This is a genomic window from Kitasatospora sp. NPDC048286 (assembly GCF_043201735.1).
Classification (GTDB): domain Bacteria; phylum Actinomycetota; class Actinomycetes; order Streptomycetales; family Streptomycetaceae; genus Kitasatospora.
On record NZ_JBICZE010000001.1, the window covers coordinates 688,641 to 919,326 of the forward strand.

The 230,686-nt window shown below is 73.0% G+C and carries 191 protein-coding genes, 12 tRNA genes, 3 pseudogenes and 1 riboswitch (2 of these 207 only partly in view); of the genes and pseudogenes, 107 read left to right on the top strand and 99 right to left on the bottom strand.

Going from position 1 to position 230,686, the window contains the following annotated elements:
• Positions 1 to 588: the 5' portion of an MFS transporter gene (locus tag ACGF13_RS03220; RefSeq protein ID WP_392868400.1), read on the bottom strand. It extends 939 nt beyond the left edge of the window; 588 of the gene's 1,527 nt are visible here — the first part of the coding sequence; its start codon is at positions 586 to 588; its stop codon lies beyond the left edge, outside the window.
• 132 nt (positions 589 to 720) lie between these two features.
• Here ACGF13_RS03220 and ACGF13_RS03225 point away from each other — a divergent pair, with 132 nt between their 5' ends.
• A complete protein-coding gene (locus tag ACGF13_RS03225; protein ID WP_392868776.1) occupies positions 721 to 1,698 on the top strand; it encodes a helix-turn-helix transcriptional regulator in 978 nt (325 codons plus the stop codon).
• Here the strand turns inward: ACGF13_RS03225 and ACGF13_RS03230 are convergent.
• Both ACGF13_RS03230 and ACGF13_RS03235 read right to left on the bottom strand, forming a co-directional pair.
• Complete coding sequence (locus ACGF13_RS03230) at positions 1,695 to 2,579, bottom strand: hypothetical protein (RefSeq protein WP_392868402.1); 885 nt, start codon at positions 2,577 to 2,579, stop codon at positions 1,695 to 1,697. The two genes, ACGF13_RS03225 and ACGF13_RS03230, sit on opposite strands and share 4 nt — an antisense overlap.
• 9 nt (positions 2,580 to 2,588) lie before the next feature.
• Positions 2,589 to 3,107 carry a YbhB/YbcL family Raf kinase inhibitor-like protein gene (locus ACGF13_RS03235; protein ID WP_392868404.1) on the bottom strand — a complete coding sequence of 173 codons (519 nt, stop codon included), beginning with the start codon at positions 3,105 to 3,107 and terminating at the stop codon, positions 2,589 to 2,591.
• Between the two features lie 86 nt (positions 3,108 to 3,193).
• On the opposite strand from ACGF13_RS03235, the gene ACGF13_RS03240 reads away from it, so the two are divergent.
• Entirely contained in the window at positions 3,194 to 3,865 is a 672-nt protein-coding gene (locus ACGF13_RS03240; protein ID WP_392868406.1) for a rhomboid family intramembrane serine protease, read from the top strand.
• A 140-nt stretch (positions 3,866 to 4,005) separates the two neighbouring features.
• The gene (locus tag ACGF13_RS03245; RefSeq protein ID WP_392868408.1) at positions 4,006 to 5,172 is read left to right on the top strand and encodes a hypothetical protein; all 1,167 of its coding nucleotides are present in this window, start codon (positions 4,006 to 4,008) and stop codon (positions 5,170 to 5,172) included.
• On the opposite strand, the gene ACGF13_RS03250 is transcribed toward ACGF13_RS03245, so the two are convergent.
• Positions 5,115 to 5,582 carry a helicase HerA-like domain-containing protein gene (locus tag ACGF13_RS03250; RefSeq protein WP_392868409.1) on the bottom strand — a complete coding sequence of 156 codons (468 nt, stop codon included), beginning with the start codon at positions 5,580 to 5,582 and terminating at the stop codon, positions 5,115 to 5,117. The genes ACGF13_RS03245 and ACGF13_RS03250 overlap by 58 nt on opposite strands.
• Before the next feature lie 182 nt (positions 5,583 to 5,764).
• On the opposite strand from ACGF13_RS03250, the gene ACGF13_RS03255 reads away from it, so the two are divergent.
• Complete coding sequence (locus ACGF13_RS03255) at positions 5,765 to 6,061, top strand: type II toxin-antitoxin system VapB family antitoxin (protein WP_030061387.1); 297 nt, start codon at positions 5,765 to 5,767, stop codon at positions 6,059 to 6,061.
• Positions 6,062 to 6,332: 271 nt separating this feature from the next.
• Positions 6,333 to 7,013, top strand: a complete 681-nt coding sequence (locus ACGF13_RS03260) for a LytR C-terminal domain-containing protein (RefSeq protein ID WP_392868778.1) — start codon at positions 6,333 to 6,335, stop codon at positions 7,011 to 7,013.
• 82 nt (positions 7,014 to 7,095) lie between these two features.
• On the opposite strand, the gene upp is transcribed toward ACGF13_RS03260, so the two are convergent.
• Complete coding sequence (gene upp, locus ACGF13_RS03265; protein WP_392868411.1) at positions 7,096 to 7,731, bottom strand: uracil phosphoribosyltransferase; 636 nt, start codon at positions 7,729 to 7,731, stop codon at positions 7,096 to 7,098.
• Between the two features lie 196 nt (positions 7,732 to 7,927).
• Between upp and ACGF13_RS03270 the strand changes: the two genes are divergently transcribed.
• From ACGF13_RS03270 to ACGF13_RS03345, 16 genes and pseudogenes are all read left to right on the top strand, one after another.
• Positions 7,928 to 8,131: a hypothetical protein gene (locus ACGF13_RS03270; RefSeq protein WP_392868779.1), complete on the top strand. Its 204-nt coding sequence runs from the start codon at positions 7,928 to 7,930 to the stop codon at positions 8,129 to 8,131.
• A 324-nt stretch (positions 8,132 to 8,455) separates the two neighbouring features.
• Positions 8,456 to 9,013 (top strand): tRNA adenosine deaminase-associated protein, encoded by a 558-nt coding sequence (locus tag ACGF13_RS03275; protein WP_392868413.1) that lies wholly within the window; start codon positions 8,456 to 8,458, stop codon positions 9,011 to 9,013.
• 49 nt (positions 9,014 to 9,062) lie between these two features.
• Positions 9,063 to 9,587 (top strand): tRNA adenosine(34) deaminase TadA, encoded by a 525-nt coding sequence (tadA, locus tag ACGF13_RS03280; protein ID WP_392868415.1) that lies wholly within the window; start codon positions 9,063 to 9,065, stop codon positions 9,585 to 9,587.
• A 92-nt stretch (positions 9,588 to 9,679) separates the two neighbouring features.
• Positions 9,680 to 9,766, top strand: a tRNA-Ser gene (locus ACGF13_RS03285).
• Between the two features lie 496 nt (positions 9,767 to 10,262).
• On the top strand, positions 10,263 to 10,427 hold the full coding sequence (locus ACGF13_RS03290) for a hypothetical protein (protein WP_392868417.1): 165 nt from the start codon (positions 10,263 to 10,265) through the stop codon (positions 10,425 to 10,427).
• Between the two features lie 91 nt (positions 10,428 to 10,518).
• Positions 10,519 to 10,812, top strand: coding sequence for a Dabb family protein (locus ACGF13_RS03295; protein ID WP_392868419.1), 294 nt, complete (start codon positions 10,519 to 10,521; stop codon positions 10,810 to 10,812).
• Between the two features lie 326 nt (positions 10,813 to 11,138).
• Positions 11,139 to 11,984: an RNA polymerase sigma factor SigF gene (locus ACGF13_RS03300; RefSeq protein ID WP_392868421.1), complete on the top strand. Its 846-nt coding sequence runs from the start codon at positions 11,139 to 11,141 to the stop codon at positions 11,982 to 11,984.
• A 145-nt stretch (positions 11,985 to 12,129) separates the two neighbouring features.
• Positions 12,130 to 13,035, top strand: coding sequence for an RNA polymerase sigma factor SigF (locus ACGF13_RS03305; protein ID WP_392868423.1), 906 nt, complete (start codon positions 12,130 to 12,132; stop codon positions 13,033 to 13,035).
• A gap of 689 nt (positions 13,036 to 13,724) precedes the next feature.
• Positions 13,725 to 16,091 (top strand): hypothetical protein, encoded by a 2,367-nt coding sequence (locus tag ACGF13_RS03310; RefSeq protein ID WP_392868425.1) that lies wholly within the window; start codon positions 13,725 to 13,727, stop codon positions 16,089 to 16,091.
• A 114-nt stretch (positions 16,092 to 16,205) separates the two neighbouring features.
• Positions 16,206 to 17,720: a GT4 family glycosyltransferase PelF gene (pelF, locus tag ACGF13_RS03315; protein ID WP_392868427.1), complete on the top strand. Its 1,515-nt coding sequence runs from the start codon at positions 16,206 to 16,208 to the stop codon at positions 17,718 to 17,720.
• A gap of 100 nt (positions 17,721 to 17,820) precedes the next feature.
• Positions 17,821 to 19,347, top strand: coding sequence for a hypothetical protein (locus tag ACGF13_RS03320; protein ID WP_392868429.1), 1,527 nt, complete (start codon positions 17,821 to 17,823; stop codon positions 19,345 to 19,347).
• Positions 19,348 to 19,481: 134 nt separating this feature from the next.
• On the top strand, positions 19,482 to 20,474 hold the full coding sequence (locus tag ACGF13_RS03325; protein WP_392868431.1) for an SDR family NAD(P)-dependent oxidoreductase: 993 nt from the start codon (positions 19,482 to 19,484) through the stop codon (positions 20,472 to 20,474).
• Between the two features lie 75 nt (positions 20,475 to 20,549).
• Positions 20,550 to 21,251 (top strand): annotated as a pseudogene (locus tag ACGF13_RS03330) (NDP-sugar synthase); the annotation flags it as partial.
• Positions 21,252 to 21,379: 128 nt separating this feature from the next.
• Positions 21,380 to 22,297 (top strand): NAD-dependent epimerase/dehydratase family protein, encoded by a 918-nt coding sequence (locus ACGF13_RS03335; RefSeq protein WP_392868433.1) that lies wholly within the window; start codon positions 21,380 to 21,382, stop codon positions 22,295 to 22,297.
• Positions 22,294 to 22,989 (top strand): spherulation-specific family 4 protein, encoded by a 696-nt coding sequence (locus tag ACGF13_RS03340; protein WP_392868435.1) that lies wholly within the window; start codon positions 22,294 to 22,296, stop codon positions 22,987 to 22,989. Before ACGF13_RS03335 ends, ACGF13_RS03340 begins: the two co-directional genes overlap by 4 nt.
• 22 nt (positions 22,990 to 23,011) lie before the next feature.
• Positions 23,012 to 24,034 carry an endo alpha-1,4 polygalactosaminidase gene (locus tag ACGF13_RS03345; RefSeq protein WP_392868437.1) on the top strand — a complete coding sequence of 341 codons (1,023 nt, stop codon included), beginning with the start codon at positions 23,012 to 23,014 and terminating at the stop codon, positions 24,032 to 24,034.
• Between the two features lie 54 nt (positions 24,035 to 24,088).
• On the opposite strand, the gene ACGF13_RS03350 is transcribed toward ACGF13_RS03345, so the two are convergent.
• Positions 24,089 to 24,289: a hypothetical protein gene (locus tag ACGF13_RS03350; RefSeq protein ID WP_392868439.1), complete on the bottom strand. Its 201-nt coding sequence runs from the start codon at positions 24,287 to 24,289 to the stop codon at positions 24,089 to 24,091.
• Between the two features lie 153 nt (positions 24,290 to 24,442).
• Between ACGF13_RS03350 and ACGF13_RS03355 the strand changes: the two genes are divergently transcribed.
• The 4 genes from ACGF13_RS03355 (at position 24,443) to ACGF13_RS03370 (ending at position 29,260) form a co-directional block, all read left to right on the top strand.
• Entirely contained in the window at positions 24,443 to 25,396 is a 954-nt protein-coding gene (locus ACGF13_RS03355) for an aldo/keto reductase (protein ID WP_392868441.1), read from the top strand.
• A gap of 192 nt (positions 25,397 to 25,588) precedes the next feature.
• The gene (locus tag ACGF13_RS03360) at positions 25,589 to 25,984 is read left to right on the top strand and encodes a WXG100 family type VII secretion target (RefSeq protein WP_392868443.1); all 396 of its coding nucleotides are present in this window, start codon (positions 25,589 to 25,591) and stop codon (positions 25,982 to 25,984) included.
• 13 nt (positions 25,985 to 25,997) lie between these two features.
• Positions 25,998 to 28,205 carry a hypothetical protein gene (locus ACGF13_RS03365; RefSeq protein WP_392868445.1) on the top strand — a complete coding sequence of 736 codons (2,208 nt, stop codon included), beginning with the start codon at positions 25,998 to 26,000 and terminating at the stop codon, positions 28,203 to 28,205.
• Positions 28,202 to 29,260, top strand: a complete 1,059-nt coding sequence (locus ACGF13_RS03370) for a hypothetical protein (RefSeq protein ID WP_392868447.1) — start codon at positions 28,202 to 28,204, stop codon at positions 29,258 to 29,260. The genes ACGF13_RS03365 and ACGF13_RS03370 overlap by 4 nt, the downstream gene beginning before the upstream one ends.
• A 60-nt stretch (positions 29,261 to 29,320) precedes the next feature.
• Here ACGF13_RS03370 and ACGF13_RS03375 read toward each other — a convergent pair whose 3' ends face one another.
• The 6 genes from ACGF13_RS03375 to ACGF13_RS03400 all read right to left on the bottom strand — a co-directional run bounded on the left by ACGF13_RS03375 (position 29,321) and on the right by ACGF13_RS03400 (position 33,921).
• Positions 29,321 to 30,322 carry a C40 family peptidase gene (locus tag ACGF13_RS03375; protein WP_392868449.1) on the bottom strand — a complete coding sequence of 334 codons (1,002 nt, stop codon included), beginning with the start codon at positions 30,320 to 30,322 and terminating at the stop codon, positions 29,321 to 29,323.
• Positions 30,319 to 31,596: an SPFH domain-containing protein gene (locus ACGF13_RS03380; protein WP_392868450.1), complete on the bottom strand. Its 1,278-nt coding sequence runs from the start codon at positions 31,594 to 31,596 to the stop codon at positions 30,319 to 30,321. The genes ACGF13_RS03375 and ACGF13_RS03380 overlap by 4 nt, the downstream gene beginning before the upstream one ends.
• A gap of 194 nt (positions 31,597 to 31,790) precedes the next feature.
• Positions 31,791 to 33,044 (bottom strand): hypothetical protein, encoded by a 1,254-nt coding sequence (locus ACGF13_RS03385; protein WP_392868452.1) that lies wholly within the window; start codon positions 33,042 to 33,044, stop codon positions 31,791 to 31,793.
• A gap of 350 nt (positions 33,045 to 33,394) precedes the next feature.
• Positions 33,395 to 33,470: transfer RNA gene (locus tag ACGF13_RS03390), tRNA-Arg, on the bottom strand.
• A 31-nt stretch (positions 33,471 to 33,501) separates the two neighbouring features.
• Positions 33,502 to 33,577, bottom strand: a tRNA-Arg gene (locus ACGF13_RS03395).
• Between the two features lie 250 nt (positions 33,578 to 33,827).
• Positions 33,828 to 33,921, bottom strand: a tRNA-Ser gene (locus ACGF13_RS03400).
• Positions 33,922 to 34,098: 177 nt separating this feature from the next.
• Between ACGF13_RS03400 and ACGF13_RS03405 the strand changes: the two genes are divergently transcribed.
• Positions 34,099 to 37,626, top strand: coding sequence for a PAS domain-containing protein (locus ACGF13_RS03405; protein ID WP_392868453.1), 3,528 nt, complete (start codon positions 34,099 to 34,101; stop codon positions 37,624 to 37,626).
• 113 nt (positions 37,627 to 37,739) lie between these two features.
• Here the strand turns inward: ACGF13_RS03405 and ACGF13_RS03410 are convergent, their stop codons facing one another.
• The 3 genes from ACGF13_RS03410 to ACGF13_RS03420 all read right to left on the bottom strand — a co-directional run bounded on the left by ACGF13_RS03410 (position 37,740) and on the right by ACGF13_RS03420 (position 41,691).
• Entirely contained in the window at positions 37,740 to 39,401 is a 1,662-nt protein-coding gene (locus tag ACGF13_RS03410) for a long-chain fatty acid--CoA ligase (protein ID WP_392868455.1), read from the bottom strand.
• Between the two features lie 181 nt (positions 39,402 to 39,582).
• The gene (locus ACGF13_RS03415) at positions 39,583 to 40,773 is read right to left on the bottom strand and encodes a hypothetical protein (RefSeq protein ID WP_392868457.1); all 1,191 of its coding nucleotides are present in this window, start codon (positions 40,771 to 40,773) and stop codon (positions 39,583 to 39,585) included.
• Between the two features lie 45 nt (positions 40,774 to 40,818).
• Positions 40,819 to 41,691, bottom strand: a complete 873-nt coding sequence (locus tag ACGF13_RS03420; protein WP_392868459.1) for a DUF1906 domain-containing protein — start codon at positions 41,689 to 41,691, stop codon at positions 40,819 to 40,821.
• Between the two features lie 152 nt (positions 41,692 to 41,843).
• Between ACGF13_RS03420 and ACGF13_RS03425 the strand changes: the two genes are divergently transcribed.
• Positions 41,844 to 42,911, top strand: coding sequence for a DMT family transporter (locus ACGF13_RS03425; RefSeq protein ID WP_392868461.1), 1,068 nt, complete (start codon positions 41,844 to 41,846; stop codon positions 42,909 to 42,911).
• A 42-nt stretch (positions 42,912 to 42,953) separates the two neighbouring features.
• Here the strand turns inward: ACGF13_RS03425 and ACGF13_RS03430 are convergent, their stop codons facing one another.
• The 7 genes from ACGF13_RS03430 to ACGF13_RS03460 all read right to left on the bottom strand — a co-directional run bounded on the left by ACGF13_RS03430 (position 42,954) and on the right by ACGF13_RS03460 (position 50,886).
• A complete protein-coding gene (locus ACGF13_RS03430) occupies positions 42,954 to 43,751 on the bottom strand; it encodes a pyridoxal 5'-phosphate synthase (protein ID WP_392868463.1) in 798 nt (265 codons plus the stop codon).
• A gap of 523 nt (positions 43,752 to 44,274) precedes the next feature.
• The gene (locus tag ACGF13_RS03435; RefSeq protein ID WP_392868465.1) at positions 44,275 to 44,604 is read right to left on the bottom strand and encodes a hypothetical protein; all 330 of its coding nucleotides are present in this window, start codon (positions 44,602 to 44,604) and stop codon (positions 44,275 to 44,277) included.
• 460 nt (positions 44,605 to 45,064) lie between these two features.
• Entirely contained in the window at positions 45,065 to 46,429 is a 1,365-nt protein-coding gene (locus ACGF13_RS03440) for an FAD-binding oxidoreductase (RefSeq protein ID WP_392868467.1), read from the bottom strand.
• A gap of 210 nt (positions 46,430 to 46,639) precedes the next feature.
• Positions 46,640 to 47,848 carry an MFS transporter gene (locus ACGF13_RS03445; protein WP_392868469.1) on the bottom strand — a complete coding sequence of 403 codons (1,209 nt, stop codon included), beginning with the start codon at positions 47,846 to 47,848 and terminating at the stop codon, positions 46,640 to 46,642.
• A 78-nt stretch (positions 47,849 to 47,926) separates the two neighbouring features.
• Positions 47,927 to 48,754 (bottom strand): MerR family transcriptional regulator, encoded by an 828-nt coding sequence (locus tag ACGF13_RS03450; RefSeq protein WP_392868471.1) that lies wholly within the window; start codon positions 48,752 to 48,754, stop codon positions 47,927 to 47,929.
• A 129-nt stretch (positions 48,755 to 48,883) separates the two neighbouring features.
• A tRNA-Ser gene (locus ACGF13_RS03455) sits at positions 48,884 to 48,971 on the bottom strand.
• 64 nt (positions 48,972 to 49,035) lie between these two features.
• Positions 49,036 to 50,886 (bottom strand): S1C family serine protease, encoded by a 1,851-nt coding sequence (locus tag ACGF13_RS03460; RefSeq protein WP_392868473.1) that lies wholly within the window; start codon positions 50,884 to 50,886, stop codon positions 49,036 to 49,038.
• Between the two features lie 219 nt (positions 50,887 to 51,105).
• Positions 51,106 to 51,250, top strand: a riboswitch (TPP riboswitch).
• On the opposite strand from ACGF13_RS03460, the gene ACGF13_RS03465 reads away from it, so the two are divergent.
• From ACGF13_RS03465 to ACGF13_RS03480, 4 genes are all read left to right on the top strand, one after another.
• Complete coding sequence (locus ACGF13_RS03465; RefSeq protein WP_392868475.1) at positions 51,243 to 52,661, top strand: purine-cytosine permease family protein; 1,419 nt, start codon at positions 51,243 to 51,245, stop codon at positions 52,659 to 52,661. (Overlaps the previous riboswitch by 8 nt.)
• Before the next feature lie 152 nt (positions 52,662 to 52,813).
• Positions 52,814 to 53,638 (top strand): glycerophosphodiester phosphodiesterase, encoded by an 825-nt coding sequence (locus tag ACGF13_RS03470; protein WP_392868477.1) that lies wholly within the window; start codon positions 52,814 to 52,816, stop codon positions 53,636 to 53,638.
• A gap of 351 nt (positions 53,639 to 53,989) precedes the next feature.
• Positions 53,990 to 54,565 (top strand): ATP-binding protein, encoded by a 576-nt coding sequence (locus tag ACGF13_RS03475; RefSeq protein ID WP_392868781.1) that lies wholly within the window; start codon positions 53,990 to 53,992, stop codon positions 54,563 to 54,565.
• A 69-nt stretch (positions 54,566 to 54,634) separates the two neighbouring features.
• Positions 54,635 to 55,618 carry a DUF5926 family protein gene (locus ACGF13_RS03480; protein WP_392868479.1) on the top strand — a complete coding sequence of 328 codons (984 nt, stop codon included), beginning with the start codon at positions 54,635 to 54,637 and terminating at the stop codon, positions 55,616 to 55,618.
• A gap of 232 nt (positions 55,619 to 55,850) precedes the next feature.
• On the opposite strand, the gene ACGF13_RS03485 is transcribed toward ACGF13_RS03480, so the two are convergent.
• Positions 55,851 to 56,513: a bifunctional DNA primase/polymerase gene (locus ACGF13_RS03485; RefSeq protein ID WP_392868481.1), complete on the bottom strand. Its 663-nt coding sequence runs from the start codon at positions 56,511 to 56,513 to the stop codon at positions 55,851 to 55,853.
• A gap of 616 nt (positions 56,514 to 57,129) precedes the next feature.
• On the opposite strand from ACGF13_RS03485, the gene ACGF13_RS03490 reads away from it, so the two are divergent.
• Both ACGF13_RS03490 and ACGF13_RS03495 read left to right on the top strand, forming a co-directional pair.
• Positions 57,130 to 58,581: a PP2C family protein-serine/threonine phosphatase gene (locus ACGF13_RS03490; RefSeq protein WP_392868483.1), complete on the top strand. Its 1,452-nt coding sequence runs from the start codon at positions 57,130 to 57,132 to the stop codon at positions 58,579 to 58,581.
• Positions 58,582 to 58,740: 159 nt separating this feature from the next.
• On the top strand, positions 58,741 to 60,240 hold the full coding sequence (locus ACGF13_RS03495) for an aminopeptidase P family protein (RefSeq protein WP_392868485.1): 1,500 nt from the start codon (positions 58,741 to 58,743) through the stop codon (positions 60,238 to 60,240).
• Between the two features lie 76 nt (positions 60,241 to 60,316).
• Here the strand turns inward: ACGF13_RS03495 and ACGF13_RS03500 are convergent, their stop codons facing one another.
• The 3 genes from ACGF13_RS03500 to ACGF13_RS03510 form a co-directional block, all read right to left on the bottom strand.
• Positions 60,317 to 61,522 carry a hypothetical protein gene (locus ACGF13_RS03500; protein WP_392868487.1) on the bottom strand — a complete coding sequence of 402 codons (1,206 nt, stop codon included), beginning with the start codon at positions 61,520 to 61,522 and terminating at the stop codon, positions 60,317 to 60,319.
• 276 nt (positions 61,523 to 61,798) lie between these two features.
• Positions 61,799 to 63,238 (bottom strand): hypothetical protein, encoded by a 1,440-nt coding sequence (locus ACGF13_RS03505; protein ID WP_392868489.1) that lies wholly within the window; start codon positions 63,236 to 63,238, stop codon positions 61,799 to 61,801.
• On the bottom strand, positions 63,235 to 63,912 hold the full coding sequence (locus ACGF13_RS03510; RefSeq protein WP_392868491.1) for an RNA polymerase sigma factor: 678 nt from the start codon (positions 63,910 to 63,912) through the stop codon (positions 63,235 to 63,237). The genes ACGF13_RS03505 and ACGF13_RS03510 overlap by 4 nt, the downstream gene beginning before the upstream one ends.
• Positions 63,913 to 64,148: 236 nt before the next feature.
• Between ACGF13_RS03510 and ACGF13_RS03515 the strand changes: the two genes are divergently transcribed.
• Positions 64,149 to 65,303: a helix-turn-helix domain-containing protein gene (locus ACGF13_RS03515; RefSeq protein WP_392868493.1), complete on the top strand. Its 1,155-nt coding sequence runs from the start codon at positions 64,149 to 64,151 to the stop codon at positions 65,301 to 65,303.
• 93 nt (positions 65,304 to 65,396) lie between these two features.
• Here ACGF13_RS03515 and ACGF13_RS03520 read toward each other — a convergent pair whose 3' ends face one another.
• The 7 genes from ACGF13_RS03520 to ACGF13_RS03550 all read right to left on the bottom strand — a co-directional run bounded on the left by ACGF13_RS03520 (position 65,397) and on the right by ACGF13_RS03550 (position 72,189).
• A complete protein-coding gene (locus ACGF13_RS03520; RefSeq protein ID WP_392868495.1) occupies positions 65,397 to 66,191 on the bottom strand; it encodes a MerR family transcriptional regulator in 795 nt (264 codons plus the stop codon).
• A 54-nt stretch (positions 66,192 to 66,245) separates the two neighbouring features.
• Positions 66,246 to 67,508: a hypothetical protein gene (locus ACGF13_RS03525; RefSeq protein ID WP_392868497.1), complete on the bottom strand. Its 1,263-nt coding sequence runs from the start codon at positions 67,506 to 67,508 to the stop codon at positions 66,246 to 66,248.
• Positions 67,509 to 67,726: 218 nt separating this feature from the next.
• Positions 67,727 to 68,878 carry an LPXTG cell wall anchor domain-containing protein gene (locus tag ACGF13_RS03530; RefSeq protein WP_392868499.1) on the bottom strand — a complete coding sequence of 384 codons (1,152 nt, stop codon included), beginning with the start codon at positions 68,876 to 68,878 and terminating at the stop codon, positions 67,727 to 67,729.
• A 428-nt stretch (positions 68,879 to 69,306) separates the two neighbouring features.
• Complete coding sequence (locus ACGF13_RS03535) at positions 69,307 to 69,888, bottom strand: flavodoxin family protein (RefSeq protein ID WP_392868501.1); 582 nt, start codon at positions 69,886 to 69,888, stop codon at positions 69,307 to 69,309.
• Positions 69,889 to 70,014: 126 nt separating this feature from the next.
• Positions 70,015 to 70,899 (bottom strand): NAD(P)-dependent oxidoreductase, encoded by an 885-nt coding sequence (locus ACGF13_RS03540; protein WP_392868503.1) that lies wholly within the window; start codon positions 70,897 to 70,899, stop codon positions 70,015 to 70,017.
• 115 nt (positions 70,900 to 71,014) lie between these two features.
• Entirely contained in the window at positions 71,015 to 71,470 is a 456-nt protein-coding gene (locus tag ACGF13_RS03545; RefSeq protein WP_392868505.1) for a hypothetical protein, read from the bottom strand.
• Between the two features lie 158 nt (positions 71,471 to 71,628).
• The gene (locus tag ACGF13_RS03550) at positions 71,629 to 72,189 is read right to left on the bottom strand and encodes a heme-binding protein (protein WP_392868506.1); all 561 of its coding nucleotides are present in this window, start codon (positions 72,187 to 72,189) and stop codon (positions 71,629 to 71,631) included.
• 359 nt (positions 72,190 to 72,548) lie between these two features.
• Here ACGF13_RS03550 and ACGF13_RS03555 point away from each other — a divergent pair, with 359 nt between their 5' ends.
• Positions 72,549 to 73,847: a sensor histidine kinase gene (locus ACGF13_RS03555; protein WP_392868508.1), complete on the top strand. Its 1,299-nt coding sequence runs from the start codon at positions 72,549 to 72,551 to the stop codon at positions 73,845 to 73,847.
• Positions 73,848 to 73,944: 97 nt separating this feature from the next.
• Positions 73,945 to 74,592, top strand: a complete 648-nt coding sequence (locus ACGF13_RS03560) for a response regulator (RefSeq protein ID WP_392868510.1) — start codon at positions 73,945 to 73,947, stop codon at positions 74,590 to 74,592.
• A gap of 588 nt (positions 74,593 to 75,180) precedes the next feature.
• Here ACGF13_RS03560 and ACGF13_RS03565 read toward each other — a convergent pair.
• Complete coding sequence (locus tag ACGF13_RS03565; protein WP_392868512.1) at positions 75,181 to 75,660, bottom strand: hypothetical protein; 480 nt, start codon at positions 75,658 to 75,660, stop codon at positions 75,181 to 75,183.
• A gap of 350 nt (positions 75,661 to 76,010) precedes the next feature.
• Between ACGF13_RS03565 and ACGF13_RS03570 the strand changes: the two genes are divergently transcribed.
• Both ACGF13_RS03570 and ACGF13_RS03575 read left to right on the top strand, forming a co-directional pair.
• Positions 76,011 to 76,793: an alpha/beta fold hydrolase gene (locus ACGF13_RS03570; RefSeq protein WP_392868514.1), complete on the top strand. Its 783-nt coding sequence runs from the start codon at positions 76,011 to 76,013 to the stop codon at positions 76,791 to 76,793.
• 193 nt (positions 76,794 to 76,986) lie between these two features.
• The gene (locus ACGF13_RS03575; RefSeq protein ID WP_392868516.1) at positions 76,987 to 78,105 is read left to right on the top strand and encodes a nucleotide disphospho-sugar-binding domain-containing protein; all 1,119 of its coding nucleotides are present in this window, start codon (positions 76,987 to 76,989) and stop codon (positions 78,103 to 78,105) included.
• A gap of 103 nt (positions 78,106 to 78,208) precedes the next feature.
• Here the strand turns inward: ACGF13_RS03575 and ACGF13_RS03580 are convergent, their stop codons facing one another.
• Positions 78,209 to 79,465: an MFS transporter gene (locus tag ACGF13_RS03580; protein WP_392868518.1), complete on the bottom strand. Its 1,257-nt coding sequence runs from the start codon at positions 79,463 to 79,465 to the stop codon at positions 78,209 to 78,211.
• 144 nt (positions 79,466 to 79,609) lie between these two features.
• Here ACGF13_RS03580 and ACGF13_RS03585 point away from each other — a divergent pair, with 144 nt between their 5' ends.
• Positions 79,610 to 80,536, top strand: coding sequence for a LysR family transcriptional regulator (locus tag ACGF13_RS03585; RefSeq protein WP_392868520.1), 927 nt, complete (start codon positions 79,610 to 79,612; stop codon positions 80,534 to 80,536).
• Between the two features lie 75 nt (positions 80,537 to 80,611).
• Here ACGF13_RS03585 and ACGF13_RS03590 read toward each other — a convergent pair.
• Positions 80,612 to 80,685: transfer RNA gene (locus ACGF13_RS03590), tRNA-Gly, on the bottom strand.
• A 276-nt stretch (positions 80,686 to 80,961) separates the two neighbouring features.
• On the opposite strand from ACGF13_RS03590, the gene ACGF13_RS03595 reads away from it, so the two are divergent.
• On the top strand, positions 80,962 to 81,183 hold the full coding sequence (locus tag ACGF13_RS03595; RefSeq protein WP_392868522.1) for a hypothetical protein: 222 nt from the start codon (positions 80,962 to 80,964) through the stop codon (positions 81,181 to 81,183).
• Between the two features lie 71 nt (positions 81,184 to 81,254).
• Positions 81,255 to 81,830: a dCTP deaminase gene (dcd, locus tag ACGF13_RS03600; protein WP_392868524.1), complete on the top strand. Its 576-nt coding sequence runs from the start codon at positions 81,255 to 81,257 to the stop codon at positions 81,828 to 81,830.
• A gap of 108 nt (positions 81,831 to 81,938) precedes the next feature.
• Here the strand turns inward: dcd and ACGF13_RS03605 are convergent, their stop codons facing one another.
• The 4 genes and pseudogenes from ACGF13_RS03605 to ACGF13_RS03620 form a co-directional block, all read right to left on the bottom strand.
• Positions 81,939 to 82,829, bottom strand: coding sequence for a metal-dependent hydrolase (locus ACGF13_RS03605; RefSeq protein ID WP_392868526.1), 891 nt, complete (start codon positions 82,827 to 82,829; stop codon positions 81,939 to 81,941).
• Positions 82,830 to 82,923: 94 nt separating this feature from the next.
• Positions 82,924 to 84,006 carry a Yip1 family protein gene (locus ACGF13_RS03610; protein ID WP_392868528.1) on the bottom strand — a complete coding sequence of 361 codons (1,083 nt, stop codon included), beginning with the start codon at positions 84,004 to 84,006 and terminating at the stop codon, positions 82,924 to 82,926.
• 197 nt (positions 84,007 to 84,203) lie between these two features.
• A pseudogene (locus ACGF13_RS03615) lies at positions 84,204 to 85,277 on the bottom strand (sugar phosphate nucleotidyltransferase); the annotation flags it as partial.
• A 342-nt stretch (positions 85,278 to 85,619) separates the two neighbouring features.
• The gene (locus ACGF13_RS03620) at positions 85,620 to 87,845 is read right to left on the bottom strand and encodes a (Fe-S)-binding protein (RefSeq protein WP_392868530.1); all 2,226 of its coding nucleotides are present in this window, start codon (positions 87,843 to 87,845) and stop codon (positions 85,620 to 85,622) included.
• A gap of 345 nt (positions 87,846 to 88,190) precedes the next feature.
• On the opposite strand from ACGF13_RS03620, the gene dnaK reads away from it, so the two are divergent.
• The 6 genes from dnaK (at position 88,191) to ACGF13_RS03650 (ending at position 94,949) form a co-directional block, all read left to right on the top strand.
• The gene (gene dnaK / locus ACGF13_RS03625) at positions 88,191 to 90,032 is read left to right on the top strand and encodes a molecular chaperone DnaK (RefSeq protein ID WP_392868532.1); all 1,842 of its coding nucleotides are present in this window, start codon (positions 88,191 to 88,193) and stop codon (positions 90,030 to 90,032) included.
• Entirely contained in the window at positions 90,029 to 90,646 is a 618-nt protein-coding gene (grpE, locus tag ACGF13_RS03630; RefSeq protein ID WP_392868534.1) for a nucleotide exchange factor GrpE, read from the top strand. Before dnaK ends, grpE begins: the two co-directional genes overlap by 4 nt.
• A gap of 223 nt (positions 90,647 to 90,869) precedes the next feature.
• Positions 90,870 to 92,033: a molecular chaperone DnaJ gene (gene dnaJ / locus ACGF13_RS03635; RefSeq protein ID WP_392868536.1), complete on the top strand. Its 1,164-nt coding sequence runs from the start codon at positions 90,870 to 90,872 to the stop codon at positions 92,031 to 92,033.
• Positions 92,034 to 92,040: 7 nt separating this feature from the next.
• Positions 92,041 to 92,571, top strand: a complete 531-nt coding sequence (locus ACGF13_RS03640; RefSeq protein WP_380453079.1) for a heat shock protein transcriptional repressor HspR — start codon at positions 92,041 to 92,043, stop codon at positions 92,569 to 92,571.
• Positions 92,572 to 92,764: 193 nt separating this feature from the next.
• Entirely contained in the window at positions 92,765 to 93,757 is a 993-nt protein-coding gene (locus tag ACGF13_RS03645; protein ID WP_392868538.1) for a hypothetical protein, read from the top strand.
• 574 nt (positions 93,758 to 94,331) lie between these two features.
• The gene (locus tag ACGF13_RS03650; RefSeq protein WP_051709310.1) at positions 94,332 to 94,949 is read left to right on the top strand and encodes a hypothetical protein; all 618 of its coding nucleotides are present in this window, start codon (positions 94,332 to 94,334) and stop codon (positions 94,947 to 94,949) included.
• Positions 94,950 to 95,442: 493 nt separating this feature from the next.
• Here the strand turns inward: ACGF13_RS03650 and ACGF13_RS03655 are convergent, their stop codons facing one another.
• The 3 genes from ACGF13_RS03655 to ACGF13_RS03665 all read right to left on the bottom strand — a co-directional run bounded on the left by ACGF13_RS03655 (position 95,443) and on the right by ACGF13_RS03665 (position 99,181).
• Positions 95,443 to 96,399: a LuxR C-terminal-related transcriptional regulator gene (locus ACGF13_RS03655; RefSeq protein ID WP_392868540.1), complete on the bottom strand. Its 957-nt coding sequence runs from the start codon at positions 96,397 to 96,399 to the stop codon at positions 95,443 to 95,445.
• Positions 96,389 to 97,375: a LuxR C-terminal-related transcriptional regulator gene (locus ACGF13_RS03660; protein WP_392868542.1), complete on the bottom strand. Its 987-nt coding sequence runs from the start codon at positions 97,373 to 97,375 to the stop codon at positions 96,389 to 96,391. Before ACGF13_RS03660 ends, ACGF13_RS03655 begins: the two co-directional genes overlap by 11 nt.
• Positions 97,376 to 98,065: 690 nt before the next feature.
• Entirely contained in the window at positions 98,066 to 99,181 is a 1,116-nt protein-coding gene (locus ACGF13_RS03665) for a TDT family transporter (RefSeq protein WP_392868544.1), read from the bottom strand.
• A 71-nt stretch (positions 99,182 to 99,252) separates the two neighbouring features.
• Between ACGF13_RS03665 and ACGF13_RS03670 the strand changes: the two genes are divergently transcribed.
• Both ACGF13_RS03670 and clpB read left to right on the top strand, forming a co-directional pair.
• Complete coding sequence (locus tag ACGF13_RS03670) at positions 99,253 to 100,185, top strand: LysR family transcriptional regulator (RefSeq protein WP_392868546.1); 933 nt, start codon at positions 99,253 to 99,255, stop codon at positions 100,183 to 100,185.
• 72 nt (positions 100,186 to 100,257) lie between these two features.
• Positions 100,258 to 102,864, top strand: a complete 2,607-nt coding sequence (gene clpB, locus ACGF13_RS03675) for an ATP-dependent chaperone ClpB (protein ID WP_392868548.1) — start codon at positions 100,258 to 100,260, stop codon at positions 102,862 to 102,864.
• 107 nt (positions 102,865 to 102,971) lie between these two features.
• Here the strand turns inward: clpB and ACGF13_RS03680 are convergent, their stop codons facing one another.
• On the bottom strand, positions 102,972 to 103,253 hold the full coding sequence (locus ACGF13_RS03680; RefSeq protein WP_392868550.1) for a helix-turn-helix domain-containing protein: 282 nt from the start codon (positions 103,251 to 103,253) through the stop codon (positions 102,972 to 102,974).
• Between the two features lie 416 nt (positions 103,254 to 103,669).
• Here ACGF13_RS03680 and ACGF13_RS03685 point away from each other — a divergent pair, with 416 nt between their 5' ends.
• The 6 genes from ACGF13_RS03685 (at position 103,670) to pyrE (ending at position 110,141) form a co-directional block, all read left to right on the top strand.
• Complete coding sequence (locus ACGF13_RS03685; RefSeq protein WP_392868552.1) at positions 103,670 to 104,227, top strand: YbjN domain-containing protein; 558 nt, start codon at positions 103,670 to 103,672, stop codon at positions 104,225 to 104,227.
• A gap of 120 nt (positions 104,228 to 104,347) precedes the next feature.
• On the top strand, positions 104,348 to 105,508 hold the full coding sequence (locus ACGF13_RS03690; RefSeq protein ID WP_392868554.1) for a pyridoxal phosphate-dependent aminotransferase: 1,161 nt from the start codon (positions 104,348 to 104,350) through the stop codon (positions 105,506 to 105,508).
• Positions 105,509 to 106,009: 501 nt separating this feature from the next.
• Positions 106,010 to 106,540: a DUF2617 family protein gene (locus ACGF13_RS03695; protein WP_392868556.1), complete on the top strand. Its 531-nt coding sequence runs from the start codon at positions 106,010 to 106,012 to the stop codon at positions 106,538 to 106,540.
• Between the two features lie 154 nt (positions 106,541 to 106,694).
• Positions 106,695 to 108,341, top strand: coding sequence for a polyamine aminopropyltransferase (locus ACGF13_RS03700; protein ID WP_392868558.1), 1,647 nt, complete (start codon positions 106,695 to 106,697; stop codon positions 108,339 to 108,341).
• Between the two features lie 214 nt (positions 108,342 to 108,555).
• The gene (locus ACGF13_RS03705; protein ID WP_392868560.1) at positions 108,556 to 109,560 is read left to right on the top strand and encodes a CoxG family protein; all 1,005 of its coding nucleotides are present in this window, start codon (positions 108,556 to 108,558) and stop codon (positions 109,558 to 109,560) included.
• A gap of 44 nt (positions 109,561 to 109,604) precedes the next feature.
• Positions 109,605 to 110,141, top strand: a complete 537-nt coding sequence (gene pyrE / locus ACGF13_RS03710) for an orotate phosphoribosyltransferase (protein ID WP_392868562.1) — start codon at positions 109,605 to 109,607, stop codon at positions 110,139 to 110,141.
• A 115-nt stretch (positions 110,142 to 110,256) separates the two neighbouring features.
• Here the strand turns inward: pyrE and ACGF13_RS03715 are convergent, their stop codons facing one another.
• On the bottom strand, positions 110,257 to 110,976 hold the full coding sequence (locus tag ACGF13_RS03715; RefSeq protein WP_392868564.1) for a DedA family protein: 720 nt from the start codon (positions 110,974 to 110,976) through the stop codon (positions 110,257 to 110,259).
• 361 nt (positions 110,977 to 111,337) lie between these two features.
• On the opposite strand from ACGF13_RS03715, the gene fbaA reads away from it, so the two are divergent.
• Complete coding sequence (gene fbaA, locus ACGF13_RS03720) at positions 111,338 to 112,360, top strand: class II fructose-bisphosphate aldolase (RefSeq protein WP_392868566.1); 1,023 nt, start codon at positions 111,338 to 111,340, stop codon at positions 112,358 to 112,360.
• Between the two features lie 121 nt (positions 112,361 to 112,481).
• On the opposite strand, the gene ACGF13_RS03725 is transcribed toward fbaA, so the two are convergent.
• Positions 112,482 to 112,901 (bottom strand): DUF3151 domain-containing protein, encoded by a 420-nt coding sequence (locus tag ACGF13_RS03725; protein ID WP_392868568.1) that lies wholly within the window; start codon positions 112,899 to 112,901, stop codon positions 112,482 to 112,484.
• 221 nt (positions 112,902 to 113,122) lie between these two features.
• On the opposite strand from ACGF13_RS03725, the gene ACGF13_RS03730 reads away from it, so the two are divergent.
• Entirely contained in the window at positions 113,123 to 113,902 is a 780-nt protein-coding gene (locus tag ACGF13_RS03730) for a DUF3152 domain-containing protein (RefSeq protein WP_392868569.1), read from the top strand.
• A 30-nt stretch (positions 113,903 to 113,932) separates the two neighbouring features.
• Here ACGF13_RS03730 and ACGF13_RS03735 read toward each other — a convergent pair whose 3' ends face one another.
• The 4 genes from ACGF13_RS03735 to purS all read right to left on the bottom strand — a co-directional run bounded on the left by ACGF13_RS03735 (position 113,933) and on the right by purS (position 117,999).
• Complete coding sequence (locus ACGF13_RS03735) at positions 113,933 to 114,748, bottom strand: sterol carrier family protein (protein WP_392868571.1); 816 nt, start codon at positions 114,746 to 114,748, stop codon at positions 113,933 to 113,935.
• Positions 114,749 to 114,815: 67 nt separating this feature from the next.
• Positions 114,816 to 117,071 (bottom strand): phosphoribosylformylglycinamidine synthase subunit PurL, encoded by a 2,256-nt coding sequence (gene purL / locus ACGF13_RS03740; RefSeq protein WP_392868573.1) that lies wholly within the window; start codon positions 117,069 to 117,071, stop codon positions 114,816 to 114,818.
• A complete protein-coding gene (gene purQ, locus ACGF13_RS03745) occupies positions 117,071 to 117,748 on the bottom strand; it encodes a phosphoribosylformylglycinamidine synthase subunit PurQ (protein ID WP_392868575.1) in 678 nt (225 codons plus the stop codon). Before purQ ends, purL begins: the two co-directional genes overlap by 1 nt.
• Positions 117,745 to 117,999 carry a phosphoribosylformylglycinamidine synthase subunit PurS gene (gene purS / locus ACGF13_RS03750; protein ID WP_049654013.1) on the bottom strand — a complete coding sequence of 85 codons (255 nt, stop codon included), beginning with the start codon at positions 117,997 to 117,999 and terminating at the stop codon, positions 117,745 to 117,747. Before purS ends, purQ begins: the two co-directional genes overlap by 4 nt.
• A gap of 466 nt (positions 118,000 to 118,465) precedes the next feature.
• On the opposite strand from purS, the gene ACGF13_RS03755 reads away from it, so the two are divergent.
• The 7 genes from ACGF13_RS03755 (at position 118,466) to ACGF13_RS03785 (ending at position 123,089) form a co-directional block, all read left to right on the top strand.
• The gene (locus tag ACGF13_RS03755; RefSeq protein WP_030056585.1) at positions 118,466 to 118,783 is read left to right on the top strand and encodes an Lsr2 family protein; all 318 of its coding nucleotides are present in this window, start codon (positions 118,466 to 118,468) and stop codon (positions 118,781 to 118,783) included.
• A 144-nt stretch (positions 118,784 to 118,927) separates the two neighbouring features.
• A tRNA-Gly gene (locus ACGF13_RS03760) sits at positions 118,928 to 119,000 on the top strand.
• A gap of 39 nt (positions 119,001 to 119,039) precedes the next feature.
• A tRNA-Gly gene (locus ACGF13_RS03765) sits at positions 119,040 to 119,112 on the top strand.
• A 153-nt stretch (positions 119,113 to 119,265) separates the two neighbouring features.
• Positions 119,266 to 120,273, top strand: coding sequence for an ABC transporter ATP-binding protein (locus tag ACGF13_RS03770; RefSeq protein ID WP_392868577.1), 1,008 nt, complete (start codon positions 119,266 to 119,268; stop codon positions 120,271 to 120,273).
• Entirely contained in the window at positions 120,270 to 121,109 is an 840-nt protein-coding gene (locus tag ACGF13_RS03775) for an ABC transporter permease (RefSeq protein ID WP_392868579.1), read from the top strand. Before ACGF13_RS03770 ends, ACGF13_RS03775 begins: the two co-directional genes overlap by 4 nt.
• 112 nt (positions 121,110 to 121,221) lie before the next feature.
• Positions 121,222 to 122,451 carry a sensor histidine kinase gene (locus ACGF13_RS03780; protein ID WP_392868581.1) on the top strand — a complete coding sequence of 410 codons (1,230 nt, stop codon included), beginning with the start codon at positions 121,222 to 121,224 and terminating at the stop codon, positions 122,449 to 122,451.
• A gap of 14 nt (positions 122,452 to 122,465) precedes the next feature.
• A complete protein-coding gene (locus ACGF13_RS03785; protein ID WP_392868583.1) occupies positions 122,466 to 123,089 on the top strand; it encodes a response regulator in 624 nt (207 codons plus the stop codon).
• 36 nt (positions 123,090 to 123,125) lie between these two features.
• On the opposite strand, the gene ACGF13_RS03790 is transcribed toward ACGF13_RS03785, so the two are convergent.
• From ACGF13_RS03790 to purD, 4 genes are all read right to left on the bottom strand, one after another.
• Positions 123,126 to 124,025 (bottom strand): phosphoribosylaminoimidazolesuccinocarboxamide synthase, encoded by a 900-nt coding sequence (locus tag ACGF13_RS03790; protein ID WP_392868585.1) that lies wholly within the window; start codon positions 124,023 to 124,025, stop codon positions 123,126 to 123,128.
• Between the two features lie 153 nt (positions 124,026 to 124,178).
• Positions 124,179 to 125,717 carry a N,N-dimethylformamidase beta subunit family domain-containing protein gene (locus ACGF13_RS03795; RefSeq protein WP_392868587.1) on the bottom strand — a complete coding sequence of 513 codons (1,539 nt, stop codon included), beginning with the start codon at positions 125,715 to 125,717 and terminating at the stop codon, positions 124,179 to 124,181.
• 228 nt (positions 125,718 to 125,945) lie between these two features.
• Positions 125,946 to 127,526 carry a hypothetical protein gene (locus ACGF13_RS03800; protein ID WP_392868589.1) on the bottom strand — a complete coding sequence of 527 codons (1,581 nt, stop codon included), beginning with the start codon at positions 127,524 to 127,526 and terminating at the stop codon, positions 125,946 to 125,948.
• A 631-nt stretch (positions 127,527 to 128,157) separates the two neighbouring features.
• Positions 128,158 to 129,405: a phosphoribosylamine--glycine ligase gene (gene purD, locus ACGF13_RS03805; protein ID WP_392868590.1), complete on the bottom strand. Its 1,248-nt coding sequence runs from the start codon at positions 129,403 to 129,405 to the stop codon at positions 128,158 to 128,160.
• 367 nt (positions 129,406 to 129,772) lie between these two features.
• Here purD and ACGF13_RS03810 point away from each other — a divergent pair, with 367 nt between their 5' ends.
• A complete protein-coding gene (locus ACGF13_RS03810) occupies positions 129,773 to 130,558 on the top strand; it encodes an SLATT domain-containing protein (protein ID WP_392868592.1) in 786 nt (261 codons plus the stop codon).
• An 85-nt stretch (positions 130,559 to 130,643) separates the two neighbouring features.
• On the opposite strand, the gene ACGF13_RS03815 is transcribed toward ACGF13_RS03810, so the two are convergent.
• The 3 genes from ACGF13_RS03815 to ACGF13_RS03825 form a co-directional block, all read right to left on the bottom strand.
• Positions 130,644 to 131,291, bottom strand: a complete 648-nt coding sequence (locus ACGF13_RS03815; protein ID WP_392868594.1) for a hypothetical protein — start codon at positions 131,289 to 131,291, stop codon at positions 130,644 to 130,646.
• A gap of 163 nt (positions 131,292 to 131,454) precedes the next feature.
• A complete protein-coding gene (locus ACGF13_RS03820; RefSeq protein ID WP_392868596.1) occupies positions 131,455 to 132,414 on the bottom strand; it encodes a GntR family transcriptional regulator in 960 nt (319 codons plus the stop codon).
• A gap of 150 nt (positions 132,415 to 132,564) precedes the next feature.
• The gene (locus ACGF13_RS03825; protein ID WP_392868598.1) at positions 132,565 to 133,362 is read right to left on the bottom strand and encodes a carbon-nitrogen family hydrolase; all 798 of its coding nucleotides are present in this window, start codon (positions 133,360 to 133,362) and stop codon (positions 132,565 to 132,567) included.
• A 174-nt stretch (positions 133,363 to 133,536) separates the two neighbouring features.
• Between ACGF13_RS03825 and ACGF13_RS03830 the strand changes: the two genes are divergently transcribed.
• Positions 133,537 to 134,358 carry a maleylpyruvate isomerase family mycothiol-dependent enzyme gene (locus ACGF13_RS03830; protein ID WP_392868600.1) on the top strand — a complete coding sequence of 274 codons (822 nt, stop codon included), beginning with the start codon at positions 133,537 to 133,539 and terminating at the stop codon, positions 134,356 to 134,358.
• Positions 134,359 to 134,419: 61 nt separating this feature from the next.
• Here ACGF13_RS03830 and ACGF13_RS03835 read toward each other — a convergent pair whose 3' ends face one another.
• Both ACGF13_RS03835 and ACGF13_RS03840 read right to left on the bottom strand, forming a co-directional pair.
• Entirely contained in the window at positions 134,420 to 135,784 is a 1,365-nt protein-coding gene (locus ACGF13_RS03835; RefSeq protein WP_392868602.1) for a nitrate/nitrite transporter, read from the bottom strand.
• Positions 135,785 to 135,864: 80 nt separating this feature from the next.
• Positions 135,865 to 137,097 (bottom strand): M64 family metallopeptidase, encoded by a 1,233-nt coding sequence (locus ACGF13_RS03840; protein ID WP_392868604.1) that lies wholly within the window; start codon positions 137,095 to 137,097, stop codon positions 135,865 to 135,867.
• Between the two features lie 363 nt (positions 137,098 to 137,460).
• On the opposite strand from ACGF13_RS03840, the gene ACGF13_RS03845 reads away from it, so the two are divergent.
• Both ACGF13_RS03845 and ACGF13_RS03850 read left to right on the top strand, forming a co-directional pair.
• Positions 137,461 to 138,342 (top strand): hypothetical protein, encoded by an 882-nt coding sequence (locus tag ACGF13_RS03845; protein ID WP_392868606.1) that lies wholly within the window; start codon positions 137,461 to 137,463, stop codon positions 138,340 to 138,342.
• A gap of 213 nt (positions 138,343 to 138,555) precedes the next feature.
• Entirely contained in the window at positions 138,556 to 139,560 is a 1,005-nt protein-coding gene (locus ACGF13_RS03850) for a hypothetical protein (protein WP_392868608.1), read from the top strand.
• A gap of 80 nt (positions 139,561 to 139,640) precedes the next feature.
• On the opposite strand, the gene ACGF13_RS03855 is transcribed toward ACGF13_RS03850, so the two are convergent.
• The 3 genes from ACGF13_RS03855 to pdhA are packed head-to-tail and all read right to left on the bottom strand — an operon-like array spanning position 139,641 to position 143,257.
• Entirely contained in the window at positions 139,641 to 141,113 is a 1,473-nt protein-coding gene (locus ACGF13_RS03855) for a dihydrolipoamide acetyltransferase family protein (protein ID WP_392868610.1), read from the bottom strand.
• A 15-nt stretch (positions 141,114 to 141,128) separates the two neighbouring features.
• Positions 141,129 to 142,103: an alpha-ketoacid dehydrogenase subunit beta gene (locus ACGF13_RS03860; protein ID WP_392868612.1), complete on the bottom strand. Its 975-nt coding sequence runs from the start codon at positions 142,101 to 142,103 to the stop codon at positions 141,129 to 141,131.
• A complete protein-coding gene (gene pdhA / locus ACGF13_RS03865) occupies positions 142,103 to 143,257 on the bottom strand; it encodes a pyruvate dehydrogenase (acetyl-transferring) E1 component subunit alpha (RefSeq protein ID WP_392868614.1) in 1,155 nt (384 codons plus the stop codon). The genes ACGF13_RS03860 and pdhA overlap by 1 nt, the downstream gene beginning before the upstream one ends.
• A 426-nt stretch (positions 143,258 to 143,683) precedes the next feature.
• On the opposite strand from pdhA, the gene ACGF13_RS03870 reads away from it, so the two are divergent.
• Both ACGF13_RS03870 and ACGF13_RS03875 read left to right on the top strand, forming a co-directional pair.
• Positions 143,684 to 144,343, top strand: a complete 660-nt coding sequence (locus ACGF13_RS03870; RefSeq protein WP_392868616.1) for a response regulator — start codon at positions 143,684 to 143,686, stop codon at positions 144,341 to 144,343.
• 65 nt (positions 144,344 to 144,408) lie between these two features.
• Entirely contained in the window at positions 144,409 to 145,509 is a 1,101-nt protein-coding gene (locus tag ACGF13_RS03875; RefSeq protein WP_392868618.1) for a phosphotransferase, read from the top strand.
• 5 nt (positions 145,510 to 145,514) lie between these two features.
• On the opposite strand, the gene ACGF13_RS03880 is transcribed toward ACGF13_RS03875, so the two are convergent.
• The 10 genes and pseudogenes from ACGF13_RS03880 to ACGF13_RS03925 all read right to left on the bottom strand — a co-directional run bounded on the left by ACGF13_RS03880 (position 145,515) and on the right by ACGF13_RS03925 (position 157,175).
• Positions 145,515 to 147,239, bottom strand: a complete 1,725-nt coding sequence (locus ACGF13_RS03880; RefSeq protein ID WP_392868620.1) for a protein kinase — start codon at positions 147,237 to 147,239, stop codon at positions 145,515 to 145,517.
• A 112-nt stretch (positions 147,240 to 147,351) separates the two neighbouring features.
• Positions 147,352 to 148,782 carry a protein kinase gene (locus ACGF13_RS03885; RefSeq protein WP_392868622.1) on the bottom strand — a complete coding sequence of 477 codons (1,431 nt, stop codon included), beginning with the start codon at positions 148,780 to 148,782 and terminating at the stop codon, positions 147,352 to 147,354.
• A gap of 294 nt (positions 148,783 to 149,076) precedes the next feature.
• On the bottom strand, positions 149,077 to 149,691 hold the full coding sequence (locus ACGF13_RS03890; protein WP_392868623.1) for a bacterial proteasome activator family protein: 615 nt from the start codon (positions 149,689 to 149,691) through the stop codon (positions 149,077 to 149,079).
• A gap of 265 nt (positions 149,692 to 149,956) precedes the next feature.
• Positions 149,957 to 150,766, bottom strand: coding sequence for a hypothetical protein (locus ACGF13_RS03895; RefSeq protein ID WP_392868624.1), 810 nt, complete (start codon positions 150,764 to 150,766; stop codon positions 149,957 to 149,959).
• Positions 150,767 to 150,951: 185 nt separating this feature from the next.
• Positions 150,952 to 151,929 (bottom strand): NAD(P)H-quinone oxidoreductase, encoded by a 978-nt coding sequence (locus ACGF13_RS03900; RefSeq protein WP_392868626.1) that lies wholly within the window; start codon positions 151,927 to 151,929, stop codon positions 150,952 to 150,954.
• A 42-nt stretch (positions 151,930 to 151,971) separates the two neighbouring features.
• Positions 151,972 to 153,033, bottom strand: coding sequence for a potassium channel family protein (locus tag ACGF13_RS03905; RefSeq protein ID WP_392868628.1), 1,062 nt, complete (start codon positions 153,031 to 153,033; stop codon positions 151,972 to 151,974).
• 100 nt (positions 153,034 to 153,133) lie between these two features.
• Entirely contained in the window at positions 153,134 to 154,342 is a 1,209-nt protein-coding gene (locus tag ACGF13_RS03910; protein WP_392868630.1) for a molybdopterin molybdotransferase MoeA, read from the bottom strand.
• A pseudogene (locus ACGF13_RS03915) lies at positions 154,339 to 155,294 on the bottom strand (NTP transferase domain-containing protein). The gene ACGF13_RS03910 and the pseudogene ACGF13_RS03915 overlap by 4 nt, the downstream one beginning before the upstream one ends.
• Positions 155,295 to 155,317: 23 nt before the next feature.
• The gene (locus ACGF13_RS03920; RefSeq protein ID WP_392868632.1) at positions 155,318 to 156,271 is read right to left on the bottom strand and encodes an MBL fold metallo-hydrolase; all 954 of its coding nucleotides are present in this window, start codon (positions 156,269 to 156,271) and stop codon (positions 155,318 to 155,320) included.
• 136 nt (positions 156,272 to 156,407) lie between these two features.
• Positions 156,408 to 157,175, bottom strand: coding sequence for a polyprenol monophosphomannose synthase (locus ACGF13_RS03925; RefSeq protein ID WP_392868633.1), 768 nt, complete (start codon positions 157,173 to 157,175; stop codon positions 156,408 to 156,410).
• Between the two features lie 340 nt (positions 157,176 to 157,515).
• Here ACGF13_RS03925 and manA point away from each other — a divergent pair, with 340 nt between their 5' ends.
• Positions 157,516 to 158,721, top strand: a complete 1,206-nt coding sequence (manA, locus tag ACGF13_RS03930; RefSeq protein WP_392868635.1) for a mannose-6-phosphate isomerase, class I — start codon at positions 157,516 to 157,518, stop codon at positions 158,719 to 158,721.
• Between the two features lie 41 nt (positions 158,722 to 158,762).
• On the opposite strand, the gene dnaB is transcribed toward manA, so the two are convergent.
• Positions 158,763 to 160,247, bottom strand: a complete 1,485-nt coding sequence (gene dnaB / locus ACGF13_RS03935; RefSeq protein ID WP_392868783.1) for a replicative DNA helicase — start codon at positions 160,245 to 160,247, stop codon at positions 158,763 to 158,765.
• A gap of 578 nt (positions 160,248 to 160,825) precedes the next feature.
• Here dnaB and ACGF13_RS03940 point away from each other — a divergent pair.
• A complete protein-coding gene (locus ACGF13_RS03940; protein WP_392868637.1) occupies positions 160,826 to 162,166 on the top strand; it encodes an MATE family efflux transporter in 1,341 nt (446 codons plus the stop codon).
• Positions 162,167 to 162,240: 74 nt separating this feature from the next.
• On the opposite strand, the gene rplI is transcribed toward ACGF13_RS03940, so the two are convergent.
• The 4 genes from rplI to rpsF all read right to left on the bottom strand — a co-directional run bounded on the left by rplI (position 162,241) and on the right by rpsF (position 164,016).
• On the bottom strand, positions 162,241 to 162,690 hold the full coding sequence (gene rplI, locus ACGF13_RS03945; protein WP_392868639.1) for a 50S ribosomal protein L9: 450 nt from the start codon (positions 162,688 to 162,690) through the stop codon (positions 162,241 to 162,243).
• Between the two features lie 17 nt (positions 162,691 to 162,707).
• Positions 162,708 to 162,944 carry a 30S ribosomal protein S18 gene (rpsR, locus tag ACGF13_RS03950; protein WP_030059640.1) on the bottom strand — a complete coding sequence of 79 codons (237 nt, stop codon included), beginning with the start codon at positions 162,942 to 162,944 and terminating at the stop codon, positions 162,708 to 162,710.
• Between the two features lie 79 nt (positions 162,945 to 163,023).
• Entirely contained in the window at positions 163,024 to 163,629 is a 606-nt protein-coding gene (locus ACGF13_RS03955; RefSeq protein ID WP_392868641.1) for a single-stranded DNA-binding protein, read from the bottom strand.
• 96 nt (positions 163,630 to 163,725) lie between these two features.
• On the bottom strand, positions 163,726 to 164,016 hold the full coding sequence (gene rpsF, locus ACGF13_RS03960) for a 30S ribosomal protein S6 (protein WP_188298654.1): 291 nt from the start codon (positions 164,014 to 164,016) through the stop codon (positions 163,726 to 163,728).
• A 319-nt stretch (positions 164,017 to 164,335) separates the two neighbouring features.
• Here rpsF and ACGF13_RS03965 point away from each other — a divergent pair, with 319 nt between their 5' ends.
• From ACGF13_RS03965 to ACGF13_RS03975, 3 genes are all read left to right on the top strand, one after another.
• Positions 164,336 to 164,635 (top strand): hypothetical protein, encoded by a 300-nt coding sequence (locus tag ACGF13_RS03965; RefSeq protein WP_392868643.1) that lies wholly within the window; start codon positions 164,336 to 164,338, stop codon positions 164,633 to 164,635.
• Positions 164,636 to 164,891: 256 nt separating this feature from the next.
• Positions 164,892 to 166,010, top strand: a complete 1,119-nt coding sequence (locus ACGF13_RS03970; RefSeq protein ID WP_392868645.1) for a lipid II:glycine glycyltransferase FemX — start codon at positions 164,892 to 164,894, stop codon at positions 166,008 to 166,010.
• A 13-nt stretch (positions 166,011 to 166,023) separates the two neighbouring features.
• Positions 166,024 to 167,058, top strand: a complete 1,035-nt coding sequence (locus ACGF13_RS03975) for an alanine racemase (RefSeq protein ID WP_392868646.1) — start codon at positions 166,024 to 166,026, stop codon at positions 167,056 to 167,058.
• A gap of 37 nt (positions 167,059 to 167,095) precedes the next feature.
• On the opposite strand, the gene ACGF13_RS03980 is transcribed toward ACGF13_RS03975, so the two are convergent.
• Complete coding sequence (locus ACGF13_RS03980) at positions 167,096 to 168,673, bottom strand: glycosyltransferase family 87 protein (protein WP_392868648.1); 1,578 nt, start codon at positions 168,671 to 168,673, stop codon at positions 167,096 to 167,098.
• Between the two features lie 248 nt (positions 168,674 to 168,921).
• On the bottom strand, positions 168,922 to 171,390 hold the full coding sequence (locus ACGF13_RS03985; protein ID WP_392868650.1) for a transglycosylase domain-containing protein: 2,469 nt from the start codon (positions 171,388 to 171,390) through the stop codon (positions 168,922 to 168,924).
• A gap of 518 nt (positions 171,391 to 171,908) precedes the next feature.
• On the opposite strand from ACGF13_RS03985, the gene ACGF13_RS03990 reads away from it, so the two are divergent.
• From ACGF13_RS03990 to ACGF13_RS04005, 4 genes are all read left to right on the top strand, one after another.
• Entirely contained in the window at positions 171,909 to 172,595 is a 687-nt protein-coding gene (locus tag ACGF13_RS03990) for a PadR family transcriptional regulator (protein ID WP_392868651.1), read from the top strand.
• 126 nt (positions 172,596 to 172,721) lie between these two features.
• Positions 172,722 to 173,804, top strand: coding sequence for an inositol-3-phosphate synthase (locus ACGF13_RS03995; protein WP_392868653.1), 1,083 nt, complete (start codon positions 172,722 to 172,724; stop codon positions 173,802 to 173,804).
• Positions 173,805 to 173,965: 161 nt separating this feature from the next.
• Positions 173,966 to 175,288, top strand: a complete 1,323-nt coding sequence (locus tag ACGF13_RS04000) for an MFS transporter (protein ID WP_392868655.1) — start codon at positions 173,966 to 173,968, stop codon at positions 175,286 to 175,288.
• A 109-nt stretch (positions 175,289 to 175,397) separates the two neighbouring features.
• Entirely contained in the window at positions 175,398 to 176,069 is a 672-nt protein-coding gene (locus tag ACGF13_RS04005) for a hypothetical protein (RefSeq protein WP_392868657.1), read from the top strand.
• 83 nt (positions 176,070 to 176,152) lie between these two features.
• Here the strand turns inward: ACGF13_RS04005 and ACGF13_RS04010 are convergent, their stop codons facing one another.
• Positions 176,153 to 177,577, bottom strand: coding sequence for a CCA tRNA nucleotidyltransferase (locus tag ACGF13_RS04010; protein WP_392868784.1), 1,425 nt, complete (start codon positions 177,575 to 177,577; stop codon positions 176,153 to 176,155).
• 389 nt (positions 177,578 to 177,966) lie between these two features.
• Between ACGF13_RS04010 and ACGF13_RS04015 the strand changes: the two genes are divergently transcribed.
• The 7 genes from ACGF13_RS04015 to trxA all read left to right on the top strand — a co-directional run bounded on the left by ACGF13_RS04015 (position 177,967) and on the right by trxA (position 188,663).
• Complete coding sequence (locus ACGF13_RS04015) at positions 177,967 to 180,513, top strand: DUF6049 family protein (protein ID WP_392868659.1); 2,547 nt, start codon at positions 177,967 to 177,969, stop codon at positions 180,511 to 180,513.
• A gap of 57 nt (positions 180,514 to 180,570) precedes the next feature.
• Positions 180,571 to 183,045 (top strand): murein biosynthesis integral membrane protein MurJ, encoded by a 2,475-nt coding sequence (murJ, locus tag ACGF13_RS04020; RefSeq protein WP_392868661.1) that lies wholly within the window; start codon positions 180,571 to 180,573, stop codon positions 183,043 to 183,045.
• Between the two features lie 303 nt (positions 183,046 to 183,348).
• Positions 183,349 to 185,322 (top strand): protein kinase family protein, encoded by a 1,974-nt coding sequence (locus tag ACGF13_RS04025; protein WP_392868663.1) that lies wholly within the window; start codon positions 183,349 to 183,351, stop codon positions 185,320 to 185,322.
• A 42-nt stretch (positions 185,323 to 185,364) separates the two neighbouring features.
• Positions 185,365 to 186,075: an RNA polymerase sigma factor SigM gene (gene sigM, locus ACGF13_RS04030; protein ID WP_392868665.1), complete on the top strand. Its 711-nt coding sequence runs from the start codon at positions 185,365 to 185,367 to the stop codon at positions 186,073 to 186,075.
• Complete coding sequence (locus tag ACGF13_RS04035) at positions 186,072 to 187,067, top strand: zf-HC2 domain-containing protein (RefSeq protein ID WP_392868667.1); 996 nt, start codon at positions 186,072 to 186,074, stop codon at positions 187,065 to 187,067. Before sigM ends, ACGF13_RS04035 begins: the two co-directional genes overlap by 4 nt.
• A gap of 173 nt (positions 187,068 to 187,240) precedes the next feature.
• Positions 187,241 to 188,206, top strand: a complete 966-nt coding sequence (gene trxB / locus ACGF13_RS04040; protein WP_392868669.1) for a thioredoxin-disulfide reductase — start codon at positions 187,241 to 187,243, stop codon at positions 188,204 to 188,206.
• 130 nt (positions 188,207 to 188,336) lie between these two features.
• Positions 188,337 to 188,663: a thioredoxin gene (gene trxA, locus ACGF13_RS04045; protein WP_392868671.1), complete on the top strand. Its 327-nt coding sequence runs from the start codon at positions 188,337 to 188,339 to the stop codon at positions 188,661 to 188,663.
• An 89-nt stretch (positions 188,664 to 188,752) separates the two neighbouring features.
• Here trxA and ACGF13_RS04050 read toward each other — a convergent pair whose 3' ends face one another.
• From ACGF13_RS04050 to rpmH, 9 genes are all read right to left on the bottom strand, one after another.
• Positions 188,753 to 189,370 carry a GNAT family N-acetyltransferase gene (locus ACGF13_RS04050; protein WP_392868673.1) on the bottom strand — a complete coding sequence of 206 codons (618 nt, stop codon included), beginning with the start codon at positions 189,368 to 189,370 and terminating at the stop codon, positions 188,753 to 188,755.
• Positions 189,371 to 189,502: 132 nt separating this feature from the next.
• Positions 189,503 to 190,522, bottom strand: coding sequence for a ParB/RepB/Spo0J family partition protein (locus ACGF13_RS04055; protein WP_392868675.1), 1,020 nt, complete (start codon positions 190,520 to 190,522; stop codon positions 189,503 to 189,505).
• Positions 190,519 to 191,463 (bottom strand): ParA family protein, encoded by a 945-nt coding sequence (locus ACGF13_RS04060; protein WP_392868786.1) that lies wholly within the window; start codon positions 191,461 to 191,463, stop codon positions 190,519 to 190,521. Before ACGF13_RS04060 ends, ACGF13_RS04055 begins: the two co-directional genes overlap by 4 nt.
• A 274-nt stretch (positions 191,464 to 191,737) precedes the next feature.
• On the bottom strand, positions 191,738 to 192,556 hold the full coding sequence (rsmG, locus tag ACGF13_RS04065) for a 16S rRNA (guanine(527)-N(7))-methyltransferase RsmG (RefSeq protein ID WP_392868677.1): 819 nt from the start codon (positions 192,554 to 192,556) through the stop codon (positions 191,738 to 191,740).
• Between the two features lie 159 nt (positions 192,557 to 192,715).
• A complete protein-coding gene (locus tag ACGF13_RS04070; RefSeq protein WP_392868679.1) occupies positions 192,716 to 193,246 on the bottom strand; it encodes a protein jag in 531 nt (176 codons plus the stop codon).
• A gap of 82 nt (positions 193,247 to 193,328) precedes the next feature.
• Complete coding sequence (yidC, locus tag ACGF13_RS04075) at positions 193,329 to 194,486, bottom strand: membrane protein insertase YidC (protein ID WP_392868681.1); 1,158 nt, start codon at positions 194,484 to 194,486, stop codon at positions 193,329 to 193,331.
• Positions 194,483 to 194,854, bottom strand: a complete 372-nt coding sequence (yidD, locus tag ACGF13_RS04080; protein ID WP_392868683.1) for a membrane protein insertion efficiency factor YidD — start codon at positions 194,852 to 194,854, stop codon at positions 194,483 to 194,485. Before yidD ends, yidC begins: the two co-directional genes overlap by 4 nt.
• A complete protein-coding gene (gene rnpA / locus ACGF13_RS04085; RefSeq protein WP_392868684.1) occupies positions 194,851 to 195,279 on the bottom strand; it encodes a ribonuclease P protein component in 429 nt (142 codons plus the stop codon). The genes yidD and rnpA overlap by 4 nt, the downstream gene beginning before the upstream one ends.
• Positions 195,280 to 195,297: 18 nt before the next feature.
• On the bottom strand, positions 195,298 to 195,435 hold the full coding sequence (gene rpmH, locus ACGF13_RS04090; protein WP_030059672.1) for a 50S ribosomal protein L34: 138 nt from the start codon (positions 195,433 to 195,435) through the stop codon (positions 195,298 to 195,300).
• A gap of 354 nt (positions 195,436 to 195,789) precedes the next feature.
• Between rpmH and dnaA the strand changes: the two genes are divergently transcribed.
• From dnaA to ACGF13_RS04155, 13 genes are all read left to right on the top strand, one after another.
• Entirely contained in the window at positions 195,790 to 197,625 is a 1,836-nt protein-coding gene (gene dnaA, locus ACGF13_RS04095; RefSeq protein ID WP_392868686.1) for a chromosomal replication initiator protein DnaA, read from the top strand.
• Positions 197,626 to 198,571: 946 nt separating this feature from the next.
• Positions 198,572 to 199,702 carry a DNA polymerase III subunit beta gene (dnaN, locus tag ACGF13_RS04100; protein WP_392868688.1) on the top strand — a complete coding sequence of 377 codons (1,131 nt, stop codon included), beginning with the start codon at positions 198,572 to 198,574 and terminating at the stop codon, positions 199,700 to 199,702.
• Between the two features lie 171 nt (positions 199,703 to 199,873).
• Positions 199,874 to 200,749, top strand: coding sequence for a phosphogluconate dehydrogenase (NAD(+)-dependent, decarboxylating) (gene gnd / locus ACGF13_RS04105; protein ID WP_392868689.1), 876 nt, complete (start codon positions 199,874 to 199,876; stop codon positions 200,747 to 200,749).
• 41 nt (positions 200,750 to 200,790) lie between these two features.
• Positions 200,791 to 201,924 (top strand): DNA replication/repair protein RecF, encoded by a 1,134-nt coding sequence (gene recF / locus ACGF13_RS04110; protein WP_392868691.1) that lies wholly within the window; start codon positions 200,791 to 200,793, stop codon positions 201,922 to 201,924.
• 162 nt (positions 201,925 to 202,086) lie between these two features.
• Positions 202,087 to 202,656: a DUF721 domain-containing protein gene (locus ACGF13_RS04115; RefSeq protein WP_392868693.1), complete on the top strand. Its 570-nt coding sequence runs from the start codon at positions 202,087 to 202,089 to the stop codon at positions 202,654 to 202,656.
• Between the two features lie 269 nt (positions 202,657 to 202,925).
• The gene (gyrB, locus tag ACGF13_RS04120) at positions 202,926 to 204,941 is read left to right on the top strand and encodes a DNA topoisomerase (ATP-hydrolyzing) subunit B (protein ID WP_392868694.1); all 2,016 of its coding nucleotides are present in this window, start codon (positions 202,926 to 202,928) and stop codon (positions 204,939 to 204,941) included.
• Positions 204,942 to 205,072: 131 nt separating this feature from the next.
• Complete coding sequence (gyrA, locus tag ACGF13_RS04125) at positions 205,073 to 207,610, top strand: DNA gyrase subunit A (protein WP_392868788.1); 2,538 nt, start codon at positions 205,073 to 205,075, stop codon at positions 207,608 to 207,610.
• Positions 207,611 to 207,835: 225 nt separating this feature from the next.
• Positions 207,836 to 208,528, top strand: coding sequence for a DUF3566 domain-containing protein (locus ACGF13_RS04130; RefSeq protein ID WP_392868696.1), 693 nt, complete (start codon positions 207,836 to 207,838; stop codon positions 208,526 to 208,528).
• A 260-nt stretch (positions 208,529 to 208,788) separates the two neighbouring features.
• On the top strand, positions 208,789 to 210,183 hold the full coding sequence (locus tag ACGF13_RS04135) for a class I SAM-dependent methyltransferase (RefSeq protein ID WP_392868697.1): 1,395 nt from the start codon (positions 208,789 to 208,791) through the stop codon (positions 210,181 to 210,183).
• Positions 210,184 to 210,199: 16 nt separating this feature from the next.
• Positions 210,200 to 210,276 (top strand) — tRNA-Ile (locus ACGF13_RS04140).
• Positions 210,277 to 210,386: 110 nt separating this feature from the next.
• Positions 210,387 to 210,460: transfer RNA gene (locus tag ACGF13_RS04145), tRNA-Ile, on the top strand.
• Between the two features lie 408 nt (positions 210,461 to 210,868).
• The gene (locus ACGF13_RS04150; RefSeq protein WP_014137031.1) at positions 210,869 to 210,997 is read left to right on the top strand and encodes a DLW-39 family protein; all 129 of its coding nucleotides are present in this window, start codon (positions 210,869 to 210,871) and stop codon (positions 210,995 to 210,997) included.
• A 184-nt stretch (positions 210,998 to 211,181) separates the two neighbouring features.
• A tRNA-Ala gene (locus ACGF13_RS04155) sits at positions 211,182 to 211,254 on the top strand.
• A 95-nt stretch (positions 211,255 to 211,349) separates the two neighbouring features.
• On the opposite strand, the gene ACGF13_RS04160 is transcribed toward ACGF13_RS04155, so the two are convergent.
• Complete coding sequence (locus ACGF13_RS04160) at positions 211,350 to 212,087, bottom strand: DUF5324 family protein (RefSeq protein ID WP_392868698.1); 738 nt, start codon at positions 212,085 to 212,087, stop codon at positions 211,350 to 211,352.
• A gap of 305 nt (positions 212,088 to 212,392) precedes the next feature.
• Between ACGF13_RS04160 and ACGF13_RS04165 the strand changes: the two genes are divergently transcribed.
• The gene (locus tag ACGF13_RS04165) at positions 212,393 to 213,286 is read left to right on the top strand and encodes a rhomboid family intramembrane serine protease (protein ID WP_392868699.1); all 894 of its coding nucleotides are present in this window, start codon (positions 212,393 to 212,395) and stop codon (positions 213,284 to 213,286) included.
• Between the two features lie 337 nt (positions 213,287 to 213,623).
• On the opposite strand, the gene crgA is transcribed toward ACGF13_RS04165, so the two are convergent.
• A complete protein-coding gene (crgA, locus tag ACGF13_RS04170; protein WP_049656797.1) occupies positions 213,624 to 213,872 on the bottom strand; it encodes a cell division protein CrgA in 249 nt (82 codons plus the stop codon).
• Between the two features lie 167 nt (positions 213,873 to 214,039).
• Between crgA and ACGF13_RS04175 the strand changes: the two genes are divergently transcribed.
• From ACGF13_RS04175 to ACGF13_RS04195, 5 genes are all read left to right on the top strand, one after another.
• Positions 214,040 to 214,804, top strand: a complete 765-nt coding sequence (locus ACGF13_RS04175) for a DUF881 domain-containing protein (protein WP_392868700.1) — start codon at positions 214,040 to 214,042, stop codon at positions 214,802 to 214,804.
• 69 nt (positions 214,805 to 214,873) lie between these two features.
• The gene (locus tag ACGF13_RS04180; RefSeq protein ID WP_392868701.1) at positions 214,874 to 215,053 is read left to right on the top strand and encodes a hypothetical protein; all 180 of its coding nucleotides are present in this window, start codon (positions 214,874 to 214,876) and stop codon (positions 215,051 to 215,053) included.
• Between the two features lie 54 nt (positions 215,054 to 215,107).
• Positions 215,108 to 215,773, top strand: coding sequence for an aminodeoxychorismate/anthranilate synthase component II (locus ACGF13_RS04185; protein ID WP_392868703.1), 666 nt, complete (start codon positions 215,108 to 215,110; stop codon positions 215,771 to 215,773).
• Between the two features lie 5 nt (positions 215,774 to 215,778).
• Complete coding sequence (locus ACGF13_RS04190) at positions 215,779 to 216,813, top strand: class E sortase (RefSeq protein WP_392868704.1); 1,035 nt, start codon at positions 215,779 to 215,781, stop codon at positions 216,811 to 216,813.
• A 37-nt stretch (positions 216,814 to 216,850) separates the two neighbouring features.
• Positions 216,851 to 217,699, top strand: coding sequence for a class E sortase (locus ACGF13_RS04195; protein WP_392868706.1), 849 nt, complete (start codon positions 216,851 to 216,853; stop codon positions 217,697 to 217,699).
• Positions 217,700 to 217,840: 141 nt separating this feature from the next.
• Here ACGF13_RS04195 and pknB read toward each other — a convergent pair whose 3' ends face one another.
• The 6 genes from pknB to ACGF13_RS04225 all read right to left on the bottom strand — a co-directional run bounded on the left by pknB (position 217,841) and on the right by ACGF13_RS04225 (position 226,305).
• The gene (gene pknB / locus ACGF13_RS04200) at positions 217,841 to 219,940 is read right to left on the bottom strand and encodes a Stk1 family PASTA domain-containing Ser/Thr kinase (protein ID WP_392868707.1); all 2,100 of its coding nucleotides are present in this window, start codon (positions 219,938 to 219,940) and stop codon (positions 217,841 to 217,843) included.
• Between the two features lie 260 nt (positions 219,941 to 220,200).
• On the bottom strand, positions 220,201 to 221,658 hold the full coding sequence (locus tag ACGF13_RS04205) for a peptidoglycan D,D-transpeptidase FtsI family protein (protein ID WP_392868709.1): 1,458 nt from the start codon (positions 221,656 to 221,658) through the stop codon (positions 220,201 to 220,203).
• Positions 221,655 to 223,031, bottom strand: coding sequence for an FtsW/RodA/SpoVE family cell cycle protein (locus tag ACGF13_RS04210; protein ID WP_392868790.1), 1,377 nt, complete (start codon positions 223,029 to 223,031; stop codon positions 221,655 to 221,657). Before ACGF13_RS04210 ends, ACGF13_RS04205 begins: the two co-directional genes overlap by 4 nt.
• A 160-nt stretch (positions 223,032 to 223,191) precedes the next feature.
• Positions 223,192 to 224,799, bottom strand: coding sequence for a PP2C family protein-serine/threonine phosphatase (locus ACGF13_RS04215; RefSeq protein WP_392868710.1), 1,608 nt, complete (start codon positions 224,797 to 224,799; stop codon positions 223,192 to 223,194).
• Between the two features lie 53 nt (positions 224,800 to 224,852).
• The gene (locus tag ACGF13_RS04220; protein WP_392868711.1) at positions 224,853 to 225,398 is read right to left on the bottom strand and encodes an FHA domain-containing protein; all 546 of its coding nucleotides are present in this window, start codon (positions 225,396 to 225,398) and stop codon (positions 224,853 to 224,855) included.
• A gap of 46 nt (positions 225,399 to 225,444) precedes the next feature.
• Entirely contained in the window at positions 225,445 to 226,305 is an 861-nt protein-coding gene (locus tag ACGF13_RS04225) for an FhaA domain-containing protein (protein WP_392868713.1), read from the bottom strand.
• A gap of 422 nt (positions 226,306 to 226,727) precedes the next feature.
• On the opposite strand from ACGF13_RS04225, the gene ACGF13_RS04230 reads away from it, so the two are divergent.
• Positions 226,728 to 226,811: transfer RNA gene (locus ACGF13_RS04230), tRNA-Leu, on the top strand.
• A gap of 95 nt (positions 226,812 to 226,906) precedes the next feature.
• On the opposite strand, the gene ACGF13_RS04235 is transcribed toward ACGF13_RS04230, so the two are convergent.
• The gene (locus tag ACGF13_RS04235; RefSeq protein ID WP_392868715.1) at positions 226,907 to 228,052 is read right to left on the bottom strand and encodes a sensor histidine kinase; all 1,146 of its coding nucleotides are present in this window, start codon (positions 228,050 to 228,052) and stop codon (positions 226,907 to 226,909) included.
• On the bottom strand, positions 228,049 to 228,702 hold the full coding sequence (locus tag ACGF13_RS04240; protein ID WP_234348583.1) for a response regulator transcription factor: 654 nt from the start codon (positions 228,700 to 228,702) through the stop codon (positions 228,049 to 228,051). The genes ACGF13_RS04235 and ACGF13_RS04240 overlap by 4 nt, the downstream gene beginning before the upstream one ends.
• Before the next feature lie 397 nt (positions 228,703 to 229,099).
• Here ACGF13_RS04240 and ACGF13_RS04245 point away from each other — a divergent pair, with 397 nt between their 5' ends.
• Positions 229,100 to 230,686: the 5' portion of a phosphatidylglycerol lysyltransferase domain-containing protein gene (locus tag ACGF13_RS04245; RefSeq protein ID WP_392868792.1), read on the top strand. Its footprint extends 183 nt past the window's final position; only the first 1,587 of its 1,770 coding nucleotides appear in the window; it begins with the start codon at positions 229,100 to 229,102; its stop codon lies off the right edge, out of view.

The following is a 230,686-nucleotide window of genomic DNA, read 5'->3' on the forward strand; positions in this document are numbered from 1 at the left end:
GGCCTTCGACTCGTCGATGAAGCGGCGGCCGAGCAGCAGCCCGGCGATTCCGACCGGCAGGTTGATCAGGAAGATCGGGCGCCAGGCCAGGCCGAACAGGTCCCACTCGGTGAGCAGCGCGCCGATCAGCGGGCCGGAGACCGCGCCCAGGCCGACCACGGCGCCGAACAGGCCGAACACCTTGCCGCGCTCCTCCGCCGGGAAGGTCGCGTGGATGATCGACAGCACCTGCGGCACCATCAGCGCCGCCGTCCCGCCCTGGAGCAGTCGGGTCGCGACCAGCATCTCCGGGCCGGAGGCCAGCCCGCACAGCGCCGAGGCCAGCGTGAAGCCGCCGATCCCGATCAGGAACACCCGCTTGCGGCCGTGGATGTCGCCCAGCCGGCCGCCGGTGATCAGGCCGATCGCGAAGGCCAGCGCGTAGCCGCCGGTGACCCACTGGATGGCGCTGAAGGAGGCGCCGGTGTCCTGCTGGATGCTCGGGATCGCGATGTTGACGATGGTCACGTCCACCAGGTCCATGAAGGAGGCGACCATCACGATCGTCAGCGCGATCCACCTCCGCCGGTCCGCTGCCGCGGTGCTCATTCGGTTGTCCTCTTTCTTACGCACGTCCGGGACGCTCTTCTCCACGCCCATGACAGTACGGGGCATGTAGGTCAGAACCTGTCCCAGTTGGCAGCCGCCACCGCCGCTCTCCGGGACGGCATGCTGGACGGCATGACCGACACCCCGGCCCGGCTGCTGAGCCTCCTGTCCCTGCTCCAGACGCCGCGCGAGTGGCCCGGCAGCGAGCTCGCCGAACGTCTCGGCGTCAGCCCCCGCACCATCCGGCGCGACATCGACCGGCTGCGCGAGCTCGGCTACCCGGTGCGGGCCAGCATGGGCGCGGACGGCGGCTACCGGCTGGTCGCGGGCACGGCGATGCCCCCGCTGCTGCTGGACGACGAGGAGGCGGTGGCCATCGCGGTCGGGCTCCGCGCGGCGGCCGGGCACGCCGTGGTCGGCATCGAGGAGGCCTCGGTACGGGCACTCGGCAAGCTGCTCCAGGTGCTGCCGGGCCGGCTGCGGCACCGGGTCGGGACGCTCAACTCCGCGACCGTGCCGCTGCTCACCGGGGACGGCCCGACCGTCGACCCGGAGGACCTCACCGTGCTCGCCCGCGCCGTCACCGCCCGGGAACGGCTGCGCTTCGGCTACCGGGCGTACGACGGCGCCGAGACCAACCGGCAGGTCGAGCCCGAGCGGCTGGTCTCGGTCGGCCGCCGCTGGTACCTGGTCGGCTACGACCTGGACCGCTCGGACTGGCGGCTCTTCCGGGTCGACCGGGTGAACGGCCCGGCCACCACCGGCGTGCGCTTCACCCCGCGCCCGCTGCCCGCCGAGGACGCCGCCGCGTACGTGGCGGGCAAGCTGCGCCGCCCGTCACCGAGCGGCACCGTGGTCGCCACCGTGCACGCCCCCGCCGAGCGGGTCCGCCACAGCCTGCGGCCGGGCGACGCGGAGGTCGAACCGATCGACGCGCACAGCTGCCGGCTCCGCTCCCGCTCGGACTCGCTGGAGTGGACGGCGATGCGACTGCTGTCGCTGGACTGCGCCTTCGAGGTGCACGAGCCGCCGGCGCTGCGCGAGCACCTGCGCCGGCTCGCCGCCCGCGCCCAGCACGCGGCGGGGGATCAGGCCCAGGCCCAGGCCTAGGCCCCGACCCGGTACCAGCCGTTGCCGGAGCGGAACCAGAGCACGCCGTCCCGGCCGTACGCGCGCTCCCGGTCGAGCTCCCCGAGGCCGCCCACCCGCTCGCGGCGCACCTCCCGCCAGCCCTTCCGGCTCTCCCGCTCGCAGCGCAGCAGCTCGCCGCCGGGCTGGAGGAACACGGCGCGGTCCCCGGCGATCGCGAAGCCCACCGGTTGCCGGGCCGGCAGCCGCATGACGACGGGCTCGCCCTCGGCGGGGTCGATCCCGGTGAGGTGGCTGCGCTCCCCGTACCAGGCCAGCCAGGTCCGCCGTCCCTCGGTGGCGGCGGCGAGACCCTCCAGCGGTTCGTCGCCCAGCTCCCTGAAGTCCGGCCGCCAGACGATCCGCCCGGCGGTGTCCAGCCCGAGCAGGCCGCACCGGGCCAGCGGGTTGTCGCCGTAGTTGCCCTCGTCCCCGAAGGCCAGCCAGATCCGGCCGTCCCGGTCGGTGGTCAACGCCTGGACGTCGTCACCGAGTTGCAGCTCCCGGGCCGGACTGCCGTCCGGCCCGAACACCAGGCCGTTGCGCTCCCAACCGTCCGCCGACTCCTCGGCCCGACGCCCGGCCAGCAGCACCCGCCCGCCCGGCAGCAGCGCCAGGAGGTCGGGCGGGACCCCGACCCCGGCCAACGGCACCCGCCACTCGCCCTGCGGGCCGCGCACCACCACCTCGCCGTCGAACGGCAGCCGGGCGTACGGCCACGATCCGGCCGGCGCCGCGTACTGCTCCGGCACCACCAGGACGGCCAGTTCCCCGCCCGGCCCGACCGTCCAGGTCAGGGCCCGGCGGCCGGCCCGGACGTCCTCCTCGGGCAGCCGCCAGACCTCGACCGGGCGATCGGACACGGCCAAGACTCAGACCCCGTACTCGGCGGTCAGCAGCGCCCGGCCCAGGGTGTGGAAGGTGAGGTTGAAGCCCACCTGGGCCGGCGGGGTGTCGGCGGCGACGTCCAGCTTCTCGACGTCCAACGCGTGCACCGCGAAGACGTAGCGGTGCGGGGCGCCGGGCGGCGGGGCGGCGCCGTCGTACCGGTTGGACGGGAAGTCGTTGCGGCCGTGGAAGGAGGCCCCGCCGGGCAGGTCGGCGTCCGAGGACCCGGCGCCGCGCGGCAGCTCGGCGGTGTCGGCGGGCAGGCCGAGGGCGAGCCAGTGCCACCAGCCGGAGCCGGTCGGCGCGTCCGGGTCGTAGCAGGTGACCGCGATGCTCCGGGTGCCCTCCGGCAGGCCCGACCAGGACAGCTGCGGCGAGAGGTTGCCGCCGGCGTGGATGAACTCCTGCCCCAACGTGCCGCCTTCGGTGATGTCCTGGCTGCTCAGCCGGAACGACGGCACCTTCGGCAGGAACTCGTACGGCAGCGGCGGGCGATTGCTCATGGGGTGTGCCACCTCTCACGGTCGGAATGACAGAGGTCACTGTAATGGGGTGCACGCACGCTCCCGGCGCCCCTAGAGTCGGTGGCATGGCCGCCAAATTCGCCCAGTTGTTCGCAGACTCCCGCCGCGCGCTGTTCACGATGCTCGGCGTCCAGGCCGTCATCTGGTCGGTGCAGGTGGCCAACTGGCTGGGCGACTACGGGCTGTCGCGGGAGTTCGGCCTCCGCTCGGAGCAGGTCGGCGACCTGCCGGAGATGTTCACCTCGCCGTTCCTGCACTTCAGTTGGAGCCACATCGAGGCCAACTCCTGGCCGCTGTTCGTGCTCGGCTTCCTGTCCGCCTACCGGGGCATGCGGAAGTTCCTGCTGGCCAGCCTGGTGATCGCGGTGTCCGGCGGCCTGCTGGTCTGGCTGCTGGAGAGCCCGAACACCGTGACGGCCGGCGCGAGCGGCATGGTCTACGGCTACCTGGGCTACGTGGTGCTGCGCGGCGTCCTGGACCGCAACGTGCTGGACGCGGTGGTCGGCATCGTCGTCGCGGTGGTCTACTCGACCATCCTGATCGGGGTGCTGCCGGTCACCCCCGGCGTCAGCTGGCTGGGCCACCTCGGCGGGCTGATCGGCGGACTGGCCGCCGCCTTCCTGCTCCGCGACCAGCCGGCCTCGAAGCGGGCCACGCAGTCGGCCGCGAAGCAGGCGAACACCCCGGACAGCCCGGGAACCGCCCTGCTCAAGCAGCTGGACGAGCTCGGCCTGTAGCCCGCGCCGCGGCCGCCCCACGGCCGGCGCCACAGCCGGCCGCGGCCCCCGTAACCCACCCGGGCCATCAGGTATAGACCAATCCCGACGCCTGCGGATAGCGTGGACGGCTCACCCTCCCCCAGCTCCGGAGCCGCACCGTGGAGTCGTCCGTCCTCGCCTTCGCCACCGACCTGCTCGACGAGGGCGCCGACACCTTCTTCGGCAACCTCACCGACCGCGCCGGGGTCGGCGGCGTGACCCTCGCCTCGGTCTACCACGAGGCCCGCGACGTCTTCCCGCACAACCCCCGGCGGGTGCTCCGCTACCTGGAGCCGGGCGCGGCGTACTTCCGCCCCGACCCGGTCCGCTGGCTGGGCCGCCGCCTCGCGCCCGTGCCGTCCACCGCGATCGGCGAGCGCGACCCCTTCGCCGAGGCCGCCGAGGAGGCCCGCCGCCGCGGCCTGAAGCTGCACGCCTGGACGGTCTTCTGCCACAACGACCGGCTCGGCTTCGCCCACCCCGACTGCGCCCCGGCCAACGCCTTCGGCGACCGCCACCTCACCGAGCTCTGCCCGGCGAACCCGGAGGTCAGGGAGTACGCGCTGACCCTGGTCGCCGAACTGGCCCGGTACGGCGTGGACGCGATCCGCGCCGAGTCCCTGCACTTCCACGGCCTGCGCCACGGCTACCACCACGAGCGCTACTTCGAGGAGCTGGGCCCGACCGCCGAGGCCCTGCTCGGGGTCTGCTTCTGCCCGCACTGCCGCACCGCCGCCACCGCCGCCGGGGTCCCGGCCGAGGAGGTGGCCGAGGCGGTCCGCGCCGAGTTGCGCCGCCGGCTGGCCGACGAGGCCGCGGCCGCCGAGCCGGCCGACCTGAGCGCCCTCGCCGACGGCGCCTTCGCCGCCTACGTGGACGCCTCCGCCGCCACCGTCACCTCGCTGGCCGCCGACCTCACCGAGCAGGCCCGCCGGCACGGCATGCGGCTGAGCTTCATGGACGGCGGCGGCCCGGGCAGGGGCTGGCTCGCCGGCATCGACCTGCCCGCCCTCGCGCAGGTCACCGACCAGGTCGAGACCCTCGGCTACGAGCGGACCCCGGAGGCCGTCCGGGAGAAGATCGCCGCCTTCGCCCTGCACGGCGTCCGTCCGCGGTCCATGGCGGTGATCCTGCGCCCGATGTCCCCCGACTGCGACGGCCCGGAGAACCTCGCCGCCAAGATCACCACCCTGCGCGAACTCGGCGTCCCCGAGGTGGAGTTCTACCACTACGGCCTGATGCGGCTGTCCTCCCTGGACCGGATCGGCGCCGCGCTCGCCGGCTGACCGCCCGGCGCCCCGGGCAGCCGGACACCGCCGCCCACCCGGCCGCTCAGCGGCGCCGCTTGGACGTCCCGAAGAGGCTCGACCGGCGCCGCCTCCGGCCTGGGGGCGCGCGCCATCAGCTTCTCGTACGCCGACTCCCGCTCGATCGCGTCCCGGTAGCGCGCCGTCAGCGGCGAGGTGTCCACCACCGCCCGCAGGGCCGCCGCCTCGATCGGCCCCGTCAGCGACCGCGGCGCCCGCAGCCCGGTCGCCGCGACCGGTGTCGGCGCGCCCCGCCCGGAGAACTGCTCGGCGATCAGCTGGACGGTCTTGGTCGTGCCGGTGCCGGCGGCCCCGGCGACCAGCCCGTGCCGGTTGAGCGCGCCCAGCGGGATGCGCACCCGGGCGTCCGGGTACGCGGTGCCGTCCACTTCTGACCAGATCGGAACGCTTCGGAACGCTTCGGCATCGGCGCGGAACCCGATCGGCACCGGGCGATGTTCGCGACATTTCCCATCAAACAGCCGCATTCGTCCATGCGCAGTTCACACCGGCGCGCGTGGCGGCGCCGCGGCTGCTGCGCCATCCGCCACCCAAACGGTAGGCTTTCCGTGTGATCTTCAAGCGCATCGGCAATGGGCGGCCGTACCCGGATCACGGCCGGACGAGCACCCGCCAGTGGGCTGACGTCGCCCCGCGCCCGGTGCGACTCGACCAGCTGGTGACCACCAAGGGTCAACTCGACCTCGAAACCCTTCTGGCCGAGGACTCGACGTTCTACGGGGACCTCTTCGCCCACGTGGTGAAGTGGCACGGCGACCTCTACCTGGAGGACGGTCTGCACAGGGCCGTCCGCGCGGCGCTGCAGCAGCGCCAGGTGCTGCACGCCCGTGTCCTCGAAATGGAGTGACGGGCCCCACCCCGGGGCCGTCCCTCCCGCACGGACCTTCCGGACCGCCCCCCGCCACCCGGCGGAGGGCGGTCCGTCCGTACCCCGGTACCCCCTTTCGGGTACCGGGGTACGCCAGATGATGATCGTTTAGTACCTTCGAAGCCGTACGGCACTACGCTGCTGACTACGGCCGCGACCAGGGGATTCCGCCCGCACCGGGGGAGGTCCCCACCCGGCCGATCCGTCATCCCGACCCCGCCCTGGCACGAGGGGGAGACAAACCGTGAGCATGTTGACTCCCCGAGGCCTCAAGGGGAAGCAGTACCGCGTCACCGGCAACACCTACCCGCGGTTGGGCCGGCCCCCGAAGAAGAGCCGCAAGGTGGTCGCCACACTCGCCGGCCTGCTCGCCCTGGCCCTGGTCGCGCTCGGCGGCGTGCAGCTGTACGACATCTTCACCGGCAGGAACAAGAACGCCTCGGCGCAGGCCTGCGCGACCCCGTCCGGCAAGGCCCTGGCCGCCCCGACCCCGGGGGCCGCCCCGGGCGCCCCCGCCGCCGGTGCCCCGGCCGCCGGGCAGGGCGACCCGAACGCCGTCCCGCAGCCCACCGCGGTCACCGTGAACATCTACAACGCCACCACCAAGGCCGGTCTGGCCGGCCGGACGGCCGAGGAGTTCAAGAAGCGCGGCTTCGTCATCGGCAAGGTCGGCAACGCCCCGGCCGAGCTGGACAAGAAGGTGCCCGGCACCGCCCAGGTGATCGCCGGTCCGACCGGCGCCGGCGCGGGCACCCTGGTCGGCTCGCAGATCGCCGGGGCCGCCGTCACCGCCGACGCCCGCACCGACGCCAGCGTGGACTTCGTGATCGGCGACAGCTACAACGCCCTGCTGGACGAGACCCAGGCGGCCGCCGCCCTCGCGCTGGCCACCAAGCCCTCCCCCACCCCGGCCGCCACCGGCAGCTGCTGACCCACCGGACGAACGGACAGGAGAGCCCCCGGCAGACGCAGCGCCGGGGGCTCTCGGTGTTCGGTGGTTCGGGTGGGCAGGCTCAGCCGGCCGTGCCGTAGAGCCGGTCGCCCGCGTCGCCCAGGCCGGGGACGATGTAGCCGTTCTCGTTGAGCCGCTCGTCCAGGGCGGCGGTGACCACGGTGACCGGCAGGTCCGCCAGCTCCCGTCGCATCACCTCGACGCCCTCGGGGGAGGCCAGCAGCACCACGGCGGTGACGTCGGTCGCGCCGCGCTCGATCAGCATCCTGATCGCGGCGACCAGGGTGCCGCCGGTGGCCAGCATCGGGTCGAGCACGTAGACCTGGCGGCCAGAGAGGTCGTCCGGCATCCGGGTGGCGTAGGTGGAGGCCTCGAGGGTCTCCTCGTTGCGGACCATGCCGAGGAAGCCGACCTCGGCGGTCGGCAGCAGGCGGGTCATCCCGTCCAGCATGCCGAGGCCGGCCCGCAGGATCGGGACCACCAGCGGGCGCGGGTAGCTGAGCCGGGTACCCAGCGTGACCGCCACGGGCGTGGTGATCTCCACCTCGTCGGTGCGGACGTCCCGGGTGGCCTCATACGCGAGGAGGGTCACCAGCTCGTCGGTCAGGCGACGGAAGGTCGGCGAGTCGGTGCGCTCGTCGCGCAGGGTGGAGAGCTTGTGGGCGACCAGGGGGTGGTCGACGACGTGGAGACGCATGTATCGAGGTTAGCCCGCTCCTGGACGGGTGTACGACTCGCCGTGCCCCACCCGCGCGCAGGTGCGGGTGACACGCCGGTGACACGCCGTGACCCGCCGCGGCTGTCCGGACGGAAGTGCCTTCTGTGGTATCAACCGGGCCGTTCTGGGAATGTCACGTCTTATGACGAGCAACCCGAACGCCGGGGACGGCTCGATGGACGAGCCCTTCGACGGGGCGGGCCGCAGCCAGGGCCCGCCGTACGACCACCCGGAGACCGAGGCGGAGCGCCGCAAGCGGCGGGCCGTCTTCCTGCGCGAGCTCACCGAGGCGCGCGAACTGCGGGAGCGGGTCCAGCCCCGGCGGACCAAGGAGCGGCGGATGCGCGAGGCGATGCGGATGCGAACCTTCCGGATCTGACACGACCCGGAGGCGCCCCCGGCCCGTCCTGACGCGATCCTGACGCGCACCCGGCGCGGCCCCCGGACCGCCCGCGATCGGCGGCGGCGGCCCCGTTCCGGCGTTCGGAGCAAATTTCGACCGGCTTCGGACCGCCCCGGCCGGAAAACGCCCTCCGCCACCCGGTCCTTCCGACACGACCTGCAAAGACGCGCTGCCGAACACCCCCCGCGAGGGCGGGCTTTCTGTCACGATTCCGATGGGACGGTCCGAACAAGCGGACCGCCTCTGGCGCGGGGGCGGCCAGTTTTCCGCGTTGCCCGTGCGCGCCGACAGCCGAGACCGATGATCTTGGGAGTGTCCCTGGTGGCGTACTTCGCTGCAGTGCTTGCTCGCTCCGAGGACGGGTGGGATGTGAGCGAGACGGAACTCGACGACGTCGAAACCCTGGCCGATCTGGCCGACCTGGCCCGCGACTCCACCCAGGACGACGACAGCGTCCTGATCTTCATCGAACAGGAGGACGCCTGGTTCGCCATCGTCCGCGTGGACGGCGAGGAGGACCCGCGGATCTTCGTGTCGGACGGCGCCGCGGCCGCCCGCAGCTCCTACGGCTCCGTCCTCACCGACGAGTTGGTCGACCAGGCCGGAGAGAGCGAGTTCGGCGACCTGGACCACCTGCTGGACGAGGCCGAGGAGGCCGAGGAGCAGGACGAGGAGGAGGCCGACGTCCGCGGCGGCGTCCCGGTCGGCCCGCTCGGCGACGCCCACCTGCTCACCGAGTTCGGCCTCGCCGCCGAGGAACTGCTCGCGCTCAGCGGCGAGGGCGCGGTGCCGGGCGACGCCCTGGAGGAGATCGCCGAGGCCCTCGGCTGCGGCGAGGTCCTGGAGGCCGTCCGGTAGCGGGTCGGCCGTGCCGGTGTCCGCCACCGGATACCCGACACTGGATGCCATGCAGCCCGCCACCTCGCTGACCGTCCCGCACGTCCCCCCGCTGCCCGCCCCCGTCCGCCCCGACCCGGTCCGCGACCGCTGGGCGGCGCCGATGCGCCTCGCCATCGCCGAGGCCGCGCTGGCGCCGGCCACCGGGGACGTACCCGTCGGGGCACTCGTCCTGGGCCCGGACGGCCGGGTGATCGGGCGCGGCCACAACGAGCGCGAGGCGGTCGGCGACCCGACCGCGCACGCCGAGGTGGTCGCGATCCGGCAGGCGGCCGAGCAGATCGGAGAGTGGCGGCTGAGCGGCTGCACGCTGGTCGTCACGCTGGAGCCGTGCACGATGTGCGCCGGGGCCATCGTGCTGTCCCGGATCGACCGGGTGGTCTACGGCGCCCTCGACGAGAAGGCCGGCGCGGCCGGCTCGCTCTTCGACGTGATGCGCGACCGCCGGCTCAACCACCGCCCCGAGGTGGTCTGGGGCGTCCTCGCCGAGGAGTGCGGCGAGCAGTTGCGCGCCTTCTTCGACACCCACCGCTGAACACCCGCTGAACTCCCGCCGCCGAGGGCCCGCCGGAAGCCGCGGCGATACGGATTTCGTGACTGCGCCACCCCTCCGGTAGAGTTCCTCTCGGTAGCGTGTCCGAGCGGCCAAAGGAGCACGCCTCGAAAGCGTGTGTGGGGGCAACTCCACCGTGGGTTCGAATCCCACCGCTACCGCTCGAAAGCCCGAGGGCCCGTCCGATCCGGACGGGCCCTCGGCGTTTGTCGGGTCGGTGCGCCGCCCACCGGCGCCGTGCACGGGTCGGCGCGGACACGGGAGCGGGAACGAAAACGGCTCCGTACCCCGGGCCGATGACCACCGGTGCCCGGTCCGTACGGAGCCTGGAGGGGGGAGCGGCTCGGGGGGACCGACCGCTCCCCCGACGGAGTCCCACAACCGGCGCCGCGTCGGGGGGAAGCCGCGGCCACCGGTCCCACAGCGGGGAGCTCCGGATCCATGCACCGGGGATTCCTGCCAGATCCTCGGTACGTCTTCCATCCTGCCGCCCGGCCCACGACGGGGCACCCGGAGAAAGGCCTCACTCGCGGGGACCTTCGTCCCGCCGGCCGAACGCGTCGCACACTTGATAGCCCGTCCGGGTGGATAAGCTGCCCCTGCAGGCCGCTCGGGGACCGGATGACGGCGGCCCACGGCTCGGAGGAAGGTCACCCGATGGCGCAGGCGAAGAAGATCGGCATGGTCCTCCTGCTCGTCTTCGTGCTCTACTCGATCATCACCTCCCCCTCGCGGTCCGCCGAGCTGGTGCAGCTCGGGTTCGAGGGGATCTCGAACGCGGCCAAGGCGGTCGGCGCCTTCATGACAGGTCTGATCAAGTGACGGACGGCCACCCCTTCGAATGGCCGCCGGCCCCCGTGCACCGGCTACGGTGTGCGGGACCCTCTGTCCCCGTCCGCGAGGAGCGGCAATCGTGATCCGCCACCTGGTCCTGTTCAAGCTCAACGAAGGCGTCGGCAAGGACGAAGAGCGCGTGCTCGCCGGCGCCAAGGCCTTCGAGGCGCTCGGCGCGGTGATCCCCGAGCTGCGCGAGTGGGAGTGCGGCTGGAACACCACCGAGCGCGACATCGCGTACGACTACGCGATCAACAGCCTGGTCGAGGACCGCGACGCCCTCCAGGCCTACCTGACCCACCCGGACCACCAGGCGGCGGCCGGCCTCTGGCGCGAGTTCGCCACCTGGGTCATCGCCGACGTCGAGGTCTGAGCACCCGTCCGGCCCCGAGCCGTCCGACCGGCCCGCCCCGAGCCGGTCCCGCGCCCGTCCCGGGCCCTTCCCCCGGACGGCCGCCGCGCCCCGTCCGCACCCGCGGGCGGGGCGCTCTGCTCCGTCCCCGGAGCGACCCGTGCGGCGCTTCGCCGGCCGGCCCGGGAAACGTTGAAAGCCCCACCAACACACCTCCGTCGGGTGCTTGCCCGACCTGTGCCCACCTTGTGATGCTATGACCGGTTTTGCCGGACCTGGCTAGGTGGAGAACCGGCCGCGACACCCGATCCGCGGGGCCCGCCGTCGACGACTTTGGGAGGGGTGAGGTGTCCGTGGACGAAGTGCTGGCTGCGATCACCAGCCCGGCCGGCGAGCTCCGCCCGGACCGGCTGCGCGGCCCCGGCGGCCGGCCCGTCGTGGACGTCCGGACGTTGACCCGGGTGCTGTTCGAGCGGCTCGCCGAACTGCCCCCCGACACCCCCGAGCGGGAACGGGTCAGGGCCGCCCTGATCGAGGTGAACATCCCGCTGGTCCGCTACGCGGCCACCCGCTTCCGCAGTCGCAGCGAGCCCATGGAGGACGTCGTCCAGGTCGGCACGATCGGCCTGATCAACGCGATCGACCGCTTCGACCCCGGCCGCGGCGTCCAGTTCCCCACCTACGCGCTGCCGACCATCCTGGGCGAGATCAAGCGCTACTTCCGGGACAACGTCCGCACCATGCACGTCCCGCGCCGGCTCCAGGAGCTGTGGGTCCAGGTCAGCGGCGCGATGGAGGAGCTGACGGTGCTGCACGGGCGGGTGCCCAAGGTGCCCGAGATCGCCGCCAGCCTGCGGATCCCCGAGGAGGACGTCCGGGCCTGCCTGGACGCCGGGCGGGCCTACAACGCGGCGTCCCTGGAGGCCGCGCAGGAGCACGAGGGCGGGCTCGCCCTGCTCGACCGGCTCGGGTACGAGGACTCCGCGCTGGCCGAGGTCGAACACCGGGACATGGTCCGCCACCTGCTGGTCCAGCTCCCCGAGCGGGAGCGGCGGATCGTGATGCTGCGCTTCTTCGCCAACCTGACCCAGTCCCAGATCAGCACCGAGCTGGGGATGTCCCAGATGCACGTGTCCCGGCTGCTCTCACGGATCCTGACCAGGCTTCGAACCGGCAACTCCTGGGAAGAGTGAGATTGCAGCGCGTCACCCCGGCGTGACATCTTGCGACGTTCGGGTTTGCCGTGGACCGTGTTCCGGTATGGAGGGGGAAGGCCCTCGCCCGGGAACCACCGCGCGACGGCCCCCGTTCAACCGACAGTCACAAGGGGGTGGGTGCATGTCCGGAGAGCTGGGCACTGCGGAGATCCACGCTGGCCAGGCCAACGGCACGGCCGTCGTCGAGGACCTGGTCCCGCGGCAGCGGGTCGAACCGGTCCGGCCGCCCGGCCCCGACGCGGGATCGGAGACGCCGCCCGGCTCCGGGCTGGACACCCGGACGCTCTCCCGCTCGCTGTTCCTGCGGCTGGCCTCGCTGGACCCCGGCAGCACCGAGCACGCCTACGTCCGCGACACCCTGATCGAGCTCAACCTGCCGCTGGTCCGGTACGCCTCGGCGCGCTTCCGCAGCCGCAACGAGCCGATGGAGGACATCGTCCAGGTCGGCACGATCGGCCTGATCAAGGCGATCGACCGGTTCGACCCGGAGCGCGGGGTGGAGTTCCCCACCTTCGCGATGCCCACCGTGGTCGGCGAGATCAAGCGCTTCTTCCGGGACACCAGTTGGTCGGTCCGCGTTCCGCGGCGGCTCCAGGAGCTGCGGCTGGCGCTCACCAAGGCCGGCGACGAACTCTCCCAGCGGCTGGACCGCTCCCCCACCGTCGCCGAGCTGGCCACCTGCCTGGGGGTCAGCGAGGAGGACGTGGTCGAGGGCCTCGCGGTCGGCAACGCGTACACCGCCAGCTCGCTCGACTCCAGCACCGGCGAGGAGGACAGCGACGGGCCGCTGGCCGACCGGCTGGGCTACGAGGACCTCGCGCTGGAGGGCGTCGAGTACCGGGAGTCGCTCAAGCCGCTGCTGGCCAAGCTGCCGCCGCGCGAGCGCCGGATCATCATGCTGCGGTTCTTCGGCAACCTGACCCAGTCGCAGATCGGCGAGGAGATCGGGATCTCCCAGATGCACGTCTCCCGGCTGCTCACCCGGACGCTCACCCAGCTGCGCGAGGGGCTGGTCAACGAGGGCTGAGCCCGCCGCACCGGGGCCGGGCCGTTCTTCGGCCCGGCCCCGCGCCGCGTGCCGGGCCGATCCGGCGCGGTGGCACGGTTCAGGCCATCGCCGCGCAGCACCGCCCCGCGACGGGGAATCAGCCCGTCAGCCGCCCGTCAGCGGCCCGGATCCCGGGTGTCCGGCGCGCCGCGCGGCACCGGCGCCCGCGTCCGACCAGCGGCGTTCCGCCCGGCTCCGGTGACGCATTCCGTACGCTCCGGAATCCCCGCGGCTCGGTATGCTGATCAACCGCGCGAGCACTTCCATTGCATATTCGGACTGTCACATGGCACAGCGGTGCCCGATATTGCATGAACCTGCCCAACGGGGCAGCGGGATGTGCAAGAGTGTGATGGGCAAGGGCAACAGTGCAGGTGTCCCGTCCGCCCCACTGGGCCGCACCGTCGGTAACCACGTGTAGCACTCGGCTTCCGGTTTTTCATTCTCAATTCATTATTTGCGCCGCCGGTACAGTTCCGGTCACAATCAGCGCCTTCATGGCTTCGCCATGAACGTTGGTAACAGGTTCGCTGCACTCTCGCCCAATTGGTCCCTCGCACCGCTGTCCCTCGACCAGGATGGGCCCCGGGCAGCCTGCTGCCCGCGAACAGCTACACGGGCAGGCGAGCGGCGAGCAGCGCCGCGCCTGCCCCAAGGGGAGGATCACCATGGGTCGAGCGACCCGAAGAGTCGCCGCGTGCGCGGCGGCAGTCCTGCTGGCCAGCGGCTTGCAGACCACCCTGGCCCACGGCGAGACCACGCCGCCCAGGATCGACCTCACCGTCCTGGTCGTCGACGACGGCGGCCCGTCCGTCGCGGCCATCGCCGCCGAGCTGAAGAGCCAGGGGACGCCCTACAAGGTCGTCAGCCTCAACGACCCCAACCGACCCGTCATCAACTCCGCTTTCCTGAGTGACACGGTGAACGGCCTGCCCCGGGGGAAGTTCCAGGGCATCGTGCTGCCCAACGAAAACCCCTTCCCCAACAGTGCCGCCGAGATGACGGCGATCGCGAGCTACGAAGCCGCATTCAACGTCCGCCAGATCGACGCGTACACGTGGGCCAACCCGGCAGTGGGTCTGAACTACGCTCAGAATCCCGGATTCGTGGGCACTCTGGACGGATTCCAGGGCGCCACCACCGCCGCCGGAACTTCGGGCCCGTTCGGGTACCTCAAGGGCAGCGTCCCGTTCGAGGACAACGACCCGAACGTCAGCGAGAGCTACGGGTACCTGGCCACCCCGCTCGCCGGTCTGCCGGCCGGCGCCTCGTTCGTCCCGCTGGTCGACGCGCCGATACCCAGCACGACCGCCCGCGGTTCACTGGTCGGCGAGTACACCCACGACGGCCGCAAGGAACTGGTCGTCACGTTCGTCTACAACCAGTACCAGCAGCAGTACCGCCTGCTGGCCCGCGGCATGGTCGACTGGCTCACCCAGGGCGTCCACCTCGGCTACGACCGCAACTACTTCGCCACCCACGTGGACGACGTCTTCCTGGCCGACGACCGCTGGGACACCGCGCTCAAGTGCACCCCCGGCGACGTCACCTGCCCGCCCGGCACCCCGGACACCGCCAACCCGATCCGGATGACCGTCGACGACGCCAACCACCTGAAGCAGTGGCAGGCCGCCAACAACTTCACCCTGGACATGGTGTTCAACGGTGGCGGCAGCGAGGACTGGAAGGCCGACCACGAGACCACCGTGGACCCCACGGCGGACCAGATGATCGCCGACCAGAGCAGCTACCGGTGGGTCAACCACACCTACACCCACCCGTACCTGGGCTGCGTCCAGAACGTCGCCGTGGTGCCGTGGGTCTGCAGCAAGAACGCCGCGGGCGGGACGGTCTGGGTCGACCAGAACACCATCTCCACCCAGATCCAGAACAACTTCGACTGGGCCGCCGCGCGCAGCCTCCAGGTCGACCCGCAGACCCTGGTCACCGGTGAGCACTCCGGTCTGCTGACCGCCCCGCAGGAGACCAGCGACAACCCGAACCTGGCGCCGGCGCTGGCCTCCCACGGCATCAAGTTCACCGCCAGCGACGCCTCCCGCGAGAGCGGCCAGCGCGCCGTCGGCACCTCCACGCTGACCGTGCCGCGGTACCCGATGAACGTCTTCTACAACGCCGGCACGGCGAAGGAGGAGGCCGACGAGTACAACTGGATCTACACCAGCAAGGCCAACGGCGGCAGCGGCGTCTGCGAGAACAACGCCAACTCGACCTGCCTGTCGCAGCCGCTGGACACCAGCACCGGCTACCAGTCGTACATCGTGCCGCTGGAGGCCCGGATCGACCTCGGCCACGTGCTGAACAACGACCCGCGGCCGCACTTCGTGCACCAGTCGAACCTGTCCGAGGACCGCATCCTGTACCCGGTGCTGGAGAAGATCCTCGGCACCTACCGCTCGCTGCACGCGGACAACGCCCCGATCGTGAACCTGAGCCAGCGCGAGATCGGCCAGGAGTTCCAGCGCCGCGCGGCCTGGAACAACGCGCTCGCCGCCGGCCAGGTCACCGCCTACCGGGTCGGCAACACCGTCACCGTGAACGCGCCGTCCGGCGTTCAGGTCCAGGCCACCATGCCGACCGGAACTGCTCAGAAGCTGGCCATCGGGACGGGCGGGTTCGGTTCGTCCTACGCCGGTACCCTCTCGGGTTGGGTGGCCCCGGGCGCGCTGCAGAGCAGCGTCACCCTGCAGCTGCCGTCCGCCCCGGCCGCCCCGGCGGCCGTCGCCCCGAGCGTCGCGGCCAAGTCCGTCCCGGCCCCGGTGCCGGCGGACAAGAAGGTCGTGCCGCAGGGCGTCGCCACCCCGGTCCCGGTGGGCCCGAGCGACACCACGCGCAAGCCCGCCGCGTCCCTGGTCCCGGGTAGCGGAACCCCGGTGCCCGGCAAGGACGTCGTCGCTGGCACCATCGGTCAGGGCGGCAACGGCCACCACGGCGACACCGCTGCGACGAAGAACGGCAAGGCGTCTGGGGGGACGGCCACGCCGAGCAGCACCACCGGACGCTCCGGCAACCGGTAACCGGTACCACCCGCCGTCGGCGGGGTCGGGCCGGTCGCCCGGCCCGGCCCCGCCACGGCTCCCGTTCCGGTCATCCAGGCCGGAACCGACGCAAGAACAGGAGGGGGGACAGGAATGCGCGTCACCCTGCTCACCGAGGGGACGTATCCGCACCAGCACGGCGGCGTGAGCGTCTGGTGCGACCAGCTCGTTCAGGGCATGCCGGACGTCGAGTTCGACGTCATCGCCGTCACCGGAACCGGCCACGAGTCGCTGGCCTGGGAACTGCCCGCCAACGTGCGGTCGGTCACCACCGCACCGCTGTGGGGGCCGGCCTCGGAAGGCCGACCGCCGCGCGGCAAGGAGATGCGGCGCTTCCTCAACGCGTACGAGCGCTTCCTGCACTCCATCCTCGATCCGGTCTACACCACCCACTTCGGCACCGAGCTGTACAACTTCGCCGACCTCGCCCGGCACGGGCTGCTCAGCCCGGCGCTGCGCAGCGAGCGCGCCCTGCGCACCCTCCAGCACGTCTGGACCCGCGACTACCTGCCGACCGCCGTCTCCCGGCCCACCATGCACGACGCCCTGAACGCCACCGACCTGCTGGAGCACGCCCTGCGGCCGCTCTCGGTCGAGCCGCCCAAGGACGGCGTCGCGCACGCGGCCAGCGGCGGGCTCGCCACCCTGCCCGGGCTGATCGCCGCTCAGCAGTACGGCGTACCGTTTCTGCTCACCGAGCACGGCATCTACCTGCGCGAGCGCTACCTGGGCTATCGCACCGGCCCGTACCGCTGGCCGGTCAAGGCGCTGCTGCTCGGCTTCTACCGGATGCTCGCCGAGGAGAGCTACCGGCAGGCCGCGCTGGTCACCCCCGGCAACCGGTACAACCGGCGCTGGGAGGAGCGCGGCGGCACGCCGTCCTCGCACATCCGCACCGTCTACAACGGGGTGGACCCGGCGGCCTTCCCGCCGGCCGGCCCCGAACCCGAGACGCCGACCCTCAGCTGGGCCGGCCGGGTCGACCCGATCAAGGACCTGGAGACACTGATCCGGGCCTTCGCCATCGTCCAGCGCGAGATCCCCGAGGCGCGGCTGCGGCTCTTCGGCGGCACTCCCAAGGGCGGCGAGGCGTACCGGGACGGCTGCATAGCCCTGGCCGCCGAGCTCGGCATAGCCGACTCGGTGGCCTTCGAGGGCCGCGTCGCCGACATCACCGACGCGTACGCGGCGGGCAACGTGGTCATGCTCTCCAGCATCAGCGAGGGCTTCCCGTTCACCCTGATCGAGGCGATGTCCTGCGGCCGCGCGACCGTCTCGACCGACGTCGGCGGCGTGCGCGAGGCCGTCGGCGACACCGGACTGGTCGTCCCCCCGCGCGAGCCGGAGCCGATGGCGGCCGCCGCGATCGAGCTGCTGCGCGACGCCGAACGGCGCGCCCGGCTCGGCGAGGGCGCCCGGCTCCGGGTGATCGAGCAGTTCACCCTCCGCCAGAACATCGACGGCTTCCGCGGCATCTACACCGAACTCCTGGGCACCGCCCGCTGGATGCCGGGCGGCATGGTCGCCGTCACCGACCAGGCCCCCAGCCCCGACTGGGACCAGCAGCTGGCCGCCGCCCGCCCCGAGCCGAGCGAGGTCGGGGCGTGAACGAGCGTTGGGGGTACCCCCGGCCGAAGGCTGGGGGAGAGCGAACCATCGAGAGGCGCGTGTCCCGCGAAGCGGCCGCCGAGCACAGCGAGGTCGGGGCATGAGTGGTCCACTGCGTCTGATCCCCGGCGAGGGCGGTCCCGAGCACACCATGCAGCTGCGCACGCTGCCGCTCAAGCGACGCCGCCCCGCCCCGCCGGAGCCGGAACCGGATCCGGAAGACTCGCTCTACCTGCCCGCGGACCCGCTGGACGAACTCGCCGAGCGCCTGCGCGACGTCTGCGCCGACGCCGTCCACCCGTACGAGATCGCGGCCTTCCTGGAGTCCGACGGACTCTCGGACGAGCAGGCCGCCCTGCTGTACGGCCGCCCCGACGCCTTCACCGTCGCCGAGGAGCTGTTCGAGAAGGTCGAGCGCCGCTACCCCGGCCCGAGTTCCGAGTTCGCCAACCCCTGGCGGGCCGACCCCTGGCGCTGCGTGGTGCGCGGCCTGGTGTTCGCGCTGCCGGGACTCGGCTACCTGCTCGGCGCCAGCCTGTTCGCGACCACCCGGATGCGCTTCGGCCTGCCCTCGGGCATGCTCGCGCTGTCCGTCGCCACGCTGGTCAGCTGGGGCTTCAACCAGGCGCTGGCGCACCGCTCCTACCGCTGGCTGAGCCGGCTGCGCCGCCGCGACGCCGCGGTCTGCCTGGCCTTCGGCGCCCCGGCCGGCGCGCTGGTCGCCTCGGTCGCCGCGTACCTGGTCGGCGGGCCGCTCGGCGCGCTGTGCTTCGCCGCCGGGCAGTCCTGCTACCTGGCCGCGGCCACCGTGCTGCTGGTGCTCGGGCGGGAGAAGTTCCTGCTGCTGGCACTGGCCCCGGCCTCGGTCGGCGCGGGCGTGGTACTGGCGGTGGACGTCCCGCAGCTGGTCCGTACGGTGGTGCTGCTCGCCTCGGTGGCACTGGCGGTCGGGCTGGCCGTCCGGGAGCTGCTGGCCTGCATCCGCGGCGGCGAACGCGAGTCCGTCGAGCTGAGGCTGCCGGTCCGCCAGGAGCTCCCGCACCTGCTGTTCGGCCTGGCCTGCGGCGCGCTCACGCTGATCGCCGGCCTCGGCGGGACCATCCACCAGGCCGTGCAGACCGGCGGCCACGCCACGCAGGGGACGTCGACCACCCCGACCGGCCCGGCCATGATCGCGCTGACGCTCAGCCTGGGCCTCGCCGAGTGGCTGCTCTTCCGCTACCGGGCGCTGGCGGTGGCCGCGCTGCGCACCAGCCACACCAGCGGCCAGTTCTCCCGCCGCACCGGTGCGATCCTGCTCGGCTGCCTGTTCATCTACCTCACCACCGTGGCCGCGCTGGACGCCGCCGCGACCGTGCTGTGGCCCGGCGCCCCCGCGCTCGGCGTGCCGCAGCTCGGCGCGATGCTGCTCCTCGGCGGCTCGCTCTGGCTGGCGCTGCTGCTGAACGCCTTCGGGTTCAGCTGGAGCACCGCCCTCGTCTGTCTGGCCGCCGCGGTCGCCGAGAGCGCCGGGCTGCTGGCAGGTGTGGACCCGATCGTCCTGCAGCTGATCGGCTGCGGGGCGGCCGCCGTCGTCCTCACCGCACTCGCCGGGCCCGCGCTCGGCCGCACCACCCAGCACCGCTGAACACATCGAATATCCCGCACGCCTTCCTTCGCGTGCACCGCCGTACCCGTTCCACCCGAGACACCCACCCGTCGGCGGCGGCCGGCCGTCACCGAGCGTCGGCCGCCCCGGCAGATCGAGAAAGCGAAATCCGCATGAGCAGCGTCGCGGTAACCGGAGCCGAGGGCTTCATCGGCTCCCACCTCGTCGAGACCCTGGTCGCCGACGGGCACCACGTCCGCGCGATGGTCCAGTACAACTCGTTCTCGTCCTTCGGCTGGCTGGAGACCCTGTCCGCGGAGGTGCTGGAGTCGGTCGAGATCATCCTCGGCGACGTCCGGGACCCGGGCTCGGTCAACGGCCTGGTCAAGGGCACCGAGGCGGTCTACCACCTGGCCGCCCTGATCGCGATCCCGTACTCCTACCGAGCCCCCCACTCGTACGTGGACACCAATGTCACCGGCACCCTGAACGTGCTGGAGGCGGTGCGCCACCTGGAGATCCCCCGCCTGGTGCACACCTCCACCAGCGAGACCTACGGCACCGCGCAGACCGTGCCGATCACCGAGGACCACCCGATCAACACCCAGTCCCCGTACGCCGCCTCCAAGGCGGGCGGAGACCGGCTGGCGGACAGCTACCACGCCAGCTTCGAGACCCCGGTCGTCACCCTGCGCCCGTTCAACACCTTCGGCCCTCGCCAGTCGATGCGCGCCGTCATCCCGACCGTGATCGCCCAGGTCGCGGCCGGCCAGACCGAGATCACCCTCGGCGACCTGCGCCCGACCCGCGACTTCATGTTCGTCAAGGACACCGCCAACGCCTTCCGCACGGTGGGCACCGCCCCCGCCGAGACGGTGGTCGGCCGGACCTTCAACGCCGGCACCGGCGGCGAGATCTCGGTCGGCGACCTGGTCACCCTGATCGGCAAGCTGATGGGCGTGGACCTGGTGGTGAAGGAGGACGAGCAGCGCATCCGTCCGACCAACTCCGAGGTCATGCGCCTGGTCGCGGACGCGACCCGGCTGCGCGGGGCCACCGGCTGGGCCCCGGAGTTCAGCCTGGAGCAGGGCCTGGAGCAGACCATCGAGTTCTTCCGCGACCCGGCCAACCTGGCCCGCTACAAGACCGACATCTACAACGTCTGACCCGCCGCAACCGATCTTGCTCGTCCTGGTAACCAAGGTTCGTGTCCTGCACATCCTTTCCGTGGGGGAAACACCATGCACGCAGTGATCCTGGCCGGCGGTAAGGGCGTCCGTCTCCGCCCGTACACCACCGCGCTTCCCAAGCCGCTCGTTCCGATCGGCGACCAGCACGCGATCCTGGAGATCGTGATGCGACAGCTCGCCGCCGCGGGCTTCCAGAGCGTCACCCTGGCCATCGGCCACCTCGGCCACATCATCCGCGCCTACGTCGGCAACGGCTCCCAGTGGGGCCTGCGGGTCGGCTACGCCGTCGAGGACAGCCCGCTCGGCACCATGGGCCCGCTGCTCACCATGCAGGAGCGCCTGCCCGAGCACTTCCTGGTGATGAACGGCGACATCCTGACCGACCTGGACTTCGCCGGGGTGCTCAAGCACCACGAGGCGTCCGGCGCCCCGCTGACCATCGCCACCTACGCCCGTCAGGTCAAGATCGACTTCGGGGTGCTGACCGCCGCCGAGGGCACCATCACCGGCTTCCAGGAGAAGCCCAGCATCGACTACCGCGTCTCGATGGGCGTGTACGGCGTCTCCCGCTCGGCACTCGCCAAGTACACCCCCGGCCTGCCGCTGGGCTTCGACGAGCTGGTGCTGGACCTGCTGGCCGCCGGAACCCCGCCCGCGGCCTACGAGTTCGGCGGCTACTGGCTGGACATCGGCAGGCCCGACGACTACGACCGGGCCAACGCCGAGTTCTCCACCATCCGCCCGGTCCTGATGCCCTTCGAGTCGACCGGCCCCATCCCGGGCGGCGTCGCGGAACTGCCGATCCCGGCCGCCCGCACCGCTCCGGACGACGCGACCGCCGAGCCCGCCGCCGCGGGCGTGGAGAGCGACGGACGGGCCGCGTGAGAATCCTGCTCCTCGGCGGCGACGGCTTCCTCGGCCGTCACGCCACCGCCGTCCTGCGGTCACTGCCCGGTGCCACCGTGCTGACCGCGGGCCGGCGGCCCACCCACGACCTCCGGCTGGACCTGGCCACCGCCCAGGCCGGCCCGCTCGGCGAGGAACTGTCCACGCTGGCCCCCGACGCGGTGGTCAACTTCGCCGGCGCGGTGGCCGGCAGCGCGGTCAAGCTCGCCGAGGTGAACGCCCGCGGCCCGGCGGTGCTCTGCGAGGCGCTGTCCCTCGGCGCCCCGAAGGCCCGCCTGGTGCACATCGGTTCGGCCGGCGAGTACGGCGTCTGCGCGCAGGGCGAGTCCCTCAGCGAGGACGCCGACGCCCGCCCGGTCGGCGTGTACGGCGCGACCAAGCTGGCCGGCTCCCTCGCGGTGGCCGGCTCGGCGCTGGACGCCGTGGTGCTGCGGGTGTTCAACCCGGTCGGCCCCGGCGCCCCGGCGGGCTCGCTGCCCGGCCGGCTGGCCGCCGAGCTGCGCCGGGTGGCGCCCGAGGGCGCCGACGGCGTGATCACGGTCGGCGACCTCTCCGCGTACCGGGACTTCGTCGACGCCCGGGACGTGGCGAAGGCGGTCGGCCTGGCCGTCACCGCCGACCGCCCGCTCCCCCGGGTGCTCAACCTGGCCTCCGGGCACGCCCGGCAGGTCCGGGCGATCGCCGACGGGCTGGTCGCCGCGGCCGGCTTCACCGGCCGGATCGACGAGAGCGGGGCCGGCTCGGAACGCTCGGCCGGGGTCTCCTGGCAGCAGGCCGACGTGTCGGCCGCCGCCCGGGAACTCGGCTGGCGGCCGGAGACGGATCTCGCCGACACCCTGCGGGACCTGTGGCTCGGCACCGCCGGGCCCACGCCCGACCCGGTGGTCGCATGACCGCCGGGCAGACCCCCGACGGCCGCCTGCTGGTGCCGCTGTACGTCCACCCCGCGGTGGACCCGGCGGCCTGGCGGGCGGTCGCCGCCGCCGACCCCACCCGGGTCGCCGCCGTCGTGCTCAACCTCGCCGACGGCCCGGGCGCGGTCCCGGACCACGTCTTCGCCGAGGCGGCCGACGAACTCCGCGCCGCGGGGCTGCCGTTGGTGGGATACACCGACACCGACTACGGACGCCGACCGCACGCCGCCGTGGTGGCCGACATCCTGACGTACCGCCAGCGCCACGGCATCACCGGCGTCTACCTCGACCAGGTCAGCACCCACCCGGGCGCGCTGGCGCACTACCGGCGGCTGGCCACGGCCGCCCGCGCGGCCGGCTGCGGCACCGTGGTGTTCGGCCACGGCGAGCACCCGGACCCGGGCTACGCCGAGGTCGGCCTCGCCGACCTGCTGGTCACCTTCGAGGGCGACTGGGACGCCTACCGCGGCATGACGCTGCCGCTGTGGACCGGCCGGCACGCTGCCTCCCGCTTCTGCCACCTGGTCTACGACGTCCCCGTCGAACACGCCCGGGACGCCGCCGCCCTGATCGCCGCCCGGCGAGCCGGCGTCGGCTGCGCCGTACCGGGAGCCGGGGACAACCCCTGGCGCACCCTGCCGTACGGCCTGAACGCCGCTGAACTGACCTGACCCGATCCGGAGTCCGACTACCGTGAACCGTCGCAACCGGCTGCTTCCGGCCGCCCTGGCCCTCGCCACCACCACCGCCCTGCTGGTCAGCTCGTGCAGCAGCTCGGGATCGGAGGACGACCAGGACGCGGCCGACGGCACCCCCGGCAACTCCCCCGCGGCCACCGCGCCGAGCACCCCCGGCACCCCCGACGCGACCAGCGCCGCGCCGGACACCCCGGCCCCCGCACCCACCGCTCCCGGCACCACCGTCCCGGCCCCGGGCACGCCCGGCGGAACCCCGCCGCCCGCCACCCCGCCGGGAACCGGCTCCCCGCCCGGCAACCCGGCACCGCCGCCGGCCGGCGCCCGCTGGCAGCCCACCCCCGGCCTGGCCTGGCAGTGGCAACTCGGCGGCGGCGTGGACCAGTCCGTGGACGTACCGGTCTACGACATCGACGGCTTCGAGAACGACGCCTCGGTGGTGGCCGCACTGCACGCCAAGGGCCGCAAGGTGATCTGCTACATCAACGCCGGCTCCTGGGAGGACTTCCGCCCCGACTCCGCCGCCTTCGCCAAGTCCCTGCAGGGCTCGGACACCGGCTGGAAGGGCGAGAAGTGGTTCGACATCCGCAAGCTCGACCAGCTGAAGCCGCTGATGGCCGCCCGCTTCGACATGTGCAGGAGCAAGGGCTTCGACGCCGTCGAACCGGACACCATCGAGGCCTACAACCAGAACAGCGGCTTCCCGCTGACCGCCGACGACCAGCTCAGGTACAACCGGATGCTGGCGCAGCTCGCCCACGAACGCGGCCTGGCCATCGGGCTCAAGAACGACCTCGACCAGATCCCGGCGCTGCTCGGGGACTTCGACTTCGCGGTCAACGAGGAGTGCTCGCAGTTCGACGAGTGCGACCGGGTCGCCCCGTTCGTCAAGGCGGGCAAGGCGGTCTTCCACGTCGAGTACAAGCTCGACACGGACCAGTTCTGCGCCAAGGCCAAGTCGCTGGGCTTCAGTTCGATGCGCAAGAAGCTCGAGCTGAACGCCTGGCGCAAGCCCTGCTGAGGAGTTCCTCCACCGTCGCGCGGGTGACCCGGACGAGGGCCACCCGCGCGAGGGTCACTTGACCGCCAGCCAGATGACGCCGCCCAGGACGACCAGCGCGACGACGGCGATCAGCGCGATCACGCCGGTGCGACTGCCGCTCTTGCTGCTGCCGTAGGTGGAAACGTTGCCCGGAGCCTGCGGGGCCGGGCTCTCGTCGACGAACGCCCGGAACATCTGGGTGCTGCCGGCGGAGTCGTAGTCGTTGTCAGCCATGGCAGGGACTCTAACGAATCGGCCCACCTCAGGCACACCCCGGACCCCCGTCGCGCGGGACACACCACCCCCACGTGCGACAGCGGTACGAAGGGCTCGTGAAACCGTACGGTTCACGGAACACACCCCTCCGCGATCCGGTTGACTGGGATCATGACCGGAAACCACAGCCGGGTGAGCCTCGGCACCTCCGACCTGTCCGTCTTCCCGCTCTCCCTCGGCGGCAACGTCTTCGGCTGGACGGCCGACGAACAGCAGTCCTTCGCCGTCCTGGACGCCTACGCGGCGGCCGGCGGCAACTTCGTCGACACCGCCGACGTCTACTCCTCCTGGGCGCCGGGCAACACCGGCGGCGAGTCGGAGACCGTCCTCGGCAACTGGCTGCGCAGCCGCGGCAACCGCGAGGACGTCGTGATCGCCACCAAGGTCGGCATGCTCGCCGAGCGCAACGGCCTGGGCGCCGCCAACGTCAAGGCCGCGGCCGAGGACTCGCTGCGCCGCCTGGGCGTCGAGCGGATCGACCTCTACTACACCCACCGGGACGACGACACCCCGGTCGAGGAGTTCGTCACCGCGCTGGACGAGCTGGTCCGCGAGGGCAAGGTCCGGGCGGTCGCCGCCTCCAACATCTCCGCCGAGCGGCTCGCCGAGGCGCTGGCCTTCGCCGACCGCGAGGGCCTGGCGAAGTACGTCGCCGTCCAGCCGCACTACAACCTGGTCTCGCGCGACACCTTCGAGGGCCCGCTGGCCGACGTCGTCGCCGAGCACGGCCTGGCCACCGTCCCGTACTACGCGCTGGCCTCCGGCTTCCTGACCGGCAAGTACCGTCCGGGCGTCGGTGACGTGGCCAGCGCCCGCGCCGAGGGCGCCGCCCGCTACCTGGCCGAGCCGCGCGGCCCCAAGGTGCTGGAGGCGCTGGACACCGTCGCCGCCGAGCAGGAGGTGGAGCCCGCCTCCGTCGCCCTGGCCTGGCTCGCCGCCCGACCGACGGTCGCCGCCCCGATCGCCAGCGCCCGCACCGTCGAGCAGCTCCCGGCGCTGCTGGCCGGCGCGACCCTGAAGCTCACCCCGGAGCAGACCGCCCTGCTGGACGCCGCCTCCGCCTGATTCGCGCCGGTCCGGAAGCTCCCCCTCGCAGGCCGCGAACTCGCCCCGCTCCGGGCGCGGTTCGCGGCCTGCGGCGTTCCGGATCACGTCCGCCTGCTCGGGAACCATCGACGGGGCCGAAAAGTCATGGTCAATGAACGACCAAGCACGGACCAAGACTTCATGACCGAGACGCCAACACGGGGGAACGCTTTGGCTGACAATCCTGCCTGGGACGGCCTGTTCGACGACGAGGACCGGAAGAAGTACGCGGGCCTGCGGCTCAACTCCGCCGGTGGCGGCGGGAGCGGCGGCAAGGTGACCGTCAGCCCCGCCGACCTGAAGGCGCGGGCCGGCACCGTCGACGAGATCAGGGGCAACTTCCACACCGTCGACGACACCGCCGCGGAGAAGACCACCACCGCCTATGCCGCGCTGACCAGTTGGCAGACCGGCCCGGAGCTGCGCAACCGCTCCATCCGCTGGGACAGCCAGGTCTCCACCCTCGGCAACCTCCTCTACGACATCGCCGAGCGGCTGCGGAAGACCGCCGACCAGTACACGGCGACCGAGAACGCCAACAAGCAGAACCTGTCCGGCGGGAACTGAGGGGGCCACCACCGTGCTGAGCTACGAGATCGTCCGCAACGCCAGGATCGAGCCGCTGCACGCGGCCGCCGAGGAGTGGAAGACCCTCCAGGCCCGCTACGTCGGCTTGAAGGACCGGCTGACCGGCGAGGTCGCCGACAAGCTGGCGGCCGGCTGGGAGGGCGAGGCCGCCACCCAGGCCCGCACGCAGATCAAGAAGGCCGCCGAACAGCTCGACGCCGCCGGAAAGGAGTCCGCCGACATCAGCGGACTGCTCGCCGACGCCGCCCAGCAGTTCACCGCCGCCCAGAACCTGCTCAAGAAGATCGCCGACGAGGACGGCCCCGCCGACCACCTGAAGGTGGACGGCACCGGAAAGGTCACCGACGTCCACCCGCTGCTCAACGACAAGAGCGCCCAGGAGGACCCCGAGTACCAGACGGTGTTCCTGCCCCAGCGCAAGCGCGCGGTGGAGAACCTGGTCCACAGCCTCGAAGCGGCGCTCCAGCAGGCCGCCGACGCGGACCAGGCCGCCGCCTGGGCGCTGCGCGCGGACCCGAACGGCGCGAACGACCACTCGTTCAACGCCAACGGCTACCACAGCCTCCAGGAGGCCACCGAGGCCCGCAAGGACCTCTCCGACGCGCTCGCCCTGGCCGGAAAGGGCGGCGACCTCTCGGTCGAGGAGCTGACCAGGCTCAACTCCCTGCTGGAGAAGCGCAAGAGCGACCCGGCGTTCGCCGAGCAGTTCGCCACCACGCTCGGCCCGCGCGGCACCCTGGACTTCTGGCGCGACGTCAACGACCCGGCGAAGTTCGGCAGGTACAGCAAGGAACGCAACGAGGCCGTGAAGCAGCTCCAGGCCTCGCTGGGCGCGACCCTGGGCACCGCCACCCAGAGCCACTCCAAGCCCATGCAGGACTGGGAGAACGAGATGATCAAGCTCGGTCCCCAGCTCGTGAAGCGCGAGGGCGGTGGCCCGATGCCACTGGGCTACCAGCTGATGAGCAGCCTGATGCGCTCCGGCGAGTACGACTCCGACTTCCTCAACTCCTACGGTGAGAGCCTGCTCAAGTACGAGCGCGACGCCAAGGTCGATCCGCAGGTGATCTGGGCGCCCGACTCCACCCAGCCGAAGTGGGACCACCTCGGCGAGGGCCGTGGCGGCGACGCCGTGGCCGGCTTCATGGAGTCGCTCAGTCACAACCCCCAGGCCTCCACCCGCTTCCTGGACCCGGGCGACCCCCGGACCAACGACCACCTCAAGTACCTGCTGGACGAGCGCGGTTGGCCGGACGAGATCCGCGACGGCAAGTACGTCCAGGGCCAGCACTCGCTCGGCCTGGCCATCGAGGCCGCCGCCACCGGCGACCGGGCGGGCCAGGAGGACACCGTCAGGCATCACAGCGAGGCCCAGGCCCGGGTCATGCGCGACACCGTCAACATGCTGGACGGCGGCATCGGCCACGAGAAGCTCCCGGCCGGCATGCAGCGCCCGATCGCCAACGCGCTGGCCGACTACACCGCCGACACCCACGACATCCTCTCCGGCACCAACCGCGCGGCCAAGGACCACTCCGGCGAGGACGCCAGCGGCGTCTGGGTCGACCCGGTCACCGGGGAGACCAGGATGGCGACCGACAAGGGCTCCCTGGTCCGGGTCCTGCGCGGCATCGCCGACGACCCCGAGTCCCACCACATCGTCCAGCAGGCCGAGATAGTGCACGTCGCCCAGCAGCTCGCCGAACTCCCGCCCAACGTGGGCGAGAAGGAGTGGAAGGGCGTGATGGCCAACTCCTCGGTCGCCCTCGGCGTGTACGACGCCGTCCAGGCCGACGCCATCCTCGACGAGCGCGACGACGACACCAAGGTCAAGGCCTGGCAGGCCAAGGGCCTGTACCAGGGCATCGGCACCCCGCTGAAGCTCGTCCCGGTCCCCGGGGTCGGGGCGATGGCCCAGAGCCTGCTCGGTGACGGGATCATGGGGTGGCAGATGAACGCCACCGCCGAGATCAACGCGGCCGCGGCCGGCCGGATCGAGGCGAACACCCTCACCGGCGCCGACGGCCGCAGCGGACACGAGGGGATCAGCGCCATGGTCGAGAAGTGGCAGCAGCAGCGGGCCGGACTCAACCCGGACGCCCCGGCCGTCGACTGGGACGAGCAGCAGATGCGGACGATCTACAACACCGGCCGCAGCGACGCCGCCGCCGCCCTCGGCCGCGGGGGCGAGAACAAGTGACGGCCGAGCCCGCGGAACCGCGCGGGGCCCGTCGGCGGTGGCGGCTTCCGGTCGCCGCCGCCGTCGGGCTGGTCCTCGTCGCCGGCGCCGTGTTCTACCTGGGCGGCGGGTACGACCGCTGGCAGGACGGCCGCTCGCTGGCCGGGCTCTGCCACGGCAGCGTGGACACCGCCGAGGTCGAGGACCTGCTCGGGGTGGACCGGGCGCGCGGCAAGGACGCCAAGGCGCCCGAGGGCCTGGCCGGCTGCTCCGTGGACAACGCCGGGAATCCCGGCAACGGCTTCCTGGACGTCCGGATCGACCGGAGCCAGGAGCGGGCCGACGGAGCGCTGCACAGGCTCGGCCGGGACCGTCCGAACCTCTCCACCACCATGGTGATGCCGCTCGGCCACGGCCGCAGGGGCGTCCTGGACCTCCAGGGCCGGATCGGCGCGACCGCCGTGGTCGCCCTGGACTGCCCCGCCCCGAACTCCCCGGGCCTGCTGATCACCGTCGGGGCCGTCCCGGCCGACGGCAACTACGTCCTCGACGACCCGGCCCGCCGGGCCCGGTTCGCCCGCGTCGCCGCCCGCGCCGCGGACGGCGCCGCCCGGGTCTGGGGCTGCACCGCGCCCTCCGGACCGCAGATCACCGAGGTCCCGTCGGACACCCGGTACGTCAAGGTCGCGGACGGCGCGGCCACCGGCACCTGCGCCGGCCTGTCCGGCACCACCAACGAGTCTGCGGCGGACCCGGACGCCCTGATCGAGGACTGCTTCCTGTACGCCGGCCAGGACGCCCCGCGCTTCCGCCTGGGCGCGTACTACCCGCCGTTCGCGGACGTCCTCCCCGCCGTCGCGGACTACCCGGTCACCGGCCCGGCGGGTGCCAAGGACGACGTGGCCTGGGCCACCGCCACCTGCCCCGGCGGCACCACCGCCCTCTTCACGGTGGCCACCGTGTTCGACGGGAACCACACCGCCGCGCCCGACCCGGCCCTGGAGAAGGACGCCCTGCGGACCTTCGCCGCCCGCTCCGCCCAGCGCCACGGCTGCTCGGCGCCACAGCTGCCCTGAGCACACGGGACGGGCCCCCGGCGGCATCGCGCTGCCGGGGGCCCGTCACCGTTCTCGCGGCTACGGCCGCCCGAAGTGGGTCGGGTAGTAGCCCGAGTTGAGTGTCGAGACCCGGACGGTCTTGCCCGGCCGCGGCGCCTCCACGAACTTGCCGCCGCCCAGGTAGATCCCCACGTGGTGGATCCCCGAGGCCCGGCCGCTGTCGGACCAGAACACCAGGTCGCCGCGGCGCAGCTGCCCGGCGCTGATCGGCGTGGTCGCCGCGTACTGGTCGTCGGCCACCCGCGGCAGGCTGATCCCGGCGCGCCGGTAGGCCTGCTGGACCAGTCCCGAACAGTCGTAGCCGGACGGGCCGTTGCCGCCCCAGACGTACGGCTTGCCCAGCTGGGCGAGCGCGTAGTCGATGGCCGCCTCCATGCTCCCGGAGGCCGGCGCGGGGTTCGTCGACGGACGGCTCGCGGGGGGCGCGGGCTGGGCGGTGGCGCCGGCCGAGCCGCCGGACTGACCGGTGCGGCTCGCGTAGACGTCGTGGTGGCTGGTCCAGCGCCACTCGCCACTGCCGTTCTTGAACCAGTACTTCGACCCGTCCCAGCCCTGGCGCATCCCGGCGGAGGAGGCCGAGCCGTTGGAGACGGCCTGGGCGGTGGCGCCGGCCGAGCCGCCGGACCGACCGGTGCGGCTCGCGTAGACGTCGTAGTGGCTGGTCCAGCGCCACTCGCCACTGCCGTTCTTGAACCAGTACTTCGACCCGTCCCAGCCCTGCTTCCCGGCCGCGGCGTGCGCGGATCCGGCGCCGGCCGTCAGGCCGACGACGCCGGCGCCCGCCAGCACGGTGGTGGCCAGACAGGTGCTCCGCACGGCCCGGTGTATTCGGCTGCCGCCGGCCGCCGCCGCGGAGCGGGCGGTGCGCGGCCGGACGACGCAGTTCGGGCAGCCGCAGCCCTCGATCGCGGGGATGCGGCCGAGGCGCTCCTCGAAGCCGATCAGACCGGGATCACCGTCGGGGCCGAGCGGGCCCACGGTATCGGCGGGTTCGGCGTACGCGCCGGTGGCTATCCTCATGCGGGTCGTCCTTCCTTCCGCCCGGCGCGGGCGGCCGGGGGCGGTACCGAGGCGGCCACTCCGGCCGGGGCGACGAAGGCGACCAGCAACTGTTCCATCAGCGCGCTGCGGGCGGCCTCGTCCAGTTCGTGCGCCGTCGCCCGCTCCAGACGGCGGACGGCGAGCGCCGCCGCCTCCACCGCGTCGTCCACCAGCACGGTCCGCAGACCGGCGTCCAGGTCGGCCAGCCGGCGGCGGCGCATCGACTCGGCCACCTCCGGCGCGTAGTCCAGGGCCAGCGGCTGCACCGAGTAGACCTCCAGGCCGGCCGGGGCGACTTCGGCGGCCAGCGCCCTGGTCATCTCGTCGGCGAACCACTGCCCGTCGCGCAGCGCCGGTCCGGGCGCGGCGTTGCTGTCGCACGGCAGGGTGGACGCGGTGCGGGTGAGTACCGCCTGGACCTGCTCACGCAGGTAGCTCTCGTGGTCCTCGATCGCCAGCAGCGCCCGTGCGGTGTCCTTGACCCGCCAGACGATCAGCAGCCGGACCACGATCGGCGTGCCGGTGCGGTCCACCACCTTGACCGGCTCGCTGCGCCAGTGCCGCAGCCGCACGTCCGCCCTCCAGCGGCGCAGCAGCGGGTTGACCCAGACCAGGCCGGTCCGGCGGACGGTGCCCCGGTAGCGGCCCCAACGGGTGAGCACCCGGGTCTCGCCGCCCGCGTTGGCCAGCAACCCGGAGAGCGCGGCCACCGCCAGCAGGCCGGCCGCGGCCGCCGCGGCGATCCACTTCGTGTCCACCTCCGCCAGGCCGCTCTCCCGCACGGCACTGCCCCGCAGGTCGGGCAGCGCGTCCCAGTACGGGATGACACCGGTGCGCAGCAGTACGAACAGCACGCCGGCCACGCCGATCAGCACCGCCAGGAGCGCAATCCAGCCGGGCAGCGCGGTGGCGGGCTGCTCGCGCAGCGCCTGGTCGGCGCGCGGCGGGCGCCGGGAGGTGGTGGCGGCCGCGGCCCCGGCCGTCGCGGGGTCCGGGAGTTCGACGGTCTCCGGGGCGGCCGACTCCAGCGGGTCGCGCACCGCCGTCGCGCCGCCGGCCGGCGACGGGTGCGGGACGACGGCCAGCGGGGTGGTCGCCGGACCGCTGTCGACCGGGCCGCCCGGCTTGACGGTCCGGACGGCCGTGGCCCTGGCCAGCGGACTGGAGCCGGCGCCGGAACGTTCCGGCAGTGCCGGCGGGAGCGCCTTGGGCAGGTTGTCGGGTCGCTGCGAAGAATCGCGGGTGACGTCCATGCACGGATCCTCTGGGTCGGTGTGTCGCGCAACGGGCGGCCCGGATCTGACGGGCAGTGCCAGGGTCAGGCTAAGTTCATACGTCATCAAATGCGACATTTGAACCGAGGTGTGTCGACATTTACTGACGAATCATCCAAAGCCGACCTGACGCGCAGGCACATGAGTGGATGGTCGGGACAGTTCGGCGCGGGTCAGCGCCGAGGAGCACCGTTCCTGCGGGCGAACACCCGACGGGTGATCAGTCCGAGGCCGGTGAGCACCAGCAGGACTCCGGCGAGTCCACCGCGCCAGCCGTCCGCAGCGGGACGCCCGGACCAGCCCTGCGCGGTCACCACCGGCGCCGCCGGCGGCCGGGCGGCGGGCTCGGCGGACTCCACCACGGCGGCCACCACCGGTGAGGCGCCGAGGCCGATGGCCGGAGTCCGGGTCGGAGCCGCGGTCAGGGCCGGGGTCGGGGGCGGGGAGACGGTCGCGGTGGCCGAAGGGGCGGGGACGGCGGGCCGGGTGGACACGGTCGGCGAGGTGGCCCTGGACGGCGCCACCGCAGGCACCGCCACGACGGACGGACTCGACGCGGCCGCCGCCGAACCCATGGCGCCCGGGCCCGACTTGGCCGGGCGCGACGCCACCGGACTCGACGGCTGCGGCCTCGGTGCGACCGGACTCGCGGCCGGGCTCGCGGCCGGGCCCGACTTGGCCAGGCGCGACGCCGCCGCGACGGACGGACTCGACGCGGGCGTCGCTCCCCCGGTGGCGACCCGCACCCGCACGAACTCCCCCGAGATCCCGTTGCCCACCCGGTCGGTCGCCGCGACGGTCAGCCACTGCTCCCCGTCCGCCAGGTCCCGGTTGGCCGCGCAGCTCCAACTCCCGTCGAACGCCGCCGCCGCCCCGCACAGCACCGTCCGCCGGCCGACGTCCGCGCCCGCCGCGGCCCGCGCGGTGACCATCACGTTCGCGCCCGGATCCGCCCGGCCGACCAGCTTCGGACGGCCGACCCGCACGGCCTCCCCCGGAGCCGGCGAGGTGAGCACCGGCCGCTCCGGCAGGCCGGTGGCGACGACCAGCTCGCCCGGCGGCCCGGGCGTCCGGCCCCCCGTCACGTCGACCGCGAACGGGGTGAGCAGGTGCTGCCCGTCCGTCAGGTTCTCGACCGGCAGGCAGGACCACCGGCCGTCCGCCGGCACCTCGGTGATGCAGAGGTCGTCGCCCGAGTCCTGGTCGACGACCGAGACGATGCCGCCCGCCTCGCCGGTGCCGGTGAGCCGCAGGCCCGGGTCGTCGGTGTCCGCGGGGACGGTGAGCGTGGGGACGTCCGGGGCCTCGGCGGAGGGCCAGGCGTCGGGGTACTGCAGGGCCGCCGCGAGCGGGGCGTTCCACGCGGTCAGCAGCCCGCTCGCGAGGACGGCCAGGGCGACAGCCGTACGGGGAAACTGTCGGCTCATCCGGCTCTCCTTCGCGGTCGGCTGCCTGGGCGCGGCAGTCTGCACAAGATCCGACAAAAAGGAATCACGATCCTGAGCCGGTCATATCGAGACACCTGGGCTTTTGACCGTGTCCCACCCGTTCGGCGGTCATCCGGGCGGCAGGACGGGATGTACCCGAAACGGCTGCATTTCATCCATTAGGCGGCAATCGACGCCACCCGAACGGACGCGAGAACGGGAGCACCGGACCCATCCGGCGGGTACCGGCCCCCGGGACGGGACCATCCACCCGGCGGCCCGTTCGAATCACCCGCGGGGAACCCCGGAGAACGCGAGAAGCCCCCGGCCGGTGGCCGGGGGCTTCTCGATGGTGCGCTCAGCAGGATTCGAACCTGCAACCTCTTGATCCGTAGTCAAGTGCTCTATCCGTTGAGCTATGAGCGCAAGGAACGGGCGAACCCGATCTTGCGGAGTTTGGTGCGCTCAGCAGGATTCGAACCTGCAACCTCTTGATCCGTAGTCAAGTGCTCTATCCGTTGAGCTATGAGCGCTCGCCCTGGTGAACTCTGCCTCCGGGGCGTTGCGGGGACAACATTACATGACCTGCGGCGTAGGGCGAAATCGATTGATCCGGGCCCGCCCGGGGCCCCGCCACCGCCGCGCTCCCGACCGCTCCGGGCTGCTCCGAACCCGCTCCGAACGGTTCCGAACCCGCTCCGAACCCGCTCCGGGCCACCCCTGGTCCGTACCCGGGAACGCGAAGAGCCCCCGCCGACGAGATCGTCGACGGGGGCTCCCGACTGGCGGAGGCTGAGGGATTTGAACCCTCGATCAGGAATAACCCCGAAACCGCATTAGCAGTGCGGCGCCATAGACCGGACTAGGCGAAGCCTCCCCACAAGGAGCGTCTCCGCGCAAGCGGAACCGTTCCGTGTGTCAGTGATGATGCCACAACCGTGGGCCTTGGCACCAACCGCTGCCAACGTTACTAGGCGGGTCGTCCCCGCCGCAAAGAAGAATGAGATACTGCCGTCTCCGGAGGAGCTGCCCCGAGCCGAGGAGACCTGTCGACGTGAGCAGCAGGCCGATCCGAGGCGCTGCTCGCCTCGCCGCCATACTCGACGCCCTGCCCGACGCGCTGCTGCTGGTGAACAGCAACGGCACCGTCGTGGACGCCAACAGCGCGGCGGTCCAGGCGTTGCAGGCACCGGGCACCTCGCTGGTCGGCATGGGCGTGCTGGGTCTGCTGCCCGAGTTCGACCCCAGCCGGATCCCCGGCTCGATGCGCCCGGCCACCCGCGACGGAGAGGCCCTCGACCGCCCCGTCCGGATGACCGCCCACCGCACCGACGGCACCACCTTCCCGGTCGAGGTCTCCGGCAACGACTTCGCCGACGACGGCGACGGCCGCGGCTACGCGCGCTCCCCGTACGACTCGTACCGCGAGAACTCGCCCTCCTCCTCCGACCTGCTCCTGCTGCTGGTCCGCGACCTCTCCGGCCGGCTCGGTGTCGAGGCCGAGCTGCGCCGCCAGCACAAGCAGACCGAGATGATCCTGCGCGCCGCCGCCGAGGGCGTGCTCGGCGTGGACCTCGAAGGCCGCTGCGTGCTGGTCAACCCGGCCGCGGCGCACATCCTGGAGTACCGGGCGAGCGAGCTGGGCGGGCGCGAGCTGCACCCGCTGATCCAGCACTCCCGGGCCGACGGCACCCCGCTGGCGCTGGAGGAGTCGGCGCTGCTGGACACCCTGACCTCCGGGCGCAAGCACCGGGTGCGCGGCACCGTGCTGTGGCGCAAGGACGGCCGGCCGGTCACCGTCGACCTCACCACCGCCCCGGTCCGGGACGGCGACCAGCTGGTCGGCGCGGTGATGACCTTCACCGACCGCAGCCGCGAACTCGCCCTGGTCGCCCGCAACGAGCACCTCACCGCCGTCCTGGAGAGCGAGCTGGGCGGCGCGCTGAACGCGCTGAACCAGCGGCTCGACGCGCTCGCCGCCGACCCGGCCGGCCAGCTCTGGCCGGAGGCCAACTGGACGCTGCGCCGGCTGGCCGCCGAGTGCCGCCGGTTCGGGAAGCTGATCGACGGGGTCCTCGACCACCAGCGCTGCGAGGCCGGCGAGGCCGGCGAGAGCGGCGCCGCCGAGGCCAAGGACGGCAAGGAGTCCAAGGCTGGCAAGGACGCCAAGGACGCGAAGGACGGCAAGGGCGGGCGGAAGGCCGCGCCCCGGGTGCCGGTGGGCCTGGACAAGGTGGTCCGCCGGGCCGTCGAGGAGGCCGGCGAACTGGTCGGCCCCGGTCGGGTCCGGTTCTCGGTGCACGCCGCCGCAGTCGAGGTGATCGCCGACGAGCGGCGGCTGGCGCAGGCGCTGGCCCACCTGGTCGCCGACGTCAGCGGCGTCGGGCTGGCGCTGGACACCCCCGACGCCCCCTCCCCCGGTCTGGCCGTGCCCGGGCTGAACGGCGCCGCGCCCGCGCTGTCGCCCGCCCCCGAGCCGCCGACCGTCGTCCTGGCCGCCGCCCAGCGCGGTGAGGTCGCCCGGGTCGAGATCCGCGGCCCCGGCGTCGGCGGCAGCCCCGTCCACCTGCCGATAGCCCGGGCGGTGGTCGAGCGCCACGGCGGTGTGCTCCAGCCGCACGAGCTGCCCGGCAAGGCCGGCACCACGTACGTCGTCGAGCTGCCGCTGGACCCGGCCGCCGCCAAGGCCGCCGCCGAGCGCGCCGCCGCCGAAGGCCGCTCCGACCGGCCCAAGGAGAGCGACAGCGCCGTCCTGCCCGAGCTTCCGGGCATCCCGCAGCTGCCCAGCAGCGGCGAGGCCGCCGACACCGCCGAGCCCGCGCCGGCCGGCGAGCGGCCCGACCCCGAGGACGCGGGAGCCGCCGCGGCCCCCGCAGCCCCCGCGGCTCCCGACGCGGAGCGGGACCCCGCCGAGGAGGCCCCCGCCGAGCGGCGCGGCCGCCGTGGCCGACCGGCCGCCGAGACCCCGGCCCCCGGCACCCCCGACGTTCCGGCCGACCAGTGGCCGAACGCCCCCGCGCGGGTCGAGCGGGCCGTCCCCGAGCAGTGGAACGGCACCGGCAACGACCCCGCGTACGGCCGCCAGGGCCTGGCCGGCCCGGACGGTGCCCAGAGCGACCCGTGGGGCAAGGACGACGGCCGCTCCGGCCCCGCCTACGCCGTACCCGTCGAGGGCCACCGGGCGCAGCCGAACCGCCCCGGCGGACGCGAGCCGCTCGCGCTCGGCCCGGCGCCCACGCCCGCCGCCCCCGACGGCACCCCGCCCGGCGGCACCCCGACCGGCGGCACCCCGACCGACGAGGCCGCCCAGGAGCTCTCCCCGGGCGAGACCAAGCACCGGCGCCGGCGCGCACTGCCCTCGGCCGACGAGGCCCCCGGTGGCTTCGCCCTGCCCGGAGCACCCGAGACCCCGGTCTACCCCGGCCTGGAGCACGCCCTGCCGGCCGGCCCCCCGCCCGTGCTGCCCGAACCGGCGGCCACCGCCCCGACCGGGCGCCGCCGCCGGCTGGCCGTCCCGCCGGGGCCGGGACCGGACGCGCTGGTGAACGCCTCCGGTCCGGCCGGTCCGGTCGGCCAGGCACAGCCCTCCCCCGGCACCGCGCTGGCGCCCGCCCGCGCCGCGCTGTCCGCCGCCGTCGAGGAGCCGTCCGGACCGCGCCCGGTCGGCACCGGCCTGGGCGAGCTCGCCCCGCCGCGCCAGCTCGGCCCCGCGCCGCTGCCCGCCGCCGCGCCGCAGCCGCCCGTCCCCGCCGACGCCGCCCGGACCGCGCCGCGCCCGATGGCCGAGCTCCCGCCCGCCGACGAACGGCCCACCGCCGGACAGCCGTCGGCCCCGACCGGCGAGCTGGCCAACACCCGCCGGCTGCTGGTCTGGCCCGAGCCCGACCCGGCCACCAAGCAGGCCCTCCAGGCCCGCGGCTACCTGCCGGTGATCGTCAGCTCCCGCGAGGAGGTGGACGCGCAGGTCGCCGGCTTCCCCGCCGCCCTCTTCGTCGACCCGCTGACCGGCCCGATCACCCGCACCGCGCTCCAGTCGCTGCGCACCGCGGCGCTCAACCGCAGGGTCCCGGTGCTGGTCACCGCCGGCCTCGGCCAGGCCACCCGGGACGCCGCGTACGGGGCCGACCCGGCCGTCCTGCTGCGCGCCCTCGCGCCGCGCGACGGCGAGCACCACGCCCCGCGGGTGCTGCTGGTCGAGGGCGACCCGGACATCGCCGCCGCCATGATCGGCAGCCTGGAGCGGCGCGGCATGCACGTCGAACACGCGGTGGACGAGAACGACGCGGTCGCCCGGGCCAGCAGCGTGCAGCCCAACCTGGTGGTGATGGACCTGCTGCAGATCCGCCGCCGCCGGGTCGGCCTGCTGGACTGGCTGCGCGCCAACGACCGGCTGCACCGCACCCCGCTGGTGGTCTACACCTCGGTGGACCTCGACCCGCGCGAACTGCCCCGGCTGCGCACCGGCGAGACGGTGCTGTTCCTCGCCGAGCGCTCGACCAGCGAGGACGTCCAGTCCCGGATCGTCGACCTGCTCGGGCGGATCGGCGCGATGGGCGAGGCGGGCGTCGCCGCCGCGGGCTGACTCGACTCCTCGGCACGTGGAAAGGGCCGGCCGCCCCCGTTCGGTACGGGGACGGCCGGCCCTTCCACCGGGAGCTCCGCGCCGATCGTCACCGGGCGGTCACTCGTCGCCGGTCACTCCTTGCCGAGCACCGTGACGTCCAGCTCCTCGGCCGCGTAGCTGGCCCGGATCACCTTCTTGTCGAACTTGCCGACCGAGGTCTTCGGCACCGACTCCACGATCGACCAGCGCTCCGGCAGCTGCCAGGAGGCGATCCGCTCGCCCAGGAAGGCCCGCAGCTCCTTCAGCCCGACGGTCGCGCCCGGGCGCAGCACCACGGTGGCCAGCGGGCGCTCGCCCCACTTCTCGTCCGGGACGGCGACCACGGCGGCCTCGGCCACGTCGGGGTGGGCCATCAGGGCGTTCTCCAACTCGACGGACGAGATCCACTCGCCGCCGGACTTGATGACGTCCTTGGCCCGGTCGGTGAGGGTCAGGTAGCCGTCGGCGGTGATGGTGCCGACGTCGCCGGTGCGCAGCCAGCCGTCCTCGGAGAACTTGTCCTCCGGGCGGACCGGGTCCTGGCCGGCGCCGCCGTAGTACGCCCCGGCGATCCACGGGCCGCGCACCTCCAACTCCCCCGCCGAGACGCCGTCGTGCGGCATCCGCTCGCCGCCCGGGCCGATCAGCCGGGCCTCGACGGAGGCCGGGAAGATGCCCTGGGTGACCCGGTACGGCCACTCCTCCTCGGGGGTGAGGCCGCCCGGCGGCTGGGCGAAGCAGCCGAGCGGGGAGGTCTCGGTCATGCCCCAGGCGTGCAGCACCCGGATGCCGTGCCGCTCCTCGTAGGCCTTCATCAGGGAGGGCGGGCAGGCGCTGCCGCCGATGACCACCATGCGCAGGCTGGAGGTGTCGTAGTCGCCCGCGTCGAGCTCGTCCAGCAGGCCGGCCCAGATGGTGGGGACGGCGGCGCTGACGGTCGGGCGGACGGCGGCGATCATCTCGGCCATCGGCTTGGGCTGGAGGAAACGATCCGGCATGAGCAGGTTGGCGCCGGACATGAAGGCCGCGTGCGGGATGCCCCAGGCCTGGACGTGGAACATCGGCACCACCGGCAGCGCGGTGTCGCGCGGGGTGAAGGCGAAGTTGTCACCGGTGTTGACCTGGAGGCAGTGCAGGTAGACCGAGCGGTGGCTGTAGAGCACGCCCTTCGGGTCCCCGGTGGTGCCGGAGGTGTAGCAGAGCACCGCGGCCTGCCGCTCGTCGATGTCGTGCTGCCACGGGTACTCGGTGGGGCGGCCGGCGATCAGCTCCTCGTAGTCGTGCACGCCGCCCGCGAAGCCGGCCAGCACCGAGCGGTCGCCGGGGCCGCTCACCACGATGTGCTTGAGGGTCGGCGCGAGGTCCTGGAGGACGGCGGCGAGCAGCGGCAGGACGGTGCCGTTGACGACGATCACGCGGTCGGCGGCGTGGTTGACGATGAACGACAGCTGCTGGGAGGGCAGTCGCAGGTTCAGCGTGTGCAGCACGGACCCCATCGCGGGGACGGCGAGGTACGCCTCCAGGTGCTCGGCGTTGTTCCACATCAGGGTGGCGACCCGGTCGTCGGCGGTCACCCCCAGCTCGTCGCGCAGCGCCCAGGCGAGCTGCGCGGCGCGGGCACCCACCTCGGCGTAGCTGCGGACGACCGGCCCGGTGCCGTCCCAGGTGGTCACGGTCGAGCGGCCGTGGATGGTGGCCCCGTGCTCCAGGATTCGAGCGACGGTGAGCGGAACGTCCTGCATCGTGCTGAACACGGGTCCTCCTTGACCTGGCGGCACTGGCGGCAGCGCCTGCGGCACCTACCGGGCGGTAATGCGCGCGGACGTGCCCGATTGTGCCGCCCCCACCCCCCGCTGTCAGTATCCCGACCCCGTTGCACGGATCACGGATTCGTCCCGGTTCCGCCCCGGCCCCTCTCGGGTGGGTCAGGGTGGGTCAGGGGCGGGTGAGGTGGAGGGAGTTGGCGGGGTCGGGGGTGTAGGCGGGGTCGAGGGTCCAGCCCTGTTCGGCGGCGAGGCGCAGGGCCCGGTGGGCGCCGGCGCCGCGGTAGGTGGCGCGCTTGAGGTGGACGCGGTCCACTCGGGGGCCGTTGGGGGTGCGGGCGGCGGTGCTGATGCGCTTGGTGTCGCGGTCGAGGATGCGGCGGATGTGGCGGTCCCAGGCGGCGGGGCTGTTGGTGAACTCGGCGCGGAAGGCGCGCGGGCCGACGGTCCAGCGGGCGCCCCAGCGGTCCCAGTAGTCGGGCTCGGGGCGGCTCACCCAGCAGGTGAGCAGGCCGTACACCGGGACGTAGACGATCTGGAGCAGGAAGACGAACGGCAGCAGCGGCGCGAAGCGGACCGGCTGCGGACCCCACGGGGTGCCGGGGGCGGCGGGCGGGTCCTGCGGGGCGGGGGCGTTCAGGACGGCCGGGGCGGGGAAGTGGCGGGCGAGCCGGACGTGCCCGGCGTCGGTCCCGGCCACCACGCCGTGCCAGCCGTGCCGCTCGGCGAGCCGCACCACGCCGGCCGCGCCGAGGCCGCGGTAGAGCCGCAGCGCGAGCCCGACCCGCACGACCCGGCCGAGGTCCGCCTGCACCTCGCCGTCGCCGGCCGCGTACGCCGCCTCGGCGGCGGCGATCCGGCGCGCCAGGATCGGGGCGACGTAGCGTTCCCAGTCCTCCGGGCGGCCGGTGAGCTCGGCCCGCAGCCGGCGCGGCGGGAGGAAGCTGCGGTTGACCTTCAGCCAGCCGTCGGAGCTGGGGCCGGACCCGCCGCCGACGTTGTCGGCGAAGATCAGGAGGACGAAGAGGAGCACCAGGCCGAGGATCCAGAGCGGTGCGTAGATCCACTGGAGGAGGAACTGGGTCAGCACCGCCGCGCGGCTGCGGCGCGGCGCGGGGCCGGGGAAGCCGCCGGGAAGCCCGCTCGCGGGCCTCGGCGGGGCGGACGCGTGCGACTGCTGCGACGGGTACGGCTGCTGGGGCGGGTACGGCTGCGACGGCGGCACCGGCTGCGCGTACGGGTTCTGCGGGGGCGGGCTCTGCACGTACGGGTTCTGCTGGTACGACGCCTGCCCGTACGGGTACTGCGGCGGCGGTGGCGCGCCGTGTCCGCCGGTGCCGCCGTACCCCTGGCCGTTCGTCATGCCGTTCCCCCCGTGCTCGATCGGGGGCCACCCTATCCGCGGGTCTCAGAGGGCGGTCGGGCCGTCCACGAGGTCGCGGTCGACGGTGAGGGTGGCGCCGCCGAAGGTCTCCTCGACGTTGCCGTTGTACTGGTGGACGCGCTGGTGGGAGCTCCAGAGGTCGGGGGCGAGGCCGCCGGAGCCGTCGGTGTCGGCCTTGCCGTCCCAGCGGGCGTACCAGAGCGCGTCGGGCAGCGGGAAGCTGCCGGCCCGGGCGGCGGCGGCGAGGTCCGCGATGCCGGAGTCGAGGCTGGAGTAGAAGCCGGAGCCGTAGCCGGCGGCGTGCAGGCCGGCGGTCCAGCCGAGGGTGAAGTCGACCACCGCCTGGCTGCAGACCGGGTCGCGCGGCGGGTAGGCCTCGATGTCCAGGTAGACCGGGCTGCCCGGGGCGAGCCCGAGCGCGCGCAGGGCCAGAACGGCCTCGCCCGCCTCCTCCTGGCCCTGCTCGACGGCGTTCACCGGGTCGATCCGCTTGGGCTTGTGGCCCGGGTCGGCGCACGGAGCCTGCAGCCCGACGTGCACCGGCAGGAACCGCCAGCCCATCGTCCGCGCCTGGCGCACCCACTCGGCGGTGAGCCGGGGCTGGGTGCAGCCGCGCTGGGAGCCGCTGGTGTAGACGCCGAGCGCCCCGTACGGGGAGGCGTCGCGCCAGGCCTTCAGGGTGTCGAGCGGTGGTGCGGTGCAGGCGTCGAAGGCGGGGCCGTTCCAGGTGTCGCGGATCCGGGGCGGGCCGGACCGGTCGGGCAGTGTGACGGCCCGGATGCGGGGAGCGGCGACGGCGGTCCGGGCGGCGGCTTCGGCGTTCACGCCCGTCCCGTCGGTGGCCAGCAGGAGCACGAGGGCGGCGGCGAGGAGGGCTGCGGGGCGGAGATGGCGCACCTCGCCTTGATACTGACGGACCGTCGGACTGCTGCGGCAGCCACGCCGCGGCGCCCTCGGGAGTCCGCCCTTTCGGACGCACCCGTCCGGATCCGTCCCGATTTTTGTAACGAGCTTGCCCGTTCATCACTCCTTACGGCAAACTCACAAACATGCCCACCTCCCATACCAGCGAAACCCCCGCCGCCTCGTCGTCGGCCGCCGCCGTCGCCGAGGCCCTTGCCATGCCGCCCGCCCCCAAGGGCGAGCCTGCCGGCGAGCGGGGAAGCTGGCGACGAGGTGGGGCGTCCGGCCCCGCGGCGCCACCCGGAACCCACGCCGGCCGATCCCCCGGCCGGTTCGGCAAGGCCCTGCGGCGCCCGGAGCGGATCCCGGCGCCGCTTCTCTGTCTGGCCGCGATGTTCCTGGTGCAGACCGGCATCGCGCTGTCCAAGCCGCTGTTCGGCCCGCTCGGGGTCAGCGGCACGACCTTCCTGCGGCTCGGCTTCGCCGCCGTCATCCTGCTCGCCGTCACCCGGCCGAAGCTGCGCGACAAGCGCCCGCGCGACCTCGCCGCGGCCGCACTGCTCGGCATGGCCTCGGCCGGGATGACCTTCCTGTTCGCCGGGGCCATCGACCGGCTGCCGATGGGCACCGCCGCGACCATCGAGTTCCTCGGCCCGCTCGCGGTCGCCCTGGTCTTCGCCCGGCGCGCCAGCCACCTGCTCTGGGCGCTGCTCGCGGCCGCGGGCGTGGTGCTGCTGACCCTGCTCGGCGAGGGGGACGGCGGCGGGTCGCTCGACCCGGTCGGCCTGCTGTACGCCTTCGGGGCGGCCGCCTGCTACTCCGTGTACATCCTGTTCACCGACAAGGTCGGCGCGACCTTCCAGGGGTTCCAGGGCCTCGCGGTGTCGATGACGGTCGGCGCGCTGACGCTGGCGCCGTTCGGGCTCGGCCAGGCCTGGCACGGGCTGACCGCCCCCGGGGCCTCGGCTCCGGCGCTGCTCGCCGCCGTGGCCGGGGTGTCGCTGCTGCTGCCGGTGATCCCGTACGCGCTGGAGATGACCGCGCTGCGACGGATGCCGCAGCGGGTGTTCAGCGTGCTGGTCAGCCTGGAGCCGGCGGTCAGCGCGCTGGTCGGGCTGGTGGTGCTGGGCCAGCTGCTGGGCGCGCCGCAGCTGGCCGGGATCGGCTGCGTGGTCGCGGCCAGCGTGGGCGCCACGCTGACCGGGCGGCGGTAGCCCCGCGGGTGCCTGCGGAGGCCGCGCGGGGCCGCGCGCGGCCTACGGCCAGAGCAGGGTGCGCGACCACTCCGCGGAGCTGACCGGACCGATGCGGGTGTAGCGCAGCCGGACGTGGCGGCGCTGGCTGTCGCCCTGCCAGAACTCCACCTCGTGCGCCCACAGGGTGTAGACCGCATGCCCGGGCGCCACCGCGTCCGGGTGCGTCTCCAGTCGGCGACGGGCGACCGCCACCGCCTCGTCGTACTCGTCGAGAGAGCCCAGCGGCTCGCTCTGCCGCCCGACCAGCGAGACGACCCGGGCAGCGGGCGAGCGGGTGGCGAACTCGGCGGCGGCGACCAGGTCGGCGGCCCGCTCGACGGTGCCGCGCACCCGGACCTGGCGGCCCAGCTGCGGCCAGTAGACGGTCAGCGCGGCGGCCGGGTGGGCGGCGAGCTGGCGGCCCTTGACGCTGTCGGCGTCCGCGGAGAAGTTCCAGCCGGTGCCGGCCGCGTCGACGTCGCGCAGCACCAGCACCCGGGCGTCCGGCATGCCGTCGGCGTCGACGGTCGAGAGGGTGAAGGCCTGCGGGTCCAGCACACCGGCGTGCAGCGCGGTTTCGAGCCAGTCCACGAACAGCGGGCCCGGCTCGGCGGGGGCGGCCTCGTGGTCGAAGGACGGCAGCGGGCGGGCCATCGGCGGGCGGCCGAGCAGCAGTTCGGGGACGGACCTGGGGGCGGACCGGTGCTCGTGGACCGGCTCGGCCGACGGCTCCGGGCGCGCCTCAGCGGGGTCCGCTCCGGGCTCCGCCGCAGGCCTGGCCCCGTCCGGGCCGGTCAGGCCCTCCTCCTCCGCCGCCATCGCGCGCCCTTCCTTCCGATTGCCGCGGTCGCCACCCCGGCCGGGCCGGGCCTTCCGGGCCGGGCACATGGGTGCGCTGTCGGAGCGCAACCGTACCGCCGTACACCGACGGCTCCGGGCGCGGGCCCTCGATGAACGGATCCGGGCCGGTCAGCGGGGTGTTTCGGGGCCCTTCACGGGTGCCCGGACGGGGAGATCCGGGGGCGGACGGCGAGCGTGCCGGCGCCGGACGCGCTCGTGGGCGGTGCCGGCGCCGGACGCGCTCGTGGGCGGTGCCGGCGCCGGACGCGCTCGTGGGCGGTGCCGATGGCGGCACCGCCCACGAGACCGGTTTCGCGGTGACCCTTTCCGCGGGCCGGTCGAATGCGCTGTTCCCTCTGGTGTGAAGCGTCGGCTCCTCGGTGTCCGTTCCGGCCGTTCCGATCCGGTCCCGCTCGCGGCTGCTCAGCTCACCCGCGTCCGCCCACGTCAGGCGCCCCCGCCTTCCGTGGTGCCCGGTGCCGTCACTCGGCCGTGCGGTCGGTCAGTTGAAGGTCGGGGCGACGACGACGGTGACGTCCTTGTTGCCCTGACCACCCTGCACGGTGCCCGCGTTGTCCTTCACGGCGACGGTGTTGTCCTGGTTCGAGGCACCGGAACCGGTGGCGGTCTGCTGGGTGGAGACGTAGTTGCCGTCGACCCCGCCGAACACGTTGCCGGTGCCCGTGTTGGAGACCACCCCGGTGTCGGAACCGGAATCGGCGCCCGCTCCCTCGTCGGCGGCGGCAGCACCGGCACCGGCCAGCAGCAGGCCGGCCGCGAGTGGCCCGGCCAGGAGCAGCCCGGTTTTTCGACGGGTGTGGACGCGTGCCATGGGTGCCTCCGGGAAGCCGTTCATCGGGCAGTGGTCGATCAAGGTGTGCAAGGTTCGTCAGCGAGACGAACACCTGCGAACTGCGGCGCCGGAAGACAGACTTCCGCAACAAATCGACAAAGCGCTAGCTCATGCGGCGGATTTCGCCCGTTCGCGTGATATCCGTGCCGCCGCGCATAACGGCCCGGAAAGCGATCCAGGTGGCGACACACCCCGCCCGAGCTGGGAACTTCGCCCGGACGGCCGTCGACAGAGACGCCCGGGAGGGCGGCGCAACGTCGTCACGCGGCCCGCCGAGCGCACCACCCCGGCGCATGCGAACCATGAACGCGCCCCTGAAAAGTTCGGTCACCCTCCCGTGTCGACTTTTCCGGCAATTTGCAGTCCGTCGGAAAGTCGCACTTCGACAGCGGGAAGGTGGGCGCGGAGGGCCCGCCCAGAGGTGATGTGCCGTTGGAAATCAGATCATCTTGCCGGGATTCAGGATTCCCAGCGGATCGAAGACCGCCTTCAGCTGCCGCTGCAGGTCCAGCGCCACCGGGCCCAGCTCACGCGCCAGCCAGTCCCGCTTCAGCAGCCCCACCCCGTGCTCCCCGGTGATCGTGCCGCCCAGCTCCAGCCCGAGCGCCATGATCTCGTCGAAGGAGCGCTGGGCGCGGGCCGCCTGCTCCTCGTCCGAGGCGTCGAAGATGACGATCGGGTGGGTGTTGCCGTCCCCGGCGTGACTGACCACGCCGATGGTCAGTCCGTGCCGCTCGGCGATCACCGCGACGCCGTCCAGCAGCTCCGCCAGCCGGGAGCGCGGCACGGCCACGTCGTCGATCATCGTGGTGCCCAGCCGGTCCAGCGCGGGCAGCGCCATCCGCCGGGCGGCCAGCAGCAGGTCGGACTCCGCCTGGTCCTCGGCCGGCACCACCTCGGTCGCCCCGGCCTCCCGGCACAGCCGCGCGACCCGGGCCAGCTCCGCCACCCGGTCCGGCCCGTCGAAGGCCACCAGCAGCAGCGCCTGGGTGGACTCCGGCAGACCCATCCGCCCCAACTCGTTGACGGCCCGCACCGAGACCGCGTCCATCAGCTCCATCAGCGACGGGGTCAGACCGCGCGCCATCACCTCGCAGACCGCCGCCCCGGCCGTCTGCGCGCTCGGGAACTCCGCCGCCAGCGCCAGCTGGGGAGCCGGCGCCGGCCGCAGCGCCAGCACCGCCCGGACCACCACTCCGAGCGTCCCCTCCGAACCGACGAACAGCCTGGTCAGGTCGTAGCCGGCCACGCCCTTCGCGGTCCGGCGACCGGTGGACAGCAGCCGCCCGTCCGCCAGCACCACATCCAGCCCGAGCACGTACTCGCTGGTGACGCCGTACTTCACGCAGCAGAGCCCGCCCGCACCGGTACCGATGTTGCCGCCGATCGTGCAGGACTCCCAGCTGGACGGATCCGGCGGATACGAGAGGCCCAACTCCTCGACGGCTCGGGAGAGTTCGGCGTTCACCACACCGGGCTCGACCACCGCGATCCGGTTCACCGGGTCGATCTCCAGGATCCGGTTCAGCTTCACCAGCGACAGCACGATGCAGCCGTCCACCGCGTTCGCCGCCCCCGACAGCCCGGTCCGGGCGCCCTGGGGCACCACGGGGACGCGCAGCTCGGTCGCGGTGCGCAGCACGTGCTGCACCTGCTCGACCGTCTCCGGGAACACCACCACCGCGGGCTGCCCGGCCGCGCAGAAGGCCGCCATGTCGTGGCGGTACGCGGCGGTCACGTCCGGGTCCACCACGACGGCCCCGTCCGGGAGAGCCTGCGCCAGTCGGTCCGTCAGATCACTCATCGCCGCCTCCACTCGCCGTCCGGCCGCCTCCACCTCCGCACTCTGCCCGGACGGCGGGGGCCCGGCAAGTACGCCCGGAGACGGGTGGGGAGGTGGGAAGGGCCGGGCAAGCGGGCCCGGAAGCGGGTGGGGAAGTGGAAAGGGGCGGGCAAGCGGGCCCGGAGACGGGTGGGGAGGTGGAAGGGCGCCGAACGGCGGAGGCCGGGCGACTCAGGCCCGGCGGAGGGCCGGGGTGGCCAGGGCGGTGAGGCCCGCGGTGGCGGTGGCGAGGGCACAGAGCAGGGTGGGCAGGGTGGCGCCCGCCGCGTCCGCGAGCAGCCCCAGCAGGGCGTTCGCGAGCACCAGGGCCAGGCTCTGCACGAGCGTCAGCAGCGCCTGGACCCGTGAGAGGTGGCTGTGCGGCGCGCCGGTCAGCACCAGCGGGCCGAGGTGGCAGGCGAAGAGCCCCGCGCCGAGGCCCGCCACCGCACTGCCGGCCACCGCTATCGCCGGTTCCCCGGCCAACGCCAGCAGCGCGGTCCCCGCCGAGGCCGTACAGAGCCCGGCCGCCGCCCCCACACCGGCCCGGGGCAGCCCGCCCCGCCGGGCGACCAGGCCGGCCACCGCGAGCACCCCGGCCGCCTGCCCGGCGCTCACCAGTCCCGCCGTCCCGGCCGCCCAGCCGTGGGCCCGGGCGAGCAGCGGGCCGAGCAGCGACACCACCGGCAGCAGCGCCCCGGCCGCCGCGCCGGTGAGCAGCAGCGCGGCCCGCAGCAGCGGGTCGGCCAGGGCGAGCCGGACTCCGGACGCCGCCTCGCGCAGCAGTCCCTCCCGCGGGCCGGACGGCTCCTCCTCCCGGGGGCGTACCCGCAGCAGGACCAGCAGCATGATCCCGAAGCTCGCCGCGTCCGCCAGCGCCGCACCGGACAGCCCGCCGGCCGCGACCAGCAGGCCGCCCAGCGGTGCCCCGAGCAGAACGGCGCTCTGCCCGCCGGCCTGCCGCAGGGCGAGCGCCCGGGGCAGCCGGTCGGCGGGCACCAGGCGGCGCGGCATCGAGCCGCTCGCCGGGAGGTGGAAGGCGTCGACCGTCCCGATCACGGCCGCCGCCGCGACCAGCAGCCACAGCGGCGTTCCCCGGTCGGCCGCCACCAGCGCCAGCGCGCCGGTCGCGACCAGCATCACCGTGTCCCCGACGAGCATCACCCGGCGGGCGCCGAACCGGTCGGCGACCGCGCCGCCCAGCAGGACCAGCGCGGTGCGCGGCACCGTGATCGCGGTCAGGACCAGCCCGGCCGCGCCGCCGCCGTGCGCGGAGGCGGCCCAGCCGAGGGCGAAGTACAGCGCGGCGTCGCCCAGCAGTCCGGCCTGGACCCCGGCCAGCCAGAACAGGTACGGACGGGGCAGCGCGACCGGGGCCGGTGCGCCGGTGGTGGTGGTCATGCCGGGCGACGCTAGGCCCCTCGACCAGGTCGAGGGCAAGCACGCCGAGGGCGCCGCCACCGGCGGACGACCGACGAACTACCGGCGGACCACCGGCTCCTGGAGCTCGGTGACCCACCCCGCCTGGTCCTCCGGGCACTCCAGGTACAGCTCCCGGGCGTAGCCGGCCGAGCGGTAGCCGTTCTGCTCGATGAAGCGGGCGAGTTCCTGGCTGCTGCCCAGCACCTCGTCCATCGAGCCGCGGTGCACGATGGTCGCCGCCTCCTCGATCGGCGGCAGGTCGAGCACCTCGAAGTCGTGCGCGCCCGGCCGCACCGACGAACCGACCGGGATGCCCACCAGGACCAGCACCGCGCCGTTGCCCTCCGGTGCGTCCTGGTAGTGGGCAACGGAAGGACCGGTCGCCTCGATCCCGGCCTCGGCCAGCCGCCCGCACAGCTCGCCGAACAGCGGCCCGATCACCGGTCCGATGTCCTCCGGCTCGTAACTCGCGGCCACACCGCTCAGTTGGGCCACCCGGACGGACGGCACCGGCTTCACCACGACATCGTGTGCGGACATGGTCCCCTCACTCTCGATCGTCCGGAGCCTCGCCTCCACCCGGGCCAGCCGCAGCTCGTCGGCCGCGATCGCCTCGGCGAGCTGGGCCCGCCGCAACCGCAGCATCCCGCGCAGTTCGGCCGGGTCCACCCGCTCGTCCAGGACGGCCCGTACCTGCTGCAGCGTGAAGCCGAGCTCCTTGAGCGCGATCACCCGGTTGAGCCGGGCGAGTTGGGATGCCTCGTAGAAGCGGTACCCGCTGACCGGGTCCACCCGGGCGGGCCGCAGCAGTCCGATCGCGTCGTAGTGGCGCAGCATCCGTACCGACACCCGGCCGTGGCTGGCGAAGTCTCCGATGTTCAACATGGTGCGACCACTCCATCCCCTACCACCGTGTCAGGGTCAACCCCGCTCGCCCACCACCCCCCGGGGAACGCGAAGGGCGGGTGCCGAACGATGTCGGCACCCGCCCTGAGCAGGTGGTTCTCCTACCGGCGGAGAGCGTGGGATTCGAACCCACGGTACGGGGTCACCGCACGACAGTTTTCAAGACTGTTCCCTTAGGCCGCTCGGGCAGCTCTCCAGGCGGAGGTCAGCCTAACGGGTCCGGAGGGGTTCGGTGCACACGTTTCCGCGCGGGCCGTGGGTTACTGGTCGCCCTCGCGCTGGCCGAGGGTGACCTTGGTGTTGAGGGTCTGGCCGTTGCGGGTGTACTCGACGTCGACGGTCTCGCCGGGCTTGTGCGTCCAGATCCGGCTGACCAGGGCCGGGCCGTTCTCGATCGGGACGCCGCCGAGCTTGGTGATGACGTCGCCCGGCTTGAGGCCGGCCTTGTCGGCCGCGCCGCCGGGGGTGACGGCGGGCTGGCCCTGGATGTCCTTGGTCTGGATCTGCGCGCCGTCGCCCTTGTAGTCGTCGTTGCGCAGCACGTCGAGCTTGGCGTAGACCGGCTTGCCGGTCTTGATCAGGGTGTCCGCGACCCACTTGGCCTGGTTGATCGGGATGGCGAAGCCCAGGCCGATGCTGCCGGCCCGGCCGTTGGCGGAGGCGTTGGACTGGATCGCCGAGTTGATGCCGATCACCGCGCCGCCGGAGTCCAGCAGCGGGCCGCCGGAGTTGCCGGGGTTGATCGAGGCGTCGGTCTGGAGGGCGTTCATGTACGAGGCCTGCGAGCCGGTGTCGTCGCCGGAGGCTACCGGGCGGTCCTTGGCGCTGATGATGCCGCTGGTGACGGTGGACTCCAGGCCGTACGGTGCGCCGATCGCGACGGTGGCGTCGCCGACGTTGACCTTGTCGGAGTCGGCCAGCGGCAGCGGGGCCAGCTTGCTCTTGGGCGGGTTGTCGATCTTGACCACGGCGACGTCGTAGCCCTCGGCGTGGCCCAGCACCGAGGCGCTGTAGGAGGTGCCGTCGGCGAACTTGACGGTCAGTTTGCCGCCGCTGAGGGTCGGCGCGACCACGTGGTTGTTGGTGAGGATGTGGCCCTCGGTGTCGAAGACGAAGCCGGTGCCGGTGCCCGACTCGCCGTTGCCCTGCGCCTTGATGGTGACGACGCTGGGCAGCGCCTTCTGCGCGATGGCGGCGATCGAGCCGGGGGCGGGCTCGTTCTTCTGGGTGTCGCTGGCCTGGACGGTGGTGCTGCGGTGGTCGTTCGCGGAGCTGTTGCGGTCGACCCCGTCGGCGACGGACACGCCGAGCGCGCCGCCGGCCAGGCCGGCGACCACCGCGACGGCCGCGATCAGGGCGACCAGGCCGCCGCGCTTCTTGCGCGGGCCGCCGGGACCACCGGGACCACCGGGGTAGTCCGCCGGGTAGCCGAGCGGGCCGGCCGGGCCGCCGGGGTAGCCGGCGCCGCCGGAGGTGGAGTCGTGGGTGGGGCCCCAGCCGCCGAGCGGCTGGCCGGCCCCGAAGGGGTGGTGGCCGTGCGCGGCGGGGGCGGCGGCCGGAGCGGCGCCGAAGCCCTCGTGAGCGCCGGCGGCGGGGACGCCGTGGGTCGGGGTGGCGTACGGGTTGCCGGCCGGCGGCAGGGCCGGGGCGGCGGGCGCGGCTGCGGCGGGGGCCGCGGCGACCGGGGACGGCGGGGCGGGCGGCAGGACCGGCGGCGGCGCGTCGATGTAGCCGGTGGCCGGGTCGACGGCCGGCTCCTCCGCGACGGGCGCGGCGGGCGCCACGGGCGCGGCGGGCGCGGCAGGCGCGGCAGGCGCGGCAGGGGCCTCCGGCGCCGGCACCTTGGTGAAGGCGACGGTGGGCTTGTGCCCACCCTCGGCCGGGACCCCCTCGGCCGGAACGCCCTCGGCCGGGACGGCGTCCACGGGCGGCGCCGCCTCGACGGCAGCGGCATCGGCGGCACCCGCCTCCGGCCCCGGCACCCGCCGGAAGGCCATGGTCGGCTGGTGCCCGCCCTGAGCGGGGCCTTCGGAAGCGGTCTCGGCCGCCCCCTGGCCGGCGGGCTGCTCCCCCTGCGGCCCGGCGGGCCCAACCTCGCGCTCGGTGCTCACGGACGACCTCCATAGCTGGCAGAACCAAGGACCATAGTTTTTCGCACTGACGATTCGATTGCCGTAAGGACCCCTCTGAAGAACTCATAAGAATCCTTAGCCGGTACCGACACCGGTACCGACGGCCGAGGCTCCCCTCCCCCGCCGGACGTCCCGCGATGCGGACCGTACGCCCTCGGCCTTGGGTGTTGGCCCCCGTGCCGGTTAGCCTGTCGCTCACAACTGACACGCGGGAGCTTGGACCCACCAGGCTGAGAGTGCGCATGTCGACCGTACGCCACGCGAGTGACGGACGTTCGAGGGGGCGCTGACCGCCGGAACCTGTCCGGGTAATGCCGGCGTAGGGAGTATCGGCCATGCCGCCTGCTTCGCCATCCTCTTCTTCGGGTGCGCCCGAGTCCAAGGGTTTCTCCGGGTCCACGGCCACGGCCGTCCTGGACCGCCCCCAGCGGGCCGATCACGTCGAGGCGCCCCTGGTGCTCGACACCGAGCCGCCGCGCACGCTGCGCTTCCGGGACCACTTCGCGCTCTGGATGAACCTGGGCGTCAGTCTGATCGGCTTCTCCACCGCCGCCACCGTGCTCGGCGCCCCCGGCAGCGAGCTGTCGCTGGCCGCCGCGGTGACCGCGATCACCGTCGGTACGGTCGTCGGCACCGCGATGCTCGGCCTGGCCTCGCTGATCGGCGCCCGTACCGGCGCCCCCGCGATGGCGAACCTGCGCGGGCTGTTCGGCACCCGGCTGTCGTACCTGCCGACGGTGCTGAACATCGTGCAGTGCATCGGCTGGGGCGTGTTCGAGCTGCTGACCATCTCGGTGGGCGCCCAGACCGTCGCCCACACCACCGGCTACCGCTGGCTGTTCGTCCTGCTCGCCGGCGCGCTGACCACCGTGCTGACCATCTGGCCGCTGGGCTCGATCGCGGTGCTGCGCCGCTTCGTGGCCGGGGCGGTCGCGGTGGCGATGGTGTACTTCACCGTCCAGCTGGGCCGCCAGGGCGTGCCGGACCCGGGCGCGGGCAACTGGCACGGCTTCCTGGGCGCCACCGACGCGATGATCGCGGTGTCGGTCTCCTTCGTCCCGCTGGCCGCCGACTACACCCGGCACTCGCGCACCCCGCGCTCGGCGTTCTGGGGCAGCTTCTCCGGCTACACGATCGCCCAGGTCTGGTGCTACGTGCTCGGCCTGATGGCGCTGCTGCAGTCGGACGGCGACCCGAACCGGATCTTCGACTCCTTCCTCGGGGTCTGGGCCGGCTGGCTGTTCCTGCTGGTGCTGGTGCTGCGCGAGACGGACCAGTCCTTCGCCAACGTGTACTCGACCGCGATGTCGGTGCAGAACCTGCTGCCGAGGGTGGACCGCCGGGTGCTCTCCGGCGCGATCGGCGTGCTGATCACCGTGCTGGCGCTGCAGATCGACGAGTTCACCGACACCTACTACGGCTTCCTCGGCCTGATCGGCTCGGTGTTCGTGCCGCTGCTGGCGGTGCTCGTGGTGGACTACTTCCTCGGCGCCGGCCGGCGCGGCTGGAACCTCTCCGCCGACGCGCCGTCCCGCTGGCTGATGCTGCTGCCGTGGGCGCTGGGCTTCGCCGTCTACCAGTTCATCGCGCCGACCAAGGTGGCCGACTGGTGGACGGACTTCTGGACCTCCGCCCAGGAGGCGCTGCACTTCACCCCGCAGGAGTGGACCTCGGCCTCGCTGTTCGCCTTCCTGGTGCCGGCCCTGGTCACCTGGGCGCTCACCCCGCTCGGCCGCCGCGCCGCCCGGCCCTGACCGCACCTGACCTGACCTGACCTGACCGAACCGGCGAGGCCCGGCGGAACACGGCAGAACACGGCAGAGCACGACTGAGCACGGCGAAGACGGCCCCACCGGTTGGGGCCGTCTTTGTCCGCGCTTCACTTCCGCCACCTATCGTTGGGCCTGTGACCAGCCCAGACCTGTCCTCGACGGCGGCGCGCACCGTGCCGACCGTCCAGGTGATCGCCCACCGCGGTTCCTCCCACGCCCTGCCCGAGCACACCCTCGCGGCCTACCGGCGCGCGCTCGACGAGGGCGCGGACGCGCTGGAGTGCGACGTCCGGGTCACCGCCGACGGCGCACTGGTCTGCGTGCACGACCGCCGGATCGGCCGGGTCTCGAACGGCCGGGGCACCGTCTCGGCCATGACCCTCGCCGAGCTGGAGGCGTACGACTTCGGCGCCTGGAAGACCGGCCGCCCCAGCACCGACCCCGAGCTGCGCGGCGTGCTGCGGCTGGAGCGGCTGCTGGAGCTGGTGGTGGAGTGCGGCCGCCCGGTGGACCTGGCGATCGAGACCAAGCACCCGGTGCGCTTCCGCGGCCGGGTGGAGGCCGAGCTGCTGCGGACGCTGGAGCGGTTCAAGATCGGCGCGACCCGGGACGGCGGCCGCCCGTCCGCCCGGATCATGAGCTTCTCCTCGATCGCGCTGGACCGGGTGGGCGCCGCCGCACCGCAGTACCGGCGGGTCTTCCTGTTCGAGCGGACCCTGCCGCTGCTCGGCCGGCTGCGCGCGGGCTCGCCGCTGCCGGGCGGGGCGCGGATCGCCGGCCCGGGCATCGAACTGGTGCGGGCCCGCCCGCAGCTGGTGACCCGGCTGCGGGAGCTGGGGCACGAGGTGCACGTGTGGACGGTGGACGAGCCGGCCGACGTCGAGCTCTGCCTGGAGCTCGGGGTGTCCGCGATCATCACCAACCGGCCCGCGGAGGTGCTGGCGCAGCTCGGCCGCTGACGGCCGGATCATCGCCGGCTGACCGCCGGCTGATCGTCGGGCGATCCCCCCGGTGATCCACCCGGTGATCGCCCCGGTGATCCCCCGGTGATCCGCCGACGCACCGAGGACCGGCCAAAGCCATACCGTCAGATCCGATCACTTCTGGTCAGCAGTCAAACCTTCCTTGCGCGAAATTGCCGGAATTCTTGCATCCGGGCGACAGAGGGTGAGCACGGAATGACCTGATGTCGACCGTCGGTCGCCGCGCTCGAAATGGGCGGGCGGGATCGTCCGGTGCTCGTTTCCGACGCATTACCAAGGGGCATCTCTCCCTCGGCATACGCTGAAGGAGGTCCGGGGGTGGCGTTGATGGTGGCGCGTGAAGTGCCGACTTCATCGACCATGGCAGTGCCGCACGGCCCAGCGAGTGTCGGGGTCGCACGGCGCCGACTGCGTCGAGATCTGGGTGACCGGCAGATACCGGAACCGGTCATCGATGATGCTGTTCTGATCCTTTCCGAGCTGTTGAGCAACGCCTGTCGGTACGCCCGTCCGCTCGGCCCGCTGCCGGCGCTGGGGCGCGGCTCCCGGGCCGAGGTGCTCGGGCAGGTCCTGGTCGGTGTCCCGTCCGGGCCGCACGCCGCGCCGGGCGGCCGGGAGTCCGCCGAGGGCTCGGACGAGCCGGGCGGCGGGGTGCTGGTCCACTGGCAGATGCACGCCGACGGGGTGCTCACCCTGGAGGTCACGGACGGCGGGGCGGCCACCCGGCCGCTGCCCGCGAGTCCCTCGCTGACCTCGCGCGGCGGCCGCGGCCTGAGCATCGTCGACCAGCTGGCGAGCGACTGGGGCGTGCGCGACGCCCCGGGCGAGGTCACGGTCTGGGCGGCGCTGCCCGCCCGGGCCCGGCACGCCCGGCGCACCGGAGGCGATGCCCGTAGCGCATGAGCCGGGCTCGGGGAATGTGTCGTTAGGCTTCCCGGGACACAGGACCACCGTTCCCGGGAGAGCCGCAGCATGGGCAAGAAGGCCGCCAAGAAGGCGCCGCAGCGCCAGTCCACCACCGCCGTCACGGGCGAGATCCCCGTGGTCGGGGCCCGCGAGGACTGCCCCTGCGGCTCGGGCCGCCGGTACAAGGCGTGCCACGGCCGCGAGGCCTCGCACGCGGTGCAGGAGCTGGTGCACCGCCCGTTCGAGGGCCTGCCCGGCGAGGCCGACTGGGTGGCGCTGCGCGAGCTGGTGCCCGCCGCCACGGTGCCGCTGACGCTGGCCGCCGGGGTGACCGAGGGCGCGACCGGTGACGTCCCGTCGGTGACCCTCGCCACCGTGCTGCCGCTGGCCTGGCCGGCCCTGCGCCGCCAGGACGGCTCGATCCTGCTCGGCCTGCAGACCCAGTCCTCCTCCGGCGACCTCAGCCGCGACCTCGCGGACGCCCTGGAGCTGGCCCTGGCCACCGAGCCGGGCAGCCCGGTGCCGGCCCGCCGGACCGTCCCGGGCGGGCGCCGCCTGCAGGACCTGCTGGACAGCACCGCCGCGTTCACGCCCGCCGTGCACACCGGCTTCGAGTTCTGGCTGGAGGACGCCGAGGCCGCCACCGGCGAGGTCGCCGCCTCCCTGGAGCGCGCCAACGCCTCGGCCATCCCGACCGAGAAGCTCGCCGGCGTGGACTCCGCCTACTGGTGCGGCACCCCGGACAAGAACCACCTGCGCTGGGTGATGACCGTGCCCGAGGAGCAGCTGCTGGACGCGCTGGCCCGGCTGAACGCGGCCGACGAGGCCTCGCTCGGCCCGGACACCCGCCTGGTCGGCTCCTTCCGCGCGCACGGCCTGACCGTCCCGGTGTGGGACCTCCCGCTCGAGATGACCGCCGCCGACTGCGAGAAGCCGGCCGCCGAGTTCGCCGCGCGGCTCGCCTCCGTACTCGCCGACGGGACCCCGCTGACCGCCGAGGAGCGGCGCGCCCGCGCGAACCTGGTGAACCGTCAGGTCACCCTGAACTAAAGCGCGCGGGATCCGCGTGATACGCGTCACATTGTCGTGGTGAACGCGCAATTTCCGGGCGTGGAGGGCGTCTTGGAAATTGGCGCGAGCGCGGATCCTTGTTACTGTCTAAAGAGTCCGGCCGCTGGTGCATCCCCCGTCGCCAGCGGTCGGATCTTTTGTTTTTCCGGAGCGCCCCATCGGAGCGCCCGCACGGATCATCCCGACGGAGCGCCCGCGCGGAGCCCCGCCCTCAGTGGGCCGAGCGTCCGCGGTCCAGTCGGACCGTCGCCTCCACCAACTCCCCCAGCAGCGGCCCGACCTGCGGCAGCCAGACCCCGCCGCCCGCGCCCGGCCGCGGAGCCAGCACCCAGCGCACCCTCCCCCAGCCTCCGGCCGGGGGGACCCCCACCGCCGCGCCTCCGGGCGGCAGCGGCAGGAAGCCGCCCGGCCCGTGGTAGCGCAACGACCCAGGCACCCAAGGGAGTTGGACGAGCATGTCACCGAGCGCGTCCAGCGAGTACGGAGCCACCAGCAGCGCGTAGCGGCCCGGCATCGCCAGCACCGGTCCGAGCGGCAGGCGCAGCGCGCTCAGGTAGACCAGTGCCCGGGCTCCGGCCTCCGCGGGCAGGCTGACCGCCGAGACGGTGCAGCCGGTGGCGGCCAGCACCGGCGCGTCCGGGCACCGCCGCTCCCACCACCAGCGCACCATCCGGGCGTCCGTGGTGGCGGCCAGCAGCGAGGGGTCGTGCGGGTGGGCGCCGGGGACGGTGCAGTCCGGGTCGCCGCAGGAGCAGCGGCCGTCGCACAGCACGGTGCCCGGCACCACGGGCCAGCGGTGGTCGACGGCGGCCGCCAGGGCCGCGGCCAACCGGGCGGAACGCTCCTCCGACCGGCTCTTCGGGTTCTCACGCATGGCGCTCGTTCCTTTCCCTGACCGCTCGGTTCGCTCCGCTCCACCGGCGTCCGTCGGGATCCTCCGTGCGGGCCGCCGCGGCGGGCCCCGGGCGGCGCGGGGCGGGGCGGGGCGGCGGGGCGGACGGCGCGGCTGCGACGTGGAGCAGGTGTGGAGCACGACATGAAGGGCCGCGCACCGGCACAGCCCTTGGAACGAGAATCCCGTACGCGACCGGATGGACGCCGCCCGGGCGCGCTTGGTTCCACCGTACGAGTGAGAGAGTTCCGGCCAGAGCGGCTCTCGGGCGGCACGGACATACGATCCGGACGGCCGCCCGGGTCCGTCCTCCCGGTTCTGCCCGCTCGCGGCCCGCTCCATGCCTGCGGGCTCCACGGGCGCGCGTACGCCCCCCGCACGCCCCCCGACCGGGTCGCGCCGGCTGTGGAACGGGCCACCGCGTCGTCCTGGATCTGGACATGCCCCGAATGGCCTGTGTAGAAGTGGTGGCATTGCTGTCGATCAATGACGAGTAGTAGCGAATCGAGGCGAAACACGCCCTTTGGCCGTGCTCGCTCCACATTGGCCTTAGCTGGGGGTTTCGCATGGCACGTAGCACCGCGTCAGGAGTGACGGCATGAACGAGTCCCACCCGTCGACGGCCGTCCCGTCGACGACGACCGCCGAGCCGGGCGAACCCGGCTGCGCAGGCGGGCTCACCGTCCTCGACCTGCCGGACCTGCCCGGCCCCGTCGACGCCCCGGACGGCACGGCGGACGACCGCACGGCCCCGTCCGCCCTGGTGCAGGACCGTTTGGCCGGACGCCTGTCCGATTTCACCAGCCTGCACGAGCACACCGAGCGGCTGGCCCGCACCCGCGGCCTGACCGCCACCCTGGACACCGTCCTCGCCTCCGGCGCCGCCCTGCTCGGCGCCCGGCGCGGCATGCTGGTCACCAGGCGGCCCGGCGGCGGGCCCGGACAGCCAGTCGGCTTCAACCTCGACCGCGCCAGCCTCGGCGCCCTGGAGACCGTCCCGACCGAGCAGAGCCTGCTGGCCCGGCTGCTGCGCGAACTGGACCGGCCCGCCCACATGCACTCCCGCGACCTCGCCGAGGACCCGGCCATCGGCGCCCGGCTGCGCGAACTCGCCGTCCACCTCGGCCTCGGCGGCGCCTACGGCCTGCCGCTCGCCACCGACGAGGACGGCCCGCTCGCCGCCGCCCTCTGGTTCTACGACGAGCCCGCCGAACCGACCGGCTGCCAGCGGGAACTGGCCCGCCACTACTGCGAGATCGCCGCCCCGCTGCTCGCCAAGCAGCTGGAGTCGGACCGGATCTCGCGCACCACCGAGGCGCTGCGCCGCGGACTGCTGCCGGACCGGCTCCCCCAGGCCGCCGGGCTGCGGCTGGCCGCCCGGCTGGTCCCCGCCGGGCTGGAGCGCTCCTGCGGCAGCGACTGGTACGACGCGATCCCGCTGCCCGACGGCACCATCGGCCTCACCGTCGGATCCGTCTCCGGCGACGGCCCCGGGGCGGGCCCCGGCTCCGCCCCCGGCGCGGCCGCCGCGATGGGCCGGGTCCGGGCCGCGCTGCGGGCGTACGCGGTGCTGGAGGGCGAGGACCCGGTCTCCGTCCTGGGGGACCTGGAACTGCTGCTCAAGACCACCGAGCCGACCCGCACCGCGACCGCCGTCTACGCCTGGGTCGAGCCCGAGGAGCGCCGGATCACCCTGGCCGGCGCCGGGCACTGCCCGCCGGTCCTGGTCGGCCGGCACGGCGCCGAGTTCGTCGAGACCTCGCTCTCCGCCCCGCTCGGCATGCTGACCTGCTGGGAAGCGCCCGGGGTGGAGTTCACCGCCGAGCGCGGCGACACCCTGCTGCTCTACACCGAGGGCCTGGCCCGCCGCTGCGGGCCGACCCTGCACGCCGGGCAGGCCAACCTGCGCCGGGCCGCCGCCGACGCCCCGCGCGACGTGCGGATCGACCCGGACCGGCTCTGCGCCCACCTGCTGGCGGTCTGCCCGGACCGGGAGACCCCGGGCACGGCCACCGACGACCTGATGCTGCTGGCGGCCCGCTTCGAGTAGGAGAGGAACAGTTCGGGCCCTGGGGGTCCCCCCGGCCGAAGGCTGGGGGAGGACGGGCGGCCGCACGTCCGTACCATGGACGCACGGCCGCCCGCGCGTGTCGCGATCCGACACCTCCCCCGACGGGCGGCGGTACCACCCCCCAAGGAGGCGTTGCACGTGACCGAGGACCGTACCCCCGCGGTGGCCGAGAACCCCGAGGCCGAGGGCGGCGAGGAGCCCGAGCAGGTCAAGGGCCGCAAGAACGGTCTCTACGGCGAGATCTCCGACGAGCTTGCCGCCTCGATGAAGTCCGGCTGGGCCGACACCGAGCTGCACGGCCTCGTCCCGGTCGCCCAGGCCCCGTACGCGACCGAGCGCCGCGCCGCGCTGTCCGCCGCCTACCCCGGCGAGCGCCTGGTCGTCCCGGCGGGCAACCTGCGGGTCCGCTCCAACGACACCGACTACGCGTTCCGCGCCTCCAGCGAGTACGTCCACCTCACCGGCGACCAGACCGAGGACGCGGTGCTGGTCGGCGAGCCGACCGGAGCGACCGGCCACGAGTTCGCGCTCTACCTGCTGCCCCGCTCGAACCGCGAGAACGGCGAGTTCTGGCTGGACGGCTACGGCGAGCTGTGGGTCGGCCGCCGGCACAGCCTGAGCGAGCAGGAGCAGCTGCTCGGCCTGCCCGCCCGGGACGTGCGCCAGGCCGCCGAGGAGCTGGCCGCGAAGGCCGCGGACTCCGCCGTGCCGACCCGGATCGTCCGCGGCTACGACGCCGGCCTGGAGGCCGCGCTGGCCGACGCCCTGGACGCCGACAAGGACGCCGAGTTCAAGGAGTTCCTGAGCGGCCTGCGGCTGGTCAAGGACGAGTGGGAGATCGGCGAGCTGCGCGCCGCCTGCGACGCCACCGTCAAGGGCTTCACCGACGTGGTCCGCGAGCTGGGCCAGGCCGTCGCCACCTCGGAGCGCTGGATCGAGGGCACCTTCTGGCGCCGCGCCCGGGTCGAGGGCAACGACGTCGGCTACGGCACCATCGCCGCGGCCGGCCCGCACGCCACCACCCTGCACTGGGTGCGCAACGACGGCGACGTGCGCCCCGGCGAGCTGCTGCTGCTGGACGCGGGCGTGGAGAGCAGCACCCTCTACACCGCCGACGTCACCCGCAGCCTGCCGATCAACGGCCGCTTCACCGAGCTGCAGCGCCGGATCTACGACGCCGTGTACGACGCCCAGGAGGCCGGCATCGCCGCGGTGAAGCCCGGCGCCCGCTTCCGCGACTTCCACGAGGCCTCGCAGCGGGTCCTCGCCGAGCGGCTGCTCGCCTGGGGCCTGCTGGACGCCTCGGTGTACGACGTCGAGAAGGTCCTGGAGCTCGGTCTCCAGCGCCGCTGGACCCTGCACGGCACCGGCCACATGCTCGGCCTGGACGTCCACGACTGCGCCCACTCGCGCCGCGAGGAGCACGTCGACGCGCTGCTGGTCCCGGGCATGGTGCTGACCGTCGAGCCGGGCCTGTACTTCCAGCAGGACGACCTGACCGTGCCGGAGGAGTACCGCGGCATCGGCGTCCGGATCGAGGACGACATCCTGGTCACCGCCGACGGCAACGAGAACCTCTCGGCCGGCCTGCCCCGCAGCTCCGAGGACGTCGAGGCCTGGATGGCCTCGCTCGCCTGAGCCGCGAAACGGTGAAGGGCCCGGCCTCCCGAGCAGTGGGAGGCCGGGCCCTTCGGCTTCAGGTGCGGGCCGGCTGTCAGGCCCGGTCGCCGAAGACCTGCCAGTAGGCGGACTGGTGGCCGTTCGACCGGGCACCCACCTGGACCTCCACGGGGTACTTCGGGGTCTCCTTCATGGCGATCCGGAAGGTGTACTCGACCGTGTCACCCCACCTGTTGCTCTCCATCCCGGTCGGGAGGACCGCGGTCAGACCGTCGCACTCCTCCTGCACCTCGACCGGCTTCCAGTCAGCGCCGACCCTCGCCTCCAGCGTGAAGTCGCCCGCCGCCAGCCACTTGGCGCTCGACACGCCCACCACGGGGTGCAGGTTCGCGGTGCCCCCCGGGGCGTTGGCCTCGAAGCCGAACTCGACGGGGGTCGTCCCGACCTTGAGGCCCGTCTGCGACACGCCGGTCACCTCCGGGCTGAGGTGGTCGACGACCGAGGCGTTCAGCACGGCCTTCGCGATGCCCTGGTAGTGCGTGGAGTTCGGCACGGGGGCGTCCGCCTCGATCCCGAGCCGGCCCGGGCGGTTGGCCATGGACAGCCGCATCCGGTACTCGATGGTCCGGCTCTCGCCGGCGGCGAGCGTGAAGGCCCCGTCGTTCTGGTTGACCACGTAGTCCATCCCGGTGCCCTGGCTGAGGTGGTCCAGCTGCTTCCAGCCCGAGGCGTCCTTGCGCTCCAGGGTGCCGTCCGCGAGGTCCAACACCCGCGCGCAGGGGGCGCCCTCGTACTGCTGGGTCACCACCACCGGGGCCACGCCGCGGGTGCCGGTGGCGTCGTTGTTCTTCCAGGTGACGGAGAAGGTCACCAGGTCGTTCAGCTCGATCTGCGCGCCCTCGCTCAGGCCGCTGAAGGTGATCCCGATGCCGCTTCCGCCGGACTGGGCGGCGGGCTTCGGCGCCGCGGGCTTGGCGGCGGCGGGCTTGGCCGGGGCCTTCGTGGCCGGCTTGGCCGGGGCCTTCGCGGCGGGCTTGGCGGGCTCGGCGGCGGGGGCCTCCGCCGCCGGGGCCTCGGTGGTGGGCGTGGCGGCCGGCGCGGCGGTGGTGGGCGCGGCCGGGGCGGGGGTGGTCGGGACGGCGCCCGCGCCGGGGGTGGCCGAGGAGGTGGCCGAGGGGGTGGGGGCGGAGGCGGCGACGGACGATCCGCCGTTGGTCGGGCCGCAGGCGGCGACACCGACGGCGGCGACGACGGCCAGCGGGACGATCTTCGCAATACGGGCGATAACGGACGCGTTCATGTGACAGTCCCCCCAAGGACACGGTGATGGTGGTTTCGATCGGATGAGCGGGCGCCCACTGTCGCGCCCCGAGGAGCCGGCCCGAGCCCCCCGGCTTCACCGGCTCGCTCTCCCCGCCTCTCACCCTGATAGACGTCCATCCCGCCGGGGGGTTGCACCCGGGTTCGAAGAAATTTTTCGCGACCCGCCCCGGAACGCCGAAAGGCGCCGTGACCAGGGGAGAACCCCGGCCACGGCGCCTCGACGGCCCGCTTGGGACTGACGGCCCGCTTGGGACTACTGCTTCACGACCGTCACCGGGACGGTCAGCTCGTTCAGGACGGTCAGCCCCGCCGTACCGGAGTACGGCAGCGTCACCTGGACGGCCACCGGCATCGTCCCGGGCCCGTCCACCGGGTCGAGGGTCATCCGGTACGTCACCTTCTTGCTCTCACCCGGAGCGAGCGAGAACGCGGCGCTCTCGGCCACCATCGCGTAGTCCATGCCGCCCCCCATCGACAGCGGGATCTCCGTCCAGCCACCGCCGTCCTGGCGCTCCAGCTTGCCCCGGTTCATCATGACGACCTCGCTGGGCGGCGTCCCGGCGTAGTCCTTCGTGTAGACCAGCGGCTGGACCTTCGCGAAGCTCTTCTGACTGGTGTTCCGGTAGGTCACTGAGAAGGTCACCGGGGTGCCGCCGTTGGACACCTTCTGCCCCGCGCCAATGCCGCCGTCGACGGTGATGGCGATGTCCTTACCGCTCTGCGCGACCCCGGTCGGCGGCTTGTGGCCGCTCACGTCCAGGCTGTTGACGATCGACGTCAGGCCCGCCTGGTAGTCGCTCTTGAGCCCGTTCGCCACCACGAAGACCTGGTCCGAACCCATGCCCCACAGCTGGGCGGTGAAGCTGTCCCCAGGCTTGCAGGTGACGTTCCACTGGGTCTTGTCGATCGACTTGCCGCCCACCGTGGACTTGGTCCGCACCGGGGCGCCCATCGAGGAGTAGCCGCTGTCGGGGAAGTAGGGCCGGCCCCAGACCGGGCAGTTCGGCTGGTGGCCCCAGCCGTCGGGGGCGGCGAGGTCGTCCATCGTCGGCCAGGCACCGCTTCCGGTTTCGTCCGAGGTGTTGTAGACCACGACCATGACGCCGTAGGGCTCACAGTCCGCCTGCGTCCAGCCCTGCTGCGGCTCGGTCGGCGCTCCGGGGCTCAGCACGCAGACCCGCTCCGCCGAGCGCGGCACGACCTTCCAGCCTCCCGGAACCTTGAACTTGACGCCTCGGAGGGTGTACGAACTCGCCGCACCGGCCGCGGTGTTGGGGGCGGTGGGGGTCGTGGACGAGGCACCGTCGGCGAGCGGGACGTCGGTCTCGGCATCGGGGGTGCCCGGGTCGGTGGGGGTGGGCGTGGGGCTGGGGGCCTCGGTCGGCTCGGGCGTCGGGCTCGGCACGGAGGTCAGCGTGGCGGCCGGCGGCGGGACCTGGTCCTGGGCGACCGGCTCGCCGTGGAAGGTGAGCACGCCGACCGCCATGGCGGCGGCCAGGCCGAGCGGCAGGGTGACGGCGTACACCGGGCGCAGTCGGCGGATCCGGCTCTTCGGGGGAGCGGCCGGGCGCAGACCCGTCGCCGTGACCATGGAGGCGCGGGCCGTCAACGCCTCGCGGAGCAGCCGTTCCGTGGGTGTCTCGGCCGGCCCGTCGCCGTCGCCGCCTGTGCGGCGGGGGAGCTTGTCGGTCATCGAACCTTCTCCAGGTGCTTTTCCAAGGCGTCCAGAGCGCGGCTGGCGGTGGACTTCACGGCGCCCCGGGACAGCCCCAGGGTCTCGGCAATCTGCGCTTCCGACATGTCGGACCAGTAGCGCAGCACCAGCACCTCGCGCTGGCGGGGAGTCAACTCCTGCAGGGCCACCAGCACCCGGCGGTGCTCGTCGTTGAGCACCGCGTGGTCCTCGGCGGACGGGGCGTCGGCCACGTGCGGCGGCACGTACTCGCGGGCGGTCTTGCGGCGGCGCAGCATCGAACGGGCGCCGTTGACCACCGAGGTGCGCAGGTAGCCGAGCGCGTTGTCGAGGTCGTCCAGCTCCTCGCCGTAGCGCTGGTAGAGCTGGGTGAAGGCCTCCTGGACGACGTCCTCGGCCAGGTCCTGGTGGTCGACCAGCAGGACCGCCATCCGGACCAGACCGAGCCGGTGGGCGTGGTAGAGGTCGGTCAGGGTGGGCCGGTCCTCGGCGGGCCTGCGGCCGCCGCGCAACAGGCGGAAGCCGGAACGGCGCTGCTTCGCGTCCTGTTCGGTGACGACGCCGGCGAGCGGCTCGCCGACCTCCTGCGCACCGAACAGCGCGGCGACCACTCCTCGGACGGAGAAGCCGCGTCCCCCTGACTGCACGGCGGTCGGCCCGATGGCCATGGACATCTGCGTTTCCGCTTTCCCCCGGGACGGTGACGGCGGCCGCCGTTCCGTCAGGTCACCTGATCAAGATCGTGATCGGGGGGATCATCCCAGCCCGCCCTCGGCCGGGTTCCCTCCGCCCCCCGTAGTCAAGGACGTGTGACGGGAGCGGAGGTTGCAGGTGGGTTCGAAGAAAGTTCCGAAGGGGTCCGGACGGCTACACTCACCGGCATTCCGCCACCCGTGAGCAGGGGGTTCGCATGGCCGAGCAGAACGTCGACGGCCCGGTCGGTGCCGGAACCGGTACGGCCGTGGGTGCGGCCGCGGCCGCCGCCACCGCTTCGCGGCCGGTGTCCGTCACCGCGTCGCGGCCGGTGTCCGTCACCATCGGCCGGCGCCCGGAGCCCGTGCACGACGTCGCGGTGTACGCCTTCCCGGGCATGGCGACCTTCGAACTCGGCGTGGTGGTCGAGGTGTTCGGGCTCGCGCGGCCCGAGCTGGCAGGCCTGCTGGCGGCACCCTGGTACGGACTGAAGGTGTGCGCCGAGCGGCCCGGGACGCCGCTGGACGCGGTGGGCGGCTTCACGCTGACCGCCCCGTACGGGCTGGACGAGCTGGCCGCCGCCGACACCGTGATCGTCCCCGGGGTGCCCAACGTGTTCGGCGGCGCCGGGGCGCCTCCCGGCCGCGATGCCGGGGGCGTCTCCCCCGCCCTGGTCGAGGCGCTGCGCACCGCGCACGGTCGTGGCGCCCGGATCGTGTCGATCTGCGGGGGCGCCTTCGCGCTGGCCGCCGCCGGGCTGCTGGACGGCCGGGAGGCGACCACCCACTGGCGGTACGCCGAGTTGCTCCGGCAGCGCCACCCGGCGGTGCGGGTCAACCCGGACGTGCTGTACGTGGACAACGGGGACGTGCTGACCAGCGCGGGCAGCGCGGCCGGCATCGACCTCTGCCTGCACCTGGTCCGCCGGGACCACGGCGCCAAGGTGGCGAACACGGTGGCCCGGCGCTTCGTGGTGGCGCCGCACCGGGACGGCGGGCAGGCCCAGTTCGTCGAGGCGGCGGTCCGCCCGGTCGAGGACGAGGAGGACGGCATAGCCCGCAGCATGCAGTGGGCGCTGGACCACCTGTCGTCCCCGCTGACCATCTCCCGACTGGCCCGCGCCGCCCGGATGTCGGACCGCTCGTACCTGCGGCACTTCACCGCCCGCACCGGGACCAGCCCGATGCGCTGGGTCGTCACCCAGCGCATCGCGGCCAGTCTGGCGCTGCTGGAGTCGCCGGAGGGGACGGTGGAGGAGATCGCCGCGGCGGTCGGCTTCGAGAGCGCCGCGACCTTCCGCCACCACTTCGGCCGGGTGATGCGCACCTCCCCGACCTCCTACCGGCGCTCCTTCGGGCGCGGGGTGGCCTGAGCGCGCGGTGGCCTGAGCCCGGGGTGGCCTGAGCGCGCGGTGGCCTGAGCCCGGGGTGCCTGAGCGCGCGGGGTGGCCTGAGCGCGCCCGCTGTCACGCCTCGCGCGTCGCCTCGGGGTCGGCCTCGCGCAGGTCCGCGTTGGCGAGGATGGCGTCGTGCAGCCACTGGGCCAGGCCCGGCGCGAGCTTCTCGTAGGTGTCGGTCCAGCGCGAGTCGGAGACGTACAGCCCGGCCAGGCCGCGGTGGATGGTGAACGTGCAGTCGTAGAAGTTCCGGCAGATGTGCCGGCGGTGCTCCTCGGCGAGGTCCGTGGCCACCGGACCGTCGGCGGGCTCGCCGGCGGTGACCGCCTCGGCCAGGCGGTCGTTGATCCCGGTCATCTCGGCCTGGATGCGCTGCCAGTCGGCCTTGGAGTAGCCGCCGGCGCGGCGCTGCGACTCGGCCCAGGCCGCGGTGTCGCCCCAGCGCTGCTCGGCCTCCTGCTCCCACTCCTCCTGGTAGCCCTCGCCGAAGATCTCGAACTTCTCCTCCGGGGTCAGCTGAATGCCCATTCTCCGTGCCTCCATGGCGTGTTCGACGGCTGAGGCGAGCTCCTGGAGGTGACTGATCCGGTCGGTGAGCAGCCGGTGCTGCCGCCGGAGGTGTTCGGTCGGGCTGACCGAGTCGTCGTCCAGGATCGCCGCGATCTCCTCCAGGGGGAACCCGAGTTCTCGGTAGAAGAGGATCTGCTGCAGCCGGTCGAGGTCGGCGTCCCCGTACCGGCGGTAGCCGGAGCGGGTACGGCCGGCCGGGGACAGCAGGCCGATCTCGTCGTAGTGGTGCAGGGTGCGGACGGTCACCTTGGCGATCTTCGCCACGGCGCCGACCGAGTAGCCCTCACTGGTCATCGGAGTCCCTCCCTGGTGCTGACCACCACCCTCGGCTCTCACGTCGCGTGAGGGTCAAGCCGTGGCGCCGGCGCGGGCGCGCCCGTCTCGGACCCCGGCGCCGACCGGCACCCGCTCGCGCCGCCGACCACCCCTGCGGCCGCCGCCGTCGCCCGGTGCGCCGGGCCGCTGCCGGCGGGACCGCTGGGTGGGCCAGAGCAGCACGTACGAGGCGGAGACCACCACGAAGGCGAGCCGGACGAAACCGCGGGCCGCGTCGGACGGCAGGAACAGCGTGCCGCCGTACAGCGAGGCCAGCGCTATCCAGCTCCACCACGGGACGAGCCGCTTCTGCCCGACCGCGTCCCAGAGCAGGGTGCCGAGCAGGATCGAGGCCGTGTAGTACGTGTAGACGCTCGGGTCGAGCAGGATGCGGGCGTCCGCGCCCAGCAGCACCACGGCGGGCCAGCGGCCGCGCCAGACGGCGACGCAGCCGAGTCCGATGCCGAGCGCGAACTGGGTCGGACGGTCCCACCAGGGGGTGGCCGGGTCGGTGACCCCGAACCAGCGCAGCGCGGAGGCGGGCTGGTTCGGGATGGTGAACTTGGCGGCCGCCATGGTGTCCAGGTTGCCCAGGTAGAACGGCAGCCAGGCGATCGCCACCAGGGCGCAGAACCAGAGCGCGGTGCGCAGCCAGGCGGACCTGGGCAGCGCCAGGATCAGTGGGGCGAAGGCGATCGCCCAGGGTTTGGAATCGACCGCCAGCGCCAGGAAGACCGCGACCTGGACGGGCTTGCCGCGGGCCAGGGCGTGCGCGGCGAGGGTGGTGAAGAACAGCGCCAGGACGTCGTCCAGGTGCGCGAAGCGGACCGAGACCTCGACCCACATCGGGATGAACGCCAGCCCGGCGATCAGCAGCCGCTGCTGGAGACGCCGGTGGTTGGTCCCGGTGCCGAGGTAGTACAGGGCGGCGGTGCGGCCGACCAGGACCAGCATCACCAGGCCCAGCCCGGCGCTCACCGCCTCGGCGATCAGCTCGCCGGTGTGCGGCGCGAACGGGGCGGTGAGTCTGGCCGCGGCCAGACTCACCGGGCCGATCTGGAGCTCCGGGTGGTGGGCGTAGAGCGACAGGCCGCCGTCGGGCTGGTCACTGAAGAGCAGCTGCTCGCCCTGGCGCAGGTAGTGCCACGAGAAGCCGCCGCTGGGCTCGACCAGGAGGAACCAGAGCACCGTCCAGGCGGCCAGCAGGACGTGGTGCCTGCGGAGCGGCAGTCCGGCGATCCGCCCGGTGGTCGCCTCGTAGTCGGTGGTGGTCCGTGCCGTGCGTGCTACCCGCACCTGTCCTCTCCCCGCCGTTCCGCCCCCCTCCGGCCGGACATCCTATGTGACGAAGGAGAACCGCCCGTGCCGCCCGCGGATCCGTCCGACGGGACGGTGCGGGCGGCACGGGCGGCACGGGACCGGGCCTGCGCGCTCTCGGCGGCGCGCCCGGGTCAGCACTTCGGGTCAGCGCTTCGGGGCGGCGCCCCGGTCAGCGCTTCGGTCGGCGCTTCGGGTCAGCCCTGCTGCGCGGACTTGCGGCGGCGCAGCACCACGAGGGTGCCGATGCCGGCGACCAGGACGGCACCACCGGTGGCCGCGATGACCGTGGTGTTGTCGCCGCCACCGGTCTGGGCCAGGGCCTTGTCGGCGCCGTCGGCGGCGGCCTTGGCCTTGTCGACCACGGCCGGGGTCAGCGGCGGCGGGGTGATGACCGGGGGCTCCACCGGGAAGTCGATCGGGCCCGCGGTGTCGCCGGTGCTCTCGGCCGGGGCCGGGGCGGTGGCCGAGCCGGAGGGCGTACCGGTGGCCGGGGTGGTCGGCTGCTCGGTGGGCTTCTCGGTCGGGGTCTCGGTCGGGGTCTCGGTCGGCTTGCCAGTGGGCGTCTCGGTCGGCTTCTCGGTCGGCGTGGTGGTCGCGGTGGCCGACGGGGAGCTGCTCGCGGTCGGGCTGGGCTTGCCCGTCTGGGTCGGCGTCGGGCTGGGCTTGCCGGTGTGCGACGAGGTGGGCGTCGGGGTCGGCTTGCCGCCCGGCGCCTTGATGACGAAGCCCACGCCGCCGTCGCAGCTGAGGTGGCCGTTGTCGACCGGCTGGTGGCTGGAGTCGTCGAGCTGGGCCGCGAAGACGACCGGGACGACGCCGGCCCGGCCGAGCGGGGAGCCGTCGGTGAAGGACGCCCGGACCTTGATCGGGACGTTCTTGCCGCGGTTCACCCCGAGCAGGTCGTCGCCGACCGGGTTGCCGTCGGCGTCGAGGGTGCCGAGCATCATCAGGACGGAGTCGTTCTTCTTCTCCCCGCTCTTGTCGGGGGCGACCACGGCGGTCTGCCACTCGCCCCCGGGGAGCCGGTACTGGACCTTGAGGTCCTTCGCCTGGAGCGAGCCCGCCTTGCTCTTGAACTTGAGCAGCGGGATGAAGACGAAGTCGTGCTTCGTCCGGTTGTCGACCTTGAAGGTGAACTCGCGGGCGTCACCGCCGGCGATGAAGGTGCCGGGCACGTTGTTCAGCGAGAGGTCGAGGCTCGCGTGCGACGCCTTGTCGGCCTGGGAGGCGACGGCGGACGGGGTGCCGGGGGTGCCGACGGCCATGGCGCCCTGGGCGCCCGCCAGCACGAGCGAGGACGCGAGCGCGGCGGCTCCGGCAAGGGCAAGACTGCGACGTATGGACAAGGAGACCTCACGGAAGTGTCCGGGCGAGGCCCGGGCGCGAGGGGGCGGCCGCAGACGCCGCAGTACCCCCCGCGAAGCTGAAAGTCCGACGGAGAGTACCGAAAGATCCGACCGATCCGGAAGCCGGGTGGCACGCTGCGCTCAGGACCGGGGAAATCGATGCCCGAATCGCCCAACTCTGGCCACCTGTAAGGCTTTTGCGCCTCGCCTGAAGTCGCCCCGCGGTGACGGGTACACGCCCGTAGGACGGTACCGCAGGGCCTCCTCCGGCGGGGGCGAACGCGCGTGGACGTCCGGCCGGGTCCGGCCGTGCCCGGCCCGCCGGCGGGCCGACCGCCGGTGCCCGGCCCTCGGGGTACGCCCGGGGCTCGGGCCGGGCACTCGACCCGGGGCTCGACCCGGGCGCTCGGCCCGGGCCGAGTCCGGACTCAGCCCGCGAAGAAGGACTTGGCCGCGATCACCGCCCGCTCGTCGTCCAGCACCTCGCCCGGGCGGTTGCCGCTGCCGATCAGCGCTCCGCCCCAGCGCATCGCCATGTACTCGGCGGTCAGCCGGAGGGTGCCGACCAGCGGTTCGGCCTTGTCCTCCTCGGTGGCGGCGAGTGCGGTGACGCCCCAGAGCGTGCGGCCGCCCATCCGGGCGCGGAAGTCCACCCCGGGCAGCCGCAGCCAGGCCGACCAGTGGTCGAGGTAGAGCTTGGCGCTGGTCGGCAGCGAGTACCAGTACACCGGCGCGACGAAGACCAGGTCGGTGGCCGCGAGCGTGGCGTCCAGCAGGGCCCGCTCGTGGCCGACCGGCTCGGGGTAGCGGCCGTCGCCGGTGTGCCGCAGGTCCCGGAAGGGCGGCAGCGGGTGGTCCTCCAGCCGCAGCCAGTGCTGCTCGGCGCCGGGCGGCAGGCTCGACTCGGCGGCCAGCCGGGCCAGCCGGACGGAGTTCCCGTCGGTGCGCGCGCTGGCGTCGAGGAACAGGAAACGCCGCGGCGCCGCGGCGCCGGTTGGCTGATCGACCATCATGACTCCCCCGTCGTGAATGCGGTACGGACGGAGGAGAGAGCGACCGTCGAAGGTCCGTTTATTCCGCGCCCGCGCCAACCCCCTTGCAGCGCGCCGGGGTTGGCGCGGGCGACCGGACGGCGGTCAGGCGGGCAGTCCGGCCCGGCGGCGGGCGACGGCGGCGACGGCCGCCCAGTCCTTCTCCCCGTCGCCGTGGGCGAGCGCGTCCAGGAAGGCGTCCCGCAGGATGCTGCCGAACGGGAGCGGGACGTTGCGCGCGGCGCCCGCCTCCAGCGCGAGGCCGACGTCCTTGAGCCCGAGCGGCAGCCGGAACCCGGCCGGCTCGTAGCGGCGTTCGGCCACCATCGCGCCGTAGCCGCCGTAGATCGGCCCGGGGAAGAGCGTGGCGGCGAGCATCTCGACCAGTTCGGTCGGCCGGACGCCGTTCGCGTCGGCCAGGCTGCACGCCTCGGCCATCGACTCGATCGCGCAGGCGATCAGGAAGTTGGTGCTGATCTTGGCCGTGTTGGCCTGCCGGGGGCTGTCCCCGAAGTGCCAGGTGCGCTCGCCCATCGCGGCGAACAGCGGCTCGGCCCGCTCCAGCAGGTCGGGCGCGCCCGCGGCCAGGATGTTCAGCCGCCCGGCCGCCGCGACCGGCGGCCGGCCGAGCACCGGGGCGGCGACGTAGCCGATGCCGTGCTCGCCGTGCAGCGCCTCGGCCCGCTCGGCGAGGGCGAGCGAGACGGTGGCCATGTTGACGTGCAGGGTCGCCTCGGCGCCGGCCAGCAGCGCGGGGTCGAGCAGCAGCTGCTCGACCGCCGCGTCGTTGGCGAGCATGGAGACCACCGTGTCGGCGGCGAACACCTCGGCGAGCGAGTCGGCCGCCTGCGCGCCCTCGGCCACCATCGCGGCCACCGGTTCGGGCGAGCGGTTCCAGACCCGTACCGTGTGGCCGGCCCGCAGCAGGCTGCCGGCCATGCCGCGCCCCATCCCGCCCAGCCCGACGAAGCCGATCGTCCGCCCGCTCATCCGCGCACTCCCCTGGTCGCCACTGCTCGTATGCGGCCGACTGTACGTCAGGGGGCCTTGTGGGCCGGACGAACGGCTGCCGAACCGCCCGGCGCACCCGTGGCCGGGGTGCGGCTCAGGCGCAGGCGCGGGCCCGGGTGGCGGCGGCCCGGGCGGCCCGGGCCGGCACCCGGGTGCGGTCGGCGGCGGCGCCGCGCTCCAGCTCGGCGACCACCCGGCCGCGCAGCAGCTCGTACTGGGCCTGGAGGCGGCCGGGGCGGGCCGGGCGGGCGACCGGACGGCCGGGGCCGACCAGCTCGTCCGGCCCGAACTGCTCGCGGGTGAGGTCGATCTCGAAGCCGGTGGCGAAACGGTTCCACCAGTGGAGATCCGCCCGCACCCCGTCGACGTACACCTCGCCCATCATGAGGTCGCCGCCGAGCAGGTCGTGCACCACCATCGCCGTCACCCCGCACTGGCCGCGGGCGGGATTGTCGGGACGCCAGTGGGCCAGATCCTCGGGCGCACAGGTGTCGACACCCCAGGAGGAGCGGATCGCACGTTCGATGTCGTTGAGGGTCCACGCCGTCATACCGGGAAGCCTGCCACGCGCCACTGACAGTGGCACCGGCTTTTCGAAGGGTCATCCCGTGTTCTGCGGCGACCCTCCCTGTGTTCACCCGAACGAGGCCCTGGCCCGGCCGGGCGGCCCCTGCCCCCGCGCGGGGCGGGCCGCCGGCCGGGCTCGCGTCACTTCGCCAGCTCGGCGACGCCCGCCTGCGCGAACTGCTCGTCCAGGTCCCCGCTGGGCGCGCCCGCGACACCGACGGCCGCGATCGGAGCGCCCTTCGACTGGATCGGGGCACCGCCGGCCAGGAACAGGGTGCCCGGGATGTCCTTCAGGTTCGGGGCCTGGGCCAGGCGCTTGGCCAGCTCCGAGGTCGGGGCGTTCCAGGACACCGCGGTGAAGGCCTTGCGCTCAGCCGAGACCGGGGCCTGCGGGCCGGCGCCGTCGCCCTTCAGCAGCACCCGGGTGACACCGTCACGGTCGACGACCGCGACCGACACGTGCTGGCCGGCCTTGGTGGCCGCGTCCAGGGCGGCCTGGGCGGCGCGGGTGGCGGCGTCGATGGTCAGACCGCTGCTCGGGGCCAGGTTCTTGTTCTGGGTGTCGGCCTTCGCCGCGGCCGGGACGGCCGGGGTGTCGGTGGACTCGGCGCTGGCCGAGACGGCGCCGACGGTGGCGGCGGCGACCGCGGCGGCGACGACGGTGCCGGTCAGCACCCGGGTGCGCACGGAGGTCTTCTTCATGGTCCAGCTCCTCAGCGGATCTGCGGGGTCGGGTGGGGGTTCGGGGGCCGCCGGACCGTCGGGGGGATCGTCCGGCGGCGTGCTTCGATCCTCCGGCCGGGGCAGGGGCCGCCACATCGACGGTCCGGCGCGGGCGTCCGGGCATGATGGTGGACGGCGGCGTCAACCGATCGGCTGATGCGGGCCCGGGCCGGACGGGTCACCATCGAGGGATCGACGCAGGTCGGTGCGGATCCGGACGTGCCGGTCCGGGCCTGCCCCGACCGGCACGGTCGGCGCCGGCCGGCACACGGCCGCCCCTCGGCCGGTGCGGACCCCACCGGCCGCGCACGCACCACCCGTTCAGCCAGGAGCCACCCGTGCAGCAGCCCCGCCCGACCGCCGGCCGCCGCGCTGCGGACCGTACCGGTGCCGGCCGTCGCGGCGCCCTCGGGCCCGACGCCGGCGATCCGGACGCGGCCCGGCTCGCGCTGCTGCTGGACTCCGCCTTCCTGCTGCTGCTCGCCGCCTCGCTCAACCGCTACCTCAGCCACCACTCCGGCAACGTCCAGGCGCCCTGGGTGATCGGACTGAGCGCGGCCCTCGCGGTCGCCCAGCCGGCCGGATCCTGGCTCGACCACCACCGGCCGACCGCCCCGGGCCGGCGCCGCCGGTGGCCGCTGGCCCTGGTGGTGGCGCTCTGGGTGGTGCTGGTGCTGCTCGCGCCGAGCTTCGCCTGGTGCGCCGTCCCGCTGATCTACACCGCGCTGCGGGCGCTGCCCGCGAAGGCGGCCATCCCGCTGGTCGGCGTGCTGACCCTGCTGGTGGTGATCGCCGAGATCCGGCTGCCCGGCGGCGTCGACGCCACACTCGTCCTGCTGCCGCCCGCGGTGGCCGCGCTCGCCACCGGCGTCTTCCTCTTCATGGCCCGACAGGCCGCCCGGCAGCGCGCGCTGATCGCCGACCTGGTCCGCACCCGGCGCGAACTCGCCGCCACCGAGCGGCGGGAGGGCACCCTGGCCGAGCGCGCGCGACTGGCGATGGAGATCCACGACACCCTGGCGCAGGGCCTGTCCAGCCAGCAGATGCTGCTCCAGGCCGCCGAGCGCACCTGGGACACCCACCCGGCGACCGCCCGCACCCACGTCCGCACCGCCGCCGAGGTGGCCGCCCGGAACCTGGCCGAGGCCCGCCGCTTCGTCCACGACCTCGCCCCGGTGGAGCTGTCCGACGGCCGCACCCTCGACCGGGCACTGCGGGCGCTGGCCGAACGGGAGTCCGCCGAGAGCGGGCTGCCGGTCCGCTTCCACCTGGACGGCACGCCGGTGCCGCTGCCCACCGCCGCACAGTCCGCGCTGCTGCGGATCGCCCAGGGCGCGCTGGCCAACGTCCGCGAGCACGCCGGGGCGTCGGCCGCCGCGATCACGCTGTCCTTCCTCGGCGACCAGGCCGTGCTGGACGTCGCCGACGACGGGCGGGGCTTCGACCCGGACGCGGTCGGCACCGGGGGCGAGGCCGGGAGCGAGACCGGGGGCGGGGGCGAGAGCGGGAGCCGGCGCGGGTACGGCCTGCCGGCCATGCGTGCCCGGCTGCGGCAGCTGGGTGGCAGGCTGACCGTGGAGAGCACGCCCGGTGAGGGCACCGTCGTCTCCGCCGCGGTGCCCCTGGAGCAGCGGTGAGCCCGGAGCGGCATGAGCCCGGAGCAGCGATGAGCCCGGAGCAGCGATGAGCCCGGAGCACCGACCGGTCCGGAACAGCGATGACCCTGGAGCAGCCATGAGCACGAGTCCCGCCCGGACGGCTCCCGTCCGGCTGCTGGCCTGCGACGACCACGCCGTGGTGCGGGCCGGCCTGTTGGCACTGCTGGCGAGCGCCGGCGACATCGAGGTGGTCGGCGAGGCGAGCACCGGCGAGGAGGCCGTCGCGCTGGCCGCCCGGCTGGCGCCCCAGGTCGTGCTGATGGACCTCCAACTCGGCGACGGCATCGACGGGGTGGAGGCCACCCGGCGGATCACCGCCGTCCCGGGCGGGCCGCACGTCCTGGTGCTCACCACCTACGACACCGACGCCGACATCACCCGGGCCATCGCCGCCGGTGCCACCGGCTACCTGCTGAAGGCCGAGCGCCCGGAGGAGCTCTTCGCCGCCGTGCACGCGGCCGCACAGGGCCGGACGGTGCTCTCCCCGCCGGTCGCCTCGCGGGTGATGGCGCAGATGCGGTCGCCCTCGCCGCAGCTGACCGAGCGCGAGCAGGACATCCTCGAACAGCTGGCTCAGGGGCTGGGCAACCGGGAGATCGCCCGGGCTCTGTTCATCAGCGAGGCCACCGTGAAGACTCACCTCGGCCGGATCTACGACAAGTTGGGCGTGGACACCCGGGCGGGCGCGGTGGCGGTGGCGAAGGAGCGCCGGCTGCTCCGCTGAGCCCGCCCGCTCCGCTGCTCCCCCGGCTGCGCTGGGCGCTCGTCCGGTGTCACTGCGTGCTGCCATGATGCTCGGAATGTCGGATTCCAGCCGGTGCCCGTCTCCGCCCGCCCCCGCCCGGCACGGGCGGTCGAGTGCGGGCGGACACCCTGGAACGGCCACAAATCCCTGGTACGAGGCCTATCCGGCCACCGCGGAGCACTTCGTCACAATGTGGATGTTTCATGGATTTCACTATTGACAAACCAACCACGCGGTTTGTTAGCTTGAGATCACGACGTCCCCGGGGTGGGGGCTCGCCGGGGCCTGTGCGGACCACTCTCGCCGGAGGGTGTGGCCAGGGGGGATCGGCGGGTTTGCCGGGGTGTCGGGGGGAGCGGCAGCGCCGAAGCCGCGCGGCGAGGCGGCGTGGAGCGAGTCCGGGGGGACTCGCTCCACGCCTCCCCCGGTCGGCGCCCAGGGCCCTCTGGCCGGACTCCGGCCCGCCGCCCGGAGAGCGGCCCTGAGCAGCCCCGAGCAGCCGGAACAACCGGAACAGCCAGGGCGGAACCGTCGGAACCGTCGGAACAGCCGGAACAGCCGGGGCGACTAGCCCAGCGCGCTCCAGTGCGGACAGCGGACGTACGGCAGCGGCGGCGCGCAGCGGTCGACGCCGCCGGACAGCACCGGGCCGCGCTCCGAGCGGGCCACGCCGGGCGAACTCGCGGTCAGCCCGGCCTCGCCCGACTCCCCGAAGCGCAGCGCCAGCCGGTAGCCGTCCGGGGTGGTCGCGGCGACACCCGGGCGGTCCCGGTCGGCGTTCAGCGAGGTGATCGTCCAGCCGCGCCGGCGCCAGTGCCGCTCCACCACGTCCGCCAGCGCCGCCCGCCGGGGCAACGAGACGACGGTGAGGAGGTCCCGGCCGCGGGTGACGTACCAGAGCAGTTCCGACTCGCGCCCCGGCAGCGGTAGCCGCGCTCCCGCCCGCGCGGGCGCCCCCTGCCAGACCGGTGCCGGACGGACGGCGTCCAGGGTGTCCTGGAGCAGCGTCTCGCAGCGTTCGGCGGCGTCGAGTTGATCGGCCGTCACCCCGGGGTTCGACCCCGGTCGGCGAACCGGCGCGATCCGCACCCCTCCGGGGCCGCCGCCCGGGCGTCCGAGGTTCAGTTCGGCACCACCTGACTGCACAGGGCCCTCCGTACTCCTCCCGGTGTTCAACCCGGGCAGGCATTCCGTCACTGCTTGGACGGCGGACGGGTACGGGCAGTTCCCCTCCCGGTCCCGTCCCTCACCGTTCCCACACGTTCATAGTGCACTGCACGGTGCAGTTGAATCACTGCTCTGCACTGTGTAGTTTACTTATGCGCCGGCCGGGGCGGCCCGAACCGCCGACCGGCCGCCCCGGCAAGCCTTCTGACCCACCATCGAGAGGACCCGCCATGCCCGTCATCACCGTCGACACCGCCCGCATCCCCTACCGCGTCGTCGGCGACGGCCCCGACACCCTCGTCCTGGTGCACGGCACCGGCCCCGGCTCCGCCATGTGGGACGGCCTGCTGGACGCCTTCACCGACCGCCACACCGTGCTGCTGCCCGACCTCTCCGGCAGCGAGGCCGCCGAGGACGACGGCGCCCCGCTCACCCTGGAGACCCTGGCCGCCCAGGTCGCCGCCGTGATCGAGGACGCCGGCCGCGGCCCCGCCGACGTCCTCGGCTTCTCGCTCGGCGCCGTCGTCGCCACCGCGACCGCCGCCCTGCACCCCGGGCGGGTCCGCCGCCTGGTCGCCGCGGCCGGCTGGATCAGCGCGGAGCAGGACGAGTACCTGCGGCTCTCCATGGCCACCTGGCTCTCGCTCGCCGACCACCCCACCGCGTTCGGCGGCTACGCCACCCTCACCGCCTTCAGTCGCGGCTTCCTCGACCGGATCGGGCGCGCCGCCGTCCAGGCCAACACCGCCTACCTGCGGCCGACTCCGGGCACCCTGCGGCACATCGCCCTCAACCTGGCCCTCGACCTCGGCCCGCTGCTCCCGCGCGTCCAGGCCCCCGCCCTGGTGATCGGCTGCACCCAGGACGCCACCGTCCCGGTGGAGAACGCCCGCCGGCTGCACGCCACCCTGCCCGGCAGCGCCTACGCCGAGTTCGACACCGGCCACATCGTGCTCGCCGAGGAGACCGGGGCGTTCACCGGCGCCGTCCGGGAGTTCCTCGCCGCCGCCTGAACGATCCGGCCGCCCGAGCGATCCGGCCCGCCCGCCCGCACCGGGCGACCGGCGCGAGGAGCACACCGCCACCCGAGAGGCAAGCCCCGTCCCAGAACGGCCGATTACCGCGCATGGTGATTCATATCAAATTGACTGAACGTCAACTTCAAAGGTGAGACTGCCTTGTCGGAACATTCGCAAGGAGAAGACCATGCGCATACTCTTCACCGGCCCCGCCGCGGCCGGCCACCTCTACCCGATGGTGCCCACCGCCCAGGCGCTGCGCGCCGCCGGGCACGAGGTGCTGTTCGCCGGCGCACAGCCGCTCGACATGATCCGGCCCGCGGGCTTCCCCGTCGTGGAGATCGGCGACGGCCGGACCCTGCGGGAGATCGTCGAGGAGCGCCTCGGCGGCCGGGTCCAGTACGTCAACCAGGACAAGACCCAGGAAGAGATCTTCGACATGGCGGCCGCGATGTTCGCGTACGCCTCCCGCCCCGACGTCGACGGCCTGCTGGCGGCCGCCACCGACTGGGGCGCCGACCTGCTCGTCCACGATGCCTTCCACTCCGCCGCCCCGCTGGTCGCCACCCGGCTCAGGATCCCGTCGGTCGTGCACAACTTCGGTGCCAGTCCCGGCCGTTCCATGGCCGAACTGGTGGCCTCGCACGTGCCCGACCTGTACGAGGAGTGGGGCCTGGCCGGCCCGTCGATCGCCGCGACGCTCAACGTCGGCCCGCTCGGCGGCGACCCGGACGGCCTCGCGATGCGCTACGTCCCGTACAACGGCGGCGGCATCGTCCCCGCCGAGTTCCTCCGCAAGCCCGACCGCCCGCGGGCGGTCGTCACCCTGGGCACCGTGCTCTCCGAGCTCGACGGCGTCCGCGCGGTGGTCCGCATGGTCGAGGCGGCGGCCGAGGTCGACGCCGACTTCCTGCTCGCGGTCGGCGGCGCCGACCTCGCCCCGCTCGGCACCCTGCCCGACAACGTCCGCGGCCTGCCCTGGGTCCCGCTCAACGAGCTGCTCAGCCAGGCCGACGCGCTGATCCACCACGGCGGCTCGGGCACCATGCTGACCGCCGTCCAGGCCGGCCTGCCCCAGCTGCTGCTCCCGCAGGGCGCGGACCACTTCCTCAACGCCGAGGCCCTCACCGCCACCGGCGCCGCGCTGAGCTCCGCCTCCGACGCCGTCGACACCCCGCTGCTCGAACGCGTCCTCACCGACCCCGCGCTCCGCGACGCCGCCCAGCGCCTGCAGTCCGCCAACACCGCCCTGCCCGCCCCGGCCGCCCTGGTCGCCACACTGGAGGACCTCGCCGCCCGCCACTGATCCCCGCTCGGGCACTCCTGCGCCCCGAGCCCGCGGCAGCCGCGGGTCCACCGACCCGCGGCTGCCGCCGTACCGTCCCTCCGGCAGCGCGGCCGGTCGACGCTCAGACGGGTGACCTCCGTGCCGTCGGGGTGTCCGGCACGGCTTCCGACCGCGTCCGGTCGGCCCGGGGCAGCAGGAACGGGGTGGCCAGGATGAGCAGTCCCGCGACCGTGAGGGCGGTGCGCGGGCCGGTGGCGTCGGCGAGCAGCCCGCCGAGCGCGGTGCAGACGGCGATGGACGCCTGCTGCCCGATCGACCAGGCGGACAGGGTGCGGGCGAGGAGGTGCTCGGGCGTGCGTTCGAGCCGGTAGGTGGCGAGCACCGGGTTGAACAGGCTCATGTTGACGATGATCGCCAGCTCGACGGCCATCACGGTGACGAGGCCGACCACGCCGGGCCGGACGAAGACCAGGCCGATCAGCCAGACGGCGCGCAGGGTGCCGACGGTCCGGAGCACCCGGTCCCGGCCGTACCGCTCCACCACCCGCCGGGCCAGCCGGGAACCGATCAGCCCGCCGAGGCAGGGCGCCGCGAAGGCGAGGCCGTACTGCCATGGGGCGAAGTGGAGTTGGCGCAGCAGGAGGACGGCGAGCACCGGCTCGGTGGCCATGATCAGACCGGCGACGAGCAGGTTGTTGAGGTAGAGCGCCCGCAGCCCGGGGTCGCCCGTGATGTGTCGCCAGCCGTCGAGCACCGTTCCGGCTCGGGCCGAACTCCCGCCGGCCCGCCGCGGCACCTCCTCCCGGCCACGGATCGCGGTGATCCACAGCGCGGAGAGCAGGTAGCTGAGCGCGTCGGCCACCACCGTGGTGACCGGCCCGAACCGGCCGACCGCCGCCCCGCCCAGCGGCGGCCCGACCGCGATGGAGCTCCAGTTCGTGGACTCCAAGCGGGCGTTGGCCACCAGCAGGTCGTCCGGCCGGACGACGGCCTTGAGGTACGCGCCGCTGGCCGCGCCGAACGCGATCCTGGCCGCGGCGACCACCACCGACACCACGAGCAACTGGACGAAGCCGAGCAGGCCGAAGGCGTAGGCGACCGGGATCGTCGCCATGGCCGCGAACCGGACCAGGTCCATCGCGATCATGACCGGGCGCTTGCGCCGGAACTCCACCCACGGCGCGAGCGGCACCGCGACCAGCGCGCCCACCGCGGGCCCCACCGCCGCCAGCACGGACACCTCGGCCGGACCGGCGTGCAGCACCAGGACCGCGATCAGCGGCAGCGCCCCGAACCCCAGCCCGGACCCGTACGCGCTCACCGCGTACGCCGCCCACAGCCGGCCGAACGGCCGGCCCAACCGTCTCCCGCCCCTCATCCGCGGTGCGCTCCCCTCGACTCGACACCCGACCGCACAAACCACGGTTGACCGGGGAGAGCCAATCCGACGCCGGGACAAGGGGTCAAACAACCGCCTCACCCTTCCTGTACAACCAGTGGTTGTTCCCTAGGGTGGGTCGGCGTGGACCTCGAAGCAGTGCGCACCTTCGCCGCCATCGCCGAAGCCGGCCAGTTCCAGAAGGCCGCCGTCGACCTGGCCGTCACCCAGCAGGCCGTCTCCAAGCGCGTCGCCGCGCTGGAGCGCGACCTCGGCGTCCGACTGTTCACCCGCACCCCGCGCGGCGCCGAACTCACCATCGACGGCCAGGCCTTCCTGCCCCACGCCCGCGAGCTGCTGCGCGCCGCCGAACGCGCGGTCGCGTCCGTGCGCGCCGGCCACCGCCCGCTGCGCGTCGACGTGATCAACTCGCGCGGCGCGGCCTCGGGCCTGATGCGCGACTTCCACCGCGCCCACCCCGGGATCGACCTCGACGTGCTGATGCTGCTCGACATCGAGACCGCCGTCGCCGCCATCCGCTCCGGCACCATCGACGCGTCCTTCCGCGCCGTCGCCATGCCCGGCCGGCCGCTCCCCGAGGACATCGAGTCCGTCCGGGTCCTCGACGAACCCCTCCAACTCCTCACCGGCCCCGCCCACGCCCTGGCGGACGCCAGGTCGGTGACCGTCGCCGACCTGGTCGGCCACCGCATCTGGATGCCCGGCATCGTCCCCGGCAGCGAGTGGGGCGCCTACTACGACGACCTCGTCGCCGAGTTCGGCCTCACCATCGAGTCCACCGGCCCCAACTTCGGCTCCGACGCCCTCCTCGACACCGTCGCCGACACCCCGGCCCTGGCCACCTTCATGAGCGAGCGCACCCGCCTCGTCTGGCCCGCCGGCCACGGCCTGCGCCGCATCCCGGTGACCGACCCGACCCCCGTCTACCCCCACTCACTCCTCTGGCACCGCGACAACCCCCACCCCGCCCTCCCCACCCTCCGCGCCCACCTCGCCACGGCCCCCACCACCCCGGACACCTGGACCCCCACCTGGGTCCGCCCCCACTAACCCCCGCCCAGGCCGGCCCGCCCCGGTCCGGACAACGCAAAAGCCGCAGGTCATGTGACCTGCGGCTTTCGGTAGTGGAGCGGGCGACGAGAATCGAACTCGCGCTCTAAGCTTGGGAAGCTCATGTTCTACCATTAAACTACGCCCGCCTGATGAGCCGTCAGAGACCGCTCGATCCAGTGTCACTGTACCCCATCTGCGACGGTGGTTGCACAGGGGGTCGGGGGACGTGGCGGAGCGGGGTGGGGCGGGTGTCGGGGGCGTACTGTTTGGGCCGCGTGCGAGTGCTCCGGTGGGTGGGGGCCGAGGCGGCGAGCCATGGTGAGGAATGTCCGGAACATCCCCTAATGTGACGCTGTCCCGGGGCTCGGCCGCCGGGGCGGTGAGTACGGGTGAGTACTGGGTTAGGGATGGGAAGGGGATCGATGGAGCAGCGCGCCGTCGTTCGTTGTGCCGAGGGGCACCTGTTCAGCACCACCACGTTCCCGATGCAGAACCTCGGTCCGGGTCGGCTCGGCCCCGGGCGGTTGATCCGCTGTCCGCAGTGCGGACGGATGCGGAGTTCGGTGCTGGCCGACGTGCGGGATCTGTCGGAGCCGCAACTGGCGCGGGCGATGCGGTTGGAGGCCGCCGAGTTCCTGGCCTGACGGTCGCGGAAGGACGGAACGGGCCCCGGGCGGATTCGTCCGGGGCCCTTTCTTGCACGTAACCTCGAAGCGTGCTGCTCTCTGACAAGGACATCCGGACCGAAATCGACCTGGGCCGGGTCGTCGTCGACCCCTTCGACCCGGCGATGATCCAGCCGTCGAGTATCGACGTGCGCCTCGACCGCTTCTTCCGCGTGTTCGAGAACCACAAGTACCCGCACATCGACCCCTCGGAGGAGCAGCCGGACCTGACCCGGCTGGTCGAGCCGGAGGGCGACGAGGCGTTCATCCTGCACCCCGGCGAGTTCGTGCTGGCCTCGACGTACGAGGTCATCACGCTGCCGGACGACGTCGCGTCCCGGCTGGAGGGCAAGTCGAGCCTGGGCCGGCTGGGCCTGCTCACCCACTCCACGGCCGGCTTCATCGACCCCGGCTTCAGCGGCCACGTGACCCTGGAGCTGTCGAACGTCGCGACGCTGCCGATCAAGCTGTACCCGGGGATGAAGATCGGGCAGCTGTGCCTGTTCCGGCTCTCCTCGCCCTCGGAGCACCCGTACGGCTCCGAGCGCTACGGTTCGCGCTACCAGGGCCAGCGCGGCCCGACGCCGTCCCGCTCGTACCTGAACTTCCACCAGACGAAGGTCTGACCGCAGGGCCCGCAGGGCCGGCGAGACCCGCAGGGCCGACGGAGCGCACGCACGACGGGCGGCCACCCCCATCCGAGGACGGACGAGGGGTGGCCGCCCGCGGCGTTCTCAGGCCCTCTTGGGGCTGGTGACGGCGACCAGCTCGGTGCCGTCCTCGGACAGCCGCAGCTCGGTGCGCAGCTCGGCCAGCTCGCCGAGGTGGTGCAGGTGGGTGCCGCCGCAGAAGATCTGCGCGCCGCCCTCGGGCAGCTCGCAGTGCCACTGGCGGCGGGCGGTGAGCTCGGGGCCGGGCACCTCGATGCGGACCGGGGCGTCGGCGGCGACCCAGGCGGCGAGCCGGGCGTTGACGGCCTCGGTGAGGGCCGGCAGGGCGTCGGCGAGGGCCGGGAACTCCTCGGTGGCGTCCGCCGTGAAGCCCTTCTTCTTCAGCGACTTGCCGAGCCGGTAGGTGTCGGTGCTGGCCGCGGTGTCCATCACCGAGCTCGCCATGGCGAGGCTGTCGAAGTCCGGGTGGCCGAAGGCGTCCGAGCGGCCCGGGTCCTTGCGCCAGCGCGGGGCGAGCGCGGCGTTCAGGGCGAGGGCGAGCAGGTGGCAGCCGCTGTGCGAGGCGCTGAGGGCGCCCCGACGCTCGGCGTCGACGGCGAGCGCGGCGGTGCGGCCGACGATGTCGCCGGGGTCGGTGTCCAGGACGTGGAGGACCAGCCAGGACCACTCCTCGTCGCCGCGCCGGACCGGGATGTCGGCGCCGGCCAGCAGCTCCCCGCCCTCCGGGCCGACGGCGCCGGTCAGGCAGTCGACCACGGCCAGTTCGGTGCCGTCCACGGTCAGGGTGCCGAGGTCGGCCGGCTGGTCGGGCCAGGTGTGGTCGAGCGGGTGGAACGGGGTCGCCTCGGTGACGACGGCGTACCGCCCGTCGGCCAGCGGGTGCACCGCGAGCACCGGGGACTCGCCGGTCACCGCCCCGGCCGGGAAGCTGACGTGGGTGGTGGGGAGGGTCATGGCCTGGCTCCGGTGAGGTAGGACGACGAGGGTGGGGCGGGCCCGGCGCTCGGCCGCGGCCCGCCCCCATTCTGCCCCTCGTCCGTGGAGGGCCTCAGCCCAGCGTCGGCAGCTTGATCAGCACCAGCAGCGCGACCAGCTGCACCGCCGAGGCGGCCGCGGCCTTGCCCCAGGGCAGGTCGTGCAGCCGCCGGACCATGCTGGTCAGCAGGTAGGCGCAGAGCGCCCAGGTGGCCCAGCCGACGACCTGGACGACGACGCTGCCGGAGGGCAGCACCAGGTCGAGCAGCAGCCGGGGCGCGTCGGTGAGCCAGCCGATCAGCGCGGCCAGGCCAATGGTCGCCTTCCACGGGCCGTCGCCGCCCAGCTGGCGGGCCAGCGCGTAGGTGACCCCGCCGAAGAGCGCCCCGGCCACGGTGAAGCAGACGGCGGCGGCGAGGATGCCGGTCAGCGCCACGGTGAAGGTCGAGTTGACGATGTCGTCGTGGGTCAGCCCTATGCCGAGCACCGCGAGCGCGCCGTACAGTAGCGAGACGGTGAGGGCGGGCAGCCAGACCTGGTGGTCGCGGGTGCGGTCGAAGATCGCGGTCGGGCTGCGGAACAGGCCGGTGAACAGCTCGCGCCAGTGCGGCCGGGGCCCGGCGACGTGCGGGGCGGACTGGCCGCCGGCCCGGTAGACGGCGACGTTGTCCTGGCCGTACGGCTGCTGGCCGTAGCCCCCGTCGGGCCCGTAGCCCCCGTCCGGGCCGTAACCCTGGTCCGGCCCGTAACCCCCGTCGGGGCCGTAGCCCTGCGCGGGCCCGTACGGCGGCTGCTGCCCGTGACCGTCGTCGTAGTAGCCGTGCTCCTGGCCCGGGTGCCCCTGGTAGGGCGGCTGCTGCGGGTACGGGCCGCCGCCCGCGTACGGGTCGCCGGCCGGGAAGGCCCTGGTGTTCCCGGGCCGGTCCGCCGCGTACGGGTCGTACCCGTCCCCCGCCGCCGGGCGCCCCGGCCCACCGGCGGGCCCGTCGGGCGTGCCGCCGGGACCACCGGACCCACCGGGCGCCGCCGGGTGCGGGGCCGTGAAGTACTCCGGCCCGTCCGTCGCCCCGTGCCCCCCGGGCGGCGGCGGAGGGGCAGACCATCCGCCGTGCGGACGGTTCGCGCCCTGACCGCTGTCGTATCGATTACCAGCCACGGTCCGAAGGTACCCGCCCGGCCCGGCCCGCGTCGGCCCCGGACGGACCCGGGGCCGGTTTGCAGCGAGGCTGAGACGAACGGGACCGAAAACCCCCGCGGACGCCCCGGTCCCCGCGGGCGTTACCGCTGCGCGCCGACCGACGGCCCGTGCACCGCCGCGGCCGCGCTGGTGCCGGCCGGGCAGCCGCCCGGGCCGGCCGAGGTACGGACGGCGCCGACCGGCAGCAGGGTGCCGCAGGCGATCCGGATGCCGTTCGGCAGCTCGTTGTCCGACTCCACGATCGCGCCGTCGCCGATCACCGCGCCGTCCAGCGCCGAGCGGTCGCCGACGGTGGCGAAGGCGCCCACGATCGAGTCCTTGACCAGGGTGTCCGGGCCGATGACCGCGCCCGGCAGGATCACGCTGCCCTCGACGATCGCGCCGGCCTCGACCACCGCGTCCTCGGCGACCACGGTGCCGCCGCTGAGCACCGCGCCCGGGTGGACGGTGGCGCCGGGCAGCAGCAGGGCGTCGCCGGTCGGGCCGGGGACGGCCGGGGAGTCGACCTTGCCGAGCACCAGGTCGGCCGAGCCGCGGACGAAGGCCGCCGGGGTGCCCAGGTCCAGCCAGTACGAGGTGTCGACGACGCCGCGCAGCAGCGCGCCGGTGGCCAGCAGCTCGGGGAAGGTCTCGCGCTCGACGGACACCTCGCGGCCGGCCGGGATGCGGTCGATCACGGACCGGGTGAAGACGTAGCAGCCGGCGTTGATCTGGTCGGTGACGATCTGCTCCGGGGTCTCCGGCTTCTCCAGGAACTCCAGCACCCGCCCGTCCTCGTCGGTCGGGACGAGGCCGAAGGCGCGCGGGTCCTCGACCCGGGTCAGGTGCAGGGTGACGTCGGCCCCGGCGGCCACGTGGCCGTCGCGCAGGGCGGCGATGTCGACGCCGGAGAGGATGTCGCCGTTGAAGACCAGGACCGGCTCGTCCGGGCCGCAGGTCAGGCCGGAGGCGGCGTTGCGGATGGCGCCGCCGGTGCCCAGCGGCTCGCGCTCGGTCAGGTAGACCAGCTCGATGCCGTACGGGGTGCCGTCCTGGAAGTGGTCCTCGAACACCTCGGCCAGGTACGAGGTGGCCAGCACGACGCGGGTGACGCCGGCGGCGGCCGCGCGGGCCAACTGGTGCGCGATGAACGGGACGCCTGCCACCGGCAGCATCGGCTTGGGGGTGTGGGTGGTCAGCGGACGCAGTCGCGTGCCCTTACCACCGACCAGCATGATCGCCTCGGTCATGGTCTGCGCTGTTCCCCTTGTGGTCTCTGCGGCCCGGCCCGGTGGGCCGACACCTCGTCGTCGGTCTGGACCCGGCCGTCCGGCCGGCGCGGGTCGCCACCCGTCCGGGGCTTCCGTCCGGAACGGGTGGACCGGCGCGAAGCCGGTCCGGGCCTACTGTATTTGCTTCCGACCGAATGCCCGTCCGGCGCCTGTGCGATTGCCGTCACCCGCCGTACGCCCGCCGTACCCGCGCGGGCCGTCCGCGCCAACCGAAAGCCCGGCCCGGCGGGCGCGTTCACGGCGTCCACCGGGCCGGGCAGTTGTAGCAGAACTGTCGAACAGCGGGCTCTGCGGCGGCTGTTACGCGTCCACCGTCGCGGGCTGCTCCTCGCTCCCGGCCGGCGGTTGGGCCTTCACCGAGTCGAGCAGCAGCTGGGCCACGTCGACCACCTTCAGGTGCTCCTTGGCCGCGCCCTCGTTCTTCTTGCCGTTGACCGAGTCGGAGAGCATCACCAGGCAGAACGGGCAGGCGGTGGAGACGATGTCCGGGTTGAGCGACAGCGCCTCGTCCACGCGCTCGGTGTTGATCCGCTTGCCGATGCGCTCCTCCATCCACATCCGGGCACCGCCGGCGCCGCAGCAGAAGCCGCGCTCCTTGTGCCGGTGCATCTCCTGCTGGCGCAGACCGGGGACCTTGTCCATGATCTCGCGCGGCGGGCTGTAGACCTTGTTGTGGCGGCCCAGGTAGCAGGGGTCGTGGTAGGTGATCAGGCCCTCGACCGGGTTGACCGGGACGAGCTTGCCCTCGTCGATCAGGTGCTGCAGCAGCTGGGTGTGGTGGATGACCTCGAAGTGGCCGCCCAGCTGCGGGTACTCGTTGGCGATGGTGTTGAAGCAGTGCGGGCAGGTGGCCACGATCCGCTTGACCGGGGCGTCCTCCAGGGCCGCGTTCAGCGTCTCCACGTTCTGCGCGCCGAGCATCTGGAACAGGAACTCGTTGCCCAGGCGGCGGGCGGAGTCACCGGTGCAGGACTCCTCCTTGCCGAGGATCGCGAACTTCACGCCCGCGGTGTGCAGCAGCTCGGCGAAGGCCTTGGTGGTCTTCTTGGCGCGGTCCTCCAGGGCGCCGGCGCAGCCGACCCAGTAGAGGTACTCGACCTCGGCGGGGTCGATGTCCTCGCCGATCACCGGCACCTCGATGCCGGTCTCCTTCTTGAGCTCCTTGACCCAGTCCAGGCGGGCCTTGGTGGCCATGCCCCACGGGTTGCCCTTGTTCTCCAGGTTCTTGAGCATCGTCCCGGCCTCGGTCGGGAACGAGGACTCGATCATCACCTGGTAGCGGCGCATGTCGACGATGTGGTCGATGTGCTCGATGTCGACCGGGCACTGCTCGACGCAGGCGCCGCAGGTGGTGCAGGACCACAGCACGTCCGGGTCGATGACGCCGTTCTCCTCGGCGGTGCCGATCAGCGGGCGCTCGGCCTCGGCCAGGGCGGCCGCCGGGACGTCCTTGAGCTGCTCGGAGGTGGCCTTCTCCTCCCCCTCCATGTCCTTGCCGCCGCCGGCCAGCAGGTACGGCGCCTTGCCGTAGGCGTGCTCGCGCAGGCTCATGATCAGCAGCTTCGGCGAGAGCGGCTTGCCGGTGTTCCAGGCCGGGCACTGCGACTGGCAGCGGCCGCACTCGGTGCAGGTGGAGAAGTCGAGGATGCCCTTCCAGGAGAAGTGCTCGACCTGGGAGACGCCGAAGACGGCGTCGTCGGCCGGGTCCTCGAAGTCGATCGGCTGACCGTTGCTGGTCATCGGACGGAGGGCGCCGAGCGCGGTGCCGCCGTCCTCCTCGCGCTTGAAGTAGATGTTGAAGAAGCCGAGGAAGCGGTGCCAGGCCACGCCCATCGAGGGGTTGAGGCCGATGGTGATCGCCCACGCGAACGAGATGGAGATCTTCAGCATCGCGAACAGGTAGATCAGGTTCTCCAGCGTGCCGTGCGCCACGCCGCTGAACGCGGAGACCAGCGGGTACGAGACCAGGTGCTCCGGCCCGTACGAGTCGACGTTCTCCAGGGCGCCTTCCAGGCCGCGCAGCATCAGGATGCAGATGCCGATGCCGAGGATCGTGTACTCGACGTAGAAGGCCTGCCAGGCGATCGAGCCGGCGAACCGGGACTTGCGGCCGGACCTGGACGGCAGGCTCATCAGCCGGATCACGATCAGGACCAGGATGCCCAGCGTGGTCAGGGTGCCGATCAGCTCGACGAAGAGCTGCCAGATCATCCAGCGACCGATGATCGGCAGCGCGAAGTCGGCGTCGAAGAGCTGGCCGAAGGCGTTGACCAGGGTGAGCACCAGGCTGAAGAAGCCGACCGCGACGAACCAGTGGGCGACGCCGACGACCCCCCAGCGGTTCATCCTGGTGTGGCCGACGAACTCGGTCGCGACGGTCTTCACCCGCAGGGCGGGCTGCCCGAAGCGGGTGGAGTCGTCCGCACCGGTGCGGACCACCTTGTAGATGTACAGCGCCGCACGGGCGGCGAGCGCGGTGCCGATCACGAATGTGACCAGCGAGATGACGATCGCTGCTAGCTGCATCGGCTCTCCGTCTCCTGCGGCTTTGCGGTTGAGCAGGCTCTGCGGTTCTCAGGGTCTTTGGAACTGAGTGTACTGGTCGGTAACTTGCCGGGCCGACGGCCCGGACATTACCGGTGGGCAACAGTTCTCCAGAAGATTCCCAAGCTATGGCGACAGTCACGTGGGCGCACCCCCCGCCACGGCGTGGCGGGGGCTCCCGAGGGGCTCGGGGCCCACCTCCGAGCCCTCGACCGAACCTTCGGCTCAGCAAACTTGAGCGGCTCGCACTCATACCTGTTGACGCCGCCCATCGGGTCGTGCATCCTTGAGCCCGTAAAGCTCAACTCTTCCGTGGAGGTATCTACGATGGCACGCGCGGTCGGCATCGACCTCGGTACGACGAACTCGGTCGTCAGCGTTCTGGAGGGTGGCGAGCCCACCGTCATCACGAACGCCGAGGGTGCGCGGACCACGCCGTCCGTCGTCGCCTTCGCCAAGAACGGCGAGGTCCTCGTCGGCGAGGTGGCCAAGCGCCAGGCGGTCACCAACGTCGACCGCACCATCCGCTCGGTGAAGCGCCACATGGGCACCGGGTGGAAGATCAACATCGACGGCAAGGACTTCAACCCCCAGCAGATCTCGGCCTTCGTGCTGCAGAAGCTGAAGCGTGACGCCGAGGCGTACCTGGGCGAGACCGTCACCGACGCCGTCATCACCGTCCCGGCGTACTTCAACGACTCCGAGCGCCAGGCCACCAAGGAGGCCGGCGAGATCGCGGGCCTGAACGTCCTGCGCATCGTCAACGAGCCGACCGCGGCCGCCCTCGCGTACGGCCTCGACAAGGACGACCAGACCATCCTGGTCTTCGACCTCGGCGGTGGCACCTTCGACGTCTCCCTGCTGGAGATCGGCGACGGGGTCGTCGAGGTGAAGGCCACCAACGGTGACAACCACCTCGGTGGTGACGACTGGGACCAGCGCGTCGTCGACCACCTGGTCAAGGTCTTCCAGGCCGGCCACGGCGTCGACCTGTCCAAGGACAAGATGGCCCTCCAGCGTCTGCGCGAGGCCGCCGAGAAGGCGAAGATCGAGCTGTCCTCGTCCTCCGAGACCTCGATCAACCTGCCGTACATCACGGCCTCCGCCGAGGGCCCGCTGCACCTGGACGAGAAGCTCACCCGCGCCCAGTTCCAGCAGCTGACCACGGACCTGCTGGAGCGCTGCAAGGTCCCGTTCCACAACGTGATCAAGGACGCCGGCATCTCGCTCTCCGAGATCGACCACGTCGTCCTGGTCGGTGGCTCGACCCGCATGCCGGCCGTCGCCGAGCTCGTCAAGGAGCTGACCGGCGGCCAGGACGCCAACAAGGGCGTCAACCCGGACGAGGTCGTCGCCATCGGCGCCGCGCTCCAGGCCGGTGTCCTGAAGGGCGAGGTCAAGGACGTCCTGCTGCTCGACGTCACCCCGCTGTCCCTCGGCATCGAGACCAAGGGCGGCATCATGACCAAGCTGATCGAGCGCAACACCACGATCCCGACCAAGCGCTCCGAGATCTTCACCACGGCCGAGGACAACCAGCCGTCCGTGCAGATCCAGGTCTACCAGGGCGAGCGCGAGATCGCCGCGTACAACAAGAAGCTCGGCATGTTCGAGCTGACCGGCCTGCCGCCGGCGCCGCGCGGCCTGCCGCAGATCGAGGTCACCTTCGACATCGACGCCAACGGCATCATGCACGTCGGTGCCAAGGACCTCGGCACCGGCAAGGAGCAGAAGATGACCGTCACCGGCGGCTCCTCGCTGCCGAAGGACGAGGTCGACCGCATGCGCCGCGAGGCCGAGCAGTACGCCGAGGACGACCACAAGCGCCGCGAGGCCGTCGAGACGCGCAACTCCGCCGAGCAGCTCGTCTACTCGACCGAGAAGTTCATCGCCGACAACGCCGACAAGCTGCCGGGCGACGTCAAGACCGAGGTCGAGACCGCCATCGGCGAGCTCAAGGAGGCCCTGAAGGGCGAGGACATCGCGAAGATCCGCGAGGCCTCGGAGAAGGTCTCCACCACCGCGCAGAAGCTCGGCCAGGCGCTGTACGCCAACGCCGACGCCACCGCCGGTGCCGCCGCCTCCGGTGACTCCGCCCAGGCCAAGGACGACGACGTCGTCGACGCCGAGATCGTGGACGACGAGAAGCCCAAGGGCGGTGCGGCATGACGGACAAGCCGCAGGGCGGCAAGCCCGGCGACGACTCCGCCGCCGAAGAGGCCGTGATCAAGGCTGCCGAGGAGGCCGCCGCGGCCGGCTCCGGGGACTCCGGTTCGGAGGAGCTCGCCACCGCCAAGCGGGAGCTCGCCGAGCGCACCGGCGACCTCCAGCGCCTCCAGGCCGAGTACCAGAACTACCGCAAGCGGGTCGAGCGCGACCGGCTGACCGTCCGCGAGATCGCCGTCTCCAACATCCTGGAGTCGCTGATCCCGGTCCTGGACGACATCGGCCGCGCCCGCGAGCACGGCGAGGTCACGGGCGGCTTCAAGTCCGTCGCCGAGTCGCTGGAGACGGTCGTCGCCAAGCTGGGCCTGCAGCAGTTCGGCAAGGAGGGCGAGCCCTTCGACCCGACCATGCACGAGGCACTGATGCACAGCTACTCCTCGGACGTCACCGAGGACACCTGCGTGCAGGTCCTCCAGCCCGGCTACCGCATCGGCGAGCGGATCATCCGCCCGGCGATGGTGGCCGTCGCCGAGCCCCAGCCCGGCAGCCAGGCGTCCCCGGGCGCCGAGGCGAAGTCCACCGACAAGGACAAGTCCGACGGTGGCTCGGACAGCTGACAACCTGTGACAGCTGACAACCAGTGCGCTGCGGAGTCGTACGCCGGCCAGTACGGCGGCCGGCTCCGCAGCGCTCTGTCAACGGTCGTACACCCAGCGGCTGTTGACAGCTCTGTGACGATGGAACTCGGGAGGTGGCGGGAGCCGTGAGCGAGCGCAGCGAGCGAACAATCGAGAGGCGCGTGAACCGCTCAGCGGCTGCCGAGCACAGCGAGGTGGACGCATGAGTGGCAAGGACTTTGTCGAGAAGGACTACTACAAGGTCCTCGGCGTGCCCAAGGACGCCACCGCCACCGAGATCAAGAAGACCTACCGCAAGCTCGCGCGCGAGTTCCACCCCGACGCCAACAAGGGTGACGCCAAGTCCGAGGAGCGGTTCAAGGACATCTCCGAGGCGTACGACGTCCTCTCCGACGAGAAGCGCCGCAAGGAGTACGACGAGGCCCGCAGCCTCTTCGCCAACGGCGGCTTCCGGGCCGGCGGCCCCGGCGGCACGGGCAGCTACAGCTTCGACTTCGGCGACCTCTTCAGCGGCAGCCAGGGCGCCGGCGGTGGCGGTGGCGGCGGCCTCGGGGACGTCTTCGGCGGCCTCTTCAACCGCGGCGGCACCCGCCAGGCCCAGCCCCGGCGCGGCGCCGACGTCGAGACCGAGGTGACGCTCTCCTTCGAGGAGGCGGTGGACGGCGCGACCGTCCCGCTGCGGATGACCAGCCAGGCCCCCTGCCGCGGCTGCAACGGCACCGGGGCCAAGGCCGGCACCACCCCGCGGGTCTGTCCGACCTGCGTCGGCGCGGGCACCGTCAGCCGCGGCCAGGGCGCCTTCGCGCTCTCCGAGCCGTGCAAGGACTGCCGCGGCCGGGGCATGATCGTCGACGACCCGTGCCCCGACTGCCACGGCAGCGGCCGCGCCAGCTCGGCCCGCACCATGCAGGTCCGGATCCCGGCCGGCGTCCAGGCCGACCAGCGCATCCGGCTCAAGGGCAAGGGCGCCCAGGGCGAGCGCGGCGGGCAGCCCGGCGACCTCTACGTCACCGTGCACGTCGACCCGCACCCGGTGTTCGGCCGCAAGGGCGACAACCTCACCGTCACCGTCCCGGTCGCCTTCCCCGAGGCGGCGCTCGGCGCCACCATCGAGGTGCCCACGCTGAACGGCCCGGCCGTGAAGCTCAAGCTGCCCCCGGGCAGCGCCAACGGCCTCACCATGCGCGCCCGCGGCAAGGGCGCCACCCGCAAGGACGGCACCCGCGGCGACCTCCTCGTCACCGTCGAGGTCGTGGTGCCGCAGCACGTCACCGGCGACGCGCTGAGCGCCCTGGAGCAGTACCGCGAGGCCACCGCCTCCGACGATCCGCGAGCCGACCTGTTCAGGGCGGCGAAGGGAGCGTGACGACCAGATGTCCCCGATGAACCCGATCGACCCCGACACCCCGATCGGCCCCGGCCTCGGCGAGGGCCTGCCCGGCGCCGGCGCCCGCCGCACCCGCCGGGCCGCCGCGGCCCCGCCGACGTACGTGCTCACCGAGGACACCCCGGTGTACGTCATCTCCGTGGCCGCCGAACTGTCCGGTCTGCACCCGCAGACCCTGCGCCAGTACGACCGCCTCGGCCTGGTCTGCCCCGACCGCACCGCCGGCCGGGGCCGCCGCTACTCCGCGCGCGACATCCAGCAGCTGCGCGAGGTCCAGCGGCTCTCCCAGGACGAGGGCATCAACCTGGCGGGGATCAAGCGGATCATCGAGCTGGAGAACCAGGTCACCGCCCTCCGGTCCCGCGTCGCGGAGCTGGTCGACTCGCTGGAAGGCGCCGCCACCGCCCTCCAGCAGCGCGAGGCCGCCGTCCACGCGTCCTACCGCCGCGACCTCGTCCCGTACCAGCCCCCCACCCCGCAGTCCAGCGCGCTCGTCGTCTGGCGTCCCAAGCGCTGACCTGACGCATCCACCGGCCGCCGGTCCCTCCTCTCGGGGGGTGCCGGCGGCTCGGTGTTGGTGAGAGAGTGCTCTATCGGGCCGGCACGGTCGATCTGCGGGCGGCAAGGCACCCGGTCAGCGCCACCTAGGATTCTTGCCACAGAAGACGACAGTCGCGTTGACTACTTCCCGGTCAACACTAGGAGCCGAGATGAGTGGGCGAGAGCACGCGGGGGCTGCATTCGGCGGATCGCGCGTCCTGTCCGAGGACGCCCGAAAGCTCTACCTGCAGGCCGTCAACGAGAACGGTCGTCTCTCCCGGAGCGCGTGTCCGGCCGCCGGTGTCCCGGCCCTCGATGAATTGTTGAAACTCGGACTGCTCATACCCGACAGCGACGAACCGGGCGCTTTGCTCGCGGTCGATCCGGCCCAACTCGCCGACAGTCTGAGTTCCACCTGGCAGCGTCAGGCCCTCGATCTGCTCTCCAGAGCGGTATCGCTGCCCGGCGACCTCAGTGAACTCGCCGAGGCATTTCACGCCCCCGACACGACGGGTGGGGCCATCGAATACATCCACGGGAAAGCGCGGATAAATCAGAGACTTCAGCAGTCGGCCGCCGCGGGAGTCACGGAAGGCCTGTCCATGCAGCCCGGCGGACCCCGCCCGGCGGAAATGCTGACGTCTTTCCTGGCGCGCGACCTGGAGATTCTCCGCCACGGCGCGTCGATGCGCACCATTTACAACGCGAGCACCCGCTACCACCAGGCGACCCGGGACTACGTCGCGAAGCTGACCGAGGAAGGGTGGCAGTTCCGCACCCTGGACGAGCCGTACGCCCGGCTGATCATCGTGGACCGCAAGCTGGCCGTGATCCCGGTGGTGGACGACGACCTGGCCGCGTTCATCCACGATCCGGCCATCGTCAGCTTCCTCATCGAGGAGGTCTTCGAGCGGAGCTGGAACCGGGCCCTGGAATTCGACGGGGACCGTTCCGTCCCCCAACAAGTGGTCTCCAGACTGCGCCAGACGATCATCGACCTGATGCTCGCCGGGACGAACCACCGGGTCATCGCACGACGGCTGGGCATCAGTGAGCGCACCCTGGCGCGCCACATCGCGGAACTGAGGGAGGAGTACCACGTCGACTCCCTCTTCCAGCTGGGCTACGCGCTCGGCCGGTCGACGAGACCGGAACTGGGCTGAGGGCGGCCGCCGAATCCCGCCCCACCCGGCGCGAAAGGCTCAGCCTTCACGCCCGCCCCGTCCCGATCGAGCCGTACGGCCGGATTTCAGCCCCAGTGCAGGTCGTCGGCAACAGCCGTCAGCGCACTGGTGCTCACAGCCGCGTGCCCACTGTCGGACGCGAAGGAGACTCCGGTCAGAACCGCCATGCCGATGAGGATCGGAAGCGCAGCCTTGCAGACGAGTCGACGCAGAGACACGGACCCACCCTCCAAACTCTCGAACACCTAGGACCGAATCAATAGCACTGGCGTCCACATGATGCCGCACCTTCCGCGAGAGTGCCATCCCCACTCCCCCCGGCCGGAGCGTCATCTCTCTGCCAGGCATCCAGATGACAGGGCGGGACGCTGGACGCGGCCGCGCGCGCTGATAGACGATCAGTTCGCTCCCAATGGTCCAGCACAGATAGCGAACTTGCCGCTGTACCGTCAAATATCTGCCGGATCTCTTCCGCTCGCAGACTCAAAAGCCACTGTCCTCAGCGCCCGCCGGCACCACATCACCACCCGGTCGGCCTTTCCCCGGAGTCGACATGACCGAGCCCTACCTGCGTCACCACGACAGCCAGGCCCCTGAGGGTCGGCGTGCACGTGTGTTCCTGGCCGCCCCGCTGATGCGACTGACCGGGCCGGCCGACAGTGTGGTGACGCTCGCCAGCCGGACGCGGCTGACGACGCTCCGCACCACCCTGCTGCGCAGCGGTGCCGCCGTGTACAGCGCGCACCACAGCGACGCCTGGACCATCTCCGGTCGCGCGCCGGAGCCCCGCGTCCCCTCCGACTTCCGCGCCCTCCAGTCCGCCGACCTCGTGTTCGCCTACGTCGGGGCCCCCCTCTCGGCCGGCGTGAGCCTGGAGCTCGGCTGGGCGTCGGCGCTGCGCAAGCCGATCGTCCTCCTGGTCGACGAGGCCATCACCCACAACCCGCTGATCGCCACCATCGAGCAGGTCGCCCCCGTCCTGCCGCTGGTCTTCGACGACACCTGGTCGCAGGAGGCCCTCAACCACACGGTCGAGACCGCGCTCGACTGGGCGGGCATGGCGCTCTCCCTGCGCGAGGGCTTCTGGACCGCCCCCGGCGAGCAGTTCAACGTCCCCCGGCAGCAGCCCCCGGTCCCCGGCTACTGGCCGACCGGCGCCGCCACCGGCTGAGCGACCGTCACGTCCCGGCCTGGCTCCCCGTGTCCGCCGGCCCGCTCGGAACAGCGCCTCCGCGTCGTACGGCTCACGCAGCCGGGCGAGGTGACCGGCGACGGTGCGTCCGCCCAGCCCCGTCCGGCCTGCGATCGCCCGCTGCGTGAGCCCCCGGGCGTGCGGCCGTCCGGCCTCCTCGCGGGCGGCGGGCACCCTCGCACCGTCGAACAGCGCGGCCCGGTCCACGACTTGGGCCTGCCGCCGACGCCGCTCGAAGACGCCCAGCAGGTACGTGACCGCCGCCGGATCCGCCACCATGGCGGCGACCCCGTCGTCCGGGGTCGCCGGGATCACGGCGACGGCGCGGTCGAGGACCGGCGTCCGGCCGGAGCCGGCGCCGAGGACCCGGATCCGCGAGCCCGCCGCCGCGGCCGGCGCCGCGTCGTGGGCCCGGGCGAGGCCCTCCGGCGGATCCGGCAGGTGGGCGGCGCGGAGCGCGGTGGCGGCGGGGTCAGTCACGGTGCTCGCCCCGCAGCTGCCAGCCGAGGTGGAAGAGGGTACGGGCACCGTAGCGGTCGCGCAGCCGGGCGATGTGGGCGGCGACGGTGCGCTCGCTGACGCCCAGCCGGGTGGCGACGGCCCGTTGGGTGAGGCCGCGGGCGAGCAGCCGGCCGATCCGGACGGTGGTGACGGGCGGCGGATCGAGGTGGCCGTCGGCGGGGGCGGCGCGGGCCCAGTCGCGTTCGAACTGGGCCACCAGGTAGGCGACGGTGGTGGGGTCGGTGAGGAAGACGGCCCGGTTGCGGTCCTCGGCGGCGGGGATGACGGCCACCACCCGGTCGAAGACCAGCACCCGCTCGTACGGTTCGGCGAGGACCCGGACCTGGGCGCCCTGTCCGGTGCGCAGGGCCACCTGGCTCCGCACGGCGGGGTCGGCGAGGGTGACCGACTGGTAGACGGTGCGCAGCGCGCAGCCGCGGCGGAGCAGCGAGAGGTCCTGGGCGAGGGCCATCCGGAGCCCTTCGAGCGGACGCAGCCCCGGCTGGGCGGCCAGCACCTCCTCGCGGCACTCCGAGACGAGCTCGCTGATCCGCCCGCGGACCTCGGCGGCGTCGAGGACGGCGCCGGTCCTGGGACGCGCGGCCGAGGGGCCCGGGGGCGGTGCCCCGACCGGGTGGCGGGCCTCGTCGTAGGCGCGGGCCAGCGGGCCGAAGGTGGCCGGGAGCCGCTCGGCGTGCCGCAGCAGCCGCAGGGCGCGGGTGCGCAGTTCGACGCCGATCCGGTCGCCGAGGGCGCGCGGACCGGCGGCGGTCCAGCCGGTGGCGGTGGGGGTGAGCAGGCCGCGGGCGACGAGCGCGGCCAGGGCCGGGCGGTCGGCGGGGGCGAGGTCGTCCGGGCGCAGCCGGCCGCCACCCCGGACGGCGGCGAGGTAGAGGGCCCGCTCGGCCGGGCCCGGTTCATCGGTCATCGCGGGCGCCTCGCATCAGCCAGCCGAGCTGGAAGAGGGTCTGCGCGCCGTAGCGGTCGCGCAGCCGGGAGATGTGGGCGGCGACGGTGCGCTCGCTCAGGCCCAGCCGGGTGGCGACGGCCCGCTGGGTGAGGCCGCGGGCGAGCAGCCGGCCGACCCGGTCGGGGATGGTGCGGGCTGGTGCCTGGCCGAGGGCGGCCCCGGCGGTGTCGGCGCGGGCCCAGTCGCGTTCGAAGCCGCCGACCAGGTAGGTGATGGTGGCCGGGTCGGTGATGAAGGCGGCGGTGCTGTTGTCGTCGTTGGCGGAGATCACGGCGACGGAGCGGTCGAAGACGATCAGCCGCTGGAAGGGCTCGTCGAGCACGCGGATGAGCGAGCCGTGCCGGGTGACCTCCTCGGCGTAGGCGAGCGCGGGCGGGTCGGCGAACGCGACCGGCTGGTAGATGGTGCGCAACGAGCAGCCGCGCTGCAGCAGTTGGACGTCCTGGAGGAGGGCGACCTGGAGGGTGTCGGCGGGCCGGTGGCCGGGCTGCGCGGTGAGCACCTCGGAGCGGCAGTCGGAGACCAGCTGGGAGATCCGCTGGCGGATGTGGACGTGCCCCTCGACGTGCACGGCGGCGCCGGCCCGGTCGGTCGGGCGGGGCATCGCGTCGTAGGCCCGGGTGAGGCCGTCCAGGGCGCCCGGGAGGTTCTCCGCGCGGACCAGCAGCCGGGTGGCCTCGCTGCGCAGTTCGGCGCCGAGGCGGTCGCTGACCGAGCGCGGGCTGACCGCGGTGAAGCAGCGGTCCATCCGGTTGACCATCAACAGGCCGATGTCGATGAGCTGTTGCAGCGCGTCCCGGTCGACGTCCGCGACCTCGGCGGTGGGGACGCGGCCGCCCTCGGCGATGATGGCCAGGTAGAGCTGCCGGGCGGCCTCGTCGGGTTCCTCGCCCACCGGCCCGTGGTGCGGTGTGACCGCCGGGTCCCCCGTCACGTCGCACTCTCCCTGCCGGACGCCTGTCCCCTGGTACTGCCCGTGCTCCCCGCCGCGCGGGCCGTGGCACCGGCGGGCCGGGCGGGCCCGCGGTACCGGTGGGCCGGTACGGCGTGATCATGGAACCGGCGGTCACGGTACCGGTTGGTGCGGCGGGCCCCCGGGCCGGGTGCCGTCGCACGCCGGTTCGTCCGGGGGCCGCCATCGGTACGCCAAGCCCAAGCGCTCCCGTCGAGGCGGAGCAGCAACGCCTCGACGGGTCCGGTCCGGGGGCCATCACCACACATGAACCCCGGTCCGGTGCTCTTCCCCCCCGTTCCGCCGGTGCGCGAGTCGCGTCGGCGGTCAGTATGAAGAGCCAGCCGCCGTCATCGGGCTGCGGTTGCCCGGACGACTTGGCGTGCCTCCACCCTCACAGCGTGACGGCCGGTGAACAAGTGCCGCCCGAGTGCAGGTTCGCGCAATTGCAGCTATCTGCAGCCGGCCCGGGTGCGGCGCCTCGGGCGGCGGGGCGGACTCCGGTGGGAACCACGGCCGGTGAGGGGTGCCGGCGCCCCCGGCGGCCGCGCCGGGCGGCCGCGCGCGGTGCCCCGGCGGTGCACGTTCCTGCACCGGCGGCGTGTTCCCGGGCCGTGCGTCGGGGCGCGCGTCGGGGCGCGGCGGCGGGAGGTGTCGGACCCGGCCCGGCCGTCAGACCCGCCCCAGCAGCCGGCCCCGGGCCAGCCCGGCCGCGGTGCCGCCCGCGGCGAGCACCCAGGCGAGCGCCAGCAGCAGGTAGAGGCCGAGGGCCAGCCCACTGAAGCCCGCGAAGCCGGTGTGCCGGGCGAGCGCCGAGGCGCCGGTGACGCAGGTGCCGACCGGGAAGGTGTACGCCCACCAGGTCATCGCGAACGGCATTCCGGCCCGCCGGGCGCGCAGGTTGGCGGTGAGCGCGACGGCCAGCCAGAGCATCGCGACGCCGATCACCGCCACCCCGTACAGCTCGGCGAGGTCGACCATGGCGGGCGCCAGCGCGGGCAGCACCGGGCGGGCGGCGTCGGCGAGCTGGTGGACCGCGGTGACGGACTGGCCGAGCGGGCCGAGCACCAGGAACAGCGAGGGGGTGAGCGCCAGGGCGGGCAGCTTGCTGTGGAACAGCCCGGTGAACACCACCGGCAGCAGCACCAGGGTGGCCAGCAGGCCGACCCCGAACAGCGCCCAGCAGCCGTACAGCATGGCCTGCTGGGGCGTCCCGGCCGGCAGGTGGGGGACGAGCGCGGGACCGCAGGCGGAGGCGACCAGCGGGGCGACGACCGGCAGCAGCCAGGTCGGGTTGGCCTCCAGGGCGGAGACCGGGTGCCGGGTGATCATCAGGTACGGGATGCCGCCGGCCACCGCGAGCGCGTACACCGTGCCGAGGGTCCACAGCACCGCGTCCAGGGCGACCGCCGGGCCGGTGCCGATGACCCGGGAGCCGAGCAGCAGGGTGCCCAGCCCGACCGCCAGCAGCGCCATCGGCGGGCAGCCGTAGAAGACCGCGGTGGCCGGGTTGTCCAGCAGCTGGGCGCGGGCCGCCTCGCGGTGCCGGGTGAGGTGGACCAGCCGGGCCCCGACCAGCACCAGCAGGGCGGCCAGCGCGAGCGCCCACATCACCTCGCCGAAGCCGGTCAGCCCGGGCAGCCGCACCGGGAGGACGGCGGCGCCGTTCGCCAGGATCGCGGTGCCCATCACGGCGGCGTACCAGTTGGGGCCGAGCTGGGCGAGGTCCGGCCGGGGGCGGACGGCGGCGGGGCGGGCGAGGGGGCGGATACCGGCCAAAGTGGACATGTCCCCTACCGTCGCCGGTGGGCCGGGCGGCCGGTAGCGCCGGGGATTCTATGGGGGCATAGCCTGAACCTATGGCTCTCTCCTCGCACGTCCCCGAACTCGGCGCCCTGGAACTGCTGCTCGCGGTGGCCCGGCTGGGCAGCGTCGGACGGGCGGCGGCCGAGCTGGGCGTCAGCCAGCCGACCGCCAGCGCCCGGATCAAGGGCATGGAGCGGCAGATCGGCGTCCCGCTGCTGGACCGCTCACCCCGGGGCAGCCGGCCGACCGAGGCGGGCCGACTGGTGGTCGAGTGGGCCCGGCAGGTGGTGGAGGCGGCGCAGGCGCTGGACGCCGGGATCGACGCGCTGCGCGAGCGGCGGGACGCCAAGCTGCGGGTGGTGGCCAGCCTGACCGTCGCCGAGTACCTGATGCCCGGCTGGCTGCTGAGCCTGTCCGAGGCCAGCCCGGGGACGGCGGTGACGCTGCGGACGGCGAACTCGGCGGAGGTCGCCGGGCACGTCCTGGCCGGGGACGCCGACCTCGGCTTCGTCGAGGGCCCGTCCACCCCGCCCGGGCTGGCCGGCGCCGTGGTGGCGGCGGACCGGCTGGTGGTCGTGGTGGCGCCGGGCCACCCCTGGGCCCGCCGCCGCGCCCCGCTGACCGGGGCCGAGCTGGCGGCCACCCCGCTGACGCTGCGCGAGCCCGGCTCGGGCACCCGGGAGGTGCTGGAGACGGCCCTGCGGCCGTACGGGGGCGTGGCGCGGCCCCGGATGGAGCTGGCCTCGTCCACCGCGCTGAAGGCGGCGGCGATGACCGGGGCGGGGCCGGTCTGCCTGAGCGAGCTGGCGGTGACGGAGGAGCTGGCCACCCAGCGGCTGGTCGAGGTGCCGCTGGCGCGGGAACTGGACCTGCGGCGGCCGCTGCGCGCGGTCTGGCCGGCCGGGCAGCGGCCGGGCGGACCGGCCCGGGAGCTGCTGGGGCTGACCCGGCGGACGGCCGTCCGCAATCCGACGAGCAAAAGTTGAGCGGAATAGACTCAACATAGTGCATGCTGTACGTAGCAGCAGTGCAGGACGACGAGGGAGGACCCCCCAGCAGTGGACGCCAGCAAGTTCACCACCAAGACGCAGGACGCCCTGGCCGCCGCGATCCGGCAGGCGGGCGCGGCCGGCAACCCGGACGTCAGGCCGGTGCACATCCTGATCGCCCTGCTGGAGCAGCCCGAGGGCATCGCCCGGCCCCTGCTGGAGGCGGTCGGGGCGGACGTCGCCCGGGTCGACGCCGAGGCCCGCCGCCAGGCCGCCGCGCTGCCCAGCGCGATGGGCTCGACGGTCGCCGCGCCGCAGCTCGCCCGGGACACCATCGCGGTGCTCACCGAGGCCGGCAAGCGCGCGGACGACCTGGACGACCAGTACGTCTCCACCGAGCACCTGATGGTCGGCCTGGCCGCCGAGGGCGGCGCCGTGGCCGAGCTGCTGGTGCACCAGGGCGCCACGCCGAAGGCGCTGCTCGCCGCGTTCAAGGACGTCCGGGGCAGCGGCAAGGTCACCTCGCCGGACCCGGAGGGCACCTACAAGGCCCTGGAGAAGTACGGCACCGACCTCACCCAGGCCGCCCGGGACGGCAAGCTCGACCCGGTGATCGGCCGCGACCACGAGATCCGCCGGGTAGTCCAGGTGCTCTCCCGCCGGACGAAGAACAACCCGGTGCTGATCGGCGAGCCCGGCGTCGGCAAGACCGCCGTGGTCGAGGGCCTGGCCCAGCGCATCGTGGCCGGCGACGTGCCGGAGTCGCTGCGCGGCAAGCGGCTGGTCGCGCTGGACCTCGGCGCGATGGTCGCGGGCGCCAAGTTCCGCGGCGAGTTCGAGGAGCGACTGAAGGCCGTCCTGAACGACATCAAGTCCTCCGACGGCCAGGTCGTCACCTTCATCGACGAGCTGCACACCATGGTCGGCGCGGGCGCCGGCGGCGACTCCGCGATGGACGCGGGCAACATGCTCAAGCCGATGCTGGCCCGCGGCGAGCTGCGGATGGTCGGCGCCACCACGCTGGACGAGTACCGCGAGCGGATCGAGAAGGACCCGGCCCTGGAGCGCCGCTTCCAGCAGGTGCTGGTCGGCGAGCCCAGCGTGGAGGACTCGATCGCCATCCTGCGCGGGCTCAAGGGCCGGTACGAGGCGCACCACAAGGTGCAGATCTCGGACGCCGCCCTGGTCGCCGCGGCCACCCTGTCCAACCGCTACATCACCTCCCGCTTCCTGCCCGACAAGGCGATCGACCTGGTCGACGAGGCGGCCTCCCGGCTGCGGATGGAGATCGACTCCTCCCCGGTCGAGATCGACGAACTCCAGCGCTCCGTCGACCGGTTGCGGATGGAGGAGCTCGCCCTGGAGAAGGAGTCGGACCCGGCCTCGGTGGACCGGCTGGCCCGGCTGCGGCGCGACCTCGCCGACCGGAACGAGCAGTTGAGCGTGCTGACGGCGCGCTGGGAGCAGGAGAAGAAGAGCCTCAACCGGGTCGGCGAGCTCAAGGAGCGGCTGGACGACCTGCACGGCGCGCTCGAACGCGCCCAGCGGGACGGGGACTTCGAGCGGGCGTCCAAGCTGATGTACGCCGAGATCCCGGCCGCCGAGAAGGAGCTCACCGACGCCCAGGAGCGCGCCGCCGACCAGGACGCCTCCGCCTCGATGGTCAAGGAGGAGGTCGGCCCGGACGACGTGGCCGACGTGGTCGCCTCCTGGACGGGCATCCCGGCCGGCCGGCTGCTGGAGGGCGAGAGCGCCAAACTCCTGCGCATGGAGGATGAGTTGGGCAGGCGCCTGATCGGCCAGAAGGAGGCCGTGCAGGCCGTCTCGGACGCGGTGCGGCGCACCCGCTCCGGCATCGCCGACCCGGACCGCCCGACCGGCTCCTTCCTCTTCCTCGGCCCGACCGGCGTCGGCAAGACCGAACTCGCCAAGGCCCTGGCCGACTTCCTGTTCGACGACGAGCGGGCGATGGTCCGGATCGACATGAGCGAGTACGGCGAGAAGCACTCGGTCTCCCGCCTGGTCGGCGCCCCGCCCGGGTACGTCGGCTACGAGGAGGGCGGCCAGCTCACCGAGGCCGTCCGCCGCCGCCCGTACAGCGTGGTCCTGCTGGACGAGGTGGAGAAGGCCCACCCGGAGGTCTTCGACGTCCTGCTCCAGGTGCTGGACGACGGCCGGCTCACCGACGGCCAGGGCCGCACGGTGGACTTCCGCAACGCCATCCTGATCCTCACCTCCAACCTGGGCAGTCAGTACCTGGTCGACCCGGTCACCCCGGAGGCGGAGAAGCGGGAGCTGGTGCTGGGCGCCGTCCGGTCCGCGTTCAAGCCGGAGTTCCTCAACCGGCTGGACGACATCGTGGTCTTCGAACCGCTGGGCACCGGCGAGCTCAGCCGGATCGTCGACCTCCAGGTGGCCCGCCTGGGCGAGCGGCTGCAGGAGCGGCGGCTCACCCTGGAGGTCTCCGAGGCCGCCCGCGACTGGCTGGCGCTCACCGGCTACGACCCGGCGTACGGCGCCCGCCCGCTGCGCCGGCTGGTGCAGTCCGCGATCGGCGACCAGCTCGCCCGGGCGATCCTGTCCGGCGCGGTGCACGACGGGGACACCGTCGTGGTCGAGCGGGACGAGGAGGGCGACCGCCTCACCGTCCGCGGCCGGGGGCCGCTGGAGAAGTAGGACCGCCGGGCGTCCGGCGCACGGGCCGCTCCCTCCGCTCCGGCGGCGGGGGCGGCCCGTTCCGCTTCCGCGCCCGGCGTCACCCGGGCGGCCTCACCCGGCGGGCGTCACTTCGCCGCCTGCCTCAGCAGCCGCCGCGTCCGGTCCCGCCGGCTGCGCGCCAGCCGGTGCAGCTCGGCCACCTGGGCGTCCGGCAGGCCCCAGGCCTGGGTCAGCAGCCGGAGCGTGGACACCCGCGGGCAGGAGACCCCCCGTTCCAGGTCCCTGATCGACCGCACGCTCAGCCCGGTCGCCTCGCCCAGCTGCTCCTGCGTCATGCCCCGGTCCAGCCGGATGCTCCGCAGCAGCGCCCCGAGCGATGCGCCGTCCCCCGTCGCCGCTCCACCCACTCCTGTTCCCCCCTCAATTCCGGACAGTCCACCTCAGGACGGCCCAACTCCCCCGGTCCGGCCGGGATTTGATCGAAGCGAGTGCCGTCGCACGCTAACCGCAACCGGTCGGCGCGGCAGCCGAACCGGCGCGCCGGGCGCGTGACGTGGCTCACGCGCCCCCCGCGGGCGGCCTGCCCCGGCCCCGCGCACCCTGCGTGACCACCACGCCTTGAACCCGCCGCCGGAACCGCCGGACGGCACCCGGGAGAACCGGGGGGAAAGAACGCCGGGAAGAACGGGGGGACGAACACCGGACGAAGATCCACACACCCCCGGGCGCCCCTGTGAGCGAAGGCCCGAATGAGGCAGGATGGGAGGTGGAAAGGGCGGCCTCTCATTGCCGGCCACCACGTGCACTGAGGAAGAGGACCCCCATGAGCATCGATCCGTCGTCCATCCCGTCCTTCGGCGTTCCCCAGGGCGGCCAGCCCGGCGGCCAGGGCGGTCGGCCGGCCGGCCCGCCGCCGATCATCGTCCCGGACCAGGCCCTGGTCACCCAGCTGCTGGACCAGATGCAGCTCAAGCACGTCGTGGACGAGGAGGGCGACCTCACCGCCCCCTGGGAGGGCTTCCGCGTCTACTACATGTTCCGCGGCGAGCAGAAGGAGCTCTTCGCGGTCCGCGCCTTCTACGACCGCGCGTACCCGCTGGAGAAGAAGGGCGAGATCCTCGACCTGATCGACGAGTGGAACCGCGAGACCCTCTGGCCCAAGGTGTACACCCACACCCACGAGGACGGCGTGGTCCGCCTGATCGGCGAGGCCCAGATGATCGTCGGCACCGGCGTCAACCTGGACTACTTCGTCACCACCACCGCCAACTGGACCCAGGCCGCGGTCGGCTTCGAGCAGTGGATCGTCGAGCGCCTCGGCCTCCAGAACGAGATCGAGGGCGAGGACGGCGAGGGCACCGAGGGCACCGACGAGGCCTGATCCCGCTCCCGGCACTCCGGTCCGGCCCGCCACCGGCTCCGCGCCGGTGGCGGGCCGTTCTTGTCCCCGGCTCCCGGCTGTCCCAGGATGGCCCTGACGACGAGCCGTGAGGAGCCACCGATGGGTACCAGGCCACTGCTGAACCGCCGACTGGCCGGGATGGGCACGACGGTCTTCGCCGAGATGTCCGCGCTGGCCACGGCCACCGGATCGATCAACCTCGGCCAGGGCTTCCCGGACACCGACGGGCCCGAGGAGGTCCGCGAGGCGGCCGTACGGGCCCTGCGCGAGGGCCGCGGCAACCAGTACCCGCCCGGCCCCGGCATCCCCGAACTGCGCACCGCGATCGCCGAGCACCAACAGCGCTTCCACGGCCTCTCGTACGACCCGGACACCGAGGTGCTGGTCACCGCCGGCGCCACCGAGGCCATCGCCGCCACCCTGCTGGCCCTGCTGGAGCCCGGCGACGAGGTGATCGCCCTCGAGCCCTTCTACGACTCCTACGCCGCCTGCATCGCGATGGCCGGCGCCACCCGCGTCCCGCTCACCCTGCGGGCCCCGTCCTTCCGCCCCGACCTCGACGAGCTGCGCTCGCTGGTCACCCCGCGCACCCGGCTGCTGCTGATCAACACCCCGCACAACCCGACCGGCACCGTCCTCACCGCCGAGGAACTGCGCGGCATCGCCGAACTCGCCGTCGAGCACGACCTGCTGGTCGTCACCGACGAGGTCTACGAGCACCTGGTGTTCGGCACCACCCACCACCCGATCGCCGCGCTGCCCGGCATGCGCGAGCGCACCGTCACCATCTCCTCGGCCGGCAAGACCTTCTCCTTCACCGGCTGGAAGGTCGGCTGGGTCACCGCGAGCCCGGACCTGGTCGCGGCCGTGCGCACCGCGAAGCAGTACCTCACCTACGTCAGCGCCGGCCCCTTCCAGTACGCCGTCGCGGAGGCGCTGCGGCTGCCCGACGCCTACTTCGACACCCTCCGCGCCGACCTGCTGCGCAAGCGCGACCTGCTGGTCGACGGCCTCGGCGCGGCCGGCTTCCGGGCCTTCACGCCCGAGGGCACGTACTTCGTCACCACCGACATCACCCCGCTCGGCGAGAAGGACGGCATCGAGTTCTGCCGTGCCCTGCCCGGCCGTTGCGGCGTCGTCGCCATTCCGAACGCGGTGTTCTACGACGACGTGGACGCCGGCCGTAGCCTGGTCCGCTTCACTTTCTGCAAAAAGGACGAGGTTCTTCGGGAGGCCGTCACCCGTCTACGGCGCCTGTGACGGGCCGCACGCCCCCTTTCACTCCCTTCGAACAGAAGCGTCCATGACCTGACACCAGTTCTGATGGATCATCAACTTCCTTGATCGGCTTGCCTGTTTGCCTCAATCGAGACATCCTGGCCGCCCCTCCGGGCGTTCCCCCGCCGCCCTCCACGCCCCGCGCCCGGAGGGCGGCGGCGTGTGCTGCACCCGAACAGCGCACACCCGGCGCGCACGGCGCACGATCCGGTGATAGGGGCGCGCGCTGTGCAGACTCGCACATGGACTCGATCAGACCCGGGAAGCAGATGTGCTCTAAACGGTGAATGCTTGACAAAGTTGGGTAAATCACCGGCGGACCCGGCGTATTCGTGCTTCTCTGCTGCTGAATCTCCAGCCGGAATCCTTCCTTCCACGGTCGGCCGCGCCCAGGGCCGCACAGCCACGAACAGCCTCGCCATCGCCTAGGCCTAGTCGCTGCTGCTCGGCGGGCGCGCACGGAGCTGAAACGCGGAGCCGAGCATGCTCACCACACTGCAGACCTCCTACACGGACACCCGCGCCGGTGACCTCGCCTGGTGCCTCGGCGGCGACCCACTGCCCGCGCTCGCCGTCCGCGACCTGAGACTCGACGGAGGAGGCCGCCCGGGCACGTCCGGCACCCTCCAGCTGCGCCTGCTGGGCGCCTCCCACCAGGTGGTGATCGACGCGGGCCCCGGCCAGTGCCTGGAGACCGTCGCCTGCCTGCCCGGCCGCCGCACCCCGTTGCCGGCCCGGGTGGCCAAGCAGGTCGGCGGCTGGGAGTACGAGTTCGCCGCCCGCATCGAGGCGCTGCCGCCGCACGACTTCGCGGCCCGCGCCCAGGAGCTGCTGGCCCTCGTCGAGGGGCACCCGCGCGGCCTCGCCGGGGTCTTCCCTGGCGACCCGAGCGCCTTCACCGCGCTGGTCGCCCAGGGCGGCGCGGACCGGCTGCTCTGGCGCACCTGGCACGCCTACCCGCAGGAGGGGCAGCTGGTGTGCACCCGCTCCTCGCTGGTGGTGTCCGGGGGATGACCGCCCGAAGCCCGGACCGGAACACCGATCCGGCCGTAGGCCGTCCAGCGCGGGCCTGCGAATCGTACGCAGGAACGGTTCGTCAATCCGACGTCGCCCACTGTCCGTCGGATGGGCGCAGCGATCCGTCCCGCACGTCCCCTAGCGTTTGTTCGTGATCAACCATCCGGCCGGTCCGCCCGCACGCCCGCGAGTGGACCTCGACGACGGCGCCCCACCCCGGCCCGGGCGAGGCCTCGCCCCACTCCTGCCCGCCGGCCGTCCATCCCGGCTGCGCTCCCGCCCCCGGCTCGCCCGCCTGGCCGTCCTGCTGGCCGCGTTCGTCTGCGCGGCCTGCGGACTCGTCTACGAGCTCGAACTCGTGGCGCTCGGCGACTACCTGATCGGGGACACGGTCACCCAAACCTCCGTCGTGCTCTCCGTCATGGTGTTCGCGATGGGCCTCGGCTCGCTGCTCGCCAAACGGCTCACCAGCCGGCCCGCCACCGCCTTCGCCGCCGTCGAGTGCGCGCTCGCGCTCACCGGCGGACTCTCCGTCCTCGCGCTCTACTCCTGCTGGGCCTGGCTCGGCCGCTACCAGGCCGCCATGGTCGGCCTCACCTGCCTGATCGGCATCCTGATCGGCGCCGAGATCCCCCTGCTGATGACCCTCATCCAGCGGATCCGGCGCGAGGACGCCGGGCGGGCCGTCGCCGACCTGTTCGCCGCCGACTACGTGGGCGCGCTGATCGGCGGCCTCGCCTTCCCGTTCCTGATCCTGCCCGCCCTCGGGCCGGGCGACGGCGCGCTGCTCACCGGCGCCGTCAACGCCGTCGCCGGGGCCGCCGTGGTGCTCTGGCTGTTCCGCGAGGAACCGGCCCCCCGGATACGCCGGCTGCTGTGGGGCGGCTGCCTGCTGGTCCTCGGCCTGCTCGCGGCGGCCGCGGCCGGCTCCGAGGCCGTCGAACGCGCCGCCCGGCACGCCCTGTACGGCGACCAGGTCCGCTACGCGATCCGCAGCCGGCACCAGGAGATCGTGCTCACCGGCCCCGCCGAGGGCCCCCTCCGGCTCTACCTGGACGGCCGGCTGGCGGTCTGCGGGCCCGACGAGTACCGGAGCAGCGAGGGCCTGGTCCACCCCGCCATGGCGGCCGGCCCGGACACCCGGGTCCTGCTGCTCGGCGGCGGCGACGGGACGGCCCTGCGGGAGGTGCTGCGGCACCGGGGCGTCCGCACCGTCCGGCTGGTCGACGCCGACCCCGTCCTCCCCCGGCTGGCCCGCACCGACCCCGGGCTCGCCGCCCTCGACGGCCACGCGCTGGACGACCCCCGGGTCCGCACCACCGCGGCCGACCCGCTGGCCTGGCTGCGCGGCGCCGGCGCCCCCGGCGGGGACGGGCCGTACGACGTGGTGCTCGCCGACCTCCCAGCCCCGGCCGACGGCGGGCCGGTCAAGTTCCACTCCCAGGAGTTCTACGGCCTCGCCACCCGGCTGCTCTCCCCCGGCGGGCGGATCGCCGTCCGCGCCGGGAGCGACCCGGCCGGCCTCTGGCAGATCGAGTCCGGCCTGCGCGCGGCGGGCCTCCAGACCGCCCCGTACGCCGTCCCGGACAGCCCCACCGCCACCTGCCGGCCCGGCCCGCCGGGCGACGCCCGGAACTTCCTCCTCGCCGCCGCCGACCGCCCCCGGCTCACCCTCGCCCCCGACGCCCCGCCACCGCGCGCCCTCACCCCCGACACCCTCCGCACCACCACCGCCCGCCTCACCGCCCTCCGCCCCACCCATCCCCCGGCCGCCCTCACCCTCCTCGGCCCACGCTGAGGGCCGCACGACGCCGTCGCCGCTGCGGCCCCGCCGGAGCGGCGACGGGGCGGAGGAGGACGGGCTCCCGGCACGGCGGGCGCACCGGGCCGCGCCACGACCCCCGCGTCCGGGCCGGGGCGATGGTGCGACGGCCAAGGGAACAGGCGGGGCGGGGAAAATCGGATGGTGGTGGGTAGGGACCGGGCGGGGGGCAGTCGGTAGGCTCCGTGGCATGGAGCATGAGGTTGTCGTCCCGATGTCCGCCGAGCTGGTGCGGCAGGCCTTGCAGGATCCGGCGCTGCTGGCGCGGAGTGTGCCGGGGCTGAGCACCGAGCCGGCCGCGGTCGGCGCCGGTGCGGCCGAGGAGATCAGCGGCCGGCTGAAGCTGCGGGTCGGCGGCTCCACGATCACGTACAAGGGCGTGCTGTCGCTGATCGAGGGCCGGGAGGGCGTGCTGACGGTGCTCGCCGAGGGCGAGGAGGCCCGGGGCAGCGGCGAGGTGACCGCCACGGTCCGGGTCAGCGTCGCGGACGGCGCCGAGGACGGCACCGCGGCGATCCGCTTCACCGGTGACCTGAGCGCCACCGGCCGGCTGACCGAGTTCGACGAGGAGACCCTCGACGCCACCGGCCGCCGTCTGCTGGACAGGTTCGCCGCCGCGCTGGTCGCCCCGGAGGGCGAGCAGCCGCAGGACCCGGACCAGGAGGAGGACGACGACGACGCCCCCGCCGGGACCGACGCCGGTGTGGTCTTCATCGAGGAGCGCCAGGACCAGCCCGGTGACGACCTGGACGACGACCTCTCCGACCTGATCGCCTTCTCCGACGCCGACGCCGAGCGCTTCGGTCTGCCCACCGGTTCCGCCGACGACGACGAGGACGACGTCGACGGCGAGGACCCGGACGGCTCCGCCGAGCGGGACGGCGTCGCCGAGGAACTCCCCGCCGAGCCGCTCTTCGCGTACGAGGACGAGCCGGTGCTCTCCGGCCCGGTGCGCCGCAGCATCGTCGGCCGGTCCGCCGAGGAGGTGGACCACGCCCCGCCGCGCGGCCCGTACGCCCCGGCGCTGCCCGCCCGCAGCGCGCGGGCCCGGGCGGCGTCCCGCTGGGGCGGCGAGGCCGGTGGGATCGTGGTGCCGGGCACCGGCGGCCGCAGCGCGGTGCCGTGGGTGATCGGCGGCTCGGTGGCGCTGCTGGGCGGTGCCGTGGTGCTGGTCAGGGCGCTGCGCCGGCGCTGAGCCCGGAGAGCCGCCGGGACCACCAGGGCCTAGACTGAACGCTCATGAGCAACGACCGCGACGCCCTGCTGGCACAGATCAAGGACAAGGCCGTCGTGCACGGCAAGGTCACCCTCTCCTCCGGCAAGGAGGCCGACTACTACGTCGACCTGCGCCGGATCACGCTGGACGGCGTGGCCGCCCCGCTGGTCGGCCGGGTGATGCTGGACGCGACCTCGCACCTGGAGTACGACGCCGTCGGCGGTCTGACCCTGGGTGCCGACCCGGTGGCCGCCTCGATGCTGCACGCCGCCGCCGCGCGCGGGCAGCAGCTGGACGCCTTCGTGGTCCGCAAGACCGGCAAGGCCCACGGCCTCCAGCGCCGGATCGAGGGCCCGGAGGTCAAGGGCCGCCGGGTGCTGGCCGTCGAGGACACCTCCACCACCGGCGGCTCGGTGCTGACCGCCGTGGAGGCGCTGCGTGAGGCGGGCGCCGAGGTGGTCGGCGTCGCGGTGATCGTGGAGCGCGGCGGCGCGGCCGCCGTCGAGGCCGAGGGCCTGGAGTACGTGACCGCGTACACCCTGGACGACCTGGGTCTCTGACCCCGCCCGGTACGACGAACGACGGAGGGCCGGAGCTGTTTCACGTGAAACAGCTCCGGCCCTCCGTCGTGTCCGGAGCGGCGGGCGCCCGGCCCCGCCGGGGCCGGTGTCGGCCTCAGCCCCGCCGGTGCCGGCCGTTGCCGACCTGGACCTGGCTCTCGCCGGCGGCCTCGGCACCGCCGGCCCGCTTCTTCTTCCGCTCGCGCATGACCTCGACCAGGATCGGCGAGATCGACAGCAGGATGATCAGCAGCACCGCCGGGATGAGGTACTTGTCGATCACCGGGGCGAGCGCGTCACCGAAGAAGTAGCCGATCAGCAGCATGGACTCGGTCCACAGCACGCCGCCGATCACGTTCCAGACGAAGAAGGTCCGGGCGGGCATCTCCAGGGTGCCGGCGACCGGGTTCAGGAAGGTCCGGATGATCGGCATGAAGCGGGCCAGCACCACGGCCTTGCCGGAGCCGAACTTGTTGAAGTACTCCTCCGCCTTCACCACGTACTCGCGGCGGAAGATCTTCGAATCGGGCTTGTCGAACATCTTCGGCCCGACCTTGGCACCGATCAGGTGCCCGAGCTGGGCGCCGGCGATCGCCGCGATCGGGCAGCCGATCAGCAGCACGGCGATCGGCAGCTTGGCGCCGTCGCCGAGCACCGAGGAGGCGGCGTTCGAGGCGGCGACACCCGCGAGGATGAGCAGCGAGTCGCCCGGGAAGAAGAAGCCGACCAGCAGGCCGGTCTCCGCGAAGATGATCGCGATCAGCCCGATGGCGCCGAGGGACGAGATCAGGGATTTGGCGTCGAGCAGGTTGACGGCCAGCTGGTTGTAGTCCACGGGCGCAGGATAGCGGGCGCACCTTGCCGGCGAAGCGGGCGTACCGCGCCTGCGGTGCCCGTCCGGGAGCGCTCCCGGCCCCCGTCGGGGCCGCCCGGAGCCCGCCGTGCGCCCGTGCCGTGCGCCGTTCCGCATGCCGGGCTCCTGCTGACCTGCGGGCACGAGTCTGGGAAGATGGCACAGGCGTCCGGTCCGCAACGGCACACCACCCTCATGGCCGTACCGCGGAGGTCGCCTCGAACGTGCCGGAGAGCCACACCGCAACGCCGCGCGTCGGCGGGCCGGCACGGAGTCGTCACGAAGGCGTACACAGCGTCGGACAGCACCGTCCGTACGCCGCAACCCGACAGGAGCGGATCGCATGCCCATCGCAACTCCCGAGGTCTACAACGAGATGCTGGACCGGGCCAAGGCGGGCAAGTTCGCCTACCCGGCCATCAACGTCACGTCGTCGCAGACCCTGCACGCCGCGCTGCGTGGTTTCGCCGAGGCCGAGAGCGACGGCATCATCCAGATCTCGACCGGTGGCGCGGAGTTCCTGGGCGGCCAGCACAACAAGGACATGGTGACCGGCGCCGTCGCGCTCGCCGAGTTCGCCCACATCGTCGCCGCCAAGTACGACGTCACCGTCGCGCTGCACACCGACCACTGCCCGAAGGACAAGCTGGACGGCTACGTCCGCCCGCTGCTGGCGGTCTCCGCCGAGCGCGTGGCCAAGGGCCGGAACCCGCTGTTCCAGTCGCACATGTGGGACGGCTCGGCCGAGACCCTCTCCGACAACCTGGCCATCGCCCAGGAGCTGCTGGCCCAGGCCGCCGCCGCCAAGATCATCCTCGAGGTCGAGATCACCCCGACCGGCGGCGAGGAGGACGGCGTCACCCACGAGATCAACGACGAGCTGTACACCACCGTCAACGACGCCGTGCGCACCGCCGAGGCGCTGGGCCTGGGCGAGAAGGGCCGCTACCTGCTGGCCGCCTCCTTCGGCAACGTGCACGGCGTGTACAAGCCGGGCAACGTCGTGCTGAAGCCGGAGCTGCTGCGCGAGCTCCAGGACGCGATCGGCAAGCAGTACGGCAAGACCGACCCGTTCGACTTCGTCTTCCACGGCGGCTCGGGCTCGAGCGCCGAGGAGATCGCCACCGCGCTGGAGAACGGCGTCGTGAAGATGAACCTGGACACCGACACCCAGTACGCCTTCACCCGCCCGGTGGCCGGCCACATGTTCGCCAACTACGACGGCGTGCTGAAGGTCGACGGCGAGGTCGGCAAGAAGAACACCTACGACCCGCGCACCTGGGGCAAGCTGGCCGAGGCCGGCATGGCCGCCCGCGTGGTCGAGGCCGCCGAGCAGCTGCGTTCGGCGGGCAAGCGCCTGAAGTGAGGTCCGCGCCGCGAGCGCGGAAGTGCGCGCCCCGAGCGTGCGGACCCGCGCCCCGAGCGTGAAGACACGGGTGCCCCCGGCGGTTTCTCCGCCGGGGGCACCCGTCACGTCGGGGGGGTGGTTACTGCTTGAGCTCCGCGTACGCCTCCGCGCTGCTCTCCTTCAGGAACTGCCAGCAGCGGGCCTCCTCCTCGGTCTCCTTGATCGCGCCGGCCGCCCGGGCGAGCCCCGCCAGGCAGCGCAGGAAGCCGCGGTTGCCGCGGTGCTCCCACGGCACCGGGCCGTGGCCCTTCCAGCCGTTGCGCCGCAGCGCGTCCAGGCCACGGTGGTAGCCGGTCCGGGCGTAGGCGTACGACTCGACGTACCGGCCGGCCGCGAAGGCGTCGTCGGCGAGCATCGCCCAGGCCAGGCAGAAGGCCGGGAACTCGGCCGCCACCTGGGTCGGGGAGGCCGACTCCTCCGCCAGCATCCGGTAGGGGCGCTCCTCCTCCGGGAGAAGGGTCGGTTCGGGACCGTCGAGAAGATTCCTGTGAATCGCCATGCCCTGAAGTCTGCCACCCGAGACGCAGGGGTCAACCGCCGTCCCGGACGGAGCACCGTCCCCGGGGTGGCGAACCTCCCCACCAGGCACGTAGACATTCACCCGTTCGCCATGCCAGTGTGAAGATCATGTCCGCAGCCCGATCCGTCGGCAGGCGCACCGCACCGCCCCGGAAGGGCGGTCGCCGACGCCGCCGACCGCGGCGCAGACTCGGTCCTGGCATGCTCATGGCGCTGGTGGTCTCCGCGCTGGTGCTGGGCGCCACGGCGGTCGTGCTGAACCGCCCGGGGGGAACCCCGACCGCCACCCCGACCACCCAGGCGCGGGTCGCCCCGCCGGCCGAACAGACCGCCACGGCCACGCCGGAGCCGACCCCGCCCCCGGCCGACACCCCGCCGCCCGTGGCACCGCCCGCCCCCGCCGGCCCCGACCCCGGCCCCACCAAGGGCGCGGGCACCTTCACCGTCGCCCCCGCCACCGCCAAACCGGTCGGGCGCGGCAACGTGCGCCGCTACCGGGTGGAGGTCGAGGACGGCATCGGCATCGACGCCCCGACCGCCGCCGCGCAGATCCACGGCATCCTCGGCGACAAGCGCGGCTGGACCAACGACCACAAGAACGGCTTCCAGCTGGTCGCGAGCGGCCCGTACGACTTCACCGTGAAGATCGCCTCCCCGGCCACCGTGGACCGGATCTGCGGCGCCTCCGGCCTGGACACCCACGGCGAGGTCAACTGCAACGTCGGCAACCAGGTGCTCGTCAACTCCAAGCGCTGGAACACCGGTTCACCCCAGTTCAGCGGACCGCTGGAGGAGTACCGGGCGCTGATCGTCAACCACGAGGTGGGCCACCGGATCGGCCACGGCCACGAGAGCTGCCCGGGCGAGGGCAAGCCCGCGCCCGCGATGATGCAGCAGATCTACGGCCTCAAGGGCTGCGCGCCCAACGCCTGGCCGTACTCGGCGGAGGGCGTGTACCTCAGCGGGCCGTCCGTCCCCTGACAGGATCCGGACGGCCCGCCGGCCGAAGTCCTAGCCGAGCACCGGCAGGTAGGCCCGCAGATCGCTGCGCTCCCCCGAGGCGGACACCTTGGCCGACTCCACCGCCGCCGCCCAGTCGAGCCGGCCGGTGGCCAGCCGGATCCAGGTCAGCGGATCGGTCTCCACCACGTTGGGCGGGGTGCCCCGGGTGTGCTTCGGCCCCGGCACCGCCTGGACCACGGCGTACGGCGGGACCCGCAGCTCGACCGCGCCGCCGGGCACCTGCCCGGCGAGGGCGTCGGCCAGCATCCGGGAGACGGCGGCGAGGGCCTGGGGGTCGTGCGGGAAGGCGTCCAGGCCGAGCGCGTCGGCCAGGTCGTCGGCGTGCACCACGGCCTCGACCAGCCGGGACACCAGGTACTCGGTCAGGAGCATCGGATGTCCGGTCAGGAAGGTGACCTTCCGCTCCGGGTCCGCCACGGCCGGCCCGTCGAGCACCGTCCGCACGGCGTCGAGCGACCGGTCGAACTCGGCGGCCACCTCCTTGGCCGAGCCGGCGAAGCCGGTCTCCGCGTGCTCCGTGGTCGCGCTGTCGACGAACTCGGCCATCGTCGCGGCCATCGCCGCGTAGTCGGCCAGCGGGAGCGCCGGCCCGTCCGGCTCCGGCGAGTTCAGCACGCCCAGCAACTGGCTCAGCGCCAGGCTCACGTGGGTCACCAGCTCGCGCACCTTCCAGGCGCCGAGCCGGGTCGTCCGGTCGAGGTCGGAATCCGTCAGCCGGTGCACGACATCGCGCACCGCCTCGCTCTGCGCCACCAACGCGGCGCTCACCTTCTGCGGCTGATACGTACGGGACTTGGCAGGCATGGGCGTCAACATACGCCGAGGGGCGGGTGGTTCACCAGAGAACCGCCCGCCCCTCAGGAACCGTGCGTCAGGCCAGCAGGGCCTCGATGACGCCGGTGTGAGCCTCCGTCAGTTCCGCCAGCGAGACGCTGAACTGGCCCTGGACGTCCAGGCTGTCGCCGTCCACGACACCGATCCGGGTGGCGGGCAGGCCGCGCGCGGTGCACATGTCGTTGAACCGGAGCTCCTCGCTGCGCGGCACCGCCACGACGGCGCGGCCGGCCGACTCCGAGAACAGCAGGACGAACGGGTCCTGGCCCTCGGGCACGACGATGCGCGCACCGTGACCGCCCTTGAGGCAGCTCTCCACCAGCGCCTGGCCGAGACCGCCGTCGGACAGGTCGTGCGCGGCGTCGATCATGCCGTCGCGCGAGGCGGCGATCAGGATCTCGCCGAGCAGCCGCTCGCGCTCCAGGTCCACCTTGGGCGGCAGGCCGCCGAGGTGGTCGTGGACCGCCTGCGACCAGGCCGAGCCGCCGAGCTCGTCCGCCGTGTCGCCGAGCAGGTAGAGCAGCTGCCCCTCCTCGGCGAAGGCCAGCGGGGTGCGCCGGGTGACGTCGTCGATGACGCCGAGCACCGCGACCACCGGGGTCGGGTGGATGGCGACCTCGCCGGTCTGGTTGTACAGCGAGACGTTGCCGCCGGTGACCGGGGTGCCGAGCACCAGGCAGGCGTCGGCCAGGCCGCGGGTGGCCTCGGCGAACTGCCACATCACGTCCGGGTCCTCGGGGGAGCCGAAGTTGAGGCAGTCGGAGACGGCGAGCGGCTTGGCACCGCCGGCCGCGACGTTGCGGTACGCCTCGGCCAGGGCCAGCTGGGCGCCGGTGTACGGGTCCAGCTTGGCGAAGCGGCCGTTGCCGTCGGTGGCGACCGAGACGCCGAGGTTGGTCTCCTCGTCGATCCGGATCATGCCCGAGTCCTCGCCGGAGGCGAGCACCGTGTTGCCCAGCACGTAGCGGTCGTACTGGTTGGTGATCCAGGACTTGGAGGCCTGGTTCGGGTGGCTGGTGACCTTCAGCAGGTCGGCCTTGAGGCCCTCGCCGGTGGTCGGGCGGGCCAGCCGCTCGGCGGTCGGGGCGTCGGCCTGCAGCGCGTCCTGCCAGCTCGGGCGGGCGTACGGACGCTGGTAGGTCGGGCCCTCGTGGGCGACGGTGCGCGGCGGGACGTCCACCACGAGCTCGCCGTGCCAGTAGATCTCCAGGCGCTCGCCGTCGGTCACCTCACCGATGACGTTGGCGATGACGTCCCACTTCTCGCAGATCTCCAGGAAGCGGTCGACCTTGTCGGGCTCCACGATCGCGCACATGCGCTCCTGCGACTCGCTCATGAGGATCTCCTCCGGCGAGAGCGTGTGGTCGCGCAGGTGCACGGTGTCGAGCTCGATCCGCATGCCGCCGGAACCGGCCGAGGCCAGCTCGCTGGTGGCGCAGGACAGGCCGGCCCCGCCGAGGTCCTGGATGCCCTTGACGAGCTTCTCCCGGAAGATCTCCAGGGTGCACTCGATCAGGAGCTTCTCCTGGAACGGGTCGCCGACCTGGACGGCCGGGCGCTTGGCCGGCTTGGTGTCGTCGAAGGTCTCGGAGGCGAGCACCGAGACGCCGCCGATGCCGTCGCCACCGGTGCGGGCGCCGTACAGGATGACCTTGTTGCCGGCGCCGGAGGCCTGCGCGAGGTGGATGTCCTCGTGCTTCATGACGCCCACGCACAGCGCGTTGACCAGCGGGTTGCCCTGGTAGCAGGAGTCGAAGACGACCTCGCCGCCGATGTTCGGCAGGCCCAGGCAGTTGCCGTAGCCGCCGATGCCCGCGACGATCCCGGGCAGCACGCGCCGGGTGTCCGGGTGGTCGGCCGCACCGAAGCGCAGCGGGTCCATCACGGCGACCGGGCGGGCGCCCATCGCCAGGATGTCGCGCACGATGCCGCCGATGCCGGTGGCCGCGCCCTGGTAGGGCTCGATGTACGACGGGTGGTTGTGCGACTCGACCTTGAAGGTGACCGCGTAGCCCTGGCCGACGTCGACGACACCGGCGTTCTCGCCGATGCCGACGAGCATCGCGTCCGAATCCGGCTTCTTCTCGCCGAACTGCTTCAGGTGGACCTTGCTGCTCTTGTACGAACAGTGCTCCGACCACATGACCGAGTACATGGCGAGTTCGGCGCCGGTCGGGCGGCGGCCGAGGATCTCCCGGATGCGGGCGTACTCGTCCTGCTTGAGGCCGAGTTCGGCCCAGGGCTGGGCGGTGTCCGGGGTCTGCTCGGCGTTCTTGACGGTGTCGAGGCTCATCAGGCGTTCACCAGCTGCTTCAGGACGGAAGTGAAGAAGCCCAGGCCCTCGGTGGTCGGACCGGTGAGCGGCTCCACGGCGTGCTCCGGGTGCGGCATCAGGCCGACGACATTGCCGGCGGCGTTGGTGATGCCGGCGATGTCGCGGTACGAACCGTTCGGGTTGACGTCGAGGTAACGGGCGACGACCCGGCCCTCCGCCTCCAGCTCGTCCAGCACCCGCTCGTCGGCGACGAAGCGGCCCTCGCCGTTCTTCAGCGGGACGACGATTTCCTGGCCCGCCGAGTAATCCCGGGTCCAGGCGGTGCCGGCGTTCTCGATGCGCAGCTTCTGGTCGCGGCAGATGAAGTGCAGCGAGTCGTTCCGGTGGAGCGCGCCGGGCAGCAGGTGCGATTCGCACAGCACCTGGAAGCCGTTGCAGATACCGAGCACCGGCATTCCGAGCTTCGCCTGCTCGATGACGGTCTCCATCACCGGCGAGAAGCGGGAGATCGCACCGCAGCGCAGATAGTCGCCGTAACTGAATCCGCCCGGCAGGACGACGGCGTCGACCTGGTGGAGATCCTTGTCACGGTGCCAGAGGGCGACCGGCTCGGCGCCGGCGAGACGGACCGCCCGCTGGGCGTCGCGGTCGTCGAGGGAGCCGGGGAAAGTGACGACGCCGACGCGGGTGGTCACTTGCCCTCCTCCTCGACCCGGACGGTGAAGTCCTCGATCACGGTGTTGGCGAGAAAGGTCTCGGCGGCTTCACGGATACGGGCGAGCGCCGCGTCGTCGACCGGGCCCTCCACATCCAGCTCGAAACGCTTGCCCTGGCGGACGTCGGCGATCCCGGTGAATCCGAGACGGGGCAGTGCGCGCTGCACCGCCTGTCCCTGGGGGTCGAGGATCTCCGGCTTGAGCATGACGTCGACTACGACGCGTGCCACTGGCACTCCCGGTGGTGTCTTCGGTGAGGCGGGGGAACCCCAGACTACCCGTGGTTTCGGGCAGGATTGCTGGCCGGGGATAGCGACGCGCGTAGACTCCAGACCCTTACGCCGCAAGGGATCCAGGCCCCTCGCCACCCACCCGGGCCGACCGGTTTCCCCGGATTCGGCCCCCGGAACGACGCAGCCGGGAGAACACCCGAATACGGCACTTGGGGACAGATCCGCCCGTCCCGCACATCGGTATCCCACAGCCCCGCGAAGAGACGTGAATATCCGGAAAAGAATGCCGGACTCTTCGATTTCGGCCCCCTTCGGGTGCAGAATAGGGGCCACCTGTCGCGGCAAGTGCTGCGTATCAGGCGGGCCATCCGGCCTGCCCGTACGCGCTTGCGCGAGTTGGTGCACATCAGGCCTCGGTACCCCCTCGGACCGGCGGCCGAATTGCCCGAGAGGATTGACACCCATGGCTCAGCGTGTAGTTGTCACGCTCTCCGACGACCTGGACGGCGGCGCCGCCGCGGAAACCGTCCACTTCGGCGTCGACGGGAAGTCGTACGAGATCGACCTGTCCGTGGACAACGCGGAAAAGCTGCGGGAGGCCCTCGCTCCGTTCGTCGCCGCCGGCCGCCGGCAGAGCCGCACCGGAAAGTCCTTCCGCCGCACGGCCCTCACCCCGGACCCGGCCGCCGTCCGCGCCTGGGCGCTGTCCCGCGGGATGGAGCTGCCGGCCCGCGGCCGCATCCCCAAGCACGTGTACGAGGCGTTCGCCGAGGCGAACTGAGCCCCGCGGGGACACCGCTCCCCGGTCGCCCCGCCCGCCCGGACCGAAAGGGTGGGGCGACCACCCCGAAAGATGCTGTAGAGTATTCCTCGTCGCCGCAACGGAGAGATCCGAAGAGGCGGCGGGTGCCCCACCAGGCACCATGCGGACGTGGCTCAGTTGGTAGAGCATCACCTTGCCAAGGTGAGGGTCGCGAGTTCGAATCTCGTCGTCCGCTCGCAGTGCGCGAGCACAGCACAACTCAATAGTTTGACCTGCGGACGTGGCTCAGTTGGTAGAGCATCACCTTGCCAAGGTGAGGGTCGCGAGTTCGAATCTCGTCGTCCGCTCCGATACGAAGGGCCCCCTCACTCGAGGGGGCCCTTCGGCATTCCCCGGCAAATCGGCCCATGACATTTGTCATCGCCGACCCGTGCATCCGCACCGCGATGTCATGACGGTGCGCACTGCCCGCGCGGCCCGGTCGGCGGAAGGCTTGAGGCATGGAAACGAGCCGGCCCTCCCGCCCCAGCGACGACGTGATCGAGGTCACCGACCTGCACCGCCACTACGGCGGCGGCACCTCCGGGTACCACGCCGTGCGCGGCGTGGACCTGACCGTCCGCCGCGGCGAGCTGTTCGCCCTGCTCGGCACCAACGGGGCCGGCAAGACCTCCACCATGGAGGTCATCGAGGGCCTGGCCGCCCCCACCGGCGGCACCGTCCGGGTGCTCGGCCGGGACCCCTTCAGGGAGCGCGCCGCCGTCCGCCCGCGGATCGGCATCATGCTCCAGGAGGGCGGCTTCCCCGGCGAGCTCACCGCCGCCGAGACCGGCCGCGCCTGGGCCGGGATGACCAGCGGCGCCCGCCCGGTGGCGGAGGCGCTGGAGCTGGTCGGCCTCGGCCACCGGGCGAACGTCCGGGTCAAGCAGCTGTCCGGCGGCGAGAAGCGCCGGCTGGACCTCGCGATGGCCCTGCTCGGCGGCCCCGAGGTGCTCTTCCTGGACGAGCCGAGCACCGGTCTCGACCCGGAGGCGCGCGCCGCCGTCTGGCAGCTGGTCCGCGAGCTGCGCGCCCAGGGCACCACGGTGCTGCTCACCACGCACTACCTGGAGGAGGCCGAGGAGCTGGCCGACCGGCTGGCCATCATGCACGGCGGCCGGGTCGTCACCTCCGGCACCGTCGCCGAGGTGATCGCCGGCCGGCCCGCCCGGATCAGCTTCGAGCTCCCCGACTTCACCGGGACGGCGCTGCCCGTCCTGGCCGGGGCCGAGATCGGCGTCGAGGGCCGCAGGGTCACCGTGCAGACCCTCGGGCTCCAGGACACCCTCACCGACCTGCTCGGCTGGGCCCGGCAGCACGGGATCGCGCTCGGCGCCCTGGACGCCCGCAGCGCCTCGCTGGAGGAGGCCTTCCTCGCGATCGCCTCCGAGGCCGCCCACCAGCACCCCCCGCAGGCACCCACCGCCACCCGCCCCGCCCGCCGCCGCCTGATCGGATCCGCCCGATGACCACCGCCGCCCCCACCGCCGCCACCGCCACCGCCGGTCCGCAGAGCACCACCGTCCGCCGACTGCTCGCCCTCGGCCGGGCCGAGGCCACCCTGCTGGTGCGCAACCGCACGGCCCTGTTCACCGCCCTGGTGCTGCCGCTGGTGCTGGTCTTCACCCTGCAGGGCGCGCTGTCGAAGCAGGCCGAGTCCAACCCCGGGCTGGACGTCGACTCGCTGCTGGTCTACGGCTCGGTCGGGATGATCCTGGCCTTCGTCGTGTACTACAACCTGACCGCCGCGTACGTCGGACGGCGCGGTGAGCTGGTCCTCAAGCGGCTGCGCACCGGCGAGGCCCGGGACATCGAGATCCTGCTCGGCACCGCCGTCCCCTCGCTCGCGCTCGGCCTGATGATGGCCGCCCTGATCGGGATCGGCGGCAGCCTCGGCCTGCACCTGGCCGTGCCGGTCAACCCGGTGCTGATGCTGGTCGGTCTGCTGCTGGCACTGGCCACCATGATCGCCCTGGCCGCGCTGTCCAGCGCCTTCACCAAGACCGTGGAGAGCGCGGGCATCACCACCCTGCCGATCATGCTGGTGATGCAGCTCGGCTCCGGCCTGTTCGTCCCGCTGGAGGTCATGCCCAAGCAGCTGGCCGACATCTGCCGCCTGCTGCCGACCACTCCCGCCTTCCAGCTGATCCGGGTCGGCTGGTTCGGCACCGACGGCTCGGCCGCCGCGACCGGCTTCGCCGGCTCCTGGGGCGCCGCCGGCTCGCACCTGGTCACCGGGACCATCTGGCTCGGCCTGGCCGTCTGGGGCGCGGTGCGCTACTTCCACTGGGAGCCGCGCCGCTGACCCGAAGGGCACCGCGCACGGAAGGCGTTCATCCGACGGATGAACGCCTTCCGTGCCTCTGATATGAAGACACCGGCAAGATCGTGATCGAACTGGGGCGGAAGAATTGAGAATGCGGTCACCGCTTCGCAGCTGGACGAGCCTGAGCAAGCCCCGGCGCACCGAGCTGTACTTCCGCTGGTCGCTCTACACGCTGCCGCTGCTGCTGCTCCCGATCACCCTGCTCTCCGCCGGGGCCCGGGCCGACCTGCCGGACTCCGTCGGGACGGTCCGGATCGCCCTGCTGGTCTCGCTCGCCTCGACGCTGCTGGGCCTGCGGGCCTGCCGCACCTCGCTCGACCACTACCTGAAGCGCCCCACCGACCGCCTGCGCTGGCTGGCCGTCAACGGCGCGTTCGCGGTGGCCGGCTCCTGGGCCCTCCTCCTGCTCGGACCGCACGCCGACGGGACGGACGGCCGGTCCGGGACGGCGTTCACCGCCACGATGGCGGCCCTCCTGCTCGCCGTCGCCTTCGGCCCGGCGTCCATCGGGCTGTCGATCGCCCAGGCCTCGCTGGCCGCCCTCGGCGGGTTCCTGCTGACCGCGCCGGCGATGGTGCTGGCCGGGTACGGCCTCGTCGGTACCGCCGGACTGCTGATCGGCTCCCTGGTCATGCTGCCCATCCTCGGCGGGACCTGCCGCAGCTTCGCCTGGCTGACCTCGGTGGTCTGGGAGCTGGACGCCGCCCGCGAGGCCCAGTCCCGGCTGGCCGTCGCCGAGGAGCGGCTGCGCTTCTCCCGCGACCTGCACGACGTGATGGGCCGCAACCTCACCACCATCGCGCTGAAGAGCGAACTCGCCGTCCAGCTCGCCCGCCGGGGGCGCGAGGAGGCCGCCGACCAGATGGCCGAGGTGCAGAAGATCGCCCAGGAGTCGCAGCGTGAGGTCCGGGACGTCATCCGCGGCTACCGCACCGCCGACCTGCACGCCGAGGCGATCGGCGCCCGGGCGGTGCTGCGCTCGGCCGACGTCGCCTGCGAGATCGACCTCGGCGAGCACGCCGACGAGCTGCCGCCCCCGGTCCAGTCGGTGTTCGGCTGGGTGATCCGCGAGGCCACCACCAACGTGCTGCGGCACAGCGAGGCCGGCCGCTGCCTGATCCGGCTGCGGACCGAGGACGGACGGGCCGTGCTGGAACTGGAGAATGACGGAGTGCCCGACGTCCCGTTCCCCTCCCAGGGCAGCGGCACCGGGCTGCGCGGGCTGCGCGAGCGGCTCGCCGCCCACGACGGCGAGCTGACCGTACCGGCCGCCGAGGCGGGCGTCTTCCGGATGCTCGCCACCGTCCCGCTCCCCCACTGAGGAAGGCCCGCCCGATGACCGACGACGCCGCGCCCGTCCGTGTCCTGCTCGCCGACGACGAGCACCTGATCCGGGGCGCGCTGGCCGCGCTGCTCTCGCTGGAGGACGACATCGAGGTGGTCGCCCAGGCCGGCTCCGGTCCGGAGGCGCTGGCGATGGCGCTGGCGCACCGCCCGGACGTCGCGGTGCTGGACCTCCAGATGCCGGGCAAGGACGGCATCGAGGTGGCCGCCCAGCTGCGCGTGGTGCTGCCGGACTGCCGCTGCATGATCGTCACCGGCCACGGCCGCCCGGGCTACCTGAAGCGGGCGCTGGAGGTCGGGATCCGCGGCTTCCTGCCGAAGACCGTCTCGGCGGCGGACCTGGCCGGCATCATCCGCACCGTGCGCTCCGGCGGCCGGTACGTGGACCCGGAGCTGGCGGCGGACGCGATCAGCGCCGGCGAGAGCCCGCTGACCCCGCGCGAGACGGACGTCCTGGAGCTGGCCGCCGACGGCACCACGATCGCCGGGATCGCCGAGCGGGCCTCGCTCTCCCAGGGCACCGTGCGCAACTACCTGTCCTCGGCGGCCACCAAGCTGGGCGCGGAGAACCGGCACGCGGCGGTGCGGATCGCCCGCGAGCACGGCTGGATCTAGGGGCGTCCCCGGTGCTCGCGGGCGGTCCGGACGGGCTCAGGCCCAGGTGGTCCCGGTGAGCCGCTCGTACACCTCGATGTACTTGGCGCGGGTCCGCTCGACGATCTCGGCCGGCAGCGCGGGCGGCGGCTGCTCGCTGTGGCGGTCCCAGCCGGAGGCCGGGGAGACCAGCCAGTCGCGGATCAGCTGCTTGTCGAAGGACGACTGCGAGCGGCCCGGCTGGTAGTCGTCGGCCGGCCAGTAGCGGGAGGAGTCCGGGGTGAGCACCTCGTCGCCGATCACCAGCTCGCCGTCCAGCAGGCCGAACTCGAACTTGGTGTCGGCCAGGATGATGCCGCGCTCGCGGGCGATGTCCCGGGCCCGGGCGTAGACGTCCAGGGTGGTGCGGCGCAGCTGGGCGGCCAGCTCGGCGCCGATCCGGCGGGCGGTCTCCTCGTAGGAGACGTTCTCGTCGTGCTCGCCGACCTCGGCCTTGAGCGCCGGGGTGTAGATCGGGCCGGGCAGCTCGGAGCTGTTCTCCAGGCCCTCCGGCAGCGCGATGCCGCAGACCGTGCGGGTCTCGTCGTACTCGGCCAGGCCGGAGCCGGCCAGGTAGCCGCGGGCGACCGCCTCGACCGGGACCATCTCCAGGCTGCGGCAGACCAGCGTGCGGCCCTTCCAGTCGGCCGGGGCGCCGGCCGGGACCTCGGTGGAGATCACGTGGTTGGGGACGATGTCGGCGATCCGCTCGAACCACCACAGCGACAGCTGGGTGAGGATGCGGCCCTTGTCCGGGATCTCGTTCGGCAGCACCCAGTCGTGGGCGGACGTCCGGTCGCTGGCCACCATGACCAGTTCACCCGACTCGGTGCGGTAGAGGTCGCGCACCTTGCCGGTGTGCAGGTGGACCAGGCCGGGTACCTGGACCGGCTCGGGCTTGGTGACAAATCCGCTCAAGGTGTCTCAGTCCTCAGGGGTCGTTCGCGGGCGGGGCACCGCGAAAGGGGAGGTCACTGCCCCCGCAGTCTTTCACGACCGCCGAACACCGGTTCCCCGGCCACCGTCCGCCGGTTCCCGGGCCGCCGTCCGCCGGTTCCCCCGGCCGCCGCGCTAGTTCTTGCAGAGCCGGTCCAGCAGGTTGGCGGTGGCCCGCTGGATCCGTTCGTCGGTCAGGCCGGGGCGCCCCAGCGCGGGCGACCAGGCGAAGGTGCCGGCCGCGAAGACGTACGCGCCGCTGGGCGCCCGGTACAGCGAGGTCTCCTGGAAGCGGGTGCGGCCGGACAGGTCCTGGTAGGGCGAGTGCGCCAGCAGCACCCGCTCGATGTGGTCGGGCAGCGCCACCTTGGGGTAGTAGCGGTCGGCCTCACCGGCCACCAGCCCGGGCAGTTCGTCGCCCTCCTGGAGGCCGGTGCCGTCCCAGAGCCAGTGCGCGGTGTGCCGGGCGACCAGCGGGACGGGCGCGGCGACCCGCCCCGAGTACTGCACCCCGAGCAGCTGCTGCTCGGGCTCGCCTGCGTCCCGCCACAGCGCGCTGGCCGCGCCGGGCGCCCCGGCGGCCGGGCTGCCGGGACGGACCTTCTGCCGCTTGCGGCAGTTGAGCAGCCGGTTGGGCTCGCCGGAGGCGGCGGCGGACAGTTCGACCCGCCAGTACATGGTGTTGGCGGAGAGGAACACCAGCGAGGTGCCGCCGTCCCTGGCCCGCTCGGCGGCCCGGCGCATCGGCTCGGACCAGTACTCGTCGTGGCCGGGGAAGACCAGCGCCCGGTGCCGGGACGGGTCCACCAGGCCGGCGTGCAGGTCGGTGGCGGTCGCGTACGAGAGGTCGTAGCCGTAGCGCTCGGCCCAGCGGATGAAGTCGTACGCGTGGCCGACGTGCAGCGGCAGTCCGGCGGTGGCGTGCGGGCGGTCGAAGGAGACGGTGACGGCCGCCTCCGGCTCCCCGACCAGGCCGCCCCGGCCGTCCCAGGCGTGGTAGAGGCTGGCGCCGGTGCGGCCGTCCTCGGGGAACAGGTTGTACGCCTGCCAGGTCACGTCCGGGAGCACCAGGAGCAGTTCGGCGGTGTGCGCCTGGTCCTCGAAGTCCCGGACGGTGAACGGGATGTGGCTGCGGTGCAGCATGTCGGCGGTGGTCAGCACGGCGACGTACGAGCCGGGCTTCCAGTGCACCGGGATCTGGAGCCGCCAGGAGTGCCACCAGTGGTGGCAGGAGACCGTCCGGTCGACCACCAGCGGGGCGGGCTGGACGAGGCCGGAGATCAGCGGACTGGACGTCATGTGGCGGGCGTTGTCGCCGCCGTAGTGGCCGATCCGGAAGACGTCCACGGTGAACTCGCGGGGCGGGTTCACCGTGACCCGGAAGTCCACCGAGCCGCCGGGGCGGACCACCCCGGCCGAGGCGAAGCCCTTGATCTGCTGGTCCACGTCGTTGGCGCCCTGGGGGCTGCCGACCGTGGGCTTGGGCCGGGCCCCCGCGGCCAGCGGCTGTTGGCCCGGCGCGTCCACCGAGACGTACCAGGGGACGGCGCCCTCCGCCCCGGCCAGGTACTGGTCCGGGCTGCGCAGCCAGGGCAGCGGGCCCTGGCCGAAGGGGTCGGAGACGCTGTAGGCGTGCGTCCCCGACTCCCAGCGGCCGTTGAGTTCGGTCCCCACGCGCCCCTCCCAGGTGCACTTCCGCCCGGTTGGCACGTGCCCCCCGGATGTGCGTGCGGTCTAATACACCACAGACTGCTGGCGCAACGTCACCCTCCGGTAGCGATTGGTGCAGGGAATCTCGCGCGCCTCCCGGGCAGGGCCTCCGGCCTGCGAAGACTCCCGGCGGCCGGCCCATTTGGGGGCGCGTACGGGGGTGCCGAGCGCCCTCCCGGGACGCCTGGGACGTCAGAGGCGGACGGGTTTCTCGAGACGGACGTCGGCGGCGTCCAGCCAGGCGCGCAGCGGACCGTCCTGGCCCTGTTCGACGGCCTGGGCGACCGGGCCGGCCAGGTCGGTGCGGCGCACCCCGCCGAGCAGCAGCACCGGGCCGTCCAGCCAGTCCAGGCCGGGGGCGCCGCCCGCGGTGTCCACGGCGGCGCAACAGACCATCGCGGTGACGTGCTCGACCAGCAGGTCGCGGCCGCTGCGCTCGGGTTCGAGCAGCGGGGCCGGGGCGGTGGTGCGGGCCAGCTGGGCGGCGAGCGCGGCGGCCAGCAGCTCACCGTCGCCCTCCGCGAGCCGGCCCAGCAGCCGGGTGAGGGTCGGGGCGCCGGGGCGGGCCTGCGGGGCGAGCCGGTCCAGGGCGGTCTGCAGGGCGGCGGCGCCCGCCCGCCAGCCGGCGTCCACCACCTCGGCCGGGTAGTCGGTCCACTCCAGTTCGTGCCAGGCGCCGGCCGCCGGACGGCCGAAGAACAGTTCGGCGGCGAGCCGGGAGACCGCCCGGTCGACGGTGCCGGGCTCCTCCAGCAGGTCGCAGGCGGGGCGGTCGCCGAGCCTGCTGCCGTAGCCGTCGGCCAGCCGGTCGCGCCGGGACAGCTCGGTGAGCGCGGAGACCACGCCGGCGTTGAGGTGCGCCGGATGGCGGCCGAGCCGCCAGGCGGGCAGCGCCACCCTGGTGAGCAGCCGGTCCCAGCCCGCGTAGGCCAGGCCGACCTGTTCCTGGGCGGCGATCCGCAGGCCGTAGTCGACCGTCCTGGCGTGCTCGGAGGCCCAGCTCGCGACCGAGCGCTCCAGCTCGGCGGAGTGGCCCCGGCAGGCACCGAGCAGGCGGCGGACGATCCGGCGGACGACCCGGTCCGCGAGCGCGGCCGGACCGCGCCGCGGCGGCCGGGGCGGGGCGGCCAGGGTGCCGCCGCCGAGGCCGGGGGCCGCGCCGCCGCCGGAGTCCAGGCAGGCGTCCAGGCTGCGCAGGAAGCGCCGGGCTGCGGCGATCTCCGGGTCGGCGGAGGCGGCGGTGCCGGCCACCACGGGGGCGAGCAGGGCGCGCAGTTCGCCGGCCCGCATCCACCACAGGAAGGGCGAGCCGATCACCAGGACGGGAGCGGGCGCCCCGGGGGCGCCCTTCGGCGGACGCGATGCGGCCTGCGGGAGGTCCTCCAGCCAGCTGTCGCAGTCCGGGGTGAGGGCGACGGCCGAGGGCGCCGGCACGGCCAGCCGGTCCGCCAGCTCGTCGATCAGCCGGTACAGCTCGGGGGCCTCGGCCCGGTCCAGCGGGACGGCCGGGGTGCGCGGCGGGACGGCCCGGCGCAGGGCGCGGGCGGTGAGCCCGGCCACCAGGAGGGTCAGCGCGGCGATCGCGCAGACCGCCCAGCGTGCGGCGTCCCAGCCCGCCGCGTCGGCGGCCCCCGGCGCACCGATCCGGCCGGTGAACCGGCCCGCGAGCAGGACCACCGCGACGGCGGCGGGCAGGGCGGCGGCGGCCCGGGCGAGGCCTCGGACCCGCAGGACCGCCTGGGCGTGAGCGCGCGCGGTGTCGACTGCGGCCATACGGTGCGGCACCCCCTTCGGAGCCCTCGGGCGCCCGGCTTCGGGCCCTGAGCCGACTCGAAACGATCAGTTCCGACCGGGAAGCGGAGGTGTCCGATCCCCGGTAGTGCATGCTGCGTGGCGCTACTGACATTTTCGACGCCCCGGTCCGGGTGGATGTTCCGGATCACCCCGGTTTCCACTCGTCCCGGTGACACCGCCCGGTTGCTCCGGTGACGCCGCCCGGCTGCCGGCGACCGGTCCGGTGCGAAGCACCCGGACGACCGCCCGGCCGGACGCCGTCCAGCATCCCCCCGTGGGAGCACCGCTACCCGGCGGCGACCCCGGCGCGCGGGCCCCGCGCACCGCGATCCAGCGCACCATACGGCCGGGCGGCCGGTTGCGTCAGCCGGATGCGGGTGCTGTCACCCGATGGGCTGGAATCCGTCGGCCGAACAGTACGTCCGCCCCCGCGGCCGCTCCGGCCGCGAAACGCCCGGGACGCTGCGCCCTTGGGGTTGACCGGCGGACCCGCTCGTCCGGAGCCGGCCCGCCCCCGCCGGGCCGCCCCGCGCACCGCCGGCTCCCACGCACCGCGGCCCCCGTGCGAGCGGTTCGCACGGGGGCCGCGGAGGGCGTGGACGGGCCCGCCTCAGGCGGTGGCCGCCTTCAGCGCGATGTCGGTACGGTGCTGGCCGCCCTTGAGGGAGATCCGGTCCACCGCGGCGTACGCGCGCTCGCGCGCCTCGGCCAGGTCGGCGCCGGTCGCGGTGACCGACAGGACGCGGCCGCCGGCGCTGAGCACCCGGCCGTCCTCGTCCGCCTTCGTCCCGGCGTGCAGCACGAACGCGGTGCCGTCCGCCTCGGCCTCGGCCAGTCCCTCGATCGGGTCTCCGGTGCGCGGGGCGGCCGGGTAGCCCTCGGAGGCGACGACCACGGTGACGGCCGCGCCCTCGTCCCAGCGCAGCGGCTCCAGCTGGTCCAGGGTCCCGTCGGCGGAGGCCAGCAGCACGCCCGCCAGCGGGGTGCGCAGCCGGGCCAGCACGACCTGGGTCTCCGGGTCGCCGAAGCGGGCGTTGAACTCGATCACCCGGGTGCCGCGCGAGGTGAGCGCCAGGCCCGCGTACAGCAGGCCGGAGAACTCGGTGCCGCGGCGGCGCAGCTCGTCCACGGTCGGCTGGAGGACGGTCTCCAGGACCTCCTCGACCAGCCCGGCCGGCGCCCACGGCAGCGGCGAGTAGGCGCCCATGCCGCCGGTGTTGGGGCCCTCGTCGCCGTCCAGCGCGCGCTTGAAGTCCTGGGCGGGCTGGAGCGGGACGACGGTGGTGCCGTCGGTGATCGCGAACAGCGAGACCTCGGGGCCGTCCAGGTACTCCTCGATGACCACGCGCTCGCAGGCGGCGGCGTGCGCCAGCGCGGCCTCGCGGTCGGAGGTGACCACGACGCCCTTGCCGGCGGCCAGGCCGTCGTCCTTCACCACGTACGGGGCGCCGAAGGCGTCCAGCGCCTCGGCGGCCTCGGCGGCGGTGGTGCAGACGTAGGAGCGCGCGGTGGGGACGCCGGCCGCGGCCATCACGTCCTTGGCGAAGGCCTTCGAGCCCTCCAGCTGCGCGGCCGCGGCGGACGGGCCGAACACCGGGATGCCGGCGGCGCGCACGGCGTCCGCGACGCCGGCCACCAGCGGGGCCTCCGGACCGACCACGACCAGGGCGGCGCCGAGCCGGCCGGCCAGCGCGGCGACCTGCGCGCCGTCCAGCTGGTCGACCGGGTGGACCGTCGCGATCTGCGCGATCCCGGCGTTGCCCGGGGCACAGTGCAGTTCGGTCACTGCGGGATCTTGGGACAGGGAGCGGCACAGGGCGTGTTCGCGGGCGCCGCCGCCGATGACGAGGACCTTCACGCCTGGCAGCGTAGTCGGTGGCCTGTTCCGGCCGCTCTCCGGTCCCGTCGGATCGTCCAGGCGGAGGGCTCCGCACGCCGGGCGCGTCGGAGGATCCTCCAAGTCCGGCGGAGGTGGTTCGGCGGTGGGTGGCCGGGTCACGACGGCGGGTCACCGGACCCTCGCTCGGACGGGTGAAATCTCGCCGCCTCCCGCAACCGGCCCACCTCGGGTTCCGTTGGCCGAAACCGGTAACGATCACCGGAGAAGCGCCCCCACGGTCAGCCATTTGGCGGTAAGAAGTGCTGTTGGAGAACCACCGGCGGACACCACGTCAGCCGTTGCGCCGACAGAACCAGCAGTCCGCCCGCCACAGGGAGCCCCACAGGTGAGCCAGCCGGAAATGCAGCCCGAGGAGAGTGCCTGGGGCAAGGAGATCGGTGAGGAGGACCAGCCCGTCGCCGCCGTCGTCCGACCCGCCTCCACCCGCCACCGAGCCGATCTGAGCACCCGCCAGTTCCCGCTCGGGGACTGGGGCGAGCCCGCCGAACGGCTGGAGGAGCTCTACCGGTGGTCCGAGGAGCGGGCGGTCGAGGCGATCGAGTGGTACCGCCGGGACCGGGTCTGGAAGCGCCGCTGGGCGCGCCTGCTGCGGTTCGCCGCGGCCGGCTTCGCGGTGGGCGGGGTGACGGCCCCGCTGCTCGACCTGGCCGGGGCCTTCCCGCACGGCACCGGCTGGGGCTACGTCGGCTTCGCGCTCTCCGCAGCGAGCCTGGCCGCCGACCGGGTCTTCGGGCTCACCTCCGGCTGGATGCGGGACGTCTCCACCGGGCAGGCGCTGCAACGCCGTCTGGAGGCCTTCCAGTTCGACTGGGCGTCGGAGTGCGTGCGCGAGGTGCTCGGTCCGACCGAGGGCACCGCGGGCGAGGCCGCCGAGCGCTGCCTGGGCGTGCTGCGCCGGTTCTGCGAGGACGTCTCGGACATGGTCCGCTCCGAGACCTCGGAGTGGATGCTGGAGTTCCGCGCCTCGATGACCCAGCTGCCCACTCAGTCCGGCGGGGCCTGGGGCGGGCGCAGCGAGCCCGGGGTGGGTGCCCAGGTGCGGGTGCTGCCGCCGCCGGGCACCCGGCCCACCATGCCGCGCCAGCGGCCGCCGGAGGGGCCGCTGCGGTAGTGATCGGGGATACGGAGGGTCAAGTGCCCGGACGGGGGCAGGGTCCCGGACGGGGGCCGGATCGGAGTCAGGGGCGGGGTCGGGCTCAGGCGAAGACGATCATCGAGCCCTGGGAGACGCTCCTGGTCGCCGCCGCGTACAGGCCCGACCAGGCGTGCCGCTCCCTGGCGAAGGGGTGGACGTCGTCGATCGGCGGCCCGAACGGCTGCTCCAGGCCGGTCGGGCCGAGCGGCCGGGTCGGGCCCGGCGGGTTGAACGGGTCGATGCCCAGCGCCGGTGCGACGGCCTGGAGTTCGCGCAGCAGCCCGTGGCTGGAGCCGAGCGGTCCGCCGGAGGCGAGCAGCGTGTCGTCCACCAGCGGCGCCGCGAACTCGACCGGCACGTACGCCCCGGCGTGGTCGAAGTGCCAGACCAGGTGCGACTGTTCGGCGCTGCTCTCGAACATCTCCAGCAGCTGCTCGTAGTCGCCGCCGAGCGCGTCGACCGGGGTGATGTCCAGGCCGGTGAGGCCCAACAGGTAGGCGCGGCGCAGGAAGTGCAGCGAGTCGTAGTCGAAGGCGGCTATCGGCTCGACCGCACCGCTGATGCCCGGGACGAAACGGTAGACCGGCACCTCGGGCAGTCCGCGCGAGGCCAGCACCGAGTTGTAGAGCGCGAGGTCGTCCCGGAAGGGGTTGTCGGGGCTGTGGCTCAGCACGTCCACCAGCGGGACGAGCCAGAGGTCGCAGGCCATGGCCGGCAGTTCCTCTCCGGAGGCGTGGATCGCCCGCGGAGACGGGGCGACGACGGGGTTGGGTCGGTACCCGGACGGCCCTTTCACCAGGCGCCCGAACCGATGACCGCCCACCCTACCGGCCCGGCGCCGCGTGCGACTCGGGCCCTCCTCGCGTGCCGCCCTACGGGAGTCGTCGGCCGAACCGGCCGTAGGGGACCGTGCGCGGCTGCGGCACCAGTCCGAGGCCTAGGCCCAGCTCACGGCCGAGTTCCCGGCCCGCCTCGTCGCCGCGGCGGCTCCGCTCGGCACCGGGGTCGGCGCCGGGCCCGGTGGCCGGCTCCGGCGGCGCGTCCGGTTCCGGCGGCGCGGGCGGCGGCTCGACCGGCACCGGCGGCGGGTCCTCCCCGGTGAACTCGGTGAGCAGCTCCAGGACGGTCACCGACTCCAGCGGCTGCCCGGCCAGCCCGGCGAGCAGCCGGACGGTGTACAGGTTGTACTCGCAGATGATCCGGTGCGCGCCGAGCGAGTCGCGGGCCTCGATCGCCTCGACCAGGTCGGAGTGGCGCTCCCAGCAGATCCCGCCCAGCGCGGGCAGCTCCCGCAGGTAGCGCGCGGCGAACATCCAGGACTGCACCCGCAGCCAGTCCAGGTAGTCGGCGATCCGGCGGTTGCCGAGCAGCCCGCCGACCTCCTGCCAGAACCTGCGGTCGCAGCCCACCATCACGTCCAGGTTCCCGGCCCGGGCGGCCCGCACCGCGGCGTCGGCCCGGCGGTGCAGCGAGGGCAGCCGGCTGAGGTCGGGCAGCGCCCGGCGGGTGGCGTACTGGCGGTGGAAGCTGTCGGTGATCAGCACCCGGGACTCGAAGATCTCCAGGAAGTCGTCCCACCCCAGCTCGGGCACGGTGAAGCCACGGTGGTGCTCGGCCCGCAGCAGTCCCTGCGCCCCGAGGTCGACCAGGGCCTCGCGGGCCGGGGTCGCGGAGACGCCGTACAGCTCGGCGATCTCCTTGACCGTGAAGTTGCGGCCGGCCGCGAGTCGGCCGGCCATCATCTCCTCGCGCAGCGCGCCGGCGATCTGCTCACGCAGGCTGTTGCGGTGGATGACGGGGCGGGGGGTGTCGCCTGCGCCGTTGTCAGGCATGGGCGCGATCTCCTCGGGCGGCCTACCGTGCCGGCCCTCGTGCGGGCCGGCGGGGAACACGACGAGTGCTCATCTTCTCAAACCCGACCGACCCAGGTACGAACCAACCCTCCCGGAACGCCCTCCACCGCGCCCCGGCCCCGCCACAGCTCAGCGCTGGACCGGTGCCGGGATCCCCAGCAGGCGGTCCCGCAGCACCGGGAACTCCTCGCGCGCCTTCGCCACCTCGGCCGGGTCGAACTCGACCGTCAGGACCTCCTCGTCCGCCCCCGCCTCGGCCAGCACCCGGCCCCACGGGTCCACCACGATGCTGTGCCCGGCCTGCTCGACCCCGGCGTGCGTCCCCGCGGTGTTGCAGGCCAGCACGAAGGCCTGCTCCTCCACCGCCCGGGCCCGGGCCAGCAGCGTCCAGTGCTCGCGCCGCCGCGCCGGCCAGGCCGCCGGGACCACCAGCAGCTGCGCGCCGGCGTCCAGCAGCGCCCGGAACAGCTCGGGGAAGCGCAGGTCGTAGCAGGTGGCCAGGCCCAGCGTGGCGAAGTCGGTGGGCGCGGTGACGATCTCCTGCCCGGCGCCCATCACCACCGCCTCGCCGCTGTCGAAGCCGAAGCGGTGGATCTTGCGGTACGTGTGCACCAGCTCGCCGTCCGGGGAGAACAGCAGCGAGGTGTTGTAGATCGGCCCGTCCGGATCGCGTTCGACGATCGAACCGGCGTGCAGCCAGACCCCGGCGGCCCGGGCGGCGGCCGACATCGCGTCCGAGGTGGGCCCGTCCAGGGTCTCCGCGCCGTCCGACCAGAGGTCGTGGGCGAAGCCGCCGAGCGGCCACAGCTCGGGGAGCACCACCAGATCGGCGCCCTGCTGCGCCCGCACCAGGGCCGCCGCCCGAGCCCTCCGCTCGGCGGGCGGCTCCGCGTCGGAGACCGCGATTTGGATCAATGAAGCGCGCACAGTACCACCGTCCACGGCAAGAGACCTACGATCGTCACCCGAAAGCGCTGCCCAGCTGTCATCCGGCAGCGTAACGTGCGGTTAGCGTGTGCGCCCGGAAAGCCGGACCATCCCGGTCGGCCGTGACGGCGGGGCACAGGCGGCAAGGAAGCTGACGGAGGGCCGGAGATTCCCGTGACGGACAACCAGACCGTGCAGGCTTACACCGAAGCGTGGACCCAGAGCATCGAGTCCATATCGGAGCTGGTCGCCCCCCTTCCCGAGGGCTCCTGGAACCGGGCCACCGAGTGCCCCGGCTGGTCCGTCCGGGACATCGTCTCGCACGTGATCGCGGTCGAGTCCGACCTGCTCGGCGACCCCCGCCCGATCCATTCGCTGCCGCGTGACCTCCGTCACGTGACCACCGAGTTCGCCCGTTACATCGAACTGCCGGTCGACAAGCGCCGCTGCCACACCGCGCTGGAGATGACCAGCGAGCTGGAGTACACGATCATCCGCCGCTCCCGGGCGCTGCGGAACGCCAAGCAGACGCCCGAGGAGCCGGTGCGCTGGCCGGCCGGGCCGCTGGCCAGGGACTTCCCGTACCACGAGCTGCTCCGGATGCGGGTCTTCGACGTCTGGGTGCACGAGCAGGACCTGCGCCGGGCCCTGGAGGCCCCGGGCAACCTGGACGCCCCGGCCGCCCTGATCACCCGGGACCTGCTGCTGGAGCTGCTGCCCAAGGCCGTCACCGACAAGGCCGGGGCCCCGGCCGGGACGGTGCTGGTGCTGGACGTCACCGGTCCGGTGGAGTTCCTGCGCACCGTCCGGGTGGACGCCACCGGCCGCTGCACCGTGGACGAGTCGATCAGCCTGGCCCCGGACGTCCAGCTCACCATGGGCTGGGAGACCTACCTGCGGCTCGCCTGCGGCCGCGGCCGCCCCGGCCCGGTCACCGTCGACGGCGACCGGGAGCTGGCCGAGCGGGTGCTGGCCAACTTCTCGGTCACCATCTGAGGCCCGAAGCCCAGGCCCGAGGCCCGAAGCCTGCGATCCGGGCTGAGCCCGGGGCCCGGGCTCAGCCCGGCTGCGCCGCGACCCTGCGGCGCAGCCGCAGGATCATCGCCGTGCCCACCGCCAGCGGGACGAACTGCCAGCAGAACGCCCAGCGGAAGGCGGCGGCCGAGTACGCGCCGGCGCCGGCCGGGGAGAGCGCGTCCAGCAGCACGCCGATCCCGAACAGGGTGATCATCGTCCCGATGAAGCCGCCCATGTTCACGATCCCGGAGGCGGTGCCGAGCCGCTCGACGGGGTTGCGGGCGCGCGCGTAGTCGAGGCCGACCAGAGAGGCCGGGCCGTTGCTGCCCATCACCAGGATGATCCCGACCAGCAGCCAGGTCGGCGGGTGGCCGCCGGGCCAGGCCAGCACCAGCGCCCAGCCGAGCGCAGTGCTCCCGACGACGGTCAGCACGATCGGCATCCGGGCCCGCGCCGAGGCGGAGAGCAGCCGGCCGAAGACGAAGCCGAAGGTCATGTTGCTGAGCACCAGCAGGGTCAGCAGCCCGCCGGCCCCGGCCCGGGACATCCCCTGCGCCTGCACCAGGTAGGGCAGGCCCCAGAGCAGGCCGAAGGCGTTGCCGGGGAACTGGGTGGTGAAGTGGATCCAGAGCCCGAGCCGGGTGCCCGGCTCCCGCCAGCAGGCGAGCACCTGCCGGCCGACCTTCGGCCGCGCCCCGGGCGCCCCGGGCCGGACGGCGGCCTGCGGCGGCGCGTCCCGGAGGAGGAGCGCGACCAGCGCGAACACCGCCACGCCCAGCAGCGCGATCGCGGTGAAGGTCGGCGTCCAGCCCTCGCTGTGCAGCGCCCGGGCGAGCACCACGGTGGTGACCAGGTTGCCGCCCATCCCGGCCAGGCCGGTCAGCTGGGCCACGAACGGGTTCCGGGCCGCCGGGAACCACCGGGCGGCGATCCGCAGCACGCTGATGAAGGTCATCGCGTCGCCGCAGCCGAGCACCGCGCGGGAGGCCAGCGCGGGGCCGAACGCCGAGCTGAAGGCGAAGGCCAGCTGGCCGGCGCTCAGCAGCACGACGCCGAGCATCAGCACCCGGCGCGGCCCGAACCGGTCGACCAGCAGGCCGACCGGGATCTGCATGGCCGCGTAGACCAGCACCTGGAGGATCGAGAAGGTGGAGAGCGCCGAGGCGCCGATGCCGAAGCGGTCGGCGGCGTCCAGTCCGGCCACGCCGAGGCTGGTGCGGTGGATGACGGCCAGGATGTAGACGCTGACGCCGACGGACCAGGCCAGCCAGGCCGCCCGGCCGCCGGGCGGTACGAGCGCGGGCGCGGAGCCGAACGCGGATGCGGACGCGGCCGGGGGCTCGGCGATGGGCCGGGGAGCGGGGACGGTCGGGGACGGGGCTGAACGAACGGGCTCCACGGTCATAGTCCGACCAGACTAGTCATCCCATGATCGGATGCTCGGACCAGGGGCCCGTGCGCCCCGGCCTCAGCCTCGGCCCCGCCTCAGCCGGTCAGCGTCCAGGACACCGAGCGGGTCATGTAGCGCTCCCGGAAGGCCTCGTCCCGCACCCAGTCGGTGGCGTCCCGGACGGTCGCCGTCACGGTGACCGTCCGGCCCGGGGCCAGCTCCAGCCGGGCGGTGTCCAGCCGGGCGCCGTCGGCGGACTGCGGCGCCACCGGGACGCCGTCCACCTTCCACTCCACCTTCAGCTGCCGCGGGCCGTTCAGCGGCAGCGGCCGGACGTCGAGCCGGGGCCGCCCGGACACCTCGCCGGGGGGCGGCACCGGGGTGTCGGTCGGCCGGACCCTGCGGTACAGCTCCTCGATGATCGCCTCGCGCGAGGGGAGGTTGTACGCGCTGCCCAGGGTGCGCATCACCGAGTCCTGGGTCGGCCGGTAGAGGCCGTTGGCGCTGCGGTACGCCCCGATCACGCCGGCCCCGTCCGGGGACTCGGCGCCCAGCCAGCGCCACCACTTGGTCTGCTTCCTGCGCATGTCGTCGGCGTTGAGGGTGGCGAGGTTCGGGTAGTCGGCGTCGTCCGGGGCGGTGTCGTACTCGTCGCCGAGGTCGCCCACGGTGTGCCCGATCTCGTGCTGGATGATCCGCCCGGCGTCCGGGCTGCCGCCCGCCAGGGTGGTCACCCCGGTGCCGCCGGCGCCGCCGTACTCGGTGGAGTTGGCCAGCGCTATCAGGTACTGCGGCCCGGCGCCGTCCCCCGCGTACCGGGCGGTGGCGGCCTCGTCGGCGCAGAGCAGCCGGGCGGTGCCCTCGCACCAGAAGTGCATGCCGAGCGGGGTGGCGGTCTTGCGGCCGCGGCTCTCGGACTCGGCGATCCCGGAGACCGGGGAGACCACCTCGACCCGCCGGATGTTGAAGAAGCCCTGGTAGGTACGGAAGGGCTCGATGTCCATCAGCGCGTGCCAGGCCTTGTCGGCCTGCTGCCGGAAGAGGTCCTGCTCGCCGGCCGTGTAGCCGTCGCCGAGCAGCACCAGGGTGATCCGGTTGGCCGGGTCGCCGGTGCGGCGTATCTCGACGGTCGGGGCGGCCGCGAATATCCGCCGGTCGGCCTGGAGGGCCGTGTGCGGGGGCACCGCGCGGTCGGCCGGGGCCCCCGGGCCGATCACGCCGAACGGCGAGGGGCCGGCCAGCTCCAGGGCGCTCGGGAGGGCGGCGGCGGACAGCAGCACGAGGGCGGCCAGACTCCGGACGAGACGGCCAGGGTTGCCAGGCGCCATACGGGTGCGTCCTCCCGGATCCGGTCACCCGGCGTCGCCCGGGTGGTGGAGCGGAGACGTACCCGGGCGGCCGGGACTCCCCTATCCGGCCGCGAGAAAGTCACCGACCTGGCCGAACGATCCGCACTTTCCGGACCATTCTGGTCATACCAACCTTCACGCGAGAGGCTTAGAAGGCCCGCCGGACAGAACCCGAGATTTCTCGGAACCCGTCTGCAACCCCCCGTGGGGATGCGCGTCCATACAGGTGAAGGCACGGAGAGCGAGACCGGCAGAGCCGGGGGCGCTTCCGCTCGGGAGGAGCGGGGCCGGTCGTCTTCACCCACTCACACCGTCAGCACCATGACCCTGGGGAGTCACGTCATGCGCCTGTCCGTTATCACCCGTTTCGCGAAGAACGAGCGCGCGCTCTCCGGCCGCCGCCGCATCGCCGTCCTCGCCGCCACCACCATCCTCGCCGGCGGCGTCCAGTTCCTCGCCACCGACACCGCCTGGGCCTGCGACGGCCCGTACTCCGCGAACAACTCGGTCGTCTCCGAGGCGGCCATGGCCCGACACCACAGCGGGACCCCGGTCAGCGCCTTCATCGCCCCGGTCGCGACCTCGCTGACCGCCGGCGAGAAGACCGAGTTCGGCGTGGAGTTCGCCAACTTCACCGGGGCCGCGTTCGACGAGGTGGCCCCGGACCTCACCCTGAAGGCGACCGGCGGCAAGAACCACCTCCTCCCCGAGGACGTGACGGTCGAGGTCATGCGCGGCGGCTCCTGGACGAAGCTCGGCACCGACAACGGCTGCGCCGGCGAGGCCGTCCGCGTCGACACCTCCCCGCTGCTCCAGCCGCTGGCGGACGGCCACGCCGGCCGCGCGCTGTTCCGGATCACCCTGGCGGCCGGGGCCCCGAAGGACCTCGCCTCGCTGACGCTCACCACCGACGCGTGGAGCGGGGAGGCCGCCACCGGCAAGTCGGCGAGCACCACCGTCAAGGTCGTCCACCCGGGCGCCCAGCCCGCCCGGACCGCCAAGCCGACCACCCCGGCCAAGCCCGCGCCCACCACGGCCGTCGAACCGGCCGCGGACCGGACCAAGGACGCCGCCCCGGCCGCCACCGCGCCGGCCGGCACCGCCGAGCTGGCCCGGACCGGCTCCTCCGCCACCGACACCTTCCTCGCCCTCAGCTCCGCCCTCTTCCTCACCCTCGGCGCCGGCGTCCTGATCGCCGTCCGCCGGCTCCACCACCAGCGCTGACCGGCCGCCCGGTGGGGCCGAGCGGCCCTCGGCCCCACCGGCGAAAATTTCTCGAAACCCACCTGCAACCCCCGACGGGGATGCGCGTCCATACAAGTGAAGGCACGGAGAGCGAGACCGGCAGAGCCGGGGGGCGCTTCCGCCCAGGAGGAGCGGAGCCGGTCGTCTTCACCCACTCACACCGTCAGCACCACGACCCTGGGGATCCACGCCATGCGCATGTCCGTTATCACCCGTTTCGCGAAGAACGACCGCACGCTCTCCGGCCGCCGCCGCATCGCCGTCCTCGCCGCCACCACCGTCCTCGCCGGCGGCGTCCAGTTCCTCGCCACCGACACCGCCTGGGCCTGCGGGGACAGCGCCGACGACGCCCCCGCCGTCTCCGCCCCCGCGAAGGCCGCGCCGAAGACCACCGCGAGCGTCACCGAGGCGCCCGCCGCCGACCACCAGGGCTCCTACGAGGCCGGGTTCCACATGACCCCGGCCAACCAGACCATCACCGCGGGCGGCCCCAAGGTCGAGATCGGCATCAGCGTCACCAACTTCACCGGCGCCCCGTACCAGAACATCTCCGGGCTGCTCGGGATGTACAACCCGGCCTCCGGCGGCCTGGACACCAAGGACGTCACCGTCGAGGTCGCCTCCGCGGGCGGCTGGAAGCCGGTCAAGCTGGTCCACGGCGGCTGCGACCCGTCGGTGTACGCCGTCCCGTCCGCGGCGAACACCGCCCCGCGCCTGGAGAACGGCCGGGCCGTGAACTTCCTGTACCGGGTGGGGCTCTCCGCGAACGCGTCCAAGGACACGACCAGCCTCGTGTTCGTCGCCTCCGCGAAGGCCGCCGGGTTCCCCGAGAAGGGCGGCGAGTCGCTCACCTTCCACGTGGCGCACACCGCCGCCCCCGCCCCCACCGCGAAGCCGACCACCCCCGCCAAGCCCAAGCCCACCGCCACCAAGAGCGCCAAGCCGGTCCCCGCCGAGCCCGCCGCCGACCGGACCGAGGGCACCGCCCCGGCCACGCCCCAGGCCCCGGCCACCACCCCGGCCGCCCCCGCCCCGGCAACCTCCGCTCCGGCCACCACGGCCCCGGCCGGCACCCCCGAGCTGGCGCACACCGGCTCCTCCGCCGGCAACACCTTCCTCGCCGTCGGCTCCGCCGCGTTCCTCGCCCTCGGAGCGGGCGTCCTGATCGCCGTCCGTCGACTCCGTCCCCAGCGGTAGTCGAACCGGCGGTACGACGAAGGGGCCCTCCTGCGCACGGCGGTGCGCAGGAGGGCCCCTTCTGCGGTCCTACGAGGGCGTCAGCCCCAGGTGATCAGGCGCTTCGGACGCTCCAGCAGGCCGGCCACGTCGGCCAGCACCTTGGAGCCCAGCTCCCCGTCCACCAGGCGGTGGTCGAAGGAGAGCGCGAGCGTGGTCACCTGACGCGGGACCACCTTGCCCTTGTGCACCCACGGCAGCTCCCGGACCGCCCCGAAGGCCAGGATGGCGGCCTCGCCGGGGTTGAGGATCGGGGTACCGGTGTCGACGCCGAAGACGCCGACGTTGGTGATGGTGACCGTCCCGCCCTGCATGTCGGCCGGCGAGGTCTTGCCCTGACGGGCCGTCTCGACCAGCTCGCCGAGCGAAGTGGCCAGGCCCGCGAGGGTCTTGGACCCGGCGTCCTTGATGTTCGGGACGATCAGGCCGCGCGGGGTGGCCGCGGCGATGCCGAGGTTCACCTGTCCCTTGAGGACGATCTCCTGGGCGGCCTCGTCCCACTGCGCGTTGATCTCGGGGTGCCGCTTGATCGCGGTGAGCAGCGCCTTGGCGACGATCAGCAGCGGGCTGACCCGGACGTCCCGGCCCAGCTCGCCGCTCTCCTTGAGCCGACGGACGAACTTCATCGTGCGGGTCACGTCGACCTGCACGAACTCGGTGACGTGCGGGGCGGTGAAGGCCGAGGCCACCATCGCCTGCGCGGTCGCCTTGCGGACGCCCTTGATCGGCACCCGGACGTCGCCCGCGGTGGACACGGGCACCTGCGGCGCGGCCGGCTCGGCCACGACGGCCTCGGCCACCGGGGCCGCGGCGGCCGCCGGGACGGCCGGAGCGGCCTGGGCCGCGGCGAAGGCGTGCACGTCCTCGCGGGTGATCACGCCGTCCCGGCCGGTCGGGGTGACCGCGCGCAGGTCGACGCCGAGGTCCTTGGCCAGCTTGCGCACCGGCGGCTTGGCCAACGGCCGCTCTCCGCCCGGCACTTCGGCGACCGTGGCGACCGGGGCCACGGGCGCCGGAGCGGCCGCGGGCGCCGGAGCCGCGGGCACGGCCGGCACGGTCGCGGAGACCTTCGTGGTGGTCGTCCGCCGCGCCCGGCGCTGGGCGGCGCCGGTGCGGGGGCCGTACCCGACCAGCACCTCGCGCCGCTCGGGCTCGGTCTCCTCGGCGGGAGCCGGAGCCGGGGCCTGAGCCGGCGTCGCGGTGGGGGCGGCCGGAGCCGCGGCCCCCGCCTCCCCGGCGACGGCGACGGCGACGGCGACGGCGACGGCGACCGAGATGATCACGGTGCCGACGTCGACCGTCGCGCCCTCGGGGAAGTGCAGCTGCTCGACCACCCCGTTGAACGGGATGGGCAGCTCCACGGCCGCCTTGGCGGTCTCCACCTCGCAGACGACCTGCCCGTCGGTGACGGTGTCACCGGGCTTGACGTACCAGCTGAGGATCTCGGCCTCGGTGAGGCCCTCGCCCACGTCGGGCATCTTGAACTCGCGGAGCGAGCGAACTTCGGTGGTCATCTTCGCTCCCCGGAATCAGTACGCGAGCGCGCGGTCGACGGCGTCGAGCACGCGGTCCAGGTCGGGCAGGAACGCCTCCTCGACCCGGGACGGCGGATACGGCGCGTGGTAGCCGCCGACCCGCAGGACCGGCGCCTCCAGGTGGTAGAAGCACTTCTCGGTGAGCCGGGCGGCCAGCTCGGCGCCCATGCCCATGAAGACCGGCGCCTCGTGCACCACCACGGCCCGACCGGTGCGCTTGACCGAGGCCTCCAGGGTGGCGAAGTCCACCGGGGAGAGCGAGCGCAGGTCGACGACCTCCAGCCGGCGGCCGTCCTCCTCGGCGGCCGCGGCGGCCTCCAGGCAGACCTTGACCATCGGGCCGTACGCGATCAGCGTCGCGTCGGTGCCGGAACGGACGATCCGGGCGTCGTGCAGGCCCAGGTCGGCGGCGTCGCCGACCTCGCCCTTGTCCCAGTAACGGCGCTTGGGCTCCAGGAAGATGACCGGGTCGTCGGACTCGATCGACTGCCGCAGCATCCAGTGCGCGTCGTGGGCGCTGGCCGGGGTGACCACCCGCAGACCGGCGGTGTGCGCGAAGTACGCCTCGTGCGACTCGCTGTGGTGCTCGACCGCGCCGATGCCACCCGCGTAGGGGATGCGCACGGTGACCGGCAGCTTGACGTGGCCCAGCGCACGGGCGTGCATCTTGGCCAGCTGGGAGACGATCTGGTCGAACGCCGGGTAGACGAAGCCGTCGAACTGGATCTCCACGACGGGGCGGTAGCCGCGCAGGGCCAGGCCGATCGCGGTGCCCATGATGCCGGACTCGGCGAGCGGGGTGTCGATCACCCGGTCCTCGCCGAAGTCCTTCTGGAGGCCGTCGGTGATCCGGAAGACGCCGCCGAGCTTGCCGATGTCCTCGCCCATCAGGACGGTCTTCGGGTCGTTCTCCAGCGACTTGCGCAGCGCTCCGTTCAGCGCCTTGGCGATGCTCAGCTGACCGGCCATCAGTGGGTCTCCCCCGCCTCGAAGGAGGCCGCGTACTCGACGTACTCGGCCCGTTCCTCATCGACCAGCGCGTGCGGCTCGCTGTACACGTGGTCGAAGATCAGGGTCGGGTCCGGGTCCGGCATGCCGCGCACGCCCTCGCGCACCCGCAGCCCCAGCTGCTCGCTCTCGGCGTCGACGGCGGTGAAGAACTCCTCGTCGGCCAGGCCCTCCTTGTCCAGGTGGGCGCGGAGCCGGGTGATCGGGTCCTTGGCCTTCCAGGCCTCGGTCTCCTCGGCGTGCCGGTAGCGGGTGGGGTCGTCGGAGGTGGTGTGGGCGCCCATCCGGTAGGTGAACGCCTCGATCAGCACCGGTCCGTTGCCGCTGCGGGCGTGGTCGAGCGCCCAGCGGGTGACCGCCAGGCAGGCCAGCACGTCGTTGCCGTCGACCCGGACGCCCGGGAAGCCGAAGCCGGAGGCGCGGCGGTACAGCGGGATCCTGGTCTGGGTGGTGGTGGGCTCGGAGATCGCCCACTGGTTGTTCTGGCAGAAGAAGACCACCGGCGCGTTGTAGACCGAGGCGAAGGTGAAGGCCTCGTTGACGTCGCCCTGGCTGGAGGCGCCGTCGCCGAAGTACGCGATCACCGCGTCGTCGGCGCCGTCCTTGGTGATGCCCATCGCGTAACCGGTGGCGTGCAGGGCCTGCGCGCCGATCACGATGGTGTACAGGTGGAAGTTCTTCTCGTTCGGGTCCCAGCCACCGTGGTTCACACCGCGGAACATGCCGAGCAGGTTCAGCGGGTCGACGTCGCGGCACCAGGCCACGCCGTGCTCGCGGTACGTGGGGAAGGCGTAGTCGCCGGGGCGCATCGCGCGGCCGGAGCCGACCTGGGCGGCCTCCTGGCCGAGCAGCGAGGCCCACAGGCCCAGCTCGCCCTGGCGCTGGAGCGCGGTGGCCTCCGCGTCGAACCGGCGCACCAGCACCAGGTCGCGGTAGAGGGCGCGCAGCTCCTCGGGAGTGGTGGTGAGGGGATAGTCCGGGTTCTCGACCCGCTCGCCTTCCGGCGTGAGCAGCTGGACGAGCTCCGGCTGGGCGTCCTTGCCCTTGCCACGGAGGGTGTCAGGGACGCCGGGGGCCGCCTTCTTGCGAGCCCTCGCCGTGCTTTTGACGGTCACGTTCACTCCTCGGTCTGTCCAGCCGCCCGGGGTCGCCGGTGACCGGTCCGGTCACCGCCTCGCGGGGCGCGCGTGGGTGTGCGCTCCCACTGCGGGGCAGGTGGTGATCCTGTTCCGACGGCGTCCCGCACGAGAACGTTACCCAGCGTCCGCCCTCGGCGCGCTTGCGCTAGGACGTCCTACTTGTTCAGGGTCTACAACCCCGAGGGTGCCGCGGTCGGCTCGCCGTCGGAAGGGTGGGGGTGACGGTCGGCGTGACGCAGCTCTCAATTCGAGCGCCTTCAGGACACCAGCGCACGTTATCCGGGCAGACGCCCGTGCGTAAGGGGGTTCTCGGTATCGGTTTTGGACGGCCCTGGCCGGATCGCGTCGGTACGGGGATCCGGACGATAGGTCTTTCGTACGGTGATATGGGAGGCTTTGGACGTGACTGATAACGGACAAATCAGGGTATTCCTGCTCGACGATCACGAGGTCGTCCGGCGGGGCGTGCACGATCTGCTCTCGGTCGAGGACGACATCGAGGTGGTCGGCGAGGCCGGCACGGCCGCCGAGGCGCTCACCCGGATCCCGGCGGTCCACCCGGACGTGGCGGTGCTCGACGTCCGGCTGCCGGACGGCAACGGGGTCGAGGTCTGCCGCGAGATCCGGTCCAAGTTGCCGGAGATCAAGTGCCTGATGCTGACCTCGTTCTCGGACGACGAGGCGCTGTTCGACTCGATCATGGCCGGCGCCTCCGGCTACGTGCTGAAGGCGATCCGCGGCACCGACCTGATCACCGCCGTCCGGGACGTCGCGGCCGGCCGCTCGCTGCTCGACCCGGTCGCCACCAGCAGGGTGCTCGCCCGGCTGCGCGACGGCGGGGAGAAGGAGGACGAGCGGCTCTCCCAACTCACCAAGCAGGAACGGCGGATCCTCGATCTGATCGGCGAAGGTATGACAAATCGTCAGATCGGCAACGAGTTGCACCTGGCCGAGAAGACGGTGAAGAACTACGTCTCGAGTCTGCTCGCCAAGATGGGCATGGAGCGGCGCACCCAGGCGGCCGCCTTCGTGGCGCGGCACCAGGCCGACCACCAGTACTGACCGGACGGCTGCACAGAGTTGACGGTTTGTCAAGGGCCCCCGCAAGGGGGCCATAACCTCTGCACGTGACTTTCAGCCAGACCCTCGCCTGCGCACCGGCCCGCCCCGACATCTCCGCACCGCCGATGGGAACCCTCAGTCCACCCGTCCCGCCGGACGCGCTCGCCGAGGTCCTGGCCCGCTACCGGGTGGGCCGGCTGCTGACCGCCGAACCCGTCGCCGAGGGCCTGCTGAACCGGGGGTACCTGGTCACCACCGAGGCCGGTCCGTACTTCCTGAAGTGCTACGTCGACTCCGCCACCGCCGGCCGCCCGAAGATCCTCGCCCACCACCGCGCGATGGCCGCGCTGAACACCCTCGGACTGCCCGTCGCACCCCCGCTGGCCTGCGCCGGACGGTCCGGCACGGTGGCCTCCTGCGGCGGCCGGCTGTTCGCGCTGTTCCCCTGGGTCGACGGCCGGCACCGGCACGGCGACGAGCTCGACCCGTCGCAGTGCGACGCGCTCGGCGCGCTGCTCGGCCGGCTGCACGGCGCGCTCGACGACGTCTGCGCCCCCATCGAACAACCCGCCGGCTACCGCAGCGCCGACCCCGTCGACAGCGCCGAGCTCGCCCGCGACCTGCGCTCCCGCGCCCGGGAGCACCACCCGGCCGGGGAGTTGGACGCCCTGGTGGTGGAACGGCTCACGGAACGGCTGGATCTGCTCGCCGAGCACGCCCACCGCCGCCCCGCCCCGGAGGCCGCACCGCCCACCGGCTGGACCCACGGCGACTTCCACGGCCTCAACCTGCTCTACGACGACGGCCCGCGGGGCGGCCGGGTGGCGGCCGTCCTGGACTGGGACAAGCTCGGCCCGCAGCCACGCGCCGAGGAGGCCGTCCGGGCCGCCACGCTGCTCTTCAACGACCGCTCGTCCGGCGTCCTCGACCTGGTCCGGGTCCGCCGCTACTCACAGGCCTACCGGGCCTCCGGCGCCGCCACCGCCGAGCAGCTGGCCGCCGCCGTCCACCGGGTCTGGTGGGAGCGGCTGAACGACTTCTGGATGCTGCAGTGGCGCTACCAGCGGGCCGACCACCGGGCCGACCCGCTCTACCCCGCCTCCGCGGGACAGCTGGCGTGGTGGTGCCAGGAGTACGAGCAGGTCCTGGACGCCTTCGCCAACTGACCGCGTCAGGGGGTCGTCGGCTTCGGGTCCACCGGCGGCTTCGGGTCCACGGGCGGCTTCGCCGTCCCCGTGCCGGCGCCCGAGGTCGCCGGCGGCGTCGTCGCCGGCGGCGCCGTCGTGGCCGGCGCGCTCCCGGTCGCGCTGTGGCTGGGGGGCGTGGTCTGCGTCGGGGTCGGCGTGCCGTGCTTGCCGGTGCTCGGCGACGGCGACATGTTGTTGCCGTTGTTGCCGGTGTTGTTCCCGTTGTTGTTGCCGGGGTCGGTCGGGGCCTGCGGCTTCTTGCTGCCGGAGACCGAGGCCGGCGGGGTGGTCAGGCCGCTCTGGGCGGGCGCGCTCGGCTCCGTGCTGGTGACCGCCGGGGGCTGCGTCGGGGACACCTCGTGGTCGGTCTTGTCGCCGCTGATCGCGAACGCGATGCCCGCACCGGCCGCGACCAGCACGGCGATCGCGCCGGCCACCCAGGCCCACGGCCCGCGCCGCCGGACGGGGCCGTCCCCGGCCTCGTCCGCGCCGCCACGGTACGGGGCGCCGCCGTACGGGGCGCCGGCCGCCGGGTAGGGCGAGGAGGGGGTGTGCGGGCCGCCCGTGGAGTACGGCAGCACGGAGGTCTGGTCGCCCGGGCGCACCGCGCCGAAGGCCGCGGTGGCCGCGGTCTGGTCCGGCCGCAGCACCTGGGTCGCGCCGGTGTCGCCCGAGGTGGCGCCGACCCAGCCGTCCCCGGCCGCGCCGTGCATCTCGCGCAGGGCGTGCTGCAGGTGGGCGCGGAACTCGTCGGCGTCCTGGAAGCGGTCGTCCGGGTTCTTGGCGAGCGAGCGCAGCACCAGCGGGTCGAGCCCGGTCGGCACCCGGCCGTTGGCCTGCGAGGGCGGCATCGGCGGGTCCTGGACGTGCTGGTAGACCACCGACAGCGGCGTGTCGCCGGTGAACGGCGGGCGCAGCGTGAGCAGCTCGTACAGCATGCAGCCGGCCGCGTACAGGTCCGAGCGGTGGTCGACCGGCTTGCCGAGCGCCTGCTCGGGCGAGAGGTACTGCGGGGTGCCCATGACCATGCCGGTCTGGGTCATCGTGGTGGCCCCGCCGGTCAGCGCCCGGGCGATGCCGAAGTCCATCACCTTGACCGCGCCGGTGTTGGTGATGATCACGTTGGCGGGCTTGATGTCCCGGTGGACGATGCCGTTGCGGTGGCTGTAGGCGAGCGCCTCCAGCACCCCGGCGATGATGATCAGCGCCTGGTCGACCGGCGGCGCCTCCTCGTCCGCCAGCAGCTCGCGGACGGTGCGGCCCTCGACCAGCTCCATCACGATGTACGGCGTGGACTCGTCCCCGACGTACTCCTCGCCGGTGTCGTAGACCGAGACGATCGAGTGGTGGTTGAGCGCCGCGACGGCGTGTGCCTCACGGGTGAAGCGCAGCCGGGCGACGTCGTCCTGGGCCAGTTCGCCACGCAGCAACTTGACCGCGACGGTGCGGCCGAGCCGCACGTCCTCGGCGGCGAACACCTCGGCCATGCCGCCGCGTCCGAGCCGGTAGGTCAGCCGGTAGCGGCCGTCGCCGACGGTGCTCAGCGGCACGGCTGTCCCGCGGCCCGGGGTCTGCGGGCCGCCCGCGGTGACCGGCGGCAGCGCCGAGGTCGGCGCCTCGGCGCCGGGCTCGGGAATCCTCGGGGTTCCGCCGGTCCGGCCGACCGCTCGGACACCCGCGTCGTCGTCCGGCTGCTGCGTCTGTGCCATCGCTCCTCGCCCCGGGCGTTCGCTCGGATCGCGGTGCCCTGTCGCTTTCGTATCCCCGAACGCTACCGCCTCCGGCGGGCGGACGCGGCACCCCCCAACCGGCCGTAAACCGTCAGAGCAGGCCAATCCGGTCGGCGGGGAGGTCGAGGACCAGCACGTCGGCGGGGCGGTCCGCGTGGCCGAGCTTGCCGCCGGACCTCTCGTTCGCCTTGTTGACCACGATCGCGATGATGATGCCCGCGAGCACCAGCACGCCGACGATGATCCCGATCACGACCACGGCCGTCGAGCAGCCACCGCCGCCGCTGGGCGCCTTCGGCTGCTGGTACGGCGGCATCGGCTGCGGCGGCGGGGTGTGCGCCTGCGGCGGCTGCTGGAGGAACTGCGGGTGCGGCGTCCGGTACGCCGGCGGCGGGGTCTGGTACTGCGGCTGCGGCGGCTGCTGGAGGAACTGCGGGTGCGGGGCCTGCGGGGCCTGCGGAGCCTGCGGGTGCGGCGTCCGGTAGGCCGGCGGCGGGGTCTGGTACTGCGGCTGCGGCGGCTGCTGGAGGAACTGCGGGTGCGGCGTCTGCGGAGCCTGCGGGGCGGCGTGCACCGAGCGCGGGCCCTCGTTGATCACCAGCGGGGTGCTGGCCTGCAGCCTGTGCCCGTTGTCGCCGCCCTTGGCGGACGCGATCAGCCGCTCCGCCTCGTCCCGCATCGCCGCCGCGCTCTGGAACCGGTGCGCCGGGTCCTTGCGCAGCGCCTGGGCGACGAACGCGTCCACCTCGGGGGTGACCGAGCGGTTGAGGGTGGAGGGGGCCGGCGGCTCCTCCTGAACGTGCTTGTAGGCGATCGAGAACGCCGAGTCGCCGTCGAAGACCAGCTGCCCGGTGATCATCTCGAAGAGCATCACGCCGACCGAGTACAGGTCGGAGCGGGCGTCCACCGGCTTGCCGAGCGCCTGCTCGGGCGAGAGGTACTGCGGGGTGCCGACCACCATGCCGGTCTGGGTCATCGACGTGACGCCGGATTCCAGCGCGCGGGCGATGCCGAAGTCCATGACCTTGACGTTGCCCTTGCGGTCGAACATGACGTTGCCGGGCTTGATGTCGCGGTGCACCAGGCCCATGTCGTGCGAGGCCTCCAGCGCGTTCAGCACGCCGACGGTGACCTTCAGGGCCTGCTCGGCCGGCATCGCGCCGTACTGGCCGATCGCCTCGTTGATCGCGTCGCGCAGGCCCATGCCGTCGATCAGCTGCATGACGATGTACGGCGTGCTGGAACCGTCCGGGGCGACGTCCTCGCCGCTGTCGTACACCGTGACGATGTTCGGGTGCTCCAGCCGCGCCACGGCCTGGGCCTCGCGGCGGAACCGCTCCTTGAACGAGTCGTCCCGGCCCAGCTCGCTGTGCATGCTCTTCAGCGCGACCTGCCGGTCCAGCACGCGGTCGTGGGCGAGGTGCACGGAGGCCATGCCGCCCTCGCCCAGCAGCCGCTGCAGCACATAGCGGCCGTTGCCCAGGGAGAAGCCCTCGACCGCCGCGTTGCCGTGCTCGCTCATGGTCCTCTGCTCCCCCTCGGCGCGGCCGTGCTCGCCGCAGCCTGACGTTCGGTCTCGTCCGTGCGTGGTGGCCCTGCCCGCTGACCTGGCGGGCCCCTGCCGCGGCGGTTCCACCGGCCGGCGACAGGGGCCAGGGTATCGGCTCGCGCCGACGGTGATCGGTCCAGGGCCGGGCCCGCTGCCCGGCCGCCGGCCCCCGGTCCCGACGGCCGGGACCGGGGGCGGACCGTCGCGGTACGTCCGGTCCGGACGCGGACCGGAGGCACCTGTCGCCGGGGGTGGGGCCGGATGCGACTACAGGTAGGGACCGGAGCGGATGCCGCGGCCCTGGCCCGGCTCGTCCTCGTCCGGCTCGCCGCTGTGCAGGCCGGGCGGCAGCGCCCGCCGCATCTGCTCCAGCTGGGCCCGCGCCGCCATCTGCTGCGCGAACAGCGCGGTCTGGATGCCGTGGAACAGGCCCTCCAGCCAGCCGACCAGCTGGGCCTGGGCGATCCGCAGCTCGGCCTCGGTCGGGATGGAGTCCTCGGTGAAGGGCAGCGACAGCCGCTCCAGCTCGGCGACCAGCTCCGGGGCCAGACCGAGTTCGAGTTCCTTGATCGAACTCGCGTGGATGTCCTTCAGCCGGGCCCGGCTCGCCTCGTCCAGAGGCGCCGCCCGGACCTCCTCCAGCAGCTGCTTGATCATGCTGCCGATGCGCATGACCTTGGCGGGCTGCTCGACCATCTCGGTCACCGGGAGCTCGCGCGGCATGTCGCCCTCGTGCTCCCCCTCCCCCACCGGGCCGCCGAACCCCTGGCCCACGGGCATCCCGTCCGGTCCGACGATCAGCACCTTCTGGCCGTCCTGCGACTGCCCGCCGGCGGCCCGCAAGGGCTCCTGCGACGGGCGCTCGTTCATCGGATTCGTCATGAACAACATTCTCTCTCACTGGGGTTGGCCGGGCGGAAGCCCCCGGTCGTCCCGGCGTCCTGCGCCACCCCTGACGACGGTACGCCGCCGGGCGCCGCGCGGGTATCCGTACGGATACTCAGTTCCCGCACCGCGTCCGCCGACCGTCCACCCGCCGACCGCCGACGGCGCCCGGCCCGGCCGGCCCCCGCCCGCCGAACCGCAGCCGCCGACAACCCGGCCCCGCGCCGGGCGTGCCGCACCCGGCGCGGGGCCGTCCCGGGCCTCAGCCCTTGCGCAGCCGCAGGCCGACCAGTCCCAGGCCGCAGCCGATCAGGCCCAGGCCGACGCCCAGCGGGAGCTGGGTGGTGGAGGCGTCCTGCCAGTGGGCCGGGAAGATCGCGGGCACGGCGGCGACGGCGGCGACCGGCTGCCCCGTGGCCGCCGCGCCGGCGTCCGGAGCGGCCGGGACCGGGACGGCGGCGGTGTCGCCGGGTGTCCCGGTCTCCGCGGCGCCCCCGTCGGCCTCCGGCTGCTCCGCCTCGGCGACCAGCTCCGGGGCCTGCTCGGGGACCTGCTCGGGGACCTGCTCCGGGGCCTGCTCGGGGACCTGCTCGGGAGCCTGTTCGACGCCCTGCTCGACGCTCTGCTCCGGCCCCAGCTCGACGGCTTGGTCCGGCGCCTGCTCCGGCACCCGCTCGGGGGCTTGCTCCCTGGCCTGTCCCCTGGCCCGTTCCACGGCGGCGTCGGAGCGCTCGGGCAGCGAGGCCGGGTGGTGCCGGCGGACCCACCCGCGGGCGCCGTGCGGGTGCGGATGCGGCACCGGCCGCCGCGGCGGCGCGGCCGCCGGCCCGGGGGCGTCCGGCTCGGCGTCCGTCCCCGTCCCCGCCTCCGGCGAGGGCAGGACCGTCGGCAGCGTCAGGGCCGCCGGCGAAGGCAGCGCGACGGCCGCGGAGGCGGCGGCCAGCGGGAGGATGAGCCCCAGCACGGCCGCCGCGAACAGCCGCTGGGCGCGGCCGGGGGAGCGGCGGGAAGTACGACGGTGGTGCGGCGCCACGGGCAGTGGCCCGAGCGGTGCGTGCGGTGATGCGGCCACGGTCGGAGTCCTTCCGACGGCCGACGGCGCCCGGGGGCGGGATCGGCGGCGGGACTGCTCCGGACCAGACTCGCACGCCCCGATCGTTACGGCATTTCGGGCAATTCACGCCCTTTCCGCCGCTGTCCGCGCCGCCCCCGGACCTCCCCCGAACCTCCCCTGGACCTCCCCCGGACCTCCCCCGCTCAGGCCCGCAGCACGACCTTCCCGACCTGCTCCCCGCGCTCCAGCACCCGGTGCGCCTCGGCCACCTCCGCCAGCGGGAGCACCCGGTCCAGGACCGGCCGCACCACCCCGGACTCGACCAGCGGCCACACGTGCTCCCGCACGGCCGCCACGATCGCCGCCTTCTCCGCCAGCGGGCGCCCGCGCAGGTTGGTGGCGATCACCGCCCCGCGCTTGCGCAGCAGCGCGTTGAGGTCGAGTTCGCCCTTCACCCCGCCCTGGAGGCCGATGACCACCAGCCGCCCGTTGACCGCCAGCGCCTCCACGTTCCGCTGGAGGTATCTGGCGCCCATGATGTCCAGGATCACGTCCGCCCCGGCGCCGCCGGTGGCCTCCCGGAGCGCCTCGACGAAGTCCTGCTCGCGGTAGTCGATCAGGATGTCCGCGCCCAGCTCGGCGCACCGCGCCAGCTTCTCCCGGCTGCCCGCGGTGACCGCGACCCGCGCGCCGACCGCCTTGGCCAGCTGGATCGCCATGGTCCCGATCCCGCTCGCGCCACCGTGCAGCAGCACCGTCTCGCCGGGCCGCAGGTGCGCGGTGAGGAAGACGTTGGACCACACCGTGCAGGCCACCTCGGGCAGCGCCGCGGCCTCCTCGACGGACAGCCCCGCGGGCAGCGGCAGCAGCTGCCCGGTCGGCACCGCGACCCGCTGCGCGTAGCCGCCGCCGGCCAGCAGCGCGCACACCTCGTCGCCGACCGCCCAGCCGGACACCCCGGGCCCGAGCGCGACGATCCGCCCGGCGCACTCCAGCCCCGGGTAGGGCGAGGCGCCGGGCGGCGGGTTGTAGAAGCCCTGCCGCTGGAGGAGGTCGGCACGGTTGACGGCGGTGGCCGCCACCTCGACCAGGACCTCGCCCTCGGCGGGCACCGGGTCGGGCACCTCGGCCCAGACCAGTGCCTCGGGACCACCGGGTACGGGAATCGTCATCGCATGCATGCCCCGAACCTACTGCGGTCCGGGGCGGTTGCACGGCGCGGCTCAGCCGGTCGGCGCGACTCCGCTGGACTTGATGACGATGACCCGGTCGGTGAGCTGGAGCACGGCGGCCTCCGGCTCGGTGTAGTTGAGCACCCGTCGGCCCCGGACCACCGCGACCACCAGGTCGTCGCACGCGCGCGGGCTGTGCCCGGCCTCGGCCCGGGTGACCGGACGCTCCACCACGTCCAGCCCGTTGCCGTACGTCAGCAGGTCCTCCATCACCGCCCCGGCGTGCGGGCTGAGCATCGACAGCCCGAGCAGGCGGCCGGCCGAACTGGAGCTGGTCACCACGACGTCGGCGCCGCTCTGCCGCAGCAGCGGCGCGTTCTCGTCCTCCCGGACGGCGGCGACCACGGTGGCGGCCTTGTTCAACTGCCGGGCCGTCAGCGTGATCAGTACGGCGGTGTCGTCCCGCTCCGGTGCGACCACCACCCGCGCGGCGGTGGGCAGCGCGGCCCGCACCAGGGTGTCGGTGCGGGTGGCGTCGCCGACCACCCCGACCAGGCCGTGCTGGGCGGCCTGGTCGATCACCTTGCGCTGCGGGTCGACGACGACGATGTCCTCCTTCTTCACCCCCTGTCCGAGCAGGGTGTCGACGGCGCTGCGACCCTTCGTCCCGTAGCCGATGACGACGGTGTGCTCGCGCACGGTGGACCTCCAGCGGTTCAACCGCCATTGCAGGCGGGTCCGTTCGGTGAGCACCTCCAGGGTGGTGCCGACCAGGATGATCAGGAACACCACGCGCAGCGGGGTGATCACGAAGATGTTGGTGAGCCGGGCGCTGTCGCTGAACGGGGTGATGTCGCCGTACCCGGTGGTGGAGAGCGTCACCGTGGCGTAGTAGGCCGCGTCCAGGAAGCTGAGTTCGCCACCGGCGTTGTCGTTGTAGCCGTCCCGGTCGAGGTAGACGATGAACGAGGTGGCGACCAGGACGGCGAGCGCCAGCAGCAGCCGGGAGCCGACCTGCCGGACGGCGGGCGCGGCCCGTCGGACGGGCAGCACGATCCCGGCGTCCGCCCACGGCTCGGTGCCGGGCGCCATCGTGCGTCGAAGTCGGCTCATGCGCCCACCTCGCGCTGCCCGGCCGCCGCTTCTCCCGACGCGTACCTCGTGATGGTCCCCTCTCCCCCGGCCTCCGGCCGGGGGTACCCCCACCGCTCGCTCACGGCACCTCCAGCAGTTCGACCGTCTGCCCCGCGCCCGCCCCGCCGGGCGGCACCACGGCCAGCGCCTCCGCCCGGGCGAGCCCGCGCAGCATCGCCGGCCCGTCGAAGTCCAGCGGCAGGACGCCCTCGGCGGTCCGCCGGACCGGCTGGAGCCGGGTGTCCGTACGGTGCCCGTGCAGGTCGGCCGCGACCGGTGCGAGGACGGGGGCGCCGGCCGGCCGCCCGCCGCGGGCGTGCAGCAGCGGCAGGACGAGGGTCACCATCCCGGCGACGGCGGCCAGCGGGTTGCCCGGCAGGCCCACCAGGTGACGGCCGCCGGGGAGTTCGGCCAGCAGCATCGGGTGCCCCGGCCGGACGGCGACACCGTCCACCAGCAGTCGGCCACCGGCCTCGGCGAGCGCCCGGTGCAGGAAGTCGACCGGCCCGGCGGCCGTCCCGCCGGTGGTGACCACGAGGTCGGCGGTGGAGTGCCGCAGCGCGTCCCGGAGCAGCCCGAAGTCGTCCCGGACGTAGCCGACTTCGGCCGGCTCGGCGCCGACGGCCCGCAGCCAGGGCGGCAGCAGCGGCCCGAGGGCGTCCCGGACCAGCCCGGGAGCGGGCACCCCGGCGGTGAGCAACTCGTCGCCCAGGACGAGCAGTTGGACCTCGGGACGGCGGTGCACGGACAGTCCGTCGTGGCCGCAGGCGGCGGCCAGGCCGAGCACGACCGGCCCGACCGTGGTGCCGGACGGCAGCAACTCCTCGCCCCGGCGGCACTCCTGGCCGCGCGGGCGGACGTCCTGGCCGGTGCCCAGCGGCCGCGGGCCGCTGTCGTGCAGCAGCGCGCCGTCCGTCCGCCCGTGCTCACGGCGCAGTACGGCGGTGGCGCCGGGCGGCAGTTGGGCACCGGTGGCGATCTCCACGGCGGTGCCGTCGGCCAACGGCGCCGGATCGGACCGTCCGGCCAGCACCCGGCCGGCGACCCGCCACGGGCCGGGACCGGCGACCGCCCAGCCGTCCATCGCGGAGGTGTCGAAGGCGGGCAGGTCGGTCAGCGCGCCGAGCGGCTCGGCGAGGGTGCGGCCGAGCGCCTCGGCCAGCGGGACCGCGACCCCGGGCAGCGGGTGCAGCCCGGCCCGGCGCGCGGTCTCGCGGGCCCGGGACCAGCTCAGCACGCCGGGGCCGGTGGACGGTGCGGTCACGGTGGCCTGGCCGACCGCGCTCACGACTCACCCGGCCGGCCGGCGGTGCCCCAGCCCTCGACGAGGGCCTCGGCCCGCCGGGCCGCCTCGGCGACGGCCTGCGCCCCGCCGCCCCGATGGGCGGCCGCGTAGCCGATCAGGAAGGCGGTCAGCGGCGCGGCCGGCCGGTCCACCCCGTGCGCGACCACCCGGGCCGTGTCGAGCAGACCACGGACGTCGACGTCCAGGTCGATGCCCAGGTCGGCCTTGACCTCGGCGATCCAGTCATCCAGCGTGCGCTCCATGCGCCCATGCTGCCCGATCGGCGGTTTCACCGAGGTGTTCGCCCCGTGTGCGGCGCACGTCGTTTCGCTCACACCCCGGCGGCACGACCGGTGAGCGCGACCGGTGAGGTTCAGCTCCGGTCGCGCTCGCGGGCCCGTTCCAGGTCCTCCCAGGTGTCGCAGTCGTGGGCGACACCGTCGGTGTCGGCCACCCGCGGCCCGCGCAGCCCGCCGACCAGCCGGCGCAGCGGCCTACCGGCCGGGTCGCCGAGATCGGCCAGCGCGGCGCGCAGTGCCGCGGTCCGGTAGGCGGCGGCGAGCGGCTGGTCCCGGCCGCCCGCGTCGACCAGCACCGCGCGGTCCGCGGGCGCACCGGCCTCGTCGAGCGCGGTGACCAGCCGTTCCGCCGTCCGCCGGTCCAGGAACGGCAGGTCGGCGGCGAGCAGCAGCACGACGTCCGCGGTGACCAGGTCGAGCCCGGCCGCGACGGCGGCCACCGGCCCGCCGCCGGGCGGCTGCTCCCTGGTCCAGCGGACGCCGGCCCGCCCGCTCGGCCGGGCCGGGCCGACCACCACGGTGGTGCGGGCGCCCGCGCAGGCGGCGAGCACCCGGTCGAGCAGGGTGGTCCCGCCCACCGTCAGCCCCGGCTTGTCGGCCCCGCCGAGGCGCCGGGCGGCCCCGCCCGCCGGGACGATCACGTCGTACGGCGTCATGCGGCCAGTATCCGCCCCTGGCCCTACCGCCCCGCGGCGTCCCGGCCCTCCTCGCCCTCCGGGCCCTCCTCGGGCTCGGCGACGAGTTCGGCCTCGACGGTGTCCTCGGCCGTCCGCGCGGTGTTGGCCCGCGCGCCCAGCTCCAGGAAGGACGGCAGGGTCAGCTCCCCGTAGCGCTCGTTCATCGCCGTGACCAGCGCCTCCGGGTCGTCCGGGTGCGCGGCCAGCAGCCGGTCGAAGTCCTGGAGGTACTCGCCGGTGAAGGCGAGCACCCGGGCGGCGTCGTCGCCCTGGTCCGGGGCCCGGTGGCCGGCGATCACCCGCTCCGCGCCGAGGTCGGCGATCCGGCCGAGGTTGTGCCCCCAGGTGGTGCGCTGGGCCGGGGTGGTGTCGGCGGTCCAGACGTGGGTGCCGTTGTGGACGAAGTCCCCGGCGATCACGGTGCGGATGCTCGGCACGTGGACGACCGTGGAGTCCCCGCAGTCGGCCTGGCCGAGCAGCAGCACCGGGATCACCTGGCGGTCCAGCATCAGCGGCTGCGGCAGCAGCGGGGCGGGGATCAGCGGGTGGTCCGGGACGTCGTCGCCGTACACCGGCTTCCACTGCGCGACCTTCGCGGCGACGGTCCGCCGGATGCCCTCGACCACGGCCGGGGCGGCCAGCAGCTGCGCCTCGGGGAAGAGCCGCAGCACCTCCTCGGCGCCGAAGTAGTGGTCCGGGTGCTGGTGGGTGACCACGACGGCGAGCAGCCGTCTGCCCTTGCCGGCGACCCACTCGGCCAGCTCGCGACCGGCGCTGCGGGTGAGCTGGGCGTCCACCAGGATCGCCGTCCGCTCGCCGAGGATCAGCGTGGAGGTGGCGAAGAAGGCCGACTCGGGACCGGTGAAGACGGCGACCTCCAGCGGCCGGACCGGCTGCCCGGACTCCGGCGGCTCGGCACCCGCGCCGGCGCTCTCCTCGGGCGGGGACGTCGTCACGGGCTGCTCCCTCTGGTCGGCGGTCGGATTTCCTGCGCCCTACAGCATGGGAGCACGGGCGGCCGAATGCGCGGAAGGCGCGCCCGGCGGGGCGCGCCTTCCGGTGCACGTCACACCGTGCGTGGAAGTTCGGTCGTCAGCGCGTGGTGGCGGCGCCGCGCAGTCGCGCCAGCCGGTCGGTGACGCCCCAGGTGGTCACCCGCCACAGCGCCTCGACCACGATGTTGCGGCTCATCTTGGACGCCCCGAGTTCGCGCTCGACGAAGGTGATCGGCACCTCGGCGACCTTGAAGCCGGCCTTCACCGTGCGCCAGGCCAGGTCGACCTGGAAGCAGTACCCGGCCGAGGCGACCTCGTCCATGCCCAGGCCCAGCAGGGTCTCCTTGCGGAACGCCCGGTAGCCGCCGGTGACGTCCCGGATCGGCACGCCCAGCATCAGCCGCGAGTAGGTCGAGCCGCCGCGCGAGAGCAGCAGCCGCGACTTCGGCCAGTTGACCACCCGGCCGCCCGGCACCCAGCGCGAGCCCAGCACCAGGTCGGCGCCGCGCAGCGCGGCCAGCAGCCGGTCCAGTTCCTCGGGCTGGTGCGAGCCGTCCGCGTCCATCTCGACCAGGACGTCGTAGCCGTTGTCGATGCCCCAGCGGAAGCCCGCGAGGTAGGCGGCGCCCAGGCCCTCCTTGCCCTTGCGGTGCATGACGTGGACGTGCTCGTCCTCGACCGCCAGCTTGTCCGCCAGCTCGCCGGTGCCGTCGGGGCTGTTGTCGTCGGCGACCAGCACGTGCGCCTCGGGCACGGCGGCACGGACCCGGCCGACGATCCGCTCGACGTTCTCCGCCTCGTTGTAGGTCGGGATGATCACCAGGACCTTGCCGAGATCAGCAAAACTCTGCTGGTTCACGGTCACGTACAAACCTCTCGGCCGATGGCGGGGGTGTCCGGGACACCGGCGCCCGCACTCTGGAACGCGGCTCCGCCGGCACCACCCGGCCGGGGTGGACCTCGGTGGCGAATCGCACGCAGGGCGGAGGCTACTGCGTCCTGGCATCCTACTACCGCGCCGGGAACCGCCGGTCCGACCGCGGCACTCCCACCGGACGCCCGCCGTTTCCCTGTGGGTGACACCGGTCGGCTAGGGTCGTTTCCCTTGCCCGTGCCCGGACAGCCCGCTCCACCGGGCCCGCCCCGGCGATCCGGACTCGGGACGTCCGGGGCCGCCCAGACAGCGAAGGAGTAGGACCGCGCGCATGGACAGGCTCGTCAACACCGTCCGCCCGTACGCCTGGGGGTCGCTCACCGCCCTGCCCGAGCTGCTCGGGCAGCGGCCGACCGGTGAGCCGCAGGCCGAGCTGTGGATGGGCGCCCACCCCGGTGCCCCGTCGCACGCCGACCGCGGCGAGGGTCCGCGCCGACTGGACGAGCTGATCGCGGCCGACCCCGAGGGCGAGCTGGGCGCGGCGAGCGTGGCCAGGTTCGGCCCGGCCCTGCCGTTCCTCTTCAAGGTGCTGGCCGCGGGCATCCCGCTGTCCATCCAGGCCCACCCCACGCTCGACCAGGCCCGGGCCGGCTTCGCCGCCGAGAACGCCCTCGGCATCCCCCAGGACGCCCCCGAGCGCAACTACCGGGACGCCAACCACAAGCCCGAAATGGTCTGCGCCCTGGGCGAGTTCGAGGGCCTGTGCGGCTTCCGCCGGCCCGCCGACGCGGCCCGGCTGCTGGCCGGACTCGCGGTGCCCGGGCTCGCCCCGGTGATCGATCGGCTGGCCGCCGGTGGGGGCACCTCCCAGCCGAAGGCCGGGGGAGAGTCCGAGGCGCTGCGCGGCGCCCTGACCGCCGCCCTCGCGCTGGACGGGGAGACCGTCCGGCAAACCGTCGAGGTGCTGGCGGCGACCGACCCCGACGAGGAGTACGCCCCGTACGCCCGGATTGCCGAGGACTTCCCGGACGACCGCGGCGTGATCGCCGGCATGCTGCTCAACCACGTCCGGCTGCGGGCCGGCCAGGCGCTCTACCTGGGCGCCGGGGTGCCGCACGCCTACCTGTCCGGCGTCTGCGTCGAGCTCCAGGCCAACTCCGACAACGTGCTGCGGGCCGGCCTCACTCCGAAGCACATCGACGTGCCGGAGCTGCTGGAGGTCATGGTCTTCGCGGCCGGCGCCCCCGAGCTGCTGGAACCGGCCCCGGTCGAGGGCACCCCGGGCGAGGAGCTCTACCCCGTCCCGATCGACGAGTTCCGGCTGTCCCGCTTCGTGCTGGACGGCGCCGCGCGCGAGATCGACGGCCGCACCCCGCAGATCCTGCTCTGCACCGAGGGCGGCGCCCGTCTGACCGCCGCCGACGGCACCGTGCTGGACCTGGCCCGCGGCCAGTCCGCCTTCCTCCCCGCCACCGGCGCCCCGACCCGGCTCTCCGGCTCCGGCAGCACGCTCTTCCGCGCCACCGTCACCGTCTGACTCCCCCGGCCCCGCTCCCGACGCCGGGGCCGGGGCCGGGCTCAGTCCCGGGTCATGTCGACGAAGCGCGAGTAGTGGCCCTGGAAGGCCACCGTGATGGTCGCGGTCGGACCGTTACGGTGCTTGGCGACGATCAGGTCGGCCTCGCCCGCGCGCGGCGACTCCTTCTCGTAGGCGTCCTCGCGGTGCAGCAGGATGACCATGTCGGCGTCCTGCTCGATCGAGCCGGACTCGCGGAGGTCCGAGACCATCGGCCGCTTGTCGGTGCGCTGCTCGGGGCCACGGTTCAGCTGGGAGAGCGCGATGACCGGGACTTCCAGCTCCTTGGCCAGCAGCTTGAGGTTTCGGGACATGTCCGAGACCTCCTGCTGACGGTTCTCGGCCCGCCGGGAGCCGCCGGACTGCATCAGCTGGAGGTAGTCGATGACGATCAGCTTGATGTCGTTGCGCTGCTTCAGCCGGCGGCACTTGGCGCGGATCTCCATCATCGACAGGTTCGGCGAGTCGTCGATGAACAGCGGCGCCTCGCTGACGTCCGGCATCCGGCGGGCGACCCGGGTCCAGTCGTCGTCCGTCATGTTCCCGGAGCGCATGTGGTGCAGCGCCACCCGGGCCTCGGCGGAGAGCAGGCGCATGGCGATCTCGTTGCGGCCCATTTCGAGCGAGAAGATCACGCTCGGCAGCTTGTGGTGGATCGAACAGGCCCGCGCGAAGTCCAGCGCGAGCGTGGACTTGCCCATCGCGGGGCGGGCCGCGATGACGATCATCTGGCCCGGGTGCAGCCCGTTGGTGAGCTGGTCGAAGTCGGCGAAGCCGGTCGGCACGCCGGACATCTGGCCCTGCCGGGAGCCGATCGCCTCGATCTCGTCGAGGGCGCCCTCCATGATGTCGGCGAGCGGCGCGTAGTCCTCGTTGGTGCGCTGCTCGGTGACGGCGTAGATCTCCGCCTGCGCGGCGTTGACGATCTCGTCCACGTCACCCTCGGCCGCGTAGCCCATGCCGGCGATCCGGGTGCCCGCCTCGACCAGTCGGCGCAGCACCGCGCGCTCGTGCACGATCTGGGCGTAGTACTCGGCGTTGGCCGCCGTCGGGACGGAGTTGACCAGGGTGTGCAGGTACGCGGCGCCGCCGACCCGCTGGAGCTCGCCGCGCTTGGTCAGCTCGCCGGCCACGGTGATCGGGTCGGCCGGCTCGCCGCGGGCGTAGAGGTCGAGGATCGCGCCGTGGACCATCTCGTGCGCGGGCCGGTAGTAGTCGGCCGGCTTGAGCACCTCGACCACGTCGGCGATGGCGTCCTTGGAGAGCAGCATGCCGCCGAGGACGGACTTCTCGGCGTCCAGGTCCTGCGGCGGGACGCGCTCGAAGCCGTCCACCCCGCCCGCGCCGTCGCCCTCGTCCCGGCGCTGCCAGCCGCCCTCGGGGCGGCCGCCCTTGCCACCCTTCTGGAAGCCGCCCTTGCCGCCCTTCTGGAAGCCGTCGCGGCCACCGCCCTGACGGCCCTCGCCGCGGTTGTGGGAGACCGGCAGCCGGTCGCCGGGGCCGTCCGGGAAGGGGGCGTCGTCGTAGGCGCCGACCGGGAAGGGATCCTCGGCGGTCTGCCAGTCGTCCTCCGGCGGCGGGGCGTCGTGGTCGTCGTACTGGGGTCCGGTCACGCGTGTTCCCCGATCAGCGAGTGGTGCGAAGTTGGAGCGGGCTTGCCGGTGGCTGGGTGGAGCGGATCCGACCCTCTTTGTACGCCACGGCTCCGACAAATCGGACGCCGGGGGCGGCGGGAGTGTCGGGCGGAGGGCCCACGCTAAGGCGCCGGACGCCCTTGCGCCAAGGCGGTTATCCACAGGGGGTGTGGATGAACGGCCCCGTCCTGTGGAGAACTGCCGCAAAGCTGTGGACACCCCTGTGGACGTCCCTGTGGATAACCGGACGATCGATCCACCGTCAACCTGTTGACCTGGGATTACCTCATCCCGGGCCTGTGTATGAGAAATTCTTCACACACCTCCGAACGGCTGTGGGCACAGAGCGTGCGAACCGCGTCGCTCAGGATTTCGAGTAATAGGCATATGGCACTTACATCCATTACCTGTGGATGAGTAGCCTGGTGCCCATGACCGCCTCGCCCCCGACCCCGGCCCCCTCGCGCCGCCGGCACGACCGGGAGATCCTCGCCCTGGCCGTCCCGGCCTTCGGCGCGCTCGTCGCCGAACCGCTCTTCCTGATGGCCGACTCGGCGATCGTCGGCCACCTCGGCACCCCCCAGCTGGCCGGGGTGGGCGTCGCCTCCGCCGCGCTCTCCACCGCGACCGGCGTGTTCGTCTTCCTCGCCTACGCCACCACCGCGGCGGTCGCCCGCCGGATCGGCGCCGGGGACCGCCGGGGCGCCGTGCAGCAGGGCGTCGACGGCATCTGGCTGGCGCTGGGCCTGGCCGTCCCGGTGGTCCTCGTCACCCTGCTGCTGGCCCCCTGGGCGGCCGACGCGCTGGGCGCCTCGGCGACCGCCGCGCCGCACGCGGTGACGTACCTGCGGATCAGCTCCCTGGGCATCCCCGCGATGCTCATGGTGCTCGCCGCCACCGGGGTGCTGCGCGGCCTCCAGGACACCCGCACACCGCTGGTGGTGGCGGTCGCGGGCTTCGCCGCCAACATCGGTCTGAACGCCGGCCTGGTGTACGGCGCCGGGCTCGGGGTGGCCGGCTCGGCCTGGGGCACCGTGATCGCCCAGACCGGGATGGCCGCCGCCTACCTGGTCGTGGTGGTCCGCGGCGCCCGCCGGGAGGGGGCCTCGCTGCGGCCGGACCCGGCGGGCATCCGGGCCGGTGCCAGGGCTGGCGGCCCGCTGCTGGTCCGGACGATCAGCCTGCGCGCGGTACTGATGACCGCCACCGCGGTGGCCGCCCGGCTCGGCGACGACCAGGTGGCCGCCCACCAGATCACCATGGCGCTGTTCAACTTCCTGGCCTTCGCGCTGGACGCCATCGCGATCGCCGGCCAGGCCATCATCGGCCGCTACCTGGGCGCCTCGGACGCCCCCGGCGCCCGGGCCGCCACCCGGCGGATGGTCGAGTGGGGCATCGTCTCCGGGCTGGTCCTCGGCCTGCTGGTGGTGCTCGCCCGCCCGCTGTACGTCCCGCTGTTCACGCCCGACCCGGTCGTCCGGGCCCAGTTGGACACCGCCCTGCTGCTGCTCGCGCTCACCCAACCGGTGGCCGGCCTGGTCTTCGTGCTGGACGGCGTGCTGATGGGGGCCGGCGACGGCCCCTACCTGGCCTGGGCCGGGCTCGCCACCCTGGCGGTGTTCGTCCCGGTGGCCCTGGCGGTGCCGGCCACCGGCACCGGACTGGCCGGGCTCTGGTGGGCGATGAACCTGTTCATGCTGCTGCGGGCCGGCTTCCTGGTCTGGCGCGCCCGCGGCGGCAAGTGGCTGGTCACCGGAGCGGTCCGCGGCTGAGGGCGGGCCCCGCCGGAAAAGACCGAGGGCCGGACTCCCGGAGGAGTCCGGCCCTCAGGCCTTCGCTACGGAACTCAGGCAGCAGCCACGACGGCGACGTCGAGGTTGGCCACGACGTCCGAGTGCAGCTTGACCGAGACCTTGTGGGAGCCCACGGTCTTGATCGGCGAGGCGATCGCGACGGCGCGCTTGTCCACCGCCGGGCCGCCGGCGGCCTTGATGGCCTCGACGACGTCGGCCTGGGTCACCGAGCCGAACAGACGGCCGGCGTCGCCCGAGCGGACGGCCAGCTTGACCTGGACGCCCTCGAGCTGACCCTTGACCTCGTTGGCGGCCTCGAGGGTCTGGATCGCGTGGATCTTCCGGGCGCGACGGATGGCGTCGACGTCCTTCTGACCACCCTTGGTCCAGCGGATGGCGTAGCCACGCGGGACCAGGTAGTTGCGGGCGTAGCCGTCCTTGACCTCGACGACCTCGCCGGCGGAGCCGAGACCCGGCACCTCGTGCGTGAGGATGATCTTCATTACTCGGTCACCCTCTCTTAGCGCGCGGTGCTGGTGTAGGGCAGCAGCGCCATCTCACGGCTGTTCTTCACGGCCGTGGCGACGTCACGCTGGTGCTGGGTGCAGTTGCCGGTTACCCGACGGGCACGGATCTTGCCGCGGTCGGAGATGTACTTCCGCAGCAGGTTCGTGTCCTTGTAGTCAACGTAGTTGACCTTGTCCTTGCAGAAGACGCAAACCTTCTTCTTCGGCTTGCGAGCAGGCGGCTTCGCCATTGTGTGCTCCATTTGGGGTTCACGGTCCGGCGGGCGTCCGGGGACGCCGGCTGCCGGGCCGCACGAAATCTGTCAGCTCTTAGAACGGGGGCTCTTCCGAGTAGCCGCTGCCACCGGACGGGGCACCCCAGCCGCCGCCCTGGTTTCCACCGGACGGGGCGCTGGAGGCCCAGGGGTCGTCGGAGGGGCCGGACTGGCCGCCGCCGGAGTTTCCACCCCAGCTGCCGCCGCCCTGCTGGCCGCCACCGCCGCCGCCCCAGTTGCCACCGCCCTGGCCGCCACCCTGCTGGCCGCCGAAGCCGCCACCGGGGCCGCCGGACCGGTTGGCCCGGGTGACCTTGGCGGTCGCCGAGCGCAGGCTCGGGCCGACCTCGTCGACCTCGACCTCGAAGACCGTCCGCTTCTCGCCTTCCTTGGTCTCGTAAGACCGCTGGCGCAGTCGGCCCTGCACGATGACGCGCATGCCGCGCTGCAGCGACTCGGCCACGTTCTCCGCCGGCTGCCGCCAGACGTTGCACGTGAGGAAGAGGCTCTCGCCGTCCTTCCACTCGTTCGTCTGACGGTCGAAGGTGCGGGGGGTGGACGCGATGCGGAACTTCGCGACCGCCGCACCCGACGGGGTGAAGCGCAGCTCGGGGTCGTCGACGAGATTGCCGACGAGGGTGATGACGGTCTCGCCTGCCATGGTGGTGATGACCTCTCGGGAAGATGTCCGTTCACCGCTGTTTCACGTGAAACAGCGGACGCGAGCTACCCGAGACCCGAAGGCCTCAGAGGTGGCTCAGTGGGTGTCCGGGCGCAGGACCTTGGTCCGCAGAACCGACTCGCTCAGGCCCAGCTGGCGGTCGAGCTCCTTGACGACCTCAGGCGTGGCCTTGAGGTCGATGACCGAGTAGATGCCCTCGGACTGCTTGTTGATCTCGTAAGCCAGACGGCGGCGACCCCAGGTGTCGACCTTCTCCACCTTGCCGCCGGCGTTGCGGACGACAGCGAGGAAGCTCTCGATCAGGGGGGAGACAGCGCGCTCCTCGACCGAGGGGTCGAGGATGACCATCAGCTCGTAGTGACGCATGAGTAACCCACCTCCTTTGGACTCAGCGGCCACGGTCTCTCCGTGGCAGGAGGGTTGTGCGTAGCGTCGGCACCGGAGCAGTGACGACTCCGACCCACCGTAACGGCAGGGTCGGACAGTCGGCCCCGCCCCACCCGGAACGGGTGTCACCCGGAAGAGGGTGCAAAGGGGGCACAACTACACCAGTGCAGACGGCACAGCCTACCCGCACCCGGACGGCCGAACAAAACGCATAGGGGTTGTGAGAGCGACCCAAGCACCGCAATCTGGACGGAACGGGATCCCTGCCCGTTCGTCTCCACGCCAGGAGGTGGGACCCATGGCCCAGTCCGTCCACCGCATGCCCGCCCTCACGCTGAACACCGACGGCCACCCGCACCCCCGCGAGAACGCCCTGGTGGGCATCACCGCCCTGCTGGGCGTGATCGCCTTCACCACCTCGTTCTTCCACAACCTGCACCTGCTGACCTCGTGGACCGGCCTGTTCGGCATCATCACGGGCCTGTGGGGCATGTTCGTCTCGGTCACCACCGCCGAGCGCTTCGTCCTGATGATCACACTCGGCGCCGCCGCCATCGGCTTCTACCTCGGCATCGCCCGCGGCGGCCTCTGGGGCTGACCCGCCCCCGGACCGCCCCCGCGCCGGCGCCCCCGCCCGAACCCCGTCCGCCCCGTCCGCCCCGTCGCCCCACTGGGACCGAGCCCACAGGGCCCGCCCGGAACCCTCGCCGCCCCCGTCGCGTATCTGCAAGAGGAGACAGGTACCCGACGGGGGCGGCGCCGTGCCCGCAGCGGCGGGCGCCCGAGCCCCGGACGATAAGGTCAGCCCAGAACCTGGGGCCACCGCAGCCCGACCGACGAGGAGCACCGAGCACATGAGCCTGCGCCTGAGGACGATCACCCGCGAGGAGCACCTCGCCTTCATCAGGAGCCGCGCCTCGGCCAGCCACATGCAGGTGCCGTCGTGGGGCGACGTGAAGGCCGAGTGGCGGTCCGAGTCGATCGGCTGGTTCGACGACGCCGACCAGCTCGTCGGCGCCGGCCTGGTCCTCTACCGCCAGCTGCCCAAGCTCAAGCGCTACCTCGCCTACCTGCCCGAGGGCCCGGTCATCGACTGGTTCGACCGCGACCTCGACCGCTGGCTCTCCCCGATGCTGGCGCACCTCAAGTCGCAGGGCGCGTTCTCGGTGAAGATGGGCCCGCCGGTGGTCATCCGCCGCTGGAACGCCCCCACCATCAAGGAGGCCATCGCCGCCAAGCAGGCCAAGCGGCTGCGCGACGTCGAGGCCGACTGGTACGAGGCCCGCGCCTTCGAGGTGGCCGACCGGCTGCGCAAGGCCGGCTGGCTCCAGGGCGAGGACGGCGGCGCCGGCTTCGGTGACGTCCAGCCCCGCTACGTCTTCCAGGTGCCGCTGGCCAACCGCTCGCTGGACGACATCCACAAGAACTTCAACCAGCTCTGGCGCCGCAACATCAAGAAGGCCGAGAAGAGCGGCGTCGAGGTGATCCAGGGCGGCTACGACGACCTGCCGATCTTCCACCAGCTCTACCTGGTCACCGCCGAGCGCGACAAGTTCACCCCCCGCCCGCTGGCCTACTTCCAGCGGATGTGGAAGGCCCTCGTGGCCGAGGACCCGAACCGCATGCGGCTCTACATCGCCTACCACGAGGGCGAGCCGCTGGCCGCCACCACGATGCTGGTGGTCGGCGAGCACGTCTGGTACTCCTACGGCGCCTCGGCCAACCACAAGCGCGAGGTCAAGCCGTCCAACGCCATCCAGTGGCGGATGATGCGCGACTCCTACGCCCTGGGCGGCGGGGTGTACGACCTGCGCGGCATCAGTGACACCCTGGACGAGAACGACCACCTGTTCGGCCTGATCCAGTTCAAGGTCGGCACCGGCGGCCAGGCTGCCGAGTACCTCGGCGAATGGGACTTCCCGCTCAACAAGCTGCTGCACAAGGCCCTCGACCTCTACATGTCCCGCCGCTGAGGAGGCTGCCCCGATGACGCTGTCGCTCTACCTCGAGACCGAACGCTGGCGCACCCACCAGCGTTCCGTCCTCGCCGAGTTCCCCGGCCTGGTGCCGGTCGCCAAGGGGAACGGCTACGGCCTGGGCAACCACCGGCTGGCCGAGGAGGCGACGCTGCTGGGCACCGGGGTGCTCGCCGTCGGTACCGCGTACGAGGCGGCCGACGCCGCCGAGTGGTACGGCGGCGAGCTGCTGGTGCTCACCCCGTACCGGGTCGGCGAGGAGGTGCTCCCGCTGCCGCACGCCCGGGTGATCCGGACGGTGGCCTCGGTGGACGCCCTCCGCACGCTGCACGGCGCCCGGGTGGTGGTGGAGTGCATGACCACCATGCGCCGGCACGGCGTGAGCGCGGCCGATCTGAGCACCGTCGCCGCCGAGCTGGAGGGCGTCAGCTTCGAGGGTCTGGCGCTGCACCTGCCGATGGACCGGCCGGACGGCTCCAGCCCGGTCGAGGAGGTCGCGTACTGGGTGGACACCGCCCAGGCGGCCGGCCTCCCGGTGCACACCGTGTTCGTCAGCCACCTCGGCGCCGCGGGCATGGACCAGCTCGCCCAGCGCTACCCGCAGACGGTCTTCCGGGCCCGGATCGGCACCCGGCTCTGGCTGGGCGACCACGCCGCGCTGGAGGTCCGGGCCACCGTCCTGGACGTCACCCCGCTGCAGAAGGGCGACCGCTACGGCTACCGCCAGCACCCGGCGCCCGCCGACGGCCACATCCTGGTGGTCGCCGGTGGCACCGCGCACGGCATCGGCCTGGAGGCGCCCAAGTACGTGGCGAGCATGGGGGCCCGGGCCAAGGGCATCGCCCGGGCCGGCCTGGCGACGGTCAACAAGACCAAGTCGCCGTTCCACTGGGCCGGCAAGCAGCTGTGGTTCGCCGAGCCGCCGCACATGCAGGTCTCGCTGCTGTTCCTGGACGGGGACACCAAGCCCCCGGCGATCGGCGAGGAGCTCGGCCTCCAGGTCCGTCACACCACCACGCACTTCGACCGCGTGGTGGACCGCTGAGCACCGCTGTCGGCGCTCGGCTCGCTCGCGACAGCGCCTAGGCCTTCTCGGCCGGCTCCGGCGGTTCGGGCTCGTCGAGCCACTGCTCGGGGCCGGCCGGCGCGTACGCGGCGTAGCTCTCCTCCTCGCGCAGCCGGCGGGCGGTGCCCAGCACGGCCACGTCCGGAGCCTGGTCCAGCACCCCGCCGGAGGGATCGTCGCTGCCGTCCCAGCGGACCGGGTCGCGGTCCGGGTGGAGGATGTCGCGGACCACCAGGGCGACCAGGTAGAGCGTGCCCAGCAGGTGCAGCCCGATCGCGAAGTGGTACCAGCCCTCGCTGATCCCGTGCTGCTTGGAGCCGGTGACCAGGCCCAGGTGGGACCAGATGCCCAGGGTGTAGAGCACCTCGCAGGCCTGCCAGATCAGGAAGTCCCGCCAGCGCGGCCGGGCCAGCACCGCGAGCGGCAGCAGCCAGAGCGCGTACTGCGGCGAGTACACCTTGTTGACCAGCACGAACAGCGCGACCACCAGGAAGGCCAGCTGGGCGAGGCGCGGCCGGCGCGGGGCCGAGAAGCCGAGCCACGCTATGGCCAGGCAGCCCAGCACCATCAGCACGCCGATGTAGACGTCGAGGTCGGCCAGCCCGGAGCCGCGGCGCTGCATCAGGATCAGCCAGAACGAGCCGTAGTCCTCGCCGCGGTGCTTGCTGAACACGTAGAAGGTCGACCAGCCCCGCCAGTTGGCCAGCATGATCGGCAGGTTGACCACCAGCCAGGAGCCGACCGCGCCGCCCAGCATCACCCGGAACTCGCGCCACTTGCCGGCCCGCCAGCAGAGCACCAGCAGCGGGCCGATCAGCAGCAGCGGGTAGAGCTTGGCCGCGGTGGCCAGGCCGATGAAGACGCCGGCCCAGCCCGGCCGGGCGCCGGCCCACCAGGCCATCGCCACGGCGGCCAGGGCGACCGCGAGCAGGTCCCAGTTGACGGTGCCGTTGAGCAGCAGGACGGGGGCGAGCGCGAACAGCAGCGCGTCCCACGGGCGGCGCCGGTGGGTGCGCGAGAGCGCCACCACGGCGACCACCGCGCAGGCCATCAGCAGCCCGGCGTTGATCGCCCAGAACCACTGCTCCTGGCTCTGCTGGTCCCCGCCGCCGGGCGTCAGCCAGGCCGCGACCTGCATGAACAGGCCGGTCAGCACCGGGTACTCCAGGTACTGGAGGTCCCCCGAGGAGCCCGGGATGCGGTCCACGTACGGGTGCAGCCCGGCCGCGAAGCCGCGTCCGGAGAACAGGTGCGGGATGTCGCTGTAGCAGGCGTGGATGTACTGCGGCGAGCCCGGCTGGAACCAGGCCTGCTCGTAGCAGGGCAGCTTCTGCACCATGCCGAGCACCGAGACCACGATCACCGCGAGCGCCAGGAAGCGCGCCGGGATCCACCAGGAGACGCCGAGCAGCGCCCGGCGGCCGGGGGGCCCGCCGAACACCTCGCTGCCGGCCGCCGCCACCGGGTCCTCGTCGGCCGGGACGACGACGGTGTTGGCCGCCGGCGCGGCCGTGGCGACGGCAGCCGGGAGGGGCCCTGCGGCGGCGCCGGACCCGACCGGGCCGGCGGTTTCGTCACGATCGCTCGACGTCATGCCGGACATCCTGCCGCACCGATCCCGCCGGGACGAGGAGGCCCCCGCAACGGTCCGCGCCCCGGTACGGCGGGCGGGCGTGCCAATCGTGACGAATCCGGCAGCGGTCCCGTCGGCGGCGGCCCCCGACGGAAAGGCCGCTGACGACGGCGGCCCCGACGGAAAGGCGACGGCCCCCGACGGAAAACGGCGGTGGCGGCCCTCCGGGGAGGACCGCCACCGCCGTTCCGGGTTCCGCCCGGCCCGGGCTACTGCCCGGCCGGGCCGCCCTGGAGGCCACCGGTGTTGCTCGGCGTCGGCTTGCCGCCGCCTCCGCCGTTGTGGCCGCCGCCGTTGCCACCGCCCGGCGTGGTGCTGTCCGTCGGCGCCGGCGGCGTCGGGCAGCCGACCACCGGCAGGCAGGTGTTGCTCGGGTGCGGGTCCTTGGTCGGCTTGGTGCTCGGCTGGTCACCGGGGCAGTCCACGCCGGGCACGCAGGTCTGGGTGGGCTGCGGCTGTACCGGCGGCGCCGGTGCCTGGGTCTGCGCCGGGGCCGACGGGGTGTCGGTCGCGCTCGGGGTCATCGTCGGGCTGTTCGTGGACGGCGCGCCGGAGGAGTCCACCTCGGTGCCGACCGGCTGCGGCGTCGGGAAGTCCATCTTCTTCTCGTTGGCCAGCGCGGCCCTCATGTACCGGGTGAAGACGTCGGTCGGGATGTCACCACCGTGGATGGACTCCTTGCCGCCGGTGCCGTTCAGCGACTGCCGCTCGTGCTTGGCCGGGTCCTCGCGCCACATGGCGACGCTGGTCACCAGCTGCGGGGTGTAGCCGACCCACCAGGCCGACTTGTTCTGGTCGGTGGTACCGGTCTTGCCGGCCACCGGGCGGCCCAGGTCCTTCGTCTTCTTGCCGGTGCCGTTCACGGCCACGTTCACCAGCACGTCGGTGACGTTGTCGGCGACGGCCGGCTCCAGCGCGACCTTGGGGTCCTTCTTGCCGAAGCCCGGGCGCTCCACGCCGCTCACCTCGACCTTGGTGACCGAGTACGGCTCGGACTCCTTGCCGCTGGCCGCCAGGGTGCCGTACGCGGTGGCCATCCGGATCGGGCTGATGGTGGAGGTGCCGAGCGGGAAGGTCGCCGTCTTCGGGTCGGCGAGGCTCTCCTTCTTAATGCCCATCTGTACCGCGATGTCGGCCACGTTCTGGCCGCCGACGTCCTGGTTGAGCTGGACGAAGGGCACGTTGTACGAGAACTGCATGGCCTGCCGCAGCGAGACGTAGCCGCGCTTGCCGGCGTCCTCGTTCTTCTGCCGGTACGGCTTGCCGTCGTCGCCGATCACCAGCGAGCCGTCCGGCTTGCGGATCTCGGACATGTCGTCGGCCAGGTAGCGGCTGTCGGCGTTGATCCGCTTCGGCTTGCCCTTGTCGTCCTTCGCGGTGAGCACGCCGGTCTGCATCGCGGTGGCCAGCACGAAGGGCTTGAAGGTCGAGCCGACCTGGACGCCGGTGGCGTCGGCGTTGTTGTCGAAGTGGCCGTTCTCCACGCCGTCGCCGCCGTAGAGGGCGACGATCGCGCCGTCGCCGGGGCGGATGCTGGCGGAGCCGAACTGGATGTTGGTGTCGTTGTCCGGCCGCTTCTGCGGGTTGAGGTTCTCCGCCTTGACCTGGTCGACGGCCGTCTTCAGGGCGTCGACCTTGTCCTTCTCGAAGGTGGTGTAGATCTTCAGGCCGCCCCGGTCGATCATCTGCTGGGTGATCGTCTTGTCGGTGGCCATCACGTACTTGTTGGCGGTGTCGACCAGGTAGCTGATCTCACCGTTCATGTTGGAGCTGGGCTTCTGCGGGATCGGGTCCGGGAACACGTTGCACTTGGCGCGCTCGTCCGGGGTGATGGCCTTGGTGTCCACCATCTGGTCCAGGATCCAGTTCCACCGGCCCTGGGCGCGTTCCTTGTTGTTCGGGTTGGTGGGGTCGTAGTACGTCGCGCCCTTGAGCAGGCCGGCCAGCATGGCGCTCTGGCAGACGTTGAGGTCCTTGGCGTTGACCCCGTAGTACGCCTCGGCGGCAGCCTGGGCACCGTTCGCACCGCGGCCGAACCAGCTGGTGTTCAGGTAGCCCTTGAGGATCTCGTTCTTGTCCTTGTCCTGGTTGATCTTCAGCGTGATGAAGAACTCCCGCACCTTGCGGGTGAGGGTCTGCTCCTGGCTCAGGTAGGCGTTCTTCACGTACTGCTGGGTGATCGTCGAGGCGCCCTGGGTCTCGCCGCCCTTCGCCATGTTGTACACGGCGCGGAGCATGCCCTTGGGGTCGATGCCGCTGTCGGTCCGGAAGCTCTTGTTCTCCGCGGCGATAACGGCGTTCTGGAGGTTCGGGCTGATGTCGTTGAGCTCGACGATCTGACGGTTGGTCTGGCCCTTGCGGGTCATCTCCGTGTTGTCGGCCCAGTAGTAGATGGTGTTCTGGTTGTTCACCAGGGCGTTCAGCTCCGGCACCTGGGTGGTCTGGTACAGGTAGAACACCAGGCCCACGAAGCAGCCGAAGACCAGCAGGAAGCCGCTCAGCCACTGCTTCCAGGACGGCAGCCAGCGCCGGACGCCGGTCTTGCCGAACCGCGGGTAGTCGATGAAGCGCTTCTTGCCGGGGCCGGCGGCCGCGGCCGCGGAGGCCGCGGCCGGACCGCGCTTGCCGCCCCCCTTGCCCTGCTTCTGGGCAGCCTTGCGCATCTCCGCACGGGTCATCCGGGGCTGCTGTGCGGTCTCCCTGCCCCCCGAGGGGCGTCGCCGGCCGACACCGTCCGAGCCCAGCTCGTCGGGCCCCTGGCCACCGCCCCGACGGCCGCCGCCTCCCGGGGGCTGCTGCCCGTCACCGCCCGGGTTGGGCGTCCTTCGCCGTCGCTCGCTCATCTTCCAGCTACTCCTCGCCAGGCGTTTCCAGCCTGAAGGCAGGGTTCACGTCCGATGCCCGCAAACCGCCCTGATCCCGGAGGTGGTCCTCGTGCACACGCGACAGCGTACGCAGCACTGAATTACAACTAATCGGACATCAGTTGCCAATGGGCACAAAACAACGACAGATCATTACACGCCCGTTGCCAACCCCACCCGCGCGTCGGCTTGTGATCACATTCACGCGTGCCCCTCTTGCCCCCGTCGGGGGCCGGGTTTACTGTTCTCGATATATCGAGCCGATACATCGAAGCGGAATACCGCCGAATGCGACGGCCGGACGGACGTCGAGCGGGAGGAGGGGGACGGCAATGGGCAGGCGCTCGGGAGTGCTGGAGTTCGCCGTCCTCGGACTGCTCCATGACGCCCCGATGCACGGCTACGAGCTGCGCAAGCGGCTGAACATCCTGCTCGGGACGTTCCGCGCGCTCTCCTACGGGACGCTCTACCCCTGCCTGAAGAACCTGGTCGCCCAGGGCTTCCTGGTCGAGGACAACCCGGACGTCGAGTACGTCCCGGCCACCGCGCTCAACGGCAAGCGGTCCAAGATCGTCTACCGGCTCTCCGCCGAGGGCAAGCAGCGCTTCGAGGAGCTGCTCGCCGACTCCGGCCCGGACGCCTGGGAGGACGAACACTTCGGCGTGCACTTCGCCTTCTTCGGCCAGACCGACCGGGCCGTGCGGATGCGCGTCCTGGAGGGCCGCCGCAGCCGGCTGGAGGAGCGGCTGGAGCGGATGCGCAGCTCGCTGGCCCGCGCCCGCGAGCGGTTCGACGACTACACCGTCGAACTCCAGCGGCACGGACTGGAGTCGGTGGAGCGTGAGGTCCGCTGGCTCAACGAGCTGATCGAGACCGAGCGGTCCAACCGCACCGGCCGGCCCGGCCCCGATGCCGCCGGCCCCCACAAGACTTCGGACGGCCGTGGCCAGGAGGGCGGGTCCCAGGACCCGTCCGGTCCACCGTACGACCGCCCGGGGCGCTCCGCCCAGGAGCGCTGACACCGCGCCAGCCCTGTGCCGCGCGGCAGGATCGGGCGCCTCGCGCCCGTACATGCAGTCATCGAAGAAGCAGGACGAGTTCCGCCGACCCCGGCGGGCCTCATGAGATCACAGGGAGCAACCGGAATGGGTTCGGTTCGCGTAGCCATCGTGGGCGTGGGCAACTGCGCCGCGTCGCTGGTGCAGGGTGTCGAGTACTACAAGGACGCCGACCCGGCCGGCAAGGTCCCCGGGCTGATGCACGTCCAGTTCGGCGACTACCACGTCGGTGACGTGGAGTTCGTCGCCGCCTTCGACGTCGACGCCAAGAAGGTCGGCTTCGACCTGGCCGACGCCATCGGCAACAGCGAGAACAACACCATCAAGATCTGCGACGTGCCGCCGACCGGCGTGACCGTCCAGCGCGGCCACACCCTCGACGGCCTGGGCAAGTACTACCTGGAGACCATCGAGGAGTCGGACGAGGCGCCGGTCGACGTCGTCCAGGTCCTCAAGGACCGCCAGGTCGACGTCCTGGTCTGCTACCTGCCCGTCGGTTCCGAGGCCGCGGCCAAGTTCTACGCCCAGTGCGCCATCGACGCCAAGGTCGCCTTCGTGAACGCCCTGCCGGTGTTCATCGCGGGCACCAAGGAGTGGGCGGACAAGTTCACCGAGGCCGGCGTGCCGATCGTCGGTGACGACATCAAGTCCCAGGTCGGCGCGACCATCACGCACCGCGTGATGGCCAAGCTGTTCGAGGACCGCGGTGTCATCCTCGAGCGCACCATGCAGCTGAACGTCGGCGGCAACATGGACTTCAAGAACATGCTCGAGCGCGAGCGCCTGGAGTCCAAGAAGATCTCCAAGACCCAGGCCGTCACCTCGCAGATCCGTGACCGCGAGCTGGGCGCCAAGAACGTCCACATCGGTCCCTCGGACTACGTGGCCTGGCTGGACGACCGCAAGTGGGCGTACGTCCGCCTCGAGGGCAAGGCCTTCGGCGACGTCCCGCTGAACCTGGAGTACAAGCTGGAGGTCTGGGACTCCCCGAACTCCGCCGGTGTCATCATCGACGCCGTCCGCGCCGCGAAGATCGCCAAGGACCGCGGCATCGGCGGCCCGATCCTCTCGGCCTCCTCGTACTTCATGAAGTCCCCGCCGGTGCAGTACTTCGACGACGAGGCCAAGGAGAACGTCGAGAAGTTCATCCGCGGCGAGGTCGAGCGCTGAGCGCTCGAGCACTGAGGGGCGGTCCGACGTCTGAGGTTTGAGATCTGAGCTGCCCCGTAGCTCGCAGGAAGGGCCCACGGTCTGCCGACCGTGGGCCCTTCACGTTCTCGCAGCCAATGTTTCACGTGAAACGGCGACCGGTTCCGTGGCACCCTGGGCAGGTGGCGATCACCGAGAACGGCAGCACCCACCGGTCCGCGCACCGGGCCACGCTCCTCGACCTGTTGAAGGGCCGCGACTTCCGGCGGCTGCTGACCGCCCGGGTGCTCTCCCAGCTCTCGGACGGCGTCTTCCAGGTCTCGCTCGCCGCGTACGTGGTCTTCTCCCCCGAGAAGCAGTCCTCCCCCACCGACATCGCCTCGGTGCTGGCCGTGATGCTGCTGCCGTTCTCGGTGATCGGCCCGTTCGCCGGCGTGCTGCTGGACCGCTGGCGCCGCCGCCAGGTGCTCTACTTCGGCAACCTGGCCCGCTTCGGGCTGGGCCTGGGCACCGGCGCGCTGCTGCTGGCCGAGGCGCCGACCTGGCTGTTCTTCGCCTCGGCCCTGCTGGTCACCGCGCTCAACCGGTTCATCCTGGCCGGCCTGTCCGCCGCCCTGCCCCGGGTGGTGGAGCAGGACCAGCTGGTCACCGCCAACGCCCTCTCCCCCACCCTCGGGACGGTCGCGGCCGCCTCGGGCGGGGGCATCGGCTTCCTGCTGCACCAGCTGATGGCCCCCGGGCCGAAGGCCGACGCCGCACTGGTCTCGGTGGCCGCGCTGCTCTACCTGTCGGCCGCGCTGGCCGCCCGGCGGATGGACCGCGACCTGCTCGGACCGGACCGGCACGAGGACCGCCCCGGGCTCGGCCAGGCACTGGTCCGGGCCGCCGTCGAACTCGGCGCCGCGGTGCGCCACCTGGTCCGGGACTGCCGGCCCGCCGTGCACGCGCTGGCCGCCGTCACCGCGGCCCGGTTCTGCTACGGCGTGCTGATCGTGGTCGTGGTGATGCTCGCCCGCTACACCTTCAACGACCCGACCGACAGCGCGGCCGGGCTGGTCACCCTCGGCCAGGCGGTCGGCCTGTCCGCCGCCGGGTTCTTCGTCGCCGCTCTGGTCAGCCCCTGGTGCACCCGTCGGCTGGGCCTGGCCGGGTGGATGACGGCCTGTCTGGTCGCCCCGGTGGTCTTCGTCCCGGCGCTGGGCCTGAGCTTCACGCTGGTGCCCTGCCTGATCGCCGCCCTGCTGCTCGGGGTGGTCACCCAGGGCACCAAGATCTGCGCCGACACGGTGGTGCAGGAGTCGGTCGAGGACGAGTACCGCGGCCGGGTCTTCGCCATCTACGACGTGCTGTTCAACGTCGCCTTCGTGGCCGCCGCCCTGGTCACGGCGCTGGTGCTGCCGCTGTCCGGCCGCTCGGTCGGGGTGGTGATCGGGGTCGCCGGGGTATACGCACTGACGGCGGTGCTCTACCTTCGCTCCGCCCGCCGGCACCCGCTCCCCCACTGACCAGGTCTCCTGCGGAGCCCTCGGGGGTTCGCGGCCGAAGGCGCCCCACCGACTCGCTAAGGTATCGGACCTGTCGGATCGACAGAACTCTGTCTCGGGGGACGAACTGATGAGCACACCACCCAATCCGTACGGGCCGGCCCCGGTGGGACCGCCCGCGGCACCACCGTACGGGGCACCCGTTCCCCCGCCGGCCGCGCCGTACGGACCGCCGCCGGCCTACGGGCAGCCCACGCCGCCGGCCCCGCCCGGCTACGGCCCGCCGCCGGCCTACGGACAGCCGCCGCACGGCCAACAGCCCTACGGGCAGCAGCCGTACGGGCAGCCGGGCCCCAATCCGTACGCACAGCAGCCGGGCCCCAACCCGTACGGCCCCCCGCAGCCCGCCCCCGCGATGCCGCCCACGGCGCCCGCACCGGCCGCCAAGCGCGGCATCCGCTCCAAGCTGCGGATCGTCGGGCTGGTCGGCGGCGGCGTCGCACTGGCGGTGGGCTACTTCGTGGCCGGGCCGAGCGTCAGCAGCGCCAAGCCCGGCGACTGCGTGCGGGCGAGCGGCTCGCGCGACGTCGAGATCGTCAAGTGCACTGACAGCAAAGCGAATTACCGCGTCCTGGCGAAGTTCGAAGGCACCACGGACGTGACCCGCTGCAAGCAGACGCCGCAGACCACGAGCGCGGTCTCGGGCAAGAGCGGCCGCCGCTGGAACAAGAAGCGGTACGTGCTCTGCCTCGGCCCACTGGCGCCCGCCACCACCGGTGTCCCGCCGGTGAAGAAGTCCTGAAGCGACTCGAACGGCCCCGCACGGACGAGGGGTGGCCCCGGCGTTCGGCCGGTGCCACCCCTTTGTCGTGTCGGGCTCCTGGCTCAGCCCTGCTGCTCGGCCCACCAGGCCCGCAGCGCCGAGACCGCCTCCTCGTGCTCCATCGGGCCGTGCTCCAGCCGGAGTTCGAGCATGTGCTTGTACGCCTTGCCGATCTGCGGGCCGGGCGCCAGGCCGAGCAGCTCCATGATCTGGTTGCCGTCCAGCGCCGGGCGGATGGCGTCCAGTTCCTCCCGCGCCTTCAGCTCGTCGATCCGGGTCTCCAGACCGTCGTAGGTGCGGGAGAGCACGGCGGCCTTCTTCTTGTTGCGGGTGGTGCAGTCGGAGCGGGTCAGCTTGTGCAGGCGCTCCAGCAGCGGCCCGGCGTCGGTGACGTAGCGGCGCACCGCGGAGTCGGTCCACTCGCCGCCGCCGTAGCCGTGGAAGCGCAGGTGCAGCTCGACCAGGCGCGAGACGTCCTCGGTCAGCTCCTTGGAGTACTTGAGCTCGCGCATCCGCTTGCGGGTCATCTTGGCGCCGACCACCTCGTGGTGGTGGAAGGAGACCCGGCCGTCCAGCTCGAAGCGGCGGGTGCGCGGCTTGCCGATGTCGTGCAGCAGCGAGGCCAGCCGCAGGGTGAGGTCCGGACCGTCCTGTTCCAGGTCGATGGCCTGCTCCAGGACGGTCAGCGAGTGCTCGTAGACGTCCTTGTGCCGGTGGTGCTCGTCGCGCTCCAGCCGCAGCGCGGGCAGTTCGGGCAGCACGTACCCGGCCAGGCCGGTGTCGACCAGCAGCCGCAGGCCCTTCACCGGGTGCTTGGCCAGCAGCAGCTTGTTCAGCTCGGCCTGGATCCGCTCGGCGGAGACGATGGTGAGCCGCTCGGCCATCGCGGTCATCGCGGCGACCACCTCGGGCGCCGGGTCGAAGTCCAGCTGGGCCGCGAAGCGGGCGGCCCGCATCATCCGCAGCGGGTCGTCGGAGAAGGACTCCTCGGGGGTGGCGGGGGTGCGCAGCACCCGGGCCTCGAGGTCCTCCAGGCCGTGGTGCGGGTCGACGAAGCCGCGGCCGGGCAGGTCGACGGCCATCGCGTTGACCGTGAAGTCCCGGCGGACCAGGTCCTCCTCGATGGTGTCGCCGTAGCTGACCTCGGGCTTGCGCGAGGTGCGGTCGTACGCCTCGGAGCGGTAGGTGGTGATCTCGATCAGGAAGGATCCCTCGGGGGTGTCCTTGCGGGCGCCGACCGTGCCGAAGGCGATGCCGACGTCCCAGACCGCGTCCGCCCAGCCCTTGACCAGCTTGAGCACCTGCTGCGGGCGGGCGTCGGTGGTGAAGTCCAGGTCGTTGCCGAGCCGGCCGAGCAGCGCGTCCCGGACGGAGCCACCGACCAGCGCCAGCCGGTGACCGGCCGCCTGGAACCGGCGGGCGATCTCGTCGGCGACCGGCGACACCCGCAGCAGCTCTTGGAGGCCGAGGGTCTGGGCCTCGCTCAGGCCTGGTACGACCTGGACGGCGGTGCTGGAACGGTCGGTGCGCGCGGTGGGCTCATTGGCAGTGGACACGGCTCACAAGGGTACGTGGCCGGACAGGTCAACCGCCCGCGCGTTCTGAGCGTCTCACCCCACAGCCCGCAACACTGCACCACGGGCTGCATCGTTACCATGCCGGTGGACGAGTCTCGGGCACCGGACAGGGGATGCGGTGTCGCGCGCCGCGACCACCGCGGAACCTACCCGCGGCAACGGTGCGGCGACGGCGTGGGGCGAAGGGTTCCAGACGTCGGGCGAAGAGTTCCAAGAGGGTCAGGCGAAGACCATCGGGCGGACCGCGCCGGACGGACAGCATCAGCAGCGAACGATCGAGAACGGCGAGGGCGAAGCGAGTGAGTGAGCCGGCACGGCACTCGGGCCTGGGGGCGCACCGACAGCCTGGACGGGCCGAACGCCCGGCCGAGGGGCGTCATCCGGCCCGGCGGGCACGCCGTGCGGGCCTGCGCCTGGCCGCGGCCTGCGCGGCCGTCCTGACCCTCTTCACGGCCTCCCCGGCCGGTGCGCTGCCGGCCGGCGGCAACGTCCGGCCGGCCGGCGACTCCACCGCCACGGCCGAGTACCCGGTGGTGGTGACGATCGACACGCTGAACCCGCAGGTGGCCGTCCCGAACGGCACCGTGACGATCAGCGGGCACGTCACCAACGCCGGCAAGTCGGCGGTCAAGGGCGCCCACGCGGCCGTCCGCAAGCCGAACACCGGCAGGCCGCTGGACCGGCGCAGCGACCTGGCCAACGTGGCCGACCGCTCCACGCCGGACGGCAGGGACGGCGTCGAGCTGGACAGCCCGCAGTACGCCCTGCCGGAGCTGGGCCCGGGGCAGAGCCAGCCGTACACCCTGAGCGTCGCGGTGGGCGACCTCGGGCTCTCCGCGAGCGGCGCGTACGAGCTCGCGGTGGACGCCTGGGGCGGCACGGCCGACAACCCGCGCGACCGCGCCCTGGGCATCGCCCGGACGTTCCTGCCGTACAACGCGGGCGCCGAGGCGCAGCCGACGAAGGTCGCCACGATCTGGCCGCTGGTGCACGCGCCGGTGGTGGCCGCCCAGACCAGCACCGACGGCAACGACCAGACGATCGCGGTGCTGCGCGACGACAGCCTGTCCGCCGAGTTCGCCCCGGGCGGCCGGCTGTACGAGCTGGTCGACACCGGTGCCAAGCTGAACGGCCTGACCTGGGTGATCGACCCGGACCTGCTGGACGCCGCGCTCGCGATGACCAGGCCCTACCGGGTGCAGAAGCCGGGCACCGAGGCGTCGGGCAAGTCGGCCAAGGACGACAACACCGTCCAGCTGCAGCCCTCGGCCGCCGCCGTCGCCTGGCTGGACAAGCTGCGGGCCGCCGTGGCCAAGCCGGGCAGCCAGGTGGTCTCGCTGCCGTACGCCGACCCGGACCTCGCCTCGATCGCCCACAACGGCTCCGACCTGACCGGGATGACCACCGCGCTGAGCAAGGCGGCCACGGCCGGCCGGCTGACCGTCGAGGGCCGGCTCTCGGTGGACACCCGCTCGGACGTCGCCTGGCCGTACCAGGGCTACCTCGACCAGCAGATCGCCGCCCTCGCCCAGCAGGCGGGCAGCGGGACGGTGCTGGTCAACGGCGGGAGCATGCCGGAGGCGGACTCGCTCAACTACACCCCGAGCGCGGCCCGCCCGATCGGCAACGGGCAGAACGCCGTGGTCGCCGACGAGACCGTCTCCGCGCTCTTCGACCGGGACCTGAGCAGCCCGCAGGCGCAGACCGAGTCCACCCAGCGCTTCCTCGCCGAGACCTTCGCGATCACCCACGAGCAGCCGCAGAACCAGCGCGGGCTGCTGGTCATGCCCCCGCGCGAGCTGAGCGCCACCGGCGCCAAGGCGCTGGCGAGCGCCCTCCAGACGGCGGACGGCAAGTGGATCTCCTCGGTCAAGCTGGACGCGGTGGCCCAGTCCGCGGCCGACCCGAAGGCCAACACCGCCGTCCCGGCGCCCACCGACTACCCGACCCAGGCCCGTGCCTCGGAGCTGCCGGCCGACGACCTGAGCAGCACCGACGGGATCCAGCACGACCTGGACACCCTGATGCGGGTGCTCACCCTGCCGCAGCGGGTGCGCGGCCCGTTCAGCGCCGCGATGGTCCGCTCGCTGTCCACCGAGTGGCGCAGCCAGCCGGCGGCCGGGAGCACCTACCGCACCGGCGTCCAGAAGTACCTGAAGGAACTGACCGGCGCCGTCCAGGTGCCGAAGAAGAACGTGGTCACCCTGTCCGGCGACACCGGTCTGCTCCAGGTCAGCGTCCGCAACGACCTGACCCAGACGGTCACCAACCTGAAGCTGGTGCTCACCTCGGCCCAGCCGAACAGGCTGCGGGTGAGCAAGGAGGAGGAACTGGTCCTCCCGGCCTCGCAGAGCGTGACGCTCCGCTTCAACGCCGAGGCGCACAACAACGGGTCGGTCCTGATGACCGCCCAGCTGTGGACCACCGGCCCCGACTCCCGGCCGTACGGCGAGCCGCAGCAGTTCCGGGTGGAGGTCACCTCGGTGACCAACGGGGTGCTGTACATCTTCGCGGGTGCCGGCGTCCTGCTGCTGCTGGCCGCCCTGCGCTTCATGCGCCAGCGCAAGCGGCGCGGCGGGCAGCCGCACGAGGACGGCGACCAGCCGGTCGGGGACGGCCCGGCGACGGACGGCGGCGACGCGGAGCAGGACGCGCCGCGGGACCCGGAGCAGGACGCGACGGAGGCCTCCTCGAAGGACGGGCCGGCGGACCCCGCCGGGCCCCCGGCACCGGACCGGACCGACGGCCCGGACGGCGCCCCCGATGACGGTCCCGCGCAGACACCGCGTGGCAGCAGCCCGGATGGCCGGGATCGGGCCGCCAGTGATGAGAAGGTTGGTCCTTGATACCGCCGATCCCCCGCACCGCCGGGCCGGCCTCCCCCACGACAGCGAAGAGGTGACATGACCGGGCGCAGCGAGGAGCGGCCGCCGGGCCGCGGTGAGAGCCGGCCGGGCGCCGAGTCGCCGTCCGGCGACTGGTACGTGGCCGACACCTACGCCCAGGACCCGTACGCGGCGGACGCGTACGGGCACCCACAGGACGGCCAGGACCCGTACGGTCTGCGGGCCGGTCGGCCCGCCGCGCCCCAGCCGCCGGCCGCCGCGTACGACGTGCCGCCGCAGCTGCCGCCGCAGGGCGGCGGCTACCCGACGCCGGTGCCGCCGACCCCGTACCAGGCCGCGGAGCAGTTCGCGGCCCCGGTGCCGCCGGTGCAGCCCGGCTGGGACACCCCGGCCCAGGCCGCCTGGCCGCAGGAGTCCGCCCCCGCGCAGGCCGCCGGCGGCCACTGGGGCGGCGCCGAGCAGCCCCGGCCGCAGTGGGAGCCGGGCCCGGCGCACTCCGCCTGGGACACCGAGACCACCGAGTACGTCGGGGTGGACGCGCTGTTCGGCGGCCGCCCGGCACAGGCCGCGGCCCAGCCGCCGGTCCCCCAGCCCGCTCCAGCACCCCAGCCGACCGCCCCCGCGGGCGGCCCCGCGCCGTACCCCCCGGCGACCGGCTACCAGGGACCGCCGCCGCACGGCGGCGCCCCGGGCGGACAGCACCACTTCGTGCCGCCGATCGAGTTCGACCCGCCGCTCTCCGAGGAGGAGGCCACCATGCAGGTGGCCGCCGTCGCGGTGCCCCCGGCGGTCGAGCCGCTCGCGGACATCGTCGCCGAGGAGCAGGCCGCCCAGCAGGCGCCCGCGCCCGCCGCCGAACCCGCCGAGCCCGCCAGGGCGGCCGGCGGCGGCAAGGTCTCCAGCCTGCTGAACTCCAGCGCGATCATGGCGGCCGGAACGCTGGTCTCCCGCGGCACCGGCTTCGTCCGGACCATGGTGATCACCGCGGCCATCGGCGTCGGCGTGATGGGTGACTCGTACAACGCCGCGAACACCCTGCCGACCCTGCTGTACATCCTGATCGGCGGCGGCGCGCTGAACGCGGTCTTCGTGCCGCAGCTGGTGCGCAGCATGAAGAACGACGAGGACGGCGGCACGGCGTACGCCAGCCGGCTGCTCACCCTGGTGCTGGTCGGACTCGGCGGCGTGGTCTTCCTGGCCGTGCTCGGGGCACCCGTGCTGGTGCAGATGATCGCCCACTCCACGATGGCGACCCCGGAGAGCGCCGAGACCACGGTGGCGATGGCCCGCTACTGCCTGCCGACCATCTTCTTCATGGGCATCCACGTGGTGATGGGGCAGATCCTCAACGCCCGCGGCCGCTTCGGCGCGATGATGTGGACCCCGGTCCTGAACAACATCGTGGTGATCTTCACCTTCTCCGCCTACATCTGGGTCTACGGCGGGTTCGGCACCACCCACGTCACCCCGGAGGGCATCTCCCCCGAGGGCGTGCGGCTGCTCGGCCTCGGCACCCTGATCGGTCTGGCCGTCCAGTCGCTGGCGATGATCCCGTACCTGCGGGCCGCCGAGTTCCGCTTCCGGCCGCGCTTCGACTGGCGCGGCCACGGCCTGGGCAAGGCCGCCCGGCTGGCCAAGTGGACGTTCTTCTTCGTGCTCGCCAACCAGGCCGGCTACCTGGTGATCACCCAGCTGTCCACCAAGGCGGGCGCCGCCGCGGCGGCGGCCGGCCACAACGGTGTCGGTCTGGCGGCGTTCTCCAACGCGCTGCTGATCTGGCAGCTCCCGCAGGCCGTGATCACCGTGTCGATCATGAGCGCGGTGCTCCCCCGGCTCTCCCGGGCGGCGGCCGACGAGGACGCCGGAGCCGTGCGCGACGACATCTCCTACGGTCTGCGCACCACCGCGGTGGCGGTCGTCCCGGCGGCCTTCCTGTTCCTGTCCCTCGGCCCGGTGATCGGCCGGGCGATCTACGCGGTCGGCGGCAACGACACCGTCCTGAACGACGCCACCAACGTCGGCCTGATGCTCTCCGCGTTCGCGCTGGGCCTGATCCCGTACTCCGCCCAGTACGTGATGCTGCGCGGCTTCTACGCCTACGAGGACACCCGCACCCCGTTCTCCAACACCGTCTGGGTGGCGGCCTGCCAGGCCGGCTTCGCGCTGCTGTGCTGGCTGGTGCTGCCCGCCGAGTGGACGGTGACCGGCCTCGCCTTCGGCTACGGCCTGGCCTACGCCATCGGAGTGGCGGTCGCGATGCCGAAGCTGAAGAAGCGGATCGGCGGGCTGGACACCAAGCGGATCGGCCGGACGTACAGCCGGCTGGCCGCCGCCGGCGTCCCGGCCGCCCTGGTCGGCCTCGGCGCCAGCCTGGGCGTCCAGCAGGTGCTCGGCGGCTGGGCGGGCAGCGTGGCGGCCCTGGTCGTGGCCGGCGGCCTCCAGCTGGCGGTCTTCGTGCTCATCGCGAAGCGCCTGCGGATCGAGGAACTGAACTCCATGCTGGGCATGGTCCGCGGCCGACTGGGCCGCTGACCGTCCGACCACCGGCCGGACGAGCGGGCGCCCTGACCGGGCGTCAACGGGAGCGGCACGCTCCTCCGCTCGTCCGGCCGAGTGCTGCGTCACCCGTCGGTCGGGGTCCTTCCGACCGCCGGATGGCGAGCCGGTGTCGGATCTGCACCACATCTCTCCACCCGCGTGCAACCGCGCGGACGTCTCAGCGGTCGTACCCGGTGGAGAAGAGTGGGCACAATTGTCCTGGAGCACAGGGCCGCCGACCCTCGGGCTCCAGCGACTCTCTCAGGCCGGGGCGACACAAGGGGAGGCAGGACCACGGTGGCTGATGGCACCAAGGCCGTCGTCGACACGTCAGCAGCTGACGCGGCGACGGACGAGGCCGCGCTGGCCGCGGCGATCGACGAGCTCGCGGGCTCGGAGGACGCCGGCGAGGGCGCCTCCGCTGACGCCCGCCGCAAGGGCGCCACCACCGCTGCCGCCGCCGCGCGCACCGAGCCGGACGAGGCCGTGGACGGGGCCTCGGACGACGCGCCGGAGCCCGGACCGGAGGCCGCCTCCGGCGAGGAGACCTCGGAGATCACCGCCCCGCTCTCGGTCCAGGAGCTGCGCGCCGAACTGGCCGCCGGCTCCCCCCGGAAGAAGCCCGCCCCCGAACCCGCCCGACCCGCGCGCCGCCCCACCGACCCGCAGCCCACGGTCGACCCGCGCGACACCGCCACCCTCCCGCGCACCCTCCCCGCCCCGCAGCGCCGCAGCGGCGACATGATCGGCCACCGGTACCGGCTGGAGGAGTGCATCTCCCAGACCGAGACCTTCAGCAGCTGGCGCGCCGTCGACGAGAAGCTGCGCCGGGCCGTCGGCGTCCACCTGATGGCCTCCGGCCACCAGCGGGCCCGCAAGGTTCTCGCCGCGGCCAAGTCCGCCGCACTGCTCGGCGACCCGCGCTTCGTCCAGGTGCTGGACGCCGTCCACGAGGGCGAGCTGGTCTACGTCGTGCGGGAGTGGCTGCCGCACTCCTCCGACCTGGCCAAGCTGCTCGCGAACGGACCGATGGAGCCGCACGAGGCGTACCAGATGGTCCGCCAGGTCGCCGACGCCGTCGCGGCCGCCCACCGGCGCGGGCAGGCCCACCTGCGGCTCACCCCGCGCTGCGTGCTGCGCACCGACAGCGGCCAGTACCGGATCAACGGCATCGCGGTGGACGCCGCGCTGCGCGGGCTGCCCGAGGAGGGGGCCGAGGACGCCCAGCGGGCCGACACCCGTGCGATCGGCGCGCTGCTGTTCGCCGCGCTCACCCACCGCTGGCCGTACCCGGAGGACCGCTACGACCTCCAGGGCCTGCCCAAGGGCCTCCAGAACGCCGCGCCCGACCAGGTCCGCGCCGGGGTCCACAAGGGCCTGTCCGAGCTCGCCGCGCGGGCGCTGTTCGACCAGCCGCCGCACCACGCCCGGCCGATCAGCACACCGGAGGAGCTGGTCCGGGCGATCGCCCAGATGCCCCGGATCCGCCAGCCCGAGCCGGAGCTGCCCGCCTTCCCCACCCCGCCCCGGCACAACACCCACGCGCTGCCCACCGCCCCCAACCCGACCCGGGTCGCCGACACCACCGTCGCCCCGCTGCCGGCCTCCTCCCGCCCCGTCTCCTCCCGGCGCGCCCGGCGGCGGCTGCGCCGGGTGATCAAGGCCACCGCCTGGACGGTCGCGCTGGGCGCGATCGGCGTCGCCTCCTGGCAGTTCGTCGACACCCTGCGGCACACCGGGGGGGCCACCGCGTCCCCGGCCCCGTCGGTCAGCAGCACCGCGCCGAGCCCGCAGGCCAGCACCCACAACCCGGTGCAGCTCACCGTCAAGGGCGCGCAGTCGTACACCCAGCCGGGCGACGGGACCGAGGGCAGCGACAACCCGGCGAAGGCCGTGGACGGCGACTCGAACACCGCCTGGAACACCCAGTGGTACAACGACCAGTTCGGCCTCAAGGCCCCCGCCCTCAAGTCGGGCACCGGCCTGTTGATCGACCTCGGCTCGTCGCAGGCGGTCTCCTCGGTGAGCGTCCAGTTCGGCGGCGAGCACACCGCGGAACTGCGGGTGCCCACGGCGGCGGCCGCCGCCAACCCGATGTCGGCCAGGCTCGACGGCTTCACGGTCGTCGGCAAGAAGAACGGGAGCAACGTCGAGTACACCCTCGACACCCCGGTCACCACGCGCTACCTCTTGCTCTGGCTGACCGCTCTGCCGAAGGATGCCGCCGGGAGGTTCGCCGGCCAGGTCGCCGAGGTCAAGGTCTTCGGCTGACCGCGGTTCGGTGGATCCGGCACGAGGGCAGGGGGTCGAGGCGTGACGGTGGCGGACGACGACGCGGCACTGCTCGCCCGGCACGTCGCCGGCGACCCGGCGGCCTTCGGCCTGCTGGTGGACCGCCACCGCGACCGGCTCTGGGCGGTCGCCCTGCGCACCCTGGGCGACCGCGAGGAGGCCGCCGACGCCCTCCAGGACGCCCTGGTCTCCGCCTTCCGCGCCGCCGCCGGCTTCCAGGGCCGCTCGGCGGTCACCACCTGGTTGCACCGGATCGTGGTCAACGCCTGCCTGGACCGCGCCCGGCGCAGCGCCACCCGCCGCACCACCCCGCTCGACGAGGACCCGCAGCGGCTGGACGCCCTGGTCGGCGCCGCCGAGCCGGCCGACTCCCCGGTGGTCCGGGCCGAGCTGCACCGCGAGCTGACCGCGGCGCTCGCCGAGCTGCCCGCGGAGCAGCGGGCCGCGCTGGTGCTGGTCGACATGCAGGGCTACCCGGTGGCGGAGGCCGCCGAGCTGCTGGGCGTCCCGGTGGGCACCGTGAAGAGCCGCTGCGCGCGCGGCCGGGCCCGGCTCCTCCCCCTCGTCCGGCACCTGCGCGAGCCGGATGTTTCACGTGAAACAGCGCCCACGCCCGGCTCGGCCCCGCCGCGCCGGGACACCGCAGGGAACCCGAAGCGCCCCGGAGCCGTCACAGGGACGGGCCCGGGCGCCGGCCGGACGGTCCTGGAAGGAGACGCGAGCACCCGATGAACGCCCACCCCTCCTTCCCCGACCCCGCCGACGGCCACCCCCCGGTCGAGCAGCTGGCCGACCACGCCGAGGGGCTGATCGACTCCCCGGACACCGCCGCGGCGCTGCGGCGGCACCTGGACGGCTGCGCCGAGTGCCGGGAGACCGTCGACGCGCTCGCCGAGGTCCAGGCCCTGCTGGGCGACGTCGAGACCCCGCCGATGCCGGCCGACGTCGCCGCCCGGCTGGACGCGGCGCTGGCCGGGGCCGCCGCGGAAGCGGCCGCCGGGACCGGACCCGAAGCCGGCGAGCGGCCGCAGGAGGCCTCCGCGGCGGACCGCCGGGCCGAGGCCCCGGCCCGGCCCCCGCGCGCCGCCACGGCGCCCGTCACGCCCTCCTCCGCCGCCTCCCGGCCCGCGGCGAGGCCCGGGGATCGCCCCTCCGGACGGCCCGGACCGGCCACCGGCCCCGGTCGTGCCCGCCCCCGGCGGCGGCGCTTCGCCCTGCTGCTCGGCACGGCCGCCGCCCTGGCCGCCCTCGGGCTCGGCGGGGCACTGCTGCTGCACCCCGACGACCGGTCCGACCCGGTGACGGCCACCGCGGGCGCCGCCCCGAACACCACCGCCGACGGCCACGGCACCCCGCACCTGGCGGGAGCCGGCACCGACTACCGCGAGGACGAACTCGCCACCCAGGTCCAGCAGTTGCTCGCCCGTTCGGAGAACCTCCCGGGGCTGCGGGCCACGGGGCCCGCCAAGTCCGGGACCGCCCTGCCCGCCGACGGCGCCCGCCCGCAGCCCGACTCGCCCCCGCCCACCGCCTCCCCCACCGGTTCGGGCTGCCCGGCCCCCGCCGACGGCACCCCGCTCGCCACCGACCGCGGCAGCCACCACGGTGCCCCGGTCGACGTCCTGGTCTACCCGCTGCCCGGCCGACCCGGCTTCGTCGACGTCTACCTGCGCTCCCCCGACTGCGGTCCGGTCGTCCTCCACCAGGCCGTTCCCAGCCGCTGACCGGCGGTTCCCATGCGATCCACGCCGACGGCGCCACGCCGCTTCCGGACCCCGGGCGCCTGGTACTGATCCGCCTGGGAATGCGAGACACTGGTCAGTCGTTGTCCCGGGCGGCGGAGCAGGACCGCCCTCCCCGCAGCAAACGCGGGTCGCGATGCGAACCAGGAGAAGCAGTGAGCGACGTCCGTAACGTGATCATCATCGGTTCCGGCCCGGCCGGGTACACGGCTGCGCTCTACACGGCCCGTGCCTCCCTCAAGCCGCTGGTCTTCGAGGGGGCCGTCACCGCCGGTGGTGCGCTCATGAACACCACCGAGGTCGAGAACTTCCCGGGCTTCCGGGACGGCATCATGGGCCCCGAGCTGATGGACAACATGCGGGCCCAGGCCGAGCGCTTCGGCGCCGAGCTGATCCCCGACGACATCGTCGCGGTCGACCTCACCGGTGACATCAAGACCGTCACCGACTCCGAGGGCAACGTCCACAGGGCGCGCGCCGTGATCGTCACCACCGGCTCCCAGCACCGCAAGCTCGGCCTGCCGAACGAGGACAAGCTCTCCGGCCGCGGCGTCTCCTGGTGCGCCACCTGCGACGGCTTCTTCTTCCGCGACCAGGACATCGCGGTGGTCGGCGGCGGCGACACCGCCCTGGAGGAGGCGACCTTCCTCTCCCGCTTCGCCAGGAGCGTCACGATCATCCACCGCCGGGACACCCTGCGCGCCTCCAAGGCGATGCAGGAGCGCGCCTTCGCCGACCCGAAGATCCGCTTCGAGTGGGACAGCGCGGTCGAGGCCATCCACGGCGACCCGAAGCTGAGCGGCGTCACCCTGCGCGACACCACCACCGGCGAGACCCGCGAGCTGGCCGTCACCGGTCTGTTCATCGCGATCGGCCACGACCCGCGCACCGAGCTCTTCAAGGGCCAGCTGGACCTGGACGCCGAGGGCTACCTCAAGGTCGAGGCCCCCTCCACCCGGACCAACATCCCGGGCGTGTTCGGCGCCGGCGACGTCGTGGACCACACCTACCGCCAGGCCATCACGGCCGCCGGCACCGGCTGCTCCTCCGCCCTGGACGCCGAGCGCTACCTGGCCGCGCTGGACGACCTGGAGTCCAAGGCCGCCGCCGTCGCGGTCTGAGCCCTCCCCGATCCACCCCCGCGGGGGTGTTCCACGTGAAACACCCCCGCCCCGGCCGGGCAGAAACAGAACGGGCCCATCCGTTGTTCTTCCGGCAGCAGCCCCCTCCGTCCTAACCCGAGGAGTTCCCGTGGCCGGCGCCACCACCACCGTCACCGATGCGACGTTCGAGAACGACGTCCTGAAGAGCGAGAAGCCCGTACTGGTCGACTTCTGGGCCACCTGGTGCGGCCCGTGCCGCCAGGTCGCCCCGGTCCTGGACGACATCGCGGCCGAGCACGGCGACAAGCTGACCATCGCCAAGCTCGACGTGGACGCCAACCAGGCGACCGCCGCCAAGTACGGCGTCATCTCGATCCCGACCCTGATCGTCTACAAGGACGGCGAGCCGGTGAAGTCCATCACCGGTGCCCGTCCGAAGGCCGCGCTGCTGCGCGAGCTGGCCGAGTTCATCTAGGCCTTCCGGTCGTCGACCGCACGGCGGCGGGGCTCCCCTCGGTGGGGAGCCCCGCCGCCGTCGTTCTGTCGGGACCCGCCGGACGGGTTTCAGAACGGCCGCAGTGCCGGCTCCTTGCGCCCGCCGCCGAGCAGCCGCTCCAGCGCCCCCTCCACGTCCCCCCGCCAGGAGAGCGTCGTCCGCGCCTCCAGCCGCAGCCGCGGGTAGCGCGGGTGCGGGCGGACGGTCTTGAAGCCGACCGCGAGCAGGTGGTCGGCCGGCAGCACGCAGCTGGTCGGCACCCGCCCGGCCGAGCCAAAGGCCTCGATCGCCCGCACCCCGCGCCCGATCAGGTCCTTGGCCACGGTCTGCACCAGCACCCGGCCGAGCCCCTGGCGCTGGTAGCCCGGCAGCACCCGGCTGACCATCAGCTGAACGGCGTCCGGCGAGACCGGACTGGTCGGGAAGGACTGCGAGCGGGGGACGTAGGCGGGTGGCGCGTACAGCACGAACCCCGCCGGCTGGTCGTCCACATAGACGATCCGGCCGCAGGATCCCCACTCCAGCAGCACCGTGGAGATCCACCCCTCCTTCTCCAGCTCCGGCTTGCCCGCCTCCACCGCCTCCCTCGCGCTGACCGGGTCCAGCTCCCAGAACACGCAGGAGCGGCAGCCGGTCGGCAGGTCCCCGAGGTTGTCCAGCGTCAGCGGAGCGATCCGCCGTCCCATGGCCCCACCTCCTCCTCCCTCTCACGGTCGAGCATTCCCCCACGAACGCCGATGGGTGCATGTTTCACGTGAAACAGCGCTCACGTGGAACACACACCCATCGGGTCGTTGCCCTCGGCCGGCCGGTCCGGCTCAGCCCTGCGACAGCCGCAGACCGTCCTCGCCGGGGGCCATGCTGTCCAGGATCCGGTTCAGGTCCTCCACCGAGCCGAACTCCAGCACCACCTTGCCCTTGCCCAGCTTGCCGCCGCGCTGCGACACCTCGACCTTGACCCGGGTGTCGAAGCGGTCCGACAGCCGGCTCGCCAGGTCGTTGAACGCCGGGGAGTTCAGCTTGCCCGCCTTCGGCGCCTGGCGCTTCGGCTTCTGCTCCAGCTTCATCACCTTGACGATCTCCTCGATGTTGCGCACCGTGAGACCCTCCGCGATGATCCGCTTGGCCAGCCGCTCCTGCTCCTCGGAGTCCGGCACACCGAGCAGCGCCCGGGCGTGCCCGGCCATCAGCGTTCCGGCCACCAGCCGGCGCTGGACGGACGGCGTGAGCTTCATCAGCCGCAGGGTGTTGGTGACGTGCTCGCGCGAGCGGCCGATCCGGTCGGCCAGCTCCTCGTGGGTGCAGGAGAAGTCCCGCAGCAGCTGGTCGTAGGCGGCCGCCTCCTCCAGCGGGTTCAGCTCGGCCCGGTGCAGGTTCTCCAGGAGGGCGTCCAGCAGCAGCTTGTCGTCCTCGGTGGCCCGGACGATCGCCGGGATCCGCTCCAGCCCGGCCTCCCGGGAGGCGCGCCAGCGGCGCTCGCCCATGATCAGCTCGAAGCCGTCGGCACCGACCTGGCGCACCACGATCGGCTGGAGCAGCCCGACCTCCTTGATGGAGGTGACCAGCTCGGCCAGCTTGTCCTCGTCGAAGACCTCACGCGGCTGGCGGGGGTTGGGGGTGATCGCGTCCAGCGGCAGCTCGGCGAAGTAGGCACCAGCCGGCTGCACCTGCTCGGCCTGCTTCTCCGCGGCCACCCGGGCCGCCACCGTGCCGCGGCCGCCCGGCAGCGGCCGCACCGGGGCCGGTGCGGGTGCGACTGCCGCCCCGCCGTCCACCGGCGCGGCGGGGCGGATCAACGCCTCCAGCCCTCGACCCAGACCAACCTTGCGAGCACTCACTGATGACCCTCCGTCGTGCCGTGCTGTGCCACCGGGGCTCCGTGCCTCGGCTGGCCGTCCCGCTGCTGACCCACCAGCGAGCCGCCCCGGCCCACCGCACGCAGCGCGAGCTCGCGGGCGGACTCCAGGTAGGAGAGCGCCCCGGTCGAGCCCGGATCGTAGGTGAGCACCGTCTGCCCGTAGCTGGGCGCCTCCGAGATGCGCACCGAGCGCGGGATCGCCGTGCTCAGCACCTCTTGCGGGAAGTGGGTCCGGACCTCCTCGGCGACCTGGGCGGCCAGCCTGGTCCGGGCGTCGTACATGGTGAGCAGGATGGTCGACACGTGCAGTGCGGGGTTGAGGTGCGCGCGCACCAGCTCGACGTTGCGCAGCAGCTGGCCGAGGCCCTCCAACGCGTAGTACTCGCACTGGATCGGGATCATCACCTCCTGGCCGGCGACCAGGGCGTTGACCGTCAGCAGGCCCAGCGAGGGCGGACAGTCGATCAGGATGTAGTCGAGCGGCTGCTCGTAGGCGGCGATGGCGCGCTGGAGCCGGCTCTCCCGGGCCACCAGGGAGACCAGCTCGATCTCGGCGCCGGCCAGGTCGATGGTGGCGGGGACGCAGAACAGCCCCTCGACGTCGCGCACCGGCTGCACCACGTCGGCCAGCGGCTTGCCCTCCACCAGGACGTCGTAGACGGACGGCACCTCGGCGTGGTGGTCGATGCCGAGCGCCGTGGAGGCGTTGCCCTGCGGGTCGAGGTCGACGACCAGGACGCGTAGGCCGTGCATGGCGAGCGAGGCGGCCATGTTCACGGTGGTGGTGGTCTTGCCCACCCCACCCTTCTGGTTGGCGACCACGATCACCCGGGTGGCGGCGGGCCGGGGCAGTCCCGCACCCGCTCGGCCGATCGCCTGAACCGCAGCCTGGGCAGCCCGTGCGATGGGCGTGTCATCGATCTGGTCGACGGTCTCCGAGTCCTGCATGGGGGTCAGTGTTTCACGTGAAACCGGAGCGGCAACAGTCGCCGCCCGGTCACGGCGGAGGATGCCCGAGAGCAAGGAGCGACGTTTCACGTGAAACACCATGCCCGCTATGCCGGAATTCTGACGTTGCGACACTCCGGTGTTCCGGCGGCGGCCGGGCCGTCACCTGAACGACGACGGGCGGACGCTCCTCCCGTTCAGGAGGCCCGTCCGCCCGTCGTCGTCACGTGTCCGGAGTCACCCCGGATCAGCGGCCGCGGCGCCGCCCGCCCCGGCCGCGCTCACCGTTGCGGACGCTCGCGTTGCGGCCCGCCCGGGCCGCCTTGGCGCGCCGAGTGGCCGCCTTCACCCCGCCGGGGCTCTCCCCCGCCTTCACCTGGATCACCCGGGTGGAGGTCTCCAGGGTGCCCTCGCCGACCGCGATGACGCTCGACTCCACCGCGCCCAGCTTGGCGAGCCCGGCCCGCGACTCGGCCAGCTCCTGCTCCGCGCTGTCACCCTTGAGCGCCAGCATCTGCCCGTGCGGGCGCAGCAGCGGCATGCCCCAGCCGGCCAGCCGGTCCAGCGGCGCCACCGCCCGGGCGGTCACCACGTCCACCGCGAGCTTGCCGACCATCTCCTCGGCGCGGCCGCGCAGCACCGTGACGTTGTCCAGCCCCAGCTCCCGGACGACCTCCTCCAGGAAGGTGGTCCGGCGCAGCAGCGGCTCCAGCAGCGTCACCGAGACGTCCGGACGGGCCAGCGCCACCGGGATGCCCGGCAGACCGGCCCCGGACCCGACGTCGCACAGCGTGATGCCGGAAGGCAGCAGCTCGGCCAGCACCGCACAGTTCAGCACGTGGCGGTCCCAGAGCCGGGGCACCTCACGGGGCCCGATCAGCCCGCGCTGCACACCCGCCGTGGCCAGCAGCTCGGTATAGCGGACTGCGGCGTCGTAGCGCTCCCCGAAGACCTCCCGGGCGACGGCCGGCGCCTCGGTCAGTTGCTCCGCCTCGGTGGCCCGCCCCTCAGCGGCCGGGTCCACGTCCGCCCCCGGCCGGCCGGCGGCCGCGTTCTCCGTGTCCATCTCGACCTCTCCGATCCCCGGATCCACCGACCCGCTCAACGCACTGTTTCACGTGAAACATCCCAGAAGGGACGACGACCCCGCCCGCACGAGGCGGACGGGGTCGCGTCCGGTGAAGCTCTCCGGCCGCCGTGGCGGTCGGTCGTCGACCTGTCGGCCTCAGACCGGCAGCACGACCACGCACCGCTGGGGCTCTTCGCCCTCGGACTCGCTGCGCAGGCCCGCCGCGGCGACCGCGTCGTGGACGACCTTGCGCTCGAAGGGCGTCATCGGCCGCAGCTTGACCTGCTCGCCGGTGCTCTTGGCCTGCTCGGCGGCCTTGGCGCCGAGCGCCGCCAGCTCCTCGCGCTTGCGGGCCCGGAAGCCGGCAATGTCCAGCATGAGGCGGCTGCGCTCGCCGGTCTCCCGGTGGACAGCCAACCGGGTCAGCTCCTGGAGAGCCTCCAGCACCTCGCCGTCCTGGCCGACCAGGCGCTGCAGCGCGCGGTCGTTGCCGTCACTGACGATGGAGACCAGGGCGCGGTCGCCCTCGACGTCCATGTCGATGTCACCGTCGAGATCGGCGATGTCGAGCAGACCCTCCAGGTAGTCCGCCGCGATGTCGCCCTCCTGCTCCAGGCGGGAGATGAGGCTCTCGTCGGCGCTGGCGGCGGCCTCGGCCTCGACGGCGGAGGTGGTGCCTTCCGTCACTGATGGACTCCTTCGGAGATGGGCCCGTCTGTCGGGCCGGGGACGAAGCTCTTCGCGGCTGTCACAACGGGCTCGGGACCGGTCAGGACTTCTTCTTCGGCCGCTGGCCGCCACCGCGCTTCGGCTGCTGCCGGGTGCCCTGCTTGGTGCCGGCGGGCTTGGCCGCGGCCTGCTTGGCGGCCGCCGGCTTGCCCTCGGGCTCGGCGGGGGTGGAGTCGGCCGGCTCCTCGGCCGGGGTGTCCTTGTCCAGCTCGACGGTCGGCTGTCCGGCACCGCCCTGCTGGCGCTGGGACTTGCTCTGCCGACGGGGCTGCTGGCGGCGCACCTGCGCCGCCTCCTCGACCACCGCGGCGGCGCTGGCCGCCTCGCTGACGGCCGCCTTGGACGGGGGCAGCATGCCCCAGAGCGCGCCCTTGATCTCCGTACCGTCCGAACGCAGTCGGCCGGCCTTCTTCAGGCGCTCCTGGCGCTCCTGGAAGGCCTTGCTGCCCGGGGTCGGGTTGTTGTGGATGACGACCAGCTGCTGGCCCATCGACCAGACGTTGGTGGTCAGCCAGTAGACCAGGACACCGACGGGGAAGTTGATGCCCATCACGGCGAACATGATCGGGAAGACGTACATCAGCATCTTCTGCTGCTGCATGAACGGCGTCTTCACCGTGAGGTCGACGTTCTTCGTCATCAGCTGGCGCTGGGTGATGAACTGCGACAGCGACATCAGGATGATCATCACGGCGGTGACGATCTTGACGTTGGTCTCGGGGCTGCTGACGAAGGTCGCGGAGAGCGGGGCACCGAAGATGTGCGCCTTGCCGGCGCTCACCAGCAGGTCACCGTGGATGACGCCGATGTCCTGGCCCTTGGCGACCTTGGCGAGCACACCGTAGAGGGCGGTGAAGAACGGCGCCTGGACGATGATGGGAAGGCAGCTGGAGAACGGGTTGGTACCCGCCTCCTTGTACAGCTTCATCATCTCTTCGGACTGGCGCTGCCGGTCGTTCTTGTAGCGCTCCTGGATGGCCTTCATCTTCGGCTGGATCGCCTGCATGGCCCGGGTCGCCTTGATCTGCTTCACGAAGAGCGGGATCAGGCAGATCCGGATGACGACCACCATCGAGGCGATGGCGAGGCCCCAGGCCCAGCCACCGTCCGGATTGAAGATGTGGCTGTACAGCGAGTGGAACTGGACGATGATCCAGGACACCGCTGTGTACAGGGGATTCAGGAAGGAGAAGGTCACCGGTCAGGCTCCTTGGACAGGTGGATTGGCCGCACGGGGCCAATGGTCGCCGGGCCCTCGGGGTCCGGACCGGCGGGGGTGGTGGTCACCGGGTCTCCGGTGGCGGACCGGCTGTTCAACCAGTCTCGCAACCGCCGGTGCCACACCGGATGCTTGCGCGGCGGGACGTGATCGACCCCGCCGGGCGTCCACGGATTGCAGCGCAGGATTCGCCACGCGGTCAGCCCGCCGCCCTTGACCGCCCCGTGCACCTTCACGGCCTCGTAGCCGTAGTGCGAGCAGGAGGGGTAATAGCGGCAGACCGGACCGAGCAGTGGGCTGATGGTCCACTGGTAGACCCTGATCAGACCCATCAGCAGGTACTTCATCGACCTGCTCCCGTCGGCGCCGTGGCGGCGGGCTCCGTCCTCAGCAACCGCTTCAGTGCCGCGTCCAGGTCACGTTCGAGGTCCTGGTACGAGGCGGTCGCGGCCTGGGGCAGCGCACGCACCACTATCAGGCTACCGGCGGGCAGCCTGAAGAGACGATCACGAACGAGGTGGCGCAACCGGCGCTTGACCAGGTTGCGGACAACCGCCGGGCCGACGGCCTTGCTCACGACGAAACCCGCACGCGCCGAAGGAGTCCCCTCGGCGACGTGCGGGCGGGAGTCGCTGGTCCGGTCGGTCTGCCCCTGCGGGTCACCCTCTCTGCTGAGATGGACGACCAGAAGGGGCCGGCCGGCCCGGCGACCGCGTTTCACCGCGGTCGCGAAGTCCTGGCGCCGCCGCAGCCGATTCTCGGAGGGCAGCACAACAGACTCTGGCGCGGATCAGGCGGACAGGCTGGCGCGGCCCTTGCCACGGCGGGCGGCCAGGATGGCGCGGCCGGCGCGGGTACGCATACGCAGCCGGAAGCCGTGGGTCTTCGCGCGACGACGGTTGTTCGGCTGGAAGGTGCGCTTGCTCACTCGGGGGCTCCTGAGGTGAATCGTAGGATGACGGGGAGTCGCTTGGCCGTCACCGTGCGTCCGCGTGATCTCCCCTGATTTCGGAAATCCGGCCCATCGCCCCAGTTCGGCTGGGGTCTGAGGCAATCCACGGCGCCCGTGCTGCGCGCCTTATGGAGCGGGCGGACCCGCGGACATGCGGCAGCGGCCATCGACAACTCGACCTGGTTACGGTACGCGGGACGGGGCACGAGGGTCAAACCAGCCGCTCCCGACCCGTCTTACCCACAGCCTGTGGACAACGACTTGATCCTGCCCTGTTCGCTGACTACCGTTGCAGAACTTGTCTGGTTTGTTCTTGGAAAGCGTGCACCAGTGGCTGATGTCAACAGCGACCTCGTCCCGGTCTGGGCCAGGGTCGTCGAGCGGCTGGTCAGCGACCCCGATGTCGCGGAGATGGACAAGCAGTGGGTGCAGCGCACCCAGCCGATGTGGATGATGCACGACACCGCCCTGCTGGCGACCCCGAACGAGCGGGCCAAGCAGGTGCTGGAGGGCCGGCTGCTGCCGCAGCTGACCGAGGCCCTCAGCCGCGAGCTCAGCCGCCCGGTCCGGATCGCCGTGATGGTCGACGCCAACGCGGTGCCCACCACCCCCGCGCCCGCCCCCCAGGCCCCCGCCGAGCCCTACCCCGGCCCGGCCGAGGAGGACGACTCCGACTACGGCGGCCAGGGCTACCAGCAGCCGTACGAGCACGGCCAGCCCTACGAGCAGGCGCAGCCGTACGAGCAGGACTACGAGCGCCCCCGCTACGACACCGGCGGCTACGAGCAGCGCCAGGCCCCGTACGGCGGCCCCGGCGGCGGACCGGGCTGGCAGGGCTACCAGGAGCAGCCGCCGGCCTACCGCGACCCGGAGGAGCACGCGCCCCGGCCGCCGCGGCCCGTCCCCGGCCCGCCCGCGACCACCCAGGGCGACCTCTTCGGCGGCGCCTACGGCCCCGGCCCGAACGAGCAGCCGCGCACCGGCGCAGGACGCCGGGCCGGCGGCTCCCGCCCCACCGGCGGACGCCCGGCGGAGAAGTCCGCCCCGGAGCGCTCCGCCGAGCGGCCCGGCGTCCCCGGCGTGCCCGCCCCGCCCGGCGCTCCCCCGGCCGGCGGCTCCCGCAAGGACGAGCCGGCCGCCCGGCTGAACCCCAAGTACCTGTTCGACACCTTCGTCATCGGCGCCAGCAACCGCTTCGCGCACGCGGCGGCGGTGGCCGTCGCCGAGGCCCCGGCCAAGGCGTACAACCCGCTCTTCATCTACGGCGAGTCCGGGCTGGGCAAGACCCACCTGCTGCACGCCATCGGGCACTACTCGCGCAGCCTCTTCCCGGGCACCCGGGTGCGCTACGTGTCCTCGGAGGAGTTCACCAACGAGTTCATCAACTCGATCCGGGACGGCAAGGCGGACACCTTCCGCCGCCGCTACCGGGACATGGACATCCTGCTCGTGGACGACGTCCAGTTCCTCGCGAGCAAGGAGTCCACGCAGGAGGAGTTCTTCCACACCTTCAACACCCTGCACAACGCGAACAAGCAGATCGTCCTCTCCTCGGACCGGCCGCCCAAGCTGCTGACCACGCTGGAGGACCGGCTGCGCAACCGCTTCGAGTGGGGTCTGATCACCGACGTCACCCCGCCGGAGCTGGAGACCCGGATCGCGATCCTGCGCAAGAAGGCGATCCAGGAACAACTCAACGCTCCCGCCGACGTGTTGGAGTTCATCGCGTCCCGGATCACCCGGAACATCCGGGAGCTCGAGGGCGCGCTGATCCGGGTGACGGCCTTCGCCAACCTCAACCGGGCCCCGGTGGACCTGGAGCTGGCCGGGATCGTCCTCAAGGACCTGATCCCGGGCGGGGACGAGGACGCGGGACCGGAGATCACCGCACAGGTCATCATGCAGCAGACGGCCGCGTACTTCGGCCTGAGCGTGGACGACCTCTGCGGATCCTCGCGCAGCCGGGTGCTGGTGACGGCCCGGCAGATCGCGATGTACCTCTGCCGCGAGCTCACCGACCTCTCGCTGCCGAAGATCGGCGCGCAGTTCGGCGGCCGCGACCACACCACGGTGATGCACGCGGACCGCAAGATCCGCTCGCTGATGGCCGAGCGGCGCTCGATCTACAACCAGGTCACCGAACTCACCAACCGCATCAAGAGCTAGCCGGCACGGCACAGCACCGCCACGAGACGGGCCCCCGGGGCGTCAGGAGCGAATCCTGACGCCCCTTTCGCGCGTCCACAGGTGTGCGCCGCGCCCCGACTGGGCAGGGATGCGGTCGACGGACGATCCGCCAGTCCACAGCCCGCGCCGAACAACTGACCGGTGATTCGAAAACCGAGGGCGCGCAAGGCCGTTGTCCACAGGACCGGCCCCTTCTCCACCGTCCACAGGGTGGAGGGTGCGGAGTTATCCAGAATTCGTCCACAGGCCCGTCACCGCTACGCTCTTCCGCGCAGGTCAGGTGCCTGTGGACTTGTGCACAACGGTTATCCACAGGATGTGGACAGTTGACCGCCCGCCAGTGGGCCGTCCGGGTTATCCACCGGTTGTCCCCAGGGTCGGGTCGGTTATCCCCAGGTTGTCCACAGTGGCGTCCACAGTTCGACAACCGTGGACTGGCGTTCATACCCTGGTGTGAAAGGCGTCACGAAAAGTTGACCGGCGCCCGTGGATAACCGGGCCCGGATCTGGGGACAGCCCTGGGGATAACCTGTGGATACCGAGCGTGGCCTGTGGGTAACGCTCGGCTGTCCACAGCGCGGCCTGCCCGTCCACAGCCGCCGTCCACAGTCACTGTGGACAAAATTCGGGCTCTGACCTGCGGAAACGGGGTTATCCACGGTTTCCACAGGCCCTACTACTACCACTACACATTTAGACCCCGGACTTGCTTTCAAAGTGGGTGGGCCCCGAATCTGTGGACAACCGGCCTCCGACAACCGTTCGGGAAGCTTCCGCCCGTCTGCCCCGTCTGTCGGCGGAGTACGTCAGACTGTCCTTGCGACTGGAAGCGGAGTGACCGAGCTCGGCGGACAGCCGAACCGACGATCAAGATCAGACGAACCAGAGTGCGAGCGGGAGCGCTCGATCCAGGAGGCGGTTACCGGTGAAGTTCCGGGTGGAGCGCGACGTCCTCGCGGAGGCGGTGGCCTGGGCTGCCCGCAGCCTCCCGGCACGGCCGCCGGTGCCGGTGCTGGCCGGCCTGCTGCTGACCGCGCAGGAGGGCAGCCTGGCGCTGTCCGGCTTCGACTACGAGGTGTCGGCCCGGGTCGAGCTGGAGGCGGACGTCGAGGAGGCCGGCACCGTCCTGGTCTCCGGCCGGCTGCTGAACGACATCTCCCGCAACCTCCCCAACCGCCCGGTGGAGATCTCCACCGACGGCCAGCGGGTCAGCGTGGTCTGCGGCAGCTCCCGCTTCACCCTCCCCACCCTCCCGGTGGACGAGTACCCCGCGCTCCCCCAGATGCCGACCGCCACCGGCACCGTCTCCGGCGACGTGTTCGCCTCCGCCGTCAGCCAGGCCGCGGTCGCCGCCGGCCGGGACGACACCCTCCCGGTGCTCACCGGTGTCCGGGTCGAGATCGAGGGCGACCGGATCACCCTGGCCGCCACCGACCGATACCGCTTCGCCGTCCGCGAGCTGCTGTGGAAGCCCGAGCAGTCGGACATCTCCGCCGTCGCGCTGGTCCCGGCGAAGACGCTCCAGGACATCGCCAAGTCCCTGGGCAGCGGCGACAACGTCTCCATCGCGCTCTCCTCGGGCGGCGCGGGCGAGGGCCTGATCGGTTTCGAGGGCGCCGGCCGCCGGACCACCACCCGGCTGCTGGAGGGCGAGTTCCCCAAGTTCCGCAGCCTGTTCCCGACCGAGTTCAACGCGGTCGCCGCGATCCAGACCCAGCCCTTCCTGGAGGCGCTCAAGCGCGTCTCGCTGGTCGCCGAGCGCAACACCCCGGTCCGCCTGAACTTCGAGGAGGGCGTGCTGACGCTGGAGGCCGGCTCGGGCGACGACGCCCAGGCCACCGAGCGGATCGAGGCCTCCCTGGAGGGCGACGCCATCTCGATCGCCTTCAACCCGGGCTACCTGGAGGAGGGCCTCAAGGCCATCGACTCCCCCTTCGCCCAGCTCAGCTTCACCACCCCGACCAAGCCCGCGCTGCTCAGCGGCAAGGTCTCGGTGGACGCCGAGGAGGACAAGGCCTACCAGTACCTGATCATGCCGGTCCGCCTCTCCGGCTGATCCCGCCACGTCCGACCGTCCACAGGCTGTGCACACCCGCTGTGCACAGCCTGTGGACGTCTCCCCCGCCCGGCCCGACCGCAGACAGCCGGGTTCGCTCCAGCGCGTAGGCTCAAGGAGTGCGGCAACGGCGCCGCCGGCAGGCACGTCACCACAGGTAAGGACTTGGTCATGGAGCTCGGCCTCATCGGTCTCGGCAAGATGGGCGGCAACATGCGCGAGCGGATCCGCCGCGCCGGCCACACCGTCATCGGCTACGACCGCAACCCGGACATCTCCGACGTCGAGAGCCTCCAGGAGCTCGTCACCAAGCTCCAGGGCCCGCGCGTGGTCTGGGTCATGGTCCCGGCGGGCGCCGCCACCCAGGCGACCGTCGACGAGCTCGCCGAGCTGCTCTCCCCCGGCGACGTGGTGGTCGACGGCGGCAACTCCCGCTGGACCGACGACGTCAAGCACGCCGAGGCGCTGGCCGCCAAGGGCATCGGCTTCGTGGACTGCGGCGTCTCCGGCGGCGTCTGGGGCCTGGAGAACGGCTACGCGCTGATGTACGGCGGCGACGCCGAGCACGTCGCCAAGGTCCAGCCGGTCTTCGACGCCCTGAAGCCCGAGGGCGACTTCGGCTCGGTGCACGCGGGCGCGGTGGGCGCCGGCCACTTCGCCAAGATGGTCCACAACGGCATCGAGTACGCGATGATGCAGGCCTTCGCCGAGGGCTGGGAGCTGCTGGAGGCCGCCCCCGAGGTCACCGACGTGCGCGAGATCTTCCGCAGCTGGCAGGAGGGCACCGTCATCCGCTCCTGGCTGCTGGACCTGGCCGTCCGCGCCCTGGACGAGGACGAGCACCTCGACAAGCTGCGCGGCTGGGCCGCCGACTCCGGCGAGGGCCGCTGGACCGTCGAGGCCGCGATCGACCACGCCGTGCCGCTGCCGGCGATCACCGCCTCGCTGTTCGCCCGCTTCGCCTCCCGCCAGGAGGACTCGCCGCAGATGAAGATGATCGCCGCGCTGCGCAACCAGTTCGGCGGCCACGCGGTCGAGTCCAAGTAACCAGCAGGTCCTCCCCAAGAAGGCGGGCGCAGTCCACAGCCATGCACGTCGCGCATCTGTCGCTCGCCGACTTCCGGTCGTACGCCCGGGCCGAGGTTCCCCTCGACCCGGGCGTCACCGCCTTCGTCGGGCCCAACGGCCAGGGCAAGACCAACCTGGTCGAGGCGATCGGCTACGTCGCCACCCTGGGCAGCCACCGGGTCGCCACCGACGCCCCGCTGATCCGGCTGGGCGCGGAACGCGCGGTGGTCCGCACCTCGGTCGTGGACCGCGGCCGCTCCACCCTGATCGAGCTGGAGCTCACCCCGGGCAAGGCCAACCGGGCCCGGATCAACCGCTCCGACAACGTGCGCCCGCGGGACGTGCTGGGCCTGCTGCGCACCGTGCTGTTCGCCCCCGAGGACCTCAGCCTGGTCAAGGGCGACCCGGGGGAGCGGCGGCGCTTCCTGGACGAGCTGCTGACCGCCCGGGCCCCCCGGCTGGCCGGGGTCCGGCAGGACTACGAGCGGGTGCTCAAGCAGCGCAACGCCCTGTTGAAGACCGCCGCGATGGCCCGCCGGGCCGGCGGCGGCAAGGGCGCCGACCTGTCCACCCTGGAGGTCTGGGACGGCCATCTGGCCCGTGCCGGAGCCGAGTTGACGGCCTTCCGGATCCAGCTGGTGGCCGCCCTGCAGCCGCTGGTGGCGGCCGCGTACGGGCAGCTGGCCCCCGGCGGCGGCGAGACCGCCCTGGAGTACCGCAGCTCCTTCGAGGGCGAGCTGCCGAGCAGCCGCGAGCAGGCCGAGGAGCAGCTGCTGGACGCGCTGCGGGCGGTTCGCAAGCAGGAGGTCGAGCGCGGGGTGACCCTGGTCGGCCCGCACCGCGACGAGCTGGTGCTCAAGCTCGGCCCGCTGCCCGCCAAGGGCTACGCCAGCCACGGCGAGTCCTGGTCCTTCGCGCTGGCGCTGCGGCTGGCCTCGTACGAGCTGCTGCGCGCCGACGGCGGCGAGCCGGTGCTGATCCTGGACGACGTGTTCGCCGAGCTGGACGCCGCCCGCCGGGACCGGCTGGCCGAGCTGGTGGCCGACGGCGAGCAGGTACTGGTGACCGCGGCGGTCGCCGAGGACGTGCCCAAGGCGCTGGCCGGCGCCCGGTTCGCGGTCTCCGACGGCGCGGTGCGCCGGATCGACGCCTGACCGCGCCCCCCTCCGGCACCGCACCCACACCACCACACCACCGTCACCGCACCTCGGTGCACCCCGGCCCCGGCCCGCCGGGCCCGGCCGCTCCCGTAGGCTGGACGGCTCAATGGCGCGCGACCGCGACCGTTGTCCACAGGCTGGGGAAAGGAGATTGCCGTGAGCGAGCCGGCGGAGCGCTCCCCCAGGCCCGGTGCCCCTGAGCCCGGTGCCGCCGAGTCCGGCGCCCCCGCGCCGACCGGTGCCGACCTCGCCCGCTCAGCGCTGCGGGCGGCCCGTGCCCAGGCCCGCCAGCGCGGCGACCAGGTCCGGGAGAAGCGCGAGGCGAAGCGGCACGGCCTGCGCAGCGGCGCCCGCTCGGACGGCCGTGACCCGGTCCCGCTCGGCGCGGCGCTCAACCGGCTGCTGACCGAGCGCGGCTGGGAGTCCTCGGCCGCCGTCGGCGGGGTGATGGGCCGCTGGCCGCAGATCGTGGGCCCGGACATCGCCGCGCACTGCCACCCCTCCTCCTACGACGAGGCCGCCGCGGTGCTCACCGTGCAGTGCGACTCCACCGCCTGGGCCACCCAACTGCGCTGGCTGGCACGGCAGTTGGTGGCCCGCCTGAACCACGAGCTGGGGCACGGGACGGTCAGGACCATCAAGGTGCTCGGCCCGGCGGCGCCCGTCCGCGGTTACGGCCGGCTGCGGGCGCCGGGGAGCAAGGGGCCGGGCGACACCTGGGGCTGACCGGGAAGTCGGACGGCCGCCCGGGGCCCCGGAACGGATGGCGATCTTCCGGAACCCCTGACAGCCCTGCCAGGCGCCCTGGGCCCCCCGGTCGAGTATCGGGACATGTGCAGAGGGGATTCAGGGCGGCATATCTGCCCTCAAGGGCTGCCAAACGCCCATCTCTGTCAGTCGTACCGGTAGACTGAGAGCCAAACACTGTTGCTAGTGGCAACCGAGTCGAAACGCTGTGGTCGCACGCCCGCCCGCACGGGGTGGGCATGCGGCCCGTGCTGTGCCAGAGAGGGCGCTTCGTGGCCGATTCCGGCAACCCCAGCCAGACCCCAGACCAGTCCGACCAGTCTTCCTACACCGGTAGCAACATCCAGGTGCTGGAAGGCCTCGACGCCGTCCGCAAGCGCCCCGGCATGTACATCGGTTCGACGGGCGAGCGCGGCCTGCACCACCTGGTGCAGGAGGTCGTGGACAACTCCGTCGACGAGGCGATGGCCGGGTACGCCGACACCATCGACGTCACGATCATGGCCGACGGCGCGATCCGCGTCGTCGACAACGGCCGCGGCATCCCCGTGGACATCGTCCCCGGCCAGGACAAGCCCGCCGTCGAGGTCGTGCTCACCGTCCTGCACGCGGGCGGCAAGTTCGGCGGTGGCGGCTACGCAGTCTCCGGCGGTCTGCACGGTGTCGGCGTCTCGGTGGTGAACGCGCTGTCCACCCGGCTCTCCGTGGAGATCCACAAGGACGGCCACATCTGGACCCAGGACTACAAGATGGGCGCGCCGACCGCCGCCCTGGTCAAGGGTGCGGAGACCGACCGCACCGGCACCACGGTGACCTTCTGGGCCGACGGCGACATCTTCGAGACCACCGTCTACTCCTTCGAGACGCTCTCCCGCCGCTTCCAGGAGATGGCCTTCCTCAACAAGGGCCTGTCCATCTCGCTGACCGACGAGCGCCCCGAGCACGTGGACGAGGAGGGCAAGCCGCTCTCCGTCACGTACAAGTACGACGGCGGCATCGCCGACTTCGTCGCCCACCTCAACTCCCGCAAGGGCGAGGTCATCCACCCCTCGGTGATCGACTTCGAGGCGGAGGACAAGGACAAGGCGATCTCGGTGGAGGTCGCGATGCAGTGGAACTCCTCCTACACCGAGGGGGTCTACAGCTTCGCCAACACCATCCACACCCACGGCGGCGGCACCCACGAGGAGGGCTTCCGCGCCGCGCTGACCGGCCTGGTCAACCGCTACGCGCGGGACAAGAAGCTGCTCCGGGAGAAGGACGACAACCTCTCCGGCGAGGACATCCGCGAGGGCCTGACCGCGATCATCTCGGTCAAGCTCGGCGAGCCGCAGTTCGAGGGCCAGACCAAGGACAAGCTCGGCAACACCGAGGCCAAGACCTTCGTCCAGAAGGTCGTCCACGAGCAGCTCAACGACTGGCTGGACCGCAACCCCAACGAGGCCGCGGACATCATCCGCAAGTCCATCCAGGCCGCCACCGCGCGCGTCGCCGCCCGCAAGGCCCGCGACCTCACCCGCCGCAAGGGCCTGCTGGAGTCCGCCTCGCTGCCGGGCAAGCTCTCCGACTGCCAGTCCAAGGACCCGTCCGAGTGCGAGATCTTCATCGTCGAGGGTGACTCCGCGGGCGGCTCGGCCAAGCAGGGCCGCGACCCGCGCACCCAGGCCATCCTGCCGATCCGCGGCAAGATCCTGAACGTCGAGAAGGCCCGGATCGACAAGGTCCTCCAGAACACCGAGGTCCAGGCCCTCATCTCGGCCTTCGGCTGCGGCATCCAGGAGGACTACGACGAGTCCAAGCTGCGGTACCACAAGATCGTCCTGATGGCCGACGCCGACGTCGACGGACAGCACATCCGCACCCTGCTGCTCACCCTGCTGTTCCGCTTCATGCGGCCGCTGGTCGAGTCCGGGTACGTCTACCTCGCCATGCCCCCGCTGTACAAGATCAAGTGGGGCAAGGACGACTTCGAGTACGCCTACTCCGACCGCGAGCGCGACGCCGTGGTCGCCGCCGGGGTGGAGGCCGGGCGCCGGCTGCCCAAGGACGACGCGATCCAGCGCTTCAAGGGTCTCGGCGAGATGAACGCCGAGGAGCTCCGGGTCACCACCATGGACGCCGAGCACCGGCTGCTGCTCCAGGTCACCCTGGAGGACGCCGCCCGCGCCGACGAGCTGTTCTCCGTGCTGATGGGCGAGGACGTCGAGGCCCGCCGCTCCTTCATCCAGCGCAACGCCAAGGACGTCCGCTTCCTGGACGTGTGACGCCTGCACCCCAGGCCCCGCACGTACCAGTCCGCGTGAAAGGAAACTGACCACCAGTGGTCGACGACAACCGTCCCGAAGGCGACCAGCCCGAGACCCCCGACACCGCCGAGCCCACCGCCCAGGCGACGATGCGGATCGAGCCGGTCGAGCTCGAGACCGAGATGCAGCGCTCGTACCTCGACTACGCGATGAGCGTGATCGTCAGCCGTGCGCTGCCCGAGGTCCGCGACGGCCTCAAGCCGGTGCACCGCCGCGTGCTCTACGCGATGTACGACGGCGGGTACCGGCCCGAGAAGGGCTACTACAAGTGCGCCCGCGTCGTCGGCGACGTCATGGGCAACTACCACCCGCACGGTGACACCTCGATCTACGACACCGTGGTCCGCCTGGCCCAGCCGTGGTCGCTGCGGATGCCGCTGGTGGACGGCAACGGCAACTTCGGCTCCCCGGGCAACGACCCGGCCGCGGCCATGCGCTACACCGAGTGCAAGCTGATGCCGCTGGCCATGGAGATGATGCGCGACATCGACGAGGACACCGTCGACTTCGCGCCGAACTACGACGGCCGCTCGCAGGAGCCGACCGTTCTCCCGGCCCGCATCCCCAACCTGCTGGTCAACGGTGCCACCGGCATCGCGGTCGGCATGGCCACCAACATCCCGCCGCACAACCTGCGCGAGGTCGCCTCCGGCGCGCTCTGGTACCTGGAGAACCCGGAGGCCTCCGCCGAGGAGCTGCTGGACGCCCTGGTCGAGCGGATCAAGGGCCCGGACTTCCCCACCGGCGCGCTGATCGTCGGCCGCCGCGGGATCGACGACTACTACCGCACCGGCCGCGGCTCGGTCACCATGCGCGCCGTGGTCGAGGTCGAGGAGATCCAGGGCCGCCAGTGCCTGGTGATCACCGAGCTGCCGTACCAGGTCAACCCGGACAACCTCGCGCTCAAGATCGCCGACCTGGTGAAGGACGGCAAGATCGCCGGCATCGCCGACGTCCGCGACGAGTCCTCGTCGCGCACCGGCACCCGCCTGGTGGTCGTGCTCAAGCGCGACGCCGTGGCCAAGGTCGTGCTGAACAACCTGTACAAGCACACCGAGCTGCAGACCAACTTCGGCGCCAACATGCTGGCCCTGGTCGACGGCGTGCCGCGCACCCTGTCGCTGGACGCCTTCATCCGGCACTGGGTCAACCACCAGGTCGAGGTCATCGTCCGGCGCACCACCTTCCGCCTGCGCAAGGCCGAGGAGCGCGCCCACATCCTGCGCGCCCTGCTCAAGGCCCTGGACCTGATCGACGAGGTCATCGCGCTGATCCGGGCCTCGGCCAGCGCCGACGCCGCCCGCACCGGTCTGATGGGCCTGCTCGACATCGACGAGCTCCAGGCCAACGCGATCCTGGAGATGCAGCTGCGTCGCCTGGCCGCGCTGGAGAGCCAGCGGATCATGGACGAGCACGACGAGCTCCAGCGCAAGATCGACGAGTACAACGCGATCCTGGCCTCGCCGACCCGCCAGCGGGAGATCATCTCCGAGGAGCTCGCCGCGATCGTCGAGAAGTACGGCGACGAGCGGCGCTCCACCCTCATCCCCTCCGACGGCGACCTCTCCATCGAGGACCTCATCGCCGAGGAGGACATCGTCGTCACCATCACCCGTGGCGGCTACGTCAAGCGGACCCGCTCCGACCTCTACCGCTCGCAGAAGCGCGGCGGCAAGGGCGTGCGCGGTGCCCAGCTGAAGCAGGACGACATCGTCGACCACTTCTTCGTGACGACGACCCACAACTGGATCCTGTTCTTCACGAACAAGGGCCGCGTCTACCGGGCCAAGGGCTACGAGCTGCCGGACGCCGGGCGCGACGCCCGCGGCCAGCACGTCGCCAACCTGCTGGCCTTCCAGCCGGAGGAGCACATCGCCCAGGTGATGGCCGTCCGCACCTACGAGGACAAGCCGTACCTGGTCCTCGCCACCCGGGCCGGCCTGGTGAAGAAGTCCCCGCTCAAGGACTACGACTCCCCGCGCTCCGGCGGCCTGATCGCGATCAACCTGCGCCAGGACGAGGAGGGCCGGGACGACGAGCTGATCGGCGCCGAGCTGGTCTCCGCCGAGGACGACCTGCTGCTGGTCTCCAAGAAGGCCCAGTCGATCCGCTTCACCGCGACCGACGACGCCCTGCGCCCCACCGGCCGCGCCACCTCCGGCGTCAAGGGCATGGCCTTCCGCGAGGACGACGAGCTGCTCTCGATGAACGTCGTCCGACCGGGTACCTACGTCTTCACGGCCACCGACGGCGGGTACGCCAAGCGCACCGGTGTGGACGAGTACCGTGTCCAGGGGCGCGGTGGCTACGGCACCAAGGCGGCGAAGATCGTCGAGGGCCGGGGCTCGCTGGTCGGCGCGCTCGTGGTCGACGAATCCGACGAGATCATGGCGATCACCCTCTCGGGCGGGGTGATCCGTACGAGGGTTTCCGAGGTTCGTGAAACCGGACGTGACACCATGGGCGTCCAACTGATCAACCTCGGAAAGCGCGACGCGGTCGTGGGCATGGCCCGCAACGCGGAGGCCGAGGACGAGGAGACGGCGGAGGACGAGGTGGCGGGTACCGAGTCCACCGACACGGCCGAGGGTGCGGAGACGGTGGTCGGCGGAGACGTCGAGGCCTGATCCGAACCGCAGACCGGTGCCGCCGCGTCCGAATGGATGGACGCGGCGGCACCGGACGCCGACCAGTTCCGGGCAATCCCGCCGGGCGCTGGATGACGAGTGACGAAGCAGGGCGGCGCCGCCGTCCTGGTGGAAGTGCGGGAGGACCAGGTGAGTGGAGCCACGGGTGCTGCGGGAGGAACCTCCGGCGGCCGTCCGGGCGCGCAGGGCGGAGGTTCGTACGGTGTGCCGCAGCCGCCGAACGAGCACCCGGCCGCGTCCACCTCGCTGATGCCACCGGTCGGCGGAGCGGGCCAGAGCGGTGCGACCTACGGCGGGCAGACGCCCACGTCGTCGAGCAGCCCGGCCCCCGGCTCGGGCGGCTTCTCGCAGCCGACCACGTACGCCAAGGGGCAGCCGACCCCGCCCCGGGGCACCCGGACCGGGGGCAACACCCCGGCCGGCGGAACCCCGGTGGGCGGCGCCCCCGCCGGCGGAGCGGCGCGTCGGCCCGCCCCCGCCCCCGCCCCCGCCCCCGCCACCGCGGTGGGCGGCCCCGGTCTCGGCCGGACCCGCAAGGCCCGGCTGCGGGTGACCAAGGTCGACCCGTGGTCCGTGATGAAGGTCAGCTTCCTGCTGTCGCTGGCCGTCGGCATCATCCTCATCGTGGCCTCGGCCGTGCTGTGGATGACGCTGGACTCGCTCGGCGTCTTCGACTCGCTGACCAAGACCCTCAAGGACGTCACCGGCTCGGACAGCAACGGCGGCCTCAACCTGATGGACTACGTCGGCTTCGGCAAGGTGATGACCTTCACCACGCTGATCTCCGTGGTCGACGTCGTCCTGCTGACCGCCCTGTCCACGCTCTCCGCGTTCATCTACAACGCGGCGGCCGGCTTCACCGGCGGCGTCGAGCTCACCCTGGCCGAAGAGGACTGATCCTGGCCGAAACCTGACGTTCGCTCAGTTTCCCGTCCGAGGACGGAATGTACGGGCCCCACCGGCTGTTGCTGCCGGTGGGGCCCGTCGGCATTTCGGGTGACAGCCGGCCGCCCGCGGCGCGCCGCCCGGAAACCGGGCGGCCGCGGTGGGATTAGCTGCTGCCACCCGTCCCGCGCCTGGGAGTGCCGCAGGCCGCCCCCCGGTCCGCACGACCGGGTCAGCTGAGGTTCCGAAGGACGACTGGACGGAGGCGCGCGGTGGCGAAGCTCGCAGGTCAACTGGTCGAGGCCCTGGAAGGGCTGTTGGGGGTCCCGGTACCACTGCGGGTCCAGGTCTGGGACGGCAGCGTCGCGGGGCCGCCGGGCGCGCCCACCGTGGTCCTGCGCAACCGCCGGGCGCTGCGCAGGCTGATCTGGCAGCCGGACGAGCTGGGCCTGGCCCGCGCCTACGTCGCGGGGGACCTCGAACTCGCCCCCGGCACCGACCTGTACGAGACGCTCTCCGCCGTCGCCCGCTTCGCCGAGCGTCCGGAGATCCGCACCCTGGTCCTCGGGCCGCGCGACGTGGTCGGCGCCAGGGGCCGCCGGGTGCTCGTCGCCGCGCTGCGGGCCGGGGCGGTCGGCCCGGAGCCCGAGCCGCCCCGCGAGGAGGTCCGCAAGGCCCAGGGACGGCTGCACAGCCGCAGCCGGGACCGCGCGGCCATCAGCCACCACTACGACGTCGGCAACGACTTCTACCGGATCGTGCTGGGCTCCTCGATGGTCTACTCGTGCGCCTACTGGACGCCCGAGGCGAAGAGCCTGGAGGCCGCCCAGGAGGCCAAGCTCGACCTGATCTGCCGCAAGCTCGGCCTGCGCCCCGGGATGCGCCTGCTGGACGTCGGCTGCGGCTGGGGCTCGCTGCTGCTGCACGCGGCGAAGCACTACGGGGTCACCGCGGTCGGAGTCTCCATCTCCCGGGAACAGGTCGCGCTGGCCCGCGCCCGGGTCGAGGAGGCCGGGCTGTCCGACCGGGTCGAGGTCCGGCTCCAGGACTACCGGGAGATCGCCGACGGGCCCTTCGACGCGATCTCCAGCGTCGGGATGGCCGAGCACGTCGGCTCCGAGCAGTACCGGGTCTACGCCGAGGGCCTGTACCGGCTGCTGGCGCCCGGCGGCCGGCTGCTCAACCACCAGATCGCCCGCCGCCCCGACCTCCCCGGTGAGCCGCACCGCACCAGTCCCTTCATCAACCGCTACGTCTTCCCCGACGGCGAGCTCTCCCCCGTCGGTTCCACCGTGGCCCGGCTGGAGGAGGCCGGCTTCGAGGTCCGGGACGTCGAGTCGCTGCGCGAGCACTACGCGCTGACCCTGCGCGAATGGGTGGCCAACCTGGAGGCGCACTGGACGGAGGCGGTCGGGCTGGTCGGCCGCGGCCGGGCCCGGGTCTGGCGGCTCTACATGGCGGCCTCCGCGCTCGCCTTCGAGCAGAACCGGATCGGGATCAACCAGGTGCTCGCCGTCCGCAGCACCGAGGAGGGCTCGGCGGGCCTGCCGCCGACCCGCGAGGAGTGGCTGCTGCGCCCCTCCGCCGGCGTGCCGCAGCTGGTCGCGGGGGGTGCCGCCGCAGCCCCGGCCGACCCGGATTTGGGAGAACGGCCGTCGGTCCGCTAATCTTTCAGTGCGGCAAGGGCCTATAGCTCAGACGGTTAGAGCGCTTCCCTGATAAGGAAGAGGCCACAGGTTCAAGTCCTGTTAGGCCCACCACCGCGAAGGGCCCGGAGTGATCCACTCCGGGCCCTTCGATCTTCCCGATCCTGTCGAGATCGGGCGGAGCGACGGGTCGGCCGGAATCCGGTACGATCTCTGTTCGGCGAGGGCCTATAGCTCAGACGGTTAGAGCGCTTCCCTGATAAGGAAGAGGCCACAGGTTCAAGTCCTGTTAGGCCCACCTCCCCGAAGGGCCCGGAGTGATCCACTCCGGGCCCTTCGGCGTTTTCCGCCGCGGGCCGGGGTGAATCCGGAGAACGGCACGGCCGTGGCGGTGGCGGTGGCGGTCGCGCCGGAGAGCCCCGCGGACCCGGCGGCGGGACGGACCTGACCTGGGGCGCCGGGCCGCTCCGGGGCCGGTCGGACCGCCCGGCAGGAGGTGCGGCGTCAATCCTGGGACCGGACCGCCGGGTTGGCCGTGCCGGTGGCTGGTCACGATTGGGACACCGGTGTGTATCATCGGCCGCAAGGGCAGTCTGGCACCCGGCCGCCCCGTTTGCGCTCGAAACACAACTGGACTCGTCGGCCCGGTCAGTCCGGCCGGATCCGGCTCTTGAGTCCACCAACGCAAGAAGGACGAGGTCCCGCGGTGAAGAAGCTTCTCCTGGTCGCCCTGGTCGCCCTCGGCGGCTTCTTTGTCTACCGTCAGGTCCAGGCGGACCGCGCCGAGCAGGACCTGTGGACCGAGGCCACCGACCCGGTCCCGGCCGGTCGCTGAGCAACCGGCGATCTGACGATCGACGAATTCCGGAGGCGCCCCTCAGCGCCTCCCGGGCCGGCCGGCCCGGTCGAAGAACCGGACCGGCCGACCCCAGGGAACGGCACGGTTCCCGGGGGACGGCGCTGGGAATCGCGCCGGAACCCGGTACGCTAGTGCCCGTTGGCACGCGCGGTGCCGTCGAGGGGCATTAGCTCAGTTGGTAGAGCGCTGCCTTTGCAAGGCAGATGTCAGGAGTTCGAGTCTCCTATGCTCCACAGTTCACAGCGATAGCCGATCGGCCGTCGACCAGGATCCTGGTCGACGGCCGATCGGCGTTTTCCGGTCTTTCCCTCCGGTCCTTCCCGTCCGCTCAGCGCGGCCCGGGGCCGTCTTCGGCGGAGGGGTCGTCGCTCCCGGCGGCCGGGGCCCCGTCCGTCGGTTCGGAGGTGGCCTCCGGGCCGGAGCCGTTCACCGGTCCGGAGGTGGCGTGTGCGCCGGCCGGCCGGGGTTCCTGCGCGGTCGGGGGCTCGACCAGCCACTCCGGGTTGCTGTGCCGGCGCCACCACTGCCAGGCGACGACGCCGCCGCCGATCGCCAGCAGGCCGGCCACGGCGAGGCCGGCGGCCAGGCGGTTGCAGTGCTCCTTCCTGGCGTTCCGGGCTGCCAGCTTGCTGATCTCGGCCGCGCTGACATTGCCGTGGAGGGCGGTCAGCGCGGCGGCACCGCGGGCCTGGGCCTCCTGGGCGACCGGGACGACCGTGGCACGGGCCTCCTCGACCGCGTGGGCGACCCTGGGGACGACGGTGGCGCGGGTCTGGTCCGCGGCCCGGGTGGCGGACAGGCGGGCCGCCAGGGCGGCCTCCTGGGCCCGGTGGAGGGCCTTCAGGGCGTTCTGCTGGGCCTCCGGCGGGAGGCTGGCGAAGGCGTGGCGGAACTGCGGGGCCAGGTGCCTGTCGTACTGGCCGCGGAGGTTGTGGGCGGCCAGTGCGGCCTTCGGACCGAAGGCGTCCAAGGCGGGGCCGAGGCGCTGCTTGGCGCCGTCCGCGAAGTGTGCGGCGGTGTCCCGGGTCCTGGTGGCCGTCTCTCGGGCCGAATCCGAAAAGCTCACGAGTCTCTCCTCCTGGGTGGCGTCCTATATGCACATATCCACCTGAATGCTGATCATGCATCCTGATTTGTCCGGAGGCATGTCGGGTGGGCCGTATGCGGGGCCCCTGCGGGGCGGGCCGGTGGGAGGCGGGGTGTGGGCCGGGTCCGGGGTCGGGCGTGTCGGGTGGGCCGTGCGTGGGGCCCCTGCGGGGCGGGCCGGTGGGGAGGCGGAGCGTAGGTGAGGCGGGGGAGTCCGGTCCGGGAACGGGGGTGCGGCAGTAGGCTGAGGGCTTTGAGGTCGTGTACGGGAAGGGGACCCCGCTGATGCTCCCGGACGAGCCGCGGCCGACGGCCGATCGGTCCCCGGAGGCCGGACTGCCCGGCTGCTACCGGCACCCGCAGACTCCCACCGGGGTCTCCTGCACCCGCTGCGAGCGGCCGATCTGCCCGCACTGCATGGTGGCCGCCTCGGTGGGCTTCCAGTGCCCGGAGTGCGTCGGCGACGGCCACGCCGGGGCGCGGCGGGCGACCACCCGGTTCGGTGGGGCCCTGGCCGCCGACGGCGGGCTGGTCACCCGGGTGCTGATCGGGATCAACGTCGTCGTCTGGGTGCTGGCGGCCTACGTGCTCACCCCGCGGCTGGGCCAGACCTGGTTCCTGGTCAGCCTGGGGGCGGGCGTCGACGGCGGCCCGGCCGGCATCGCCGACGGCCCGCACCAGTGGTACCGGCTGCTGACCGCCACCTTCCTGCATCTGGAGTGGTGGCACGTCGGGATGAACATGCTGGTGCTGTTCTGGCTCGGCCCGGCACTGGAGCAGGCGCTCGGCCGGCTGCGCTTCCTGGCCCTCTACCTGGTCGCCGGCCTGGGCGGCAGCATCTTCACCTTCCTGGTGGCCGGCCACGAGATGAAGTCGCTGGGCGCCTCCGGGGCGATCTTCGGGCTGATCGGCGCCACGATCGTGATGCAGCTGCGGGACAAGGGCCCGCTCGGCCCGGCGATGGCGTTCCTGGTCTTCAACCTGATCGTCACCTTCTCCCGCCCGGGCATCGATTGGCGGGCGCACATCGGCGGCCTGCTGCTCGGCTCGCTGACCGCGGCCGGCCTGATGTACGCCCCGCGCGAGCGCCGCGGCCTGGTCCAGGCCCTGACGGTGGTGGGCGCGCTGGCGGTCGAGGCGGGGATGCTGCTGGCCGGGATGGCCCTGTACGGGGCGTGACCCTTCGAGCGTTTGTCCACAGCGGGTGCGGGGTTGTGCACAGGCTGTGCGGCCACCCGGCTGTGGACTGCTGTTCTACGCGTGTCCTGCTGTGCGGTTCTCCCGTTTCCGAGGAGTTGTGCACACCTGTGGACGGCTCCACCCGGGAAAGTTATCCACAGGCTGGGGAGACTTTTCCCCAGTGTGGATAACCATGTGGATAAGCACGACAGTCCGATGGTGGGGATAACCGACCGGATTCCCGCCCGGCTCCGGGCACGCCTGACCGCCGTCCCGGGACGAGCGATCCGGAACGGCGGGGAGCGGCTCGGGACCGAGCCTCAGGACGGTCGGGCCGTCACTTCCACTGGGTGGAGACGCCGAACCCGGCGGCGATGAAGCCGAAGCCGACCAGGATGTTCCAGTTGCGCCAGCTCTCGACCGGGTAGGTGCCGCTGGTCACGTAGTAGGTGACGATCCACACCAGGCCGATCAGGAACAGTGCCAGCATCAGCGGCGCGACCCAACCGCGGCCCGAACTGATCTTCACCGCGGCCGTGGTCGGCGGGGTGTAGTCGGACTTCTTGCGGAGTCGAGACTTCGGCACGAGGAGCTCTCCTGTCGATGCGCTGTGAGACCGCGCGGGGTGCAACGGGGGGAATCGGCCGGGTCTGCTGCGGAGGACGGCCCGGGGACCGCTCCGCCGCATGCCACCGGCGTCCGTTAGCGTAGTGGCTCGGCGGGTGTTGAGGAGATAAGGGTACGGTGACTAATTTGTCGATTCCCCCTGAGCCGGCCCGTACCCGCCGCTCCGGCACCCGAATTGTCGGCCGTGCCCTGACCTGCGCCGTCTTCGCGCTCGCCGGCCTGCTCTTCTACATCAGCGCGCAGACCGCCCGCGGCACCGACCTGCGGACCGACAACTCGCTGCTCAGCCTCGGCGACGTGATCCGCCAGCGCAGCGGGCAGAACCAGCAGGCGCAGTCCCAGCTCGCCGACCTCCAGGCCCGCGCCCAGCAGCTCACCGAGCGGCAGGGCCACGACCCCGCCGACGCCGCGCAGCTGGACGGCCTGCGCGCCGGCGCCGCCCTGGAGCCGCTCCAGGGCGGCGGCCTGACCGTCACCCTCAACGACGCCCCGCCGAACGCCACCGCGCGCATCCCCGGGGTGCCCGAGCCCGGCGTCAACGACCTGGTCATCCACCAGCAGGACATCCAGGCCGTGGTCAACGCGCTGTGGCGCGGCGGCGCCGAGGGCGTCCAGGTGATGGACCAGCGGCTGATCTCCACCAGCGCCGTCCGCTGCGTCGGCAACACGCTGCTGCTCCAGGGCCGGGTCTACTCCCCGCCGTACGTGGTCAAGGCGGTCGGGAAGACCGACGCCCTGCGTTCGGCCGTCGACGCCGACCCGACGATCCGCAACTACCTCCAGTACGTCCAGGCGTACGGGCTGGGCTGGAAGGTCCAGGAGAGCGGCGAGCTGACCCTGCCCGGCTACTCCGGCACCACCGAGCTGCGGTCGGCGGGCGGACAGCAGTAGCGGACCGGCCCCGCGGCCGTGCACGGCGGGTCTACTCTTTAACCCAGTCCGCTGCGTCGAGGGAGCACCATGTACGGCTGGATCTGGCGTCACCTTCCGGGAAACACCCTGGTCCGAGCCGCCGTCTCGCTGCTCCTCGTCCTGGGGATCGCCTACCTCCTCTTCACCTACGTCTTCCCGTGGGCGGAACCGCTGCTCCCCTTCGGTGACGTCACGGTGGACGGCGGCGACGGCGCCGCGACCGGCTGAGCCGGCGGGCCCGGCACCCCTTCCAGCACCGCACCCCACGGAGACCACGCGAGCATGACGACCCGGCCGACCACTCCGCCCCGCATCCTGGTGGTGGACAACTACGACAGCTTCGTCTTCAACCTGGTCCAGTACCTGTACCAGCTCGGTGCCACATGCGAGGTGGTGCGCAACGACGAGGTGACCGTCGAGCACGCCGTCCGCCGCTCCGGCGAGGAGGGATTCGACGGCGTGCTGCTCTCCCCCGGGCCCGGTGCCCCCGAGGAGGCCGGGGTCTGCATCGAGATGGTCCACCACTGCGCGCGGATCGGGCTGCCGGTGTTCGGCGTCTGCCTGGGCCTCCAGTCGATCGCGGCGGCGTACGGCGCGGTGGTCGACCGGGCGCCCGAGCTGCTGCACGGCAAGACCTCGCCGGTCGAGCACGAGGACGGCGGCGTGTTCGAGGGCCTGCCCTCGCCGCTGACCGCGACCCGCTACCACTCGCTCGCGGTCGAACCGGCCACCGTGCCGGCCGAGCTGGTGGTCACCGCGCGCACCGACAGCGGCGTGATCATGGGCCTGAGGCACCGTGAACTGCCGGTCGAGGGCGTGCAGTTCCACCCCGAGTCGGTGCTCACCGAGGGCGGTCACCGGATGCTCGCCAACTGGCTCGCGGAGTGCGGCTTCCCGCAGGCGGTCGACCGGTCGGCCGGGCTCGCCCCGGTGATCGGCCGGGGCTGACCGGCGTGACCGCGCTGCGTCCGGAGGGACGTTTCCAGCCGGAGGCGGACCCGTACGGCACCGTGCAGCAGTTCCCGGTGCAGAGCGCGCCCGAGGACGCCTGGGGCGTGTACGAGCAGGCCCAGGAGCCCCTCGTGGACGGGCCCGAGTACCCCTGGCTGCCCGACCAGACCCTCCAGCTGCGGCTGCCCGCGGACCTCGGCGCACCGGCCGCCGAACCGGTCCCCACCGGCGGCCGGGCCGAGCGCCGCCGCGCCGCCCAGGGCCGCACCTCGCTGCGCTCCGGCAGCGGCCGGCGCCGGGCGGGCGGCCGCGCCGCCGGGCGGGCGCGCCCCAAGGAGTCCGTGCTGGTGGTGGCCGCCCGGGGCGTCGGCGAGCTGTGCATCACGCTCGGCCTGGTGATGCTGCTCTTCGTCGCGTACCAGCTCTGGTGGACCAACGTGCAGGCCGACGAGGCCGCCGACGGCGCCCGCAACCAGCTGGAGCAGCAGTTCGGCGCGGCGCCCGCCGCGCCCGCCCAGCCGGGGCAGCCGGCCCCGGACCCGAACAAGCCCGAGGTGTTCGAGCCCGGCAAGGGCTTCGCCATCATCTACCTGCCCAAGCTGGGGCTGAAGTTCCCGATCGCCGAGGGCACCTCCAAGTCGGCGGTGCTCGACAAGGGCCTGGTCGGCCACTACGCCAACACCGGCATGCCGGGCGACAAGGCGGGCAACTTCGCGCTGGCCGCCCACCGCAACACCCACGGCGAGCCGTTCCGGTACATCAACCAGCTCGGCAAGGGCGACAAGATCGTGGTGGAGACCTCCGCCGGCTACTACACCTACGAGGTCACCGGGGGCATCCCGGAGACGTCCCCCAACAACGTGAGCGTGATCAAGCCGGTGCCGAACGGCGCCGGGTACGCCGGTCCCGGCCGCTACATCACGCTGACGACCTGTACCCCGGAGTTCACCTCCAAGTTCCGTCTCATCGTCTTTGGCAAGATGATCGACGAACGGCCGCGTGCCCAGGGCAAGCCGGCCGCCATCACGGGCGGGTAGCCGCCCGGCCGCCAGGCCCGGAGGGGGAGCACCGCAGATGCAGGACGAGACCGAGCTGTCGGCCGAACCGGCGCAGGAGGCCTTTCCCCCGCCCGAGCCGCGGGCCGGGCGGGGACGGAGCCGGGCGCTGGCCGCGCTCGGGGTCTTCGGCGAGCTGCTGATCACCCTGGGCCTGGTGCTCGGCCTGTTCGTGGCCTACTCGCTGTGGTGGACCAACGTGCAGGCGGACCGCGCGGCCTCGGCGGCCGGCGACCGGCTGCGCAGCGACTGGGCCGCCGGACCGGCCGCCGGCCCGTCGGCCGGGCCCGGTGCCACCCCGGCCCCCGGCGCGTCCGCCGCGCCCGGCGCCTCCGCCGCCCCGGGCGCCCCCGGTGCCGTGCCGAGGCAGTTCGCGGTCGGGGACGACGTCGGCTTCCTGCACGTCCCGGCGATGGGCAGGGACTTCCAGGTGCTGATCCGGATGGGCACCTCCACCGAGGTCCTGGACGAGGGCGTGGCGGGCGTCTACGAGCAGCCGTACAAGGCCGCGATGCCGTGGGACGAGCAGGGCAACTTCGCGCTGGCCGCCCACCGGGACGGCCACGGCGCCAAGTTCCACGACCTGGACGCCGTCCACAAGGGCGACGCGGTCGTGGTCGAGACCCGGGACAAGTGGTACGTCTACAAGGTCGACAACACCCTGCCGGAGACGACCAAGTTCGACACCGGCATCGTGGCACCCGTCCCGCCCCGCTCCGGCTACGCCGGCCCCGGCCGCTACATCACCCTGACCACCTGCACCCCGGTGTACACCTCGCGCTACCGGATGGCCGTCTGGGGGAGCCTGGTGCGGGTGGACGACATGGACGCCAAGCGCACCCCGCCGCCGGAGCTGCGGCGCTCCTGACGCCCTTCACGGGCCTCCTGGGGGCCGGGGACGGAAACGCCCGAGGGCCCGCCGCGACGATTGCGGCGGGCCCTCGGGCGTGCTGGGGAGTCACCCGTGCTCCGGCCCCCGGTTCAGCCGAACCAGGGGAACACCGGAGGCCTAGTGGTCTCCTTTGGGGGGTGTGGTGGTGGGGTCGCCCCCTTTGGGCGGCTCGGCCGCCTTGATGTACAGCTGGATCTGGGTGTTCGGGTCGACCGCGGTGCCGGCCGGCGGGTTGCTCGCCTGCACCGTCGCGTTCGGGTCCGGCTGGCCGTTGACCACCGTGTAGGTCAGACCGAGCGCCTTCAGCTGGTTCGCGGCGTCGCCCAGCTTGACGTTCGCCAGCGGCGGGACCTGGGGCTTGTCCGCCGCCTTGTAGACGGTCAGCGCGATCTTGGTGTTGACCGGGGCCTTGGTGTTGGCCTGCACCGACTGCACGGCGACCGTGTTGACCTTGCTCGGGTCGGGGGCCGCCACGGTCTTCGAGGCGTCCACCTGGAAGCCGAGGCCCTGGAGGGTCGCCATGGCGTCCTCCTTCTGGGCGCCGACCACGTTCGGCACGTTCACCTTGGTCTTGCCCTGCGACACGGTCAGCTTGATCGGGGTGCTCGGGTCGGCGGCCGCGTTGGCCGCCGGGTCCTGGGCGGTGACGGTGTCCTGCGCGGCGGTGTCGTCGTCCTTGTACTCGGTGGTGACGTTGGTGAAGCCCGCGTCGGCGAGGGCCTTGGTGGCCTGGTCCTTGGGCTTGCCGACCACGGCGGGGACCGGCGCCTTGGCCGGGCCCGAGGAGATCTGCACCGTGATGGTGGCGGTCTCGACGACCTGGCCGCCCGCCGCCGGGTTCTGGGTGCAGACCTGGTCCTTCTTGATGTTGGTGTCCGGGCAGGCGACCTTCTCGCCCTCGGTCACCACCAGCTTGGGACCGACGGCGGCGGCCGCCGTCTTGGCCTCGGCCAGGGTCTTGCCGACCAGGTTCGGGGCGGTGACCTTCGCGGCCTCCTTGTCGCCCTTGTCGCTGAACATCGCCTGGGCGACGAAGAAGGTGCCGACCAGGACCAGTACGGCGGCGACCGCCAGCACGATCCAGGAGGTGTTGCTCTTCTTCGGCTGTTCCTCGCCCCGGCGGCCGCCGCGGCCGTAGCCGTCGTCGTAGCCGTCGCCCGCGCCGCCCGGGGCGCCGGCGTAGGTCTGGCCGTAGCCGTCGTCCTGGTAGCCGGGCTGCCCGGAGGCCTGCGGCAGGACGGTGGTCGGGCCGCCGGGCTGCTGCGGCAGCACGTTGGTCTGGCCGTACGGGTCGTGCTGCTGCGGGTAGCCGTTCTGGTCGTAGCCGTAGCCGGCCGGGCCCATGCCGTACCCGGCCTGCTGGGCGGCGGCCACCGGCAGGCCGTCGAGGAAGCGCTCGATGTCGTCGCGCATCTCGTCGGCGCTCTGGTAACGGTAGTCGCGGTCCTTGGCGAGTGCCTTCAGCACGATCGCGTCGACCTCGGGGCGCACCTCGGGGTCGAAGACGGACGGCGGCTGCGGCTCCTCCCGGACGTGCTGGTAGGCCACCGCGACCGGCGAGTCGCCGACGAACGGCGGGCGGACGGTCAGCAGCTCGTAGAGCAGGCAGCCGGTGGAGTAGAGGTCGGAGCGGGCGTCGACCTGCTCGCCCTTGGCCTGCTCGGGGGAGAGGTACTGGGCGGTGCCGATGACGGCCGAGGTCTGCGTCATGGTCATCCCGGCGTCGCCCATCGCACGGGCGATGCCGAAGTCCATGACCTTGACGTTGCCCTGCCGGGTCAGCATCACGTTGGCCGGCTTGATGTCGCGGTGCACGATGCCGGCCCGGTGCGAGTACTCGAGGGCCTGGAGGATGCCGATGGTCATCTCCAGCGCGCGCTCGGGCAGCAGCCGGCGGCCGGAGTGCAGCAGCTCGCGCAGCGTCGACCCCTCGACGTACTCCATCACGATGTACGGGATGGAGATGCCGTCGATGTAGTCCTCGCCGGTGTCGTACACGGCGACGATCGCGGGGTGGTTCAGGGACGCCGCCGACTGTGCCTCGCGGCGGAAGCGGGCCTGGAACGACGGATCCCGGGCCATGTCGGCCCGGAGCGTCTTCACTGCGACGGAGCGGCCGAGCCGGGTGTCATGGGCGAGGTAGACCTCGGCCATGCCGCCGCGTCCGAGGACGCCGCCGAGCTCGTACCTGCCGCCGAGGCGACGAGGCTCTTCCATAGATCCGACCCTCTCCCTCACCCGCCGGTGAGGTTGTGACGTAGGTGTCCCCGCACGCTCTGGGTGACGCCGCGCCGTGCGCGACCGGTTCTCCGGCCGGGCCGTGCGGTGCCTCGCGGGCGGCAACGGGCACACCCGCTGCTGGCGGATACGCTACCGGTCGTACCGCATCGGACCGGAGTCAGCCGTCGGCCGATATCAGACCGGTATCCGGACGGGGCTGCCGATCGTGACTTTTCCCTCACCCCTGATCCGCGCTCCTACTTGCCGAGTGCGGCCTGCATCACCGCCTTGGCGATGGGGGCCGCGAGCCGGCCACCGCTGATGCCGTCGCGGTTCTGGGAGCCGTCCTCGACCACCACCGCGACCGCGACCGACTGGCCGTCCGGGGTCTTGGCCCAGGAGGTGAACCAGGCGTACGGCAGCCCGGCGTTGTCCTCGCCGTGCTGCGCGGTGCCGGTCTTGCCGCCGACCTGGAGGCCGGGGATCTTGGCGTTGGTGCCGGTGCCGTTCTCGACCACCGAGACCATCAGGTCCTGCATCTTCTGCGCGGTGGCCGGGCTCATCGGCTGGGAGAACTGCTTCTCGGTGTGCTTGGAGACGGTGGTCAGCGAGGCCGAGCGCTCCTGGTCGACCAGGTACGGCTGCATCAGGCTGCCGTTGTTGGCGATCGCGGCGGAGACCATGGCCATCTGCAGCGGGGTGGCGCGGGTGTCGTGCTGGCCGATCGAGTCCTGGGCGGTGCCGTCCGGGCTCGGGCTGTCCGGGAAGACGCTCTTCTCGGAGCGGATCGGGGTGTCGATCGTGCTGTTGAAGCCGAACTTCTCGGCTTGCGCCCGCATCCGCTCCTTGCCCAGGTCGGCGCCCATCTTGGCGAAGACCGTGTTGCAGGACTGGTCCATCCCGGACTTGATGGTGGCGTTCTCGCAGCGCTCGTTCGGGCTCTCGTTCTTCAGCTGGGTGTTCGTGCCGGGCAGGATGTACGGCTCGGGCGTCTCCGTCGCGTCGTCGATGCCCTGGTAGCGGCCGTTCTCGAACGCGGCGGTGGCGGTGACCAGCTTGAAGGTCGAGCCGGGCGGATAGGTCTCCTTCAGCGCCCGGTTGAGCATCGGCTTGTTCGGGTCCGCATTGAGGTCCGTCCAGGCCTTGGTGTCGGCGGCCTCGCCGCCGGCGAAGGTGCCGGGGTCGTAGGACGGGGTGGAGACCAGCGCCAGGATCGCGCCGGTCTTCGGGTCGACGGCGACCACCGCGCCCTTCTTGCTGCCCATCGCGTCGAAGGCCGCCTTCTGGACCTTGGCGTTGATGGTGGTGACGACGTCGCCGCCGCGCTTCTGCTCGCCGGTCAGCATGTCCAGGGTGTTGCGGAAGAACAGCCGGTCGTCGGTGCCGGAGAGGATGCCGTCCTCCAGGTTCTCCAGCTGGTTGGAGCCGTAGGCCTGGGAGGAGTAGCCGGTCACCGGGGCGTACATCGGGCCGTCGACCCAGGAGCGCTTGTACTTGTAGCGCAGGCCGTTGACGAAGTCCGACTTCGTGACCGGCTGGCCGCTGACGATGATGTTGCCGCGCGGGTGGGCGTACCGGTCGTACAGCTGGCGCTTGTTGTTCTTGTTGGTGGCCCAGGCCTCGGCCTGGACGCCCTGCACCCAGTTGGTGCGCACCATCAGGGCCAGGATCAGCACGAGGCAGAAGATCGAGACCCGGCGGATCGGCTTGTTCATCGGGCGGGTCCTCCCTGGCCCTCGGGGGCCGGGGCCGGTTCGGCCCCGGGGCGGCGGGCGCTGTCGCTGATCTTCAGCAGGATCGCGACCAGCGCCCAGTTGGCGACCACGGACGAACCGCCCTGGGCGAGGAACGGCATGGTCATACCGGTGAGCGGGATCAGCCCGGTGACACCGCCGGCCACGACGAACACCTGGATCGCCATCGCCGAGGAGAGTCCGACGGCGAACAGCTTGCCGAACGGGTCGCGGGCGGCGAGCGCGGTGCGCAGGCCGCGCTGGACCAGCAGCGCGTACAGCAGGAAGATTGCCATCAGGCCGGTCAGCCCGAGCTCCTCGCCGAACGAGCCCAGGATGAAGTCGCTCTTGGCGGCGAAGGCGATCAGCCAGGACCGGCCCTGGCCCAGGCCGGAGCCGGTGACCCCGCCGGAGCCGAGCGCCATCAGCGACTGGCCGATCTGCTCGGTGGCGCCCTTCGGCGGGTTCGGCCCGAAGGCGGCCATCGGGTCGAGCCAGGCGTCGATGCGGACCTTCACGTGGCTGGCGGTCGAGGCGACCGCGACCGCGCCGCCGACCGACATCAGCAGGCCGAACAGGATCCAGCTGGTCCGCTCGGTGGCGACGTAGAGCATCACCACGAACAGGCCGAAGAACAGGAAGGACGTGCCCAGGTCGTTCTCGAAGATCAGGATCAGCAGGCTGAGCAGCCAGATCACGATGATCGGGCCGAGGTCGCGGCCGCGCGGCAGGTACAGGCCCATGAACCGGCGGCTGGCCAGCGCGAGGGCGTCCCGCTTGACCATCAGGTAGCCGGCGAAGAACACGGTCAGGACGATCTTGGCGAACTCGCCGGGCTGGATGGAGAAGCTGCCCATCCGGATCCAGATCTTCGCGCCGAAGTCCTCCGCCCTGGCCGGGAAGAAGGCCGGCGCGGCGAGCAGGACGAGGGCCACCACCATCGAGATGTAGGTGTAGCGCTGGAGCACCCGGTGGTCCTTCAGCAGCACCATCACCCCGATGAAGCCGGCGATCCCGAGGGCCGACCACATCAGCTGGTTCTCGGCCGCCGGGTAGTTGCCCCTGAGCAGCTTGCCCGCCTTGTCCAGCCGCCAGATCATCACCACCCCGAGCCCGTTGAGCAGGGTGGCGATCGGCAGCATCAGCGGGTCCGCGTACGGCGCGAAGCGGCGCACCAGCAGGTGGGCGACCACCGCCAGGGCGCCCATGCCGAACCCGTAGCCGAGCATGCCGGCGGGCAGCTTGCCGTCCATCGCGAGGCCGACGTTGGCGTACGCGAGGACCGGCAGCAGCACCGCGAAGACCAGCATGGCCAGCTCGGTGTTGCGCCGGTTGGGCGCCTCCTGCGGGGAGATCGTGGTGTTGCCGCGCCGGCGGGGGACGGCGCGTGCGGCCGTCGCCCGGCGCCGGCCGGCCCGGGTGGACTCTTCGCTCAGGTCGTAGCTGCTCACGTGGTGACCGCTCCCTGACGGCCGGCAAGACCGCTCGGGGCGGTCCTATGTCGGATCACGGACGTCACTGCTTCGGGCAGGAGTTGGCCCGGCTGAGTTCCTCTTCGCTCAGCGGGGCCTGGTCGCCCTGCGCGGCGCCGGCCGGAGGGGTTGCGTTCGGTGCCGGGGTGGGCGCCACCGGGGCGGTCGGCGTCGGGGCGGTCGAGGGCGACGTGGTCGGGGCCGCGGCCGGGCCGCGGTTCTTCTCGGTCGGGGTGGGCGTGGCGGCCAGGTACACCGCCTGGGTGGCCGGCGGCGTGGCCGGGGTGTTCGCCCGTGCGGCCCGCTGGCAGAGCTGGACCCAGCCGTCGAGCTCGTTGACCGTCGACTGGGCGTCCTTCATGCTGCCGACCGAGATGGTCTTCTTCACGTGGGCCTGCTGGTCCTCGGGCAGCCACTTCAGCTGGATCTTGCTGTACGAGGAGTGCACCGAGGACAGGCTCAGACCGGCCAGGTTCTGGTTGATGCCCTGGTAGATCGCGACGTGGTCCTCCTGGGTGCCCACGTAGTACTGGTCCTGGGTCCACTGGTAGCCGAACCAGCCGGCGCCGCCGAGCAGGCCGAGCGTGACCAGGGCGGCCAGCGAGATCGTCAGGCCCTTGCGCTTGCGCTTCCTGGGCCGCCCCTCGTCGAAGTCCTCGGTGCCGTACACCGAGGGCTCGCCGGAGCCGTAGCCGTACTCGCCCTCGTACCCCTCGGCGGGGCCGAAGCCGCCCTGCGCGCCGTAGCCCTCCTCGTAGCCCTCGGCCGGGCCGAAGGCGCCCTGCGGGCCGCGGCCGAGGCCGGCGGCGCGGCCGGCCGGGGTGTCCGCGATCGAGCGGTCGGCGGCGGCCGAGGACGGCGGGGCGTCGGCGACCGCGCCGACCACCACCGGGACGTCGTTGAACTGGCCGCTCATGGTGTCCGTGGCGCCGACGTCGATGACGTCCGCCACGATGCAGGTGATGTTGTCGGGACCGCCGCCGCGCAGCGCGAGCTGGATCAGCTCCTGCACGGTCTGCTCGGGCGCGTAGTAGCTGCCGAGGGTGTCCTGGAGGGTCTGGTGGCTGACCGGGCCGGAGAGGCCGTCGGAGCAGATCAGGTAGCGGTCGCCGGCCCGGACCTCGCGGATCGACAGGTCGGGCTCGACCTGGCCGCGGCCGTCCAGCGCGCGCATCAGCAGGGAGCGCTGCGGGTGGGTCTCGGCCTCCTCGGGCGTGATCCGGCCCTCGTCGACCAGGCGCTGCACCCAGGTGTGGTCCTGGGTGATCTGCACCAGGGCGCCGTCGCGCAGCAGGTAGGCGCGGGAGTCGCCGACGTGCACCAGGCCCATCCGCTGGCCCGTCCACAGCATCGCGGTCAGGGTGCAGCCCATGCCCTCCAGCTGCGGGTCCTCCTCGACCATCTGCCGGAGCCGGTCGTTGGCGCCCTGGACGGCGTCGCCCAGCAGGGTCAGCAGGTCCGCGCCCGGCACGTCCTCGTCCAGCCGGACGATCGAGCCGAGCACCTCGGAGGAAGCGACCTCGCCGGCCGCGGCGCCGCCCATGCCGTCGGCCACGGCCAGCAGCCGCGGCCCGGCGTAGCCGGAGTCCTCGTTCCCCTCCCGGATCAGTCCCTTGTGGGAGCCGGCGGCGAAGCGCAGCACCAGGGTCATGCGACCTGTGCCCCCCTCTGGGTCATGGACGGGATGCTGTCCCTCATGCGCTACTACTTCCGCAGTTCGATGACGGTCCTGCCGATACGGATCGGCATGCCCGGCTGGAGCGGAGTGGGCGCGGTCAGGCGCTGCCGGTCCAGATAGGTGCCGTTGGTGGAGCCTAGATCCTCGACCGTCCACTGCCCAGTCTGATCCGGATAGATCCTGGCATGCCGGGAGGACGCGTAGTCGTCGTCCAGCACGATGGTGGAGTCGTGCGCGCGGCCGAGCGTGATGGTCTGGCCCTGCAGCGCCACCGTGGTGCCGGCCAGCGAGCCCTGGACCACGACGAGCTGGGTCGGGCCGCCGCGGCGGCGCCCGCCGCCGCCCTGGGTCTGGCTCGCCGCCGGGCCGGCCTGCGTCGGCGCCGCGGCCCGCGCGGCGGTCGCGGTGGCGGCGCCGCCACCGGTCGTGGCGCCCGCGCCGCGACGGGAGGACCGCGGGTTCACCTTGGTGCCGAACAGGTCGCTGCGGATGACCTGGATCGCGACGATGACGAACAGCCACAGCACGGCCAGGAAGCCCAGCCGCATGACCGTGAGGGTCAGTTCTGACATGACCGTCCCGCCAGTCGGTGAGCGAGGCGCGCGAACAATTCGGACACTACCCTTCGACCTGCCGGTAGACGATGGTGGTGGAGCCCACGACGATTCGCGAGCCGTCGCGGAGCGTAGCGCGCTGGGTGTGCTGTCCGTCCACCACGATGCCGTTGGTGGACCCCAGGTCGAGCACCATCGAAGGGGTGCCGGGGCGGATCTCGGCGTGCTTGCGGGAGACCCCGGGGTCGTCGATCCGCACGTCCGCCTCGGTCGACCGGCCGAGCACGCAGGCCGAGCCGGTGATCTGGTGCCGGGAGCCGTTGACCTCGATCCAGCGGCGCACCGCGGTGCCGCCGTGGCCGGCGCCCGGGAAGGCCCGGACGTTGCCGCCCGCGGGCGGACCCGGGGGCATCGCGGGGGGCGCGGCCGGCGGCGGGGGCGCGTTGTACTGGCCGGCGCCGGGCTGCTGCCACGGTGCGCCGGGGGCCGGAGCGGCCGGCGGGCGGTCGTACCCGGGCTGCGGCGGCGCGTACTGCTGCTGCGGGGGCTCCTCGGCGGCGAGGGTGCGGCTGCGCACCCGGTACAGCCCGGTGTCCAGGTCGTCGGCCTTCTCCAGGTTCACCTGGAGCGGGCCCATGAAGGTGTACCGCTGGGCCTCCGCGTACTCGCGGACCATGCCGGCCAGCTCGGTGCCGAGCTGCCCGGAGTAGGGGCTCAGCCGCTCGTGGTCGTGCGGGCTCAGCTCGACGATGAAGTCGTTCGGCACGACGGTGCGGTCGCGGTTCCAGATGCTCGCGTTGTTGTCGCACTCGCGCTGCAGCGCGCCGGCGATCTCCACGGGCTGGACCTCGGACTTGAACACCTTGGCGAAGGTGCCGTTGACGAGACCCTCGAGCCGCTGCTCGAACTTCTTCAGCACTCCCATGGGGCACCCCCTTCCAGGGTTCGTTCGCCTGCCTGCCGGCCGGATCCCGCCCGGGACCCGGTCGCGCCTCCTACTTGCGGTACTTCCGTACTGATCGTATCCACGCCGGGCCCTTCCGTACGGTTCCCGGACCGTGTGGTGCCCGGGGGTGGGCTCGGACACACAGGGTGACGCATTTCGGGTACGGCACGCCAGACGTCCCCGTCGGAGCACCCTTCCGGCAGTCGCGCGGATGTTCGTCGGGCATCGGTTCGGATGCCGTAGGCCTCCCCGGACAACGGATTCGGAGTAGTCCCCCAGGTCGTGCTAATGTTTTCCATGTCGGAAGGGCCGCCCGGAAGGGAGGCCGGTCCAAGGAAACGCGAAGTACCGATGGTACCGAGCGGTTCGGAAGATCGGTCGGCAACGAAGACGACACCCATGCGCGGGTGGCGGAATAGGCAGACGCGCTGGATTCAGGTTCCAGTGCCCGAAAGGGCGTGGGGGTTCAACTCCCCCCTCGCGCACAGCGAAGCCCCGCAGATCTACGGATCTGCGGGGCTTTCTCGTTCTCGGCCGGAAGGCCCGGACCCGGCCGTACCGGCTTCGGGGGCGGGCCGGATCAGCCGTGACCGGCCGGGAGCTCGGCGCGGACCTCGAAGCCGCCGTCCGCGGTCGGCCCGGCGGTGAGGGTGCCGCCCAGCAGCTGGGCGCGCTCGCGCAGGCCGACCAGGCCGTGGCCGCCGCCCGGCAGGGTCTCGGCCGGGTGCACCGGCGGGGCCTCGTTGCGGACCTCGACCCGCAGCCGGCGGCCCTTCGCCCGGACCCGCACGTGCACCTCCGCATCCGGGGCGTACTTGGTGATGTTGGTGAGCGCCTCCTGGACGGTGCGGTAGGCGGCCCGCTCCACCGCCTCCGGCCACGGGCGGTCGCCGGGGACCAGCTCGGTGTCGGCGGCCAGGCCGCTCTCCTCGATCAGCCGGGGCAGATCGGCCAGCCGGGGCTGCGGGGCGAGCGGGGCGTCCGGCAGTCCGCCGGTGCCGCGCAGCACCCCGACCATCTGGCGCAGCTCGTCCAGGGTCCGTACCGACAGCTCGCGGATGGTCCTGGCGGCGGTCACGGCGGCCGGGTCGGGGCTGCTCACCTGGAGCGCGCCGGCCTGGATGCTGATCAGGCTGACCTGGTGCGAGACCACGTCGTGCATCTCCCGGGCCAGCCGGCCGCGCTCGCTGATCAGCACCCGCTCGGCCAGCAGCCGGCTCTCCCGCTCCTGGCCGCGGGTCAGCTCGTCCAGGCGGGCGGCCAGTTCCCGCCGGGTGCGGGCGAGCAGGCCGGTGGCGGCCGGGCCGGCCGCCAGCATCACGGCCTGGATGGCGTCCAGCGCGGTGGCCCGGCTGAGGTCGATCAGGTCCGCGGGCAGCGGCCAGTGGAAGAACTCGACCAGGGCGAACAGGATGCCGCAGGGGATCACGATCCGGGGGCGGGGGCGTTCGGCGGCCACCGAGTAGACGGCCGTTATCGGGGCCAGCCAGATCTCGTCCACCCAGCTGCCCGGCATGGTGAGCAGCAGCGCCGTCACCGGGAAGCGGCGGCGGAGGAACAGCGCGACGGCCGCCAGCGTGGACAGCGCCACCTGCCACCAGGCGGCCTCCCGGGCCACCAGCGCGGCGTCCAGCAGGGAGTACAGGACGGGCAGCAGCAGCATCAGCCAGGGCGCGGTGCACCAGGCCGGCAGCCGTCTGGACGGCAGTTGGTCGGCGGCCGTCATGCCCCGTCGCCGGGCTTGGGCCGGACCAGGCCGGCCCGGTGGGCCAGTACGGCGGCCTGGACCCGGTTGGCGGCGCCGAGCTTGCCGAGGATCGCGCTGATGTGGTCCTTGACCGTGCCGGTGCCGAGGAAGAGCCGGTCGGCGATCTCGGCGTTGGACAGGCCCTCGCCGAGCAGCGAGAGCACGTCGAGTTCCCGGCCGGTCAGGGTGCGGGCGAGCGCGGTGGCCTCGGCGTCCGGGCCGCCGCCGTCCACGTAGCCGCCGATCACGGTGCGGGTGACGGTCGGGGAGAGGATGTTGCCGCCGGCCGCGAGCACCCGGACGGCGTGCACCAGCTGGTCGGGGGCGGTGTCCTTGAGCAGGAAGCCGGCCGCGCCGGCCCGCAGCGCGGTGCCGATGTACTCGTCGGTGTCGAAGGTGGTGAGCATCGCCACGGCCGGCGGGTCGGGCAGGGCGCGCAGCCGGCGCAGCACCGAGATGCCGTCGAGGTCGGGCATCCGGATGTCGAGCAGCACCACGTGCGGGCGCAGTCGTTGGACGTGCTCCTCGGCCTGCCCGCCGGAGCAGTCGCCGACCACCTCCAGGTCGGCGGCGGAGCCGACGATCAGGCCCAGGCCGGAGCGGACCAGGATCTCGTCGTCGACGATCAGCACGCGGGTGGTGGTGATGGTGCCTCCTCGGTTCGGGCGGCCGGGTCGGGGCGGTCCGCGTGGGTCGTTTCGAGAGTAGGGGCTGCGGAGGCGGGGTGCCGAACGTCCGGGGGGTGTGCACCCCCGCCGTTCGGCGGGGGTGGGAATCCGCTACCCGGTTCACGCAATTCTCAGCTTCGGTGGTGAACCATGGAGTTGGCTGACTCTTTTCCGGCCGCTTCTCCAATCGGGCGGTCGGCCGGGGGAGGTCACCGGTCAGTCCGTCGGGCCCGAGCGGGCGCCCGGCGCCGGGCCGTTCGCGGATGCGCCCCACCATCTGATCGTTTGGAATTGAGCTGTGTCGTCCACTGTGAAGTCGGAGCCGTCCGCCGCGTCCCAAGGGCCCCGTACCGGAGACGTGCTCGACCGCTGGCGCCCGAGGGCCGCCGCGGCCTCCGTCTGGTACCTGCGGCTCATCGCGCTGCTGAACGTGGCGACGGTGCTGCTGGTGCCCTTCCGCGACCAGGTCTACGAGCACAACGAGGGTGAGTACTTCACCCCGTACCTGATGACCGCCGGCCTGGCCAGTGCGGTGCTGTCGGTGTTCCTCGCGATCGCGATGCGGCGGCGAAAGCGCGCCGCGTGGATCTTCAACACGGCGCTCGGCGGGATGTTCGCGCTGCTGTACCTGGCGGCCATGCTGGTGCCGTCCGAGCGCTTCGACACCCACCCGCTCAACTACATCTCCACCGTCCTGACCTGCCTGTTCGTGCTGGCGCTGCTGATCGGGCGCAGGGAGTTCACCTCCAAGGGGGACAGCTCCAACCCGAAGACGGCGGCGGCCACCTTCGTCGGCGGGCTGGCGTTCGGCGGCGGCGTGGGCGCGCTGCTGGTCTGGCTGACCAACGAGCTCTCCGGCGCCGGCTTCTGGGACCTGTTCCGGTACTCGGTCGGCCGGATGATCACGATCACCCCGTCCGAGCACCTGCGCTCGGTGATCGCCGCACCGACCTGGGTGAACGCCGCGATCAACGCGATGGGCGCGGTGCTCTTCCTGCTGGTGCTGTACGTGGCCTTCCGCAGCCCGCGCGGCAAGGAGCTGCTCACCGCCGAGGACGAGGCCAGGCTGCGCGGCCTGCTGGACAAGCAGGGCGAGCGGGACTCGCTCGGCTACTTCGCGCTGCGCCGGGACAAGGCGGTGATCTTCTCCCCCAGCGGCAAGGCGGCCGTCACCTACCGGGTGATCGGCGGCGTCTCGCTCGCTTCGGGCGACCCGATCGGCGACCCGGAGGCCTGGCCGGGCGCGATCGACGCCTGGCTGTCCGAGGCCCGCGAGCACGCCTGGGCGCCGGCCGTGATGGGCGCCTCCGAGGAGGCCGGGGTGATCTACGCCCGGCACGGGCTGGACGCGCTGGAGCTGGGCGACGAGGCGATCGTCGAGCTGGACGAGTTCTCGCTGGACGGCCGCGCGATGCGGGTGGTCCGGCAGGCCTACAACCGGGTCAAGCGGGCCGGGTACACGGTGCGGATCCGCCGCCACGAGTCCATCTCCGAGGCGGAGATGGCCGAGCTGGTGGCGAAGGCCGACGAGTGGCGCGACGGGGCGACCGAGCGCGGCTTCTCGATGGCGCTCGGCCGGCTCGGCGACCCGGGCGACGGCCGCTGCGTGATGCTGGAGTGCCACGACGGGGACGGCGAGCTCAAGGCGCTGCTGAGCTTCGTGCCGTGGGGCCCGGACGGGCTCTCGCTGGACCTGATGCGCCGGGCCCGGGACACCGAGAACGGCCTGATGGAGTTCATGGTCATCGAGCTGCTGCAGCGGGCCGACGAGGTCGGGCTGAAGCGGGTGTCGTTGAACTTCGCGATGTTCCGCTCCGTTTTCGAGCGCGGTTCCCGCCTCGGCGCCGGTCCGGTGCTGCGGCTGTGGCGTTCGACCCTGGGATTCTTCTCGCGCTGGTGGCAGATCGAGTCGCTGTACCGCGCCAATGCCAAGTACCGGCCGATC

Coding starts and splice junctions, on each gene's coding strand:
- ACGF13_RS03225 (WP_392868776.1), top strand. CDS start 721: ATGACCGACACCCCGGCCCGGCTGCTGAGCCTCCTGTCCCTGCTCCAG.
- ACGF13_RS03235 (WP_392868404.1), bottom strand. CDS start 3,107: ATGAGCAATCGCCCGCCGCTGCCGTACGAGTTCCTGCCGAAGGTGCCG.
- ACGF13_RS03240 (WP_392868406.1), top strand. CDS start 3,194: ATGGCCGCCAAATTCGCCCAGTTGTTCGCAGACTCCCGCCGCGCGCTG.
- ACGF13_RS03260 (WP_392868778.1), top strand. CDS start 6,333: ATGTTGACTCCCCGAGGCCTCAAGGGGAAGCAGTACCGCGTCACCGGC.
- upp (WP_392868411.1), bottom strand. CDS start 7,731: ATGCGTCTCCACGTCGTCGACCACCCCCTGGTCGCCCACAAGCTCTCC.
- ACGF13_RS03270 (WP_392868779.1), top strand. CDS start 7,928: ATGGACGAGCCCTTCGACGGGGCGGGCCGCAGCCAGGGCCCGCCGTAC.
- ACGF13_RS03275 (WP_392868413.1), top strand. CDS start 8,456: ATGATCTTGGGAGTGTCCCTGGTGGCGTACTTCGCTGCAGTGCTTGCT.
- tadA (WP_392868415.1), top strand. CDS start 9,063: ATGCAGCCCGCCACCTCGCTGACCGTCCCGCACGTCCCCCCGCTGCCC.
- ACGF13_RS03290 (WP_392868417.1), top strand. CDS start 10,263: ATGGCGCAGGCGAAGAAGATCGGCATGGTCCTCCTGCTCGTCTTCGTG.
- ACGF13_RS03305 (WP_392868423.1), top strand. CDS start 12,130: ATGTCCGGAGAGCTGGGCACTGCGGAGATCCACGCTGGCCAGGCCAAC.
- ACGF13_RS03310 (WP_392868425.1), top strand. CDS start 13,725: ATGGGTCGAGCGACCCGAAGAGTCGCCGCGTGCGCGGCGGCAGTCCTG.
- pelF (WP_392868427.1), top strand. CDS start 16,206: ATGCGCGTCACCCTGCTCACCGAGGGGACGTATCCGCACCAGCACGGC.
- ACGF13_RS03320 (WP_392868429.1), top strand. CDS start 17,821: ATGAGTGGTCCACTGCGTCTGATCCCCGGCGAGGGCGGTCCCGAGCAC.
- ACGF13_RS03325 (WP_392868431.1), top strand. CDS start 19,482: ATGAGCAGCGTCGCGGTAACCGGAGCCGAGGGCTTCATCGGCTCCCAC.
- ACGF13_RS03340 (WP_392868435.1), top strand. CDS start 22,294: ATGACCGCCGGGCAGACCCCCGACGGCCGCCTGCTGGTGCCGCTGTAC.
- ACGF13_RS03350 (WP_392868439.1), bottom strand. CDS start 24,289: ATGGCTGACAACGACTACGACTCCGCCGGCAGCACCCAGATGTTCCGG.
- ACGF13_RS03355 (WP_392868441.1), top strand. CDS start 24,443: ATGACCGGAAACCACAGCCGGGTGAGCCTCGGCACCTCCGACCTGTCC.
- ACGF13_RS03375 (WP_392868449.1), bottom strand. CDS start 30,322: ATGAGGATAGCCACCGGCGCGTACGCCGAACCCGCCGATACCGTGGGC.
- ACGF13_RS03380 (WP_392868450.1), bottom strand. CDS start 31,596: ATGGACGTCACCCGCGATTCTTCGCAGCGACCCGACAACCTGCCCAAG.
- ACGF13_RS03385 (WP_392868452.1), bottom strand. CDS start 33,044: ATGAGCCGACAGTTTCCCCGTACGGCTGTCGCCCTGGCCGTCCTCGCG.
- ACGF13_RS03415 (WP_392868457.1), bottom strand. CDS start 40,773: ATGACGAACGGCCAGGGGTACGGCGGCACCGGCGGACACGGCGCGCCA.
- ACGF13_RS03425 (WP_392868461.1), top strand. CDS start 41,844: ATGCCCACCTCCCATACCAGCGAAACCCCCGCCGCCTCGTCGTCGGCC.
- ACGF13_RS03430 (WP_392868463.1), bottom strand. CDS start 43,751: ATGGCGGCGGAGGAGGAGGGCCTGACCGGCCCGGACGGGGCCAGGCCT.
- ACGF13_RS03435 (WP_392868465.1), bottom strand. CDS start 44,604: ATGGCACGCGTCCACACCCGTCGAAAAACCGGGCTGCTCCTGGCCGGG.
- ACGF13_RS03440 (WP_392868467.1), bottom strand. CDS start 46,429: ATGAGTGATCTGACGGACCGACTGGCGCAGGCTCTCCCGGACGGGGCC.
- ACGF13_RS03445 (WP_392868469.1), bottom strand. CDS start 47,848: ATGACCACCACCACCGGCGCACCGGCCCCGGTCGCGCTGCCCCGTCCG.
- ACGF13_RS03450 (WP_392868471.1), bottom strand. CDS start 48,754: ATGTTGAACATCGGAGACTTCGCCAGCCACGGCCGGGTGTCGGTACGG.
- ACGF13_RS03465 (WP_392868475.1), top strand. CDS start 51,243: ATGCCGCCTGCTTCGCCATCCTCTTCTTCGGGTGCGCCCGAGTCCAAG.
- ACGF13_RS03475 (WP_392868781.1), top strand. CDS start 53,990: ATGGTGGCGCGTGAAGTGCCGACTTCATCGACCATGGCAGTGCCGCAC.
- ACGF13_RS03480 (WP_392868479.1), top strand. CDS start 54,635: ATGGGCAAGAAGGCCGCCAAGAAGGCGCCGCAGCGCCAGTCCACCACC.
- ACGF13_RS03485 (WP_392868481.1), bottom strand. CDS start 56,513: ATGCGTGAGAACCCGAAGAGCCGGTCGGAGGAGCGTTCCGCCCGGTTG.
- ACGF13_RS03490 (WP_392868483.1), top strand. CDS start 57,130: ATGAACGAGTCCCACCCGTCGACGGCCGTCCCGTCGACGACGACCGCC.
- ACGF13_RS03500 (WP_392868487.1), bottom strand. CDS start 61,522: ATGAACGCGTCCGTTATCGCCCGTATTGCGAAGATCGTCCCGCTGGCC.
- ACGF13_RS03505 (WP_392868489.1), bottom strand. CDS start 63,238: ATGACCGACAAGCTCCCCCGCCGCACAGGCGGCGACGGCGACGGGCCG.
- ACGF13_RS03510 (WP_392868491.1), bottom strand. CDS start 63,912: ATGTCCATGGCCATCGGGCCGACCGCCGTGCAGTCAGGGGGACGCGGC.
- ACGF13_RS03515 (WP_392868493.1), top strand. CDS start 64,149: ATGGCCGAGCAGAACGTCGACGGCCCGGTCGGTGCCGGAACCGGTACG.
- ACGF13_RS03520 (WP_392868495.1), bottom strand. CDS start 66,191: ATGACCAGTGAGGGCTACTCGGTCGGCGCCGTGGCGAAGATCGCCAAG.
- ACGF13_RS03535 (WP_392868501.1), bottom strand. CDS start 69,888: ATGGTCGATCAGCCAACCGGCGCCGCGGCGCCGCGGCGTTTCCTGTTC.
- ACGF13_RS03540 (WP_392868503.1), bottom strand. CDS start 70,899: ATGAGCGGGCGGACGATCGGCTTCGTCGGGCTGGGCGGGATGGGGCGC.
- ACGF13_RS03545 (WP_392868505.1), bottom strand. CDS start 71,470: ATGACGGCGTGGACCCTCAACGACATCGAACGTGCGATCCGCTCCTCC.
- ACGF13_RS03550 (WP_392868506.1), bottom strand. CDS start 72,189: ATGAAGAAGACCTCCGTGCGCACCCGGGTGCTGACCGGCACCGTCGTC.
- ACGF13_RS03560 (WP_392868510.1), top strand. CDS start 73,945: ATGAGCACGAGTCCCGCCCGGACGGCTCCCGTCCGGCTGCTGGCCTGC.
- ACGF13_RS03570 (WP_392868514.1), top strand. CDS start 76,011: ATGCCCGTCATCACCGTCGACACCGCCCGCATCCCCTACCGCGTCGTC.
- ACGF13_RS03575 (WP_392868516.1), top strand. CDS start 76,987: ATGCGCATACTCTTCACCGGCCCCGCCGCGGCCGGCCACCTCTACCCG.
- ACGF13_RS03580 (WP_392868518.1), bottom strand. CDS start 79,465: ATGAGGGGCGGGAGACGGTTGGGCCGGCCGTTCGGCCGGCTGTGGGCG.
- ACGF13_RS03595 (WP_392868522.1), top strand. CDS start 80,962: ATGGAGCAGCGCGCCGTCGTTCGTTGTGCCGAGGGGCACCTGTTCAGC.
- ACGF13_RS03605 (WP_392868526.1), bottom strand. CDS start 82,829: ATGACCCTCCCCACCACCCACGTCAGCTTCCCGGCCGGGGCGGTGACC.
- ACGF13_RS03620 (WP_392868530.1), bottom strand. CDS start 87,845: ATGCAGCTAGCAGCGATCGTCATCTCGCTGGTCACATTCGTGATCGGC.
- dnaK (WP_392868532.1), top strand. CDS start 88,191: ATGGCACGCGCGGTCGGCATCGACCTCGGTACGACGAACTCGGTCGTC.
- grpE (WP_392868534.1), top strand. CDS start 90,029: ATGACGGACAAGCCGCAGGGCGGCAAGCCCGGCGACGACTCCGCCGCC.
- dnaJ (WP_392868536.1), top strand. CDS start 90,870: ATGAGTGGCAAGGACTTTGTCGAGAAGGACTACTACAAGGTCCTCGGC.
- ACGF13_RS03640 (WP_380453079.1), top strand. CDS start 92,041: ATGTCCCCGATGAACCCGATCGACCCCGACACCCCGATCGGCCCCGGC.
- ACGF13_RS03645 (WP_392868538.1), top strand. CDS start 92,765: ATGAGTGGGCGAGAGCACGCGGGGGCTGCATTCGGCGGATCGCGCGTC.
- ACGF13_RS03650 (WP_051709310.1), top strand. CDS start 94,332: ATGACCGAGCCCTACCTGCGTCACCACGACAGCCAGGCCCCTGAGGGT.
- ACGF13_RS03655 (WP_392868540.1), bottom strand. CDS start 96,399: ATGACCGATGAACCGGGCCCGGCCGAGCGGGCCCTCTACCTCGCCGCC.
- ACGF13_RS03665 (WP_392868544.1), bottom strand. CDS start 99,181: ATGTCCACTTTGGCCGGTATCCGCCCCCTCGCCCGCCCCGCCGCCGTC.
- ACGF13_RS03670 (WP_392868546.1), top strand. CDS start 99,253: ATGGCTCTCTCCTCGCACGTCCCCGAACTCGGCGCCCTGGAACTGCTG.
- ACGF13_RS03685 (WP_392868552.1), top strand. CDS start 103,670: ATGAGCATCGATCCGTCGTCCATCCCGTCCTTCGGCGTTCCCCAGGGC.
- ACGF13_RS03690 (WP_392868554.1), top strand. CDS start 104,348: ATGGGTACCAGGCCACTGCTGAACCGCCGACTGGCCGGGATGGGCACG.
- ACGF13_RS03695 (WP_392868556.1), top strand. CDS start 106,010: ATGCTCACCACACTGCAGACCTCCTACACGGACACCCGCGCCGGTGAC.
- ACGF13_RS03705 (WP_392868560.1), top strand. CDS start 108,556: ATGGAGCATGAGGTTGTCGTCCCGATGTCCGCCGAGCTGGTGCGGCAG.
- pyrE (WP_392868562.1), top strand. CDS start 109,605: ATGAGCAACGACCGCGACGCCCTGCTGGCACAGATCAAGGACAAGGCC.
- fbaA (WP_392868566.1), top strand. CDS start 111,338: ATGCCCATCGCAACTCCCGAGGTCTACAACGAGATGCTGGACCGGGCC.
- ACGF13_RS03725 (WP_392868568.1), bottom strand. CDS start 112,901: ATGGCGATTCACAGGAATCTTCTCGACGGTCCCGAACCGACCCTTCTC.
- ACGF13_RS03730 (WP_392868569.1), top strand. CDS start 113,123: ATGCTCATGGCGCTGGTGGTCTCCGCGCTGGTGCTGGGCGCCACGGCG.
- ACGF13_RS03735 (WP_392868571.1), bottom strand. CDS start 114,748: ATGCCTGCCAAGTCCCGTACGTATCAGCCGCAGAAGGTGAGCGCCGCG.
- purL (WP_392868573.1), bottom strand. CDS start 117,071: ATGAGCCTCGACACCGTCAAGAACGCCGAGCAGACCCCGGACACCGCC.
- ACGF13_RS03755 (WP_030056585.1), top strand. CDS start 118,466: ATGGCTCAGCGTGTAGTTGTCACGCTCTCCGACGACCTGGACGGCGGC.
- ACGF13_RS03770 (WP_392868577.1), top strand. CDS start 119,266: ATGGAAACGAGCCGGCCCTCCCGCCCCAGCGACGACGTGATCGAGGTC.
- ACGF13_RS03775 (WP_392868579.1), top strand. CDS start 120,270: ATGACCACCGCCGCCCCCACCGCCGCCACCGCCACCGCCGGTCCGCAG.
- ACGF13_RS03780 (WP_392868581.1), top strand. CDS start 121,222: ATGCGGTCACCGCTTCGCAGCTGGACGAGCCTGAGCAAGCCCCGGCGC.
- ACGF13_RS03785 (WP_392868583.1), top strand. CDS start 122,466: ATGACCGACGACGCCGCGCCCGTCCGTGTCCTGCTCGCCGACGACGAG.
- ACGF13_RS03800 (WP_392868589.1), bottom strand. CDS start 127,526: ATGGCCGCAGTCGACACCGCGCGCGCTCACGCCCAGGCGGTCCTGCGG.
- ACGF13_RS03815 (WP_392868594.1), bottom strand. CDS start 131,291: ATGGCCTGCGACCTCTGGCTCGTCCCGCTGGTGGACGTGCTGAGCCAC.
- ACGF13_RS03820 (WP_392868596.1), bottom strand. CDS start 132,414: ATGCCTGACAACGGCGCAGGCGACACCCCCCGCCCCGTCATCCACCGC.
- ACGF13_RS03835 (WP_392868602.1), bottom strand. CDS start 135,784: ATGACCGTGGAGCCCGTTCGTTCAGCCCCGTCCCCGACCGTCCCCGCT.
- ACGF13_RS03840 (WP_392868604.1), bottom strand. CDS start 137,097: ATGGCGCCTGGCAACCCTGGCCGTCTCGTCCGGAGTCTGGCCGCCCTC.
- ACGF13_RS03845 (WP_392868606.1), top strand. CDS start 137,461: ATGCGCCTGTCCGTTATCACCCGTTTCGCGAAGAACGAGCGCGCGCTC.
- ACGF13_RS03850 (WP_392868608.1), top strand. CDS start 138,556: ATGCGCATGTCCGTTATCACCCGTTTCGCGAAGAACGACCGCACGCTC.
- ACGF13_RS03855 (WP_392868610.1), bottom strand. CDS start 141,113: ATGACCACCGAAGTTCGCTCGCTCCGCGAGTTCAAGATGCCCGACGTG.
- ACGF13_RS03860 (WP_392868612.1), bottom strand. CDS start 142,103: ATGGCCGGTCAGCTGAGCATCGCCAAGGCGCTGAACGGAGCGCTGCGC.
- ACGF13_RS03880 (WP_392868620.1), bottom strand. CDS start 147,239: ATGGCACAGACGCAGCAGCCGGACGACGACGCGGGTGTCCGAGCGGTC.
- ACGF13_RS03885 (WP_392868622.1), bottom strand. CDS start 148,782: ATGAGCGAGCACGGCAACGCGGCGGTCGAGGGCTTCTCCCTGGGCAAC.
- ACGF13_RS03890 (WP_392868623.1), bottom strand. CDS start 149,691: ATGACGAATCCGATGAACGAGCGCCCGTCGCAGGAGCCCTTGCGGGCC.
- ACGF13_RS03900 (WP_392868626.1), bottom strand. CDS start 151,929: ATGCATGCGATGACGATTCCCGTACCCGGTGGTCCCGAGGCACTGGTC.
- ACGF13_RS03905 (WP_392868628.1), bottom strand. CDS start 153,033: ATGAGCCGACTTCGACGCACGATGGCGCCCGGCACCGAGCCGTGGGCG.
- manA (WP_392868635.1), top strand. CDS start 157,516: ATGGACAGGCTCGTCAACACCGTCCGCCCGTACGCCTGGGGGTCGCTC.
- ACGF13_RS03940 (WP_392868637.1), top strand. CDS start 160,826: ATGACCGCCTCGCCCCCGACCCCGGCCCCCTCGCGCCGCCGGCACGAC.
- rplI (WP_392868639.1), bottom strand. CDS start 162,690: ATGAAGATCATCCTCACGCACGAGGTGCCGGGTCTCGGCTCCGCCGGC.
- rpsR (WP_030059640.1), bottom strand. CDS start 162,944: ATGGCGAAGCCGCCTGCTCGCAAGCCGAAGAAGAAGGTTTGCGTCTTC.
- ACGF13_RS03955 (WP_392868641.1), bottom strand. CDS start 163,629: ATGGCAGGCGAGACCGTCATCACCCTCGTCGGCAATCTCGTCGACGAC.
- rpsF (WP_188298654.1), bottom strand. CDS start 164,016: ATGCGTCACTACGAGCTGATGGTCATCCTCGACCCCTCGGTCGAGGAG.
- ACGF13_RS03965 (WP_392868643.1), top strand. CDS start 164,336: ATGGCCCAGTCCGTCCACCGCATGCCCGCCCTCACGCTGAACACCGAC.
- ACGF13_RS03970 (WP_392868645.1), top strand. CDS start 164,892: ATGAGCCTGCGCCTGAGGACGATCACCCGCGAGGAGCACCTCGCCTTC.
- ACGF13_RS03975 (WP_392868646.1), top strand. CDS start 166,024: ATGACGCTGTCGCTCTACCTCGAGACCGAACGCTGGCGCACCCACCAG.
- ACGF13_RS03980 (WP_392868648.1), bottom strand. CDS start 168,673: ATGACGTCGAGCGATCGTGACGAAACCGCCGGCCCGGTCGGGTCCGGC.
- ACGF13_RS03985 (WP_392868650.1), bottom strand. CDS start 171,390: ATGACCCGTGCGGAGATGCGCAAGGCTGCCCAGAAGCAGGGCAAGGGG.
- ACGF13_RS03990 (WP_392868651.1), top strand. CDS start 171,909: ATGGGCAGGCGCTCGGGAGTGCTGGAGTTCGCCGTCCTCGGACTGCTC.
- ACGF13_RS03995 (WP_392868653.1), top strand. CDS start 172,722: ATGGGTTCGGTTCGCGTAGCCATCGTGGGCGTGGGCAACTGCGCCGCG.
- ACGF13_RS04005 (WP_392868657.1), top strand. CDS start 175,398: ATGAGCACACCACCCAATCCGTACGGGCCGGCCCCGGTGGGACCGCCC.
- murJ (WP_392868661.1), top strand. CDS start 180,571: ATGACCGGGCGCAGCGAGGAGCGGCCGCCGGGCCGCGGTGAGAGCCGG.
- ACGF13_RS04035 (WP_392868667.1), top strand. CDS start 186,072: ATGAACGCCCACCCCTCCTTCCCCGACCCCGCCGACGGCCACCCCCCG.
- ACGF13_RS04050 (WP_392868673.1), bottom strand. CDS start 189,370: ATGGGACGGCGGATCGCTCCGCTGACGCTGGACAACCTCGGGGACCTG.
- rsmG (WP_392868677.1), bottom strand. CDS start 192,556: ATGGACACGGAGAACGCGGCCGCCGGCCGGCCGGGGGCGGACGTGGAC.
- yidD (WP_392868683.1), bottom strand. CDS start 194,854: ATGAAGTACCTGCTGATGGGTCTGATCAGGGTCTACCAGTGGACCATC.
- gnd (WP_392868689.1), top strand. CDS start 199,874: ATGGAGCTCGGCCTCATCGGTCTCGGCAAGATGGGCGGCAACATGCGC.
- recF (WP_392868691.1), top strand. CDS start 200,791: ATGCACGTCGCGCATCTGTCGCTCGCCGACTTCCGGTCGTACGCCCGG.
- gyrA (WP_392868788.1), top strand. CDS start 205,073: ATGCGGATCGAGCCGGTCGAGCTCGAGACCGAGATGCAGCGCTCGTAC.
- ACGF13_RS04165 (WP_392868699.1), top strand. CDS start 212,393: ATGCTCCCGGACGAGCCGCGGCCGACGGCCGATCGGTCCCCGGAGGCC.
- ACGF13_RS04180 (WP_392868701.1), top strand. CDS start 214,874: ATGTACGGCTGGATCTGGCGTCACCTTCCGGGAAACACCCTGGTCCGA.
- ACGF13_RS04185 (WP_392868703.1), top strand. CDS start 215,108: ATGACGACCCGGCCGACCACTCCGCCCCGCATCCTGGTGGTGGACAAC.
- ACGF13_RS04195 (WP_392868706.1), top strand. CDS start 216,851: ATGCAGGACGAGACCGAGCTGTCGGCCGAACCGGCGCAGGAGGCCTTT.
- pknB (WP_392868707.1), bottom strand. CDS start 219,940: ATGGAAGAGCCTCGTCGCCTCGGCGGCAGGTACGAGCTCGGCGGCGTC.
- ACGF13_RS04205 (WP_392868709.1), bottom strand. CDS start 221,658: ATGAACAAGCCGATCCGCCGGGTCTCGATCTTCTGCCTCGTGCTGATC.
- ACGF13_RS04215 (WP_392868710.1), bottom strand. CDS start 224,799: ATGACCCTGGTGCTGCGCTTCGCCGCCGGCTCCCACAAGGGACTGATC.
- ACGF13_RS04220 (WP_392868711.1), bottom strand. CDS start 225,398: ATGTCAGAACTGACCCTCACGGTCATGCGGCTGGGCTTCCTGGCCGTG.
- ACGF13_RS04225 (WP_392868713.1), bottom strand. CDS start 226,305: ATGGGAGTGCTGAAGAAGTTCGAGCAGCGGCTCGAGGGTCTCGTCAAC.
- ACGF13_RS04235 (WP_392868715.1), bottom strand. CDS start 228,052: ATGACGGCCGCCGACCAACTGCCGTCCAGACGGCTGCCGGCCTGGTGC.